The sequence below is a fragment of the Nocardia sp. NPDC051981 genome (assembly GCF_040680715.1).
Taxonomy (GTDB): Bacteria; Actinomycetota; Actinomycetes; order Mycobacteriales; family Mycobacteriaceae; genus Nocardia.
In genome coordinates, this window is sequence record NZ_JBFAXK010000012.1 from 1 (window position 1) to 226,951 (window position 226,951).

At 68.6% G+C, this 226,951-nt stretch carries 223 protein-coding genes and 3 pseudogenes (1 of these 226 cut by a window edge); 105 read left to right on the forward strand and 121 right to left on the reverse strand.

Annotated features, from left to right (window positions below; all coding sequences use genetic code 11):
- Window positions 1-242: 242 nt before the first annotated feature.
- Entirely contained in the window at window positions 243-773 is a 531-nt protein-coding gene (locus AB0L60_RS21255) for a hypothetical protein (RefSeq protein ID WP_364616588.1), read from the reverse strand.
- A 558-nt stretch (window positions 774-1,331) separates the two neighbouring features.
- Between AB0L60_RS21255 and AB0L60_RS21260 the strand changes: the two genes are divergently transcribed.
- On the forward strand, window positions 1,332-3,401 hold the full coding sequence (locus tag AB0L60_RS21260; protein WP_364616590.1) for an SDR family oxidoreductase: 2,070 nt from the start codon (window positions 1,332-1,334) through the stop codon (window positions 3,399-3,401).
- Window positions 3,402-3,610: 209 nt separating this feature from the next.
- Here the strand turns inward: AB0L60_RS21260 and AB0L60_RS21265 are convergent, their stop codons facing one another.
- Complete coding sequence (locus tag AB0L60_RS21265) at window positions 3,611-4,261, reverse strand: cutinase family protein (protein ID WP_364616592.1); 651 nt, start codon at window positions 4,259-4,261, stop codon at window positions 3,611-3,613.
- A 268-nt stretch (window positions 4,262-4,529) separates the two neighbouring features.
- On the opposite strand from AB0L60_RS21265, the gene AB0L60_RS21270 reads away from it, so the two are divergent.
- Window positions 4,530-5,930, forward strand: coding sequence for a wax ester/triacylglycerol synthase family O-acyltransferase (locus tag AB0L60_RS21270; RefSeq protein WP_364616594.1), 1,401 nt, complete (start codon window positions 4,530-4,532; stop codon window positions 5,928-5,930).
- Between the two features lie 16 nt (window positions 5,931-5,946).
- On the opposite strand, the gene AB0L60_RS21275 is transcribed toward AB0L60_RS21270, so the two are convergent.
- Window positions 5,947-6,870 carry an alpha/beta hydrolase gene (locus tag AB0L60_RS21275; RefSeq protein ID WP_364616596.1) on the reverse strand — a complete coding sequence of 308 codons (924 nt, stop codon included), beginning with the start codon at window positions 6,868-6,870 and terminating at the stop codon, window positions 5,947-5,949.
- A gap of 84 nt (window positions 6,871-6,954) precedes the next feature.
- Window positions 6,955-7,860 (reverse strand): expansin EXLX1 family cellulose-binding protein, encoded by a 906-nt coding sequence (locus AB0L60_RS21280; protein ID WP_364616598.1) that lies wholly within the window; start codon window positions 7,858-7,860, stop codon window positions 6,955-6,957.
- Between the two features lie 221 nt (window positions 7,861-8,081).
- Between AB0L60_RS21280 and AB0L60_RS21285 the strand changes: the two genes are divergently transcribed.
- Entirely contained in the window at window positions 8,082-8,939 is an 858-nt protein-coding gene (locus tag AB0L60_RS21285) for a cyclopropane mycolic acid synthase family methyltransferase (protein WP_364617004.1), read from the forward strand.
- Here AB0L60_RS21285 and AB0L60_RS21290 read toward each other — a convergent pair.
- A complete protein-coding gene (locus tag AB0L60_RS21290; RefSeq protein ID WP_364617006.1) occupies window positions 8,923-9,936 on the reverse strand; it encodes a zinc-binding alcohol dehydrogenase family protein in 1,014 nt (337 codons plus the stop codon). The genes AB0L60_RS21285 and AB0L60_RS21290 overlap by 17 nt on opposite strands.
- Before the next feature lie 265 nt (window positions 9,937-10,201).
- On the opposite strand from AB0L60_RS21290, the gene AB0L60_RS21295 reads away from it, so the two are divergent.
- Entirely contained in the window at window positions 10,202-11,788 is a 1,587-nt protein-coding gene (locus AB0L60_RS21295) for a glycosyltransferase family 39 protein (protein WP_364616600.1), read from the forward strand.
- 101 nt (window positions 11,789-11,889) lie between these two features.
- Here AB0L60_RS21295 and AB0L60_RS21300 read toward each other — a convergent pair whose 3' ends face one another.
- The 17 genes from AB0L60_RS21300 to AB0L60_RS21380 all read right to left on the reverse strand — a co-directional run bounded on the left by AB0L60_RS21300 (window position 11,890) and on the right by AB0L60_RS21380 (window position 25,833).
- Window positions 11,890-12,642, reverse strand: a complete 753-nt coding sequence (locus tag AB0L60_RS21300) for an SDR family oxidoreductase (protein ID WP_364616602.1) — start codon at window positions 12,640-12,642, stop codon at window positions 11,890-11,892.
- Between the two features lie 110 nt (window positions 12,643-12,752).
- A complete protein-coding gene (locus AB0L60_RS21305; RefSeq protein ID WP_364616604.1) occupies window positions 12,753-12,881 on the reverse strand; it encodes a hypothetical protein in 129 nt (42 codons plus the stop codon).
- A 129-nt stretch (window positions 12,882-13,010) separates the two neighbouring features.
- Entirely contained in the window at window positions 13,011-13,649 is a 639-nt protein-coding gene (locus AB0L60_RS21310; RefSeq protein ID WP_364616606.1) for a TetR/AcrR family transcriptional regulator, read from the reverse strand.
- Window positions 13,646-14,350 (reverse strand): TetR/AcrR family transcriptional regulator, encoded by a 705-nt coding sequence (locus AB0L60_RS21315; protein WP_364617008.1) that lies wholly within the window; start codon window positions 14,348-14,350, stop codon window positions 13,646-13,648. Before AB0L60_RS21315 ends, AB0L60_RS21310 begins: the two co-directional genes overlap by 4 nt.
- Window positions 14,290-14,979 carry a hypothetical protein gene (locus tag AB0L60_RS21320; RefSeq protein WP_364616608.1) on the reverse strand — a complete coding sequence of 230 codons (690 nt, stop codon included), beginning with the start codon at window positions 14,977-14,979 and terminating at the stop codon, window positions 14,290-14,292. Before AB0L60_RS21320 ends, AB0L60_RS21315 begins: the two co-directional genes overlap by 61 nt.
- A 14-nt stretch (window positions 14,980-14,993) precedes the next feature.
- Window positions 14,994-15,944: an MlaD family protein gene (locus AB0L60_RS21325; protein ID WP_364616610.1), complete on the reverse strand. Its 951-nt coding sequence runs from the start codon at window positions 15,942-15,944 to the stop codon at window positions 14,994-14,996.
- Entirely contained in the window at window positions 15,945-16,970 is a 1,026-nt protein-coding gene (locus tag AB0L60_RS21330; RefSeq protein WP_364616612.1) for an MlaD family protein, read from the reverse strand.
- A complete protein-coding gene (locus tag AB0L60_RS21335; RefSeq protein ID WP_364616614.1) occupies window positions 16,967-17,896 on the reverse strand; it encodes an MCE family protein in 930 nt (309 codons plus the stop codon). The genes AB0L60_RS21330 and AB0L60_RS21335 overlap by 4 nt, the downstream gene beginning before the upstream one ends.
- A complete protein-coding gene (locus AB0L60_RS21340; protein ID WP_364616616.1) occupies window positions 17,897-18,910 on the reverse strand; it encodes an MlaD family protein in 1,014 nt (337 codons plus the stop codon). It abuts the gene before it with no gap.
- Window positions 18,910-19,917 (reverse strand): MCE family protein, encoded by a 1,008-nt coding sequence (locus tag AB0L60_RS21345; RefSeq protein WP_364616618.1) that lies wholly within the window; start codon window positions 19,915-19,917, stop codon window positions 18,910-18,912. The genes AB0L60_RS21340 and AB0L60_RS21345 overlap by 1 nt, the downstream gene beginning before the upstream one ends.
- Window positions 19,914-20,942 (reverse strand): MlaD family protein, encoded by a 1,029-nt coding sequence (locus AB0L60_RS21350; protein WP_364616620.1) that lies wholly within the window; start codon window positions 20,940-20,942, stop codon window positions 19,914-19,916. Before AB0L60_RS21350 ends, AB0L60_RS21345 begins: the two co-directional genes overlap by 4 nt.
- Window positions 20,943-20,945: 3 nt before the next feature.
- Window positions 20,946-21,815, reverse strand: a complete 870-nt coding sequence (locus tag AB0L60_RS21355; protein WP_364616622.1) for an ABC transporter permease — start codon at window positions 21,813-21,815, stop codon at window positions 20,946-20,948.
- Complete coding sequence (locus tag AB0L60_RS21360; RefSeq protein WP_364617010.1) at window positions 21,815-22,612, reverse strand: ABC transporter permease; 798 nt, start codon at window positions 22,610-22,612, stop codon at window positions 21,815-21,817. The genes AB0L60_RS21355 and AB0L60_RS21360 overlap by 1 nt, the downstream gene beginning before the upstream one ends.
- Before the next feature lie 332 nt (window positions 22,613-22,944).
- Window positions 22,945-24,234: an FAD-dependent oxidoreductase gene (locus AB0L60_RS21365; protein WP_364616624.1), complete on the reverse strand. Its 1,290-nt coding sequence runs from the start codon at window positions 24,232-24,234 to the stop codon at window positions 22,945-22,947.
- Window positions 24,231-24,413: a rubredoxin gene (locus AB0L60_RS21370; RefSeq protein ID WP_354849896.1), complete on the reverse strand. Its 183-nt coding sequence runs from the start codon at window positions 24,411-24,413 to the stop codon at window positions 24,231-24,233. Before AB0L60_RS21370 ends, AB0L60_RS21365 begins: the two co-directional genes overlap by 4 nt.
- Entirely contained in the window at window positions 24,410-24,595 is a 186-nt protein-coding gene (locus AB0L60_RS21375) for a rubredoxin (RefSeq protein WP_354849893.1), read from the reverse strand. Before AB0L60_RS21375 ends, AB0L60_RS21370 begins: the two co-directional genes overlap by 4 nt.
- Window positions 24,595-25,833 carry an alkane 1-monooxygenase gene (locus tag AB0L60_RS21380; RefSeq protein WP_364616627.1) on the reverse strand — a complete coding sequence of 413 codons (1,239 nt, stop codon included), beginning with the start codon at window positions 25,831-25,833 and terminating at the stop codon, window positions 24,595-24,597. Before AB0L60_RS21380 ends, AB0L60_RS21375 begins: the two co-directional genes overlap by 1 nt.
- Before the next feature lie 108 nt (window positions 25,834-25,941).
- On the opposite strand from AB0L60_RS21380, the gene AB0L60_RS21385 reads away from it, so the two are divergent.
- A complete protein-coding gene (locus AB0L60_RS21385; RefSeq protein WP_364616629.1) occupies window positions 25,942-26,550 on the forward strand; it encodes a TetR family transcriptional regulator in 609 nt (202 codons plus the stop codon).
- 46 nt (window positions 26,551-26,596) lie between these two features.
- On the opposite strand, the gene AB0L60_RS21390 is transcribed toward AB0L60_RS21385, so the two are convergent.
- A complete protein-coding gene (locus AB0L60_RS21390) occupies window positions 26,597-28,546 on the reverse strand; it encodes a GMC family oxidoreductase N-terminal domain-containing protein (RefSeq protein ID WP_364616631.1) in 1,950 nt (649 codons plus the stop codon).
- A 124-nt stretch (window positions 28,547-28,670) separates the two neighbouring features.
- Here AB0L60_RS21390 and AB0L60_RS21395 point away from each other — a divergent pair, with 124 nt between their 5' ends.
- The 5 genes from AB0L60_RS21395 to AB0L60_RS21415 all read left to right on the forward strand — a co-directional run bounded on the left by AB0L60_RS21395 (window position 28,671) and on the right by AB0L60_RS21415 (window position 33,817).
- Window positions 28,671-29,150 carry a pyridoxamine 5'-phosphate oxidase family protein gene (locus tag AB0L60_RS21395; RefSeq protein WP_364616633.1) on the forward strand — a complete coding sequence of 160 codons (480 nt, stop codon included), beginning with the start codon at window positions 28,671-28,673 and terminating at the stop codon, window positions 29,148-29,150.
- Window positions 29,151-29,264: 114 nt separating this feature from the next.
- On the forward strand, window positions 29,265-29,930 hold the full coding sequence (locus AB0L60_RS21400; RefSeq protein ID WP_364616635.1) for a respiratory nitrate reductase subunit gamma: 666 nt from the start codon (window positions 29,265-29,267) through the stop codon (window positions 29,928-29,930).
- A gap of 139 nt (window positions 29,931-30,069) precedes the next feature.
- Window positions 30,070-30,411: a hypothetical protein gene (locus AB0L60_RS21405; RefSeq protein ID WP_364617012.1), complete on the forward strand. Its 342-nt coding sequence runs from the start codon at window positions 30,070-30,072 to the stop codon at window positions 30,409-30,411.
- Entirely contained in the window at window positions 30,299-30,751 is a 453-nt protein-coding gene (locus AB0L60_RS21410) for a hypothetical protein (protein WP_364617034.1), read from the forward strand. Before AB0L60_RS21405 ends, AB0L60_RS21410 begins: the two co-directional genes overlap by 113 nt.
- A 54-nt stretch (window positions 30,752-30,805) precedes the next feature.
- Complete coding sequence (locus AB0L60_RS21415; protein ID WP_364616637.1) at window positions 30,806-33,817, forward strand: glycoside hydrolase family 38 C-terminal domain-containing protein; 3,012 nt, start codon at window positions 30,806-30,808, stop codon at window positions 33,815-33,817.
- 54 nt (window positions 33,818-33,871) lie between these two features.
- Here the strand turns inward: AB0L60_RS21415 and AB0L60_RS21420 are convergent, their stop codons facing one another.
- From AB0L60_RS21420 to AB0L60_RS21435, 4 genes are all read right to left on the reverse strand, one after another.
- Window positions 33,872-34,303 (reverse strand): hypothetical protein, encoded by a 432-nt coding sequence (locus AB0L60_RS21420; protein ID WP_364616639.1) that lies wholly within the window; start codon window positions 34,301-34,303, stop codon window positions 33,872-33,874.
- A gap of 634 nt (window positions 34,304-34,937) precedes the next feature.
- Window positions 34,938-35,288, reverse strand: a complete 351-nt coding sequence (locus tag AB0L60_RS21425; protein WP_364616641.1) for a hypothetical protein — start codon at window positions 35,286-35,288, stop codon at window positions 34,938-34,940.
- A 91-nt stretch (window positions 35,289-35,379) separates the two neighbouring features.
- Window positions 35,380-35,637 (reverse strand): hypothetical protein, encoded by a 258-nt coding sequence (locus AB0L60_RS21430; RefSeq protein ID WP_364616643.1) that lies wholly within the window; start codon window positions 35,635-35,637, stop codon window positions 35,380-35,382.
- Window positions 35,638-35,752: 115 nt separating this feature from the next.
- Entirely contained in the window at window positions 35,753-37,120 is a 1,368-nt protein-coding gene (locus tag AB0L60_RS21435; RefSeq protein ID WP_364617014.1) for an AarF/ABC1/UbiB kinase family protein, read from the reverse strand.
- 182 nt (window positions 37,121-37,302) lie between these two features.
- Here AB0L60_RS21435 and AB0L60_RS21440 point away from each other — a divergent pair, with 182 nt between their 5' ends.
- A complete protein-coding gene (locus tag AB0L60_RS21440; RefSeq protein ID WP_364616645.1) occupies window positions 37,303-38,853 on the forward strand; it encodes an acyl-CoA carboxylase subunit beta in 1,551 nt (516 codons plus the stop codon).
- Window positions 38,854-38,869: 16 nt separating this feature from the next.
- Here AB0L60_RS21440 and AB0L60_RS21445 read toward each other — a convergent pair whose 3' ends face one another.
- Both AB0L60_RS21445 and AB0L60_RS21450 read right to left on the reverse strand, forming a co-directional pair.
- Window positions 38,870-40,258, reverse strand: coding sequence for a lipase family protein (locus AB0L60_RS21445; protein ID WP_364617016.1), 1,389 nt, complete (start codon window positions 40,256-40,258; stop codon window positions 38,870-38,872).
- Window positions 40,259-40,440: 182 nt separating this feature from the next.
- Window positions 40,441-41,274: an acyl-CoA thioesterase domain-containing protein gene (locus tag AB0L60_RS21450; RefSeq protein WP_354849857.1), complete on the reverse strand. Its 834-nt coding sequence runs from the start codon at window positions 41,272-41,274 to the stop codon at window positions 40,441-40,443.
- A 169-nt stretch (window positions 41,275-41,443) separates the two neighbouring features.
- Here AB0L60_RS21450 and AB0L60_RS21455 point away from each other — a divergent pair, with 169 nt between their 5' ends.
- The 3 genes from AB0L60_RS21455 (at window position 41,444) to AB0L60_RS21465 (ending at window position 42,929) form a co-directional block, all read left to right on the forward strand.
- A complete protein-coding gene (locus AB0L60_RS21455) occupies window positions 41,444-42,031 on the forward strand; it encodes a hypothetical protein (RefSeq protein ID WP_364616648.1) in 588 nt (195 codons plus the stop codon).
- Window positions 42,032-42,101: 70 nt separating this feature from the next.
- Entirely contained in the window at window positions 42,102-42,347 is a 246-nt protein-coding gene (locus tag AB0L60_RS21460; RefSeq protein WP_364616650.1) for a hypothetical protein, read from the forward strand.
- Between the two features lie 333 nt (window positions 42,348-42,680).
- Window positions 42,681-42,929: a hypothetical protein gene (locus AB0L60_RS21465; protein WP_354849849.1), complete on the forward strand. Its 249-nt coding sequence runs from the start codon at window positions 42,681-42,683 to the stop codon at window positions 42,927-42,929.
- Between the two features lie 123 nt (window positions 42,930-43,052).
- On the opposite strand, the gene AB0L60_RS21470 is transcribed toward AB0L60_RS21465, so the two are convergent.
- Together AB0L60_RS21470 and AB0L60_RS21475 are read right to left on the reverse strand one after the other, a co-directional pair.
- Entirely contained in the window at window positions 43,053-43,940 is an 888-nt protein-coding gene (locus AB0L60_RS21470) for a helix-turn-helix transcriptional regulator (RefSeq protein ID WP_354849846.1), read from the reverse strand.
- Window positions 43,941-44,026: 86 nt separating this feature from the next.
- The gene (locus AB0L60_RS21475) at window positions 44,027-44,257 is read right to left on the reverse strand and encodes a DUF397 domain-containing protein (RefSeq protein WP_364616653.1); all 231 of its coding nucleotides are present in this window, start codon (window positions 44,255-44,257) and stop codon (window positions 44,027-44,029) included.
- Between the two features lie 505 nt (window positions 44,258-44,762).
- Between AB0L60_RS21475 and AB0L60_RS21480 the strand changes: the two genes are divergently transcribed.
- Both AB0L60_RS21480 and AB0L60_RS21485 read left to right on the forward strand, forming a co-directional pair.
- Window positions 44,763-44,945: a hypothetical protein gene (locus AB0L60_RS21480; protein ID WP_364616655.1), complete on the forward strand. Its 183-nt coding sequence runs from the start codon at window positions 44,763-44,765 to the stop codon at window positions 44,943-44,945.
- A gap of 133 nt (window positions 44,946-45,078) precedes the next feature.
- Entirely contained in the window at window positions 45,079-45,372 is a 294-nt protein-coding gene (locus AB0L60_RS21485) for a hypothetical protein (RefSeq protein ID WP_364616657.1), read from the forward strand.
- Between the two features lie 79 nt (window positions 45,373-45,451).
- Here the strand turns inward: AB0L60_RS21485 and AB0L60_RS21490 are convergent, their stop codons facing one another.
- Entirely contained in the window at window positions 45,452-46,228 is a 777-nt protein-coding gene (locus AB0L60_RS21490) for a GntR family transcriptional regulator (RefSeq protein WP_364616659.1), read from the reverse strand.
- Between the two features lie 174 nt (window positions 46,229-46,402).
- Between AB0L60_RS21490 and AB0L60_RS21495 the strand changes: the two genes are divergently transcribed.
- On the forward strand, window positions 46,403-48,409 hold the full coding sequence (locus tag AB0L60_RS21495) for an APC family permease (RefSeq protein ID WP_364616661.1): 2,007 nt from the start codon (window positions 46,403-46,405) through the stop codon (window positions 48,407-48,409).
- Window positions 48,410-48,412: 3 nt separating this feature from the next.
- On the opposite strand, the gene AB0L60_RS21500 is transcribed toward AB0L60_RS21495, so the two are convergent.
- Together AB0L60_RS21500 and AB0L60_RS21505 are read right to left on the reverse strand one after the other, a co-directional pair.
- On the reverse strand, window positions 48,413-49,117 hold the full coding sequence (locus AB0L60_RS21500) for a polysaccharide deacetylase family protein (RefSeq protein ID WP_364616663.1): 705 nt from the start codon (window positions 49,115-49,117) through the stop codon (window positions 48,413-48,415).
- Between the two features lie 7 nt (window positions 49,118-49,124).
- Window positions 49,125-49,484: a helix-turn-helix domain-containing protein gene (locus tag AB0L60_RS21505; protein ID WP_364616665.1), complete on the reverse strand. Its 360-nt coding sequence runs from the start codon at window positions 49,482-49,484 to the stop codon at window positions 49,125-49,127.
- Window positions 49,485-49,543: 59 nt separating this feature from the next.
- On the opposite strand from AB0L60_RS21505, the gene AB0L60_RS21510 reads away from it, so the two are divergent.
- The 4 genes from AB0L60_RS21510 to AB0L60_RS21525 all read left to right on the forward strand — a co-directional run bounded on the left by AB0L60_RS21510 (window position 49,544) and on the right by AB0L60_RS21525 (window position 52,311).
- Window positions 49,544-50,320, forward strand: a complete 777-nt coding sequence (locus tag AB0L60_RS21510) for an SDR family oxidoreductase (RefSeq protein WP_364616667.1) — start codon at window positions 49,544-49,546, stop codon at window positions 50,318-50,320.
- Window positions 50,321-50,584: 264 nt separating this feature from the next.
- Window positions 50,585-51,226 carry a LysE family translocator gene (locus AB0L60_RS21515; protein WP_364616669.1) on the forward strand — a complete coding sequence of 214 codons (642 nt, stop codon included), beginning with the start codon at window positions 50,585-50,587 and terminating at the stop codon, window positions 51,224-51,226.
- Window positions 51,227-51,629: 403 nt separating this feature from the next.
- Window positions 51,630-51,980, forward strand: coding sequence for a hypothetical protein (locus AB0L60_RS21520; RefSeq protein WP_364616671.1), 351 nt, complete (start codon window positions 51,630-51,632; stop codon window positions 51,978-51,980).
- Between the two features lie 40 nt (window positions 51,981-52,020).
- A complete protein-coding gene (locus AB0L60_RS21525; protein ID WP_364616673.1) occupies window positions 52,021-52,311 on the forward strand; it encodes a hypothetical protein in 291 nt (96 codons plus the stop codon).
- Here the strand turns inward: AB0L60_RS21525 and AB0L60_RS21530 are convergent, their stop codons facing one another.
- From AB0L60_RS21530 to AB0L60_RS21545, 4 genes are all read right to left on the reverse strand, one after another.
- Entirely contained in the window at window positions 52,312-53,691 is a 1,380-nt protein-coding gene (locus tag AB0L60_RS21530; protein ID WP_364616675.1) for an FAD-dependent oxidoreductase, read from the reverse strand. It abuts the gene before it with no gap.
- A 71-nt stretch (window positions 53,692-53,762) separates the two neighbouring features.
- Complete coding sequence (locus AB0L60_RS21535) at window positions 53,763-55,295, reverse strand: LCP family protein (protein ID WP_364616677.1); 1,533 nt, start codon at window positions 55,293-55,295, stop codon at window positions 53,763-53,765.
- A 207-nt stretch (window positions 55,296-55,502) separates the two neighbouring features.
- A complete protein-coding gene (locus tag AB0L60_RS21540) occupies window positions 55,503-56,906 on the reverse strand; it encodes an amino acid permease (protein WP_364616679.1) in 1,404 nt (467 codons plus the stop codon).
- 162 nt (window positions 56,907-57,068) lie between these two features.
- Window positions 57,069-57,482, reverse strand: coding sequence for a pyridoxamine 5'-phosphate oxidase family protein (locus AB0L60_RS21545; RefSeq protein WP_354849802.1), 414 nt, complete (start codon window positions 57,480-57,482; stop codon window positions 57,069-57,071).
- A 403-nt stretch (window positions 57,483-57,885) separates the two neighbouring features.
- Between AB0L60_RS21545 and AB0L60_RS21550 the strand changes: the two genes are divergently transcribed.
- Window positions 57,886-58,092: a hypothetical protein gene (locus AB0L60_RS21550; protein WP_364616682.1), complete on the forward strand. Its 207-nt coding sequence runs from the start codon at window positions 57,886-57,888 to the stop codon at window positions 58,090-58,092.
- 478 nt (window positions 58,093-58,570) lie between these two features.
- A pseudogene (locus AB0L60_RS21555) lies at window positions 58,571-58,834 on the forward strand (zinc-binding dehydrogenase); the annotation flags it as partial.
- A gap of 54 nt (window positions 58,835-58,888) precedes the next feature.
- Here the strand turns inward: AB0L60_RS21555 and AB0L60_RS21560 are convergent.
- The 3 genes and pseudogenes from AB0L60_RS21560 to ligD form a co-directional block, all read right to left on the reverse strand.
- Entirely contained in the window at window positions 58,889-59,482 is a 594-nt protein-coding gene (locus tag AB0L60_RS21560) for a TetR/AcrR family transcriptional regulator (RefSeq protein ID WP_364616684.1), read from the reverse strand.
- 190 nt (window positions 59,483-59,672) lie between these two features.
- Window positions 59,673-60,289, reverse strand: a pseudogene (locus tag AB0L60_RS21565) (oxidoreductase); the annotation flags it as partial.
- Window positions 60,290-60,324: 35 nt separating this feature from the next.
- The gene (ligD, locus tag AB0L60_RS21570) at window positions 60,325-61,269 is read right to left on the reverse strand and encodes a non-homologous end-joining DNA ligase (RefSeq protein WP_364616686.1); all 945 of its coding nucleotides are present in this window, start codon (window positions 61,267-61,269) and stop codon (window positions 60,325-60,327) included.
- Window positions 61,270-61,484: 215 nt separating this feature from the next.
- Between ligD and AB0L60_RS21575 the strand changes: the two genes are divergently transcribed.
- Together AB0L60_RS21575 and AB0L60_RS21580 are read left to right on the forward strand one after the other, a co-directional pair.
- A complete protein-coding gene (locus AB0L60_RS21575) occupies window positions 61,485-62,153 on the forward strand; it encodes a TetR/AcrR family transcriptional regulator (RefSeq protein ID WP_364616688.1) in 669 nt (222 codons plus the stop codon).
- Window positions 62,154-62,244: 91 nt separating this feature from the next.
- On the forward strand, window positions 62,245-62,910 hold the full coding sequence (locus AB0L60_RS21580) for a peroxiredoxin-like family protein (protein WP_364616690.1): 666 nt from the start codon (window positions 62,245-62,247) through the stop codon (window positions 62,908-62,910).
- A 48-nt stretch (window positions 62,911-62,958) separates the two neighbouring features.
- On the opposite strand, the gene AB0L60_RS21585 is transcribed toward AB0L60_RS21580, so the two are convergent.
- Window positions 62,959-63,729, reverse strand: coding sequence for a response regulator transcription factor (locus AB0L60_RS21585; RefSeq protein WP_364616692.1), 771 nt, complete (start codon window positions 63,727-63,729; stop codon window positions 62,959-62,961).
- Between the two features lie 147 nt (window positions 63,730-63,876).
- Here AB0L60_RS21585 and AB0L60_RS21590 point away from each other — a divergent pair, with 147 nt between their 5' ends.
- The 4 genes from AB0L60_RS21590 to AB0L60_RS21605 are packed head-to-tail and all read left to right on the forward strand — an operon-like array spanning window position 63,877 to window position 67,237.
- Window positions 63,877-65,589: a cytochrome bc complex cytochrome b subunit gene (locus AB0L60_RS21590; RefSeq protein WP_364616694.1), complete on the forward strand. Its 1,713-nt coding sequence runs from the start codon at window positions 63,877-63,879 to the stop codon at window positions 65,587-65,589.
- Window positions 65,590-65,617: 28 nt separating this feature from the next.
- Window positions 65,618-66,088 carry a hypothetical protein gene (locus AB0L60_RS21595; RefSeq protein ID WP_364616696.1) on the forward strand — a complete coding sequence of 157 codons (471 nt, stop codon included), beginning with the start codon at window positions 65,618-65,620 and terminating at the stop codon, window positions 66,086-66,088.
- Between the two features lie 26 nt (window positions 66,089-66,114).
- Entirely contained in the window at window positions 66,115-66,267 is a 153-nt protein-coding gene (locus AB0L60_RS21600; RefSeq protein WP_354850676.1) for a hypothetical protein, read from the forward strand.
- Window positions 66,268-66,319: 52 nt separating this feature from the next.
- Window positions 66,320-67,237: a 2-hydroxyacid dehydrogenase gene (locus AB0L60_RS21605; RefSeq protein ID WP_364616699.1), complete on the forward strand. Its 918-nt coding sequence runs from the start codon at window positions 66,320-66,322 to the stop codon at window positions 67,235-67,237.
- Between the two features lie 24 nt (window positions 67,238-67,261).
- Here AB0L60_RS21605 and AB0L60_RS21610 read toward each other — a convergent pair whose 3' ends face one another.
- On the reverse strand, window positions 67,262-67,855 hold the full coding sequence (locus AB0L60_RS21610) for a hypothetical protein (protein ID WP_364616701.1): 594 nt from the start codon (window positions 67,853-67,855) through the stop codon (window positions 67,262-67,264).
- Window positions 67,856-68,491: 636 nt separating this feature from the next.
- The gene (locus AB0L60_RS21615; protein WP_364616703.1) at window positions 68,492-69,085 is read right to left on the reverse strand and encodes a dihydrofolate reductase family protein; all 594 of its coding nucleotides are present in this window, start codon (window positions 69,083-69,085) and stop codon (window positions 68,492-68,494) included.
- A 157-nt stretch (window positions 69,086-69,242) separates the two neighbouring features.
- Here AB0L60_RS21615 and AB0L60_RS21620 point away from each other — a divergent pair, with 157 nt between their 5' ends.
- Window positions 69,243-70,253, forward strand: a complete 1,011-nt coding sequence (locus AB0L60_RS21620; RefSeq protein ID WP_364617018.1) for a sigma-70 family RNA polymerase sigma factor — start codon at window positions 69,243-69,245, stop codon at window positions 70,251-70,253.
- Between the two features lie 261 nt (window positions 70,254-70,514).
- Here the strand turns inward: AB0L60_RS21620 and AB0L60_RS21625 are convergent, their stop codons facing one another.
- The 3 genes from AB0L60_RS21625 to AB0L60_RS21635 all read right to left on the reverse strand — a co-directional run bounded on the left by AB0L60_RS21625 (window position 70,515) and on the right by AB0L60_RS21635 (window position 73,332).
- Window positions 70,515-72,074, reverse strand: coding sequence for a multicopper oxidase family protein (locus AB0L60_RS21625; protein WP_364616705.1), 1,560 nt, complete (start codon window positions 72,072-72,074; stop codon window positions 70,515-70,517).
- Between the two features lie 99 nt (window positions 72,075-72,173).
- The gene (locus AB0L60_RS21630; protein WP_364616707.1) at window positions 72,174-72,584 is read right to left on the reverse strand and encodes a DUF6153 family protein; all 411 of its coding nucleotides are present in this window, start codon (window positions 72,582-72,584) and stop codon (window positions 72,174-72,176) included.
- 241 nt (window positions 72,585-72,825) lie between these two features.
- Window positions 72,826-73,332: a nitroreductase family protein gene (locus tag AB0L60_RS21635; protein WP_364616709.1), complete on the reverse strand. Its 507-nt coding sequence runs from the start codon at window positions 73,330-73,332 to the stop codon at window positions 72,826-72,828.
- A gap of 180 nt (window positions 73,333-73,512) precedes the next feature.
- On the opposite strand from AB0L60_RS21635, the gene AB0L60_RS21640 reads away from it, so the two are divergent.
- From AB0L60_RS21640 to AB0L60_RS21650, 3 genes are all read left to right on the forward strand, one after another.
- Complete coding sequence (locus AB0L60_RS21640) at window positions 73,513-74,709, forward strand: AI-2E family transporter (RefSeq protein ID WP_364616711.1); 1,197 nt, start codon at window positions 73,513-73,515, stop codon at window positions 74,707-74,709.
- A gap of 195 nt (window positions 74,710-74,904) precedes the next feature.
- Window positions 74,905-75,138 carry a hypothetical protein gene (locus AB0L60_RS21645; RefSeq protein WP_364616713.1) on the forward strand — a complete coding sequence of 78 codons (234 nt, stop codon included), beginning with the start codon at window positions 74,905-74,907 and terminating at the stop codon, window positions 75,136-75,138.
- Between the two features lie 444 nt (window positions 75,139-75,582).
- The gene (locus tag AB0L60_RS21650; protein ID WP_364616715.1) at window positions 75,583-76,089 is read left to right on the forward strand and encodes a flavin reductase family protein; all 507 of its coding nucleotides are present in this window, start codon (window positions 75,583-75,585) and stop codon (window positions 76,087-76,089) included.
- Between the two features lie 178 nt (window positions 76,090-76,267).
- Here the strand turns inward: AB0L60_RS21650 and AB0L60_RS21655 are convergent, their stop codons facing one another.
- From AB0L60_RS21655 to AB0L60_RS21665, 3 genes are all read right to left on the reverse strand, one after another.
- On the reverse strand, window positions 76,268-76,540 hold the full coding sequence (locus tag AB0L60_RS21655) for a hypothetical protein (RefSeq protein ID WP_364616717.1): 273 nt from the start codon (window positions 76,538-76,540) through the stop codon (window positions 76,268-76,270).
- A 278-nt stretch (window positions 76,541-76,818) separates the two neighbouring features.
- Entirely contained in the window at window positions 76,819-79,125 is a 2,307-nt protein-coding gene (locus AB0L60_RS21660; protein ID WP_364616719.1) for a glycosyl hydrolase family 65 protein, read from the reverse strand.
- Window positions 79,122-79,895, reverse strand: a complete 774-nt coding sequence (locus AB0L60_RS21665) for a beta-phosphoglucomutase family hydrolase (RefSeq protein ID WP_364616721.1) — start codon at window positions 79,893-79,895, stop codon at window positions 79,122-79,124. Before AB0L60_RS21665 ends, AB0L60_RS21660 begins: the two co-directional genes overlap by 4 nt.
- Before the next feature lie 140 nt (window positions 79,896-80,035).
- On the opposite strand from AB0L60_RS21665, the gene AB0L60_RS21670 reads away from it, so the two are divergent.
- The 5 genes from AB0L60_RS21670 to AB0L60_RS21690 are packed head-to-tail and all read left to right on the forward strand — an operon-like array spanning window position 80,036 to window position 88,359.
- On the forward strand, window positions 80,036-80,320 hold the full coding sequence (locus tag AB0L60_RS21670) for a hypothetical protein (protein ID WP_364616723.1): 285 nt from the start codon (window positions 80,036-80,038) through the stop codon (window positions 80,318-80,320).
- 14 nt (window positions 80,321-80,334) lie between these two features.
- The gene (locus AB0L60_RS21675) at window positions 80,335-82,323 is read left to right on the forward strand and encodes an aconitate hydratase (protein ID WP_364616725.1); all 1,989 of its coding nucleotides are present in this window, start codon (window positions 80,335-80,337) and stop codon (window positions 82,321-82,323) included.
- Entirely contained in the window at window positions 82,308-86,774 is a 4,467-nt protein-coding gene (locus AB0L60_RS21680; protein ID WP_364616727.1) for a cation-translocating P-type ATPase, read from the forward strand. The genes AB0L60_RS21675 and AB0L60_RS21680 overlap by 16 nt, the downstream gene beginning before the upstream one ends.
- A 47-nt stretch (window positions 86,775-86,821) precedes the next feature.
- Complete coding sequence (locus AB0L60_RS21685) at window positions 86,822-87,913, forward strand: DoxX family membrane protein (RefSeq protein WP_364616729.1); 1,092 nt, start codon at window positions 86,822-86,824, stop codon at window positions 87,911-87,913.
- Between the two features lie 14 nt (window positions 87,914-87,927).
- A complete protein-coding gene (locus tag AB0L60_RS21690) occupies window positions 87,928-88,359 on the forward strand; it encodes a hypothetical protein (RefSeq protein WP_364616731.1) in 432 nt (143 codons plus the stop codon).
- A gap of 68 nt (window positions 88,360-88,427) precedes the next feature.
- Here AB0L60_RS21690 and AB0L60_RS21695 read toward each other — a convergent pair whose 3' ends face one another.
- Both AB0L60_RS21695 and AB0L60_RS21700 read right to left on the reverse strand, forming a co-directional pair.
- Complete coding sequence (locus tag AB0L60_RS21695; protein WP_364616733.1) at window positions 88,428-89,198, reverse strand: RNA polymerase sigma factor SigF; 771 nt, start codon at window positions 89,196-89,198, stop codon at window positions 88,428-88,430.
- 97 nt (window positions 89,199-89,295) lie between these two features.
- A complete protein-coding gene (locus AB0L60_RS21700; RefSeq protein ID WP_364616735.1) occupies window positions 89,296-89,763 on the reverse strand; it encodes a DUF6328 family protein in 468 nt (155 codons plus the stop codon).
- A gap of 144 nt (window positions 89,764-89,907) precedes the next feature.
- Between AB0L60_RS21700 and AB0L60_RS21705 the strand changes: the two genes are divergently transcribed.
- Window positions 89,908-90,063 (forward strand): hypothetical protein, encoded by a 156-nt coding sequence (locus tag AB0L60_RS21705; protein WP_354850610.1) that lies wholly within the window; start codon window positions 89,908-89,910, stop codon window positions 90,061-90,063.
- A 74-nt stretch (window positions 90,064-90,137) separates the two neighbouring features.
- On the opposite strand, the pseudogene AB0L60_RS21710 reads toward AB0L60_RS21705, so the two are convergent.
- The 5 genes and pseudogenes from AB0L60_RS21710 to AB0L60_RS21730 all read right to left on the reverse strand — a co-directional run.
- A pseudogene (locus tag AB0L60_RS21710) lies at window positions 90,138-90,475 on the reverse strand (sodium-independent anion transporter); the annotation flags it as partial.
- 44 nt (window positions 90,476-90,519) lie between these two features.
- On the reverse strand, window positions 90,520-91,053 hold the full coding sequence (locus AB0L60_RS21715) for a hypothetical protein (RefSeq protein ID WP_364616738.1): 534 nt from the start codon (window positions 91,051-91,053) through the stop codon (window positions 90,520-90,522).
- Window positions 91,054-91,140: 87 nt separating this feature from the next.
- Window positions 91,141-91,788 (reverse strand): PAS and ANTAR domain-containing protein, encoded by a 648-nt coding sequence (locus AB0L60_RS21720; protein WP_364617020.1) that lies wholly within the window; start codon window positions 91,786-91,788, stop codon window positions 91,141-91,143.
- Between the two features lie 77 nt (window positions 91,789-91,865).
- Window positions 91,866-92,282, reverse strand: a complete 417-nt coding sequence (locus AB0L60_RS21725; RefSeq protein WP_364616740.1) for a CBS domain-containing protein — start codon at window positions 92,280-92,282, stop codon at window positions 91,866-91,868.
- A 73-nt stretch (window positions 92,283-92,355) separates the two neighbouring features.
- Window positions 92,356-92,610 (reverse strand): hypothetical protein, encoded by a 255-nt coding sequence (locus AB0L60_RS21730; protein WP_364616742.1) that lies wholly within the window; start codon window positions 92,608-92,610, stop codon window positions 92,356-92,358.
- A 170-nt stretch (window positions 92,611-92,780) separates the two neighbouring features.
- Between AB0L60_RS21730 and AB0L60_RS21735 the strand changes: the two genes are divergently transcribed.
- The 4 genes from AB0L60_RS21735 (at window position 92,781) to AB0L60_RS21750 (ending at window position 95,780) form a co-directional block, all read left to right on the forward strand.
- Window positions 92,781-93,908, forward strand: coding sequence for a glutamate--cysteine ligase (locus AB0L60_RS21735; RefSeq protein ID WP_364616744.1), 1,128 nt, complete (start codon window positions 92,781-92,783; stop codon window positions 93,906-93,908).
- A gap of 293 nt (window positions 93,909-94,201) precedes the next feature.
- Complete coding sequence (locus AB0L60_RS21740; protein WP_364616746.1) at window positions 94,202-94,759, forward strand: hypothetical protein; 558 nt, start codon at window positions 94,202-94,204, stop codon at window positions 94,757-94,759.
- A complete protein-coding gene (locus tag AB0L60_RS21745) occupies window positions 94,756-95,010 on the forward strand; it encodes a BON domain-containing protein (RefSeq protein WP_364616748.1) in 255 nt (84 codons plus the stop codon). The genes AB0L60_RS21740 and AB0L60_RS21745 overlap by 4 nt, the downstream gene beginning before the upstream one ends.
- 20 nt (window positions 95,011-95,030) lie before the next feature.
- Complete coding sequence (locus AB0L60_RS21750) at window positions 95,031-95,780, forward strand: metallophosphoesterase (protein WP_364616750.1); 750 nt, start codon at window positions 95,031-95,033, stop codon at window positions 95,778-95,780.
- Window positions 95,781-95,789: 9 nt separating this feature from the next.
- Here AB0L60_RS21750 and AB0L60_RS21755 read toward each other — a convergent pair whose 3' ends face one another.
- The 3 genes from AB0L60_RS21755 to AB0L60_RS21765 all read right to left on the reverse strand — a co-directional run bounded on the left by AB0L60_RS21755 (window position 95,790) and on the right by AB0L60_RS21765 (window position 98,872).
- Window positions 95,790-97,655: a KUP/HAK/KT family potassium transporter gene (locus AB0L60_RS21755; protein WP_364617022.1), complete on the reverse strand. Its 1,866-nt coding sequence runs from the start codon at window positions 97,653-97,655 to the stop codon at window positions 95,790-95,792.
- 131 nt (window positions 97,656-97,786) lie between these two features.
- Complete coding sequence (locus tag AB0L60_RS21760) at window positions 97,787-98,314, reverse strand: anti-sigma factor (RefSeq protein ID WP_364616752.1); 528 nt, start codon at window positions 98,312-98,314, stop codon at window positions 97,787-97,789.
- A 153-nt stretch (window positions 98,315-98,467) separates the two neighbouring features.
- Window positions 98,468-98,872: an STAS domain-containing protein gene (locus AB0L60_RS21765; RefSeq protein ID WP_364616754.1), complete on the reverse strand. Its 405-nt coding sequence runs from the start codon at window positions 98,870-98,872 to the stop codon at window positions 98,468-98,470.
- Window positions 98,873-99,130: 258 nt separating this feature from the next.
- Here AB0L60_RS21765 and AB0L60_RS21770 point away from each other — a divergent pair, with 258 nt between their 5' ends.
- The 7 genes from AB0L60_RS21770 to AB0L60_RS21800 all read left to right on the forward strand — a co-directional run bounded on the left by AB0L60_RS21770 (window position 99,131) and on the right by AB0L60_RS21800 (window position 104,874).
- Window positions 99,131-99,460 carry a plasmid stabilization protein gene (locus tag AB0L60_RS21770; RefSeq protein ID WP_364616756.1) on the forward strand — a complete coding sequence of 110 codons (330 nt, stop codon included), beginning with the start codon at window positions 99,131-99,133 and terminating at the stop codon, window positions 99,458-99,460.
- Between the two features lie 89 nt (window positions 99,461-99,549).
- Complete coding sequence (locus AB0L60_RS21775) at window positions 99,550-100,092, forward strand: hypothetical protein (RefSeq protein ID WP_364616758.1); 543 nt, start codon at window positions 99,550-99,552, stop codon at window positions 100,090-100,092.
- A 258-nt stretch (window positions 100,093-100,350) separates the two neighbouring features.
- Window positions 100,351-100,713, forward strand: a complete 363-nt coding sequence (locus AB0L60_RS21780) for a hypothetical protein (RefSeq protein WP_364616760.1) — start codon at window positions 100,351-100,353, stop codon at window positions 100,711-100,713.
- Window positions 100,714-100,941: 228 nt separating this feature from the next.
- Window positions 100,942-101,439: a response regulator gene (locus AB0L60_RS21785; protein ID WP_364616762.1), complete on the forward strand. Its 498-nt coding sequence runs from the start codon at window positions 100,942-100,944 to the stop codon at window positions 101,437-101,439.
- A gap of 353 nt (window positions 101,440-101,792) precedes the next feature.
- Entirely contained in the window at window positions 101,793-102,572 is a 780-nt protein-coding gene (locus AB0L60_RS21790; RefSeq protein WP_364616764.1) for a M50 family metallopeptidase, read from the forward strand.
- Window positions 102,573-102,743: 171 nt separating this feature from the next.
- On the forward strand, window positions 102,744-103,553 hold the full coding sequence (locus AB0L60_RS21795) for an SAM-dependent methyltransferase (protein WP_364616766.1): 810 nt from the start codon (window positions 102,744-102,746) through the stop codon (window positions 103,551-103,553).
- A gap of 34 nt (window positions 103,554-103,587) precedes the next feature.
- Window positions 103,588-104,874 carry a sensor domain-containing diguanylate cyclase gene (locus AB0L60_RS21800; protein WP_364616768.1) on the forward strand — a complete coding sequence of 429 codons (1,287 nt, stop codon included), beginning with the start codon at window positions 103,588-103,590 and terminating at the stop codon, window positions 104,872-104,874.
- Here the strand turns inward: AB0L60_RS21800 and AB0L60_RS21805 are convergent.
- A complete protein-coding gene (locus AB0L60_RS21805; RefSeq protein ID WP_364616770.1) occupies window positions 104,867-105,658 on the reverse strand; it encodes a 3-oxo-5-alpha-steroid 4-dehydrogenase in 792 nt (263 codons plus the stop codon). The genes AB0L60_RS21800 and AB0L60_RS21805 overlap by 8 nt on opposite strands.
- Window positions 105,659-105,782: 124 nt before the next feature.
- Between AB0L60_RS21805 and AB0L60_RS21810 the strand changes: the two genes are divergently transcribed.
- Entirely contained in the window at window positions 105,783-106,787 is a 1,005-nt protein-coding gene (locus AB0L60_RS21810) for a hypothetical protein (protein WP_364616772.1), read from the forward strand.
- Between the two features lie 35 nt (window positions 106,788-106,822).
- Here the strand turns inward: AB0L60_RS21810 and AB0L60_RS21815 are convergent, their stop codons facing one another.
- On the reverse strand, window positions 106,823-108,241 hold the full coding sequence (locus AB0L60_RS21815; protein ID WP_364616774.1) for a cytochrome P450: 1,419 nt from the start codon (window positions 108,239-108,241) through the stop codon (window positions 106,823-106,825).
- 70 nt (window positions 108,242-108,311) lie between these two features.
- On the opposite strand from AB0L60_RS21815, the gene AB0L60_RS21820 reads away from it, so the two are divergent.
- Window positions 108,312-108,959 (forward strand): TetR/AcrR family transcriptional regulator, encoded by a 648-nt coding sequence (locus AB0L60_RS21820; protein ID WP_364616776.1) that lies wholly within the window; start codon window positions 108,312-108,314, stop codon window positions 108,957-108,959.
- A gap of 15 nt (window positions 108,960-108,974) precedes the next feature.
- On the opposite strand, the gene AB0L60_RS21825 is transcribed toward AB0L60_RS21820, so the two are convergent.
- Window positions 108,975-110,285 (reverse strand): FAD-dependent oxidoreductase, encoded by a 1,311-nt coding sequence (locus AB0L60_RS21825; protein ID WP_364616778.1) that lies wholly within the window; start codon window positions 110,283-110,285, stop codon window positions 108,975-108,977.
- A gap of 23 nt (window positions 110,286-110,308) precedes the next feature.
- Entirely contained in the window at window positions 110,309-111,172 is an 864-nt protein-coding gene (locus AB0L60_RS21830) for an SDR family oxidoreductase (RefSeq protein ID WP_364616780.1), read from the reverse strand.
- Window positions 111,173-111,286: 114 nt separating this feature from the next.
- On the opposite strand from AB0L60_RS21830, the gene AB0L60_RS21835 reads away from it, so the two are divergent.
- Window positions 111,287-112,282 (forward strand): pyridoxal-phosphate dependent enzyme, encoded by a 996-nt coding sequence (locus tag AB0L60_RS21835; protein ID WP_364616782.1) that lies wholly within the window; start codon window positions 111,287-111,289, stop codon window positions 112,280-112,282.
- 24 nt (window positions 112,283-112,306) lie between these two features.
- Here AB0L60_RS21835 and AB0L60_RS21840 read toward each other — a convergent pair whose 3' ends face one another.
- Window positions 112,307-113,098, reverse strand: a complete 792-nt coding sequence (locus AB0L60_RS21840) for an NAD(P)H-binding protein (protein WP_364616784.1) — start codon at window positions 113,096-113,098, stop codon at window positions 112,307-112,309.
- Window positions 113,099-113,223: 125 nt separating this feature from the next.
- Here AB0L60_RS21840 and AB0L60_RS21845 point away from each other — a divergent pair, with 125 nt between their 5' ends.
- From AB0L60_RS21845 to AB0L60_RS21855, 3 genes are all read left to right on the forward strand, one after another.
- A complete protein-coding gene (locus AB0L60_RS21845; RefSeq protein ID WP_364616786.1) occupies window positions 113,224-114,066 on the forward strand; it encodes an NAD-dependent protein deacetylase in 843 nt (280 codons plus the stop codon).
- A gap of 158 nt (window positions 114,067-114,224) precedes the next feature.
- Entirely contained in the window at window positions 114,225-114,572 is a 348-nt protein-coding gene (locus tag AB0L60_RS21850) for a hypothetical protein (RefSeq protein WP_364616788.1), read from the forward strand.
- A 211-nt stretch (window positions 114,573-114,783) separates the two neighbouring features.
- Window positions 114,784-115,179, forward strand: a complete 396-nt coding sequence (locus AB0L60_RS21855) for a nitroreductase family deazaflavin-dependent oxidoreductase (protein ID WP_364616790.1) — start codon at window positions 114,784-114,786, stop codon at window positions 115,177-115,179.
- Between the two features lie 7 nt (window positions 115,180-115,186).
- Here AB0L60_RS21855 and AB0L60_RS21860 read toward each other — a convergent pair whose 3' ends face one another.
- A complete protein-coding gene (locus AB0L60_RS21860) occupies window positions 115,187-115,774 on the reverse strand; it encodes a TetR family transcriptional regulator (RefSeq protein ID WP_364616792.1) in 588 nt (195 codons plus the stop codon).
- Window positions 115,775-115,886: 112 nt separating this feature from the next.
- On the opposite strand from AB0L60_RS21860, the gene ilvD reads away from it, so the two are divergent.
- Entirely contained in the window at window positions 115,887-117,740 is a 1,854-nt protein-coding gene (gene ilvD / locus AB0L60_RS21865; protein ID WP_364616794.1) for a dihydroxy-acid dehydratase, read from the forward strand.
- A gap of 71 nt (window positions 117,741-117,811) precedes the next feature.
- Here ilvD and AB0L60_RS21870 read toward each other — a convergent pair whose 3' ends face one another.
- The 20 genes from AB0L60_RS21870 to AB0L60_RS21965 form a co-directional block, all read right to left on the reverse strand.
- On the reverse strand, window positions 117,812-119,035 hold the full coding sequence (locus tag AB0L60_RS21870) for an acetyl-CoA acetyltransferase (RefSeq protein WP_364616796.1): 1,224 nt from the start codon (window positions 119,033-119,035) through the stop codon (window positions 117,812-117,814).
- A gap of 26 nt (window positions 119,036-119,061) precedes the next feature.
- Window positions 119,062-120,786: a class I adenylate-forming enzyme family protein gene (locus AB0L60_RS21875; protein ID WP_364616798.1), complete on the reverse strand. Its 1,725-nt coding sequence runs from the start codon at window positions 120,784-120,786 to the stop codon at window positions 119,062-119,064.
- A gap of 63 nt (window positions 120,787-120,849) precedes the next feature.
- Complete coding sequence (locus AB0L60_RS21880) at window positions 120,850-122,034, reverse strand: acetyl-CoA C-acyltransferase (protein WP_364616800.1); 1,185 nt, start codon at window positions 122,032-122,034, stop codon at window positions 120,850-120,852.
- Complete coding sequence (locus tag AB0L60_RS21885) at window positions 122,027-123,229, reverse strand: LLM class flavin-dependent oxidoreductase (RefSeq protein WP_364616802.1); 1,203 nt, start codon at window positions 123,227-123,229, stop codon at window positions 122,027-122,029. Before AB0L60_RS21885 ends, AB0L60_RS21880 begins: the two co-directional genes overlap by 8 nt.
- Before the next feature lie 14 nt (window positions 123,230-123,243).
- Entirely contained in the window at window positions 123,244-124,704 is a 1,461-nt protein-coding gene (locus AB0L60_RS21890) for a carotenoid oxygenase family protein (RefSeq protein ID WP_364616804.1), read from the reverse strand.
- Window positions 124,705-124,773: 69 nt separating this feature from the next.
- Window positions 124,774-125,688 (reverse strand): helix-turn-helix domain-containing protein, encoded by a 915-nt coding sequence (locus tag AB0L60_RS21895; RefSeq protein WP_364616806.1) that lies wholly within the window; start codon window positions 125,686-125,688, stop codon window positions 124,774-124,776.
- A gap of 45 nt (window positions 125,689-125,733) precedes the next feature.
- Complete coding sequence (locus tag AB0L60_RS21900) at window positions 125,734-127,689, reverse strand: MFS transporter (protein ID WP_364616808.1); 1,956 nt, start codon at window positions 127,687-127,689, stop codon at window positions 125,734-125,736.
- Window positions 127,690-127,894: 205 nt separating this feature from the next.
- Window positions 127,895-129,298 carry an FAD-dependent monooxygenase gene (locus AB0L60_RS21905; RefSeq protein WP_364616810.1) on the reverse strand — a complete coding sequence of 468 codons (1,404 nt, stop codon included), beginning with the start codon at window positions 129,296-129,298 and terminating at the stop codon, window positions 127,895-127,897.
- Complete coding sequence (locus tag AB0L60_RS21910; protein WP_364616812.1) at window positions 129,295-129,870, reverse strand: TetR/AcrR family transcriptional regulator; 576 nt, start codon at window positions 129,868-129,870, stop codon at window positions 129,295-129,297. Before AB0L60_RS21910 ends, AB0L60_RS21905 begins: the two co-directional genes overlap by 4 nt.
- Before the next feature lie 26 nt (window positions 129,871-129,896).
- On the reverse strand, window positions 129,897-130,706 hold the full coding sequence (locus AB0L60_RS21915) for an alpha/beta hydrolase (protein WP_364616814.1): 810 nt from the start codon (window positions 130,704-130,706) through the stop codon (window positions 129,897-129,899).
- A gap of 314 nt (window positions 130,707-131,020) precedes the next feature.
- A complete protein-coding gene (locus tag AB0L60_RS21920; RefSeq protein ID WP_364616816.1) occupies window positions 131,021-132,172 on the reverse strand; it encodes a serine hydrolase domain-containing protein in 1,152 nt (383 codons plus the stop codon).
- A 108-nt stretch (window positions 132,173-132,280) separates the two neighbouring features.
- The gene (locus AB0L60_RS21925; RefSeq protein ID WP_364616818.1) at window positions 132,281-133,783 is read right to left on the reverse strand and encodes a hypothetical protein; all 1,503 of its coding nucleotides are present in this window, start codon (window positions 133,781-133,783) and stop codon (window positions 132,281-132,283) included.
- Between the two features lie 151 nt (window positions 133,784-133,934).
- Window positions 133,935-135,800 (reverse strand): 3D-(3,5/4)-trihydroxycyclohexane-1,2-dione acylhydrolase (decyclizing), encoded by a 1,866-nt coding sequence (gene iolD / locus AB0L60_RS21930; RefSeq protein WP_364616820.1) that lies wholly within the window; start codon window positions 135,798-135,800, stop codon window positions 133,935-133,937.
- Window positions 135,797-136,699 carry a 5-deoxy-glucuronate isomerase gene (gene iolB, locus AB0L60_RS21935; protein WP_364616822.1) on the reverse strand — a complete coding sequence of 301 codons (903 nt, stop codon included), beginning with the start codon at window positions 136,697-136,699 and terminating at the stop codon, window positions 135,797-135,799. The genes iolD and iolB overlap by 4 nt, the downstream gene beginning before the upstream one ends.
- Window positions 136,696-137,589 carry an aldolase gene (locus tag AB0L60_RS21940; RefSeq protein WP_364616824.1) on the reverse strand — a complete coding sequence of 298 codons (894 nt, stop codon included), beginning with the start codon at window positions 137,587-137,589 and terminating at the stop codon, window positions 136,696-136,698. The genes iolB and AB0L60_RS21940 overlap by 4 nt, the downstream gene beginning before the upstream one ends.
- Entirely contained in the window at window positions 137,580-138,518 is a 939-nt protein-coding gene (iolC, locus tag AB0L60_RS21945) for a 5-dehydro-2-deoxygluconokinase (protein WP_364616825.1), read from the reverse strand. The genes AB0L60_RS21940 and iolC overlap by 10 nt, the downstream gene beginning before the upstream one ends.
- On the reverse strand, window positions 138,515-139,327 hold the full coding sequence (locus AB0L60_RS21950; protein WP_364616827.1) for an ATP-binding cassette domain-containing protein: 813 nt from the start codon (window positions 139,325-139,327) through the stop codon (window positions 138,515-138,517). The genes iolC and AB0L60_RS21950 overlap by 4 nt, the downstream gene beginning before the upstream one ends.
- The gene (locus AB0L60_RS21955) at window positions 139,324-140,379 is read right to left on the reverse strand and encodes an ABC transporter permease (protein ID WP_364616829.1); all 1,056 of its coding nucleotides are present in this window, start codon (window positions 140,377-140,379) and stop codon (window positions 139,324-139,326) included. Before AB0L60_RS21955 ends, AB0L60_RS21950 begins: the two co-directional genes overlap by 4 nt.
- 19 nt (window positions 140,380-140,398) lie before the next feature.
- Window positions 140,399-141,394, reverse strand: coding sequence for a sugar ABC transporter substrate-binding protein (locus tag AB0L60_RS21960; RefSeq protein ID WP_364616831.1), 996 nt, complete (start codon window positions 141,392-141,394; stop codon window positions 140,399-140,401).
- A 15-nt stretch (window positions 141,395-141,409) separates the two neighbouring features.
- Window positions 141,410-142,327, reverse strand: a complete 918-nt coding sequence (locus tag AB0L60_RS21965; RefSeq protein WP_364616833.1) for a TIM barrel protein — start codon at window positions 142,325-142,327, stop codon at window positions 141,410-141,412.
- Between the two features lie 252 nt (window positions 142,328-142,579).
- Here AB0L60_RS21965 and AB0L60_RS21970 point away from each other — a divergent pair, with 252 nt between their 5' ends.
- The 3 genes from AB0L60_RS21970 to AB0L60_RS21980 all read left to right on the forward strand — a co-directional run bounded on the left by AB0L60_RS21970 (window position 142,580) and on the right by AB0L60_RS21980 (window position 145,510).
- On the forward strand, window positions 142,580-143,584 hold the full coding sequence (locus AB0L60_RS21970; protein WP_364616835.1) for a LacI family DNA-binding transcriptional regulator: 1,005 nt from the start codon (window positions 142,580-142,582) through the stop codon (window positions 143,582-143,584).
- A gap of 14 nt (window positions 143,585-143,598) precedes the next feature.
- Window positions 143,599-144,609: a Gfo/Idh/MocA family oxidoreductase gene (locus AB0L60_RS21975; protein WP_364616837.1), complete on the forward strand. Its 1,011-nt coding sequence runs from the start codon at window positions 143,599-143,601 to the stop codon at window positions 144,607-144,609.
- Window positions 144,610-144,697: 88 nt separating this feature from the next.
- A complete protein-coding gene (locus AB0L60_RS21980) occupies window positions 144,698-145,510 on the forward strand; it encodes a hypothetical protein (RefSeq protein ID WP_364616839.1) in 813 nt (270 codons plus the stop codon).
- Window positions 145,511-145,595: 85 nt separating this feature from the next.
- On the opposite strand, the gene AB0L60_RS21985 is transcribed toward AB0L60_RS21980, so the two are convergent.
- On the reverse strand, window positions 145,596-146,213 hold the full coding sequence (locus tag AB0L60_RS21985) for a LysE/ArgO family amino acid transporter (RefSeq protein ID WP_364616841.1): 618 nt from the start codon (window positions 146,211-146,213) through the stop codon (window positions 145,596-145,598).
- Window positions 146,214-146,286: 73 nt separating this feature from the next.
- Here AB0L60_RS21985 and AB0L60_RS21990 point away from each other — a divergent pair, with 73 nt between their 5' ends.
- The 4 genes from AB0L60_RS21990 (at window position 146,287) to AB0L60_RS22005 (ending at window position 149,705) form a co-directional block, all read left to right on the forward strand.
- A complete protein-coding gene (locus AB0L60_RS21990; protein ID WP_364616843.1) occupies window positions 146,287-147,165 on the forward strand; it encodes a LysR family transcriptional regulator ArgP in 879 nt (292 codons plus the stop codon).
- A 121-nt stretch (window positions 147,166-147,286) separates the two neighbouring features.
- Window positions 147,287-148,372, forward strand: a complete 1,086-nt coding sequence (locus tag AB0L60_RS21995) for an S-(hydroxymethyl)mycothiol dehydrogenase (RefSeq protein ID WP_364616845.1) — start codon at window positions 147,287-147,289, stop codon at window positions 148,370-148,372.
- On the forward strand, window positions 148,369-148,998 hold the full coding sequence (locus AB0L60_RS22000) for an MBL fold metallo-hydrolase (RefSeq protein ID WP_364617024.1): 630 nt from the start codon (window positions 148,369-148,371) through the stop codon (window positions 148,996-148,998). The genes AB0L60_RS21995 and AB0L60_RS22000 overlap by 4 nt, the downstream gene beginning before the upstream one ends.
- Window positions 148,999-149,165: 167 nt before the next feature.
- Complete coding sequence (locus tag AB0L60_RS22005; RefSeq protein ID WP_364616847.1) at window positions 149,166-149,705, forward strand: DUF4333 domain-containing protein; 540 nt, start codon at window positions 149,166-149,168, stop codon at window positions 149,703-149,705.
- Window positions 149,706-149,713: 8 nt separating this feature from the next.
- Here the strand turns inward: AB0L60_RS22005 and AB0L60_RS22010 are convergent, their stop codons facing one another.
- Entirely contained in the window at window positions 149,714-150,103 is a 390-nt protein-coding gene (locus AB0L60_RS22010) for a hypothetical protein (protein WP_364616849.1), read from the reverse strand.
- Window positions 150,104-150,253: 150 nt separating this feature from the next.
- Between AB0L60_RS22010 and AB0L60_RS22015 the strand changes: the two genes are divergently transcribed.
- From AB0L60_RS22015 to AB0L60_RS22040, 6 genes are all read left to right on the forward strand, one after another.
- Window positions 150,254-150,589, forward strand: a complete 336-nt coding sequence (locus AB0L60_RS22015; RefSeq protein ID WP_364616851.1) for a TfoX/Sxy family protein — start codon at window positions 150,254-150,256, stop codon at window positions 150,587-150,589.
- 152 nt (window positions 150,590-150,741) lie between these two features.
- On the forward strand, window positions 150,742-151,545 hold the full coding sequence (locus AB0L60_RS22020) for an amino acid-binding protein (protein WP_364616853.1): 804 nt from the start codon (window positions 150,742-150,744) through the stop codon (window positions 151,543-151,545).
- 215 nt (window positions 151,546-151,760) lie between these two features.
- On the forward strand, window positions 151,761-153,143 hold the full coding sequence (locus tag AB0L60_RS22025) for an AarF/ABC1/UbiB kinase family protein (protein WP_364616855.1): 1,383 nt from the start codon (window positions 151,761-151,763) through the stop codon (window positions 153,141-153,143).
- Between the two features lie 121 nt (window positions 153,144-153,264).
- Complete coding sequence (locus AB0L60_RS22030) at window positions 153,265-154,227, forward strand: NAD(P)/FAD-dependent oxidoreductase (protein WP_364616857.1); 963 nt, start codon at window positions 153,265-153,267, stop codon at window positions 154,225-154,227.
- Between the two features lie 28 nt (window positions 154,228-154,255).
- Window positions 154,256-156,853, forward strand: a complete 2,598-nt coding sequence (locus AB0L60_RS22035; RefSeq protein ID WP_364616859.1) for an SDR family NAD(P)-dependent oxidoreductase — start codon at window positions 154,256-154,258, stop codon at window positions 156,851-156,853.
- A gap of 10 nt (window positions 156,854-156,863) precedes the next feature.
- Window positions 156,864-158,414: an NAD(P)/FAD-dependent oxidoreductase gene (locus AB0L60_RS22040; protein WP_364616861.1), complete on the forward strand. Its 1,551-nt coding sequence runs from the start codon at window positions 156,864-156,866 to the stop codon at window positions 158,412-158,414.
- A gap of 25 nt (window positions 158,415-158,439) precedes the next feature.
- Here the strand turns inward: AB0L60_RS22040 and AB0L60_RS22045 are convergent, their stop codons facing one another.
- Both AB0L60_RS22045 and AB0L60_RS22050 read right to left on the reverse strand, forming a co-directional pair.
- Entirely contained in the window at window positions 158,440-158,898 is a 459-nt protein-coding gene (locus tag AB0L60_RS22045; protein WP_364616863.1) for an SRPBCC family protein, read from the reverse strand.
- A gap of 55 nt (window positions 158,899-158,953) precedes the next feature.
- Window positions 158,954-159,376, reverse strand: a complete 423-nt coding sequence (locus AB0L60_RS22050) for a hypothetical protein (RefSeq protein WP_364616865.1) — start codon at window positions 159,374-159,376, stop codon at window positions 158,954-158,956.
- A 69-nt stretch (window positions 159,377-159,445) separates the two neighbouring features.
- Here AB0L60_RS22050 and AB0L60_RS22055 point away from each other — a divergent pair, with 69 nt between their 5' ends.
- Both AB0L60_RS22055 and AB0L60_RS22060 read left to right on the forward strand, forming a co-directional pair.
- Window positions 159,446-159,931, forward strand: coding sequence for a hypothetical protein (locus tag AB0L60_RS22055; RefSeq protein WP_364616867.1), 486 nt, complete (start codon window positions 159,446-159,448; stop codon window positions 159,929-159,931).
- A gap of 43 nt (window positions 159,932-159,974) precedes the next feature.
- Window positions 159,975-160,364 (forward strand): RidA family protein, encoded by a 390-nt coding sequence (locus tag AB0L60_RS22060; RefSeq protein WP_364616869.1) that lies wholly within the window; start codon window positions 159,975-159,977, stop codon window positions 160,362-160,364.
- Window positions 160,365-160,464: 100 nt separating this feature from the next.
- On the opposite strand, the gene AB0L60_RS22065 is transcribed toward AB0L60_RS22060, so the two are convergent.
- Window positions 160,465-161,142: a lysophospholipid acyltransferase family protein gene (locus AB0L60_RS22065; RefSeq protein WP_364616871.1), complete on the reverse strand. Its 678-nt coding sequence runs from the start codon at window positions 161,140-161,142 to the stop codon at window positions 160,465-160,467.
- 263 nt (window positions 161,143-161,405) lie between these two features.
- Between AB0L60_RS22065 and AB0L60_RS22070 the strand changes: the two genes are divergently transcribed.
- On the forward strand, window positions 161,406-161,612 hold the full coding sequence (locus tag AB0L60_RS22070; RefSeq protein ID WP_364616873.1) for a hypothetical protein: 207 nt from the start codon (window positions 161,406-161,408) through the stop codon (window positions 161,610-161,612).
- 199 nt (window positions 161,613-161,811) lie between these two features.
- Complete coding sequence (locus AB0L60_RS22075) at window positions 161,812-161,958, forward strand: hypothetical protein (RefSeq protein WP_364616875.1); 147 nt, start codon at window positions 161,812-161,814, stop codon at window positions 161,956-161,958.
- 15 nt (window positions 161,959-161,973) lie between these two features.
- Here the strand turns inward: AB0L60_RS22075 and AB0L60_RS22080 are convergent, their stop codons facing one another.
- Complete coding sequence (locus AB0L60_RS22080) at window positions 161,974-162,930, reverse strand: AraC family transcriptional regulator (RefSeq protein WP_364616877.1); 957 nt, start codon at window positions 162,928-162,930, stop codon at window positions 161,974-161,976.
- 510 nt (window positions 162,931-163,440) lie between these two features.
- Here AB0L60_RS22080 and AB0L60_RS22085 point away from each other — a divergent pair.
- Window positions 163,441-164,256, forward strand: a complete 816-nt coding sequence (locus AB0L60_RS22085) for an SDR family oxidoreductase (protein WP_364616880.1) — start codon at window positions 163,441-163,443, stop codon at window positions 164,254-164,256.
- 130 nt (window positions 164,257-164,386) lie between these two features.
- Here the strand turns inward: AB0L60_RS22085 and tuf are convergent, their stop codons facing one another.
- The 3 genes from tuf to AB0L60_RS22100 all read right to left on the reverse strand — a co-directional run bounded on the left by tuf (window position 164,387) and on the right by AB0L60_RS22100 (window position 168,469).
- On the reverse strand, window positions 164,387-165,562 hold the full coding sequence (gene tuf, locus AB0L60_RS22090; RefSeq protein ID WP_364616882.1) for an elongation factor Tu: 1,176 nt from the start codon (window positions 165,560-165,562) through the stop codon (window positions 164,387-164,389).
- A 258-nt stretch (window positions 165,563-165,820) separates the two neighbouring features.
- Window positions 165,821-168,316 carry an MFS transporter gene (locus tag AB0L60_RS22095; protein ID WP_364616884.1) on the reverse strand — a complete coding sequence of 832 codons (2,496 nt, stop codon included), beginning with the start codon at window positions 168,314-168,316 and terminating at the stop codon, window positions 165,821-165,823.
- A 9-nt stretch (window positions 168,317-168,325) separates the two neighbouring features.
- A complete protein-coding gene (locus AB0L60_RS22100) occupies window positions 168,326-168,469 on the reverse strand; it encodes a hypothetical protein (RefSeq protein ID WP_364616886.1) in 144 nt (47 codons plus the stop codon).
- Between the two features lie 230 nt (window positions 168,470-168,699).
- Between AB0L60_RS22100 and AB0L60_RS22105 the strand changes: the two genes are divergently transcribed.
- The gene (locus AB0L60_RS22105; protein WP_364616888.1) at window positions 168,700-171,597 is read left to right on the forward strand and encodes a BTAD domain-containing putative transcriptional regulator; all 2,898 of its coding nucleotides are present in this window, start codon (window positions 168,700-168,702) and stop codon (window positions 171,595-171,597) included.
- Window positions 171,598-171,793: 196 nt separating this feature from the next.
- On the opposite strand, the gene AB0L60_RS22110 is transcribed toward AB0L60_RS22105, so the two are convergent.
- Both AB0L60_RS22110 and AB0L60_RS22115 read right to left on the reverse strand, forming a co-directional pair.
- The gene (locus AB0L60_RS22110; protein WP_364616890.1) at window positions 171,794-172,873 is read right to left on the reverse strand and encodes an acyl-CoA dehydrogenase family protein; all 1,080 of its coding nucleotides are present in this window, start codon (window positions 172,871-172,873) and stop codon (window positions 171,794-171,796) included.
- Between the two features lie 16 nt (window positions 172,874-172,889).
- Window positions 172,890-174,074, reverse strand: a complete 1,185-nt coding sequence (locus AB0L60_RS22115) for an acyl-CoA dehydrogenase family protein (protein ID WP_364616892.1) — start codon at window positions 174,072-174,074, stop codon at window positions 172,890-172,892.
- Between the two features lie 99 nt (window positions 174,075-174,173).
- Between AB0L60_RS22115 and AB0L60_RS22120 the strand changes: the two genes are divergently transcribed.
- The 6 genes from AB0L60_RS22120 (at window position 174,174) to AB0L60_RS22145 (ending at window position 179,696) form a co-directional block, all read left to right on the forward strand.
- Window positions 174,174-174,878 (forward strand): hypothetical protein, encoded by a 705-nt coding sequence (locus AB0L60_RS22120; RefSeq protein WP_364616895.1) that lies wholly within the window; start codon window positions 174,174-174,176, stop codon window positions 174,876-174,878.
- A 133-nt stretch (window positions 174,879-175,011) separates the two neighbouring features.
- Window positions 175,012-176,010 carry an LLM class flavin-dependent oxidoreductase gene (locus AB0L60_RS22125; RefSeq protein ID WP_364616897.1) on the forward strand — a complete coding sequence of 333 codons (999 nt, stop codon included), beginning with the start codon at window positions 175,012-175,014 and terminating at the stop codon, window positions 176,008-176,010.
- A 72-nt stretch (window positions 176,011-176,082) separates the two neighbouring features.
- Window positions 176,083-177,354, forward strand: a complete 1,272-nt coding sequence (locus AB0L60_RS22130; RefSeq protein ID WP_364616899.1) for a condensation domain-containing protein — start codon at window positions 176,083-176,085, stop codon at window positions 177,352-177,354.
- Window positions 177,355-177,372: 18 nt separating this feature from the next.
- Window positions 177,373-177,759, forward strand: coding sequence for a hypothetical protein (locus AB0L60_RS22135; protein ID WP_364617026.1), 387 nt, complete (start codon window positions 177,373-177,375; stop codon window positions 177,757-177,759).
- 104 nt (window positions 177,760-177,863) lie between these two features.
- Window positions 177,864-179,003 (forward strand): MlaD family protein, encoded by a 1,140-nt coding sequence (locus AB0L60_RS22140; RefSeq protein WP_364616901.1) that lies wholly within the window; start codon window positions 177,864-177,866, stop codon window positions 179,001-179,003.
- A gap of 177 nt (window positions 179,004-179,180) precedes the next feature.
- Complete coding sequence (locus AB0L60_RS22145) at window positions 179,181-179,696, forward strand: L,D-transpeptidase (protein ID WP_364616903.1); 516 nt, start codon at window positions 179,181-179,183, stop codon at window positions 179,694-179,696.
- 88 nt (window positions 179,697-179,784) lie between these two features.
- On the opposite strand, the gene AB0L60_RS22150 is transcribed toward AB0L60_RS22145, so the two are convergent.
- Window positions 179,785-180,183, reverse strand: coding sequence for an SgcJ/EcaC family oxidoreductase (locus AB0L60_RS22150; protein WP_364616905.1), 399 nt, complete (start codon window positions 180,181-180,183; stop codon window positions 179,785-179,787).
- A gap of 79 nt (window positions 180,184-180,262) precedes the next feature.
- Between AB0L60_RS22150 and AB0L60_RS22155 the strand changes: the two genes are divergently transcribed.
- Window positions 180,263-181,273, forward strand: coding sequence for a sigma-70 family RNA polymerase sigma factor (locus AB0L60_RS22155; RefSeq protein WP_364617027.1), 1,011 nt, complete (start codon window positions 180,263-180,265; stop codon window positions 181,271-181,273).
- Between the two features lie 3 nt (window positions 181,274-181,276).
- Here AB0L60_RS22155 and AB0L60_RS22160 read toward each other — a convergent pair whose 3' ends face one another.
- Both AB0L60_RS22160 and AB0L60_RS22165 read right to left on the reverse strand, forming a co-directional pair.
- A complete protein-coding gene (locus AB0L60_RS22160) occupies window positions 181,277-184,294 on the reverse strand; it encodes an AAA family ATPase (RefSeq protein WP_364616907.1) in 3,018 nt (1,005 codons plus the stop codon).
- Window positions 184,295-184,525: 231 nt separating this feature from the next.
- Window positions 184,526-185,155, reverse strand: coding sequence for a TetR/AcrR family transcriptional regulator (locus AB0L60_RS22165; protein ID WP_364616909.1), 630 nt, complete (start codon window positions 185,153-185,155; stop codon window positions 184,526-184,528).
- A gap of 159 nt (window positions 185,156-185,314) precedes the next feature.
- Between AB0L60_RS22165 and AB0L60_RS22170 the strand changes: the two genes are divergently transcribed.
- Window positions 185,315-186,574, forward strand: a complete 1,260-nt coding sequence (locus tag AB0L60_RS22170; protein WP_364616911.1) for a helix-turn-helix domain-containing protein — start codon at window positions 185,315-185,317, stop codon at window positions 186,572-186,574.
- Here the strand turns inward: AB0L60_RS22170 and AB0L60_RS22175 are convergent.
- From AB0L60_RS22175 to AB0L60_RS22205, 7 genes are all read right to left on the reverse strand, one after another.
- A complete protein-coding gene (locus tag AB0L60_RS22175; protein ID WP_364616913.1) occupies window positions 186,505-187,830 on the reverse strand; it encodes a lipase family protein in 1,326 nt (441 codons plus the stop codon). The genes AB0L60_RS22170 and AB0L60_RS22175 overlap by 70 nt on opposite strands.
- Window positions 187,831-187,922: 92 nt before the next feature.
- Entirely contained in the window at window positions 187,923-188,984 is a 1,062-nt protein-coding gene (locus tag AB0L60_RS22180) for an alpha/beta fold hydrolase (protein ID WP_364616915.1), read from the reverse strand.
- 149 nt (window positions 188,985-189,133) lie between these two features.
- Window positions 189,134-189,790: a TetR/AcrR family transcriptional regulator gene (locus tag AB0L60_RS22185; protein WP_364616917.1), complete on the reverse strand. Its 657-nt coding sequence runs from the start codon at window positions 189,788-189,790 to the stop codon at window positions 189,134-189,136.
- A gap of 33 nt (window positions 189,791-189,823) precedes the next feature.
- A complete protein-coding gene (locus AB0L60_RS22190; RefSeq protein WP_364617036.1) occupies window positions 189,824-189,973 on the reverse strand; it encodes a hypothetical protein in 150 nt (49 codons plus the stop codon).
- A 202-nt stretch (window positions 189,974-190,175) separates the two neighbouring features.
- Entirely contained in the window at window positions 190,176-190,433 is a 258-nt protein-coding gene (locus tag AB0L60_RS22195) for an Ada metal-binding domain-containing protein (RefSeq protein ID WP_364616919.1), read from the reverse strand.
- Window positions 190,434-190,444: 11 nt separating this feature from the next.
- Entirely contained in the window at window positions 190,445-191,170 is a 726-nt protein-coding gene (locus tag AB0L60_RS22200; protein ID WP_364616921.1) for a 2OG-Fe(II) oxygenase, read from the reverse strand.
- On the reverse strand, window positions 191,167-191,652 hold the full coding sequence (locus AB0L60_RS22205; protein ID WP_364616923.1) for a methylated-DNA--[protein]-cysteine S-methyltransferase: 486 nt from the start codon (window positions 191,650-191,652) through the stop codon (window positions 191,167-191,169). The genes AB0L60_RS22200 and AB0L60_RS22205 overlap by 4 nt, the downstream gene beginning before the upstream one ends.
- Window positions 191,653-191,887: 235 nt before the next feature.
- Here AB0L60_RS22205 and AB0L60_RS22210 point away from each other — a divergent pair, with 235 nt between their 5' ends.
- The 4 genes from AB0L60_RS22210 to AB0L60_RS22225 all read left to right on the forward strand — a co-directional run bounded on the left by AB0L60_RS22210 (window position 191,888) and on the right by AB0L60_RS22225 (window position 194,646).
- Window positions 191,888-192,340, forward strand: a complete 453-nt coding sequence (locus tag AB0L60_RS22210; protein ID WP_364616925.1) for a MarR family transcriptional regulator — start codon at window positions 191,888-191,890, stop codon at window positions 192,338-192,340.
- 33 nt (window positions 192,341-192,373) lie between these two features.
- Window positions 192,374-192,952 (forward strand): hydrolase, encoded by a 579-nt coding sequence (locus AB0L60_RS22215; RefSeq protein WP_364616927.1) that lies wholly within the window; start codon window positions 192,374-192,376, stop codon window positions 192,950-192,952.
- A 183-nt stretch (window positions 192,953-193,135) separates the two neighbouring features.
- Entirely contained in the window at window positions 193,136-194,308 is a 1,173-nt protein-coding gene (locus AB0L60_RS22220) for a hypothetical protein (RefSeq protein WP_364616929.1), read from the forward strand.
- On the forward strand, window positions 194,305-194,646 hold the full coding sequence (locus AB0L60_RS22225) for a hypothetical protein (RefSeq protein WP_364616931.1): 342 nt from the start codon (window positions 194,305-194,307) through the stop codon (window positions 194,644-194,646). The genes AB0L60_RS22220 and AB0L60_RS22225 overlap by 4 nt, the downstream gene beginning before the upstream one ends.
- A 39-nt stretch (window positions 194,647-194,685) precedes the next feature.
- Here the strand turns inward: AB0L60_RS22225 and AB0L60_RS22230 are convergent, their stop codons facing one another.
- From AB0L60_RS22230 to AB0L60_RS22240, 3 genes are all read right to left on the reverse strand, one after another.
- Complete coding sequence (locus AB0L60_RS22230; protein ID WP_364616933.1) at window positions 194,686-197,520, reverse strand: hypothetical protein; 2,835 nt, start codon at window positions 197,518-197,520, stop codon at window positions 194,686-194,688.
- 109 nt (window positions 197,521-197,629) lie between these two features.
- Window positions 197,630-197,998, reverse strand: a complete 369-nt coding sequence (locus tag AB0L60_RS22235; protein ID WP_354846270.1) for a P-II family nitrogen regulator — start codon at window positions 197,996-197,998, stop codon at window positions 197,630-197,632.
- Complete coding sequence (locus AB0L60_RS22240; protein ID WP_364616936.1) at window positions 197,998-199,419, reverse strand: ammonium transporter; 1,422 nt, start codon at window positions 199,417-199,419, stop codon at window positions 197,998-198,000. Before AB0L60_RS22240 ends, AB0L60_RS22235 begins: the two co-directional genes overlap by 1 nt.
- Before the next feature lie 360 nt (window positions 199,420-199,779).
- On the opposite strand from AB0L60_RS22240, the gene AB0L60_RS22245 reads away from it, so the two are divergent.
- The 10 genes from AB0L60_RS22245 (at window position 199,780) to AB0L60_RS22290 (ending at window position 211,761) form a co-directional block, all read left to right on the forward strand.
- Window positions 199,780-201,006 (forward strand): hypothetical protein, encoded by a 1,227-nt coding sequence (locus tag AB0L60_RS22245; protein WP_364616938.1) that lies wholly within the window; start codon window positions 199,780-199,782, stop codon window positions 201,004-201,006.
- Between the two features lie 5 nt (window positions 201,007-201,011).
- Window positions 201,012-201,971, forward strand: coding sequence for a glutamate ABC transporter substrate-binding protein (locus tag AB0L60_RS22250; protein ID WP_364617028.1), 960 nt, complete (start codon window positions 201,012-201,014; stop codon window positions 201,969-201,971).
- Between the two features lie 7 nt (window positions 201,972-201,978).
- A complete protein-coding gene (locus AB0L60_RS22255; RefSeq protein ID WP_364616940.1) occupies window positions 201,979-203,160 on the forward strand; it encodes a hypothetical protein in 1,182 nt (393 codons plus the stop codon).
- Window positions 203,157-205,577, forward strand: coding sequence for a tetratricopeptide repeat protein (locus AB0L60_RS22260; protein ID WP_364616942.1), 2,421 nt, complete (start codon window positions 203,157-203,159; stop codon window positions 205,575-205,577). The genes AB0L60_RS22255 and AB0L60_RS22260 overlap by 4 nt, the downstream gene beginning before the upstream one ends.
- Window positions 205,574-206,677: a protein phosphatase 2C domain-containing protein gene (locus AB0L60_RS22265; RefSeq protein WP_364616944.1), complete on the forward strand. Its 1,104-nt coding sequence runs from the start codon at window positions 205,574-205,576 to the stop codon at window positions 206,675-206,677. The genes AB0L60_RS22260 and AB0L60_RS22265 overlap by 4 nt, the downstream gene beginning before the upstream one ends.
- Window positions 206,674-207,963, forward strand: coding sequence for a VWA domain-containing protein (locus AB0L60_RS22270; protein ID WP_364616946.1), 1,290 nt, complete (start codon window positions 206,674-206,676; stop codon window positions 207,961-207,963). Before AB0L60_RS22265 ends, AB0L60_RS22270 begins: the two co-directional genes overlap by 4 nt.
- A complete protein-coding gene (locus AB0L60_RS22275) occupies window positions 207,963-208,631 on the forward strand; it encodes an FHA domain-containing protein (protein ID WP_364616949.1) in 669 nt (222 codons plus the stop codon). Before AB0L60_RS22270 ends, AB0L60_RS22275 begins: the two co-directional genes overlap by 1 nt.
- A gap of 60 nt (window positions 208,632-208,691) precedes the next feature.
- Window positions 208,692-209,690, forward strand: coding sequence for a phosphatidylinositol-specific phospholipase C (locus AB0L60_RS22280; protein WP_364616951.1), 999 nt, complete (start codon window positions 208,692-208,694; stop codon window positions 209,688-209,690).
- Window positions 209,691-209,890: 200 nt separating this feature from the next.
- Complete coding sequence (locus AB0L60_RS22285) at window positions 209,891-211,150, forward strand: GDSL-type esterase/lipase family protein (RefSeq protein WP_364616953.1); 1,260 nt, start codon at window positions 209,891-209,893, stop codon at window positions 211,148-211,150.
- Window positions 211,151-211,263: 113 nt separating this feature from the next.
- Window positions 211,264-211,761, forward strand: coding sequence for a hypothetical protein (locus AB0L60_RS22290; RefSeq protein WP_364616955.1), 498 nt, complete (start codon window positions 211,264-211,266; stop codon window positions 211,759-211,761).
- Here AB0L60_RS22290 and AB0L60_RS22295 read toward each other — a convergent pair.
- From AB0L60_RS22295 to AB0L60_RS22315, 5 genes are all read right to left on the reverse strand, one after another.
- A complete protein-coding gene (locus tag AB0L60_RS22295; protein ID WP_364616957.1) occupies window positions 211,744-211,971 on the reverse strand; it encodes a hypothetical protein in 228 nt (75 codons plus the stop codon). The genes AB0L60_RS22290 and AB0L60_RS22295 overlap by 18 nt on opposite strands.
- A 269-nt stretch (window positions 211,972-212,240) precedes the next feature.
- Window positions 212,241-213,107: a hypothetical protein gene (locus AB0L60_RS22300; RefSeq protein ID WP_364616959.1), complete on the reverse strand. Its 867-nt coding sequence runs from the start codon at window positions 213,105-213,107 to the stop codon at window positions 212,241-212,243.
- 351 nt (window positions 213,108-213,458) lie between these two features.
- Window positions 213,459-213,677, reverse strand: coding sequence for a hypothetical protein (locus AB0L60_RS22305; RefSeq protein ID WP_364616961.1), 219 nt, complete (start codon window positions 213,675-213,677; stop codon window positions 213,459-213,461).
- 113 nt (window positions 213,678-213,790) lie between these two features.
- Window positions 213,791-216,166, reverse strand: coding sequence for a glycoside hydrolase family 3 C-terminal domain-containing protein (locus AB0L60_RS22310; protein WP_364616963.1), 2,376 nt, complete (start codon window positions 216,164-216,166; stop codon window positions 213,791-213,793).
- Window positions 216,163-217,008: an alpha/beta hydrolase gene (locus AB0L60_RS22315; RefSeq protein ID WP_364616965.1), complete on the reverse strand. Its 846-nt coding sequence runs from the start codon at window positions 217,006-217,008 to the stop codon at window positions 216,163-216,165. Before AB0L60_RS22315 ends, AB0L60_RS22310 begins: the two co-directional genes overlap by 4 nt.
- Window positions 217,009-217,158: 150 nt before the next feature.
- Here AB0L60_RS22315 and AB0L60_RS22320 point away from each other — a divergent pair, with 150 nt between their 5' ends.
- Window positions 217,159-217,758: a TetR/AcrR family transcriptional regulator gene (locus AB0L60_RS22320; protein WP_364616967.1), complete on the forward strand. Its 600-nt coding sequence runs from the start codon at window positions 217,159-217,161 to the stop codon at window positions 217,756-217,758.
- Between the two features lie 36 nt (window positions 217,759-217,794).
- On the opposite strand, the gene AB0L60_RS22325 is transcribed toward AB0L60_RS22320, so the two are convergent.
- Window positions 217,795-218,187 (reverse strand): NUDIX hydrolase, encoded by a 393-nt coding sequence (locus tag AB0L60_RS22325; RefSeq protein ID WP_364616969.1) that lies wholly within the window; start codon window positions 218,185-218,187, stop codon window positions 217,795-217,797.
- Between the two features lie 32 nt (window positions 218,188-218,219).
- Window positions 218,220-218,714 carry a hypothetical protein gene (locus AB0L60_RS22330; RefSeq protein WP_364616971.1) on the reverse strand — a complete coding sequence of 165 codons (495 nt, stop codon included), beginning with the start codon at window positions 218,712-218,714 and terminating at the stop codon, window positions 218,220-218,222.
- Between the two features lie 21 nt (window positions 218,715-218,735).
- Between AB0L60_RS22330 and AB0L60_RS22335 the strand changes: the two genes are divergently transcribed.
- On the forward strand, window positions 218,736-219,593 hold the full coding sequence (locus tag AB0L60_RS22335) for a PASTA domain-containing protein (protein WP_364616973.1): 858 nt from the start codon (window positions 218,736-218,738) through the stop codon (window positions 219,591-219,593).
- Window positions 219,594-219,626: 33 nt separating this feature from the next.
- Window positions 219,627-219,911: a hypothetical protein gene (locus tag AB0L60_RS22340; protein ID WP_364616975.1), complete on the forward strand. Its 285-nt coding sequence runs from the start codon at window positions 219,627-219,629 to the stop codon at window positions 219,909-219,911.
- Window positions 219,912-219,950: 39 nt separating this feature from the next.
- Here the strand turns inward: AB0L60_RS22340 and AB0L60_RS22345 are convergent, their stop codons facing one another.
- Genes AB0L60_RS22345 through AB0L60_RS22355 form a run of 3 tightly spaced genes read right to left on the reverse strand, consistent with a single transcriptional unit; the run spans window position 219,951 to window position 224,070 of the window.
- Window positions 219,951-221,915, reverse strand: a complete 1,965-nt coding sequence (locus AB0L60_RS22345; RefSeq protein WP_364616978.1) for an acetoacetate--CoA ligase — start codon at window positions 221,913-221,915, stop codon at window positions 219,951-219,953.
- Window positions 221,912-222,658: a 3-hydroxybutyrate dehydrogenase gene (locus AB0L60_RS22350; RefSeq protein WP_364617030.1), complete on the reverse strand. Its 747-nt coding sequence runs from the start codon at window positions 222,656-222,658 to the stop codon at window positions 221,912-221,914. Before AB0L60_RS22350 ends, AB0L60_RS22345 begins: the two co-directional genes overlap by 4 nt.
- 17 nt (window positions 222,659-222,675) lie before the next feature.
- Complete coding sequence (locus tag AB0L60_RS22355; protein WP_364616980.1) at window positions 222,676-224,070, reverse strand: MFS transporter; 1,395 nt, start codon at window positions 224,068-224,070, stop codon at window positions 222,676-222,678.
- A 140-nt stretch (window positions 224,071-224,210) separates the two neighbouring features.
- On the opposite strand from AB0L60_RS22355, the gene AB0L60_RS22360 reads away from it, so the two are divergent.
- The 4 genes from AB0L60_RS22360 to AB0L60_RS22375 all read left to right on the forward strand — a co-directional run bounded on the left by AB0L60_RS22360 (window position 224,211) and on the right by AB0L60_RS22375 (window position 226,684).
- Window positions 224,211-225,131 (forward strand): LysR family transcriptional regulator, encoded by a 921-nt coding sequence (locus tag AB0L60_RS22360; protein ID WP_364616982.1) that lies wholly within the window; start codon window positions 224,211-224,213, stop codon window positions 225,129-225,131.
- Between the two features lie 42 nt (window positions 225,132-225,173).
- On the forward strand, window positions 225,174-225,425 hold the full coding sequence (locus AB0L60_RS22365; RefSeq protein WP_364616984.1) for a hypothetical protein: 252 nt from the start codon (window positions 225,174-225,176) through the stop codon (window positions 225,423-225,425).
- A 70-nt stretch (window positions 225,426-225,495) separates the two neighbouring features.
- Complete coding sequence (locus AB0L60_RS22370) at window positions 225,496-225,912, forward strand: nuclear transport factor 2 family protein (RefSeq protein WP_364616986.1); 417 nt, start codon at window positions 225,496-225,498, stop codon at window positions 225,910-225,912.
- A 157-nt stretch (window positions 225,913-226,069) separates the two neighbouring features.
- Entirely contained in the window at window positions 226,070-226,684 is a 615-nt protein-coding gene (locus AB0L60_RS22375) for a class I SAM-dependent methyltransferase (protein ID WP_364616988.1), read from the forward strand.
- A 188-nt stretch (window positions 226,685-226,872) separates the two neighbouring features.
- On the opposite strand, the gene AB0L60_RS22380 is transcribed toward AB0L60_RS22375, so the two are convergent.
- Window positions 226,873-226,951, reverse strand: the final stretch of a protein-coding gene (locus AB0L60_RS22380; RefSeq protein WP_364616990.1) for a DoxX family protein. The gene runs 338 nt beyond the window's last position; 79 of the gene's 417 nt are visible here — the last part of the coding sequence; its start codon lies off the right edge, out of view; it ends in the stop codon at window positions 226,873-226,875.

A 226,951-nucleotide genomic window follows, 5' to 3' on the forward strand; every position in this document is an offset into this window, starting at 1 on the left:
AACACCTCGCTTACCAGGAGCCCGCCTCGTTCACGGGTTGATCGCCCGGACTCTTCTGAACACGCTCCCGCTCAAGGCATCTCGGCGAGCTGGCCCTTACCGACCAAACGCTTTGTCACCAGGCTCTAAGACGCGCTGAAGGTGGGTGGAGACCGTTCTGGACGACAGGAACAGCTGCTCGCCGATCTACTTGTTGGTCAGCCCGGCGGCGGCGAGTTCGGCGACGGCCGGCTCGCGCGCGGTCAGCGGATTCGGCCCGCCCGCAGTGGAATTCGCGCGGGCGGCGCCGAGCTCGCCGCGGGTGCGCTGCAATCCAGGCGGCGCAGGGCGTAGATCAGCACCATGCTGCAGGCCAGGTCCAGCCATTGCACGTCGTCGATCCCCAGCAGCGCCGGACCGCCCTCGGCTCCGGTCCAAACCCGCGGCAGCGCAAGGGTTGCCGAGCCGGCGAGCAGGGTCGTGGGCAGGCTCCCGGGCTCCAGCCCCATGATCACGCGCATGGCATCCCGGTGCGATGCCTCGAGCCGATCGACGTATCCGGCCATCGGTTGCAGTAGTTGGTTCAAGGCGCCCGCAGGCCGGCCTCGAATTCCAGGGCGGCCGCACGCAGCACCCGGGTCCCGCTTCCAGACCGCGATCTCGGCGGCCGCGTCCAGCGGCGCGGTCTTGCCGAGCCTGGCCTCACCGCTGAGCACCAGCACGGTGTCATCGCCCGGAACACCGGTGACGAATGCGGAGATCACCTCGATATCGACCGCCCGACCGACCAGCATCCGCCACCACGCTCCCGCCGCACCACATCGTCCCGATCATTCTGACCACGCGGCATTCCAGGCCCCGCACATTTCGGGGAATACCCGCCGAATCCGCCCACTCGATGGGCGCAAGTGCAAGCCTGGTGCGGCCCGCGAATTGCACGGCGGGCTGGGCGTCGATGGTTCGGCGGGTGGGGCTGAGGCAGGCAATTCCGACCGCCGGAAACTGGGTGCTGACCGTGCAAACTTCCAGAGATCCAACAAGTGAGCGCACGCTCAGGACATTTGACCAGTTGCCTGCGAATTGCCAAGAGGGCCGATACGTTACATCAAACCCTTTGTTACACATATCAACTCGAATAGCTCCGAGGTGACCATCCCCACAGCGCCGAAAAGGCGATTCCGGTTGAACGCCAAACCTGGAATCCGTAAAGTTACTCACTAGTTAGGCACGAAGGTGTTCCTACCTCGGCCCAACATTCTGCTAGGGGGCCAATCGCATACCGTCCGCATCCACCGACGCATGTCGGACGAACACCGTTGGATACCAACAGGTTCGTATTTAAGGAGGGGACGATGGTTTCCTACATCGTCACGGGCGGAACCGGATTCCTGGGCCGGCGCGTTGTCGCCGCGCTGCTGGAGCGCGACCCGGAGGCCGTGGTCCACGCACTGACGCGTGAGGCCTCGGTGGCCAAACTGCGCGAGCTGGCGGCGGGCTGGGGCGCCGAGGATCGGGTGTTCCCACTGGTCGGAGACCTGGCCGCACCGGGACTGGGCCTGCCGGAGGGCACCGGCAGCCGCTTCTCGGAGGCCCCGCGGGCCGATCACATCATCCACCTCGGCGCGGTCTACGACATGACCGCCGACGCCGAGGTCACCTACGCAGCCAATGTGCAGGGCACCCGCTCGGTCATCGACCTGGCCCTGGAACTCGGCGCGGTGCTGCACCACGTCTCGTCGGTCGCGGTCGCGGGCGATCACAAGGGCAAGTTCTTCGAGGACGACTTCGACCTCGGCCAGGGCCTGCACTCCCCCTATCACCGCACCAAGTTCGAGGCCGAGAAGATGGTCCGCGAGGCCGCGGGCCTGCGCTGGCGGGTCTACCGCCCGGCCATCGTGGCCGGTGACTCCCGCACCGGCGAGATGGACAAGATCGATGGGCCGTATTACTTCTTCCCCGCCATCGCGGGGCTGGCGGCACTGCCCTCGGAGCTGCCCATGCCGATCCCCGACCTGGGCGCCACCAATATCGTTCCGGTGGACTACGTGGTCGACGCCATGGTCGAGCTGATCGGAAAGCCCGGGCTCATCGGCCGTACCTTCCACCTCACCAACCCGGAACCGCAGCCGTTCACCGAGATCTACAACGCGCTCGCCCGCGCCGCCGGCGCGCCGACCGCCATCGGCACCGTGCCCGGCTCGCACACCGCGCTCACCGCCCTCGGCGGGCTGCCGGGCGTGCCCGCGGTGCGGGACTTCCTGCTGGAGCGCTTCGGCATTCCCGCCGAGGTGGCCCCGCACACCTCCTTCGAGTCGACCTTCGTCTCCGAATCCACCCGGGCGCAGCTGCGTGGCAGCGGCATCGAGGTGCCGGCGTTCGAGGACTATGCCGCCACCCTGTGGAAGTACTGGCGCGCCAACCTGGATCCCGATCGCGCCCGCCGCATCGAGGGCGATCGCCTCGCGGGTCGCATCGTGCTGATCACCGGCGCGTCCTCCGGCATCGGCCTGGCGACCGCGCACGCGGTGGCCAAGCGCGGCGCGACCGTGCTCATGGTGGCGCGCACCGAGGAGGACCTGAACGCCGCGGCCGCCGAGGTGCGGGCGCAAAGCGGTGCGGCGCAGGCGTACGTCTGCGACATCACCGACGAGAAGTCGGTGGAGCTGCTGGTCAAGCAGGCGCTGGCCGATCACGGGCACGTCGACTACGTGGTGAACAACGCGGGCCGCTCGATCCGCCGCTCGGTGCTCAACTCCACCGATCGCATGCACGATTTCGAACGGACCATGGCGGTCAACTACTTCGGCGCGGTGCGGCTCATCCTGGCGCTGCTGCCGTCCATGCGGGAGCGCCGCTTCGGGCACTTCGTGAACATCTCCTCGATCGCGGTGCAGACCAAGGTGCCGCGCTTCGCGGCGTACGTGGCCAGCAAGTCGGCGCTGGACAACTTCAGCGAGATCGCCGCGGTCGAGAATGCCGACGCCGGAATCACGTTCACCTCGGTGCGCATGCCGCTGGTGCGCACCGCCATGATCGCGCCGACCGACCTGTACAAGTCCATCCCGGTGCACAGCCCGGATCAGGCGGCCGACATCGTGGTGCGGGCGCTCGAGCACCGGCCCAGCCGGATCGACACCCCCATCGGCACCTTCGCCCAGGTCGTCGACACGGTCATGCCCTCGGTGAAGCGCGCCATCCTGCACCAGGGCTTCCGGATGTTCGGCGAGTCCAAGGCGGCCCGCACGCCCGCGCCGGTCGCCACGGTGGAAGCCGAAACCGCCACGGTGGAAGCCGAAACTGCCACGGAGAAGCCGGAATCGCGCAGCCCGCTGCTCGCACTGGCCCCGATCGTGCAGCCGCTCATGGGCCTGCCCGCCCCGGCCGCGCGCATCACCAACCGAATTCCGGGCCTGCACTGGTAGACAGCCCGTCCGCCAACACGGTTCGGCCCGGTGTGGAACAGCACACCGGGCCGGCCGTTGTTCGATATCCGCGGTCCGGTGGTGGGCGAGGCCCCAAGTGCCGTGACACCTGACGCCCCCCGAACCGCGGATACCCGGACCCCGCTCCGGGGTCTCGTCAGCAAGTCCACGAGACCGCCCGGGAGCCGGGCCCTTTCCCCTCCCCGGGGTCAGATGCGGTCCCCGGCGAAGTTCGCCGCGTCCACCAGATCGCTGCCGTAGGCGACGTGCGCGTTGGCGTCGATGCCGGAGCCGCAGATGGGATCGCCGCCGGTGCACCAGTCCCCGGTGCGGAACTGGTACGCGCCGGGCACATTCCAGCCCATGCCTCGCATGGGGTCACCGAACAGCAACACCGCGGCGACGCGCTCGCCGAGGTAGCCCGGCAGCTGCACCCGGCCCGGATACCAGGACACCACGCCGGTGCCCAGTGCCGCGTGCACGACCGCCGCGCCCTGCGAGTAGCCGACCAGGACGAACTCCTGGTCCGGGCAGGCGGCGGCCGCAGCGGCCAAGTGCTCCACCAGATCCGCGCTCCCCGCGCCCACGGCGAACGCGTAGTCGGCGGGGTAGTTCACGCGATAGGAACTCGTCGAAACGGGCAACCGATCCTGCAGCATGCCGTAGAGTGGATCGCCGATCTCGTCGCCGAGCCACCCGGGTTCGCCTGTGCCCCTTGCCACTACGACGTCCACGGCGGCGCATCCCGCGTCCGCGTTGGCCCTCGACGGTGGAACGAACACGGTCGCGATCGACAGCATGATCGCGAGACCCCACGCCGTACGCCACTTTCCGGGCAGCAATACCTTACGGTCGCCCATTGTTCTCACCTCTCACGTCGTTGTGAGAAGCCCAGTGACTCTTGTCATTGACTAGAGACCGTTCACCGGGCCATGTGACCCAAGGTAAGAATGGTCCAGGAGAGCGGCAACGAATTCTACTGGAGAGACACCTGATTGGTACCCAAACGTTTCATCATGAAACTTGTTATATACGTGCTACTTTGGGGCTACGAATCGGCCACGGACCGGATCCGGACGACACCGCGAACCACACGCAAAATGGAACTAGTTCTCATAGTGTGTTGGTATGGAAAGACTTACCGGGCTCGATGCGAGCTTCCTCTATCTCGAAACAGACACCCAACTCCTGCACGTCTGCGCAATGCTGATACTCGATCCCGCCGCCGACGGGGCGAGCTACGAGCACGAGGCCTTCAAGGCCGAACTCGGACGGCGGCTACACCTCATCCCAGCCATGACCCGGCGGCTGCACGCGGTGCCGCTGAACCTCGATCATCCGGTCTGGGTACGGGATTCGAACTTCGACCTGGACTACCACGTACGCCGGCTCGCGCTGCCCGCCGGGGCCGGGGACCGGGAACTGGCCGAACTCGCCGCCGACATCGCCGGACGCCCCCTCGACCGCGGCCGGCCGCTGTGGGAGATGTGGGTGGTCGAGGGCCTGCCGCACGGCAAGGTGGCGGTCCTCTCGAAGTACCACCACGCTATCGTGGACGGCATCACCGGCACCAACATGATGATGCACCTGTGCGATATGCAGCCGGGTGTGTCCTACACTCCGCCCGCCGAGATCGGCCCGGCCGAAACGGAACCCAATGATCTGCAGCTGGCCGGGGCAGCGCTGCTGAAGCTCCCGGGCCGGCTCGGGATGGTCGGCATGGTGCCCAAGACCGTTGGCATTCTGGGCGGTCTGGTGCAGCGGCGGCGGGGCAACGGAAGCCGCGGCATGCCCTTGCCCTTCACCGCGCCGCGCACGCCGTTCAATCGGGCAATCACCCAGCATCGCGCCATTTCCTTCGTGCAGACCGAGCTGTCGGATATCAAGGAGATAAAGACCGCCTTCGGGGTGAAGGTCAACGACGTGGTACTGGCGGTGGTCGGCGGCGCGCTGCGCAGCTACCTCGAGGTGCACGACGAACTGCCCGAAACCTCGCTCATGGCCTCGGTTCCGGTGTCCACGCACGAAACCTCACGCCACGAGGAGGGCACCAACAAGGTGTCGACCATCTTCGCGCGGCTCTACACCGAGATCGAGGATCCGGTGGCGCGGGTGCTGGCCATCGCCGAGGACAATCGCGGCGCCAAGGAGGAGCACAATCTGATCGGCGCCGACTTCCTCCAGGACTGGGCGAAGTACGCGCCGCCCAACACCTTCCAGCTGGCCGCACGAGCGTACTCGTCGCTCAAGCTGGCCGAGCACCACCCGGTGGTGCACAACCTGGTGGTGTCGAACGTGCCCGGGCCGAACTTCCCCATGTACTTCCTGGGGGTCCGGGTGGCGTCGATGTATCCGTTCGGGCCGGTGTTCCACGGCGCGGGACTCACCGCCACCGTGATCTCCAACAACGGGCACCTGGATTTCGGATTCATCGCCTGCAGGGAACTGGTGCCGGATGTCGACACCATCGCCGACGCCGTCCCCGAGGTGATCACCGCGCTGCTCAAGGCCGCGCGCGAAAAGGCCTGACTCGCGCCCGAATTCGCTACACCCGATCCACCACCGATTGAACGGCCTCGAGGAACACCGGGACAAAGACGTCCGCCTCGAGTGCACAGGCCGCGTGACCGGCCTTGGCGAGGAAGATCTCCGCTCCCGGAATCGCCTTCGCCATCTCCAGCTGACGGAAGACGGGCAGCGCCCGATCCCGCGTGGTGATCACCACCGCCGTCGGCACTTTCAGCGCCGGCAGCCATTCCGACGCATCGAAGCGCCCCAGCACCGCGAGCGCCTGTGCGAGCGCCCAGCCGCTGGTGGCCCGCAGTTCCGCCATGGCCCAGCGATCCATCCGGCCCACCGGCCACGAGGATTCCGGCAGCGTGGGCAGCTTGTCGCGCCGCAGTTCGGCGCGACGGAAGGACCATTCGGAGAACAGCGTGGCGGTGGCCGACCAGCCGCGGTGGAAGGCCCGCTCGCGCCACTTCTCCTGGAAGCGGTAGGTGGTGGCGGCCAGTACCAGCCCGCCCACGCGATCCGGATGCCGGTGCGCGGTCAGCTGGGCGACCACACCACCCATGGAATAGCCTGCGAGAATGGGGCGTTCGACGCCCACCGCATCGGCGACGGCGACGACGTCATCGGCGAGATCGTCGAGATCGAAACGCTCGGAACGGATTCCGTGACCGTGCCAGCGCTGATCGAACAGGACCACGCGGTAGCGCTCGTTGAGTTCGCGCAGGCACGGGAACCAGTTGAGCATGGCGGTGGTGGCCATGCCGTGCAGCAGCAGCACGGTCGGCGAATCCGCGACCGGGCCCGGCAGGTCCACCACATAGGTCGAGCCGCGGCCGGGCAGCTCCACCATCGCGCCCTGCGGCACCTCGGTCAGCCGGGAGATGCGCGGTGAGAGCTGCCGGCCACGGCGGGGCGCGGCGGCGGGCGTGGTCAGGTCCGAGCTGGGGTTCGTCATCGAAGGCCTCCCGGCACACCGCCTCGGCGGTCGAAATGGAACACGTTCCACTTTATGATGCCATACCGGGGACGGACCTGCGGGTTACGGGTCGCAGGCGTCCGGGACGGCGACGACCGTGGTCACGACCACCGGGGCGGCCGGCGAGGGCGTGGTGACGGGCGGGCCGGCGGGGATCTCGTAGAGGTGAATTCCGGTGCGGCGCACCCGCCCCGGCTCCAGGGTGACGTCCGAAACGAAGGCGGCGTGACCGTAGATATCGATCACCTCGGCCGTGAACGGACCCGGACCCAGACCGGAGAGGTTCCAGTAGTTGTCGTTGCCGCGCCGCAGGGGCCGGTAGTCACCGCCCGAGGCGGGGCGCAGCGCGACCTGCCGGATGGGATTTCCGGTGCCGGAGAACAGGATTCCGATCCAGCTGGGCGAGGAGCTCGGCTGCACGCGGTAGAAGAGCTCGGGCGCCGGATCGGGGTCGCGCACCTGGCTGATCCGGATCGGCGCGACACCGTCGGTGATCTCGGCGATGACTTCGAAAGCCGAACGGCTCAAATCGTATTGGTCCGGGCCGCAACCGGGGCAGCGGTCCACGACCAGGGCGCGGACGCTGCCGAGCGGGCCGTCGATATCGACGTAGGAGCCGCAGGGGGCGGAACCGTCGTACTGACCGGTCGGGACGCCGACGTAGTAGCCGTCCAGTGGCAGATTGGGCAGCGAGCACGCCGCCACGCCCTGATCGAAAGCGTAGAACCGGGCCTCGCCCGGTTCCGGGGCCGGTTCCGACTCCTCGATTTGAATCTGCTGTGGAGTAACCGAACTCAGTGCAGCAGCCGCGGGAACCGTGATGACGGTTGTGCTGGGTGAGGCCGTACTACAGCTGAGGGACTGCGGTCTTATCCACCACGTGGCCAGTCCTATCACCACCGCTCCCACCAGAAACGTCCACAACCATGGCCTGCCAGAATGGACCTCTTCGTGCCCGGTGCGGTGCATGGCCGGTCCCCAACCCTCCGTATTGTGATTGCTGACGCGATGCTGCACTCCACATCAGGAAAGCAGCCGACGCCGTTTCGCCGGGCTCGAATCGGAAAGTCGGAAGGAAAACGGCGGCGTGTTGTCGGCGTGTCCTGGAGTTAGAACCGCAGGCCACGGCGCTTCGTATGTCCAGGTATCCCGCATCTCCGGATGCCCGCTCGCCTCAGGAGACCGCCGCCATGGCCCAGCTCGCGCCCTTTTACCGGCAGGTGCAGTCCCACTACGACCTGTCGGACGCCTTCTACGCGCTGTTCCTCGACCCGACCATGACCTACAGCTGCGCCTACTTCAACCGCGCGGGCATGAACCTGGAGGAGGCCCAACTGGCCAAGATCGATCTGGCGCTGGGCAAGCTGGGTCTCGAACCCGGGATGACACTGCTCGACGTCGGCTGCGGGTGGGGGTCGACCATGATCCGGGCGGTGCTGACCTACGGGGTGCGGGTGATCGGGCTGACCCTGAGCCGCAATCAATTCGAGTCGGTCCAGACGCGGCTGCGGGAACTCGGCATCTCCGAAGCCGAAGTGCGGCTGCAGGGTTGGGAGGAATTCGAGGGCACCGCCGATCGGATCGTCAGCATCGGGGCCTTCGAGCACTTCCGCAAGGTGCGGTACGCGGAATTCTTCACCCGGTGCCATCGGATGCTGCCCCGCGACGGACGCATGCTGCTGCACACCATCATCGGGCGCACCCTGGCCGAGCTGCGGTCCGCCGAGATCCCGGTCACCCGCGAGGATGCGCTGTTCCACATCTTCGTCAAGCGGGAGATCTTCCCCGGAGGCCAACTGCCGCAACCCGATACGGTCCCGCGGGAGGCGGAGGCGGTGGGCTTCCGGACCTCGCGGATCCAGTCGCTGCGGCCGCACTACGCCAAAACCCTCGACCTGTGGGCGGCGGCGCTGGAGTCGCATCACGACGAGGCGGTCCGGATCACCTCCGAAGAGGTCTACCAGCGGTATATCCGGTACCTGACCGGGAGTGCGCACTACTTCCGGGCGGGCCACCTGGACGTCGTGCAGTTCACCCTCCAGAAGTAGGCACCAGGACCGCCGCGCCCGCGAATCGCCCGTGGGCCAGATCCCGGAGGGCCTGATCGGCCGCCTCGAGCGGGTAGGGATGGACGGTCACCTCGAGGCGATGGCCGCCCGCGACGGCGAGGAAATCCCTGGCGTCCTGCCGGGTATTAGCGGTGACGGATCGAATCTCCCGCTCCTGGAACAGATGCCGCTGGTAGTTCAGCGGCGGAATGTCGCTGAGGTGGATTCCGGCGATCGACAGCACCCCACCGCGATCCAGCGCCGCCAGGGCGGGCAGCACCAGATCACCCACGGGCGCAAAGAGAATCGCCGAATCGAGTGGCTCGGGGGGTGCGTCGGCGGCGCCCTGCGCCGAGGCCGCGCCCAGCTCCAGCGCGAGCTCCCGGGCCTCCTTGTCGCGGGTCATCACATGGACTTCCGCGCCCTGCGCCAGCGCCACCTGCGCAGCCAGGTGGGCGCTCCCGCCGAATCCGTAGATACCGAGACGTCCGCCCTGCGGCAGCGCCGCCCGTCGCAACGCCCGGTACCCGATGATGCCCGCACACAATAGCGGCGCGAGCTCGGCATCGGTGTATCCGCCGGGCAGAGGTAGCGCGTAATCCGCTGGTACGGTGGCGAATTCGGCGTAGGCGCCGTCGGCGTCCCAGCCGGTGTAGCGCGACTCGGGACACAGGTTCTCGTCGCCCCTTCGGCAGAACCTGCACACTCCACACGTGTGCCGCAGCCAGGCGATCCCGACCCGATCACCCACCCGGATCTCACCGTCCACCCCCGCCCCCACCTGCACGACCTCACCGACGACCTCGTGTCCGGGGACCACCCCGGGCCGATGCACCGCCAGATCCCCCTCGGCGACGTGCAGATCGGTCCGGCACACCCCGCATGCCAGCACCCGGACGAGCAACTCCCCGGCGGCGGGTTCGGGTACGGACGTCTGTTCGAAGCTCACCGGCCGCTCATCGACCGGGCCCGGCCGCTCGACCCGCCATGCTCTCATCGTCGCCATTCCCCCAGTCTCCTCCCGCCGGGCTCGCAGCCGGGAGAAACCGCCCGTATTCCGGGGCGTCGCGAGGGCCGCCATCAGGGGCTGACCCGGGGTTTCTCCGTGGGCATCGTGTGCGACCGTTGGCGCCCGGGCAAGCCCCGGAAAGGAATGGGGCGACCAAACCGGCGGAAACCAGTTATTCTGCAGCCTGATCGACGCCCGGCCTCGCCGAAAATTCGGTGTTGCCGGGCGTTTTTTCGTGGTCCGGGAGGGATTGATGTCAACGATCGACGCGGCGCCCGAGGTGGACGCCGCCGAAGCGGCAGCCGATCCGGTGCCGTTCGCCTGGCGCGGTGTGCTCGCCGTGTCCCTGGGGTTCGCCATTGTGCTCGGTGTGCCCGCGGCGCGGGTCAATTACTTCGGCGATGAGCTGTACTTCCTGGCGGCCGGTCGGCGGCTGGCGTGGGCCTATCCGGACCAGGGGCCGCTGGCGCCGTTCGTCGCGCACATCATGGATGTGATCGCGCCGGGTTCGGTACTGGCGCTGCGGATTCCGGCGCTGTTGCTGATGGCGGCCGCGGCGGTGGTGGCGGCCGCTACCGCGCGGGAGCTGGGGGCGGGGGCGCGGTATCAGGTGCTCGCCGCGGCGGCCTACGCGGTCTCGCCGCTGGCGTTCAACCAGATGCAGCTGATCACGCTGACCTTCGACATTCCCCTGCAGGCGGGGATCGTCTGGCTGCTGATCCGCTGGGTGCGGACCCGGCAGGACTGGCTGCTGATCGTCGCCGGCGTGGTGGCGGCGGTGGCGTTCCAGGCGAAGTGGATGATGCCGGGTGTGTGGGCGCTGCTGGGTCTGGGCGTGCTGATCGCCGGACCGCGCGAGTTGCTGCGCCGCCCGGCGCTGTACGTCGGCACGCTGATCCTCACGGTCTCGATGATTCCCGGCATCCTGTGGCAGATGGACCACGACTGGGTGGAATCCAAGATGACCGCGATCATCGCCCAGGAGCAGTACGCCGCCCACACCGGACCGCTGGTCTGCGCGGTGGAGATCGCCGTCCAGTGCGGCCTGCTCGGCGGCCTGCTCAGCATCCTGGGCCTGTGGGGCCTGGTGCGGCTGGAGTCGTTGCGGCCGTATCGTTTCGCCCTGATCGCGGGCGTAGGGCTGCTGGTGATCGTCCTCGTCGAGAACGGCCGCTCGTACTACGTCGCGGGCTTCTGGCCGGCCCTGATCGGCGCGGGCGCGTTCGCGCTGAGCACGGTCGAGGCGCGGCGTCAGGTGCGCAAGGCGGTGAACGCCGTGGCGGTGCTGTCGGCCGTCCTGTTCACGGCGTGGATGTGCGCGATCCCGGTGCCATACGGCTGGGAGTGGGCCCGGGACTTCACCGGGATCGACCGCCCGATCACCGACCAGGCCCAGTACTGGCAGCGCGAGTCGCTGACCGGCCCGGCCGGCTACGAAACCTTCACCAAGGCGGTCGCCGACGCGGTGGCCGGACTGCCCGAATCCGAGCGCCGCGACACCGCGGTGGTCGCGACCGCGTACGTACAGGCCAGCGCGCTGGAGGAATTCGGCCGCGCCTACCACATGCCGCCGGTCTACAGCCCCAACCGCGGCTTCGGCTACTTCGGCCCGCCGCCGGACTCGGCCCGCACGATCGTCTACCTCTCCGTGGACGGCGTGGGCGACAAGGAATTCCTCTCCAAGTTCGCCTCCACCACCCAGGTCACCCGCCTCGACGACCCCAACGGTCTGCCCGGCCTGGAACGCCTGGTCACCGTCTACGTCTGCCACGACCCCCTGCAACCCTGGTCCGGGGTCTGGCCGGGCCTGATGACCCTCACCTTCCCCAGCGGAATCTGAGCTACCCGAGCCGGTGTGCGGCCGCGGCGTCACCCGCCGCGGCCGTACTCGTTTCGCTGACGTGCGGCTTGCGGCGGCTGATTCCGCGGTCGCGGGGTGGGTCAGAGGGACATCTTGCCGTTGTCGACGGTGTAGACGGCGCCGTGGACCGCGGAGGCTTCCTCGGAGCAGAGGAACGTGATGACGTTGGACACCTGGGCCGGGTCCATGAGACCGCGGGCGGACGCGGTTTTCATGATGAGGGTGTAGTCGGGGTCCGCAGGGAAGGCGAAGTTCTCCAGGAGGGGCGTGGTCATACCGCCGGGGCAGACGGCGTTGATCCGGATTGCGCTGCTGTCGAATTCGAGGGCCATGGCCCGGGTGAGCCCGATGAGGCCGTGTTTGGCGGCGCAGTAGCCGGCCGAGTACGCCTGGCCCTCGAGGCCGGCGATCGAGGCGACATTGACGATGCAGCCGCCACGCTCGAGCAGGTGCGGGAGCGCGGCGCGGGAGAGGAAGAACGGCGCGCTGAGGTTGACGGCCAGGTCGTACTGCCACTCCTCGTCACTGACCTCGGCGGTGTGCCGCATGGTGTGCGCCCCTGCCGCATTGACCAGAATGTCGATCCCGCCGAAGCGCTCCGTACACGCCCGCATCACCTCCGCGGCCGCGCCCGGATCAGTGAGATCCGCTGCCAGCCAGCCTGTTTCGCCCCCTTCGAGTGCCGCCCGCAATCGTGCCTCGTCGCGCCCCACCCCGAACACCCGAGCCCCGCCGTCGCGCAGCGACTGCGCCACGGCCCGCCCCAACCCGGAGGATGCCCCGGTCACCACCGCGACCCGGCCCTCGAACCGCCCGGCACCATTGCCCGCCATACCGTCTCCATTCCATCCCCGGGCAGCCGCGATACCGCCACCCGCTCGAGCGGCCTCCAAAGTAGCTCAGCCGGCAGCAGTAGCTCATTCGGCAGCGAGGACCGACCGCCTCATCGTGCCCGGTCGAAGACGAACAGGTCGCGCCCGCCGAAGGGCGCCGGCCAGCGGTCCGGGTCGAAAGCGATCTCCCGTAACCCGGCCGCCCGCGCTGCGGCTCGGACATCGTCGCGGGACAGCATGCGCCGTACCTGGAGGGCGATACCGGCCGTGGAACAGCCCGGCCACCTCGACGCCCACAGTTGATCTCCTCCCGACCCGGCGAACATAGCACCGTCCCCGGACGGCCCGGGGCAGCCGCGCGAGTGGGGTCATTCCAGGTCGCCGGCCAGTGCGATCCGGAGGAAGGAGACCAATTGGTTGCGAACACGGTCCTGGCTGAGCCCGTCGGATCCGGCGCGTAAGGCCGCCAGCAGCGCCGAGACCAGGATCGAGAGCAGGACCTCGCCCGCGATCTCCGGATCGAGCGACGGATCCAGGTACCCGTGGGCGATCCCGCGCCGCACCACCTCCACCGATTGCGCCCCGTAGGCGCGGGCATGGTGCAGGCAGCGGTCCAGGACTCGATCGTCGATCGAAGAGGCCTCCAGCAGAAAGAAATTCACCAGCCCGCGTTCGGTTTCGACCAGGTTGTAGCAGCGGTCGACGACGCGGGCGTAGCGCGCGCAGAAGGCGTCGAGGGTGGCGGGGATGTCGTCCCCCTCGGGCCCCAGCAGGTGGGCGCGGATGAGGGTGAAGCAGTGGTCGATGACGGCGTCGAGAATGTCGCGCTTGTTGGCGAAGTAGTTGTAGAAGGTGCCGTGGCTGACCCCGGCGGCCGTCGCGATGTCGTCCACAGCGATGCCGCGAAAGCCGCGCGTGACCACCAATTCGTAGGCGGCGCCGACCAATTCGGCCCGGCGCTGTGCGGCGCGCGGGTGGCGGCCGCGCTCTGCCCGGCCGGCTGTCACGGAGGGGCGCTCCGGGGGCGCAGGGTCTTGTCGAGGACGTCGATCACCGCGGTCATGCTGCGCTCCCGGATGCCCGGATTGCCCGCGCCCAGCAGTTCCCGCATGATCCACGGCCCGACCATGGTGAGGATGGTATGCCCCAGCACGTCCGGGTCGATATCGGGACGAATCCACCCTTCCTCCCTGCCGCGTGTCAGTTCCCCCGCGATGAGCGAGGCGGTCAGCGCCTCCAGCCCGAGCAGCCGGTGCGCCAGCTCCGGATCGATGGCCCCGGCCTCCACCACCAGCAGCCGCAACACCTGCGGCTCCTGTTCGAGCAGGTCCCAGAGCCGGTCGAGGGCCGCGCGCACCGCCGCGACCAGCTCGCCGACCTCGCCCGCGGCGCCGAGGACGGTGTCGAGTTCCATGGCGTCGGTCACCTTCTCGATGCCGAGATCGAGGACGTGGTCGAGGATTTCGCGCTTGCTGCCGAAGTAGCGGTAGACGGTGCCCTGTCCGACCCCGGCCCGGGCGGCCACCTCGGAGATGGCGGTGGCCTCGTAGCCGTTGGCGGTGAAGACCTCGAAGGCGGCCTCGATGATCTGCCGGCGGCGCCGCGGCGGGAGTTCGGGCTGCGGCGGCCGCCCGATGCGTCGCGAGGTTATTTCGCGGCCCCGCGCTTCTGGCCGAGGTCCTTGGGGCCGTAATCGGTGACCAGCCAGTCGCCGCCGCTCTTGGCCACGGTCAGCACCAGCAGGTTCGGCATGGTCGCCGGGTCGGTCTGCTGCACGTTCTGGGTCTTCTGGGTGGCGTAGACGGTGACGGTGTACTGGTCGTTGCCCTTGACCTCCACCGAGCTGCCGACCACATCGCCGGTCGCCACCACCTGAGCGTCGGTCATGATCTTGGCCAGGGTGTCGTGCACCTGGGTGTACCTGTCGCGCAACGCATCCGAGGTGCCGCGCTCCACGCCGTCGAAGAAGGCGGGCAGGTTGCGGTAGTCGTAGGTGAGCGAGCGCAGGGTGTAGTCCTTGGCCACCTGGGCGGCGCGGTCGCGGTCGGCCTGGCCGTTCTGCAGCGCGTGGTAGTCGCCGGACGAGTTGTGCCAGAGCACGCCGAGGACCACGGCCACCACCGCGAGCACGGCGGCGGCGACGGTCACCGCCGGGTAGGCGCGTTCGCCGAAACTCTTGGCGGGCACGGCTTTCGAGGGTGCCGGGACCGGAATCGAGATCGGTTCCGCCGCGCCGGTCGGCTCGGCTGCACCGGTCTGCTCGGTCGCGCCCGTCTGTTCGGTTGCGCTGATCTGCTCGGTCTCGTCGTTGTGCGCGGTGTTCTCGTTCTCACTCACGAATTGCCTTCTCTCTAGCGAGGAATGTCGATGGCCACATGGGCGGCGCCGTCGCCGGGAAACACCGTGGACAGCAGGTCCACGATCGAGCCGGCGTCGACGCGCAGCGGCTTGATCGCGCTGGTCGCGGGTTTCAGGACGGTGGCGATATGGCTCAGGTCGGGCCCGATCAGCTGCAGATAGTCATTGATCTTGGTGACCAGCGGCCCGATCGGATCGTCGTAGATTTTTTCGCCGATGTGGGAGTAGTTCTGGAACGCGGCGATGATGTGCAGCAGCTCCGGCAGCGCGGTGTCGATGTCCCCGGCGGCCGCGCTCAGGGTGGGGGCGCGCCCGTCGAACTTGTCGCCGAGGTTCTGCACGTTCGCGTACAGCCGCGCGATGGCATCGCGTTTGTCCCGCAGCAGATTCGCGGTGCCGGCCAGAGCCCTGGTCAGGTTGGCGACATCGGCGTCGCGGCCCTCGAATCCGGCGGTGACCGTGGTGGCCAGGTTCTGCAGCTTGGCCGGATCCAGTTGCGCGGTCAGCGCGTCCAGCTCGGCGAGCGCGTCACCGACCGTGGTCGCGATCTTGACCTGCCGGTTCGGCACCACGCTGCCGTCGTGCAGGAATGGCCCCTGGGTGCCGCTCGGCCGGAAGTCCAGGAATTGCTCCCCCGCCGCCGACAGGTTCGCGATCTGCACCACGCTGTCCGCGGGAATCCGGAATTTCGAGTCGTATTCGAGGGTGACGGCCAATCCGCGTCCGGTGGCGCCGATATCTCGGACCTTGCCGATGGGCAGTCCGCGCAGCGTCACCTCGGAGGTCTTCATCAGGCCGCCGGAACTGTCCAGCAGCAGGGTGACGGTGTTGTGCTGGCGGCGCGGGTCCAGATTCAGCACGCCGACGGCCATGTAGCTGCCGCAGATCAGGGTGAGCACCAGCAGCATGACCAGCGAAACCGGCCCGGAGAGTGAGAGTTTCATCTAGGGCACCATCCCGATCGAGCGCAGTGTGGTGATCAGCTGGTCGGCCTGCACATCGGCGGACACCCGCTGCACCCTCACATCCGGGGCGCTGAGGAAGGGAATGACCTTCTCCTTCAGCAGGGTGTGGAAGGTGTCGAGATCGGCCACCAGGGTCAGGTCGGCGTATCCGGCCGTGACCGCGGTCGGCGCGAGGATCGACACGATCGAGCGGAAGTCGCCGACATGCGGCAGCAGCAGGTCGCCGGCGTTCTGGGCCAGCGGGCCGCCGCTGATGATCAGGTTGACCACTGCCAGCAGCACATCCGACAATCCGGCGGCCCGGTCGGGCCCGAGCGTGAGGATCTGATCCACCGCCCCGCGGCCGGATTCCAGCTGGCCGGTGATCTGCTGGGCCGAGGTGAGGATGCGATTCAGATCGTCGGTGTGCGAGGCCATGTCGTGCAGCGCCGCGCGGCCCGCCGCATTGATCCGGTCCAGCTCGGCCGGATCCGACGGGAACGCCGCGTTCACGTCGGTGACCAGCTTCTGGATATCGGACCAGCGTCCACCGGTGATGATGTTGGACAGCGCCCGCAGAATGTCCTCCACATTCGTGGCGGGAATGGTCTGCGACATCGGGATCACATCGCCGTTGGCGAGGAACGCGGTGTCCGCGTGCTGGGGCGCTTCCAGCGCGATGTGGATATCGCCCAGAATCGTGGACTGCCGCAATTCCGCGGTCGTGTTCTTCGGCAGTTTGGCGTCGGTGTGCAGTTTCACCGTCGCCACCGCGGTGGTGCCGATCAGATCGATGTGGTCGAGCATGCCGACCTCGACACCGTCGGCGATCACCTTGGCCCGGTCCGGCAGGTTCAGCACCGAGCCGAATTCGATTCGCACGGTGTAGGTGTCGCCGGAGGGATAAGTCCCCGGAATCGGGATGTCGGTGGCCTTCACCCCGCAACCGGTCAGCACCAGCGTGGCCGTCGTGATGAGCGGCGCCAGCCGGATGGCGGTGTGCCTCAGGATCGGTGCGCGCCTCATTTCGCACCCACCCGCGGGAGTTGCGCGGCCGGTGGCGGCAGGGCGGCCAGCAGCGAAGTGATATCACCCTCGTGCTGCTGGACGAAAGTGTGTGCCTGCGGCAGTACCCCATCCAGCAGGCCGTAGATCTGCTGATCGTATTTGCCCACATTGCGGGCGATCACCGGGAGGAACTCCACCGCGATATCCACCGCGCCGGAGAATTCGGCCGAGAACTGCCCGATCAACTGGAGCCCGGCGCGCAGATTGTTCAGCACCTCCGCCATATCCGGCCAGTTGGTCACGAACATGGTGGTGAGCTGGTCCAGATTGTCGACCAGCCGCCGGAAGACGGCATCCTTCTGGGTGGGATCGCCGATCACCGCGGACAGCCGCTGCAGCAATTGATTCCACTGCTGCCCGGTGCCGTCGATGGCATTGTTCGCCGCGGTGAGGGTGTCGTCGAGCAGCGTGTCGGGGTTGCCGCCGGTACCGCCGCCCCCGGTCAGGTCACCGGCGAGCTTTCCCATGGCATCGAGCGCCTCGCTCATGCCGATCGGCGTCCTGGTCCGCTCCAGCGGAATGCATTGCGAGGTGTCGAATCGGGTGCCGCCGGTGTACGGCCTGGTGAGTTCCACATGCCGGTCCGTCACAATGGAACTCGACATCGTGACGGCCTGGATATCGGCCGGGAGTTTCACCGAATCCTCGACGCTCATGGTGATCCGCATGCGGTCGCCCATGGCCTCGATCTTGGTGACGGTGCCGACCTCGACACCGAGCATGGTGACGCTATTGCCCTGGTACAGGCCGACGGTATCGGTGAATTCCGCGCACACGCTCTGTTTCGGATCGCGTTTCGAATTCGCCCACGACACCCCGGTCACCCCGGCGGCCACGACCGCGACGGCGACGCCGGCGGCGAGTGCTGCTCTGCCCCATTTCATTCAGCACGCCTTGCCTTCGTAGGGAATGCACAGCTGGACTCCGGCGGCCGGCTGATCCACTTTCAGCTGGGTGCCCAGCATTCCGTCGAGCCGGTTGATGACATCGCGCATCCCGTTGATGACGGTGTCGATCCGATCCGGGTCCGCGGTCACCTTGGAGACCAGCTGCTCGAATTGCGTCACCGACGGCTCGATGCTGTCGCCGTAGGCCATGATCGGCCGGTGCAGGATGACCAGCAGCCTTTTGAGCAGGTTGAACATGCTCACGATGTCGTCCTTGCGATTGCCCAGCTGGTCGGCCACGGCGCCCAGCTGTTTCACGAAATCCGCGAGCAGCGCCTTGTCGTCGGCAATGGCGGCGATGTACTCGTCGGACACATCGAGCGCGCTGTTGAGCTGGTCGGTGCGCTCGGCGAGCAGCCCGGTCAGCTCGTTGGCATTCCCGATGACCCCGCGCAGCGCGTCGGGCTGTTGCGCCAGCGCCGAATTCAGCTGCCCGATGGTGCCGCGCATGGTGGCGGCGTCGACCTTGCCGAAGATCGGGGTGCCCTTGTCGAGAATGTCGCTCAGTTCGAACGGGGTAGCGGTGTGCTCCGGCGGAATGTGCTTCGCGGCGAGATCCTTGTCCCCGGCCGGGGACAGCGCCAGGTAGTGGCCGCCGATCGGGGTCAGCATCTTGACCTCGACTACGGACCTATCCCCCACGCGCACATCGTGATTCACCGTGAAGCGGACCTCGACGTGGTCGCCGACGAGGTCCACGGCGCGGATCTTGCCGACATTGATGCCGGCCACCCGCACCTCGTCCCCCGAGCGCGCACCACCGGAGATCTTGAAGTCGGCCACGTAGGTGCGCTGCCCGAACGGGATCACATGCAGCGCCCCGGCGATGGCCAGCGCGATCACGCACACCACGACACCTGCTATCCCCCAGCGCAATTGGGTGTTCTGGTCCCCCCGCCCGGTGAGCACGTCCCGAATCAGCTCGCCGGCATAGGCGATCAGTGCTCTCATCAGTTGCACACCACCAGTTTCTGGTTGGACAGGATGACACCGACCACGGCCGGGAGCGCGGCCTCGCCGTGCGAGCACGTGATGCGCGGCTGGTAGCCCTGACCCGGCACCGATCGGTTCAGCCCGGTCACCAATTGCGGTGTGAGGGCGAGAATCTGGGTGAGCTGATCGGTCTGCGACACCAGCCGCCGCAACAGCCCGTCGACCGGTCCGTAGCCGGTGTCGTAGGCGTCGCGACCCTCCTCCAGGATCGGAACCATCTGCCCCAGCACGCCTTTCGCGGTGTCGACCGCGCTCAGCATGGTCCGGGTCTTGGCCGTGAACTGGTGCAGGATGCCCGAGAGCTGCTGCACCAGATCGCCCACCGCTTTGGATTTGCCGCCGAGGGAACCGGCGACCATCCCAAGATTCCGGATGAGCAGCACGATCACGGCCTCGCTGTTGCGGGCGTGCTTGGTGAGCGTGTCCAGATCCGCCAGCACCGGCCCGATACCCGAGCCGTCACCCTGGATGACCCGCAGCAGGTTGGTGCCGAACTGGTTCAGTTGAGCCGGATCCAAGGTGTCGAACATCGGCTTGAAGCCGTTGAACAGCTTGGACACATCGAAGCTCGGGATCGTCCGCTCCACCGGAATGGTCGCTCCGGCAGCCAGTTTCGCTCCGCCCTGCCCCTCGGTGAGCAACTCGACGTACCGCTGTCCGATGAGGTTCTGATAGCGCACCGCTGCCTTGGTGTTGTCGTACACAGGCCGCGTCCGATCCACCGTGAAATGCACCCGCGCCCGAGTACCGTCCAGCGACACCGACTCCACCTTGCCGACGGCGACGCCGGACATGCGCACCGAGTCGCCAGCGAAAAGCCCGGAGACATCGGTGAACACCGCATCATAGGTGACCTTGTCACCGGGAATCGGGGTGCGCAGCGCCGTCACGATGAAGGTGGTGCAGGCGGCCACGACCACCAGGAAGGCGGTGAGCTTGAGCGCCGATTTGGTGATGTCGCTCATTTCGCCCCTCCCGCCAGCGAATCGGCCAGGTACGGCATGGTTTTCGCGATCAGCTCGAGCTGCAGCTGGACCCGGCCGTCCACCACCGGCAAAGCGCCGTCCATGGCCTGCAGCAGATTCGGCACGCGGTTGTAGGCCGGGGCCACCGACCCCACCGATACACTGATCGGCACCGCCAGGTCCAGAATGCTGTCGAGGATCTTCTCCAGATCCGGGTTGTTCTGCTGCAGGAGATTCGAAAGCCCCACCAGCACCGTGTCGTTCACGCCATTGGTGGACTTGTTGGTGCGCGCCTGGTTCTCCGGATCGCCGAAGTAGGCGCTCTGCTCGAGCACGGCCAGGATGGCGTGCCCGGCCGAGGGGGTCAGGTCCCGGAACGCCCCGGTCATGTCCCCGCCGATGCGCAGGTAGTGGGCCAGGGTGTTCTGCCGGCCGTCGGCCAGCAGCTTCGCGGTCGCGAAGAACGACTGCAGTACCGGGCCCATGCTCGGGGCATTGTCGAGCAGCAGGTCGAACAGTCGGTGCACCGCAGCCGAATCCAGCACCTGGGTCAGGCGCGCGGCGCGCCGGAAGACCCCGGCCACGGTGGCATTGGTGGCGTTCGCCCCGATCTGCAGCACCGTGTGCTCGCGCAGCTTCCTGCCATCGGTGCCCGGCACCAATTCGATGGCGCTGGAACCGAACACGTTCGACGAGGTGAAGCGTGCGCTGACGTCGTCGGTGAGGGCGCCGGCCTGGCGGCGTTCGATCGCGAGATCGATGCGCTGATGCCCGTAGCCGACGGTCTCGACCTTCTCGACGGTGCCGATGGCATAGCCGCGGAACTTCACCTCCGCGCCCGGCGCCAGGCCCTCACCCAGCGTCGTGGCGTCGACGGTGACCTCGAACCGGTCCGAGAAACCGCCCCGCGCATTGGAACTCACGATAATCGTCACAGTGACGAGCACGATGGCGACCACCAGGCCGCGCGCCCGCAACATCCAGGGACCGGCGCTACGGCCGGAATAGTCCTTGAACACGGCCATGTTTCACCCCGAGATCCGGATACCGACATCCAGGCCCCAGATCACGATCGTGAGGATCATGTCCAGGATGACCACCAGCACCAGGCTGGCGCGAATGGCCCGGCCCGAGGCCCGGCCCACGCCCTCCGGGCCGCCCGAGGCGTAGAAGCCCTGGTAGCCGTGGATGAGAATGATGACAACCACGAAGATCGTCGCCTTGACCAGCGAGGCCAGCACATCGCCGGGCTGCAGGAAGGCGTCGAAATAGTGGTAGTAGGTGCCCGAGGACTGCCCGTGCAGCACATTCACCACGGTCGCGCACGACAGGTACGACAGGATCAGCGTGAGCAGGTGCAGCGGCACGATGGTGATCACGCCCGCGATCACGCGGGTGGTCACCACGAAGGGCATGGGCCGGATGCCGATGGCCTCCAGCGCGTCGATCTCCTCGGCGATGCGCATGGCCCCGATCTCGGCCGTCATGCGGCAACCCGCCTGGGCCGCAAAGCCGATGGCCGCCACCATGGGCGCCATCTCGCGGGTATTGGCGTAGGCGGAGACGAACCCGGTGAGCGGGCCCATGCCGACCATGTTCAGCGCGGTGAAACCCTCCACCCCGATGGAGCCGCCGACCGCGATGCCCAGGAATGCCAGCACCGCGACGGTGCCGCCGCCGACGATGATCGCCCCGGAGCCCCAGGTGATGTCGGACAGGATGAGCATGGTCTGGCGCCGGTAGATCCGCAGCGTGTGCGGGATGGCGGCGAGCACCTCGTAGACGAAAGTCGCCTGGTGGCCCAGTGATTCGAAGACGGACAGGGGCGCCTGCGCGCTCGCGCCGATGCCCCGGCCCGCCGTCCCGAGCGGCGTGTATCTGGCTGGCACCTGTGTCATCAGCCCACCTGCGTCGGGATGAACATCGAAACCAGCTGGGTGATCACCAGATTCACGCCGAAGGCCGCGATCACGCCGATCACCACCGCGGCGTTCACCGCATTGGCCACCCCGCGCGGGCCGGCCGTGGCCTCGAGTCCGCGCTGACAGGACACCACCAGCACCATCACCCCGAACACGATCGACTTCGCGATGGCAACCCACAGGTCGGTCAGCTTGGCGAAGGCCGCGAACGCGGACAGGTAGGAGCCGGGCGTCACGCCCTGGAAACCGACGGCGATCACGTAGCCGGTGAACACGCCCATGAAGATGATCAGCATGCACAGCAGCGGCGTGAGCGCGATCATGGCGGCCAGCCGCGGCGCGACCAGCCGGCGAACCGGGTCTATTCCCATGACGCGCAAGGCATCCACTTCGTCGCGAATGGTGCGCGCACCCAGATCCGAAGCGATGGCCGACCCGGCCGCGCCGCCCAGCAGCAGCGCGGTCACCATGGGCGCGCCCTGCCGGATCACGCCCAGGCCGCCGGCCGCGCCGGACACCGAACTCGCGCCCACCTGCTGGGTCAGGCTCCCCACCTGCACCGCCACGATGACGCCGAACGGAACCGACACCAGCACAGCGGGAATCGCCGTCACGCTGACGATGAACCAGCCCTGCTGTAGCGTGTCACGCCACGGATGGCGCAGTGTGACGATGTCGACGACCAGGAACCGGAACGCCGCGCTCGCCAGCTGAATGGTGCGTCCGAATGTCCGCAGCCCCGAGAGAACGAATTCGATTGCCTGCCGTACCAACGGTTCCGGCCCCCGAACAGCCTTGTCGACCAATGTTCACCACCCCACAGCCCCACTGTTGGTCGATGCCGACCGGCCCCTCTGCTGACCGGTTCGAACTGACCGAGACAGTAATACAGATTTCGGACTGACGTGTCAGTCTTCACGGAATTACTCGCAGGCTTGACAGGGGGCCACCGGGCGGGGAAAGATGCGCGCGCCGCGCGAATAGCATGTCCTACCAGCAGGTTTCAGCAATAAGTCGGCAAATGCGAAATGCCGCTGAACCATTCGACTGGTCCAGCGGCATTTCGGATTTTGCGGGCGATTAGCTCAACTGCGGGCGTATGCCCTCACGACTGTCCGGACAGTGCGACCGCCTCGGCCAGCGGCCGGGATTCGTCCACGCAGGCACCGGGATCCAGCACCGCGCCCCGCCCGATCAGGTCCTTTGCCGCCCGGAACTCCGCCGGCCGGGCAATGGCCACCGCACCGATCGCGCGGCCCTCGCGCAATGCGAGCACCGTCGCGTCCCCCGCCTCGACCCGACCCCGCACCACCAGCTCGCCACCAGCGTGGATTACGCCTGCGAACTGCACGTTCCGGCCATACTGCACCGACCAGCCCCAGGGGACCTCGGCAGCCGCGGCGGGCAATCCCAGCATCGATCGGGCCGCCGCCGCACCCTGGGACTGGGCGCTGTTCCAATGCTCCTCGCGCCGATACCCGCCCGACACGGGATCGAATCGGGCCACCGCGTCACCGGCCGCATAGACCCCGGGCACGGATGTCCGATAGTGCTCGTCCACCCGAATCCCGTCACCCACCGCGAGCCCGGCAGCCGCAGCGAGCCGAGTGTCCGGGACAGATCCGATCGCGACCAGCATCGCGGCCGCCGTCCAGGTGCTGTCATCGGCGGCCACGGCGACCACCTCCGCACCATCCTGGGCGAGATGCGTCAGCCGGACGTCGGTGTGGATCGCCACCCCGTTGTCCGCGTGCAACTTCCGGAGATAATCGCCGATCGCCCGTGGCGCGACGCGCTCCAGCGGCACGGCCGCCGCGTCCAGCACCGTGACCTCCGCACCCAGCCCCCGCGCGGTTGCCGCGACCTCGCACCCGATCAGCCCGGCCCCCACGATCAGCAGCGACCCGCCCTGCGCGATCGCCTCCCGCAAGACCTCCGCATCCGCCCGGCCGCGCAGCGTGTGGATCCGCTCGCCCGTGTCGGGACGCCGTCCCCCGATCTCGACACCCCCGCGGTCGAGATCGGGGCGGATCGGCGTGGCAGCCATCGACAATGCGCGCGGCCGGGCTCCGGTGGCCAGTAGAAGGGTGTCGTAGCCGATCGCCGTGCCGTCGGCCAGCCACACCAGCGCCGGGCCCGGGTCGATCGATTCGACCGTGGTGCCGGGGCGCAGGTCGATCCGGTGGGTGTGCCAGAAGTCCGTGGGCTGCAACAGGGTCCGGCGGTCCTCGACGGTTCCGGCGAGGAGTTCCTTCGACACCATGGGGCGGCGGTACGGATGTCCGGGTTCCGCGCCGAGCAGCACGATCTCGCCGGTGTAGCCCTCGGTGCGCAGGGTGCGGGCTGCGGTGGCACCCGCGACGCCCGCGCCCACGATGACGATGCGGCCGCTCACGCGCGGCTGACCTCGACCATCTCGAAATCGCTCTTGGCGGCACCGCAATCCGGGCAGGACCAGTCGTCGGGGATGTCGTCCCAGCGGGTGCCGGCGGCGATGCCGTCCTCGGGCCAGCCCAGGGCCTCGTCGTATTCGAAGCCGCACTGCAGGCAGCGGAAGAGTTTGTAGTCGCTCATGAGTGGTGTCCTGTCGAGGTGGAAGTGGGTTCGAAATCGATCTTTTCGCGTACCCCGCAGTCGGGGCAGCACCAGTCGTCGGGGACGGCGGACCAGGGGGTGCCGACCGGGAAGCCTTCCCGCGGAGCGCCTTTCGCCTCGTCGTAGACGTAATCGCAGACCGGGCAACGGTAGGAGGACATCACGCCACCCCGTACTTCGCCAGCACGCGCGCCCGCCTGCGGGGCTGGATGTTCACCTTGGTGATGTCGCCCGAATAGTGCTCGAGCACCCGGTGATCCATCACCCGCCGCCACAGTGGCGGGAAGTAAGCCAGCGAGATCATGCTGGCGTAGCCGCTGGGCAGGTTCGGCGCGCCGTCCATACTGCGCAGCGTCTGATAACGGCGGGTGGGATTCGCGTGATGATCGCTGTGCCGCTGCAGGTGGTACAGGAAGATATTCGTGACGATGTGGTCGGAGTTCCAGCTGTGCTCCGGGGTGCACCGCTCGTAGCGACCGCTGGCGGTCTTCTGACGCAGGAGGCCGTAGTGCTCGAGGTAGTTGACGGTCTCGAGCAGGGTGAAACCATAGATCGCCTGGATCACCAGCCAGGGCAGCACCGCCGGGCCGAAGACCGCGGCCAGCACGCCCCACAGCACCACCGACATCAGCCAGGCATTGAGCACGTCGTTGCGAATCGTCCACGGGCGCTTGCCCAGTCGCTCCAGTCGCTTGGCCTCCAGCTCCCACGACGACCGCAGGCTGCCCCACACGCTGCGCGGCAGGAAGGACCAGAAGGTCTCGGCGAAGCGGGCGCTGGCCGGATCCTCGGGCGTCGCGACCCGCACGTGATGGCCGCGGTTGTGCTCGATGTAGAAGTGGCCGTAGAACGTCTGGGCGAGCGTGATCTTCGACAGCCAGCGCTCCAGTTCGTCCTTCTTGTGGCCGAGTTCGTGCGCGGTGTTGATGCCGACGCCGCCCATGACACCCATGCTCAGCGCCAGGCCGATCTTGGAGACCACGCCGAGGCCGCCGTCGATGCCCAGCCAGGACAGGTCGCTCGCGGTCCACAGGTAGCAGGCGACGGTCAGACTCAGCAGCTGGAAGGGGATGTAGGTGTAGACGCAGTACCGGTAGTACTTGTCGTTCTCCAGGTACTCCATCACCTCGTCGGGCGGGTTCTGGCCGTCCGGGCCGAAGAAGCGGTCCAGCACCGGCAGCAGCCCGTACACCAGCAGCGGGCCGATCCACCACCAGACCGGGGCGACGACCGACCAGCCGAGTTCGTTGAACGCCCACACCAGCACCATCGCCACGAACAGGGCAGTCGGGGGTACGAGACCGAACAACCACAGATACCGCTTGCGGTCACGCCACTGGGGGCGGGCCGAAGCCTCCGGCTCCCGGCTGCGTTCAACTCGAGAACGAGACGTCGTCATTGCCGCACTCCTTGTATTTACACTTTCCGAAGAACTGTATTCATTAGATACACTGTGATCCAGTCTGTCAACGACGGGACGAAAGTTGAGCTCATGTACCATCAGGACGTGGTTGAAGCGCCGAACTTCCAGACAGAGATGCGGCAGTTGCTGCGCGAGCGGATCATCGACGCGGGCCGGCGGATAGTCATCACCGAGGGCTGGGGCGCGGTGAACATGTCGCGGCTGGCCAAGGAGGTCGGCGTGAGCCGGCCGGTGCTCTACAAGGAATTCGCCAACAAGCACGAGCTGGCCGAAGTGGTGATCCAGCAGGAGGTCGACGGCTTCCTGGTCGGCATCGCCGAGAGCCTGGCCGCGCATCCCGCGGACGTGGCGGCCGGCATGACCCAGGCGGTCGACTACACGCTGCGGACGGGCGCCGACAACACCCTGCTCAAGGCGGTACTGGCCGGTCGGTCGGAGACCGACACCGCGCTGCTGCCGGTGCTGATGACCGAGACCGAGCCGGTCCTGGGCCGCGCGATCACCGCGGTCTCGGGCGCGCTTCGCACGCAGTACGGGCTCGACGATATGAGCGATGCCGAGCTGACCTCGATGTCGGAGGTCTTGGTCCGGCTCGCCCTGAGCCATCTGTTCCAGCCGACGGGCCCGATCGACCGGGCCGTCGACCAGATCCATCGGGTGATCGTCGGCGCCTTCGGCGCGGCGCTGGAATAGGCTGCCGCGCAGGCGGATCGGGCTGTCTCGCCGCGTCGGGGCGAAATCAGGTCAGGCGCGCGGCGAGCCTGGTGGCGTTCATGTGAGCGATGGCCTCGATGCTGACCATCGGGTTCACGCCGGAGGCGGTCGGGAAGCAGGAGCCGTCGGCCACCACGATATTCGGGACGTCCCAGGTGACACCGTCGGGATTGGTGGCCGAATCCCCGGGTGAGCCGCCCATGCGGGCCGAGCCCATGATGTGCAGCGCGCCCATCGAGCACCGGCCCGGCGCATAACCGGCCGCGGCGGCCTGCGCGGCGAACTCCCCGTGTGAACCGCTCGCGCCGGGCTCGTAGCCGACGCCGGCCTGATGGCCGGAGAAGATCCGCTCCGCCCCGGCCGCCTCCAGAATGCGTGCGGCATTCACGATTCCGGTGTGCATGTGGGCGGCGTCGCGGGCGGAGATCCGGTAGCGCACCACCGCCTCACCCCGGCGGTCGGTCTCGACCGAGCCGTGGTCGCGGTCGCGGGTGATCACGCCGACGGCCACGGTATTTGCGAGCTTCAGCATGCGGTCGCGATGGGTGACCGCGCCGGTCCAGGCCTGGAAACCGACCGACATGCCCGGGGTCATGGGGCCGGTCTCGTAGATGACGCCGTATCCGTTCCCGTCGAGGTCACGGTCCTGCTTGGAATACCGGGTCTGCATGCCGCCCTCCCAGGGGCGGATATCCTCGTCGAAGACCCCGAAAACCGCTGTGGCCGGGTGCAATCGGAGAAAGTCGCCGATATTGCGGTTACCCAGGCCGGAACGGCGCAGCAGGGCGGGGGTCTGGATGGCCCCGGCGGCGACCACCACCGCGCGGGCCCGCACCCAGACCGAACGCCCCTCGGCCGTCACGGCTTCCACGCCGGTGGCGCTGCCATTGGCGACCACGATGCGCCGCACATCGGTGCCCACGAACAGGCGCGCGCCCGCCGCGGCCGCGTCCGCCAGCCAGGTCTTGACCACCGACTGCTTCGCGCCGATCCGGCAGCCGAAACCGCAACGCCCGCATTCGATTCCGGCATCGCAGTGGGTGACATTGCGGGGCAGCGGCTCGACGTGCCAGTCCAGCTTGCGCAGGCCGCGCTCGAGAATCTCGTCGCGGTGCGAGGCGGGTGAGTGATCGAGGTTCACCCCGAGACGCGAGACCACGGCCTCGAGGGCGTCGGTGTACTCCTGCTCGGCGAACTGCCGTGCGCCCAACTTGGCCCATTCCGCGCGGACATCGTCCGGGGTGCGGAAGGAGGTGGTCCAGTTGACCACCGTGCCGCCGCCCAGCGCGGTACCCGCGACCAGCCCGAGCTGACCTTCGGCGGTGGCGGCCGGGCCAGGGGCGTACAGCTTCAGGAAGCCTTCCTTCTCCCCGATGCCGAAATCCGGATCGTCGTAGTACTCACCGCGTTCCAGCACCACCACGTCGAGCCCGGCCCCGGCCAGCACCGCCGCGGCCGTGCCGCCGCCCGCGCCCGACCCGATGACGACCACATCGCACACGACGGTGGTGTCGGCATCCGGACGCTGCGGGCTGAGCCCGCGCTGCGCGCCCTCGACCGGTCCGAAGGCGGGCGGAATGCCGATCCGATCCCACACCGGATTGATCCCGGTGGGCCCGGGCGTCAAGTAATAGGAGGTGACCGCCGCCCCCTTCAATGCCTGGAACAGCGCGCGCTTCTGTTCGAGCCGCGAATTGGCCATCCCCAGCAGCCACCGCTCGCGGTCCTCGGCGCTCAGCCGCGAGAACTTCCGCCAGCCCGCGCCGTTGAGCAACCCGAACAGCCGTGAATCCCATACGCGCATCAGCAGTTCGAACTGCCGCCGTTCCGCCTCCCGCGGATTGCGCCCGAGCAGTTCGGTCACGGTGTCGACCACCCCCAGCTCGGAGGCCGCCGGCAGGTCACCCCCGTCCCCCGGCGCGAAGCTGTCACACACCATTCCGAGTACGGCACGCCACGCCGCGTCTGAAGCCATGCCGCCATCATGCGCCACACCCCCGCCGCTGTCCCGGCAAATGCGGCACACCGCCCTCACTTGTGTCGCCGGAATCCGGTTACCCTCGAATCGCCCCATCCGTTCGAACCGGTCAGGACCACGCGTGACACTCGATCAGAACTGGGATCGCATCCGCGACACCGTATCCCGCGCCGGACACTGCGCGATCGCCTCGGTGAATGCGGACGGTTCGCCGAATGTCACGCCGATCGGCACGGTGTTCCTGGGCGACACCGGGACCGGGTTCTATTTCGATCAGTACACCGAGGCGCTGGCCCGCAACCTGGACGCCGATTCCCGGGTGTGCGTGCTGGCCGTGGACAGCAGTCCGCTGTTCTGGTTCCGGTCTCTACTGACGGCGCGCTTCCCCGCCCCGCCCGGGGTCCGCCTCTACGGCACGGTGGGCGCGAAACGACCCGCCACCGACGAGGAACTGCGGCAGGTGCGGAATCGGGTGCGAATTCCCGTGCGCCTCAAAGGTGGCCGACTGCTGTGGTCGGATTTCAGCCACGTTCGGGATCTCACCTTCACCGACTATCGACCGGTTCGGTACCCGCACATGATGTCTCATCTCTGGCAGTAGTTGGGGGCCGAGCCGGTTCGCCGGGTTGGCACGATTCGACACTTCTCTGCAGGCGTCGGGCGTGCGAAAGTTGCTCGGCGAGTGGTGCGGATACCGACTCCGTGAGGTGAGGGCATGATGATCGCGTTGTGGGTGGCGCTGCCTTATGCCGCCATGCTGTCGTGCGCGGTCGGGCATGTCTGGCGGTATCGCCGCGATGGGTTCCGCGGGTATCTGTATGGGCCGCACATCGATCGAGCGCAGCGGGCCGGAATCGCGGCGGTGCGTGCCGGCTTCCCGCTCGTGTTCCTGGTACGGGTGGTGGAAATGCTTGCGTCCGGGCCGCATTCGCGACCCGGCCACGGTATCCAGCTGGTGCTGGCAGCCATTCAGGTCGTGGCCGTGCCGGTGACCATCGCGGGCGTGGCGCTCATCCTGATTCCGCCGCTGATCGACGCCGATGTCCGGCAGCGGGTGACCCCGGTGGACCGCATCACGCTGCCGCTGCTGGCGGCGGCGCTCATGTCGGCCGTGCTGGTGACCTTCGACGGCGGGTCCACCGACGGCCGATACCGCACCGCCGAAACGCTTTTCACCTGGGCGCGCTCGCTGATCGCCCTGCATCCGGAACCGGCGGTCATGAGCCACGCCCCGATCCTGTACCAGGCGCGTGGACTCATCGTGGTGCTGATCATCGCGGTCTGGCCCTACACCCGCCTGGCCGGCATCCTCACGGTCCCCGTGGTACGCGTCGTCCGCCAGGTCGCCGCCGCCCCCTATCGGTCGGCGCCGTCGGTCTGATCCTCGCGGACCGCGATTTCCGAGAAGTTGCTCCCGTTTTCTGAGTAATTCGAGTAATGCGGTACTCAGGGTACGGCCGCCGGGGATGGCAACACTCGGGCAATGGCGCGCATTTCCTCAGCCATTCCAGCCGGGACAAATGGGGCCGGGGGCCGAACAGATCGCTCTGCTGCATGACAGCGATCCCGGTGCCCGGGGGTCCGCCCGTCGAATTCGCGAGCAAGGAGCCTGCGGCGGCTGCGGCGCGGCTTGCGCGAGGCGCGGTGTCGTGTCCGGCAGCTCGGACGGCACTATTCGACTCTGGGATGCGGTATCCCGGCAGCCGATCGGCAACCCGCTGATCGGGCATCGCAGCGGCGTCAAAGGCGTTGGCTTCAATCCTGGCGGACGCGAGGTGCTCTCGGTCGGGGCCAGATCGACGACTACTACCGGCCGATGGCCCGCCGGTACACGCAGCGCACGGCACGCTGGCGCCGGTTGACGATAGCCCTGGGCATGGCGACCGCGCTGATCGCGGCCGCCGCCGCCACCCCGGGCACCGGACCCACCGCCCTGGCGCCCTGGTCGCGGTCCTCACCACGGCCACCGCCAATATCGCCGCCTACCTGACCGCCCAGCGCTACGACTACCTGGCCTTGACCTACCTGGCCGCCGCCCACCACCTGCAGAGCCTCGCCGACGACCGCGCCACAAGTGTGATCACCGACTGGCCCGCCTTCGACCGCCTGGATGGCCAAGTGGTCCGAACAGGACAGCGCCCGTTGAGAATCGGCCCGCGCCAACGGTGTGATCGTCCCGGCCCGCGGACCCCGGGCCGCTAGAGTCGGGCTCGACACGGTTGCCGGTCCCGACCCACGCCCGAGGGAGCCACCGACATGCACGATGACCGCCGGTTGATCGAAGACAGGCTCGGGCGAGTGCTCGACCGCATCGTCCCCGCCGTCTATCCGGAATCGGTGCCGCTGCGGGCTTCGATCTGGGCGGCGCCGGGCGAACCGGTGGCGGTCGCCGAGGGGCTGGCCGCGCCCCGGACGCCGACCGGGCCGGGCGCCCGCTGGGGTGCGCCGTGGGGCACCAGCTGGCTCACCGTCGAAGGGACGGTGCCGCCGAGCTGGGCCGGCCGGACCGTCGAGGCGATCATCGATCTCGGGTTCGACCAGGGCATGACCGGATTTCAATGCGAGGGCCTGGTGTATCGTGCCGACGGGGCCCCAGTGAAGGGGCTGCATCCGCGGAATCGGTGGGTACGCGTGGCGGCGCCCGCGGCCGGGGGCGAGCAGGTGCTGCTGCATGTGGAGGCGGCGTCCAATCCGGTCATCCCGTTCTTCGGGCCGACCGCGCTCGGCGATCGGGAAACCGCCGGGACCGAACCTCAATACCGTTTGGGCCGTATGGATCTCGCGGTGTTCGACGAGGAGGTCTGGCAGCTGGTGCAGGACCTCGAGGTGCTCGGGGAACTCATGCACGAGATGCCGGAGGATCCCGCGCGGCGCTACGATATCGTGCGGGCCATCGAGCGCGCACTCGACGCCATCGACCTCCAGCACGTGAACGCGGGCGCGAGCGCCGCCCGCGCCTGCTTGGCCGAGGCGCTGGCCCAGCCCGCCATTCCCTCGGCACACCGCATCTCCGCGGTCGGGCACGCGCATATCGACACGGCCTGGCTGTGGCCGTTGCGCGAGACGGTGCGCAAGGTCGCGCGGACCGCCGCCTCCATGACCGCCCTGCTCGACGACGACCCCGACTTCATCTTCACCATGTCCCAAGCGGCGCAATACGACCTCCTCAAACAGCACCGGCCCGAGATCTACGCGCGAGTCAAGGCGGCGGTGGCCGAGGGGCGGTTCGTGCCGGCCGGCGGCATGTGGGTGGAGTCGGATACCAACATGCCGGGCTCCGAGGCCATGGCGCGGCAGTTCGTGCACGGTAAACGGTTCTTCCTCGCGGAGTTCGGCATCGAGAACGAGGAGGCCTGGCTGCCCGACACCTTCGGCTTCGCGGCCGGGCTGCCGCAGATCATCAAGGCGGCGGGCTCCAGATGGCTGCTGACACAGAAGATCTCGTGGAGCCAGACCAACCAGTTCCCGCACCACACCTTCCTGTGGGAGGGCATCGACGGAACCCGCATCTTCACCCACTTCCCGCCCGTCGACACCTACAACTGCTCGATGCGGGGCCGCGAAATCGCCCATGCGGCACGGAATTTCAAGGAGAAGGGGCGGGCGACCCGGTCGCTCGCACCGACCGGATGGGGTGACGGCGGCGGCGGAACCACCCGCGAGATGGTCGCCAAAGCCGCCCGCATGCGCGATCTCGAGGGCGCGCCCACGGTCCGGTGGGACCGGCCCGCCGACTTCTTCGCCGCGGCCGAGGCCGAATACCCGAATCCGCCGGTGTGGGTGGGCGAGCTGTACCTGGAGCTGCATCGCGCGACCCTGACCAGCCAGGCCAGGACCAAGCAGGGCAATCGGCGCAGTGAGCATCTGCTGCGCGAGGCCGAACTGTGGGCCGCCACCGCGGCCGTGCGGACCGGGTTCGAGTACCCCGCCGCCGAGCTGGACCGGCTCTGGAAAACCGTACTGCTGCACCAGTTCCACGACATTCTGCCGGGCTCCTCGATCGCGTGGGTGCATCGGGAGGCCGAGCGCACCTATATCGAGGTCGCCGCCGAACTGTCGGCGATCATCGAACGCGCACAGTGGGCCCTGGGCGGCGCACGGTCGGGGCCGAACGTCTTCAACCCGGCGCCACACGCCTGGCGCGGAATTCCCGCCGGTGGCGCGGCGGCCGAGGAGCCGGGCCGGGACTGCACCGTGGCCGAGCGGACCGGCGGCGGGTTCGTGCTGGCGAACGGCCTGGTGCGGGCCGAGGTGGACGCGCGCGGACTGCTGGTGTCGCTGTACGACATCGAGCACGACCGGGAGACCCTGCCGCCGGGTGCGGCGGCGAACCTGCTGCAACTGCACCAGGACTACCCCAACTCATGGGATGCCTGGGATGTCGATCGCTTCTACCGCAACAGCGTCACCGACCTGGCCGGCGTCGACTTCCTTGCGGCGGAGACGGAGTCACCGGCATCGGTCGCGGTTCGCCTCGGGCGGTCCTTCGGGTCCTCGACGGTCGAGCAGACCCTCACCCTGCGATCGAACGACCCGGCCCTGGAGATCGCCACCTCCGTCGACTGGCACGAGACGGAGAAATTCCTCAAACTCGCGTTCCCCCTGGACATTCACGCGGACCGCTACGCGTCGGAAACCCAGTTCGGTCACCTCTTCCGCCCCACCCACACCAATACCAGCTGGGAGTACGCCAAGTTCGAGGCGTGCAATCACCGCTTCGTCCACCTGGCGGAACCCGGCTGGGGCGTGGCCCTGGTCAACGATTCCACCTACGGCCACGACCTCACCCGCGCGGTCCGGCCGGATGGGGGCGCCACCGTGACCGTGCGCGCCTCGCTGCTGCGTGCGCCGCGGTTCCCCGACCCCTGGACCGACCAGGGCACCCACCATTTCCGGCACGCCCTGGTCCCGGGCGCCTCGATCACCGATGCGGTCCGGGCGGGATACCGAATCAATCTGCCGCCCTTCACACCCGGCGTCGCCGAGCCGGTCGCCCCACTGGTTACCATCGACAACGACGATGTGGTGACCAGCGCCGTCAAACTCGCCGACGACGGATCCGGCGATGTGATCGTGCGCGTCTACGAGGCCGGTGGCGGTCGCGCCTCGGCGCTACTGACCCCCGAGTTCGCGACCACCGGCTACCACTGCTGCGACCTGCTGGAGCGACCACTGCCCGGTGAGACGACCGCGACGCCGGAGGGCCGCGGAATTCGATTGCGACTGCGGCCTTTTCAGCTGGTGACTCTCCGCTTCGGCCGTCGGTGACGCCATTTCGTTCCGAACTCCGAAAACCCATGTCCCACAGCCGACATGACTTATTCAGGTCGACCGCACATAGTTGAATCGCCGACCGCTCTGATCGAGCGAACTGAAATTCCCGACCACAGTCCCGGGCCCCGGGCAGATGAAGGCAGTACTCTTCACCATCGCCGTCCGATTTCCCGGCCGCGCGACATCCTCGCCACTGTCGGTCAAACGTAGAGTGGCCGAGAATCCGCCGGACGGAATGACCGTGTAGATGCCCTCACCGTTCCCGAGCCTGGCACTGCGGAAAGCGATTCCGCCCGTGCCGTCGAAACTCAGCACATTCGTGGAGTCCTCCGCCGCGGCGAACTCACCGCGATAGTCCCCGAGGCTCGCCCCGCACGATCCCGCGGCGATGCCGGCGGGCGCGGTGGCGGTCAGTGCGGCGGAAAAGGCCAGCGTGAGCGCCCCGGCGATGGCAATCCTCGAACCCGGCCCAGCGGTCATTCGGCTTCCTCCCGGTCGGACAACCCGGGTAGTGAACAATAGAATCGGGCAAATCTCCCGCAGACACGCCAGTTCGTCATCGAAACGTGCGCTGGTACGGCCCGTAAACCAATAGTCTGAATACGATCTATTCCGACCGATCAGTCTTTTTGCGCCGCAGCCGAATTCACAATCCTGAACATATGATCAGCAGGTCGGCGACATTCCGAGGCGACGTAGCCTCCCACGAATTGCATTGAGCTGGTTGTACCGTCGCATTCCATGACACGAAAGAAAGCCATCGGCCTGCTCGTGAGTGCATTCGTTTGTGCAGCCGTGTTCACCATGAACCCCTCCGCGGCGTGGGGTTCGGGTGACATCGGGACGCCCGATCCCGGAGCAGGGGCAGGGGCTCCCCACTCGTCAGTTCCCGCCGGCAATGTCCCGGCGGCACCGGCGCCGGAAAGGATCGTTCCGGTCCCGCCGCCCGCCGGTGGATTCCTCTGCCCGACTGCCTGACACATTCCCACGTCCGTCCACCCGTCCACTCCGGCTCGCCTCGTGCCGTAGCCCACGCGAGAAAGGCCTCCGGCACGAGCGGCTTCGGCCCTGGGGAATGCCGCCGCCGAGATCGAATCCGGCCGCAGTCACCCGATCAGGCCGCAATCGCCGAGGAGAGCTGCCGCAATGCGAGCTGCGGATCAGCGACATCCACGACCAGGCGGGTGATCTCCGACCCCGCCAGATCGATCAGCACGCCCTGACCGTCGAAACGCGTATCCCAGAACTCTTTCCGGCCCTTGCCCCGGAAGATGCCGGCGGCGATCACGCCCGGGAAGAACGTACCCGGCGCCCGCACCCACGGCGGGCGCAGATCCACCGGCGCGGGCGCGAGGGCGGTGACCTGCGACAGGTCGAAGCTCACGTGATCACGCAGCGCGAGCAGCCGATGAGCGCCGGTGACCCGCACCGTCGCAGTGGTTCCGGTGACCTCGATTTCGACCATTCCGCACCTCACGCGCTCGCCCGACACTGTTTCCGTCATCCACAGTGCCGGGCGATGCTGGTCGTAGCCTGAGCGTTTCCTGGCTCTTCTCTCAGGCTTTCACACTGCGGCCGGACGCCGTCCCGGCCGGTCCGCACGCCTTTCCGGTCAGCTCCGCGACCATGCGCTTCGCCTGCGCCAGCGCCTCCGCGCGCACCTCCTTCACCTCGGCCCTGCTGAGGCGCGGGAACGGCTGCTGCCCGGCGCGCGCCCGGGCCACCGACGCGACCCGCACACTCTGCTCGGCCCGGGTCCGGGCCTGGTCCAGCCGGCCGGCGATCATCTCGGCGAGGACGTTGTTGTTCGACATCGTTGTTCTCCTTGTTCCGGTGCCGGAGCTGGTGTTTCCGGCTACGAGAAGAACAATGACGCCCGCCGCTGACGAGCCACCGACAGCCCGCTGACCACGGCCGCGGAGGCCGCTGTCAGTCGGCAGGGAGGGTGACGCCGTCCTCGGCGGCCTTGGCGGCCACCTCCGCGGGGAAGATATTGCGGAACAGGTACAGGTCGCGGCCGAGCTTCCAGCCGGGGGCCAGGGCCACCGCATAGCGCTCGAAATAGCCGAGCTGCTTGCCCATCATGACCAGCTGCTGCGGGCCCGACGTGCCGCGGCGCTTGCCGAATTCCAGCAGGCGGGCCGAGACCACGCCGAGGTCGAGCTTGTCGAGGCTGCCCGAGAGCACCGGGCCCAGGGCCACGGCGAGCTGGCGGCCGATGGTGGCGTCGTCACCGCTGTCGTCGGCGACCAGATCCAGTGCGCGCAGGGCGCGGGCGACCGGGCGGAAGTCGTTGTCGATGGAGCTGGCGTAGAACAGGGCGCGCACGAACTCGCGCCACTCGGACTCCATCCGGCCGACGATGCCGAAATCGAGCATGGCGACCCGGCCGTCGTCGAGCAGCCACAGGTTGCCGGCGTGCACGTCACCGTGGAAGAGGCCGTGCACCGCGACCGATTCCATCCACGCCTTCACCAGGCGGCGGATCAGCAGCTCCGGTTCGGGGTGCGCCGCGCGAATATCGTCGAAACGGTCCAGGGGCATGCCGCGCATGCGTTCCATGCACAGCACCCGGGGCGCGCAGTACTCCCAATACACCTCGGGCACGGCCACGTTGGTGTTGTCGCCGAAGGCCGTCAGATGGTCGCGGGCGCGGGTCTGGTTGTCGGCCTCGATGAGGAAGTTCAGCTCGGCGACGGTCGCCTCGTACAGATCCCGCACCACCGCCTGCGCATTGGCGACGCGGGCGTTCTCCGACCGCTTCTCCAGGGTGCGGGCCAGCCGCATGGCCGCGCGCAGATCCACGATCATGCGGCGGGCGATCTCGGGCCGCTGCACCTTCACCACCGCGGGCCGGCCATCGGCCAGTACGCAGGCGTGCACCTGTGCGATGGAGGCCGCCGACAGCGGCTCGTCGTCGAACTCGCGGAACAGCTCCGAGATCGGCTTGCCCAGATCGGCTTCGATGATGGCGCGGGCGTCCGCGGCCGGAAAGGGCGGGACGTCGTCGAGGCAGCGCAGGCAGGCATCGGCCAGCTCGCGCGGGAACGCGCCCGGCGAGGACGCGATGAGCTGGCCCAGCTTCACGAACATCGGGCCGAGCGTCTCGAAACCGTTCACCAGGCCCTCGGCCGCGGCACGCTTGCGCTTGGCGGGACGCAGGCCGCCGCGCAGCACGCTGCCCACGACCGAGCCGCCCAGTACCGCACCGACCACGGCGGTTCGCCGCCATTCCGAGAACCCGAAGGTGTCGAGGTCGGGCCGGATCACCTCGGGCGTCCCCGCTCGCACAGTCATAGGTGAGCTCACGCGCCGCAGTGTATCGCTGACATTGCTAACACCGCGGCACAGGTTACCGACACGTTCAGTAGTTTCTGGTCCGCACCGCACGGTACCGTGGTCGGTCGAGCCGTGATCCGGCTCGACACGGGCGCGTTCGGGCCCACTCTGACTGTTGGCGGAAAGGCAAGACAGAGGTAATGACGGGTACAGCGGAAAAGCTGGCAGAACTGCGCAAGCTCCTGGAGATCGCCGAAGAACCCACCGGCGAGAAGGGCATCCAGAAGCGTCTTGCCAAAGGCGTCGCCAGCGCCCGAGAACGCGTCACGATGCTGCTGGACCCGGGCAGCTTCGTCGAGATGGGCGCGCTCATGCGCTCGCCCGGCCAGCCGAATGCCCTCTACGGCGACGGCGTGGTCACCGGGCGCGGCACCGTCGACGGCCGCCCGGTCGTGGTCATTTCGCACGACTCCGGAGTGCAGGGCGGCTCGGTCGGCGAGACCTTCGGCCGCCGCGTTCGGATCGCGATGGAATTCGCGTACAACAACGCGTGCCCGGTGGTCGTGATCAACGACTCCGGCGGCGCGCGCATCCAGGAGGGCGTCACGGCGCTGGCCTGGTACGCCACCATGTGCCGGCTGCAGGAGGACCTGTCCGGCTACGTGCCGATGGTCGCGGTCATGTTCGGCAAGTGCGCGGCCGGTTCGGTGTACGGGCCGGTGAATATGGATGTGCTGGTCGCCACCGACGACTCGTACATGTTCGTGACCGGGCCCGAGGTCATCAAGGGCATCACCGGCGAGGAGATCTCCGCCGAGGAGCTGGGCGGTGCGGCCGTCCAGGCCCGCAACGGACTGCTGCACCACGTGGCGAAGACCGAGGCCGACGCCCTGCGGTGGGCGCGCGAATACCTGAGCTACCTGCCGAGCAGCTGCCTCGAGCAGCCGCCGATCATCAACCCCGGCCTGGAGCCCGAGCTCACCGACTCCGATCGCGAACTGGACCGGATCATCCCGGATTCCGATCGCCAGGGCTACGACATGCACGAGGTGCTGCTGCGCATCTTCGACGACGGCGGGTTCCTCGAGATCGGCGAGGCCGCCGCGCAGAACCTCATCACCGGATTCGCCCGCGTGGACGGCCGGCCGGTCGGTGTCATCGCCAATCAGCCGATGGTGCTGGGCGGTGCTCTGGACGCGGCATGCTCGGACAAGGGCGCGTACTTCATCCGGCTGTGCGACGCCTTCAACATCCCGCTCGTCTACGTGGTCGACACCCCAGGCGTGCTGCCGGGTCTCGAGGAGGAGCGCAACGGCGTCATCAAGCGCGGCGGCCGTATGTTCCGCGCGCTCATCGAGGCCACGGTGCCGATCGTCACCATCGTGACCCGCAAGGCGTACGGCGGCGGGTACGCGGTCATGGGCTGCAAGCAGCTCGGCGTCGACATCAATCTGGCGTGGCCGACCGCCCGCATCGCGGTCATCGGCGCGGACGGCATGGTCACCGTCACCGGTAAGAAGACCCTCGCCGCCACCCCGCCCGAGCAGCGCGAGACCGTGCGCCAGCAGATGGTGGACTTCTACAACGCGCTCATCGACAACCCGTGGGTGGCGGCCGAGCGCGGTTACATCGACGCGGTCATCGAGCCGTCGGCCACTCGTCTCGAGATCCGCAAGGCGCTGCGCCTGCTGCGCGAGAAGGACGCCGTCCGCAAGCACAACCCGCGCAAGCACAACCTGTTCCCCATCTGAGAACCGTTGCCCGCGGTCAACATTCGTTGGGCGCGGGCACACCCTGCAGGCGCTGGTCCAGCCAGCTCAGCGATTCCGGATAGCCGGTGGCCGCGGCGATGAAGTGTTCGCCGAACACGCTGCGGTAGACCGCCGGGACGCCGAGTGCGCACTGTTCCTGGTAGAGGTTCTTCGCGCCCGCGGCGGGTACCCAGAACTCCTGCTCACCGTTGTAGATGAACAGCGGTACAGGCGATTTCCTCCCGTCCATGCGGGTGATGCTGTAGATCTCGTGCGCCAGATCGCTGTCCAGCGGGTCCGGGATGTTCGCCGCGACGTCGATCGGCAGCTGCAGCACGCCCGGCACCGCGAAGACCTCACTGCACTGGCTGTTGAGCGCCGACACCGCCGCCCACTGCCCCAGATGGTTCATGCGGGCCAGGATTTCGGGCCGCTCGCGGCCGATCCCGAAGACCGCGCTCAGGAACACCCCCGAGGCCAGATTGGCGTTCATGGAGTGCGCCAGCAGGCTGAAGTCCGCGGGCACTCCGCCCAGGGCCGCGCCGACCACCACGTCGGCCAGCTCGGGCGCGTACTCGGACATGAGCTTCACCGCGCCATTGGTGGCGATGGCCCCGCCGGAGTAGCCGATCATGCCGAACCTGCTGTCGCCCAGCTTATCCGGCAGCTGATTGCGGACCGCGCGAATGGCGTCGAGGATGGCATGCCCGGCCACGATGGGCTCGGCGTAGGCCATGCGCGGGCCCTCGTGGTCGGTGATCAGCACCGCGTAGCCGCGCAGCAGCGCCAGCTGGGTGGTGGGCAGGATGTACCCGGTGAAGTTGGAGGCCCGGGAGAAGCCGTGTGCGAGCGTGTAACTGGGGTTGCAGTCGCGGCCCAGCGCGTCGATGGGCAGATTGTTGACCACCACCGGCCGCTCCCCGGGCCCGGCCCAATCGCCCACCGGCAGCACCAGACTGGCGATGCCGTAGGAGGGCTCGTCGTGAGAGTCGTTGGTGCGGTACTTCAGCTGCAGCACCTGCCGCACGGGCACAATCAGTGTGGGTGCCGCCGTGGCGGTTACGTCGCGGACCGCGACGATATCGCCCGGGTCGACGCCGTCGAGCCCGTCGGGCCAGTCGTCGACGAAGGAGTCGCCGATGGCGGCGGGCATGGCCGCGGCCCGCAGCGCCGCCAAATCCGGTGGCAGCTGGGCGGTGTCGACCAGCGGCGAGTCCGCCGGGGCCGATGCCAGGGGCGGCGCGGGGATCACCTCGTCGATCCAGTGCTGGATGTCGGGCAATGCGGGCAGGGCGGGCAGGGCGATTCCGGGCGGAGCGGGTGGGATCGCCGGTGCTCCGGTGTCGGGTGTTTGCGCGAATCCCGGTGCGGCACCGTAACCGACGATCGTGCACCATCCGATCATCAAGGCACCGGCGATATTTCGCAGGCGACGCAGCACAACACCCCCACGGATCAGAACTGTCTTCGAACGGGCCGGCCCCGGGTCTCCCGCGCGCCCGAGCCTACTGGGACACTCTGATTCGCACTCCGGACTTGTCGGTTCGACGCCACATCGAGACCGGCCCGTGCCCGGAGTGTCGTCTCTCACATCCTCCGGCGCATCACCATGTCCAGCTGCGCATTGCTGATCTGGCGACCGGCATTGGACACCGAGGTGACCATGCAGCTGCCGAAGGAGCCGATCCGGTCGAACAGTGTCGCGACGCCGACCGCCAGGCCGCGCTCGCTGAAATGGCTGTCGGCCTGCACGCCGATCTCGGTGCCCTCGGGCTGGCGGGAAAGGCCCAGCGTCATATCGGTATTGATGAACCCGATGCCCTTGTCACCCCAGTTGGTCATCATGCTGGTGGCCTCGGCCACCACCCCGACCCGCACGAACGGGGTCAGCTCCTCGCCGGTCACCACCCGGATCGGGTTCTGCCAGGTGCGTTTCCGGAGATTGTTCTCGTGCTCGGTGGGCATCGAGCTCCACACCGGCGAGTCCTCCCCGCTGTTGAACAGCGGGGTCTGCGGCAGCGGCGAGGGCGGCGCGATCTCGAGCGACGGCGGCTGCGGCTCCCGCTCCCGGTGCCACAGCTCCCCCGGCGGCTGCTCGGCGGGCTGCAGCAGCACCGCGGTGGCGCGCGCGGCCACCGTGCCGCCCTGCACCACGCTCACGTCCGCGACCCGGATCCGGCGGCCGTCGCGCACCCGCACGGTCGGGGTGGTGGTGTGCTCGAAGCGCGCCGCGCTGAACAGGTCCACGGTCAGCCGCACCGGCACGAACCCGTCGGTGGCGTGCGCGCGTTCGAGCTCGCGGGCCAGCAGGCCGGTCAGGGCCGGGCCGACCACCTGCGCCGAGGACCACTGGCTCGCCGCGAACGGCGTCGGAAAGAAACCGCCGTCCACCTCGTCGAAATACGCGGGCACATCCACCACGGCACCGGCTCCCGTCCACTCAGGTTGATCGATCCACTTCTTTTCAGAGCTAACACACACGTGAAACCGGTATCAATCCAGGGCCCGCTGGCCGGGTCGATACAGGGCCCGCCGGCCGGGCCGGCGGCGGTTCCGGATTAGCCCGTGAGACCACGGGTACGCCATCGCTATGGTCCGCACCATCGACCGGCTGCTCGGCACCCTGACGCTCACCGTGCAGGTCCTGCAGGACAACGACATTCCCTGTGCGCTCACCGGTGACTGCGCGGTCTACGCGCGCGGCGGGCCGGTCACCGGCCCGCACTCCGAGGTCGATGTGCTGCTGCTGCCCGCGGACGTGGCCCGCGGGCAGCGTCTGCTGGCCGCCGCGGGACTGCGGCCGCCGCTGCCGGCCGCCGACGCCGAGCGGACCATGCTGTACGACCGCGATATTCGCGTCGATCTGGTGTTCCGCCCCAACTACCGTCCCGTCACCGATGAACTGCTCGCCCGGGCGGAGCGGCTGCCCATCGGGTCGATCGCCGTGCCCGTGGTGACCGTCGCGGACTTCCTGGTGGACGAGCTCACCGTGCCCGATCCACAGCGGCTGGATTTCACCCGGCTGCTGCACATCGCGCGGGAATTGCGCACCCAGGTCGATTGGGGGCGGGTGCGGGCCGAAACCGCGGCCTCGCCCTATGCGCGCGCGTTCCTCGGCCTGCTGGACGATCTGGGCATCACCGACGGCCGGTGTGAGCACGGATCTACAGCGGTGTGATTCGCCCGAACCGCCTCGGGTATCCGGTCGTTATCAGCTCTGCAATACCCCGGGAGAAAGGACAGTGTTGATGCCTGTCACTCCGCCCGCCTACGACGACACCCGTAATCTCCCGGGACCGATTCTGGCCGCGGCTGGAATCGTCGCGATCGCTTTGACTTTGACGACCGCCGGGTACGGCGCACTCAGCTGGAGCGCGTTGTGCGGGCTCACCGGCGCGGTGTGTCTGCGTTTCGGAATCGGCCTGATGATCATCGAACATCGCCGGCTCAAAGCCGCGATGCGGCGAGACTCCTCCCGTCAGGGAAGAGTTTGAGCGCCTCGAGGGCCGAGTTTGATCTTCCGCTAATTCCTGGATAAATCGGAACAGTCCATTCTCGCCGGAACTTTCGATCGGAAGTACTGGAAAAGCCCTGTTCGGGGGCGATTGCAACCTTTTGCCAACCCTCGTTTCGCAAACTCATAGCACACCGAAAACTACTCTGGCGCTGCGAATTCGATGTTGCAGATGTACTTGCATCTGCGCAATGCACGGTCATAGACTCATCGTGCAAGGCACCAATAAGGGGACAACCAGAGAGCCGAGCGGTGAATCACCGGCGATTCTTCGCCCACGGTTAGCCGTCGGCCTGGCGTCAGGGGCGTTCGAATGAATCAGCCAATCAACCTCAGCCGACTCGGGTTTGCCGACAGAAGTCAGCCGGAGCAAACCTATTCACGTGAGACGGCAACCGCTTTCGTCATCCGCCAGGTCGAATCCACTGGAGCGGCCACTCGGTATGACTTCGACATCGAGCGGATCGTCACCACGGCGCACGCCATGGTGAACGACTGGGATCTGCACTGCATGCAACCGGAGGCGTTCTGGCGCATCGCCTCCAGTTTCATCAGGCAGTAATCCGAATCCGGCCGTGCCGCAGGCCGACTCGTCAGGTCGACGGCACGCTGATAGGGGCCCCGCGAGGGGCCCCTTATCCATGTGTACGGACCTTCCGTCCGCGACTGGGGACCAGCCCGGAGCTCAGTCGAGCTCCGCAGCAATCCGCGCCAGCTCCTTGCGGGAGCGCTCCGGCGGCTCCGCCTGCACGCTCAGCTGATCCATGACCTGACGGTAGAGCTCCAGATCCTGGCGGCGATCCAGGTACAGCGCGCTGGTCAACTGCTCGAGGTACACGATGTCGGGGAGTTCGGTCTCGGCGAAGCGGAGCATGGTGAACGAACTTCCAGCAGCCGCATGGCCACCCGCCGCATAGGGCAGCACCTGTATGGTCACATTGGGCAATTTGGACATCTCGATGAGGTGCTCGATCTGGCCGCGCAGCACGCCGGGACCGCCCACCGGACGGTGCAGCACCGCCTCGTCCAGCACGGCCCAGAAACTCGGCGCGCCGTCGCGGGTGAGTAGCTCCTGGCGGCGCCGGCGCAGGGAGACGCGGCGCTCTCCATCCGCATCGTGCCCGAGGGCGACGATCGAGCGAGCGTAGTCCGGGGTCTGCAGCAGACCCGGGACCAGCTGACCCTCATAGGTACGAATGGATTTCGCCGCGTGCTCGAGGCCGAGATAGGTTTCGAACCAGGGCGGCAGCAGGTCGCTGTAGCGATGCCACCAGCCCGGCTGATTGGCCTTGCGAACCAGTTCGAGGAACTGCTCGCGCTCACCGGGATCGTCAACGCCGTACAGCGCCAACAGATCCCGGATATCGCGCTCCTTGAATCCGGTCCGCCCCAGTTCCAGACGACTGATCTTCGCGTGCGAACCGCGGATGTGGTCACCCGCCGCCTCCCGCGTAATACCGCTGAGTTCCCTCAGCTTCCGTAGCTGGCTGCCGACCGCGATACGCAGTGCAGTCGGGCCACGTTCGGCGACAGCGGAATCCGCTCGATCGTGGGCAACGGGTTCTGCGATCATGGGGTCCACTCCGATGCTCGGGTTTGCCGGCAGTGGACTCACAACCGCTTGTCGCGAACCACCGCGCCGATTGCCAATGCTACCGCTCAGCGCGCGAGGTCGTCGAATTCTCCACTCTTCGCGCCGCGCAGGAACGCGTCGATCTCGGGCCGCGTGTACACGATCAGCGAGCCCTCGGGGTCTCGTGAGTTGCGCACGGCCACTTGCCCATCGGCCATGGGAGCCATCTCCACGCAGTTTCCACTGGGATTGCTGAAGGTGCTCTTGCGCCACAACAGGTTCGAGCGATCGATCGGGGTTGCCGAGATGTTCGTCATTTCAGACTCCTTGCCAGTACCGCCCGCAGACGGTGGTCCCAGTACTTGCAAATGTTCGATCAGGTGTACTTACAGTTGCAACCGCAAGCACGACGATAGCACGCAGATTGCTCGCTTTCGATGCCTCGGAGTTGCACATCCTTTGCAACACAACAGGTTTGATCTTGGTTCACCGAAAGGACAAGCGAAGTTGCGAAGGATTTCAGACAATCCCGGCTAGCTGGTCCCGTTCGTCCGATTACTCCGGGAACCATGCGTCCGAAAAGTCACGTGACGCGGACATCCTGCGCGGGCAGTGGATTATCCTGCGGGGAAAGCGGATTCGACATCCCTGGCCACATCGGGTCGCATTCACAGAGATGCCGGGTCGCGTCCGCGGACAAACCGGCTCGTACCCAGGGAGACACCGGATTCGAGCGTGCAGATGTGCTTGCATCTGCACGATCCGAGCCCCTAAACTCGGTGGATCATTCTCCCAATCGGCCAGAGGCATCCCATGACACAGATGCTCGTCCGTTCCACCGATGTCGCAGCTCGCAACGACAGTCCCGGTGATTGTGCGGTCGAACCACGCACCCTTACCTATCGTCAGGCCCGCACCATCCTGCGCGCGCACGATCAGCACTTCGCGTGCCGGCAGTATCTGGCGGCCATAGCGTATCTGTCCGCGGACAACGACGTGGACTGAGTGCACCGGGCGCGCACTATTGCTTTCGCATGTGCACGCCCGATGACCGATCAGAGCGCGACTTCCCTTGCGCGGCACCGTCTCCGGCGAGTACTCCGGAGGTGGACATGCCATCACCTGGAAGAGCGCCGCGATGTTTCTTACTGCCGCCCACGAGTTGCTGACTCAGCTTCAGCACGCGCAGATCTTCAATCCGACTCCCGAGACGCCGCCGGTGGCCGACAAGCTGTTGCGCCTGGTCCGGTATTTCACCTGGTTCGTGCTGCTCTCCGGGGTGCTGGCCATCACCTACGCGGGTGGCCGCTTCGCCTGGGAGAAGTGGAGCGGCGGCGGGGTACAGGCGCCCAAGCAGGTCGCGGGCGCGCTCATCGGTGGCATTCTCGCGACGAGCGCGGGCACCATCATGAACGCCGTGATCGGGCAATAATTTCTGCCAAGCGGGGTTGTCTGAGACGAAACCGACCCGTCGGATTTGAAACGGGCGTGATCGGGTCGGTCCAGCCCCTTCAGGCCGTGGCGGCCACCTCGCTGGCCGACTCGGCCCCGGCCGCGCCGACCAGTTCCTCGAAGCGCGCCACCACCTTCCGGTGGTACATGCCGAACAGATCCTCGAACAGCGCCAGCTGCGCCTGGCTCGGCCCGCTGTCGGACTCCCACACCGCGACCAGCGCCCGCCACACCAGCACGTGCAGATCCGGCGAGACCGCGAAATAGGCCTCGACCGCCTCCGGCACCTCCAGCACCATCTCGCCGACGGAATTGAGCACCGCGCGCTGCACCGTGTGCCCGAGCGCGGTGAGCAGCCGGCGCAGCAGCCCGAGCTCGATGCTCAGCATGCGGTGCGGATCCGGGTCCGCGCCGCGCGCAAGGGTTTCCAGTTCGTCGATCTCGTCCTTGAGGACCGCCGGATCGAGGGCGCGCTCGCCGCCGGTGTACGCGAGCAGCGCCTCGAGCGCGATGCCGCGTTCCTCGTCGACGATATTGCCGAACATGTCGGCGGCGATCTCCGGATCCGGCATGGACAGCCGGAACAGCCGGCGGTACACATCGACGCCACCCTCGGCGCGCACATCCCGGATGACGAACCCCTTGCCGCGGTACGCGTCCACGAATCCGTAGGATTCGAGGCGGCCCAGAATCAATTGCGCCGTCGCACGATTCAGGTCGAATTCGTCGGCGACCTGTCGGACGGACGGCATCAGACCACCGGGCTCGTACTCCCCGGATGCCACGCGGCGTGCCAACTCGTCGGCAACGTCGGCGACGACCGTCCGGTCTCCCATCGTGTCACCTCTCCATAAATCCTCGACTACGTCCCAGACAGTCTAGGTGGTTGTTCGATCAACTGCACAAGTCTGAAAACTCGCAAGAGAAAGCACCGTACTGTTCAGTATCTTTACGAAATCCATACGGCACGGGGTTCCGATTCATGCGGTTTTCCGCCCTAGGCTCCGAGCGTGGTTTCACCGATCGACGTAGCCAAACGACTCGTGCTCGGACGCCCGTTTCGCAGCGATCGGCTCGGGGAGACCCTGCTGCCCAAACGGCTCGCGCTCCCCATCTTCGCCAGTGACCCACTATCGTCGGTCGCCTACGCCACGCAGGAGATCCTGCTCATTCTGACCCTGGGCGGGCTGGCCTACCTCCATTTCACCCCGGTGGTGGCCGCGGGCGTGGTGGTGCTGCTGGCGGTGGTGGCATTGTCGTATCGGCAGGTGGTGCAGGCGTATCCGTCCGGCGGCGGCTCCTACGAGGTGGTGGCCGAGAACCTGGGGGCGCTGCCCGGCCTGGTCGTGGCGGCGGCGCTGCTGGTCGACTATGTCATGACCGTCGCGGTATCGGTGGCCGCCGGAGTGGACAACATCATTTCCGCCATTCCGGATCTGAATCCGTACCGGGTGGCCGTCAATCTCGCCTTCATCGTTTTCCTGACCGCGATGAATCTGCGGGGGGTCCGGGAATCCGGGCGGGCTTTCGCGATTCCCACCTACGGATTCGTTCTCGGCGTGTTCGCGCTCATCGTGGTGGGGCTGGGCCAGACACTGCTCGGGCACACGCCGGTGGCGGAGAGCGCGCACTATCAGATTCACGCCGAGCAGGTCGGCCTCTCGACCGCGGGCGTGGCGTTCCTGCTGCTGCGGGCGTTCTCCTCCGGATGTACGGCGCTGACCGGCGCCGAGGCCATCTCGAACGGGGTGCCCGCGTTCCGGAAGCCCAAGGCGCTCAATGCCGCCCGCACCATGACCGCCATGGGCGTCATCGCCATCGCCATGTTCTCGGGCGTCACGGCACTGGCCATGATCACCAAGACCCGGGTGGTCGAAAATACCTGCGATCTCATCGGATTCGAGGGCGACTGCCGGACCGACGCGCAGAAGACCGTCATCGCGCAGATCTCGGCCGCGGTGTTCGGCGGGCACAGCGTCGCCTTCTACTACCTGATGGTGACCACGGCGCTGATCCTGATCCTGGCCGCCAACACCGCCTACAACGGCTTCCCGCTGCTGAATTCGATCCTGGCGCAGCGGCGCTACATGCCGCGGCAGCTGCACACCCGCGGCGACCGGCTGGCCTTCTCCAACGGCATCATTCTGCTGGCGGTGGTGGCCGGCGGGCTCATCTACGCTTTCGACGGGTCCACCACACGACTCATCCAGCTCTACATCATGGGCGTGTTCACGTCGTTCACACTGTGCCAGACGGGCATGGTCAGGCATTGGAACAAGGAGCTGAACACCGTCGACAGCCGGGCCGATCGCCTGCGAATCCACCGGGCGCGCTTCATCAATGCCTTCGGCGCCTGCTTCACCGGGGTGGTGCTGGTGGTCGTCATGATCACCAAATTCACCCATGGCGCCTACCTGGTGGTCATCGCCATGCCGGTGCTGGTGGCGATCATGTGGCTGATCCACCGGCACTACTCGTCGGTACGGGCCGAACTGGAGATCGACCGGGACGATCTGGAGACGCTGCCGGGGCGGGTGCACGCGCTGGTGCTGGTGTCGGGCTGGCACAAGGCGACCCAGCGCGCGGTGCAGTTCGCGCGCGCCACCAGGCCCGACACCCTGACCGCGGTGACCGTGAACGTGGACGACGCCGACACTCGCCACCTCGCCCGGGACTGGGAGATCTACCAGGTCGGGATTCCGCTGAAGGTCATCGAATCGCCGTATCGCGAAATCACCCGGCCGGTGCTGGAGGAGATCAAACGCCAGCGGAAGTCGCGGCCACGCGATGTGGTGAGCGTGTTCATCCCCGAGTACGTGGTCGGGCGCTGGTGGGAGAACCTGCTGCACAACCAGAGTTCGCTGCGGCTCAAGGCGCGATTGCTGTTCGAGCCGGGGGTGATGGTGACCAGTGTGCCGTGGCAGCTGCGTTCCTCGCACGCGCGGGCCTTGCCGCGGGAGGCGCACACGCCCGGTGAGATCCGGCGCGGTATCACCGGATCCGGCGACGCGGCCTGAGCGCTAGCACGCGAGCAGCTGGGAGACCGTGACGAAGCGGTAGCCCTGATCCTGTAGCGCCCGGGCGATGCGGGGAATGGCGGCGAGCGAGGGCCCGCCGGTCGCATACATGGTGTGCAGCAGGATGATCGAGCCCGGGCGCACCTTCGACAGGGTCTCCGCCACGATCTGGTCGGTGGTCGGCGCCTTGCCGGAGTCGGGCTCGACATCCCAGGTGACCGTGGTGCGATCGTGGCGGGACAGGTACCAGGGCAGGGCGAAGAGCTTCTTGCCGTTGGGCGGCCGGAACGTGATCGGGCCCTGGTAGCCGGTTTTCGCGATCTCGGCGTCGGTGCGCTCCACCTCGTCGCGGACGAAGCCGGGGGTCACGAAGACCATGCGCTGGTGGTGGTAGGTGTGATTGCCGATCTCGTTGCCGGAGGCGGCGATGGCCCGGCCCTGGTCGGGATGGGCGGCCAGTTCGCTGCCGATGAGATAGAAGGTGGCCGGAATGCCCGCGTCGGCAAGGGTTTTCAGGATTTCGGGGGTGCGCTCGCTGGGGCCGTCGTCGAGGGTGAGGGCGACGATCTTGTCGGTGGTGTCGACGCGTGGCACGATGCGGCCGGCCACCTGGTAGGTGCGTGAGTTCATCAGGGTGTACAACCCGACGGAGATCAGGGCCAGCACCACCAGCGTGAGCGCGCCGCCGATGAGCAGTCTGCGTTTCATCCCGTTCCTACGCCTCGTCCTCGCCCCCTGCGCGCTCGAGGCTACCTGCCCAGCGCTCCGACCACCGCCAAACCCGTTCCAGGGCGTTGCCCAATTCCACTCCGGCAGTGGTCAATTCGTAGGACTTGTCCGGCTTCTTGTCCACCACGCCGGCTTCCACCAGCCGCTGCAGTCGCACCGACAGCATGCTCGACGAGCAGTTGCCCATGCGCCGGCGCAGTTCCAGGAAGCCGAGCGGGCCGGGCTCGAGTTCCCAGATCACGCGCAGCATCCAACGCTGGCCGAGCAGGTCCATGGCGGCCAGTAGCGGGGTCGCGGAGACGTCGGCGCGGCTGTTGGCGGGGGGTGGCTGACTTGCGCTTCTCATTTCGAAGTACCAATGTAGTGCTTCTGGATTAGAAGCAACACAGTGGATGGAGGTCGCAGATGGCGACAACGGATACCGGGCGGCGCATCGTCCTCATTACCGGGGCCTCCCGCGGCATCGGCGCGGAAACCGCGCGGGTGCTGGCCGCCCGCGGTGACCACGTGGTGATCAACTACCGCGAGAAGCGCAAACGCGCGGAGACCCTGGCCGCCGAGATCGCCGCCGCCGGCGGCAGCGCGTCGGTGGCGGGGGCTGACATCGCCGACCCGGACAGCGCGCGGTCCCTCATCGATGCGGTGGTCGCCGAGTTCGGCCGGCTGGATGTGCTGGTGCTCAACGCCTCCGGCGGATTGGAACGCGACGCCGCCCCCGGCTATGCCATGCTCCTCAACCGCGACGCCCAGACTCGCCTGACCCGGCTCGCGCTGCCGCACCTGCCAGGGGGCGGTCGCATCGTCTTCGTCACCAGCCACCAGGCCCACTTCTCCCCCACCCACGAGGTCCCGCCCGGCTACGAGCCCATCGCCGCGAGCAAGCGTGCCGGCGAGGACGCCCTGCGGGCCATGACCGGCGAATTCACCAGCCGCGGTGTCGGTTTCACCGTGGTGTCGGGCGACATGATCGACGGCACCATCATCGTGCGCCTGCTCGAACGCCGTGACCCCGATGCCGTCACCGCGCGGCGCGACCAGGGCGACCTGCCGACCGTCGAGGACTTCGCCACCGCCGTCGCCGACGCCACCACCCTCGAAACCCCACCCGGCCACACGGTATACGTCGGCGGACAGGACTACCTCTCCGAGGCGGTCAGCGCACCGGCCACCGCGCAAGGCTGACACTTCGTCCGCGCCGCGGCGTGGCGATCCGCCCGCGCCCGAGGCGGCACCGCAGGCCTGTATGCCTCGAAGCGGCGCATCAGGCCGAATGTTCGGAGGGACGAGGTGGCGGGCGCTGGAGCACGGCAAGCGGCAGGCGACATTCGGGGTCCGGCTGGGCGAATGATGGTGTGTCGTGGAGAGACTCGCCGTTCGGGGGTGCGAAGTCGGCTCGTACGGCGGAATCCGCTGGCCGGGCCGGGACGACGGTGACAGCATCGACGGATGCCGCATTGGATCGAAGTACTTCCCGCCTTCACGCTCGCCTGTTTGATTCTGGCTGCGCTGCCGGGTCCGGCGACCGCGCTGTTCCTGCAGCGGTCGGTGCGGGACGGCCGGGCCGCCGGGCTGGCGGCCGTGGCAGGCAATGAGATCGGCATCTTCGGCTGGACGCTGGCGGGCGGCGCGGGGCTGTCGGCGCTGCTGGTGGCCAACCGGGTGCTGAACGTGGGCATCCATCTGCTCGGGGCGGTCGTACTGGTGTGGCTCGGCATCCAGGCCTGGCGCGGATCGCGGGGCGACGACGCCTTCGGCGCCGCGCTGACCTCGGCCCTGCCAGGCGGCCGCACCCCGGCCTCCGCCTTCCGGGCATCGCTGATCTCCATTGCCGCCAACCCGAAGGCCGCGGTCTTCGGCCTGACGATCCTCCCCCAATTCCTACCCACGAGCGGCCCGGTCCTGCCCACGGTCCTGATCCTGGCCGTCATCCAGCTGGCCATCGACACCACCTGGTGCATCGGCGTGGTCCTTGCCGCCGACCGAGCCGGAACCTGGCTGCGCCGCACCGGAATCCGCCGCCGCATCGAACGCACCCTCGCCGCCATCCTGGTGGGTCTGGGCTTGAGCCTCGCCGCCGACGCCCGCTGAACACGGACTCCGCACCTTCCGACGCAGGCGCTTCGGCTACGACCTCGGGACGCCACAAAGCGCCCGACACAGAAGGCAGTGGAATCAATCGGGCTGCCCCGATACGAATTCCGCCGCATCGAACGCATCCCGGCCGCCGTGCTAGTCGATCCGCTTCGGGTCGTCATCGAGTGCCTGCCGAACGGAGCGCTGCACTCCCTGTTCGGTGTTCGAGGGCATGTCGAAACGAGTGGTCAGGAAGGGGTGCGCGGTATTCGATAGGGCTGGGGCGCATAAGTGCGGTATCCGGTGGAAGTCAGGGGGTACGGCGCGGTGGTGTTCGGCGTGGCAGGGGGTGGCGGGCAGGACGACCATGGTGGTATCAGCGGGTGCGGATCGGGCGCTGAGCGGAGGTGGTGTGGTCATGGTGAACGACGTGGAGAAGCGGTGGAATGATCCGTCGATGTTGCGGCATGCGACCACCTATGTGCTGGCCGTGCTCGGCGGGACCGCGGTTGTCGCGGTCGTCGCGCTGGTTTGGGCGGCGGCGCGGCCTGCATGCCTGAATGCCGGGTCGAGCCTGTGTGATGGCACGTCACGGGTGGTGGTCGGGCTGGGACCGGGCGGGGTTTTGCTGTTCGGGGGGATCGGGGCGTTGGTGATCGCGTTCCGGGCGTGGCGGGCGGAGCGGGCATGGCCGATCTGGCAGGGGGCGGCGTGGTTCCTGTTCACGATCATGGTCGTGTACCTGAGCATTGCCGGGACACAGGGTTGAGCGATCAGACCGGGCAGCGGGCGGCTTCGGCGGAGATGTCGTGGTGGTCGAAGGGCAGACGCCGCGTCTGGGTGCGGACGGGCCGGTGGTGGCGTTCGAGCAGCAGATCGGTGAGCTGGCCCGGGTGGCGCTGTCCCTGCGGCCGTACCCGATTCCGGCCGAGGCGGACGCCGATGCCGCGGCCTGGATGCTGGTGCGCACGGTCGAGCATCTGACCATCCGCTACCTGCTCGACGCTCCGCCGATTCCCCGTGAGCGGTTCCTGGCCGACATCACGCGGCTGATCCTGAACTACTTCCGCGAGCCGCCGGTGCGAGCAGAACGCGAGTAATCAAACCGCTTGGTCGACACGGCGGGCGGCGGGCAGCGCCAGCAGCAGATCCACGGCCTTCGCCGCGCTCTGCGCGGCACTCTCCATCGTTGCCGACCAGTCGGTTCGGGTCCAATCCCCCGCCAGCACCAGCGTCGGCACCGAGGTGCGCTGTCCCGGCCGCAGCCCATCGGTCCCGACCACCTGCGAGAACGTGGCCCGCGGCATCGGAACCACCTGTGCGTGTACCACTTTCGCGTCCGCGGCATCGGGATAGAAGCGCCGCAGCAGCGCCATCTGCTCGTCCACCACCGCGTGGTGCGGCTTGTGGATCTGCTCGTAGGCGCCGCTGGTGGTCAGGCAGTACAGCCAGCCCTCCAGGGTGCCGCGCCCGTGCATGCGCTGCCGGTCGAACACTTCGTCGACGACGCCCGCCCCGCCGATGAGCGCCTCCATGGCGGCCTTGGTACCGAGAGGGCGGTCCAGGTACAGGTTGGTGCTGACAATCGGGGTGTAGCCGAGTTTGTCTGCGGCCGAATAGATCCGGTCGTGCTCGGGTAGCTCGTCGAGCAGACCGCCGATGTAGGAGTTGGGCACCGCGCACACCACCGCGTCGGCGGGCTGCACCTCGCCGCCGGCCAGCACCACACCGGTCACCGCGCCGTCCTCGATCCGAATGCGCCGGGCCACCGCCCGGTGTCGCACCCGCACCCCGTGCCGGTCGAACACCCGCTGCGCGCCGGAGACGAGCAGGGTGTCGAGGTCGGTGGTGGGATAGCCGATGCTGACGGGCCGCAAATGCCGGACGCCCAGCCGGATTCCGGTGGCCAGCACGTCGGCGAACACCTTCGCCGACTCCTGCCGCACCGGTTCGGCGGCGATGCCCAGCGCCAGCCAATCCCACAGCGCCTCCCGCGCGGTGGCGGGCATGCCGAGCCGCCGGAACCACTGGTCGGTGGTGAGGTCGGCCAGATCACCGGGCTGACGCAGGCACTGCCACCCCATCCGCAGGGTGGCCGTGGCCGCGCGCAGCCGGTCGCCGGTGCTCGCGTCGGGATGCGCGCCGAACAGGGCCCGCAGCGCGGGAAAACCGGTGGTGCCCATGACCGCGATGCGCCCGCCGGGCCAGCGCAGGACGCCCTGCTGCGGGAAGGTCACGTACTGGCGGGTGCCGACGCTGGTCAGGTATCGGAAAAGATGCTCGTAGCCGCTGGCGATCACGTGCTGGCCGTTGTCGGGGATGTCGCGCAGCGGTGCGACCTCCAGCGCGTGGGTGCGGCCGCCGAGGCGTCCGCGGCGTTCCAGGAGCGTGACCTGTTTCCCGGCCTCGGCCAGCCAGACCGCCGACGCCAATCCCGCCAGTCCCCCGCCGATGACCACGTAGCGCCGCGGATCCTTCATGTTCGCCCCTCGAACCATAGCCTGCACCAAGAAAGCTACGCCCGCCGCGCCCGGGGCATGCGCGAATTCGGTTACCTCACACAGGGAATGCCGCCGGTATCCATCTGCGACAGGTCGGTGGCCTCGGGCGCGTTGGCGCCGGGGGCGGTGGCCGAGACCGGGACGGGCGGGGTGGTGGAGGTGGCCGGGGTCCTGGTGCGGGTGGCCGAGGTGGTCGGATCGGTCTGGTCGACCGGCACATTCGCGAGGGGTCCGCTGCGGGCGTCGCTGCCGAGGGTGAGCTGGACGGCCTGGGCTTCCACGGCCGCCGATCCGGCGGCGGTGAGTCCGAGCTGGGCCGCGAGGGCGGTGGCGGCGGATTCGGCGCCCGCGCCGTAGGTGAGCGTGGTGGTGTCGCGGGCCGCGCCGGTGGTCGCGGCACCCTGCGTGAAACCCCGTGTGGCCAGGGCCTGTTCGACCTTGGCGGCCAGGCCGTTCTCACCGGAGCTGTTGACGACGTTCAGCACGATGCCGGTGGCATCCGGGATGGTGGTGGAGGCGGGCGCGGGCGTGGTGGTCGTGGTGGTGCCGGAATCGCCCGGGGACAGCAGGTTTCGCACGATGCCCTTGATCTCGTCCGAATCCACGATATTGATCGACTCCCCCACGTCGTCAGTGCCGAAGTCCTTGACCGGCAGCGTGTACAGCGACAATCCGTCGTCGAGCAGCGCGGAGGCGCGCTGCGCGAACGACAGTGGGTCCAGTCCGCTGTCGATGGCGGTGTTCTGCTTGGCGATATCGAGCAGCGCGCGCAGCTTGCCGGGACTGCCGAGGGTGCCGCCGTCCTGCAGCTGCCGGGCCAGGGACACGATGAAGGCCTGCTGGCGGCGGGTGCGGTCCAGGTCAGTGAACAGCGGCTGATCCGGGTCGCGCCGCTGGCGCACGAAGGCCATGGCCTGCGCCGCGTCGATCTGCTGCTTGCCCTTCTTGAAGTTGGCGCCCGAGTAGCCGTCGGAGGTGTCCTCGTTGAGGCACACGGTGATCGGCTGTTCGGCCTCGGCGATCTGGAAGAAGGCGGCCAGGGTGATCTCGACGAAATGGTCGACGGGCACATTGCCGAGGAACTTGCCGACCGTATTGCTCTCGGCGAGGCGGCCCGCGTCGCGGGACTTCTGATCGAGTTCCAGCGGATCCTTGACCCCGGCGGCGGTGAGCTTGTCCTTGGCTCGCGCGTAGGCGAATCCGTATGCCTGCTTGATCTTTCCCTTGCACGGGGAGGTGGCGCAGGACGCGGGATCGAGGGTGACGTAGTCGTCGCGGGGAATGGAGATGGCGGTGGATTTGGAGCCGTCGCCCGGAATGTGCACCAGAATCAGCACATTCGCATTGAAGCCGCCCTCGCTGTCGTCCCCCGCGTGCAGCGCGTCGTACATGTCCTGGGGCAGTGGATTGCCGTGCTCGTCGAGGCGGCTGTCCAGGCCCATGACGAGGATGTTCTGGGTCTTGCCGCTGGATTTGGGGCCGCCCGGAGTGACACCGGAGATGGTCAGCCCGCTCAATTCCTGATGGTATCTGCGCCAGGCCGCGCCGGTGGCGGTCAGCACCGCGACCGCCAGCAGGGCCATTGCCACCCGCCCGGCGGCCAGCGCCCGGCGTGTTCGCTCGGGGCGTTCACGAGGGCGGCGGGCGGCGGGCGGGTGGGGTCTGGACCGGCTGGGTCTCGTCGACCTGCTGGGTCTCGTCGGGCGTAGCGGCACAGTGGCGGGGTCGTACGCCGCCGATTGCCTCCCCCGACGATCTCGAGCATGCGTCATGCCCATCGAGACTAGCTGTTAAACGGCGCTCGCCGAATGCTTGCGGGAAAGCAGGGGGTAGCCGGCGCAGACCAGGACGCCCCAGACCAGGCCGACCACGAGGGCGCTGCGGCCGTCCTCGGTGAAGAACAGCAGGACGACGACCAGGGCCAGGAAGGCCAGGGCGAGCACGGTGGTGACGGGTGCGCCCGGCAGGCGGTAGTCGCTGCCCGGCAGCACACCCTGCTTGACGCGGCGGCGGTAGAGCAGGTGGCAGACCAGGATCACGCCCCACACGAAGATGATGCCCATGGTGGACACCGACGTGATGTAGCCGAAGGCCTTGTCGGGCGAGAAGTAGTTCACCGCCACGCCGATCACCATGACCGCCGCCGAGACTGCGATACCGGCCGCGGGCACCGATCGGCCGCTCAGCGAGCCCAGGGCGGCCGGGGCCTCCGCGCGCTGCGACAGGCTGCGCAGCATGCGGCCGGTGGAGTAGATGCCGGAGTTGCAGGACGACAGCGCCGCGGTCAGCAGCACGAAATTGATGATGCCGGCCGCGCCCGGGATACCGATCTGCTCGAAGATCTCCACGAACGGGCTGCGGCCCGCGTGGAAGGTGCGCCAGCTCGACACCGACATGATGACCACGAGCGCGCCGACGTAGAACAGGCCGATGCGCAGCGGCAGGCTGTTGATCGCCTTGCGCAGCGTGCGCTTGGGGTCACGCGCCTCACCCGCGGTGACGCCCACCAGTTCGACGCCGACGTAGGCGAACACCACGATCTGCAGGGCCAGCAGCGCCTGCCCGAAGCCGTTGGGGAAGACGCCGCCGTCGTTCCACAGGTTGGTGACGGTCGGGTTGGTGGCGTGGCCGAAGTGGAAGATCAGCACGCCGACGCCGATCACGATCATGGCCACGATGGCGGTCACCTTGATGGCGGAGAACCAGAATTCGCCCTCGCCGAACAGCCGCACCGACACCAGGTTGGCGATGAACATGATGCCCAGCACCACCAGCGCGGTCACCCACTGCGGGATGTCGAACCAGTACTGCACGTACTTGCCGGCCACGGTGATCTCGGCCATGCAGGTGGCCACCCAGACCGCCCAGTAGGTCCAGCCGGTGGCGAAACCCGCGAAGCGGCCCAGGAACTCATTGGCGTATTCGGCGAAGCTGCCGGTGACGGGCCGGTAGGTGAGCAGTTCGCCCAGGGCCCGCATGATCACGAAGATGGCCAGGCCGGCGGCCAGATAGCAGAGGATGAGCGCCGGGCCGGCCTTCTGGATCGCGCCGCCCGCCCCGTAGAACAGGCCGGTGCCGATCGCGCCACCGATGGCGATCATCTGAATGGTGCGCGGCGACAGGCCGCGGGAATACCCCTCGTCGTCCGTGCGTGCGGTACCGATGTCCGGTAGCTGCCTTTCCGAGGCTGTCAAATGCGGTTCCTCTCGCGTGCGTGCGGCCGGAACCCGCCGTTCATGATCGGCAGCCACCGGCCGCGCCGAGCCTGCCGGCGGTTTGCCGGGCTCGGTCCAACGGCGTGCCACGCTACCGGAGTGGTATCCGGGGTCACAGTCACCACCGCACCTGGCGTGCGGTCAGCTGCCCTCGTCGATCAGCTCGAGGCCGGTGACGACCTCGGCCTCGATGCGGATGACATGGTCCATCGGCAGGTTGATCCAGGGGTCGAGCAGCGTCTCGTAGCGCTGCACCTGCTCGGGATCCATCACCACCCGCGCGACCCCGGTGACGATCACGCTCCAGCCCTGCCGGGTGTGCTCGTCGAACGAGTCGGCCTCGTACGCCACCACCTGGCCGTCACCCCGCAGCAGGCTGGCGCCCAGCTGTGCCCGCACCACCACCACATCCTCTTCGACGATGTGATTGACCGGCCGGATGATCGGAAGTCCACGGCGCGAGTACACAATTCGGCCGAATTGCGCGCCGGCCAGCCGTTTCAGTGACTCGGCAGCCGAGAGCTCGCGTAGCTTTCGCGCCCCAACGCCACCCATTCCTTCAATTGTGGTCGATCGCTTGCGATTACGCCAATTGCCTTGCCGCATCCCATCGTTCGCTCCCGGCATCGTCGCTGACCCGGCACCGCGCCGGCGAACCCGCGGCACCGTGCCGCCGCGGCGGCGGCACCGCCGGTGCACACGTCGATGCGGACTCGCTGCTCGCAGAGCGGCAGCACGGACACCAGTTCTTGGTTTGATGGATCGGAGTCTCGGATCACCGGTCGAACGTCGAGCTGAGGGAGGTATTCGTGACCTCGCCCGTGCGGCAGTCGCCCATCGACCCATCGCGCGTTCCGTGAAATCCCGGCCATCGGCGGCTCGGCGAGTATCCGCGGCGCGCGCCGGGGCCGCTATCCGCTGGTTACGCGCCACACCTGTCGGCCGGACTGCATGGCGTGTGGCCGAAACCCTCGTCGAGATCGAGCTCGTCGATCGAGCACTGGCGTTGGCAGCGCAGATCTTCACCTCGGTGCTTCCGGTGATCATCGCCGCGTCGGCGTTCGGCGGCAGCAACCGACCACCGACACCATTCGCGATCAGTTCGGCTTCGACCCCGCCGTCCTGCACGCCGGGAATGCGGCGACGTCATCGGATCGGTCGCTGACCGCGTTCGGTGTGGTCGGGCTGCTGATGATCATCCTCAGTGGCACCTTTCGCGCGGGCGCTCGGCCGTGTCTACGGGGCGGTGTGGCGGGTGCCGTCGATGGGGCCGCGGTATGCCTGGCGGTGGTTGACCGCGCTGCTCGCGGTGGCGTTGTCGACCGCACTCGTCGAGCAGACCCGTGATCTGACCCGGATTCGGGTCGCGGGGCAGCCGCTCGCGCTGCTCGGTGAGATCGTGGACCCTGGTGTGGGCGTTCGCACCATTCCTGCTCGCCAGGGGCGCGCTGACCGGGCGGGTGCTCTGGACGACCGGCGTCGTGACCGCGGTCGGGCTGACCGCGGTGCACGTGGTCGCTCGTATCGTGCTGCCACGCATAACGGCGCAAGCTCAGCGGCACTTCGGGCCGTGGGGGCTCGCTTTCACCTCTGCCAGTGGTTCCTCAGCGGGCCCTCGAGATCCGCGGTCGCGGTGCGAGAACGCCGAGCTGAATCTCGGTGTGATGCTGGGCAAACGGGCCTCGGTACACGCGACGAACCTGCGTCGCCGTCCCGAATACGGCCTCGGATCCAAGGCCGAGATCATTTCCGACCTGCGCCGGCGGCTGTGGCCGCTGATTTCCGCGGGCACCGTCGCGCCGGTCGTGTCCGCCGTGGTGCCCATCCACGATGTCTCGGAAGCGCACCCGCTGCTGGATTCCACCGATACCGTGGGCAAGGTGTTGCTGCAAGTGCGCGAGCCTTGAGGCGCCCCTACCCCACCGGCGAGCCCGGTCGCCTCGGCACACCCGCGGCCCGGATCAGGCGCCCGAGGGCTCGCTGGACGCGACCGTCGCGTCGAGCGCCGCGAAAACGGCGCTCCGGACGCGGCTTTCGACGGGATCGGCCTCGAACTTGCCGTGCAGGTACAAGAAGGCCAGGCCGTGGACCAATGCCCACAGCGCCGTCGCCAGGTCTTCCTCGTTGGCCGTGGGAAAGATCTGCCGCACAATCGATTTCACGTACTCGTGGATCGCGGTGGTCGCCGCCACCCGTTCCGGGCTGGTGGGATCGCACGGCTCGGAGAACATCACCCGGAAGAGCCCGGGCCGCGTCAGGGCGAAGCGCACATAGGCGACCGCGATCTCGGCGAGGTCCGCGGCATTGGCCGGCGCGGCGGCCGCGGCGACCAGTTGCGCGGTGAGCTCGCGATAACCCACGGCGGCGACGGCGGACAACAGGACATCGCGATCGGCGAAGTGACGGTACGGCGCGGCGGTCGACACGCCCGCCCGTCGCGCGGCGGCGCGGAGCGAAAGCTCGCCCGCTCCGCTCTCCTCGAGGAGTTCCACAGCCGCGCGCACCAGCGCGCTCGGCAGATCGCCGTGGTGATACGGCGCGTTCGACGTTGCCATGGAACCAATTCAACAAGTGTTTACAGCGCTTACATCCCATCCTGCCGTTAGCGCCCGCACACCCGGCGGTCATGTCAGCCCGATGTTGGCTTCGCCGATCAGGGTGTGCAGGCTCGCGCAGTGCGCCGCTGCACCCGGTGGCTGGAAGCACGGCGCGAGAACCAGCCCGCCGCACCCGCGATGTCGCCGGTCAGACCTCGAAGGTGACGCCGGTCAGCTGTTCGGAGACGGTCCACAGCCGCCGCTGGCGGCCAGATCGTGAGATCGTTTGCTGGAGGCCACGACTCGCGGATATCCCCGGACCTCTCCGAGGCCATCGGGGCCGTAGTACTGACCCCCGAGCACACCCGGATCGGTCGCGGCACGCAGTGTGGGCAGGGCGCCTTTCGCCGGGCTCTGTGCGACCAGCGGGGCCACCACCGGTGCGAGCCACCGGATGACGGCCGGGGAGTTGCGCATCAGTTCCGTGTTCGAACCGCCCGGATGTGCGGCGACCGCAATGGTGTTGGCGCGGTGCGCGGTCAGTCGGCGCTGCAGTTCGTAGGTGAACATCAGGTTCGCCAGCTTGGACTGGCCGTAGGCGGCGACCCGGTCGTAGGACCGCTCCCACTGCAGGTCGTCGAAATGGATCTTGCCGCGGAAGCGGTGTGCGAGGCTTGCCACCGTGACCACCCGGGAGTTCGGGGTCTTCAGCAACAGGTCGAGGACCAGTCCGGTGAGGGCGAAGTGCCCAAGGTGGTTGGTGCCGAATTGCAGCTCGAATCCGTCCGCTGTGTTCTGCCGTGGCGGGTACATCAGGCCGGCGCTGCGCCCGGGCGCGCCGCGCTGATCTCCGCGCGGCGTTACGGCTCTCGACGGACGTCGCGTGGGTTCTTGTCGAACCGCAATCCACGCCACGATGGATGCCTGAGCCGGGCGTCGCTGGTCCAGCCGGTGAAGGTCACCTCGCCGACGAGTTTGGGTTCGACCCAAACGGCGTCGGGCACGGGAGCCACGACGGAAGGCGTGTTGCGTTGCAGCGGTTGGAGTTTCGCACTCAGGTCGTCGAGCGTTGCCTGGGTGAAGCCGGTGCCGACGTTACCGATGTAGGTGAGTTCGCCCGTGTCGTCGTGGACTGCCATCAGTAGTGCGCCGATGTGACCGGTTCGCTGCCCGGCGCCCGGGCGCCAGCCGACGATGACGACTTCCTGATCACGGACGTTCTTGACCTTGATCCAGAGCGGGCTGCGCCGCCCGGGCAGATAGGGACCGTCGAGGCGTTTGCAGACGATGCCTTCCAGCCGTAGCCGGCGCGATTCGTCGAGCACCATCTCGCCGGGACCCTGCAGGCGGGGTGGTGTCTGCCAGTGCGGTCCGCGCAGGTCGAGTTGTTCGAGTAATTCCCGCCGCTGCCGGTAGGGCAGGTCGATCAGCGGACGATCACCGACGTGGAGCAGGTCGAAGATCATGTAGGTGGCCGGGGTCGCAGTGGCCAGGGATCGAATCATGGCAGGGTTGCGCTGATGCATCCGCGGCTGAAGAGCTTCGAAGGAGGACCTTCCATCCTCGCCGAGCGCAACGATTTCGCCGTCCACGACGAAGGCGGGACTCGAGGGTCCGAGCGCGGCGAGCTCCGGCCAGGCCGCGGTGATGTTCTTGTCGTTGCGGGACATCAGCCGCAGATCATCGCTGACGTAGCAGATGGCGCGAATGCCGTCGAACTTGACCTCGTAGTTCCATCTCGCGTCATCGTGGGGAACCACACCGGCCGTGGCCAGCATCGGCGCGTACCGCGGCAGCCCGGTCACATCCGTCTCACTGCCATCGCCGGTCCTCTCTCGCGAACTCGAAAGTCGTGTCTTGACAGCTGCTCGAATAATACCGACCGGTATGGTTGTCGAGACCGCTCATCAGGGTTCGAGCACACCGCGAGGGGTGGCAGCAGAAATCTGGCTCGATTGAGCCAATCATGTGCTGATAAAACTGGAATATTGATTCCATAAATTGCGATATCGTGAAGGTTATGAGCAGCACGAAGCCACGGCGCTTGACACCGAAGGGCGAGCAGACGCGGCATCGGATCGTGGCGGCGGCAGCGCAGTTGATGTTCGAGCACGGTGTCGCCGCGACCACCGTCGAGGATGTGCGCGATGCCGCCGGGGTGAGCAACTCGCAGGTCTACCACTACTTCACCGACAAGAACGCGCTGATCCGCGCGGTGATCGCCTATCAGAGCGACACCGTCGTGGGCGGGCAGGAACCCATGTTCGCCCGCCTGGACACCGTCGAGGGTTTCCGGGCCTGGCGCGACTTCCTCGTCGCGCACCAGCGACGGATGCATTGCCGGGGCGGCTGCCCCCTGGGTTCCCTGGGTAGTGAACTGGCCGAGATCAATTCCACCGCCCGCGCCGATGTCGCCACCGCGTTCCGTCGCTGGGAATCCGGGGTTCGGTCCGGGCTGCGATCCATGGCCGAGGCCGGTCGCCTGGACCCCGCCGCCGACCCGGACAAACTTGCCACCACCACCCTGGCCGCGCTGCAGGGCGCACTGCTGCTGACCCAGCTACAACGCGACACCGCGCCACTGGAAATCGCCCTGGACACGATGATCGACCACATCGCGTCCCGCACCCGGCCCGCCTCGGACAACGTTCAGGAAAGTGGCATTGATATTCCAATTTCTTCTCGGTAGAAATGGAGTAGCGAATCCATTTTCACCGAGCACCGGTCCGAATGGGCCGGGTGCTCGTCCCCTCGCTTCCACTGCCTGGAAAGGGACGGATGTGACCAGCACGAATACCACCATCGCCCAGCGCGTTGAGCTCATGCACCAGTCCATGGCCGACCAGATCCCCGAGAGCGCCTTGGCCGCCTTCGGCACCGAGCAGGCCGGCCTCACCAGAGACGGGATCCCCGAGGGCGTCGCCCGGGCGGGAACTGCGATGCCGGACGCCGACCTCCTCGACGTGCATGGCAACCCCACCAGCCTGTACGCGGCCCTCGCCGGGAAGCCGGCGGTCCTCGTCATCTACCGCGGTGCCTGGTGCCCCTACTGCAACCTGGCTCTACGGGCATACGAAGAGCAACTGGCGCCGACCTTGACCGAGCGCGGCATCGGTTTGATCGCGCTCAGTCCACAGAAGCCCGACGGCTCGCTGACCATGGCGGAGAAGAACGATCTGACCTACACCGTGCTCTCCGATTCCGGGAACCAGATCGCCCGAGCACTCGGCGTCCTCACCGCACCCACCGAGCAGGTCCGCGAAGCCCAGCGAAGCCTGGGCCTGGATCTGCCAACATTCAACGCCGACAACGGATACGGCCTGCCCATGCCGACCGTACTGGTCATCGACGCCGCCAAGACGATTCGCTGGATCGACGTCCATCCCAACTACACGACCCGCACCGAAACCACCGACATCCTCACCGCACTCGACATTCTCGACTGACCGCCCACGGGATGCCGAACCGCTTGATGCGGATAGGCCGGCCGCGAATCATGCTGTCGGACTTTCCATCCGGCCGCCGTCGCTACGCAGCCGATATCCCGCGCCGCGCACGGTCTCCAGCGATATCACGCCGAACGGACGGTCGATCTTTTCCCGTAGCCCGCGGATGTGGACGTCCACGACATTGGAGCGCGATTCGTAGGCGAAATCCCAGCAGTGCTCGGTGAGCAGTTCCCGGGTCAGCACCGCGCCGGGCTGCCGCGCGAACATCTCCAACAGTGCGTATTCCTTTGCGGTGAGCACGATTTCAACGTCACCGCGCCAGCATCGTCGTGCCGCGGTATCGATGCGAAGATCGCCGACCCGCAACACGGACGGCCGCGGGACCGGGCCGCGCCGGATCAGGGCCCGCAACCGGACGAACAGCTCGTCGAGATGAAACGGTTTGGTGAGGAAGTCGTCGGCACCGTCGTCGAGGCCCGTGACCCGGTCGCGCACCGCGCCGCGCTTGGTCAGCATCAGCACCGGCACCCAGACGCTCTCGTTCCGCAATCGCCGGCACACCTCGAACCCCGAGAATCCGGGCAGCATCGCATCCAGCACGACCACGTCGTAGGCGCGGCTGGCGGCCGCACCGTAGCCGTCGGGTCCATCCGCCACGACGTCGACGGCGTACCCCTCCTCGGTCAAGCCACGCCGCAGCAGCCGCGCCATCTTCGGCTCGTCCTCGACCACCAGCACCCGCATACGGATCAACCTCCCGCCCGCACTCTCGGCATCGGCAACGCCGGGTAACCCCGGCACGAAAGTCCATCCCATTCATGACCACACCTACACCGCGCCTCCGGAACGCAGCGAGTTGATCTTCATGAATGCTTCATCTTCGCGGCGTAAACCAAGATCGACAAGGCGTGATGTCACGCTCTGCCGGGCGGACGCGACCCGGCATGCTGAAGGAGACCGCTCATGGCACGGATCCGACGCCACACATCCGCCCTCGCCGTCCAGGCCAACGCGGCCGACGAGCGCTATCGCCTCGCGGCGTTCGTCAAACGGTCGATCAACAAGGTCTTCCCCACGCACTGGTCGTTCCTGCTCGGTGAGATCGCGCTCTACAGCTTCATCATCCTGGTGCTGACCGGCGTATACCTGACGCTGTACTTCGATCCGTCGATGACCGACGTGGTCTACAACGGGCCGTATCAGCCGCTGCGCGGAGTGACGATGTCCCGGGCCTACGAATCCACCCTGAACATCTCCTTCGAAGTCCGTGGCGGCCTGTTCATCCGTCAGGTCCATCACTGGGCCGCACTGCTGTTCGTCGCCTCGATGATCGTGCACCTGTTCCGCGTCTTCTTCACCGGCGGGTTCCGCAAGCCACGCGAGGCCAACTGGGTGATCGGCGCCATCCTGTTGATCCTGGCCATGTTCGAGGGCTTCTTCGGCTATTCGCTGCCCGACGATCTGCTCTCCGGCACCGGGCTGCGACTGGCCTTCGGCGGCATCACGATGGGCCTGCCCGTCATCGGCACCTGGTTGCACTGGCTGCTCTTCGGCGGCGACTTCCCCGGCAACATCATCGTGCCCCGCATGTTCATCACCCACGTGCTGCTGATCCCCGGCATCATGCTCGCCCTGATCGCCGCTCACATCGCCCTGGTCTGGTACCAGAAGCACACGCAATACCCGGGTCCGGCACGGACGGAACGCAACGTGATCGGCACTCGGATCGTGCCCGTCTTCTCCCTGGACCAGGGCGCGTTCTTCGCGTTCACCCTGGCCGCGCTGGCGCTCATGGGCGGCCTGCTGCAGATCAATCCGATCTGGAACCTCGGCCCCTACAACCCCTCCCAGGTGTCGGCGGGATCGCAACCGGACTTCTACATGATGTGGACCGAGGGCCTGGCCCGCACCATGCCGCCGTGGGAACTGTATCTGGGCCGCTACACCGTTCCCGCCGCATTCTGGGTCGCCCTGATCATGGGCCTGATCTTCGCGGTGCTGATCGTCTATCCGTGGATCGAGAAGCGCCTCACCGGCGACACCGCCCGCCACAACCTGCTGCAACGTCCCCGGGACGTGCCGGTGCGCACCGGCATCGGCGCCATGTCCATCACCACCTATGTGATCCTGACCTTGATGGGCGCCAACGACATCATCGCGTACAAGTTCCACATCTCCCTCAACGCAACCACCTGGGCAGGACGCATCGGCATCCTGCTGCTGCCGCCGCTGGCGTACTTCATCGCCTACCGGCTCTGCGTCGGGTTGCAGCGAGCCGACCGGACCGTACTCGAGCACGGCATCGAAACCGGCGTCATCCGCCGCCTCCCCCACGGCGAATACATCGAGCTGCACCAAGCACTCGGCCCCGTCGACGACCACGGCCACCCAATCCCATTGGACTACCAGGGCGCACCGGTGCCGAAGAAGATGAACCGGCTCGGGATCGCCGGCAAACCCGGCAGCGGCAGCTTCTTCCTCGCCGACCCACCCGACCAGGTCGCGGCCCTCCGCCAGGCCGACCACGCCGCCGAATCGGCCCAGCTGACAGTCCTGCGGACCTACCAGCAGCGCATCACGGGACAGGAACAGTCCACGGACGGGACACCGGATGGCCGTGAGCCGCCGGACTCCGCGGGAGGGACTCGCCGGACAACCCACCGGTCCGGGGTTTGACCAGCGGACGAACGGGCATTGCCCCACTATGTTCACAATCATCGGGCTCATCGCTCTGCTGGGTGCTGTGACCGTGGGCGTGGCCGGGATCCAGGCCAACAGCGGTGGCGCACATGCGCTTCCCAATGGCTTCACCGTTTTCGACCACACCTATCACGGATCCGCCGGGCTGCTGTTCGCCTACGGAATCCTGATCGGCGCGATCGGCACCGCGGGATTCATCCTCACGCTGGCCGGAATCTGGACCACGTCACGACGCGGCACGGTCGCGCGGCGCGAGCTGCGCCAGTCGCGCCGTGAGATGGCTTCGGCGCGAAAGGAACTCGCGAAACCGGCGCCGGCGACCACGGCGGCGCGTAGCGTGGAGCAGCCCCGGCAGCCGGCGGTTCCCATGGCCAAGACGACGCCGAAACGTGTATTCGCGAAGCCGAATTGGGCGGTCAACCGCTTCCTCAACCGTCCGGGGACACCCGCGAAAACCGAATCCGCCGCCAAATAGGACTCCGGTCCGTAGAGGACAATCGAATGCTCGCCGTGCTCGGCCTCGCATTGCTCGACGCGGGCTGGCTCATCGCCACCCCGGCCCTCACCGCCCTCGGCATCATCGTGCTGACCGTGGCCCTGATCCGCTGGCTGCTGGGCGCACCCGCCCGCTACCTCGCCCATCCCCGATACTGATCGGAACCGACCGCGCCGACCGGGATGCGCCCGGTCGGCTAGCGTCGCTGACATGACGGTGACGGTGCTGGTTCCCGACGACCATGGTTTCGCGACGATCTCCCGGATCGAGGGGGCGCGGCCGGTGCGCTACACCCTCGGCGAGCCGCTGCCCGCCGGGGCGGATGCGGCGGAGGTGCTGGTGCCCGCCTTCCTGGCCAGTCGGCCGGAGAGCCTGGCGCTGGCGCGGTCGCTGCCGAAGCTGCGGCTGGTGCAGCTGCTGACCGCGGGCGCCGAGGCCTGGGTGGGCGAGCTGCCGGATCAGGTGATGATCTCGACGGCCCGGGGTGCGCACGGGGCGAGCACCGCCGAGTGGACGATCGCCGGATTGCTCACGGTCTACCGGGAATTCATCGAATTCGCCGTGGCGCAGCGCGAGCACCGCTGGATCCAGCACCGCACGGACACCTTGCACGGCAAGCGAATCCTGATCATCGGCGCGGGTGATCTGGCGACGGAATTGCGGCGCATGCTGCTGCCGTTCGACACCACAGTCGAATTGGTCGGTACGCAGGCCCGGGAGGGCGTGCACGGCGTCGGCGAAATCCCCGACCTGCTCCCGCATTTCGATGCGGTCGTGCTCATGGTTCCGGTCACCACGGCCACCATCGGCATGGTCGACGCGGCGTTCCTGGCCCGCATGCCCGACCGCGCGATTCTCGTCAATGCCGCCCGCGGCCCGGTGGTGCGCACCGACGACCTGCTGGCCGAACTGCAATCCGGCCGCCTGCGCGCCATCCTCGACGTCACCGATCCGGAACCACTGCCCGCCGGCCACCCGCTGTGGGACGCACCGGGCCTGCTGCTCACCCCGCACGTCGGCGGCAGCAGCAGCGGAAACCTGCAGCGCGGCTGGGCCATCGCCACCGCGGAGATCGCACGCTACCTGGCGGGCGAGCCGCCACAGAACCTCATCAACGGCGAATACTGAACCGGCGCAGCCGATCCCACCCCGCTACAGGGTGTCCTTCCCGATCGGCCGATTGATGCCACGCCACTCACGCTCCCAGCGCGCATAGCGTCGGGCATCGAACACCGTGCCCGTGAACCATACGGTCGCGGCGGCCGCACACCATGTCTCGACCAGCACCGCGAGCCCGGTCCCGATCCCCTCGGCGGCCGCGGCTCCCGGCCGTGCGGGCGCCTGCGTCGGCTGCCCATTCTTGATCCACACCGTCACCGTGGCCCCCGCGACCTGCGGTCCGGGCACGTCCACGGTGGCGGTATCGGTCTTGCCGTCGCTGTTCCACTGCACGGGCGCTTGATACCGCGCCTGATTACCCGCGTAATGATCCGAATCCGACAGCCGCACGGCATCCGCGGTCTCGGTGGCCGTCACCCTGACCTTCCCCGCATCCTGCGCCGCGATCCGATCCTGCGCGCCGGTATAGCTCACGCTCCCCACCGCCCCCGCCACCGGCACCGCCGCGACTACGACCACCACGGCCACCGCCCGCAGCACCACCTCGGCCCGATCCGAGACGCGCAGCAGCGGATTCCGGTTCCACGGCCGCACCCGCCAGAGCCGAGTCGGCAACGAAGGACGCATCGACACCTGGACCGCCTCTCTCCACGCGCCGTCGTACCGCTTACGCAGGTAGCTCTACCCCATTCGATACGCCACCAACCGGCCGAACGTCAAGGTCAGCGCGTCGTGACTCCGCTACGGGCCAGCCAAATCCCACGTCACACACACATCGGCGGCCGAAGCACCTGCACTGGTCGACGACCCGGTACAGCGGCGGCCGGACGTTGTTCGGGCGTTTCCGCGTGAGCAGCTCCCGGAGCGCCCGCGTCGCCTCGAGTCGATGGCGTGCACCATGTCCGCGACCCGCCGCACGGTGAACGCGTCGACGCCACGGCACCTGGCCTGCTCGGTGTATTCGTCGATGACGCACAGTGATTCACGGTTCGGAACGCGGACCTCGGCCCGTTCACCGGCCGCTCTCGGCGTTCGACATCGAGTTCGCCGCGCCCACGGCGATGGTTCCGCACGATGGGCTCCGCTTGACGCAAGCTCGTCGCCGGCGAGAGTGCTGCCGCCGGCGATGAGTCTGCCAGCGCATGAGCGTCGACCTCGTAGACGCGGTTCGCGTCGTCGGTGAGGTCCATGACCGCGCGGACGGCGCGATATCCACCTGCACTTCAATACCGGCGAACGCGACCTCGTCGCCGTGTACAGCCGTTAGCCTCGCACGAATTCGTAGGTGTTGAGCAGCAGGCCGTCACCGATCTTTCGTGTGTCGACCAGGTGCAGCGGCTTCGTGTCGCTGGTCTCGTCGAAGAGACGCAGGCCGGTTCCCAGCACGACCGGGAAAACTACCAGCCGCAGTTCATCGGCCAGGTTCTGTGCTATCAGTGTGCGCACGAGCTGATAGCTGCCGTAGACAAGGATTTCCCCGTCTAGGTTCCGCTTCAGCTCCGAAATCTCCTTTACCGCATCGCCGTTGAGGACCCTGGTATCGCTCCACTGAGGATGTTCGAGACTCGACGACACGACGTACTTGGGGATGTTCTTCATTCTGTCCGCCCACTCGCGGCTTACGCGGACCTCCGCGCCATCGCGCATCCGGGACTCGAACCACTCACTGCTCCGCCTGCCCAGCAGTAGCGCTTCGGCACCCAGCAGTTCCTCCGTCTCGTTGGCGGCCCAGTCTTCGAGGTCCTTGCCCCCTACGAACTGGTGGAACCAGCCGCCCAACTCGAAGCCTTCCTGGCCGTCCGGGTCTTGGACCACTCCATCGAGTGTGGCGTTGGCGCTGATGACGATCTTTCCCATTTCGGTGCTCCTTTGACAATGTTGTCGGCTGTCACTGGTCCAGACGCCGCAACATCGGAAAAGGAGGCGCTCCGCGACCGCCCCGCCCCGTTCGCGCCCCGGCCGGCGTCCATACGGTGTGGAACTACACACGAGGAATGAGGTGGCGGGAGTGGAGTTGGCGGGAACGGACCTGATGTCGAGGGCGCGGGCCGGCGACGGCGAGGCATTCCGGGCGCTGACCGAGCCACACCGTCGCGAGCTACAGGTGCACTGTTACCGGATGCTCGGATCGTTTCAGGATGCCGAGGACGCTCTCCAGGACACGATGCTCGCCGCTTGGCGAGGTCTCGAACGCTTCGACGGGCGCGCCTCACTTCGAACCTGGCTCTACCGCATCGCCACCAACCGGTGCCTCGACGCGCTGCGCTCTGCTCGCCGACGTCCTGCGAAGCAGTGGGACATCCCGGGAATCGAACTGCCGGAACCCACTGGACTCGGCGAAATCCACTGGCTCGAGCCCTATCCCGACGCCCTGCTGGACGGTGCGATCGGTGTGCCGCTCGGTCCGGAGGCGCGCTACGAGCAGACCGAATCCATTTCCCTGGCCTTCGTGACCGCCCTGCAGATCTTGCCGCCTCGCCAGCTCGCCGTCCTCATCCTGCGCGACGTCCTCGGATTCCACGCGAACGAAGTAGCCGACATGCTGGACACCACCGTCGAATCGGTCAAAAGCGCCCTCAAACGCGCGCGTGTGGGAATGCAGCGCCGACTGCCGGCGACCACTGCCCGCGAGCAGCCGCCCGCTGGCGACTCACCTGCCGAGCACGCGATCGTGGCGAAGTTCGTCAGCGCCTACGAGTCTGCCGACATCGACGCGTTGGTGGCTCTGTTGACCGACGACGTCTTCATGTCGATGCCACCGGTGCCGCTGGAATATCAGGGCCGAGACCTCGTGGCCCGCTTCTTCGCACTCATTTTCGGCTCGGCACAGAGATTCGAACTGGTGCCGACGCGAGCCAACGGTCAGCCGGCCTTCGGGGTCTACCGACACCCCTCCATCGGCATCTACGGATCCGGCCTCTTCGTCCTCACTCTCGCCGGCGACCGAATCAGCGCCATGACCCGCTTCGAAAACACCGTCCTCCCCATATTCGGCCTGCCGCAATCCCTCCCGAGTGCACAGTAGATCGCTGATTTGAGCCCGCTCGAGCCGCGGCGCGATGGCCATGCATGGTGGGGCGAAGCGTTCGGAGCGGGTTGTCGCGTGAAATCGGTTTGGTGACAGTGAAATTCGATACGGGTCAAGGATGGGTACCGGCTTCGGGGCTGGCGATGGCTGCGGCCATGATCACGCAGGCGCCGTGCCGGGCCCGGGGTCCGCTTCCTCGGGCTGGGACGGTGTCGTACGGGCCATGCGGATGAACCCACCCGCGGCGGGGCGGCGGGCTCAGCGCACGTAGGACAGGATGCTCATCATGCCCGCTTCTCCGTGGTAGGCGTTGTGGCAGTGCAGCATCCACTGGCCGGGGTTGTCGGCGTCGAGGTCGACTTCGACCGTCTGCATGGGCAACACGATGGAGGTGTCCTTGCGCGGCCCGGACCCGGCCCGGTTGACGAGCTGGAAGGTGTGGCCGTGCAGGTGCATGGGGTGGTACATCATGGTCTGGTTGCGGAAGCGCAGGCGGATCCGTTGCCCCTGGGAGACATTCAGGGCGGCGTGGTCGGGATATGCCTTGCCGTTGATGGTCCAGACGTATTTCTTCATATCGGAGCCGAGGGTGACGTCGAGGGTCCGATCGGGCTGCTTCGCCTGCAGGCGAACCGGTTCCGCGGCAGTGAGGCGATCGGCCGTCAGGGGCGCCACCGCGAGTTCGGCCGGTTGCACGTCGGCCGGGGGCGGGGTGCCGCCGCCGGTGCGGATCAGCGCGAAGCCGCGGCCCGTCTTGCCTTCCGCGGCGGCGACCAGCGGGAAGACGCCGTCCGCCAGTTCGACGATGGCGTCGTAGCGTTCGCCCATGCTGATGAGCAGGCTGGAGGTGGTGATCGGCTGCACCGGGAAGCCGTCGGTGTGGGTGACCCGCAGCTGATGTCCGCCGACGGCGACCCGGAACGCCGTATCCGCCGCGGCATTGATGATCCGCAGCCGGATGCGCTGCCCCGGTCGCGCGGTGACGACGGTGGGATCACTGCCCAGGCGGCCGTTGATCAGGAAGTACGGGTAGGTGACGTCGCCGGCGTCGGAGCCGAGTGGCGCGTTCGGGTCGGCGGGTGTGGACATTCCGCCCGAGCCCATGGTCATGCCGCCGTGGTTCATGCCCGGCATCCCGCCCATGGCCATGCCCGCCATGCCCTTGTCCCGCAGGGCCTGCAACTCCTTGTCCGGGTCGCGCCCGTTCACGCCGTCGAGCCAATCGTCGAGCACCACAACGGCTTCGGTGTCGTAGTCACGGCCGTCGGCCGGATCCTCGACGATGAGCGGCGCGTACAGGCCGCGGTCGAGTTGCACCCCGACGTGCGGGTGGAGGAAGTAGGTGCCGGAGTCCGGCGCGGTGAACTCGTAACCGAAGCTGCCGCCGGCCGCGATCGACGCCTGGGTGACGTCGGGGACGCCGTCCATATCGTTGCGCAGGGCGATGCCGTGCCAGTGCACCGTCGTCGGCGCCGGAAGCGCGTTGATGACGTTGGCACGCACCACTTCACCTTTGGCGACGCGGATTTCCGGGCCGGGCACCGCGCCGCCGAAGGCCCAGGTCGGCACCTGGACGCCACCGAGGTCGACGGTGGTCGGCTCGGCACGCAATGCCACGTCGCGGACGGTGGTGCCGGCCGTGCGACGCGCGGCCTCCGCGGCCCGGACCGCCTCGGAATCGGGCTGCACGAGGCTGGGCGCTGCCGCCGTGTTCTTCGTGCACGCGGCCAGTGTCGCGGCCGCCGCGGCGCCCGCTCCGAGCGCTAGGAATCCGCGCCGGTTCAGTGGCGATGCGAGTGGAAATCGATTGGAGGACATGGCTTCTCCCTGGTTGGTCGAATGTGGGGCACGCCGCGCCGTGGTGGGCGGCGGCCGGGATCACGAAGTCGGCCGCGACCGGTGGGCGCGGCGGACCTGTCAGATCCGCAGAATCGACAGTTCGGCCAGGGTGGGGACCGTCCACGGCGGTGGGCGGGCTCGGTGAATCCGCAGGGTCGGGAAGTTCGGTGGGCGGGCGTCACGGGGCCGACCTCCGGCCCAGTGCAGCAGCACGAGGCCGATCGCGACCGTCACCGCGGAGAGTACGAAGAATTCGCAGGCGTGGGTGAGCCCGTGCCCGCCGGGCTTGTCGCCGTGCATCCCCGCGTCGTGTCCCGGCTGCGGGACGGAAGGCATCGCCATCGTCGCCGAGGACATCTCGGAACCCGGCGTGCTGTGGTGTGCCGAGAACACACCCGCGTGCATGGCGGCGATCCCGAGCAGGAGCGCCAGCACTCCGAGCAGCCGGACGTATCCGGTCGCTCGCCGCGCAACGCGCTGATCAGCCACGTCAGCCAGCATAGCCCGACTCTGCCCGCCACCCCCTGGGGGTATCTATCACGAACCTGACGTGCGGCGGCCCGCATCACAGCACGCCTGCTTGCACATACCCATGAGCTTCCACTGGCTGTTCGCCGGCACCGCCGCCGGATTCGCGTCTCGGCCGCGCTGGTCATCGCGACCAGGATCCCGAACGCGATCGCCACCAGCGGAGACTCGTTCCGGGAGCGGGGCATGCATCTCTCGACCGCTACTTCCAGGTCAGCAGCTCACCGACCGAGAGCCTGCCGTTCGGAATCGCATTCGGCGCACCGGCCGGCAGCGGATCCGGGTACCCGAGGGCGATGGCATGCCGCGGCAGCCATCCCGGCGCGAGATCGAGCAATTCGGCTGCGCGAGAAACATTCTCGGCGGGATACAGCGTGGTCGGGCAACTGCCGAGCCCCTGTTCGGCGGCGGCCAGACACAGCGACTGGGTCAGCCGGCCCATGTCGAACTCGGTATCGGCGAAGCCGTTGTCCCGCGAGGCCAGGACCAGCACCAGGGGCGCGGCGGCCAGATGGACGGCATAGCCGCCGAGCCGGGACAGCTCACCCCGTACCGCCGAATCGGTGACGGCCACGAAGCGCCAGGGCTGCCGATTGCGCGCGGAGCCGGTCCAGCGGGCCGTGTCGATGATGCGCTCGACCACGGGGATCGATACGGGATCCGCCCGGAAATGTCGCACCGCCCGCAGTCCCCGGATCGCTTCATCCACGCGGCAACCCTATCGGCTCGAGCGGTGCGCGGAGATTGCCGACCCGATGTCCGGGTACCCGCCAAACATCGGCACCTGCACCGAAGAGGAGCCATCATGCCGGATCAACAACAGATGCAGCACAGCCCGAGAGCGCCGGGCGAGGGCCTGCGCCCGCCTTCCCAACCGGATAGCGAATCGATGAACGACGATACAGCTCACGATCATTGGGTAGCGCAGCCGCATTCCGACAGTGAACCGGCGCCGATTTCGGAAGCCGAGGAGCGTGCTGCCGAGCTGTCCAGCGATCAGCATCCGCTGGGCAGGCCCGGACGCAGGTTCGACCGGCACTCGCCGTTCATGGTGGGACTGATGGCCTCCGCGGGTGTGCTGGTCACAGTGGGGACCGTGCATATCGTGCTCACGGCACACGAGGCGCTGCTGCTCGTGGCCGCGGCGATGTTCCTCGCCATCGGCATGGAGCCGGCGATCTCGTGGCTGGTGCGCCACCATGTCCGCCGCGGTTTCGCTGTCACGCTGGTCTTCCTGATCGTGCTCGGCGGCCTGGCCGGATTCCTCTGGGCCGCGATCACACCGTTGATCGGCCAGGGGCAGAGCCTGATCCACCATGCACCCGACACCCTGCACCATCTCGAGGACCGCTACCCGCTGATCCGGGAGGCAGCCAACCGCTTCCACCTCGACCAGTGGCTGCAGCAGGCAACCGGCACCGACTTCGGCAAGGTGTCACAGGGACTGGTAGGAGCGGGCAGGGTGGTCTTCGGCTGGGTCACCGCCACGATCCTGGTCGCGGTCCTGACCGCGTATTTCTCGGCGAACTTCCCGGCCTTGCGCGCAAACCTCTATCGGCTCTTTCCGCGGGAACGTCGGCCCCGCGCCATCCTCATCGGGGATGCGATCTTCGCCAAGGTCGGCGGTTACGTGCTGGGCAACCTGCTGATCTCGCTGATCACCGGAATCCTCACCTTCATCTGGCTGGCCGCCTTCGGGGTCCCGTTCCCGCTGGTGCTGGCCGTGCTGGTCGCGGTGCTCGACCTCATCCCCCTGATCGGCTCCACACTGGCGGGTATCGCCATCGCGCTTGTCGCGCTGACAGTTTCGCTGCCGGTTTCCCTGGCGACCATCGTCTTCTTCATCGCCCTGCGCTGGCTCGAGGACTATCTGCTCGTCCCGCGCATCATCGGCCGCACGGTCCAGGTCCCCGCCGTGCTCACCGTCGTCGCCGTCCTCGTCGGCGGCTCGATGCTCGGCGTACTGGGCGCACTGCTCGCCATCCCCACCGCCGCGAGCCTGCTCCTGCTGGTGCGGGAACTGCTCTACCCCAGGCTGGACCGTCCCCAGGCTTCCGGCGTGGCCGACCCGCCCGATAGCCAGTGAGTCGGTCAGGACGACCCGTTCGAGTCGGTCGCGGTCGCGGTGCGGTCGTGCACCCCGTCGTTGAGGTACCGTCGCCATTGGCGGTGGGCCTCGTACGGACCGCAACTAATGCCCAGGCCCCGCGGACCGGGTAACCAGGCGAAAAATGGGCAAACCGCTAGGCCCGGTCAATCCACCATCGTTCAGGAGGCTGCCATGGTCGACGAAGGTGTCTATCGAGTGCGGTTCTGCGAGACGTGCACCGCGACCGCCGAGGAGGCCACGAATTTCCACGACCGCCTCAAAGCCCTGGGTGGAATGGTGGTCTACGGCGCCTATCCCGGCCCGCTCGTGATCGGTATCGCGGTGGATGCCGCCGAGCACGTCGCGTCCTTCCCGTTCGTCGAATCCGTCGTGTCGGTCACCGACAACTCGGCGGTGAGCGGCTAGGCGACGCCACACCAGGGTGTACCAATGTCCTTCGCGCCCGTGTCGACGCTCGGCTCTCGGCCCATCTCGCCGGCGATCCGTCGTCGAGGTCGATCACCCGGCGGTCCGGGCGCTCGCCCGCGCGATCCGATCGCGGTCCGACAGCGATATCGACTGCGCCCGAAGGGCATTCGAGTGGGTACGGGATGAGGTCGCGCACTCCTGGGATCGACTACCCGCACCTGCACCGCACACCGGCAGACGTTGTCGTCGATGCCCTGTGGTCGTCGATGCCCTGTGGCAGGCGACCGACATACCCACCGTGTGCGACGCCGGATTGCCGTCGCAACTCACCTGAATCGGCGGCGTTTCCACGCACGCGGCATACAAACCAACCGGTCTGTGTAGGCTAAATCCCGGCTCCTGGACCACTGTCCCGACCGGCCCGAAACGGGGAGGTGCGGCGTGTCACGCGAGGTCGACAATTCGAACAGCGCATTCGATCTCACCGTCGCGGCCGCCGACGCACCGGTATGGATCGTCACCACCCTCGCCGACGGCCACCGCGCCGGCTGCCTCGTGGGGTTCACCACACAGGTCAGCATCGAGCCGCGGCGATTCCTCGTCTGCCTGTCGAAACGGAACCACACCTATCGTGTCGCAGCCCGCGCAGGCCACCTGGCAGTCCACCTACTGTCGCACGAGTCCCTCGCACTGGCGCATCTCTTCGGCTCCGAGACCGGACTCGAGCTCGACAAGTTCGAACACTGCGACTGGCAGGAAGGACCGCACGCGCTGCCGATCCTGACGGCCACGGCCGGCTGGTTCGTCGGCGAGATCCTCGATCATGCCGATTTCGGCGACCACGTCGGCTTCCTTCTCGCCCCTACCGCGGCCCGACCACCGGCACCCGATACTCCCCCGCTCCGCTACACCGCGGTCGCCAGCCTCATCCCCGGCAACCGGCCCTGAGGCCGGTTACATGGGCATGTTCGGGAACATCATGTTCCACATCTGTCGGATCATGTCCATTATCTGCGTCCACATCACGGTCATCACCTCCTGTCCATTGCGAGGTCCTCTTCCTACGCGATACGCGTGGGCGTCCAAGGTTTGCGATGCGATCACGCGGCCGGAGTGAACCGGCGCTTCAGCGCTCGGCCCGATTCTCCGGCGCGATCGGGATGTCCGAGCCTTGTAAACGGGTGGCCAGCAGCTGTTTGCCCAGCTCGCCGCCCGTGCGGCTCTCGGTCTGGGCGCGGCGGAAGAAGTCGGCCAGCTCGGTGTCGGCGTCGCGTTCGGCGTCGGCGATGAAGGTGTCCAGCCGTAATGCGTTGTCCAGCGACGCCTCGACGAACCAGATCAGGTTGTAGTCCTTGTCGCGGGTGCCGGTGATGATGCCGGTTTCACTTGTCTTGCCCATGGCGTTGGTTCCCTTCCGCCGAGTGCTCGTTTCGTCTCCCCGATTGCCGCTTACCCTCGTCCGCGCCGGGTAAGCGGGCGGTATGGAACGTGTACATCTCGATCTCCGTGCTGGACCGAACGCCGTCCCGGTTCCGCCGATACGGCCGTCGGAACCGATCCCGCCGGTGGAGCCGGGGCAGCCCATACCGGAACCCGCGCCGCCCGTGCCCTTCCCCCCACCCGGACCACCGATTCCGGCGCCGCCGGAGCCGCGTCCGGAACCCGGGCCATCGGAACCTATTCCGCAGCTGCGCCCGCGGGTGCCGTCGGGTTGGGCAGGTCTACCGGGCTGTCGGTCAGGGTGATGCGCCGGCCGTGGTGGGTGAGGGTGACGCTGTCGCCGGATTCGAGTCGATAGGTGGTCGACCCGGCGGTGATGTGGACGGATATCCGGCTGCCGTGCCACAGGATTCGGAAGCACAGCCGATTCAGCTGCTCCGGGAGGCACGGGGCGAAGGCGAGGTCGCCGTCGTGGTCGCGCATGCCGCCGAAGCCGCCGACGCAGGTGATCCAGGTACCTGCGACCGAGGCGATGTGGACGCCTGCGGCGACGTCGTGGTGCAGGTCGTGCAGATCGGTGAACGCGGCCTCACGGAAATAGTCGTAGGCGAGCGCGAGGTGACCGATCTCGGCGGCGAGGACGGCTTGGGTGCACGCCGACAGTGAGGAATCGCGGACGGTCAGCGGGTCGTAGTACTCGAAGTTGCGGATCTTCTGATCGCGACTGAAGGCGTTGGGGCACAGGTGCATTGCCAATACGAGGTCGGCCTGTTTGACCACCTGCTGGCGATACAGATCGAAATACGGGTAGTGCAGCAGCAGTGGATAGTTCTCCGGCGGGGTGGCGGCGAAATCCCATGGGGCGTACCGGGTGAACCCTTCGGACTGCTCGTGTACCCCGAGTTCGTCGTTGTAGGGCAGATACATGGAGTCGGCACAGTGACGCCAGCGGGTGAGTTCCGCGGGCTCCACACCGAGTCGTTCGGCCAGATCGGGCCGCCGCGTACAGGATTCGGCGGCCTCGCGCAGGTTCCGCGCCGCCATCAGATTGGTGTAGATGTTGTTGTCGGCCAGGGCGGAGTATTCGTCGGGACCGGTCACGCCGTCGATGCGGAAGTCCCCGGCCGAGTCCGCGTGACCCAGGCTCACCCACAACCGCGCCGTCTCGACCAGCAGCTCGACACCGCACTCGGTCTCGAACTGCTCGTCGCCGGTCGCGACGAGGTAGCGGGCGGTCGCGTCGGCGATATCGGCATTCACGTGGACGGCCGCGGTAGCGGTCGGCCAGTACCCGGACGCCTCCGCACCGTTGATCGACCGCCAGGGGAACATCGCCCCGGCCTGCCCCAACTCCCGGGCCCGCTGCCGCGCCTGCCCGAGGGTCGAGTGCCGCCAGCGCAGCGCGTCACCCGCCGCCATCGGCATGGTGTACGTGAGCACCGGCAGCACATAGGTTTCGGTATCCCAGAATGCGTGGCCGTCGTATCCGGGACCGGTGAGGCCCTTCGCGGGAATCGCCCGCGCCTCGCCGCGCGCGCCCGCCTGCAGCACATGGAACAGCGCGAATCGCACCGCCTGCTGCAGTTCGGGGCTGCCGTCCAATTCGATGTCGGCCTGCGCCCAGAAGTCGTCGAGATAGGCGCGCTGACGGTCGAGCAACTGCTGCCAGCCGATCTCCAGCCCGGCCGCGAGCGCGGCTTCCACCTGGGCCCGCAGCGCGGACGCCGAGCGCCGCGCCGACCACCCGTAAGCCAGAAACTTGGTGAGGCACAGGCGATCCCCCGCGGGCACGCCCGCAGCGATCGTCATCCGGGCGAGATCGTCCTCGGCGTGCACATCGCAGCGGGTGGCCACCGCGACATCGAACTCGTGGTCCATCGCGGCCGCCATGCGCAGCTGCGACCGCCGGGTGTGATGGACCAGCACCGCGGAGAGGTCGCGCGCCACGGCGCACTCCCCCACGAGCGGGTGATCGAGCGCCGCGGCCAGGCGGGGATCGTCCGGTTTCGCCGGATCCGGTTCATTGGCGAGCAGATCCGACTGCACGACCACCTCGAGATCACCATCGAGCGGCTCGACCTCGTAGCGGATCGCCGCCAGCGCCCGCTCGGTGAACGACACCAGGCGTTCCGAACGAATCCGCACGCGGCGGCCGGTCGGCGAGGTCCACACGGTGGAGCGGCGCAGGGTGCCGGACCGGAAATCCAAGACGCGGTCGTGCTCGACCGCATTGCCGTAGCGCAGATCCATCGGCTCGTCCTCGACGAGCAATCGGATGATCTTCCCGTCGGTCACATTGACGACCGTCTGGCCCTCCGCCGGATAGCCGTATCCGGCTTCGGCGTACGGCATCTTCCGGGATTCATAGAAGCCGTTGAGGTAGGTGCCCGGTTTGCCGACCGGTTCCCCCTCGTCGAGGGTGCCGCGCAGGCCGATGTGCCCGTTGGACAGCGCGAAGATCGATTCGGTGCGCTGCAGCGCATCGAGATCGAGCCCGCACCAACGCAATTCCCAGGGCGCTACCTCGAATCTCGCATCGCTCATGAGGATTCCCGCAAGTCGGCCAGGTCGTGGACGACGACGTCGGCTCCGGCCCGGCACAGCTGATCGGTATGGTCCGGATCGCCGGTGCGATCGACGCCGACGACGAATCCGAACGCGCCCGCACGGCCGGCCTCCACCCCGGCGACCGCGTCCTCGAACACCGCCGTGGCCCGGGGATCGACGCCCAGGGCGCCCGCGCCCGCCAGGAACCCATCGGGGGCCGGCTTGCCGGGCAGCCCACGCTCCTCGAACGTGTTCCCGTCGATGCGGATCTCGGCGTAGCGATCCAGGCCGGTGGCGGCCAGCACCGCCGCGGCGTTCGCCGACGAGGATACGATGCCGATCCGCAGACCGGCCTGCTGCACAGCGGTAAGATAGTCCACCGACCCGGGGAAGGCGTGCACGCCTTCTCGTTCGATCAGCGTGTGCACGAGTTCGTTCTTCTTTTCACCGATGCCATGCACGGTCTGCGCGTCGGGACCGTCTTCGTCGGAGCCCTCGGGCAGCTCGATGTCCCGCGACTTCAGGAATTCACGCACCCCGTCCAACCGAGGTCTCCCATCGACGTACAGTTCGTAGTCCTGCTCCGAGAAGGGCTGGAATCCAGCGCCGCAGCGCTGGTGCAGAACGTCGTCGAAAGCGCTCTTCCACGCCTGCTCGTGCACTCCGGCGGAGTCGGTCAGCACGCCGTCCATGTCGAACAACACCGCGCTGATCGCACGCGGCAGCCCCAGGCGGCGGGTCCCGGTGCCCCGGTCGTCGTGGTCCATATCGGTGCCGTACCCGCGGCAACCCCGAACAAACACGATTCCCCCGGCGCGAGATGTTTCGCGGTGATTCCCCCGGTTACTCGACCGACTGCCGGCACTCCGGCCGGCGCTCACGACAGCGGAAGGCAAAAACTATGCTGATGCTCACCCCCACTGCCGTCGAGGCAGTCCGCGACATCACTTCCGGAGACGGCGCCCCGCAGGACGCCGGTCTGCGGATCTCCACCCCCGATGACGCCCAGAGCTTCCACCTGGCCGTCGCCGCCGAGCCGTCGCAGGACGACGAGGTGCTGACCGCCGAGGGCGCCCGCGTCTTCATGGACCGCAAGGCCGCCGAATTCTTCGACGACAAGATTCTCGACGCCGGCCTCGACGCGAAGGGCAATGCCACCTTCGTGGTCGGACCGCAGGCCGCCACCTCCTAGACCCGTCCGCGACCATGTCGGCGAACCTGGCTCGGAAACTGATCGAGTCGCACCTGGTGTCCGGTGCGATGACGCCGGGTGCGGAGATCGCGATCAGGATCGACCAGACGCTGACCCAGGACGCCACCGGCACCTTGGTGATGCAGGAACTCGAGGCCTTGAACCTCGAGCGGGCGCGCACCGAGGTCAGCGTTCAATACGTCGACCACAATCTGCTGCAGACCGATGAGAAGAACGCCGAGGACCACGAGTATCTCCGCACGGCCGCCCAGCACTTCGGCCTGTGGTTCTCCAAGGCGGGCAATGGTGTATCGCACCCGACGCACATGCAGCGGTTCGGTATACCGGGCAAGACTCTCGCGGGTTCGGATTCGCACACTCCGGCGGCCGGTGCGCTGGGCATGCTGGCCATCGGAGTGGGCGGATTGGAAGTGGCGCTCGCGATTTCGGGCCGGCCGCTGCACCTGAGGATGCCCGAGGTGTGGGGTGTCCGGCTGGAAGGCGAACTGCCGCAGTGGTGTTCGGCCAAGGATGTCATTCTCGAGATGCTGCGCCGCCACGGCGTGAGCGGCGGTATCAACCGCATCATCGAGTATCACGGCCCGGGCCTGTCGACTCTGTCGGCGATGGATCGCCACGTGATCGCGAACATGGGCGCCGAACTCGGGGCCACCACAACGGTATTCCCGAGCGACGCGGCCGTGCAGGCCTTCCTCCGCGAGGAAGGACGCGAGCACGATTGGGTCGAGCTGGCCGCGGATGCCGACGCCGGTTACGACGTCGAGGACTCGATCGACCTGTCCACCCTCGAGCCACTCATCGCGAAGCCGTCCTCGCCCGGCAACGTGGTGCCGGTACGCGAGGTCGCGGGCACCGTTATCGCGCAGGCGGTGATCGGCTCCAGCGCCAATCCCGGCCTGCGCGATTTCGCGATCGTGGCGGCCATGGTGGCCGGGCGGCAGACCGTGCCACAGGTCAGTTTCGACGTGAACCCCACCTCGCGGGAGATCCTCATCGATCTGACCGCGATGGGGGCCGTCACCGACCTGGTGGCCGCCGGGGCCCGCATCCATCAGGCCGGATGCCTGGGCTGCATCGGCATGGGCCAGGCACCGGCCGTGGGTCGCAACTCACTGCGCACCATGCCGCGCAACTTCCCCGGCCGCTCGGGCACCAAGGAGGACTCGGTCTGGCTGTGCTCGCCGGAAACCGCCGCGGCGTCGGCGCTCACCGGCGTGATCACCGATCCGCGGGAGTGGGCGCGCACCGTGCGCATGGACTATCCGAAGCTCGACCTGCCCGCCCGCGCCGCGATCAACACCATGATGCTGGTCGCCCCACTGGATCCGGAACAGGCCCGGCAGGTGCGGCCGGTGAAAGGGCCCAATATCTCCAGCCTGCCGCCCCTGGCCCCGCTGCCCGACCGGATCGAGGCGCCGGTGCTGCTGAAGGTCGGCGACAATATCTCGACGGACGAGATCTCCCCCGCTGGGGCACGGGCCCTGCCCTTCCGATCCAACATCCCCAAGCTGGCGATGTTCACCTTCACCCAGATCGACGAGACATATCCGGAACGGGCACAACGGGTTTCCGAATCCGGCCATCTGATCGTCGGCGGCGAGAACTACGGTCAGGGCTCCTCTCGCGAGCACGCCGCGATCACCCCTCGCTACCTGGGGCTGCGAGCGGTCATCGCCAAATCCTTCGCTCGCATCCACTGGCAGAACCTGGCCAACTTCGGTGTCCTGGCACTCGAATTCGCCGATCCCGCCGACTACGACGGCATCGACCGTGACGACTTCCTGCGCATCGACGATCCGGGCGAGATCGCGCACCGGACGACATTGCAGGTGCTCAACATGAGCAAGGAAACGACTTTCACCGTCCGGCATCGTCTTTCGCCACGACAGGTACAGGACATCCTGGCCGGCGGCCTGATACCCCGCCTGGCGCAACGTGCAGAACCGACGCGGAAGGGAGGCGTTCCGTGCTGTCCCGCCTGATCGGCCTTACCACCGGTACGGCCCGGGGGCTCGCCCATGGTCTGGGAACCGCGGCCGAGGTCGGCGCACAAGTGCGCCACGATCTCGGAACGCTGCTCGATCCCAGCCTGCACCGCGACCGCCGGCTGGCACGTGTGGGTGATCGGGTGTTCGTGGAAGTGCACGGTCTCGGTTCCGAGCGCGGCCCGAAACTGGCCGCGGCGCTGCGCGACACCTTGCGCGCGTTTCCCGGCATCCAGCAGGTGCGGACCAATGCGATCACCGGGCAGGTCATCGTCACCACCGATGCCGACATCGCCGATCTGGTGGCGGCGGTGGCGGAGATCGAGAGTGACTTCGGGGTCGCCGACCGGCCCTGGGATCCCACCATCCCGCATCCCGGAGACCTGGAACCCGCACTGTCGGCGGCCATTTCGCTGGCCGGCGACACCCTGGCCCTCGGTCTCGCGGTCGCCGGCGCGCTGACTCCCCGGCGGGCTCCCGTGCAGTTCTTCCAGGCCGCCGCCGCCATGTTCGATACGCAGCCGCGGCTGCGGGCCGTGCTGGAACAGCGCCTCGGACTCGCACGCACCGACCTGCTGGTGACGACCGCCAATGCACTCGGACAGGCGGCCGGTGAGGGTGTGGGCAGCCTGCTCGTGGACGCCGGGCAGCGAGCGCTGGTCCTGGCCGAGGCGGGGGCTCGGCACGCTCGGTGGCGGCAGTGGGAGCTGGACGGGGATCACTCCCGGCGCCTCACCGGGCCCAGAGAGCCGCCGCGACTCGGACCCCGCCCCGTCGAGCTACCGCCGGGACCGGTCGAGCAGTGCGCGGACGAGGTCGCCACCGGATCGGCGCTCGCCGCCGCCACCGCCCTGTTCGGCCGCGGCGCCGCCGACGTCGCACCGACGCTGGGGCTCGCCGCGCCGAAAGCCGCACGCACCAGCCGGGAATCGTTCGCGGCGGCCGTCGCCATCCGCCTTTCGCTCGCCGGGGTGGTGACCGTCGATCCCGGAGTGTGGCGGCGGTTGGACCGGCTCAGTGCCATTGTCATCGACGGTGAGGTCCTGCTCGGCTCCCATCGCCTGGTCCTCGACGCCGAAGCGGCGGACGAGCGTGAGCTGCGGCGGATCTGGAGCGGCGCGCAGGAGCGGCTCTGGATCGCCGACGATGCGGATTCCCCGGCCGCAAGCGATGATTCGGGCGCCGATGGGCCGCTACGCTTCGTCGAGAGGGAGCAGCCGGGACCGGGTGGACTGACCTGGTTCGAGGTCCACGATGGTTCCCGGCAGATCGGGCGCGTCCTCGTCGGACATGAACTGCATCCGCATGCCCAGGCGATCCTGCTGGCGGCTCGTGACGCCGGGTTGCGAGTGATTCTCGCCGGGACACCGGACACCGCCGAATTGCGCTCCTCCACAGACGAATTCGTTCACCACACACAATCCCTGCACGACCTGGTGCGCCGGTTGCAGGAGCACGGCCATGGCGTCGCGGTGGTCTCCGCGTCAGCGGATCGCGCGCTCGCGGCAGCCGATGCGGCAATCGGCGTGGTGCGTTACGACCCGGCCGGCGGGCGGCAGTCCCCGTGGGCAGCCGACGCCCTGTGCACCGACCTGGCGCAGGTATTGGGTGTCGTGGCGTCGATCGCACCCGCGCGCAATGCGAGTGCCCGGGGCCGCGCCCTGGCCCTGTCCGCGGCGTCGCTGGGCGCCCTGCTGGTCGCGGCCGCGCCGCAACGCCACAACGAGCAGCTCCCGGTCACGGCCGCTCAGGCCACCGGCCTGCTCACCGGCGGTGTGAGCGGTTGGCGGGCAACCGATTCCGACCTCGACGCCGCCGACGCACCCCTGTTGCCCTGGCATGCGCTCGAAGCGCACGAGGTGCTGACCCGACTGCCCGAACCGGAGCCGGACACCGAAATCTCCCGGCCGCATCCGCTCGCACCGATCCTCGACCGGGCGACCGCGGCCGTCGCACCGTTCGGCCGGTTCGCCGGGCAGCTGCGTGCGGAGGTGGCCGACCCGCTGACGCCGATCCTGGGCGTCGGCGCCGCGGCTTCCGCGATCCTGGGTGCGCCGGCCGACGCGCTGCTGGTGTCCTCGGTGATGACCGTCAATGCCGTGGTGTCGACGGTGCAGCGCCTGCGCGCCGAAGCCGCATTGCGCGATCTCCTGCACGGCGAGGAACTGCACGCCTGCCGAATCGAACGGCGGGACGCGCTGGAGCGGAACCCGGACGATCTGGAAGACCTTGCCGGACAGCGTATCCCGGTCCAGGACCTGCACGTCGGCGATATCGTGCTGGTGCGCACCGGCGATGTGGTGCCCGCGGACGCCCGGCTGCTGTGCTGCGACGACCTCGAGATCGACGAGTCCGCACTGACCGGCGAATCGGTGACCGTGGAGAAACGAGTGGCCGCGACGCCCGGAGCCGCCCTGAGTGACCGGTACTGCATGCTGTTCCAGGGCAGCACCGTCGTCAACGGCATCGCGGCGGCGATCGTGGTGGCCGTCGGCGCCGACACCGAGTCCGAACGTGCTGCCGCGGCGGCGATTCCACCGCGCCGGAGCGGCGTCCAGGCGCAGCTGCGCCGCCTCACCGATCGGGCGTTGCCCACCACCTTGGCCGGCGGCTCGGCCGTCACCATCCTGGGCTGGCTGCGCGGCCGGCCGCTGCGTGACGCGCTGGGCGAGGGCGTGGCGGTCGCGACCGCCGCCGTCCCGGAGGGGCTCCCGCTGGTCGCCACGGTGGCGCAGTCGGCAGCGGCCCGGCGGCTGTCGCGAAGCGGAATTCTGGTGCGCGCCAGCCGGACCGTCGAGGCGCTGGGCCGGGTCGACACCATGTGCTTCGACAAGACCGGCACCCTGACCGAGGGCAGGCTGCGGCTCACCGCCCTCGCCTCCCTCGATCGAGAATGGGAGCCCGGAGATGCCGATCCCGCCGCCCGGCAGCTGCTGCGCGACGCCGCCCACGCCTGCCCGGATCCCGACGGCCCGATCGTGCACTCCACCGACCGCGCCGTCCTGGACGCGGCCGCCGACGTGCCCGCCGACGAGGGCTGGGAAACGGTGGAGGAATTGCCTTTCGAGTCGAATCGGGGCTTCGCCGCCACTCTCGGCCACAACCCGCAGCGGCTGCGCCTGGTGGTGAAGGGCGCGCCCGAAGTGGTACTCGACCGCTGCGCCCGGGTGCGGCAGAACTCCGAAAAGAGTTCCAGCACACCATTTTCCGACACCGAGCGCGAACGGGCCGACCACCTGGTGCACGATCTCGCGGACCGGGGTCTGCGCGTGCTGGTCGTGGCACGCCGCGAGCTGCAGTCGACGCCGGACGATATCGAGGGCGCCGTCGAGAAGCTCACACTGATCGGCTTCCTGGGCCTGGCCGACACCCCGCGCCCGCAGGCACAGCCGCTGATCACCGCCCTGCGGCACAACCGGATCGGCGCCCGCATCATCACCGGTGACCATCCGGTCACCGCGGCCGCCGTGGCCCGCGAACTGGGTATCGAAGCCACCACCGTGACCACCGGCGCGGAACTGGACGAACTCGATGAATCGGGTCAGTCCGAACTCATCGAACACAGCACGGTTTTCGCCCGGGTGAGCCCGCAGCACAAGGTCCGTATCGTCTCCGCGCTGCAGCAGAGCGGTCACGTGGTGGCGATGGCCGGCGACGGCGGCAACGATGCCGCCGCCATCCGCACCGCCGATATCGGAATCGGTTTGGCCGCACGGGGTTCCACGGCCGCACGCAACGCCGCCGATCTGGTGCTCACCGATCCGGACCCGCTGGTGCTGCTCGAGGCGCTGACCGAGGGGCGCAGCATGTGGCGGCGGGTCAGCGACGCGGTGGGTGTGCTGGTCGGCGGCAATGCCGGTGAGGTCGCGTTCACCGTGCTGGGGACCGCGGTGGCCGGGCGCGCGCCGCTGGGGACCCGGCAGTTCCTGCTCGTCAACCTGCTCACCGACATGTTCCCGGCCATGGCCGTCGCGGTGTCGCCCGACCCGGCGGCCGAGGAGAACGCCGAAAGCTCCAGCCGCGCCGAGGAACTGGGCGCGCGCCTGGCCGCTCGGCCGCCCGCCGATCTGGGCGCCGAACTGCTGCACGCCATCCTGTCCCGGGGCGCCACCACGACCGCGGGCGCCACCGGGGCCTGGCTGGTCGGCCGATACACCGGGACCGCCCGCCGGGCGAGCACCATCGGGCTCGTCGCCCTGATCGGCACGCAGCTGGGCCAGACCCTGCTGGCCGCCCGGCACAGCCCGCTGGTGTGGTTCACCACCGCTGCCAGCGGCGCCGTCCTGGTCACCGTCGTCATGACGCCGGGCATCTGCACCTACTTCGGCTGCCGACCGCTCGGCCCGGTGGGCTGGGCGATCGCCGGCGGCGCGGCCGGTATCGCGACCGCGATCGGCGCGTTTGACGGCGGGCATGCCGGGAACAGCGACAACGTCAGGCCCACGTAAGGAACGTCAAGCCCACGTAAGGCAACTCTTCCGGAAAGGAGTCCACCATGCTGCGGCGAATTGCTCACCCCATGCTGGCGACCGTCTTCGTCGTCGACGGAATCGACACCCTCACCAATCCGGATCCGCGGGTCAAGACCGCGACCTCCGCGGTGCAGAAGGGCGAACAGAAGCTCCCGCCACAGCTGGCGAAGTATCTGCCCGACGATCCGGGGCGCGTGGTCCGGATCAATGCGGCGGTCCGCATCGGCGGCGGTGTGCTGCTGGCGCTCGGGAAGCTGCCGCGGCTGTCCACCGCGGTGCTCGCCGCGACCGTGGTCCCCGCGGCGCTGTCCGAACCGGGATACTGGACCGAGGAGGACCCGGAGCGGCGCGCGGCGAAACGCACTGCGCTGCTGAAGGATGTGAGCCTGCTGGGCGGCCTGCTCATCGCCTCCACCGATCGGCAGGGCAAGCCCTCACTCGGCTGGCGCGGCCGTCGCGCTCTCGACAAGCTCCACACGGAATCCGGCCCGGCCCATGATCGCGTCGCCCAGCTCGCCGATGCCGCGAAGGAACACGGACCGGAACTGGCCGCGACGCTACGCGAGCAGGGCGAACGCCTCGCCGAGTCCGCCCGCGAGCATGGTCCCGAACTCGTTGCGACAGTGCGTGATCGGGGCGAACGCCTCGCCGAGTCCGCCCGCGAGCATGGCCCCGAACTCGTTGCGACAGTGCGTGATCGGGGCGAACGCCTCGCCGAGTCCGCCCGCGAGCATGGCCCCGAACTCGTTGCGGCGGTACGCGATCGCGGCGAACGCCTCGCCGAGGCCGCACAGCACCGCGGCGAACAGCTCGCGGAGACCACCCGTGACGTCGGCGCCCAGTGGGGCAGGACCGCCTCCGATCGCGGCGGCCAACTCCTCGATGCGGCCCGCGAGCATGGCGGCCACCTCGCCGAGAGCGCACGGGAACACCGCGGGCCGCTCTCGGATTCCGTGCGGGAGCACGGGGCACAGCTCGCCGGAACAGCGCGGGAGCAGGGTGCACAACTGGCCTCCACCGCGCGCGAGCGCGGCGGGCGGCTCGTGCGGGCCGCGCGCGAACGCGGCGAGCGGGCGGCGGACGCGGCTCGCGACGCCGCCGGCCGGACACGATGACGGGAGCCCACACCATGACGTCTCAGTACGTCATATCCCGAACGGCCCGAACGGGTTTGTGGCTGTGCGCGGCGGCGACGGCGGTCGCCGTCGCCGCCGGCTGCGCGAACAGCACCGCACCGGGCGTTCCCGGAACAGGTGCGCCGCAGCCCTCCGGGCAATCGTCCGGCGGGCCCACCATCACCGCGGACGCCGCGCAGCAGCTGTGCGACATGATCCGGTCCGAGGTCGACAAGTGGCGCACCGACGGCCCTACCGAGGCACGACTGAAATTCAATGCCACCGTTCAGGATTGGGCGTTGCGCAACAACGGCGTGAATTTCGCGGTGATGCGCAATCGCTCCGTCATCGACCAAACCACCACGGCCACCTGCCCGGACGTCCACGACGCGGCCGTGCAGGCGATCCAATTCCCGGACCTGGCTTCGGGATTGGTCGGCTTCTGACATCCGCCGGGGCGACGCGCGCCGCCCCGGCGCGATCGGTCACCGCCCCGGCGAGATCGGTCACCAGCTCAATTCGCGAGGGAATCGGCGCGCAGCTGCCCGAGGGTCTTGGCCAGAATGCGCGACACCTGCATCTGCGAGACGCCGAGGCGTACGGCTATCTGGTTCTGGGTCATCGACTCGAAGAATCGCATCACCAGGACCCGGCGTTCCCGATCCGGCAGCTCGGCGATGAGCGGACGGACCGCGAGCAGCTGATCCACGTGTTCGTAGCCGGTCTCTTCGTCCCCCAGCGCGTCCAGCATCGCCAGCGGAGTGTTCTCCCCGTCATCCGGGCAGGCCGCTTCCAGTGAGGCGCTCTGGTAGGCGTTGGACGCCAGCAGCGCCTGGGTCAGCTCTTCCGGATCGACCTCCAGCTCGGCGGCCAGTTCGCGGGCCTTCGGCATCCGGCCCAGGCGCTGCGCCAAGGTCTCGATGGCGGTGCCCAGCCGCACCTGGGTCTCCTTGATTCGCCGCGGCACCCGCACGGCCCAGGTGCTGTCACGGAAGTAGCGGCGGACCTCACCCATGATGGTCGGGACCGCGAAGGACAGGAAGCGGGAGCCACGATACACATCGAAACGGTCGATGGATTGGATCAGCCCGAGCCGTGCGACCTGGAGCAGGTCTTCGAATGCTTCGCCACGACCGGAAAACTTGCGTGCGATGTGATCGGCCAGCGGCAGGCAGCGATCTATCGCTTCCTCTCGCAAGGCGCTTCGCTCGGGAGCATCGGTTTCGACGGCGACAGCCAGTTGTTTGAGCAACGGCTCGATATCGTCGTAGCTGTCACCCGTCATCGGAATCACCCCGTATTCGGCTGAACTGCATGAAGAAGGGGTACCCAGTCCACGCTCCATTGAACGCCTTCTCCGCAATTGGCGGCAAATTACCAGGTCAGGTGCTTTTGCCACGGTGCTGATGCCAGGGATGCATCACCCATATCGCTGTGAACAGCGAGCCGAATACGATTCCTGCCACAATCCCCGCCCAGGTCCCACCGACGGTGTCGAAAATGAGCGCGGCCACCCCGGTGAGTGCGATACCGAACAGTCCCAACCCCACGATGGCGTAACGGTGAGCGGCATTCACGACATTCTCGATCCGATGTCGCCGGAACAGCATCCGATGCGCGGCGACCGGCGCCACCAGGCAGATGGTGGCACCGATCGAAGCGGAGACGATCACCAGATACAGCACCCGCAGCGGCTCGGACAGCGTTCCGAACCGATTCTGGAACGGGATCGTCAGCAGGAATCCGGTCAGCAACTGCACGCCCGTCTGCACCACGCGCAACTCCTGCATCAGACTGTTCCAGTTCCGATCCAGCTGCTCGGTAGCGGTTTCATTCCGGCCGCCTCTCATTGGACCCGATTACCCGCGCCCACCGCGATCAAGCGCTGCGGCAGCAGATATTTCGCCGCTCAGCAAAACTTCGGTAACCCGAGTTTGAGTGCCCGTGCGCCGGGAACAGCCTGGATGTATCACTCGCCCGACAAAGGAATAATCATGATCATTCTGGGCCTTATTCTGCTGATCGTGGGAATTGTTTTCGGCCTCTCGATCCTCACGACCATCGGCGTCATTCTGATGCTCGTCGGCGCAGCGGCCTGGCTGCTCGGCATGGCCGGCCGCCCGATCGGCGGACGCTCCCACTATTGGTGATGCAACGCGCGACCCCCTGACCGATTCGATTGCAGGTCAGGGGATACCGCTCCACAACGATCTCGCCACCCGGTTCACCCCGTCGACGGTCCCGGCTTCTCGCGGCGATAGGCGTCCACCGCCGTCGGCAGCGTCGGGTAGAGGCGGTTCGTTCCGATCCGGTCGATCAACCCGGCGGCAGCCAGCACGTCGCGCAGGTCCTGCTTCACCCAGGCAATCGCGAAAACGATTCCACGAGAGCACAGTTCCTCTTGCAGTTCGAGTGCATCCAGCGCGGTGAGATCTACTTCGACATTGGCCTCCGCATTGAGGACGGACCAGCGAATCGCTGCCGAACCGTCGGAGCCATCGGCTGCAGCCAGTGCGCGGCGCCGGAAGTCCTCGGCATTGGCGAAGACAGGGGCGCGTCGTACGCGTCGTAACGGCCATAGCCCCCGGCCACCCCCCGCTGCATTGCTACTCACCGAACCGGCTGTCACCAGTATTCCGTGATCGACTGAACCGCACGACTACGGGGTATCCGGCGAGCGCCACATTGAACGCCAACGTCGTAGCCTGTATCGAATCGGTCAGTATTCCGAGTGCCTTCCGGGCGAATCCGTCCTCCTCCAGTGGGCTGCCGGTCTCGCACACGCTGGTCACCCGAATTCGGATTCTCCGGGCGTCATAGCGGAATTCGCACTCGATCACCGTGCCGTGCACAGCGGCGACCATCAGCTCGCTCGCGACTTCGTCGAGGGCGACGCCGACATCGGTCATCACATCGAGGGTGAAATCCGCTGTCAACATGATGTTTTCGGTCACCCTGCGCAGCAGCCACAGGTATGACACCTCGGCGGGAACGTGCAATCTCACTGTTCCCGGATCGGATTTCCGCGCCGACTCGAAGTACGGTACGAATCGTTCGGTATCGGTGTCCGCGATCATCCTGGCGGCCACGGCGTCCGGCACCCGACCGCCGTTTCCGCCCTCGTTCCGAGGTGAGTACATTTGCGTCCACCATTCACCGGTGCCGCTTCCGATCACGGCTGTTCACTACTCGCGTACCCGTTCTGCGAGGCGGAAAACACCGTGGAATCAATAGCCTTCGACGAACGGCGTGGATCGAACACGTTCGTGGACCGTCAGCAGCAGATGGTCGAACCTCGTCCGGAGCCGGGCACTCGAATCGGCGATCGAAGGCAAATCCGCGACCAGCTGGGTCGCGAGCACACGCAATTTGATGTTGGTTTCCTGAGACCGCCAGATCAGAATGCGAAACGCCTGGTCCGCGCTGATGCCGTAGACGACCATGAGCGCGCCCTTGGCCTGCTCGACCACCGCGCGCGCGGCGTACAACTCCGGCAGCCGGTGGTCGAGAGTCTCCTGGCTGTGCTCGGCGAGCGTGTCGGTCATGTCCATGTAATACCCGGCGGTTCCGACCACCCGGCCTGTTCCGTCGAGCATTTGATCACCGACAACCAGGACGTCGTGCACTTCCCCGGCGGTGTCGATGATGCGGTGGCGACTGCAGAATGGCTCCGCGTTCTCGACCGAACGGGCAATGGTGCCGGCCACCTGTTCCCGATCCTCCGAATGCTTGTGTGCGAGAAGCAGTTCCGTGGTCGGCTGGACGCTTCCAGGTGGATAGCCGTGCATCTTCGCCACCTCGGCGGACCACTCCCACCGCTGATCATCGAACCAGAAGCGGAAGCCACCGACGAGACACGGGGCTTCCACACCCATCACCGATTCGAACGCCCGGGTGCCCTCGGGTGAGATATCGCCTCCCTCTGCCACACCGCGATTATCCGCCCACCCGGTCATTCTTGGGAGATCGCTTCCACGACTTCACCGGAATCCCGGTGGCTGAGTGTTCGCGCGATGTCGGCCTGGGCAATGATGCCGACCAGGTGGTCATTTTCGACCACCGGGAGCCGTCGCACCTGGTGCCGAGCCATCAGCTGCATGACGGTGGACACGTCGTCGTCGGCCTCGGCCACCACCAGCGGGCCATCGACCAATTCCCCCACCTTCACCTCGAGCGGATTCTCGCGCTGCGCCACCACGTTCACAGTGATATCCCGATCAGTCAGGATGCCGTGCAACCGAGAGTCCTCGCCGACGATCGGCAGGGCCCCGACGCACAGCTCCGCCATCATGCGTGCGGCGTCGACCACCGTGTCGGTCGACCGGACACAGCGGCAGTGCGGCGTCATCATTTCGCGCGCGGTAGTCATCGCTGTCTCCTCGATTTCCGCGGATCAGGTCCGGCGAGCGTCAATTCGCCGCCACACGGCCTGACGGGGTTGCTCATTGACTGGGCTGCGGCACATTGACATGGCAATTCGCGATTTTCGGGTTCACGCCGAAGTAGTTCAGCGGGCCCGCGATGATGGTCACCGCGATTGTTCCGGCGCTTGCGCAGTTGGATGGCGCGCTGTCGTAATAGTGCCGTTGACCCGCGGCGACGGCACCGATGACCAGCCATAAAAGCACCAGCACCACGATGAGGCTGCCCGCGCTCGTGCGTCGGCCCAGCCAGCGGTCGTTTGCGTATGTTCTCACTTCGCATCTCCTTGTTCGACCACCCACTGCCGGCGTCGGTTCCAGATTCGGGCAGTCGCGATATTTCCTTCTCTCTCGACGACCGGATACCCCGCCGAGTACCGGCCTAACAGGGTCGTTCCATGGTGTTCCGGACAAGCGGCACGGGACTCGCGAGTAACCTCATGGCAATGGACGCGGCACAGTCGACCGTCGGCGTTGAGGAAGAATTCCTGCTTGCGGACCCTGTGACGGGTGCGCCCGCCGCGAACAACGCGGACGTGGCACGAACCGCCGCCGAGAGCGGGATCGACCTGAAGCTGGAACTCACCCGATGCCAGGTGGAGACCAATACCCGCGTGCACTCCAGCACCGCTGAGTTGATTCAGGAATTACGCAAGTTGCGTCTGGGTGTGACATCCTGCGCCGAGCAGAACGGCGCTCGCCTGCTCGCGGTGGCCATTCCGCCGACCGTCCCGCACCAGTTCCCGTTCACCGACACACCCCGCTACCGGCGCATCGAGCAACATTTCGGCCTGCTCGCCCACGAGCAGGGGCTCTGCGGCTGCCATGTCCACGTCGCGGTTCCGGATCGAGAGACAGCCCTCCAGGTCAGCAATTTCGTGCGCCCCTGGTTGCCGCTGTTCCTGGCGCTGACCGCGAATTCCGCGATCTACCGCAGCGTCGACAGCGGGTTCGCCAGCTGGCGAAACATCCTGTGGCAACGCTGGCCCAGCGCTGGACCTCCACCCTATTTCACGTCGACCGAGGATTACGACGCCCTGGTCGCCATGATGATTTCGAGCGGATCCATTCTCGACGAGACGATGGTGTATTGGGACGTCCGTCCGTCCTTGAACTATCCGACCGTCGAGATCCGCGTCAGCGACATCCCCGCCACGGTCGAGGAGACCGCCCTGCTCGCCACCCTGGTACGAGCCACGGTAATGACCGCGCGAAATGCATTGGAGCAAGGGATCATCGCACCCCCGGTCCAGCATGAATTGCTGCGCGCGGCGTACTGGAAGGCCGCTCGTACAGGCATCGACGGCAACGGTGTCTACCCGATGAACGGCAGTGTCATGCCGGTTCGCGCGCTACTCGCCGCACTCGTCGATCACGTCGGGCCGGCACTCGAGGAGTTGGGGGACCGCGATTTCGTCACCAGCACCCTCCGGACCGTTCTAGCCCGCGGCAATGGCGCGCGGCGCCAACTCGGAGCCTTCCGGATGCGCCGAGACGTCGGCGATGTCATCACCGAGTTGGCGTATGCCACCCTGGAGGGCTGCCACCGGCACCCCGTCAACCTGCCTACCTGAGAAGGATCCGATCGCCGTGGGTCGCTATCACCACGAAGTCTCCGGGCCGGTTCGGTTGCAGGCAGGGGATTTCGGTGTGGATTCCGCGAGACGCGGCGGCTGAGCGTTCCTGCTCTGCACGTGCAGACGGCGGTCGACGAGCTCGCCGCTCACCGCGTGGCGCGACGGAGGGTGATCGGCGTGCTGACCGTATACGGCGAACAGTGCAACGGCTTCGGCCCGACCGACCGCGCGGGGTGCGGGCACGCCCGCGGTGATTGATTGATCGAGGCCGCAGTGGGTACCGCGCCACTATGGCGACCTCCGTCGACAAACTACTGCAGACGCTGACCAGGGCGGTGAACACGCTCGCGCAGACCGATATCCGGTTCGCGGTGGCCGGCGGGTGCGCGGTGTACGCCCGCGGCGGACCGGCATCCGAACACGATGTAGACCTGTTCATCAAGCCCGCCGATGTCTCCCGGGCCCGCAGCGCCCTGGTCGCGGGCGGTTTGCGCATCGCCGACGCCCCGGAAGACTGGCTCACCAAGGCATACGACGGGGATGTCCTGATCGACCTGATCTACCGCCCCAGCGATCGCGAGGTCACCGACGAGATGCTGGATCGCGCCGAGGTCATGCGCGTGGGGTCCGTGGTGACGCCGGTCATCAGCGGAACCGATCTGATGATCGACAAGATGCTGGTGTTCGACGCGCACCGGCTGGATCTGGCACCGCTGCTCCGGATCGCCCGGGACCTGCGTGAGCAGGTCGATTGGACCGAGGTGCGCGCACAGACCCGGCACTCGCCCTACGCCCGCGCATTCCTCGGCCTACTGGCCGACCTCGAGGTGATCGGAGTGCCGTCATGAGCGACTTCCCGCAGTACGACACGGCGCACGTGCATCGCGCGCTGGCCGAGGATCCCCGGACCTCCGAACTCGGCGTCCAGGTGCGGCTCCAGGCCGGCGTCGTGGTGCTGACCGGCGCGGTGACCACCGAGGAGCGCCGGCGGCAGGTGGAACTCGTTGTACGCGAACAACTTCCCGAATCCCGAATCCGCAACGAGGTCCGCGTGACCCCGCCGAGGACTCCCGGGACCAGCGAAACGCTCGGGACGTGACCGGGAAAGGACAGTGGCACATGCGGATAGCTGCCGTTGGCGATGTACACGTGGGCACCGATTCCCAGGGCCTGTACCGTCCCGCGCTCGAGGACCTGCACCGGCACGCGGATGTCCTGCTCCTCGCCGGGGATCTGACGAAATGCGGCACCGTGGCGGAGGCCCAGGTCGCCGCGCGCGAGTTCTCCGGCCTCGGCATCCCGGTCGCTGCGGTACTCGGCAACCACGACTATCACGGGGATGCGGCGGAGGAGGTCGCCGCCGTCCTCGCGGATGCCGGAATCGTGGTGCTCGAGGGCACGGGCGTCGCTTTCAGCATCGACGGGACAGTGCTCGGGATCGCCGGTACGAAAGGCTTCGGCGGGGGCTTCGCGGGCCGGTGCGCGAGCGTCTTCGGCGAACCCCTGATGCGGGAATTCGCCTCGCACACCGTTGATCTCGCCAACGCACTGCACACGGCGCTGAGTGCGCTCGACACCGATATCCGTATCGCCCTGACCCACTACTCGCCCATCGAGGCCACCCTCGCCGGCGAGCCTCGCGAGATCTATCCCTTCCTCGGTTCCTACCTGCTCGGTGAGGCCATGGACACGGCCGGCGCCGACCTCGCGCTGCACGGCCACGCCCACGCGGGCACCGAGCACGGCGAGACGCCCGGCGGGATACCGGTCCGCAATGTGGCCCAGCCCGTGCTGGGCACCGCGTACGCGGTCTACGAGCTGCATCCGGCCCCGCCCGTGCCCGCCACCCGTTCCCGCGCATCCAGCTGATCCGCGGCGTCATACCTCGATCCGCTCGCCCAGGACCACCGTGCGGTGGCGGGGCAGCCGGAAGTAGTCGGCGACGTCAGCCGAGATATAGCTGATCGCAATGAAAAGCCTTGTGCGCCATCGGGACATGATGGGTTTGGCCGCGGCGCGCAACTCGATCTCGGACAGGAAGTAGGACGCTCGGTCGAGGTCGAGTTCGCCTTCTGTCTCGTCCGGATCCAGCCCGGCCAGCGCCGCCGGGACATCGGGGTGTTCCATATAGCCGACCCGCACGGTCACGTGGACGATGCCGTCGTCGCGGTAGCCGAGGTGATCGATCCCCACACGGTCCTCCGGTGAAACCCGCGGCACCGGCTCGGTGTCGACCGACACGATGACGGTCTGGCGATGGCGGACACCGTTGTGCTCGACATTGGCGCGCAGGGCCAGCGGCACGGTTTCCTTGCTGCGGTTGAGGAATACCGCCGTGCGGTCGATGATCGTCAACCGCGACCTGTCGTGCCACAGCTCGTCGACGAACTCACGCAGCGAGCCTTCCATCCGGTCCCGCTCGTCGGCGACCACCTCGCGTCCGCGCTGCCAGGTCGTCATGACCGTGAACGCGGCCAGTCCGATCAACAGGGGCAGCCAGGCCCCGTGCACCAGCTTGGTGAGATTGGCCGCGACGAACAGCAGGTCCACCGCGAGCAGCGGCGCCCAGACCATGACGACGAGCCACAGCGGCAGCCGCCATCTCGCGTACGCGAGGTAACCGAGCAGCAGGGTCGTGATGGTGATCGTGCAGGTCACCGCCATGCCGAACGCGAAGGCCAGCGCGGTCGAACTGCGGAAGGCGAAAACCAGTGTGAGCACCGAGACCAGCAGCAGCCAATTGATCCACGGCACGTAGATCTGCCCGGGCGTCGACTCCGAGGTGTGTGCGATGCGCAGCCGCGGCAGATACCCGATCCGGGCGGCCTGCGAGGCCACCGAGTCGGCGCCCGTGATCACCGCCTGGGAAGCGATCACCGTCGCCGCGGTGGCCAGCGCGACCATCGGAAGCCGCCCCCAGCCCGGGACCAGCAGGAAGAATGGGCTCGCGACGTGCCCGCGGGTCCCGAGCACCAGGGCGGCCTGCCCGAAGTAGCTGAGCAGACAGGCGGGCAGCACCAGGAAAAGCCAAGCGGTAGTGATGGATCGGCGACCGAAGTGCCCCAGATCCGCGTACAGCGCCTCCGCCCCGGTGACCGCCAGCACGATGGCGGCCAGTGCGAAGAAGGCGATGGCGAAATGCCCGGCGAGGAAGCCGAGCGCATAGCTCGGCCACAACGCCTTCAGGATCCCCGGCTGCTGCCGGATCCCGCCGATGCCGCACGCTCCGATCGCGACGAACCACACCACCATCACCGGGCCGAACAACCGGCCCACCGACGCCGTCCCGCGATGCTGAAACACGAACAGCACCACGATGATCAGCGCGGTGATCGGCACGACGGCCTTCGCCAGCGGCGGTTCCACCACCTCGAGTCCCTCGACCGCGGACAGCACCGAGATGGCCGGGGTGATCATGCTGTCGCCGAAGAACAGTGCCGCGCCGAAGATTCCGAGCGCCGCCAGGACGGCCGCCGGGCGCCGGCCGCGCGCGGCCCAGCGCCGCACCAGCGTGATCAGCGCCATGATCCCGCCCTCGCCGTCATTGTCGGCCCGCATCGCCAGCAGCACATAGGTCACCGTCACGATGATCAGCACCGACCAGAACACCAGTGACACAACGCCGTACACATTGACAGGGTCCACCGGGACCGGGTGCGGATCCGACGGATCGAACACCGTTCGCAGAGTATAGATCGGGCTGGTCCCGATGTCCCCGAACACCACCCCCAGCGCCCCGATCACCAGACCCGGACGGACGACGTCCCGCGCACGGAGACCGTTGTCGGCCGGCGCGCCGGACTGCCCGGCTGACCCTTCGTCATCCGAGATCGTCGAATCGTGACGCTGGGACACCGAACGAATTCCTGCTCCTGTTATCCCGGGAGAGTTTCCCCACGGAGCCGGGTGAGCTCCACGACGACCGGGTATCCGCACCGCACCACGTCGAATTCCGCGCTGCTCACCGCGATCGAATCGGTCAGTGTTTCCACGAAATGCCAGCCGAAACTGTGCTCGATCAATCCGGCATCGCTCCCGGTCACCGCGCCCACCCGCACCCGGACCCGCTCTTCGTCGAACCGGAATTCACACTCGATCGAGGCGTCCGGCACGGCGGCCGCGATCAACGTCGTCGCGACCTCGTCCAGTGCGACCCGCACATCGGTCACCACGTCGATCGTGAAATCGGCTGTGAGCATGATGGTTTCGGCGAGCGCGCGCAGCATCGCCAGTTGCCCGGCGTCGGCCGGGATGCGTAGCGCCACCCGACCGGTCAGAGCTGGCGACTCCAGTGCCGCGGAGTCGGTGAACCGGTGCGCCTTACCGTTGTTCTGCCGGTCGGTGAATACCGGGCTCGGCGTTCGGCCGTCCCCGATCCTGTCACCCTGTGGCGATTCACTCATCGGTCACCACCCCATCGAATCAATCCCGTTTTACGATCGGTCCCCGTTTTCGTTCATCGCGTACCCCGCGAAGCGGTCGGGAAACAGGCGGATTTCATCGATCGGGTATTTGCTCGTGCGCGGTCGAGAGCAGGCCCGGGCCGGATCTGCCGATCAGTTGCTCGACAGGTCCCGCTCACGATGGACCAGGGTCCTGACCCCGGTCACGTCGAGTACTCGTTCGACGGCGCGCGGCGCGTTCGGTACGAGAATGCCGACACCACACCGGGTGGCACGCTGAACGGCATCGAGCAGTACGAGCGCATTGCGCACGCTCAGAAATCGCGCACGACGCAGATCCACGATCACCGCGGGCGGCGCGGCATCGACGGCGACGGACAGCGCGGTCCGGAACGCGGGCAACCCGTTCATGTCGAGTTCGCCCGTGACCGCGATGATGAGGCAATCGGTGACTCCGGTCCCAGCGGTCGGCCGCCCGTTCCCATCGGGCGTGCGGCGCGAGCGGCGGCCGGGCATCTCATTCGCAACATGGCTGTGTGCGAGGGACACCGTTGACATGACTTACCTCCCAGCAGGGAGTGGCCGATCCGCCTCGACGGCAAAGCGTGCGAGCGCGGATCGTATCGACGACACGCTCGAACTGTGAGAAGGCATGGGGGATCGGGATCGGCTGGAGTCTCAACCTGCACTCAGTCTGCCACCTGACCGCCGGGCTGGCTACTCCCAGCCCGTTTCACCACGCACTGTCCGGGTATCGCGGCATCGGATGGACAGTAGAAGCCGATGGCACCCCTCCTCTGACCGAAAGGCGGAATCATGCCCAAGGAATGGACCGGCAAAGAGGAACGTCAGTACGAGCACATCCGCGACTCCGCTGAGGACCGCGGCGAATCCCCGAAGCGCGCCAAAGAGATCGGCGCTCGTACCGTGAACAAGAACCGCGCCCGCGCCGGCAAGACCGAGACCGCGAGCCGCACATCGCTCGAGGGCAAGTCCCCGCAGCAGCGCGGAGGCCAGCGCTCAGGGCGCCGCGGTCCCAAGGGCCTCACCCGGGACCAGCTCTACAACGAGGCCAGGCAGCGCAATATCAGGGGCCGCTCCGGCATGTCCAAGGCTCAGCTCGCGCACGCTCTCGGCCGCGATTGATCCATCGAAGGAGGCGAACGACGATGCCGCGCTCGGCGTCGCTACCCGTTCGGATCCACCGGACCGCTCCGTGGAGCCGCAATCGGCTGATGCGTTCCTCGGACCGTCTGCAGGCGGCCTGGCGGCTGGTCGCGGTGCTCGTGGCCGTGGCATCCATTCCGCTCGCGGTCGTCGTGGGAATCTCGGCCGCCACCACCACCGGCGCGCACATCCGCGCCGAGAACGCCGCCAAAACCGCGGTGACGGCCACGGTCGTCTCCGATCCCCTCCGCATCGCGGTTCCGGTCGGCCAGGGGGTGGTGGCGTCCGGACCGCCGCAGGCCACCGCGGCGTGGAATTTCCACGGCCGCAACGATATCGCCGTGGTCGTCGTCCCGAGCTCGGCGAAGCGGGGCAGCACCGTGACCCAGTGGCTGGACTCCTCGGGCCGGGCCACCACCGCGCCGCGGCCCACGTCCGACGCGGTGGTCCAGGGCATCGACACCGCTGTCCTGACTGTGATCGCAACCTGCTGCGGCGCAACCGTTCTGGTCTGGTGCGCCGACCGCATCCTCCTGCACCGCCACCACGCCGCCTGGGCGCGCGAATGGCGAGACTTCGCCCCAGGGATCGGGCACAACAAACCGTCCTGACTCCGGTCCCGCGAGCCGATGCCGAGGCAATCGCACACGCCAGGCCAACGCCATGATCCTCGAAGCCCTCTGACCGTTCGGAGTGTCGGAGTCAGGCGGCCGCGCCTCGGAGGCGCAGTCCTGCAACGGGAATGAAGCTACCCGCACCAATACCCGACATGAGCCGGATACGCACGATTGGAGGATCCGAATGACAAGCCCCGCAATCGCTCTCGTCATGGACGCCACCCAGGGCCTCGGGCCGGCGCTGCCGGATTCGTGAACATCCCGTCCAAGATCGGACAGGTGGCGTGGTCCGCCCCTGTCGGCACCCGCCGCAGCAGTGACCTCGGCTGCGACATCCTGATCGCCGCCGTGTGCCCGGGCATGATGAACACACCCGTCTCGGCGCTGTGGTGGGACGTCACCCGCGCACCCACTCCGGCGCAGGCCGCCGCCCAGCTACCCGACCTCGCGTTGAAACCGGCCGATCCGCAGCACTACGGGCAATTGATCCGCTACGACAGCGTCGCGCCGCGCCCCCCGGCGAGAGCGGATAATTCCGCCGATACCGGCCCCGAGCGGGCGATCCGCTTCGGGCCGTCACCATTGCACCTGGCCACAAAGCTAACCGGGCAGTGAATTCGAAGTGCATAGTAGGTGAACGACCAGCGGCTGAGCCGGGAAGACTTCAGCGATCATCCGGCAAATTCTTGCATTTTCCTGGCATAACAGACGGGCAACAAGATAGCGTCGGGTTCCGTCGATTGCACACAGGGCAAAGTCGGAACGAATTGCCCACGTGGTGATGTTTCGCTCGACGGTTGACGGCATGGGTCGGGGGATCCCGCCGAGCGGAGGACCGCAATGATGAACAGAGTCCAGAAATCGACAACAACGGCACACGCGCGTTCACCACAGAGTGAGCGGGCCACCGCGCCGGCGAAGATCCTGGTGGTCGAGAGCAATCCGGCCGTCGCCGAAATCACGGTGCTGGTGCTCGCCGCGGCGGGCTACCACGCCTTCCAGACCGCCAGCGGGCGGCAGGCCCTGCGCACCCAGGACCGCCTGAAACCCGATGTGATCCTGCTGGACCGGGCGGTGCCCGATGTCGCGGCGGCCGAACTGTGCCGCGATCTGCGTGCGCGGACCACCGCGCCCATCATCGCGCTCAGCACCGACCACAATCCCGAATTTTTGGAAACGATCCTGGCCGCGGGTGCTTCGGAGTGCCTGCTCCTGCCGGTGCACACCCGCGAACTGCTGGAATGCATCGCCTTCCGGCTGCGCGCCCACCAGGCGCCGGGCGCGAGCGCCGACGCCAAGCGCGAAACCACGCCGGATCCGAGGCCCTACGCCGCGGCCTGAACCGCGGCCGGGCGAAACCGACAGACCCCTGCCCGGCGATGCCGCCGGAGCAGGGGATGGGATTCCGGCGGCATCAACTATTCGGGGACCATGCCTCGGGATACCGACGAGACCCACCGGGCAGTACCGGACGTGCACCCGGTGTCACTGCCGATAAGCAGAGTAGTCCCCAAAACGGCTGTGCGCGTTGATATCCGCCGTCCGGGACCTGACATCTTCGTGAACTGAATCCGCCTGTGCCCCCTCCGCTCCGCTCCGCCGCGACCCGGCGGATGCACACCGGTGCGCCGCCGGCCCGGCCGGCCGGGCCGCGAGCTGTGGTCGCTCTCGGCCGGAGTCGATAGGGTGCGGCGGTGAATACTGCGGAATTCGTTCAGCGGGGCAGCACGGTCGTGGATCGGCTGTCCACCACACAGTCACCGCCGCCGTGGCAACTGGTGGTCGGGACCGGTGTGGTGGCGCTGCTGCTGGTGGCGTTCCGGCCGACGTGGCGGATTCTGCGCAATGCGGTGACCATCGCCCACGAGGGCGGGCATGCGTTCACGGCACTGCTCACCGGGCGGCGGCTCAACGGCATCCGATTGCATTCGGACACTTCCGGACTCACGGTGTCGAGCGGGAAACCCTATGGACTCGGCATGATCCTGACGACCGCGGCCGGCTACCCCGCGCCCGCGCTGCTGGGTCTGGCCTACGCGGCGCTGCTGGGCGCGCATCGCCTCACCCTCATGCTGTGGCTGACCATCGCGCTGCTGCTGGTGCTGCTGGTGAAGGTGCGCAACTGGTACGGCCTGCTGTCGATCCTGGTGACCGGCGGCGTGGTGTTCGCGGTGTCCTGGTCCGGCAGCGACACCACCCAGGCGGCGCTGGCGTATCTGGCGGCCTGGTTCCTGCTGCTGGCGGCGGTGCGGCCGGTGATCGAGCTGCAGCGAAATCGCGCACACGAGCCGAACTCCGACGCCGACCAGCTGGCCCACCTGACGCGGATCCCGGGCCTGCTGTGGGTGCTGGCCTTCGGCGCCATCGCGCTGTGCTCACTGGCCTTCGGCGCGCGACTGCTGCTCGTGGATGTGACCGGGGTCTGCGTGCCCCCGCTCACGCACAGCACCTGCGCGGCGTCAACCGCCGGGTGAGCATTCTCCCACCTCACGGCGAGAGTGGTATCGCTGCAAGGTTTCTGGTGAACGGGGACTAACATTCGCCGTACACCGTCCGGGTGATCCCGAACACCGGATTTGCCCGGATCTTTGGCCCGCCCGCACCGCCGGCGGGCGCTCCATCGTTGCGGCAAGAAGGGATTCGGGATGGAACGACCGGAATGGGCCCCGGAGGGCGTGGACATGACCCGGCCCAGCCCCGCGCGCATGTACGACGCGCTACTGGGCGGCTCGCACAATTTCGAGGTCGACCGGCAGGCCGCCGCGGCGGGCAAGTCGCTGGTCCCCGACCTGCCGCGGCTGGCGCTGAGCAATCGCGCCTTCCTGCGCCGCGCGGTGCGCTTCCTGGTGGATTCGGGCGTGCGGCAGTTCCTCGACATCGGTTCCGGCATTCCGACCGCGGGCAATGTGCACGAGGTGGCGCATGCCATCGATCCGGACTGCCGGGTGCTCTACGTCGATATCGATCCGGTGGCCGTGGCCCACTCCCGTGCCATCCTGCGGGGCACTGACCGGGCGGCCGCCATCGAGGCCGACCTACGCGAGCCCGCGGCGCTGCTGGAGCAGGCGCGGGGCACCGGCATCATCGACTTCGACCAACCCGTCGGCATCCTTCTCATTGCGGTCCTGCACCTGATGAGCGACGACTACGCCCCCATCGACAAGGTCAACGCCCTCCACGACGCCGTGCCCGTCGGCAGCTACGTCGCGATTTCGCATCTCACCTCGGCCATGCGCCCCGACGACGCGGCGAAGCTGGTGGAGAACTCGCACAATGTCAGCAAGATAGGACTGCAGTTCCGCAGCCGCGACGAGATCGCCGCGCTGTTCGGCAAGTGGGAGCCGATCGAGCCCGGTGTGGTGGAATTGCCACTGTGGCGGCCGGAATCCGACCGTGACCAGCATGAGGCGCCGGGCCGTTCGCTGGGACTGGCGGGTGTGGGCCGCAAGGCCTGAGTGGTTCGGACGAGTCAGGGGCAGGGGGTCACCGGTGGCAGCACAAGAGTTGGCGGTCCGATGGGCGGACGCTCTCGATGGCGCGGTCGCGCCGACGCTCACCCGTGCCCAGGTGGAGGATCTGCTCGACGGTTTCGGTGACCGCCTGATCGCGGCCGTGCGCGGCACCGGGGACATGTCGGTGGCGCGGGAGGCCGCGGTCGCACTGGTGGCCGCCAACTACCGCGACCCGCTGGCCGTGCACCGCTCGGTGCTGGTGCTGTGCAAGGACCTGGTGACCGACGCCTGCCCCGACCCCGGCTGCGCGGACTACGGGCCGGTCCGCGATCGCGCCATCGAACTGGCCGCGGAATTCGCCGCCGAGTTCACCGCCGGGCTGCGCAGTGTCGCGCTGGCCGAACAGGAGACGACGCTCGGCGCCGCCCTCACCGCGGTCCAGGAGGCCGAGGCGCGCCGGCAGCTGTCGGAGGCACGGTTCCAGGCCATCTTCGAGGGGGCGTCGGTGGGCATCGGCACCGTCGATGCCGCCACCGGCGAGGTGGTCGACGTCAATAACGCCTTCGCCGAGACCCTGGGCGTCCCCGCCGAGTCCATGCCCGGCCGTACCGTGGCCGACATTCTCGGCCCAGAGAACATCGGTGAGGCGTTCTCCCTGTTCCAGCGTCTGCTCTCCGGTGAGATCGACCGCTTCCGCTTCGAGACCCGGCACACCAAGCCGGACGGTACGCACACCACGATCGACCTGTCCATGACGGTGGTCCGCGACAACGAGGGTAAGCCGCGCTTCCTGATCGGCGTGACCGTCGATGTCACCGACCGCAAGCAGCTGGCCGATCAGCTCTGGTACGACGCCCACCACGATTCGCTCACCGGCCTGCCCAACCGCCTGCTGTTCTTCGACCGTCTCACCGCGGCCACCGGCCAGGTCGGGGTCTGCTACCTGGATCTGGACGGCTTCAAGGAGATCAACGACCGCCGCGGCCACACCGCCGGCGACCGGGTGCTGTGCGAGGTGGGCCAGCGGCTGCGCCGGGCCCTGCCGCCGAACGGGGTGGCGGCGCGGCTGGGCGGCGACGAGTTCATCGTCCTGGTCGAAAACTGCTCAGGTCAGGACGAATTGGACACCGTCGCGGACGGCCTGCTGGCCGCGCTGCGCGATCCGTTCGACGTGGCGGGGCTGCTGGTGCAGGTGGGCGCGAGCATCGGCACCGCGCTGGTGGACACCGACTCCACCGCCATCGACGAGCTCATGCACGCCGTGGACGTCGCCATGTACCGCGACAAGGCGCTGCGCCACGGCGCGCTCGGCGACCCTAGATGACGAACGGCACCAGCGCTTTTCGCTCCGCCGGGTAGTCCTCGAACTTCTCCCGGTACCAGGTGTGGGTGGCGAAGGCACGCGGCACCAGATTGCCGAAGGTGATCAGGAAGATGACCACGCCGGGCAGCGCCCAGGTGAGAATGGCGAATCCGGCCCAGGCGACCAGTTCGCCGAGATAGGTGGGGCTGGTGACGAATCGGAATCCCAGACCGTACGGGATCTTGTATTCCGTTGCCCCCGGGTTGTTCTTGTCCCGAAGGTTCCGGACGATCCCCTCCGAGCTCACCAGCAGCGCGAAACCGCAGAGGTAGACGATCAGCCCGATGATGAAGCGCGGGTCGGTCAGCCAATCCGTGCCGTACTGCCCGAGATAATCGTGGCTGAAGAGCGCACCATTGAGATAGCCGTGCAGCGCGGTCACGAACATGCCCATGCCGAGCACGGAAACATTGAAACTGCTGGTCTTGCCGGGCACTTGGCGAATGGAGAGGGGGAAGAACCAGCCGCGGTTGCCGTAGTGCAGAATCCAGATGGCCGCCAGCACCAGGGAAGTCGGCTCGAAGCGACGCGGACCGCTGAGGTACGCGACGGCGAAGACCACGGTGGCCGGAATCTCCATCAACCACCAGCCGAGCTTCGGATTGAGATTGAGTCCGAGTTTGGCGGTGGCGAAGCGGCCGTAGGGGCTCTGCCCGAAGAGGCCGCCGATCAGCACGAAAGCTGCGAACGCGAAAGCGATCGTGAGCACGGTGTCGTAGACGGTATTGCCGGTGTACCAGTTCATTCGCGGTCCTCCAGGTGGAAAAACTAGAACAGGTTCTATCACAGGGCACAGCCCGGCCGGTACCCACCGGGGGGCGCGAACGACGGCCGGCGGGTAGTTTGGCGAGAACCCGGAGGGAGGCAAGGTGGGTTCGCAGGGATGGGATGTGCTGCTGAAATGGATGCCGTTTTTTCTCGAGGAGGACGAGGACGCCGACGAGTCCGGACTCGGATGGAACCCGCGCTTCGTTCAGGTTCGTGACGAACTCACCGGCCGCCGTGTGCATTTCGCGCAGCAGGGCACCGAGATCGAGGTATTGATCGCCGTCCCCGACGACGCCGCCGAGGCCGAAGCGCTGCTGACCGTGCTGCGCGCGCAGCCCGACGGCACCTGGGATCCGGTGCCGCTGCCCTCGGAATCCGATGCCACCGCACCGGATCCGCAGTGGCGTGCCATGCAGCGGGTGCACCAGCAGCCGCGGCTGGCACGCGAATGGAGCACCGGATGGCAGCGCGGGGAGTCGGTCGAGCATCGGCGCGGCGTGGCCGAATCCGTGGTGGCGGTGTTGCGCGACGGGCTCGACATGGATGGGGACCGGCTGCGTTTCGCCACCTGGAGCATGGACGCGCCCGGCAGCGGCAGCTACGGCCTGCCCGCCGACCGCCCCAGTGAGCGCGAAGCGCCGGTGGCGTGTTCGAACTGGGCCGACTTCGAGGACAGACTGAGCTGGGCGCTGACCACGCTGCCCTGGGACGGCGTGATCAACCTCAGCACCCCGCATCCCGGACCGGACCCGTGCTTCGTCCAATTCCTGCACGGCAGGCAGCTTTTCAACGAGGCCAGCGGCTGGGATGTGGCCGGACTGGGCGCGGGCGAGTTCGACCGGCGCATGCGCGAGCTGGGCTGGAGTTTCGCCCCGCACAGCGTGCCCGGCGGGGCCGCGCTCATCTGGGAGGGGCCGCTGGCCAAGACCGGGTTCAATCCCAGCCTGGCGGGCGCGCCGCGGCGGACGGTGGCCACCTTCACCGAGGTGTTCACCGTCGGGCATCCGCAGGATCTGGTGTTCCGGGCGTTCCGCAACGGCCGCCGCCGCGATCCGGAATTGCGCTATTTGGATATCGAACTCGGGATTCCACGCGACGTCCGGTGACCCGCCACGCGGCGGTCGCCGGGGGCGGGTGAGGTTCAGAGCCGGCGCAGGCGGATCGGCAGGCCGTCCGCCGGCGTCGGGCCGGTACCGGCGACCAGGGGCACCTGATAGCCGTCCGGCACACTCCAGCGGTAGTTCAGCAACATGCGGTGCATGGTGGCCTTGACGGTCATGCCGCCGAAGTACCGGCCGATGCACTTGTGCGCGCCGCCGCCGAAGGGCGGCCAGGCGAAGCGGTGCGACTTGTCCTCGGCGCGTGCGGGATCGAAGCGTTCCGGATCGAACACGTCCGGGTCGTGCCAGTACTCCTCGCTGCGCATCATCGAGTACGAGCCGACCATGACCAGCGTGCCCTTGGGGATGAAGTACCCGGCGATCTCGGTGTCCTCCAGCGCTTCTCGCACCATCTGGCCGACCGGGGCGTACATGCGCAGGGTTTCGCGGAAGGCCATCTCCAGGGCGGGCAGCCGGTCCAGGTCGGCGTAGTCGAGGGTGGGTTTGCCCAGCGCCTGCGATTCCTCGCGCAGCCGCTGCTGCCATTCCGGATGCCGGGCCAGTTCGTAGGCCAGCATGGCGATGGCCAGGGTGCTGGTGTCGTGGGCGGCCATCATGACGAAGATCATGTGGTCGACGATGTCGGCGTCGGTGAAGGATTCGCCGTCCTCGGTCTCGGCGTGGCAGAGGACGCTGAACAGGTCCTCGCCGTCGCCGGCGCGCTTGGCGGGCAGTTCCCGGCGGAAGTAGTCCTCGAGCAGCCGGCGGCCGCGCAGGCCCCGATTCCACACGCCGCCGGGCATATTGGTGCGGATGATGGCCTTGCCGCCGTGCACGGCGTCCTCGAAGGCCTGGGACAGGCGGGTGCCCTCGGGACCGAGTTCCGCGCCCGCGAAGACCACCGTGGCCTGTTCCAGCAGCATGCGCTTGACGTGGTCGTAGAGCGGGAAATCGGGGGCGGGCTGCCAGGAGTCGACGCCGCGCACGATGCGCGGGGTGGTGAGGTTGAGGTAGCCGATGAGCCGCGGGCGGGTGAAGGCCTGCTGCAGGATACGACGGTGGTAGGCGTGATCGTCGAAGTCGCGCAGCAGGATTCCGCCGCGGAAGAACGGGCCGATGAGGAATTCCCAGCCCTGTTGCGCGGAGAGCACGTGCTCGCGGTCCAGCAGCACCTCCTCCACGGCGGCCGGGCTGCCGATGCCGACCACCTGCCGCCCGAACACGCCCATCCACTGCACGGGGCCGTAGCGGCGCATGCGGTCGCGGCCGAAGGTGAGGGGGTCGGCGAGGGTGCTCACCACGTGGCCGATGCCGGGCGGGCCGTAGTCACCCATCACCGGTTTGAGCCCGCTGCCCGGCGGCGGTGTCGCGAGTGCCCGCGGCACGCTGGGATAGCGCTCCAGTACCCCGGCGGCGCGGCATTGAATTCGATAGTTCACCACGGCTTTTCGCACAGCCATCCCTCAACGGTAGCGGAAACGATAGTTTCCGTAAACGGTCGTTTCCCGATTTCTGTGCCAAGCTGTCAGGGTGACGCGGGCTTTCAATGGGACCTATCGCGGCACCACGACCGACGAGCGTCGGGAGCAGCGCCGGCGACGGCTGCTGGACGCGGCCCTCGAGATCGTCGGCACGCAGGGGCTGGCCGCGCTCACCGTGCGCGGGGTGTGCGAGCAGGCGAAGGTGGGGCCGCGCTTCTTCTACGAATCCTTCACCGGTCTGGACGCGCTGGCCTCCGCGCTGCTGGACGAGGTGCAGGGCACGGCCCTCGAGCAGGCTCGCACGGCGATGACCGAGACCCCCGGCGGACCCGAGGAGAAGCTGCGGGCCGGGGTAGCGGCGCTCATCATCACGGTGACCGATGATCCGCGCCGGGCGAACATCGCCTTCGCGCAGGCCTACGGCAGCGAGATGCTCATGCGCCGCCGCTTCGAGGGCATGCGCCGGGTGGCGCAGCTGCTCATCGAGCAGACGCGAGTGCTGCTCGATATTCCCGAGGGCGACGACACCGCCCTGACCGCACTGGCCCAGCTGATCACCGGCGGCGCGGCCGAGCTGATCCTGGTGTGGCTCGACGGCGGCCTGAAGGTGGAGCGGCCCGTGCTGATCGGGATCGTCGCGGATTACGTTGTGGCCATGGTGGACCGGCTCCCCGGAATCACCGAGAAGCTCGGCTGAGCGGGTCCGCAGGACTCAGGACGCGCGGCGTCCGATGCCGCTGGCGATGATCTCGTCGACGACGATCTTCGCGGTCTCGGTGCAGGCGGTGATGCCGCCGTTGGCGTACTCCTTGACCGCGTCGCCGACGTTCCAGAGATTCGCGATCGGGGTGTCGTGGGGTAGGTCGTAGCCGGCGACCGTGCGCTGGGGTGGCCAGTCGTCGCGGGTGACGGCGATGGACAGGATGCGGGCCGCGTCGAAGCCCGGGATCTCCTCGCGCAGATCCTGGAGCACGAGCGCGGTCTCGGCCTCGGAGTCGAAGTCGCCCACCGACGGCTTGGGCACCCCGGTGCCAACGTAGAGGTGCCAGCCCTCGGGGGCCATCTCCGGGCAGGTGGCGGTGAAGTTGGCGACGTAGCACAGCCGTCTGGTACGGGCGAAGCTGAGCAGGCCGGGCGCGTCGATGAGCGGTTCCCGGCTGGCGAAGTTGACCGAGATCATGGCGCAGGGCAGATCGCGTTGCAGTACCGAGCCGACATAGTCGGACGGAAAGTGTTCGGGACCAACGAGATCCAGCGTGGCCGACGGCCCGATGTCGCTGACCGCGAAGGCGCAGGAGACATCGGAGGTTTCACCCCCGTGCCGGATGCGCGCCCCGACGACGCGATCGTCCTCGACGAGCAACTGCTGCACCTCGGTGCCCAGACGCACCTGTCCCCCATTGCGTTCCACCACCTCCGCCAGCGCCTTCCAGATGCCGATGGTGCCCTCCGGGCAGAAGCCGAGCTTCTTGAACGCGGACGCGCGGCTGAAGTAGGTGAGGAACACGCGCGCGGGGAGTTCCTCCGAGCCGACGGCGAAGATCGAGCCGCACATATTGCGGAAGATGCCTTGCACCGCATCGTTTTTGGTGTACCGCCGCACCCAGTCGGCGGTGGACAGTTCCCGATCGGGCAGCCCGCCGCCGGTGCGGGCCGCGCCGATTCCGGTGAGCAGCTTGGCCCCCTGGCGGGTCAGCTGGGAGATGAGCAGCCCCCAGCCGCCGCTGGTGACATCCACGTCACGGCCGTTGATGCGGTACAGAATCGGCGGATCCGCCGGGCGCACTTCGAATTTCGCGCCCACCTCCTCGAAGGTCCGTTCGGTGATGCCGCCGAGTTCGACGACCACCGCGCCGGTGTTGACGATGAAACCGTCGAGTTCGGTGGTGGAGGCTCGTCCGCCGATCCGGTCCAGGCGTTCGACCACCAGGGTGCGGTAGCCGTGGTGCGAGAGCCGGGCGGCCGCGCACAGCCCGCCCGCTCCGGCTCCGACAACCAGTGCGTCCCACGTGTTCTCGCTCATGGCGAGCCCCCTCGCGAGCAGGCTCAGCCCGCTGGGTTCACCCCGGGCCGAGCGTCGGACATATCGGTAATACGGCTCCAATTCTCCCGCACCTGGTCCATCGTCGGAACCTCACTGAAGAACACGGGCTGGTTGGCGAACAGCTGGGTCCGGTGCACCGAGCCACCGCCGACCACCAGCACCATGCCGGAGTCGGTGCAGTCCTCGCTCATCAGGTGGCCGACGATGGGGGCGACCTGGGCGGGCGGCAGCTTCTCGAGCATCTCGGCCGAGGCGATGTCGGCGGTCATGCGGGTGGCCGCGATGGGCGCGACGGCATTGACGCCGATGTCGTACTTGCGGCCCTCGATGGCGAGGGTGTTCATCATGCCGACCATGCCGAGTTTGGCCGCGCCGTAATTGGCCTGGCCGAAGTTGCCGTACAGGCCGGAGGTGGAAGTGGCCATGACGACGCGGCCGAAACCCTGCTCGCGGAAGTGCGGCCAGGCGGCGTGGGTGACGTAGAACGAGCCGAACAGGTGCACGCGCTGCACGGCCTCGAAGGCCTCGGGGGTCATCTTCACGAAGCTCATGTCGCGCAGGATGCCCGCGTTGTTGACCACGCCGTGCACCGCACCGAAGCTGTCGATCGCGGTCTGGACCAGCGCCTTCGCACCCTCCTCGGTGGCGACGCTGTCGTAGTTGGCGACGGCGGTGCCACCGGCGGCGCGGATCTCCTCGACCACGGCGTCGGCCATACTGTGCCCGGATCCGGAGCCGTCGCGCGCACCGCCGAGGTCGTTGACGACGACCAGCGCGCCCTCCCGGGCGAGCAGCAATGCGTACTCCCGGCCCAGTCCGCCACCGGCTCCGGTGACAATGACGACGCGATCGGTTACACCAGGCATGAAATCTCCTTGCCGAAGTTAATGACAGTTCGGAACGTAGCAGGAGCGGATTCGGCGCCCGTGTGCTGCCCGCCACACTCGTCGAAAAACTGGACAGTCGATAGGGTTGGCGTGATGACCCCGCACCTGCACCGCCGCTACCCCGAGCTCCAGCGGACCCTGCCCCACGTGAGGCTGGGGACCGGCCCGACGCCGGTGCGGAGACTGGAGGCGCTCGACACGGCGGGCGCGGACATCTGGCTCAAGGACGACAGCGCTTTCGGTGACGGCGGCTGGGGCGGCAACAAGGTCCGCAAGCTGGAATGGCTGCTGCCCGACGCACTGCGCCGGCGGCGGACCACCATCGTGACGGTGGGCGGTCTGGGCACCAACTGGGGACTGGCGACCGCGCTGTACGGGCGCGAACACGGGCTGAAAACCGTGCTGGCACTGATAGATCAGCCGGTCGACGAGCATGTGCGAGCGCAACTCGAGCGATTGCGGGCCTCGGGCGCCGAGCTGCACTTCACCCACACCAAGGCGCGCACCATTCTGAGTGCTCCGTATCTGCTGGGCCGGCATTTCACCGGCCTGCGACCGCCCTACTTCCTGCCCGCGGGCGGGTCGTCGCCGGTGGGTGCGCTCGGATATGTCGAGGCCGCAATGGAATTGGCGGATCAGGTGAGCACCGGGGAGATTCCGGAGCCGGGCCACATCGTGATTCCAGTGGGGTCGGGCGGGACGGCGGCGGGGCTGTCACTCGGATTACGACTGGCCGGATTGCGCACGCGGGTGGTGGGTGTGGTCGTGAACGACACGCTGCGCCTCGACGAACCGGCGCTCGCCAGGCTGGCGGGCCGTACCGAGCGGCTGCTGCGGGCCCGTGGCGCGCGGTTGCCCGAGAACCTCTCCCCCACCGCCAATCTGGACATCGTCACCGATTACCTCGGTCCGGGATACGGCTATCCGATGCCGGAAGCAGCTACGGCACAGGCGCTTTCGGAGGATCGGGAGCACATGCGGCTGGAGCCGGTCTACACCGCGAAGGCCATGGCCGCGCTGCTGGACATGAACGCGCACGGCCGGTTCGACGGTCCGGTGGTGTACCTCAACACCAACGGACCGCGCTGACACCGGTTTCCGCACGTCGTCCACTCACGCGGCCGCGAGCTTGGCGGTCAGGAATTCCTCCCAGGTACGGCCGCCGACGGCGTGCTCCGGAGTGAGGTTGCCGCCCGCCGCGTAGGCGCGCGCCGCCTTGCCCGGGGCCTTCATGGTGAACACCGGGCGGTGGCGGCCGGTGGCCTCCAGGTAGCTGCGCTCGAGTTCCTTCATGGTGTAGATGCGCGGGCCGCCGATCTCGTCGACCAGGCCCGCGGGCTCACCCAGGGTCAGTTCCACCAATCGCGCTGCCACCTCCGCGGTTTCGATGGGCTGGAAGCGGAAGTCGAAGACCGGCACCAGCGGCATCCTGCCCAGCGCCGAGACCATGGTGAAGAGCAGGTCGTGGAACTGGGTGGCGCGCAGGGTCGTCCACGGCAGGCCCGAATTCTCCACCACCAGTTCGGCTTCCCGCTTCGATGCCATATACGCCATGGTCTGGCGGTCGATGGCGCTCTCGACGGGAATCCGGTCCGCGCCGACCACCGAGATGTAGATCAGGTGCGGGAACACGCCCGCGGCCTGGATGGCCTCGACCAGGGTGCGCGCCTTCTCACCGTCGCCCTTGGTGGTGCCCGCCAGATGCAGGACGGTGTCGACGCCGGCGACCGCCTCGGCGATGCCCGCGCCGGTCTGCAGGTCGCCGGCCACGTACTCGATGCCGTCCTGCGCCGCCCGCGCGGTGCGGCTCAGCACGCGCAGGTGCACGCCGGCCTCCCGCAGCAGCGGGGTGACCAGGCTGCCCAGGGTGCCGGTGCCGCCGGTGACCAGAACCGTCTTCGCCATGATGACCATCTCCTTCGTCTCGCGCCGCCGCTGTGGTGGCGTCCTGCCAAGCTGACGACGCAGCGGCGGCGGATGTGACACGACGTGACCGGCGGCACACCACGGAGGCGTCGTAGGCTGGCCGCATGCCCGATTCCGGTTCCGCGCAGCAGCTCGATCGCCTGCTGGACCTGGTCTCCGGCCGTCGCCTGGCCGTGCTCACGGGCGCGGGCATCTCCACCGACAGCGGCATTCCGGATTACCGCAGCGCCGACGCCCCGCCCCGGACCCCGATGACCTATCAGCAGTTCATCGGCGATCCGCTGTTCCGCCAACACTATTGGGCGCGCAATCACGTCGGATGGCGGCGTATGGATGCGGCCCGGCCGAATCCTTCGCATCGGGCGCTGGCCCGGCTGGAACGTGCGGGCCTCGTCAGCGGCCTCATCACCCAGAACGTGGACCTGCTGCATACCAAGGCCGGTCATCACAGGGTCATCGATCTGCACGGTGTCTACGCCCGCGTTCGCTGCCTCGACTGCGACGCCCTCACGTCGCGCATGGCTCTGGCCGATCGCCTCGAAGCAGCCAATCCCGGCTTCGCCGACTCGATCCTGCTCGACGGCCTCGAAGTCGCGCCGGACGCCGACGCCGTCGTGACCGACACCGACTCTTTCCGCATGGTCGACTGCCTGCACTGCGGCGGCCTCCTCAAGCCCGACATCGTCTACTTCGGTGAATCGGTCCCCAAACCCCGCGTCGCGGCGGCCCTCGACCTGGTGGACTCCGCCGACGCCCTCCTGGTCGTCGGCTCGTCCCTGACGGTCATGTCCGGTCTCCGCTTCGCCCGCCGCACCGCCAAATCCGGCCGCCCGCTCATCATCCTGAACCGCGGCGGCACCCGTGCCGATGCCCTGGCCACCCTCATTCTCGACGCTGGCTGCGCCCCTGTCCTCACCGCATTGTCAGACGCCCTCATCCCCAGCTGATTTCGACCGACACAACGCGGCGGACGGGGCAATCGATGCCGAGTGGCAGGTATTTCAGAGGACGTTCTGCCCTTGGACCCGCCGGTCGCGGAAGCCAGGCTTGGTGGTGGCCGATGCCGGATCCCCAACGCGGATCAAGAGATCGAGAGGACAAGACCATGAAACCGTTGTCGGAATCGCTGATGGACCTCGCCGCACAGGTGAAGCGGTTCGAGGAGTCGTCCGCCGCGGCGCGCGAGCAGAAGCGCGCCGCGCTCCAGGCACGTCGGGAGGAGCTGGAGGCGACCCTCGAGCGCGAAGGCAGCGAGTTCGAGAAGACCACGGCCGAACTGCGGGACGTCGCCCAGAAGTGGTGGTCGGACACCAGGGAAGCCCTCGAACATCAGATCGAGGTGATGCGAACCGATTTCGAGAAGTGGCAGGCCGACATCAAAGCGGAGCGTACGGCCGACACCACCGAGCACGCCGAGGACGGGCAGACCGCCGAGCCCGCGACCAAGAGCTGAGCGAATACCGCACGCAGCAGCCGACCTCCGACGGCGGCCTTCCCGGGGTTACAGCGGTGACTCCGTCGAGCGGCCTGTCGTCGGGGGCTGGAGCCGGTGATACCGGCAGTCCTCCTCACGCGGCACCCGCGGTCGACGCGCCGAATCCTCGCTGGCCGGGAGCGAGGTTGTAGTCTGTCCGAGACATCAGGCGCGGACAGGGGAAACCGAAATGCCGACAACCGAACCCAACATGTTCCCGGCGTGGCTGGACCGCTTGCAGGTCAGGTATATGAACCCGGTGGTTCGCCCGCTCGCGCCGTATCTGCCCGGGTTCGCCGTGATCGAACACCGCGGCCGCAAGTCGGGCCGAGCGTATTCCACACCGGTCAACGCATTTCGCTTCGACGGCTCGCTCTATGTGGTCATGGGCCACGGCCGGACCGATTGGATCAAAAACGTTCTCGCCGCCGGAGAAGCCGCTACCTCTCACGCTTTTCGCCAGTACAAACTCGTCAATCCCCGTATAGTCGGCCGCGGCGAGGCGGGCCCGGAAGTCCCGTTCCCCGCCCGGATCGCCGCCCGCCGGCTCCCGCTGTTCGTCGCGGACATCGCTTCCGGGGAGTGACGCGCCGCTAGTCCCGGACCTCGAGCCGGCGCACCAGCGTGACCAATGCCGTGCGCAGGGTTTCCGGATCGTCGGCGTCCGCGCCCAGGATCATCCGCACCACCTGCGGGGCGGCGAACCACCAGGCGGCCAGGGCCGCCACCGCGTACAGCAGGTAGCCGGGGGCGACCTCGTCCGGCAGGGTGCCCGCCCGCTGGGCGGCCGCCAGCGCGGCGACCTTGTCCGCGTAGTGCGAGGCGCGGGCGGACTCGCCCGGCAGCTGACCGTCGTGCGGTTGCAGCCCTTCCCAGTACATGAGGCGCAGGAACTGCGGGTGGGTGCGGTGGAAGTCGAAGACGTGCCCGGCGTACTCGGCCAGGTCGCCGGCCTTGTCGGCGGTCAGCGGGCTGGCGGCGGCGAGCTGCTCGAGCTGATCGGTGAGCACGGCCTCGAACAGGCCGCGCTTGTCACCGAAGTACTGGTAGATGCGTTCCTTGTTGATCCCGGCGCGGGCCGCGATGGCGTTCACCCGGGCGCCGTCGGGTCCGCGTTCGGCGAACTCGAGTACCGCCGCCTCGAGCAGCAGCCGTCTGGTCCTCTCGGTATCCCACGCCATGCCGTCCATCCAACCATCTCCAACCACACGGTTGCGGTTGGGCCGCGGTCGTGGCAAACTCCAACCACACGGTTGCAACCATCTGGTTGCAGATTGAGGAGGAGGTGGCATCGTGCCCGAGTTGCGCTCCCGCACGGTCACGCACGGACGGAACATGGCCGGGGCCCGCGCCCTCATGCGGGCCAGCGGCGTGCCCTCGGCGGATATCGGCCGCAAGCCCGTCATCGCGATCGCGAACAGCTTCACGGAGTTCGTGCCGGGCCACACCCACCTCCAGCCGGTCGGCCGCATGGTCTCCGAGGCGGTGCGGGCGGCGGGCGGTATCGCGCGGGAGTTCAACACCATCGCGGTCGATGACGGAATCGCCATGGGGCACAGCGGCATGCTGTACTCGCTGCCGTCCCGGGACCTGATCGCGGATTCGATCGAGTACATGGTGAACGCGCACTGCGCCGACGCGCTGGTGTGTATCTCCAACTGCGACAAAATCACTCCGGGCATGCTCATGGCGGCCCTGCGTTTGAACATCCCGACGGTGTTCGTCTCCGGCGGACCGATGGAGGGCGGCACCGCGGTGCTGGTCGACGGCACGGTGCGCAGCCGGCTCGACCTCATCGTCACCATGGCCGAGGCGGTCTCGCCCGAGGTGTCCGACGCGGATCTGCAGCGCATCGAGGAGAACGCCTGCCCGACCTGCGGCTCGTGCGCGGGCATGTTCACCGCCAACTCCATGAACTGCCTCACCGAGGCGCTGGGCCTGGCGCTGCCGGGCAACGGCACCACGCTGGCCACCCACACCGCGCGGGCCGAGCTGTACCGGGCGGCGGGACACACGGTCATGGACCTGGCGCGCCGCTACTACGACCAGGACGATGCCTCGGTCCTGCCCCGGAATATCGCCTCCCACCGGGCCTTCGACAATGCGATGGCCCTGGACCTGGCCATGGGCGGATCCACCAACACGGTGCTGCACCTGCTCGCGGCGGCGCAGGAGGCCGGGCTGGACTACACGCTCACCGAGATCGAGAAGATGTCGTTGCAGGTGCCGTGCCTGTGCAAGGTGGCGCCCAATGGCGATTATCTGATCGAGGACGTGCACCGCGCGGGCGGCATCCCGGCGCTGCTCGGCGAGCTGAACCGGGCCGGACTGCTGCACCGCGATGTGCACGCCGTGCACGCGGATTCGCTCGACGCGTGGCTGGCCGAGTGGGATGTGCGCGCCGCGCGCCCCTCCGCGGCGGCGCGGGAGCTGTTCCACGCCGCTCCCGGCGGCAAGCGGTCGGCCAGCGCCTGCTCCCAGTCCGAGCGCTGGCACACCCTCGATCTGGATGCGGCGGCGGGCTGTATTCGCGATGTCGCCCATGCCCATTCGCGCGACGGCGGTCTCGCGGTGCTGCGCGGCAACCTGTCTCCCGACGGCGCGGTGGTGAAGTCCGCGGGCGTGGCCGCGCACATGCACACCTTCACCGGTCCCGCCGTGGTGGTGGAGTCGCAGGAGGATGCGGTCGAGGCGATCCTGTCGGGCCGGATCAAGGCCGGTGACGTGCTGGTCATCCGCTACGAGGGTCCGCGCGGCGGGCCGGGCATGCAGGAAATGCTGTATCCGACTTCATATCTCAAGGGCCTGGGCCTGGCCCGGGAGTGCGCGCTGATCACCGACGGCCGTTTCTCGGGCGGTTCCTCCGGCTGCTCCATCGGCCACATCTCCCCGGAGGCAGCGGCGGGTGGCCCGCTGGCGCTCGTCGAGGACGGCGACACCATCACCATCGACATCCCGTCGCGCTCCCTCACCCTCCACGTCGACGACGCCGAATTGGCCACCCGCCGCGCGGAATTGGAGGCGAACGGTGGCTACCGGCCGCGCCACCGTGAGCGTGAGATCTCGCTGGCATTGAAAACCTATGCTCTGCTCGCCACCTCGGCCGACCGGGGCGCGGTGCGCGACCCCGCCAAACTCGCCGGGTGAGAGCCGAACTCGCCGGATGAGAGGTGACCGTGGTTTCGCCCGGCGCGGCGGCGACTCCGGGCCGTCCCGGGTCAGCCGGCCACGGATTCGACGATGAAACTGGCGACCGTGGTGGTGCTGCCGCCGATGTTCACGGTGCCGTAGCGGGTGACGCCGGGAAGCTGGCAGTCGCCCGCCTGGCCGGTGACCTGCTGGTACGCGTCGAGAAGCATGCGGACACCGGTCGCGCCGACCGGGTGGCCGATGCCGATCAGCCCGCCGCCGGGGTTGATCGGCAGGCTGCCGGTGCGGGTGATGTCGCCGGACTCCACGGCCTTCCAGCTCTCGCCGGGCGCGGTGAGTCCGAGGTGGTCGATGGCCACATACTCCGACATGGAGAAGCAGTCGTGGACCTCGAGGCCGCCGAGCTGGCGGATATCGGCCAGACCGGCGCGGGACAGCGCGTCGAGGACCGCGGTGCGCAGGTGCGGGAAGACATAGGGTTCGGCGGCGGAGGCGCGGAACTTCGCGTCGAGCGAAAGGCCGACGGTGCGGTGGCCCCAGCCCGAGATCAGCGCGGTGGTATCGGGGCGGATGGTGCTGTGCCGCTGCAGGAACCGGTCCGAGACGAGTATCACGGCCGCCGCGCCGTCGGTCATCTGGCTGCAGTCCTGGCGGCGCAGGACGCCGGCCACCGGTGGGTTGGCGGTGTCGTCGGCGGTGAAGCTCGCGTCGGTGTAGGACCAATTCCTGGTCTGGGCACGGGGATTCGAGCGGGCATTCGCGACATTGAGCGCGCTGATGGCGCGCAGGTGCGCGGCATCGAGGCCGTAGCGCCGGTCGTATTCCGCGGCGATGGCGGCGAACTGGGTCGGCCACACCAGGTCGGTGTCCTGCGTCTCGTGGCCCGCCCAGGCCGCCGCGCCCATGTAGGCGGCCGCCTGCCCGCCCGGGACGGTCTTCTCCAGCTCGGCGCCGATCACGAGTGCGCAGTCGTAGCGGCCGGATTCGAGATCGGCCATGGCGGCGAGGGCGGCCATGCTGCCGGAGGCGCACGCGGCCTCGTGGCGGGCGGCCGGAATGCCCCACAGCTCCGGATGGATGGTGGCGGGCATGCCGCCGAGCTGGCCCTGGCCGGTGAACAATTGTCCGAAGGCATTGCCGACGTGGATCACCTCGATCGCGGTGGCGTCGAGGCGGACGGCGGCGAGCGTCTCGTCCAGGACGGCGCGGATCAGGGCGTCGAAGCCGAGCCCGACGCGGTGCCAGTTGACGGCGAAATCGGTTTGGTCGCCGCCCAGAATGTGCACGGACACAGGGTCCTCCTGCGATCGAAGGGTGGTCAGAGCCGGGCGCGTAGTTCCCGGCGCAGCAGTTTGCCGACCGGATTGCGGGGCAGAGTATCGGTGAGCTCCAGGCGCTCGGGCAGTTTGAACGAGGCGACCTCGCGGGCCTGTAGATGCTCGACCAGGTCGGTGAGGGTCACGGTGGCGCCGGGCGCGGGAACGACCACGGCACAGCATTTTTCGCCGAGCACCGCGTCGGGGTAGCCGACCACGGCGACATCCGCGATCGCGGGATGGTCGATGAGCAGGCCCTCGATCTCGGCGGGCGCGATGTTCATGCCGCCGCGGATGATGATCTCCTTCACGCGGTCGACGAAGCGCAGGTACCGGCCGTCGTCGCCGCATCGTTCGAAAACGTCACCGCTGCACAGGTATCCCTCGTCGTCGAAGGGTTCGGCGGTGGCGGTGCCGGGCAGGTAGCCGCCGAAGACGGCCGGGCCGCGCAGGCGCAGTTCGCCGCGTCCGCCGATCGCGGTGACCGTCGCCCCGGTGGTGACGTCGACCAGTTTCACCGCTGTCCGTTCCGCCAGTCTGGTGGACCAGCGCACCCCGGCCGCACCGTAATACGGCAGATGCTGGGCGCGCAGGGTGGGATCCGGCAGATCGGACGGTGCGCCCAGCAGGCTCACTCCCTCGTTGGATCCGAAGAAGTTGATCACCTGGATGCCCAGTTCCTCCTGCCAGCGCCGCACCACCGGCGGCGGCAGCGGCGCACCGCCGGAGCCGACCGTGCACAGCGAGGACAGGTCGGCCCGGGCGCGCAGGTCGTCGTTCTGCAGCAGCATGGTGAGCAGGGCGGGCGGCATGCTCGTGTGGGTGACCCGATGCTCGGCGAGCTGCCGGAAGAACACGGGCAGATCCAATGGGTGATGCTGGACCAGATGGCCGCCCGCCAGCAGCCACGGCAGGAACGAGCCCGCGAATCCGGCCATGTTCACCATGGGGAAGGGGTTGAGCACCACCGAATCCGGGGTCATGCCGAGCCCGTCCTGGACACCGCCCGCCACGGCGAGCCAGTCGCCGTGGCAGCGCGGGATGCCCTTGGGCGCGGCCTCGGTGCCGCTGGTCCAGCAGATGGTGATGCGATCGTTGACGGTGACGCGGAGCGTGCGGGTGTAGTCGCGCACCTGCTTGCGGGCAGCTGCGCCGACCGGGCCGTCGAGGGCGATGGCCTGCTCCGGGACTCCCGGCCCGAAGGCGAAGACAGCGCCCTGCCCGCCGACAACGGTCAGGGCCTCCGCCGCGAGTGCCCGATCTCCCAGCGCCCCAACGGTAATGACGGCCTCGGCCGCTGTCGCGGCAACAATGCCCGACAGCTCGTGCCGCCGGAACGACGCGGGCATCGGCGTGGCCACCGCGCCCAGCCGCCACAGGGCGAGGTATACGGCGGTCAGGGCGATCGAGTTGGGCAGTTGGATCGCGACGGTGGAGCCCTGGCGAATCCCGGTGGCCAGCAGGACCGCCGCGATATCGGTGACGTGGTCGTCGAGTTCGCGCCAGGTGAGGGTGCGCGGGTGCGCGCCGGTCAGGTCCGCCAGGTTGGCCGGGTCGGTGATGGCGGGCGCGTCGGGGGCCTCGGTGACGCGGTGGCGGAAGACGTCGGGAACCGTCTCGGGCTGCCACCAGCCGCGCTCGAGGTAGGTGCGCACGGTGTCCGCCGGATGGCAGGCGTGCACCGGGCGGGCGGGGGACGTCGTTGCGGCGGAGGAGATTTCGACCATCGGAGTTCCCTGGTGATGAGTTGGTGACGGCGCAGCTGGTCCGGCGACAGTGCGGGCCGCGGGTCAGGTCAGGCGGCGCAGCACCACGGCCGAGCCGAGCCCGAGCGCGGCGGGAATGGCCACCAGCGCGTGCTCGCCGTCGCGGCGGCGCAGCTCGTCCAGCGCCTGGGCGATGAGGATCCCGCCGGTCGCGCCGAGCGGATGCCCGACCGCCACCGCACCGCCGGACGGATTCACCCGGGCCGCGTCCACTCCGAGCTCACGCATGAGCACCAGCGGTGTGACGGCGAAGGATTCGTTCACCTCGATCACATCCAGCTGCGCGGGCGAGATGCCCGCCCGCTGCAGGGCCACCCGGGCCGCACTGGTCGGCGCGGTCAGCAGCGGTGAGCGGACGGCGGTCTGGGCCGTGCCCACGATCTGCGCCACCGGCGGCCGCCCGAGCATGTGCTCGGCGCGCCGATTGCCCAGCAGCAGCGCCGAAGCCCCGTCGGCCAGCTGCGGCGCGGTGGCAATGGTGTGCAGCCCGGCGACGGGACGCCGCGCCTGCGGCGTCCGGCGGGCCACCCGCTCCCAGGACGGATCGGCTCCGAACAGGGCGGGCAGCGCGGCGAAGGCCGACGCGCACGCATCCGGCCGCGCGCCCTCGTCGGCGGCGAGGAGCACGGTGCCGCCCTTGCGTGCCGGGATCACCGACGCCGATGTGGCTGCGCTGCTGGCCTTTCGATGCGACCGCACCGCGAAGGCGTCCAGCTCCGGCCGGGTGATGCCGTACTCGGCCGCCGTGAGATCCGCCGACACCCCGATGGTGACGAACCCGGTCCGCTCCCCCAGATCGGCGTCCCCGGCGATGGCCGGCCGATCCGCCAGCATCGGCACCCGCGACATCGACTCCACCCCGCCCGCGACGATCACATCCGCGAACCCGGCCGCCACCCGCGCCGCCGCGCCCTCCACCGCGTCCAGACCGGAACAGCAGAGTCGCGAAACCACCGCCCCCGGCACGGAATCCGGCCATCCCGCCCACAACACCGCGGCCCGGGCCACATTCGCACCCTGCTCCCCCACCGCGGTACTCACCCCGACCAGCACGTCGTCGACCGCCGCCGGCGGACAGCCCCGCTCCTCCAGCGCCGCCAGCAGCTGCCCGAACAACTCGTACGGCGGAACCTCCGCCAAGGTGCCCCCGCCCTTGCGCACCCGCCCCCGCGGCAACCGCACCGCGTCATAGACGAACGCCTCACTCATCGATATGCCTCCGCTGTTCTGCCGACTCCGGGTCGGACTCTTCTCCGCCAGTCTCCGGTACTCCGGGGCCCGAACCCGTAACGATCCCGGTGAGCGCGTCGAGGGTCCGATATCCGGCCGGGTCGTCGGCGGTCGTCACCGGCACGATGACCACCTCGTCGGCCCCCGCATCCGCGTATTCGCCGAGGCGGGCGGCCAGGGTCCGAGCATCGCCGAACATGCCGACGGCCGTGGGCAATTCGTCGGGGATGGCCGCCAGCACCTCACGCGGGTGGGTTCCGCTGCTCGCCAGCCGGACCACGTCTCCGAATCCGGCCTCGGTGAACATGGCGTCATACCCGGGGGCGCGCAGGTATCCGACGACACCCTGCCGGACGGTCGTGTACATGTCGGGTTCCGGATCCGCGGCCGCGATCACCCACACGGAGACCGGCGGTGCCGCACGCCCGGCCCGCGCGGCGAATTCGCCTATCGCGGTGACACATCGGGCAACCTGGGCCGGCGTCACCAGATTCAGCACCACCCGATCGGCGCAGCGCGCGGCGGCCTCCAGCGCCCGCTCGCCGAAGGCCGCGACAATGATCTCGCCGCCGGTCGGGCCGACGGAGAACCGCGACCGATGTTCTCGGCCATGGCCGTTCGAAGACGCTCGGCCGCGCGCGGATCCCACACTGGGCCGGCCGATCTCGGCGGACCCATCCGGTCCATACGCGCTGCGGGCCACGGCCGGGCGCAGGGCGGGCAGGCGGAGGCGGAATCCTCGTATGCGTTCGATCAGGCCGTCGTATTCGACCTTCTCCCCGGCCAACAGGGCCCGCACGATACGGGTCGTCTCCTCCAGATGCCGTGCGGTGCGGTGCCTTCGGCGGCCGTGCCAGTCGCGGACCACCACCGTGCTGGAGGTGCCGAGGGCGATGTCGACCGGGCGGCCGGTGAGGGCGGCGACGGTGGCCGTCCCCATGGCGATGGTCGCGGGGCTGCGGACGCCGACGGCGAGCGGGCCGAGGCACAGCGGGATCCGGCCCGGGGCCCGGCCGATGGCGGTGGCCAGGGCGAAAGCGTCGAAGGTCGCCATCTCGCCGACCCAGAGACGGTGGAAGCCGAGCTTGTCGGCGGCCTCGGCCACCAGCAGGGCGTCCAGGGGTTCGCGGTTCTGCCAGTACGGGAGGCTGACACTCAGATGCGGAAGGGGCACGCGGGCAACCTTTTTCAGGAGAGCGGACGGGCGGCGGCGCGCATGCGGTCCCCGCTGACCCAGGTGGCGTGGAAGCCGAGCGGGACCCGGACCGGCAGGCCGAGGCGGCACACGGGGCCCGCGGTGAGGTCGGCGGCGTCATAGATCCACACCTCGCCGAGGCCGGTGTGGTTGTTGTGGGCGAACATGGTGAGCCAGGCGTCGTCCTCGGCGGTGCCGCCGGGGCGCGGGACCACGGTGAGCTCACTGCCGAAGATGCCGTCGCCGAAGGGCGCGGTCTGCTTTGCGCCCGTGCTGATGTCGTACTTGATGACGGCGTCGAAGATCATGGTGCGATCGACCGACAGGCGCATCTGATACGAATAGCGGCCCGCGCGGCCGGTGCGGCCCTGATCGATGGCGGGGAACTCGGTGTTGACGTCGTCCATGACCTCCTCGCTGGTGGCGCCCGTGCGGAGGTTGAAGCGGTACCTGTGCAGCTTGGCTTCCGGGCGCAGATAGGCCAGCAGCTGGGCCAGGGGGTGAGCACGGTCGGACACCGGGCTGGGTTCGGAGACCCGGCAGACCACCAGGACGATCTCCTCGCCCTCCTCCCAGGAATTGACGGTGTGGTAGATGTAGCCGGATTCGGCCTCGAACCAGTTCGCCTGCGCCCCTTCGCCATACCGCGGCAGCACCGCGAACCGGCTGGGCAGCGTGCGGTCGAAGAAGATCTTGAAGCGGCCGGCCGCGGCCGCGCGCGGATCGTTGTAGAGCGGCAGATCCATGAGGATCGAATAGTTCTCGGTGATCGCCATGTCGTGCGGCAGGCGCGGACCGGGAAGTTCCAGCCCGGTGAAATGCGTGACGGTGCCGCCCGGGTCGGCCACCCCGTAGCGCAGATACGGCGAATGGATGCCGTAGTCGAAGAACAGCAGTTCCTCGGTGCGTTCGTCCACCTTGGCGTGCGCCGACACCTCGCCGTGCAGGGTCCCCTGGAAGGTGTCGACGCCGTGGGTCTCGAGGCTGACCGGGTCGAGCGCGTAGGGCTTGCCCGCCCGGTACCACAGGGCCAGCAGGTTGCCGTGGTGGTAGACGACGTCGGTATTGGCCGCATTGCGTTCGCGGCGGTCACCGGGCGGATTGTGGTCCCAGGGTTCGATCACGCCGCGCCACAACGCGGTTCCCGCCGCGTGCTCGGCATCGAACTCGCCCGTGCGGATGAAGCGGTTGCGGTAGGTGGCCCGGCCGTTCTCGAAGTGGACCGCGTGCAGCATGCCGTCGCCGTCGAACCAGTGGTAGCGGCCGATCGGGGCGAACTGCGGGTTGGGGCCGTTGCGGACGTAGACGCCGTCGAGATCGGCCGGAAGTTCCCCGTGCAGCACAGTCAGATTCGTGGCCGTGGTCTCCTGCGCGCAGGGCGCGTAGGGGCCTTCCAGATACGGGTTGGTGAGCGCCTCGGCGGCGGGCGCGACGAGTTCTTCGTTGAGCGGCATGCGAAGCCTCCAGCCACCGGGAGTCGACACCCGGCGAGATTCACTACAGTTAATGAAGTGATACGCGTCTCACTGAGGGCTGTCAAGAGCCGGGCGCTCGGCCGGCGGCTCGAAGCGCACGTCCCGCCGGCCGAGCACGGCCGCGCAGCCCCGGCAGCGCAGCGCGGGGACCAGCACCGCGCCGCATTCCTTGTGCCGGAGGGTCAGACCGGATTCCGGCGTCTCCGGATGTGCGCGCCGGGACCAGGCCAGCAGGAAGGCGAAGACCCCGAACAGCGCCCGTCCGCGCGGGGTCAGCCGGTAGTCGCGCCCGTCCGGCTCGGGCCGCCGCAGGATGCCCGCGTCCACCAGGCGCGCCAGCCGTTCGGTGAGCGTGGTCGGCGAGATTCCCAGTGCCGCACGGAAATCCGAGAACCGCCGCGCCCCTGCCAGGGCCAGCCCGGTGACGGCCGCGCTCCACCGGTCGCCGATGGCCTCCATGATCTCGTCGAAACGCGCGCCGCCCTGCGCGAGCGTGGCCGCCCGCACCGAGCGCCGGCGGCCGGAGGTGAGGCGCCACAGCGCATCCCGATCCAGTTCCACCTCGGTGTCATGGGCGGTGACGTCGCGGCCGCAGCCCCGGCACATGACGACCGGCGGGCCGCGATGCCCGCACCGGGTGTGGGTGAACTCCGGCAGTAGCGCCCACTCGGCCGTCCACTCCCGCTGCCAGGACCAGACGCACACCAGGATCTCCCAGGTCGCCAAACCCAGGTCGGTGAGCCGGTATTCGTAGCGATCGGCCGAACCCGGCCGCGGCGTGCGCACCAGCACCCCGGCATCGACGAGCGCCGCCAGCCGGGCGGTGAGCACGGCGGGCGGCGCTGCGGTGCGATCGGCCCACTGGGTGAACCGGCGCGCGTGGTCGACGAAGGCGTGCCGCAGGATCGTCAGCGTCAGGCGATCGCCGAGCAGATCGAAGGTCGCGGCTACCGGATTGGTCACTTCAATAACTGTACTGTATTTTCTCCAGCCTACCCGGTCCGCGACCTACTCGTTCAAGGTCGCCAGCTCACGCTGCACGGCCGCGTCGTGCTCAGCCGTATCCTGGGCCGCCTTCTTCGGGCTCCAATGCCCGGACATGAAGAACACGAACGGCAGGAACACCACCTGCGCGATCAAGCAGATCAGCCACCAGCGCTTCCATTGCTTCGCCGAATCCGCCTTGGCCTGCTGGACGTCCTTGCCGTGCGCGGACAGGTACGCCAGATCGTCGGCCGGTATGGCACTCACCGCTTTGAGCCGTGCGCTCGCGACCGCGAGTTGCGGACCGACCTGCGAGACCACGGCCAGCTGATCGACGGGAACCTTCTGGGCGGCCGCGATCCGGGCGGCGGCCTGGTCCGGCGGGATATTGAACTTCCGCGCGACCTGCCCGACCGCGGTCGCCGCGGTCGCCTGATCGCTGGGGTTCAGCATCAGCTTGACCAGCACCTGCGAATCGATCGCCTGCAAGGTAGCCAGTTCGTCCGGGTACTTGGCGTTCACCGACAGTGCCGTCTGCACATCCGAGGCCGAGGCCCCGGTCAGCTTCACCAGCGCGTTCACCTGTGCCGCTTGATCATTCGGATTCTTGCCGAGCGCCGTCAGCGTGTCCTCGCCGACCGTCTGGATGGTCGCGATCTCGTCGTGGTACTTGGTCGAAATCGTCTGCAGCCGTGGGCCGTAGTTGACCAGCGTGCCCGCGGCGGTGACCACCACCAACAGGCCGAAGAGCACCAGGGTGACGACCGTGCGCAGGAGGCCACCCCACACCGCCAGCCCCACCGCCGTCGCCGCGGGATTGCGTTTCTCCACGGTCTCGGTGAAACCGGCCATCCACGTGGCGTAGACGATGCCGCTGCCCATGGCGATCAGGGTCAGCACCGCCGCGAACGTGTAGTAGTCGGTGCCGGCCTTGTCGGTATAGCCCATGAAGGTGTAGATGCCCACGATGCTGACGACCGAACCGAAGATCATGAACGGTTTGCGCACCTTCAGCCGGTCGGACACGATGCCGGTGGCCACCAGGGTGATCGCACTCGCGATCCAGTACCAGTTGCCGAGCCCGTTGGCCTGCGCCGAGCTGAAGCCGAAGTTGGTCGCCATGTACACCGCGAGGAACGAGATGATGGTGTAGAAGAACGCCAGGAACACCGAGATCGCGAAGGCCGAACCCACGATGTCGAAGTGCATCATCTGCCGCCACTGATGCCGTTCCAGCTTGCTCACGTCGAGGCCGCGGGCACGCGCCTCGACGAGCGCGCGGTCGCGCAGCGACACCATGATCTGATCGCGCAGCGCGGGATTGAGCTCCCGCAGCGCCACCAGCGCGAGCAGCGCGATCACCACGCTGATCGCACCGCACAGCCGGTAGGCGTACTGCCAGTCAGGATGCGCGTCCAGGGTGTGGTTGGCCACCTCGGTGGTGACGAGCGCGCCCAGCACCGGGCCGAGCGTCCAGAATCCCATGGCCGAGGCGCGGTCCAGCTGTGGCGAGAAGTCGCGTACCAGTGCGGGTGTCGCGACCAGCACCGCGCCCTCAACAATGCTGACCAGGCTGTAGGTGATCAGATACTGCTCTTTGGTGGTACAGGCCGGCACCGCGAACAGGGTGAGCAGCGAACAGATCACCATTCCGTAGGCGACGATATTGGCGCGCCCCCACCGATCCAGCAGACCGGTCACCACCGAGGCCACCGCGCCGAACGCCGCGCCCACGATGAAGATGCCGACGAAATACCGGAACGTCAGATGGAAATAGGCGATGAGCTGATTGCCCACCGAACCTGCCACGATCTGCTGGTAGTAGAGGGAGATCGAGGTGATCACCACGACGAACAGGTACCAGGCACGCGCGGGCGTGTCCGGATAGTGCGGCAGTTTCCGCTGCCAGAGGCCAGTGAGCAGGGTCGGCGGCGCAGCTCCCGGCGCGGCCGGAGGGACAGCGGTCGGAGTGCTGGTCATGATCGGGACGCCTTTCTGTCCACGGCGTTTCGCGCAGCCGAAAAGCCCTTCGCGACGCAGCGCGAACAGCCGGGTGAAAACAGGGTAGCGGGTCATGAGTGACTTGAATCACTGTTACCGAGATCTGCACTGGACAGTTGCGACAAATTTCGTGTCCCAGACACTCGCAGCGAATTTGCCAAGTGGCCCGGAAACGCCCCCGAACTCAGCGCCGCAGGTATTTTCCGATGACTTCGGCGGATTCGCTGATCGCGCCCACATAGCCATCGGGGCGGACCAGGACGTAGGTGCCCAGGTCCACGTCGTAGCCCTCGCCCACCGGCACAGCGATTACAGGGACGCCGAGGTCGGGTGTGGGGGCGTCGAAGGCCAGCAGGGTGTGATGCGGTCCGCGGAAGACATCGAAAAGTCTTGCGCCCGCGGAGGAGAGTCCGTCGGGGGCGCGGTCTCCGGCGCGGAGCTCACCCGGTTCGCTGCGGTCGTCGAGCGCCAGCGGACCGATGCGATAGGTGATGTCGAGCTGGTGGATGGCCGGTGCCGCGCCGCCGTGGAAGTCCTGGCGGTGCAGCTGTGTGGTCAGGCCCAGCACGGCCGACGCGACCGGCATTCGTTCGGCCGCATAGGTGTCCAGCAGTTGCGGGTCCGCACCGGACCGCACGGCCGCGAGCTTCCAGCCGAGGTTGTAGGCGTCCTGCACCCCGGTGTTGAGGCCCTGTCCCCCGGCCGAGGAATGCACGTGGGCGGCGTCGCCCGCCAGCAGCACCCGGCCCACCCGATACCGGTCGACCATGCGGACGCTCACCCGGTACAGCGAGATCCATCGCAGATCGTGCAGGTGGATGTCGGTGCGGCCGGAGCGGTCCGCGCACAGCCGGCGCACCCCGTCCAGGGTCAGGTCCGGCACCTGGTCGGCGGGCATCGAGGCGACGAACTGGTAGTGGTCGCTGTCCGGCAGGTTCCACAGCGAGAAGCGGTCGCCCACAGCGCCGTTCCCGGTCAGGATGTGGCAGAACCGGCCGTCCAGGCCGTCGGCGCGCACGTCGCCGATCAGGGTGCGTTCGGTCTCGAGGGTGTCGCCCGCGAAACCGACGCCGAGCGCCTTCCGTACGGTGCTGTGTCCGCCGTCCGCGGCGACGAGATAGTCGGCGCGAATTCCGCCGTCAGCGGTCTGCGCGGTGACGCCGGTGGAATCCTGTGTGACACCGATGATTTCGGTGTTCCACTCGACCTGCCCGCCGAGTGCGGTCAGGTGGGCGTGCAGGATTTCCTCGGTCCGCCATTGCGGAATGAGCCAGGTGTCGGGATAGGGCACCGCCGGTGAGGCGGTGAGGCCCGGGGCGCCGAGCATCTCGGAGACCGTGCGCTCCCACACCACGTCCCGCCCGTGGTACAGGCGGAATTTCGGGAAGGGCTCGCCGCCGGCCTGGATGGCGTCGAGCACGCCGAGGTCCTCGAACACCTCGAGGGTGCGCGGTTGCAGACCCTTGGCCCGGGAACCCGGGAAGATTCCGGCGGCTTTGTCGACGATGCGGAACGGGACGTGGTGGCGGGCCAGGTCGCAGGCCAGGGTGAGCCCGGTCGGGCCGGCGCCGACGATCAGAACGGTCACTGCGTGGTTTCTCGATGCTGGAGTAGGACGAGTAGGACGTCGTCGACGAGGCGGTCGATGAAGGCGCTATCGAAGGGGGCGCCGATCTGCAACTGGCGCATGATCATTGCCTCGGCCACGTCGTGGATGAGCTCGGTATCGGTGTCCCCGGGTAGCTCGCCACGGGCGATCGCGCGGTGCAGCGCGTCGTGGAACGGGGACAGCTCCTCGTTCTCCGTGTGCTCCCGGAGCGCGGCGGCCAGCTGCGGATCATGACGCATGGCGGCGATCAGGCCTTCGATCATCGCGGCGATCTGGTCGGACGCCTTGTCGCGCAATGTTTCCAGCACCGCCACCAGATCGCCGCGCAGGCTGCCGGTATCCGGGATGTCGGCATTCTGCTGGGCGTCATGGGCGTCCAGCGCCGCCTTGATCAGCTCGGCCTTGTTGCGCCAGCGGCGATAGATGGTCGCCTTGCTGGCATTGGCACGCGCGGCCACCGCGTCCATGGTCAATGCCGGGTAGCCGCGCTCGGCGACCAGGTCCACGGTTGCCGCCAAGATCGCGTCGACACGCTGTTGTCCTCGAACCACGACTGAAGAGTACGACACGGTTTCGTTCACCCCACTGATCCCGGCACTCGCGATAGGCCCCGATCGATCCCGCCGGCACCGACGACGAACGCGGCGATCTCGTCGAGCGCGCGCCGCGCCTCGGGAATCGGGAACAGCGGCCAGACGTGCGGCATGCCCGGATATTCGTGCCAGGTCAGCGGAAAGCCCAATGCTGTCGCCTTCGACCAGAGCCGATGGGCGTCGGCGCTGAGGATCTCGCGCGTCCCGCTGAAGAGGGCGATCGGCGGCAGCCCGTCCAGACTCCCGAACAGCGGGCTGACCACGGGGTCACTCAGGTCGAGATGACCGGCGAACATCCGGGTCAGTACTCGTAGCCCGCGGGCGGGGATGATCGGGTCGATCCGGTCGAGTTCGTCGATCAGCGGATCACTGACGGTCGCGTCCACCAGCGGCGAGAGCAGGACCAGCCGCGCCGGTGCGGGAAGTCCGCGGTCGCGGACCTGCATCGCCAGGGACAGCGCGAGGTTGCCGCCCGAGGAATCACCCATCAGCGTCAGCTCGTCGCCGGATGCCCGGTCGGCATAGAGGGATATCAGCCACGCGAAGATCTCCCGGGCGGTGTGCTCGGGTGCCAGCGGATACATCGGAACAGTGACCGAACAGTCCAGCAGCTCCGCCAGTTTCGCGATCGTCTCCCAGTGCGGGTCGGTGATGGGCCGCACCCAGCCGCCCCCGTGCAGGTACAGCACTCGCCGCCGAGGCCGCCCGGATCGCGGACCCAGGGCGTAGACGCCGTGTCCCTCGAACTCCTCCTCCCGCACGTCCAGCCGCGCCCGGAGCCCGGCCGATGGCACGGCGGGACCCTTCCGCCGATCCGCCGCGATCGACCGCCGTATCCGCTCGTCTCCGTCGAGACCACGCCGAACACACAGCACTCGCATCGCGCACATCATCAGATGCGCTCTAACACTGGACATTTCAACCCTCCCCACACCGTGATGACCAGGTCCCCTGAAGTGTACGAAACCGTTTCGTACACTTCAACCCCCAGCGCACTTTGCAGCGCGGCCGGTTCGGCGCACATCGAGACTTCCCGACGGAGTGGCCGGACCGCGCCGCATACCGGGGTGCCGGATGGCCTACGTCATCCGACATCCGGGCCTCCCGGCTACAGGGCGCTGTAGGTGGCGGCGACCAGGTCGTGGGCGCGGCGATCACCAGAGAGCCAGTCGCGGCGCAGGTTCGGAGTAAAGGCGATCGCGACACGGTTGTCGAGGTCGCCGAGGCCGAGTGCGCCGCCCGCGCCCGGGTGGCCGAACGCCGAGGACCGGGCGGTCTCGGGGAGGATGAAGTTCTCACACGGGAGCATGTATCCGAGCCCGAAGGCGCTCTCCAGCAACAACACCGAGTCGGGACCGCGCACCTGCTCACGCACCGCGTCGCGCAACAGGGCCGTGGGCAGCAGCGCGCCGCTCACCAGGTCGCTGTAGAACCGGGCCAGCGCGCGAGCGGTGGTGACCAGGCCGGAGGCGGGCCAGCCGCCCGCCAGGACCTCCGGCTTGTTGTACGAGCCAACGGGATTCGTGGAGGCGCGCATCGCGAGTGAGCCGGGGTCGCGGTAGGCGGCGGCCATTCTGGTGACGGTATCCGCGTCGATCGGCCCGGGGTCGGTCCAGGCCATCTCCCGAGCGGGCGGGAAGGCGGTACGCGCGGACCGCTGCGCGATGTGGGGCGGCGCGCCGATCCACAGCTCCGGGCCGAAACGGCGGCGCACATAGTCGCCGACCGTGGATTCCGTGTGCCTGCGGACGAATTCACCAACCAGCCACCCGAAGGTCAGCGCGTGATAACCGTGTTCGGCGCCGGGCGACCAGATCGGCTCCTGCGCCGCCAGCAGCGCCGCCATGGCCGCCGGATCCGCGGCCTCCTCGATCGAGACCGGGCGGTCGAAGGCCGGCAGCCCGGCGCGGTGGGCCAGCAGGTCGGCGAGCGTCGTCGATTCTTTGCCCGCCGCACCGTATTCCGGCCACCAGGTCGTCACCGGTTCGTCCCAGCCGATTCCCCGGTCGTGGGCCACGGCGAGGGCGGCCGTGGCGGTCAGGGCCTTGGTGCAGGAGAATGTCACCGCGGGGGTGTCCCGCTCCCAGGGCCGGTTCGCCCGCGCATCCGCCACGCCGCCCCACAGATCGACGACCGCCCGCCCGTCCACAAAAACAGCGACGGCCGCCCCAGCGTTCCGCCCGTCGGCGAAGCTCGATTCGAACACCTCGCGCACAGCCTGGAAGGCGAGATCGACCTCGCCCTTCACGAATCCGTTCATGACCGAATTAGAACACGTTCTAGTTTTGCGGGCCAGTGCCCAGCACGACATGCTGCCCCACCGGATACCTCGCGGAGATATCCGGTAGGGCAGCGAACAGCTCGCCGACTACTCGTCGGCGCCGCGGAAATACAGGATGTTGGAGCCGTGCGACGCAAGCGGCCCAGCTTCGGCGGCCTGGCGAATACCACTGCCGGGCAGGCAGGTGAGCTTGGTGAACATGGTGGTATTGCCGAATGCGGAGCGGACCTGGGTCTCGGAGGCGTAGTCCGCGCCGTAGTCGGACAGGGCCTTGAAATCCAAGGGTGCCAGCGGCTTTTCGAGCGGCACCTGGGCCGCGGGAAGACCGAGAGCCGCGTATTGGGTGGCGGCGCCCCCTTCGTACCAGCACAGCTCGTAGGACATCTGCTCCGTGGTGGTGACGCTGACGACCGGCCACTCCTGCGACAGGCGCAGCGCCAGCGGGTGACGGCCGACCGGAGCCACCTCCCAGTTCAGGCTCTTCACCGAGACCCAGTGCTCGGAGACCTTCTCGATCAGGACCACGTCCCCGCCGAGTCGTTCGGCGCGGTTGGGCTCGGGTTCGGGTGTGCTCCAGTGCTTTTCGTCGACACCGAGATACGCCGAGCTGGGCACGGGTTGCGCGCCGTCGGCGGTGTAGGCGGCGAGGATGGCCGCGCGCACCAGGGTGACGGCATTGCGCGAGGAGCAGCGCACGCTCAGCGCGCCGAAGGAGGTGCTGATCTCCACCGGCTTGGACGGCTGGTCCGGCAGCGCGCCCGCCGCGATCGGCTTGAGCCCGACCAGCGCCAGCTGCCAGTTGATCTCCTCGATGGTGGCCAGGTCCCCGGCCGTCTGATAGAGGATCTGCTGCTGGGTCAGGTAGCCCGCTCGTTCGAGGGTGGCGCACTCCAGCTTGCGCAGGGCGGTGACGGTCTTGCTGGTGAATCCGATGTCCTCGACCCGGATTTCGCGCAGCCGCTGCGTCATGGCCGGGGTGGTGACACCCGCGTAGCACTCGCGGTACATGGCCAGCGCCTGCTTGCGCTGGCGGCCCACCATGAGGGTGCGCAGCAGGGTGTTCAACGAGGCGAGGTAGCGGTTGGCCTGATCCGGGTCGGCGGCGAAGAGCCCGGCACGGATGCGCACCGCGTCCTCCCCCGCCGCGACCGCGGCCTTGGGGTCCAGCCGGCACAGCCACACGCTGCACTTGGACAGCGCGTCCGCGGACGCGCCCGCCGCGAGCGGATAGTTCTGCGCTACATGCCGATACGCCTGGCAGGCATTGCGGATGGTGGAGGTGGCCAGCTCCCGGTGCCCGATGGTGCGGGCGGCCTGCTCGAACAACCGCAGCGCCTCGGTCACCTCGGCGGCGAAGGGCGCGGTGACATGCCCGGCGGTGAGCCAGCGCAGCCGGATGAGCACCGCCTCCTGCGCGGGCTCCAGAGCCGACGCCGACCGATCCCGCTGGGCGGAGTCATTTTTCGTGGCCATGAGCGCCCGGGCGAGTTCGCACAGCGAGGTGGCCAATGCCAGCTCGACTTCGGGCGTCCGGTCCCGCGCGGCCCCGCGATCCGCGGCCACCTGGCGCTCGATGGCGCTGAGATCCATTGTGACCTTCAAACTCCCGTAACCCGTGCACGCGCCTTCCCGATCGGCGACCGTCCGCGTGTTTGCGCCGAGTCTGCCATATATCCGGCGCGCGGGCCGCCCAACCGGCGGGATGCCCGGATTTCCGAGCATCCGCGCGTGGCGACGTCGATCATTCGGAACGCGTGTAGCGCAGTTGCCCGGGCTTGTTCCGGTCGTATTCGGCGCGGCCCGAGAGATGCTGCGGCACACCGACTTCCCACCACGCGCCGGCCTCGGTCCAGGTCGACGGCCGGGTGCGGACCACCACGACCGCGGGCCGCTGCCCGGTGCGGGCGGCGTCGCGGGCGGCGGCGTAGGCCTCGCGGAACTCGCCGAGTTCGCTCGCGGTGAACACCGCGCAACCCAATGCCCGCGCGTGCGCGGCGAAGTCGACCCGGGGCGGGGTGGCGTGATTGGTACGGCAATCCGCGTAGAAGTTGTTGAAGGGCTCGGCCCCCTGTCCCTGCTGCAGGCGCGCGATGACCGCGTACCCGTCGTTGTCGCAGACCACCGCGACCAGCGGATGCCCGGCGAAGGCGGCGGAGAAGAGCTCGGAGTTGAGCATCAGGTAGGAGCCGTCCCCGAGCAGGGTGGTGACCAGACCCTCCGGTTCCGCGGCACCGGATCGCGCCCGGGCCAGCGCCGCACCCCAGGCTCCGGCGAGCTCGTATCCCATGCAGGAGAAGCCGTATTCGACATCCATGGTCGGTACGCCGCCGGCCGCGCGCCAGCCGCCCACCAGTTCGCCGGGCAGCCCGCCGGAGGCGGTCATGACGTAGTCGGAGCCGCCGCTGAGATCGTTCACGGCGCCGACGATCTGCGCATAGCTGGGCGTCCCCGGCGTCGGCGCGCGAAGTTTGTCGATGTGCGCGTCCCAGTCCGCCCGGACCGCGGCTGCCCGTGCCGTCCAGTCCGGGTCGGCGAGCCACTCGCGGACTTCGGGTTCCAGATCGCGCAGGGTGGCGTCGGCATCGCCGACCACGGCCAGCGCGCCGTGCTTCACGGCGTCGAAGCGGGCGGTATTGATGTGGACCAGACGGACTTCCGGTGCAAAAACGGTCCAGGACGCGGTGGTGAAGTCCTGCAGGCGGGTGCCGACCGCCAGCACCACGTCCGCCGCCGCCGCGAGAGTATTGGCCGACGCCGCACCGGTGATGCCCAGCGGTCCCGCGTACAACGGATGGTCGTGCGGGACCAGCGTGCGGCCCGCGGTCGTCTCGGTCACCGGAATCCCGTGGCGCTGAGCGAATTCCAGCGCCTGCCCGCCCGCACCGGAGTACCGCACACCCCCGCCGAGGACGAGCAGGGGGCGCTTCGCGTCGCGCAGCACGCGGGCGGCGTCGATGATGCCGCGCCGATCCGGCCGTGGGCGCGGAAGGTGATGGACGACCGGCTCGAACAGGGCGTCCGGAAAGTCGTAGGTCTCGGCCTGCACGTCCTGCGGGAGGGCCAGCACCACGGGCCCGGCCTCGGCGGGGTCGGTGAGGATCCGCGCCGCCTGCGGCAGGGTCGCGAGCAGTTGCTCGGGACGGGTGATCCGGTCGAAATAGCGGCTCACCGGACGAAACGCGTCGTTGACCGTGACGGTCGGGTCGCCGAAGTGCTCGACCTGCTGCAGCACCGGATCGGGCGCGCGACTGACGAACGTGTCCCCGGGGAGCAGCAGCACGGGCAGCCGATTCGCGTGTGCCACACCGGCGGCCGTCACCATGTTCAGCGCGCCCGGCCCGATCGAGGAGGTGGCGATCCCGACCTGCCGCCGCTGCGTGGCCTTGGCCAGCCCGACCGCCGCCAGGGCCATGCCCTCCTCGGTATGCCCGCGCCACAGCGGCAGCTCGTCGCGATGCTCGGCCAGCGCGGTCCCGAGGCCGAGCACATTGCCGTGCCCGAAGATGCCGAAAGCCGCCGGGAACAGCGGCACTAAGTCGCCCTCGAGCGTTTCCGAGCGCTGGGCGATCAGCCAGGTCACCAGGGCCTGCGCGGTCGTGAGCTTCATGCGAGCCGTCCTTCGTGGGAGGTGACCGGGCACCGCGGATCCGCCGCCTGGCTCGCCCACGCCGCCCGTATCCAGGCGTGCGCGGGGTCGTCGCAGAAGGCCATGGATCGCTCGGGCGCGGGCCCGGCCAGCACGTTCAGGTAGTACATGGGGTACCCGGGCGCGGCCGTGCACGGACCGTGATAGCCGTGCGGCACCAGGAACACATCGCCGTCCCGGACCGCCACGGTCTCGTCGAGCGAGCCGTCGGCGGTGTAGATGTGGTGCATCCCGAAACCCTCGGGCCCCGTGGTGATTCCGTCGCGCCCGGCAATCCGGAAGTAATAGATCTCCTCGTTGACGACCTCGCACTCGGAGACCTCGTCATGCTTGTGCGGCGGATACGAGGACCAGTTCCCGTCGGGCGTGAGCAGCTCGCACGCGTTCAGCTTGTCGGCGTGCGTCCACACGCCCGGCGTCCCGAAGTTGGTGACCTGCCGCGTCGCCCGCCCGGCCCCGCGCACCTCGACCGGAACCCGCTCGGCCGGACCGTATTTCGGGTCCAGTCGTCTCGTGCAGCGCGCCATCGGCAGCGCCACCTCGAGCCCGTCCACCGTCGCCAGCTCCACCTCCGCGTCACGCGGCACATAGGCGAAGTCGGTCACGCGGGTGAAAACCGAATCCCGCCCGGCGAGTTCGAACACCAGACCGTCCACCCGCACGGTGCACGCCCCGGCCAGCGGCAGCACGAACGCCTCGAAGTCCCCGGTGCTCACCACCCGCCGCTCCCCCGCCGCCAGCCGCAGCACCCGCAACCCGGCGTAGGCCCAGCCCGCATCCTCCGGAGTCAGCAGGACGGGATCGCCCGAATCGGCCAGCGTTCCGGCCGGTCGATGCAGGTCCGTCAGCGCCGAGCTCATCGTGCCGCCTCCAGCACCTGGGCGGCGGCCTGCACCGCGCCGGCGACATCCCCGTCCGGCGGGTAGAGCAGGCTGCGGCCCACCACCAGGCCGCGCGCGACATCGTGGCGCAGGGCCGCGCCCCAGGAAGCGAGATCGGATTCCGGGTCGCCGGAGGGCGCACCGCCGAGGATGACGACGGGGAGTGTAGTGGCGTCGAGCACCGAGACATCCTCGGGCGCAGGTATTTTCAACCAGGTGTAGGCGGAGGTGACCCCGAGGCCGGAGGCGACGGTGATGGCTCGCTGCAGTGAGGCGGAGTCCTTGTGCATGGTCAGCGTGCCGTCGGCGTCGCGGGCGTAGGGCAGGGGCTCCACCATGGCCATGAGCCCGTGTTCGGCCAGGTCGGCGACCGCGCGGGCGCAGGCCTCCAGGGTCGGGATGGTGCCGGGGTCCGAATCGACCAGGCGCAGCAGCATTTTCCCGCCGTCGAGGCGGTACTTCACCAGCGCTTCGGCGTCGTAGCCGGTGAAGCGGTCGTCGATCTCCCAGTCGGCGCCCGCCAGCCCGCCGCGGTTCATGGAGCCGATGACGATCTTCTCGTGCACGGCGTCCAGCAGCAGCAATTCCTCCACGATGTCCGGCGAGCCGAGCACGCCGTCGACGGCGGGGTTGGCCAGCGCGATGAGCAACCGTTCCAGCAGGGTGCGGCGGTCGGCCATGGCGGTGCGATCGGCGCCGACGCCGAGCGCGCCGCGGGCCGGGTGGTCGGCCGCCACCAGGAACAGGGTGCCCCGGTCCGACAGCAGGTTCGCGCGCCGCCGCCGGTCGGCGTAGGCGCGCCGGACGGCCTCGGGGTCCGTGGCGCGGGTGTGCAGCAGTTCGTACCACCGCGCATCGTTCAGGTGCACAGCATCTCCTCGATCTCGGCGTCGGTCGGCATGGCGTCGGCGCAGGCCAGCCGCGATGCCACCAGCGCGCCGGCGGCATTGGCGTAGGCGGCCAGGCGATGCGGAGCCCAGCCGGACAGCAGCCCGTGGATGAGCGCGCCCCCGAATCCGTCGCCCGCGCCCAGCCCGCACAGCACCTCCACCCGGCAGGGCGGCACCGTCCAGCGCTCGGAGCCGGTCGCGATGAGCACGCCCTCCGCGCCGCGTTTGACCACGGCCAGCCGGACTCCGCGGGCCAGCAGCCGGTCCGCGGCCGTGTCGGGATCGGCGGTGCCGACCGCCACCTCCACCTCGGTCCGGTTGCCCACCACCACATTCACGTGATCGACCATCCAGCCGATCTCGGCACGCGCGGTCGCAGCATCGGGCCAGAACATGGGCCGATAGTCCAGATCCAGCACGGTGTGCCCGCGCCGGGCCCGGCGTTCCAGGATGGCCCGCTGGGTGGTGCGGCCGGGTTCGGCGCTCACCCCGGTCCCGGTCACCCACAGCAGCGGCACGGAATCGACCACGTCCCAGGGGATCTCGTCCTCGGTGAGGGTGAGGTCCGGCGCGATGGGCGCGCGATAGAACAGCAGCGGCGGGTCCGCGGGCGGCTGCAGTTCGCAGAACACCACGGGCGTCTGCAGTCCCGCCGCCGTCCCCACGTACCGTGCCGACACCCCGAACCCTTCGAGGGCGTCGCGCACGAAATCCCCGAACCCGTCCGGCCCCACCTTGGTCAGCACCGCGGCGCGGCGGCCCAGCCGCGCCGCCGCCACCGCCACATTGGTGGCCGTGCCGCCGAGGAATTTCGCGAAGGTCGTCACCGCGGCGAGCGGCACCCCGCTCTGCTCGGGGTAGAGGTCGACGCCGACCCGGCCGATCGTCAGCACCTCCAGCTCGGTCACGGCACCACCCGCTCCAATTCGTGTTGCAGCGCGTCGAGTTCGGCGCCGCCGGCCATCTGCCGGGTCAGCTCGGTGAGATCGATCGCGGACTTCTCGTAGCTGCCCAGTGTGGCGCCCCGTTTGAGGAGCAGGAAGCGGTCGCCGACCGGGTAGGCGTGATGCGGGTTGTGGGTGATGAGAACGACGCCCAGTCCGCGATCGCGCGCCTGCACGACATATCGCAGCACCACACCGGCCTGCTTCACGCCCAGGGCCGCGGTCGGCTCGTCGAGGATGAGGACCTTGGCCCCGTAGTGCACCGCCCGCGCGATGGCCACGCACTGGCGCTGACCGCCGGACAGCGTGCCGACCGGCTGCTCCAGATCGGGGATGTCGATCCCCATGTCCGCCAGACCTTTTCGCGCGATGTCCTGCGCCTGCCTGCGGTCCAGCAGCTCGAGCGGGCCATAACGCTTGACCGGCTCGGAGCCGAGTACGAAGTTGCGCCACACGCTCATCAGCGGCACCACCGCCAGATCCTGGTAGACGGTGGCGATGCCGAGGTCCAGCGCCGCGCGCGGCGAGGACAACCGCATCGATTGCCCCTCGATGCGCAGCTCCCCGGTGTCGTGCTGGTGCACGCCCGCCAGGATCTTGATCAGCGTCGATTTGCCCGCGCCGTTGTCGCCCAGCACGCAGGTGACCTCACCGGCTTTCACCACCGTCGACACGTCGCGCAGCGCCACCACGCCGCCGTAACTCTTTCCGATGCCGGCCGTTTCGATGAGCGGCACCGCGGTCCCGGCGCTGTCGTTGTCCGTCACGGTCATCGGCGTACCCTTTCCGCCCGCTTCTTGAATGCGTTGTTGACCAGTACGGCCGAGAACAGCAGCACGCCGAGGAACAGCATGAACCAGTCGCTGTTCCAGCCCGCCAGCACGATGCCCTGCCGCGCCATGCCGAAGATGAGCGCCCCGATGGCCGCGCCCACCACCGAACCGAACCCGCCGGTGAGCAGGCAGCCGCCGATCACCGCGGCGATGATGTACTGGAATTCCAGTCCCACACCCTGATTGGCCTGCACGCCGGCGAACCGGAGGAGGTTGCACGCGCCCACGATCCAGCCCGCGAAGGCGGTGGTCATGAACAGCAGGATCTTGGTGCGGGTGGCCGGCACGCCCACCGCGCGGGCGGTGGGCAGCGAGCCGCCGACCGCGAAGATCCAGTTGCCGAACCGGGTGCGCGCCAGCACGATCGCCGCGATGGCGGTGACCACGATCCACCACACCACCGACGCCTGGATGCTGGCATTGCCGATCTTGGTGGTGGAGGCGAAAACCCAACCGGCGGACTGATATCCGTCCGCGCCGCGCACGCCCGACACCTGCACGGTGCCGGTGGCCCAGCGCGTCACACCGAGATTCAGGCCCTGCAACGCCAGGAAGGTGCCCAGGGTGACGATGAAGCTCGGCAATCCGGTGCGCATCACCACCCATCCGTTGAGCGCACCCACCGTGAGCGCGAACGCCAGCGAAACCACCAGCGCGAGCCAGACATTCCAGCCCGCGTGCACCGCCAGCAGCCCGGTGATCAACGCGGTGGAGGCGGTCATCACGCCGGTGGACAGGTCGAATTCGCCGCCGATCATGAGCATGGCCACCGCCACCGCCATGATGCCGAGCGTGGAGGCGTCATCCAGCCAGGTCGAAATGCCCAGTGGCTTCAGGAATTTCGTAGTGACGAGTCCGAAGAACACGAAGACCACCACCGCGCCAAGCAGCGCGCCCACCTCGGGGCGGGCCACCAGCCGGTTGAGAATGGCCAGCCGATCCGGCGGCGGCGCGACCGTGGTGATCTCGGATGTCGTTGTCGTCGTAGTCATCTCATCGTCTCCCGCCGGTTCACCGCGTGCCCTGGCCGACCAGCGCGGCGACGGCATCGACATTGCTCTTGTCCACGAACGCGGGGCCGGTCTGCACCGGATGGCCGCCGCCCACGGTGTTCAGGTTCGATTTGTAGAGCTTCAGCATCACCACCGGCAGATAGCCCTGCTCGTACTGCTGCTGATCCACCGCGAACAACAGCGTCCCGGCCCGGATCGCGCTCACCACATCGGAATTCAGGTCGAAGGTGGCCACCGTCGCCTTCGAGGCGGACTCCCGCACCGCGTCCACCGCGCGGGCGGCGATCTGCGAATTCAGCGTCAGCACCGCGTCGATGGAGCGATCGGCCTCCAGCGCACCCTTGATGCGCGACTGCACATCGGTCGGGTTGTTGATGTCCACCTGCAGCGTGGTCGCGGCCCCGAAGCCCTGGGTGGCGCCGGCGCAGCGTTCGTTCGCGCCGACATTTCCGGCCTCGTGGATCACGCACAGCATCTTGTGTTTCCCGGCGTCGGCCAGCCGCTTCCCGGCGGATTCACCGGCCAGGCGCTCGCTCTGGCCGACATGGCCGATGGCCCCGAACTGGACGCTCTCGGCCTCACCGGAGTTGATGGTCACCACGGGAATCCCGGCGGCGACGGCCTTCTCGACCGACGGCTTCAGCGCGTCCGGGTTGGCCATGGACACCACCAGCCCGTCCACGCCCTGGGCCACCGCATTGTCGATGAGCTTGGCCTGCTGGGTCGGATCGCCCGAGGAGTTGTACTCGACCCGGACGCCGAGGTCCTTCCCGGCGGCTTCCGCACCGTTCTTGACCACGTTCCAGAAGGCGTCACCGGGCGAGCCGTGGGTCACCACGGCCACCGACTTCAGGGTGCCCACCGCGACCGGGGCCTGGGCGGGTCCGGTGACATCGGCGCCGGGGCCGCTGCAGGCGGCGAGCACGGCCGCCGCCGCGAGCCAGGGCGACAGGCGCAGCCAGCGGGGGCGGCGCGATCGGGAGATTGCGGACATCGTCGTCACCTCCCACTAGATCCGAGCCGAGGCGAGACCAGCGCCGACCTCGGCCAGATGTCGCAGACTTCGCCGAGCATCACCCGTCGGGCCCTCGGCGGTGGCGCCGGGACGCAATGCGGTGTCCTGCTCGATCACGTACCAGCCCCGGTATCCCCCGGCGTGCGCCGCGCGGATCAGGGCCGCGATATCGACATCTCCGGTACCCAGCGGAACGTAGAGCCCCCGCCGGACGGCCTCGCTGTATTCGGTACTGCCGCTGCGCACTTCGGCGGCCACGGCCGCGCGGACATCCTTGAGGTGGATGTGCCCGAGGCGATCCGCGTGACGGTGGACCAGATCGACCGGGTCGGTGCCGCCGATGAGCAGGTGCCCGGTGTCCACACACAGGTCCAGCCCGGAGTCGGCGAGAAAGCGATCGACCTCGGCTGCCGTCTCGACGTGGGTGCCCACATGCGGGTGCAGGGCGACACGCAGGCCGTGCGCGGCGGCGATCTCGCCGACCGCGGCCGCGGTGTCGATGAGGGTCCGCCATTCGCGATCGCCGAGGGGCGTCCGGGTGTCGTACCCGTCCTGCCCGGTGGCGGCGGCCAGCACCAGGATCTCGGCGCCGGCCGCCGCGAACCGCTCGGCCGCGGCGTGGGCGGCGGTGACGGCCCGGTCGGGTTCGCGGTGCAGCGCCAGGGCGAGGAAGCCGCCGATCGGCGCAATACCGTAGGTGCTCAGCATCTTTCGTAGCTCGACGGGGTCATCGGGTAGGTAGCCCGGCGGGCCGAACTCGGTGGCGGTGATGCCGAGGCCGGCCATCTCGGCCAGGACGATGTCCGGTTCCAGGACATGCCCCCAGCCGGGGACCTCGCAGACTCCCCAGGAGATCGGCGCGGCGGCGATGCGCAGGGGGGTGATACGCAGTGGATGGAGCGGTTCGGTCATCGGCACTTCCCAGACCCGTCGTTGGCCATCGGTGAGGCTCGTTGGAGCGCTCCAACAATGTAACCTGGCTCACTCTGGTGTCAAGGGTTCGACATCTGCCGAAAAGTACGGCTTAATCACGGAAAACGCTGTCTTCCAGGCGAAATGGCACCGGATACCGATGTCCAGAATATCCGATTAGAGCGCTCCATTGCCTCGGGCCACGGCAACGCTGTAGCGTGCGACACAGATCGATACCGACGGGAGGCGACCATGACCAGACCGACCATGGAGGACGTCGCCGCCCGCGCCGGCGTCTCCAGGGCGCTGGTCTCGCTGGTCATGCGAAACTCCCCCAAGGTCAGCGAGCACCGCCGCCGCGCGGTGCTCACCGCGGCCGCCGAACTCGGCTACCAGCCGCACGCCATGGCGCGGTCGCTGGCCAGCCGCACCTCCAACATCGTCGGAGTCATGGTGTCCGACCTGCGCAATCCCTTCTTCGCCGATGTGGTCGAGGGCATGGACGAGGCGGCGCGGCAGGCCGGGCTGGAGCTCATCCTCAATACCGGCCGCCGCAGCGCGACACGAGAACGGACCGCGCTGGAGAGCCTGCTCGGCTTCCGCCCGGGCGGGGTCATCCTGCTCTCCCCGGTGCTACCGGCCTCCGCCATTCGCGACGCGGCGGCGCGCTGCCCGGTCGTCCTGGTCTCACGCACCTCCACCAGCCCGGCCGTGGACACCGTCAACGACGACGGCGAGCTCGGCGCGGCACTGGCCGTGGATCACCTTGTCGCCCTGGGGCATCGGCGCATCGTGCACCTCGACGGCGGCGCGGCCTTCGCGGCGCCGCCGCGGCGCAAGGGCTACACCGCCGCCATGGCCCGCTACCACCTCGAACCCATGGTGATCCCCAGCGAGCACACCGACGAGGCGGGCGCGGCCGCCGTCCGCACTCTGCTGAACATCTTCTCCCCCAGCACTTTTCCCACCGCACTGGTGTGCGGCAATGATTTCAACGCCGTGGGCGCGATGGCCGCGCTCGAACAGGCGGGACTGCGTGTGCCCGAGGATGTTTCGGTCGTCGGGTACGACAACACCTCGCTGGCGGCGCTGCGGCACGTCGCGCTCACCACCATCGACCAGCCGCGCACCCGAATCGGGGGGCTGGCCGTGGAGGCCCTCACCGAGCGACTGCGCGCCGACCGCACCGACCCGGTGCGCAAACGCCTGGAGCCGTCACTGGTCGTCCGCTCGACCACCGCCCCACCCCGCGACTGACAGGAGCCATCGCCATGTCCCCGATCACAGTGGGCCTCGCCGGCACCGGCCGCATCGGCACCTCCCACGCCGAAACCCTCAGGGCCCTACCGGGTGTGGGCGCGGTCGTCGTCACCGACACCGATGCCGAGCGCGCCCGCGCCACCGCCGACAAGCTCGAGGTGGAGTACGCGCCCGATATCGAGGCGCTCTTCGCCACCGGTATCGACGGCCTGGTCATCACCACCGCCACCGACTCCCATCCGGCCCTCATCACCGCCGCCGTCGACCGCGGCATCCCGGTCTTCTGCGAAAAGCCCATCGCCGCGGACATTCTGGGCACGTTGCAGGTGGTCGAACGCGTGGAGCGCTCGACCGTGCCGGTCCAGATCGGCTTCCAGCGCCGCTTCGACGCCGGGTACCGGGCCGCGCGCGCCGCCGTCGCGGCGGGGGACCTGGGCTGGATCCACACCCTGCGGGCCACCACCCTCGACCCCGCGCCACCGCCCGCCGAGTACATTCCGCGCTCGGGCGGCCTGTTCCGCGATTGCGGCGTCCACGATTTCGACATCATCCGCTGGGTCAGCGGCCGCGAGGTGGTGGAGGTCTACGCCACCGGATCCAATCGCGGAGACCGGTTCTTCGCCGAGGCGGGCGATGTCGACACCGCCGCGGTGGTGCTGCGCCTCGACGATGGCTCGCTGGCCAATGTCGCGCTCAGCCGCTACAACGGCGCGGGCTACGACGTGCGGCTGGAAGTGCTGGGCTCCAAGGGCAATGCCATCGTCGGGCTCGACGAGCGCGCCCCGCTGCACTCGGTCGAACCCGGCCAATCGCCCTCGGGCCTGCCCGCCTATCCGGGCTTCATGGACCGTTTCCACGGCGCCTACACCGAGGAGCTGGCCACCTTCCTGGGTGTGATCACCGGCCGGCTGGCCAATCCGTGCTCGCCCGCCGACGCCCTGGAGGCCTTCTACATCGCCGAGGCCTGCGAGCTGTCCCGGCATCAGGGCAAGCCGGTGCGGCTGGCCGACATCAGCCGCTGAAACTTCGGCTACCGCAGCGCGGTCTCCCCGTTTACCCTTCGGTGTGCCCGGTGATCACAGCGGGACCACCGAGACGAGAGCTATTGGAATGAGCGGCAATTCGATACCACCGGGCTATCATCCGCAGGACGAGCTGTGGACGCAGGACACCGTCGTGTTCGACGCGGTGCGCGACGACCACGACGGGCGGCAGGCCGGGCCCGGCGGCGGCCGGCCGCGGAATTCGCAGGCCAGCCGGTACGTGATCATCGGTCTCACCGCCACGATCGTCGTAGCGCTGCTGGCCATCGGCGGCCTGCTCCTGTCCGGCCACGGCAGCTGGGACGCGGCCCCGAACGCCACGAAGGGCCCCGCGCCGACGCGAATCGTGCTCACGACCACCACACCCGCGTCACCCACGACGACCGTGCGGGCGGCCGAGGTGACCACGGCGCCCGACACGACCACGACGACCACCACTACCACCACCACAACAACAACAACGGCCACGACGACCAGCGCAGCCGCGGTCAGCGGGACCTGCACCCAGGCCGGCCAGACCGCTGTCGCGGGCGACGGATCGGTCCTGACCTGCAATGTGTCCGGAGACGACACGCTCCGCTGGCTGTCGGTCAGCACGCCCTCGCTCGGATTCCCGTGCAACGCGACCGAGGCCGGGACCTTCGGCTACGCCCCCAACGGCACCCAGCTGGTGTGCTCCCGCCGCGCGGGATCGACCACGCCGACCTATGCGTGGGACAGCCCGGGCCCCGTGACCAGCGGAACGCACGAGCCCGGCACGATCTGCAATCTCAAGAAGGACGTGGTGGCCAAGTCCGCCAGCGGCCGGGCCGTCACCTGCCTGCCCACCAACGGAAACAACAACGGCAACTACGTCGGCGCGTGGAAACCCGTGTCCTGAGCGCGAATTCCTACAGGGTGACGACACCCAGCTGGATCAGCTGGGTGAGGGTGTCGGCCACGCCCCACACCTCGGCGATGGGGCGTCAGCTCACCAGCAAACCGACAGCGAGACCCGTCATGACGAGGGCGATCACCGAATCCAGCACCCGCCACGCGCGCGGCTTCGCGAAGACCGGAGCCAGCAGCCGGGCGCCGAAGCCGAGCGAGACGAACCAGATCAGGCTGCCCGCAATGGCTCCTGCGGTGAGGAACCACCGGTCCGGGGTGGCATAGGTATTGGCGAAGGATCCCAGCAGCACGACGGTGTCCAGATAGGCGTGCGGGTTGAGCCAGGTGACGGCCAGGCAGGTGGCCACGGCCGCGCCCAGCGCGATGGGCGCGCCGCCGCCCGCGGACAGGGCGGAGGCGGAGAACGCGCGCTTGGCGGCGAGGGCGGCGTAGCCCAGCAGGAAGGCCGCCCCCGCGTACCTGGCGATGGTCATGATCATCGGGGCCGAGTTCACGATCGCCCCGAAGCCCGCGACACCCAGGGTCATGAGGATCACGTCGGAGCCGATGCATACCGCGACCACCGGCAGGACATGCTCGCGCCGGATCCCCTGACGTAGCACGAAGGCGTTCTGCGCACCGATCGCCACGATGAGCGACAGGCCGAATCCGAGTCCCGAGATGGCCGCCAGGGCCGCCGATGATGCGTTCACATGTTCGAAAGTAGGGCAGGCGTCCAGCACCAGGCCAGCTAAAGGTTCTGAGGCACCATTACGATTTCTTACTATGGATCTGCAGCTCGACCAACTGCGCGCGCTCGACGCCGTCATCAGCGAGGGCACCTTCGACGCCGCCGCCCGCAGGCTCAGCGTCACACCGTCGGCAATCAGCCAGCGCATCAAGGCGCTGGAGGACGCCGCGGGCCGCATCCTGGTGCAGCGCACCAAACCCGTGCAGCCCACCGAATCCGGGCTGACGGTACTGCGGCTGGCCCGCCAGATCCAGCTGCTGACCGGCGATACCGCGCGCGAACTCGGCGACGTGCACCAGCCCGGCGCCGCCCGGGTGGTCATTCCCATTGCCGTCAATGCCGATTCGCTGCAGACCTGGGTCATTCCGGCGCTCGGCCGCGCCGCCGCCGGGGTGTCGTTCGACATCCATCGCGAGGACGAGGAACACACCACCCGCCTGCTGCGCGACGGCACCGTCATGGCGGCCATCACCTCCACCGCCGCGCCGGTGCAGGGCTGCACGGTGCGGCGGCTGGGGGCCATGCGCTATCGGCCCATGGCACAGCCCGCCTTCGCCCGCACCTGGTTTCCCGACGGCGCGAATGCGAAATCGTTCGCGCACGCGCCCGTGGTGCTGTTCGACCGCAAGGACGATCTGCAGTTCCGGCTCATGCGCCATTACACCCGCAAGCCCGTGGATCCGCCCCGGCACTACATCCCGTCCTCGGCCGGATTCAATGACGCGGTATGCGCCGGTATGGGCTGGGGGATGATCCCCGACCTCATGATCCGCCCCGAGGACGAGCTGATTCCGCTGGATGAGAAGGTATTCGTAGATGTCCCGCTCTACTGGCAGCAATGGCGGCTCGATTCCCCGGCACTGACCCTCGTGGCCGCTACGATCGCCGAAGCCGCCGCGGAATCCCTGTTGTGAAAGGCCACAGGTTGCGATCGGCCACAAGGAGATTCATTTCCGTCACCCGGGGTAATAGATGACGTGGGCGGGGTCGGATGCGATAGTCGAAGGCATTGCGGTTAGCCAGGAAGGAATTTCGTTGTCCCAAACTGTGCGCGGCGTCATCGCACGCTCGAAGAACGCCCCGGTGGAAGTCACCGACATCGTCATCCCGGACCCGGGTCCGGGGGAGGCCGTGGTGCGGGTGCAGGCCTGCGGGGTGTGCCACACCGACCTGCACTACCGCGAGGGCGGCATCAACGACGAATTCCCGTTCCTGCTCGGGCACGAGGCCGCCGGCATCGTGGAATCGGTGGGCGAAGCCGTCACCGATGTCGAGCCCGGCGATTTCGTCATCCTGAACTGGCGGGCGGTGTGCGGTTCGTGTCGCGCCTGCCGCAAGGGCAAGCCCTGGTACTGCTTCTCGACCTTCAACGCCTCCCAGCCCATGACACTCACCGACGGGACCCCGCTGACCCCCGCGCTGGGCATCGGCGCGTTCGCGGAGAAGACCCTGGTCCACGCCGGGCAGTGCACCAAGGTCGACCCCGGCGTGTCCCCCGCCGCGGTGGGACTGCTGGGCTGCGGTGTCATGGCCGGGCTGGGCGCGGCCATCAACACCGGCGGGGTCAGCCGCGGCGACTCGGTCACGGTCATCGGCTGCGGCGGGGTCGGCAACGCGGCCATCGCGGGCGCGAAGCTGGCGGGCGCGACCACCGTGATCGCGGTCGACATCGACGAGCGGAAGCTGGAGTGGGCCACCGGATTCGGGGCTACCCACACCGTCAACGCCGCCAAAGACGATGCGGTGGAACGGGTTCAGGAAATCACCGACGGCTTCGGCGCCGACGTGGTGATCGATGCCGTGGGCCGCCCGGAAACCTGGAAGCAGGCGTTCTACGCACGCGACCTGGCGGGCACCGTGGTGCTCGTCGGCGTGCCGACACCGGAGATGACCCTCGAGATGCCGCTCATCGACTTCTTCTCCCGCGGTGGATCGTTGAAGTCCTCCTGGTACGGCGACTGCCTGCCCTCACGCGACTTCCCCTACCTCGTCGAGCTCTACAAGCAGGGCCGCTTGGACCTGGACGGGTTCGTCTCCGAGACCATCGCGCTCGACGAGGTCGAGGCGGCCTTCACCAAGATGCATCATGGCGACGTACTGCGTTCGGTGGTGGTGTTCTGATGGCGCACATCGACCACGCCGTCACCGTCGGCACCTTCAGCCTCGACAACGAGACCTTCGACGTCGACAACAATGTCTGGGTGGTGGGCGACGACCTGGAGTGTGTCGTCATCGACGCGCCCCACAATGTCGAGGCGATCCTGGATGTCATCGGCACCCGCAAGGTCAAGGCCATCCTGGTCACCCACGCGCACGACGACCACATTCGCGTCGCGCCCGAATTGTCCAGGGCCACCGGCGCTCCCGTGCTCATGCATCCCGACGATCTGGTGCTGTGGCAGCACACGCATCCGGAGACCAGCCCCGACGGCGAGCTGTCCGACGAACAGGTGATCGAGGTCGGCGGGACCGAACTGCACGTGCTGCACACCCCGGGGCACGCCCCGGGCGCGGTCTGCTTCCACTCCCCCGACCTGGGCGTGGTGTTCACCGGTGACACCCTGTTCCACGGCGGGCCGGGCGCGACCGGTCGGTCCTACTCGGACTTCGGCACCATCGTCGACTCGATCGCCGACCGCCTGCTCACCCTGCCGCCGGAGACCCTGGTGCACACCGGGCACGGCGAATCCACCACCATCGGCGCGGAATCCCCACAGCTCGAGGAGTGGCGCGCCCGCCTGAACTGATCCATCACGACACAGGACCGGTCCGGTGCGGGTCGCCGGACCGATCCTCTGTCAAGTTCCCTAATCCGCCCCGCACTGCGGCGCGCCAGCCCCGGACACGCCGAATTCGCCGGTTTCGCAAGCTCATTCTCAAGATTTTCCCGGCAAGCCGGCGCCTAAAGTTGTCCATGAGAAAACTGACAGCCGCTCTGGCCTTGACGTTCGTGCCGCTTCTCGCCGTGGGTTGCTCATCATCGGGTTCGGACTCGGTGAGCAAGAGCGACGTGCAGACGAAGGCCACCAGCTTCTACAAGGACAAGTCGCACGAGGACGCGAAAACCGTTACCTGCGACGGTAGTCTGCCCGCCAAGGTAGACGCCACCCAGACCTGCACCGCCACCTCCGCCGACGGGCAGACCTGGGCGATCGATGCGAAGGTCACCAAGGTCGACGGCAAGGACGTCTACTACGACCTGACCCTGACCGACGCCTTCGTCGCGCCGGACGACGTGGCTTCCAGTGTCTCGAACTTCTACCAGTCGAAGGTGGGCGCCGCCCCGCAGTCCTCCACCTGCAACGGCCTGCTGCGCGGCGCGACCGGCTCGACCATCCGGTGCGTGGTGACCGAATCCGACGGCACCCGCTGGGGCGTCACCGCCAAGACCACGAACGTGGAGGGCTCGAAGGTCAACTACGACATGATCGTCGACGACCAGCCGATGCCCTGACATCGGGACTATCGGCACGTATGGAGCGTGGCCTCGGCCAGTTCACCCACCACGTCCGAGAGCCGGCCGCGGGTTCGGAAGGCATTGAGCGGCCCGCCGCGCCCCGCTCCGCCCGCCAGCAGCGCGGCCACGGGGTCGGTGACGAAGGCGAGGTCGTCCAGCTGGTCCAGGGCCGGCCGAATACGGTCGATGAGCCGGGTCAGCAGGTCCTCCACCGGGACCGTGCGCCCGTTGAGCGGATCGATGGCGGCCCCGTCGATGCCCTCGTGCGCCGCCTTCCAATATGCCGCGCGCAGTGTGTCTTCCGCGACGACGGGCACGGAATCGGTTGCGCGGGCAGTCATTGCGCAGGCGCGCACCAGGCTGGCCAGCAGCGAGGAGGAACTCCTCTTCGACACCCACTGTCGGCGGGGCTTCCACCAATCAGGTGTACGTCACCGGCGATGTGCCGGCACCTGCCGGAATGGTCTCTCCGGTCCGCGGCCGGCCGGGCCCCGAGTGCGCGCCGCGGCCCGGAACTGTCGGTCGGGTGGGTCACAATGCCGGGTATGGCATACGACGAGGAGCTGGCCGACCGGATTCGGGACGCGCTCGGGCCCGAACTGGTCAATGTGATCGAGAAGAAGATGTTCGGCGGCCTGGCGTTTCTGGTCGGCGGCAATATGGCCGTCGCGGCCAGCGGCAAGGGCGGGCTGATGGTGCGCACCGATCCGAACACCTCCGCGGCGCTGCTGCGGGCGGGGTCGGTCGAGCCGATGGAGATGGGCGGTAAGAAGATGCACGGGTGGCTGCGCGTCACCACCGCGACCGTCGCCGACGACGATGTGCTCGACGAGTGGGTGCGGCGCGGGGTCGACTTCGCCAAGACGCTACCACCCAAATAGGGGCAATCGATGTGTGCCAGGGCACAGCTCCGGCGCGACTGTGTCCTGCTTCACCGAATGGCCAGCTGCCGCAAGAGGTTTGCCGGGTTCCGTCACCCCTTCTTTACACCGCACCATAGTCGGGGAAACCTGCGTCCAGCACTGTGGTGAACATGAGGCAAACCGAGATTCATACGCTGGCCTGCGAAGTCTGCGGTCGTCTGCCCCATCCGAAACGCACCCGCATGGCGCTGGCCAAGCTCGCCGCGGTCTTCCCGGTCGAGCTCGCGCTGCACGCCCTGGTCGTCCACTTCGAACTGCCCTATCTCGCAACGGTTTCCGTGCTCGCCGTCGCCGCCACCATCCTCGTCATCTGGGTGGTCGAACCCGGCGCCATGCGCTATCTCGGCCGCTGGCTGCACGCCCCGGAACTGCGCCACCGCCACCGCCTCGACAGCGCCGAGCGGCTCTGGCGCATCCGGGTGCACCTGGACGACAAGCCCGGGCGGCTGGAACTGCTGGCCAAGCAGCTCGCGGACCGGCGGGCCAACATCCTCGCCGTGCACGTGCATCACCTGGAGAACGGGGTGCTCGACGAGCTGGTGGTCTCCACACCGGCCGAGATCCGCCCGCAGCGGCTGACCCAGGCCATCGCCCGCGCGGGCGGGGTCGCCGCCGGCATCTGGCCCGCGTCGGCGCTCACCCTGGTCGACGGCCAGACGCGCGCACTGGGGCTGGCCGCGCGGGTGGCCGCCGACCCCGCGGAACTGCCGCTGGTGATCGCCGAACTGCTGGGCGCGCAATACGTTCCGGATCCGGACCCGGGCCGCGTGCCCGGCAGCACCCTGCTCGAGATCGGTCCGCACGACGATCTCGCGGCCATGACCTTCCTGCGTACTGGAGAGCCGTTCACGCCCGCCGAGGTCGCCCGCGCACACCGGCTCACCGATCTGGCCCTGGTCACCGCCCGGCGCTGACCCGTCACCAGCGGATTCCCTTCGCGCATCCCACCATTCAGGACGCGGTACCGAGGCGTACAGGTTTTCGTACCGCATAGTTTCACTTCGTGGCAGACTCCGTGATGCGCATACGATCGAAACGCGCGCTAGGGGTTGGTTGATCGATGAGTTTGCGGCGAAGCGGTGCACGGCGGGGGAATGCTGACATCGGCGGTAATCCACCTGCCCGCACAGTGATTCGCACCGCGAAGCTGGCCGCGGTGCCGCTGGCCTACGCCGGGCGGCAGGCGGCCGGGGCCGGCAAGCGGGCACTGGGCCGGCCGGCGGGTGAGATCGATCGGGAGATCCAACTGCGCACCGCCGAGCACATGGCCGAGGTGCTGGGCGAATTGAAGGGCTGCGCCGCCAAACTGGGCCAGGTCCTGGGCATCTACGAGCTGGCCCTGCCACCGGAGCTGGCCGAGCCCTATCGGATCGCGCTGGCCCGGCTGCAGGATGCCGCGCCGCCCATGCTGCCGCGCACCGTGCATACGGTGCTGGCGGCGTCCTTCGGCCCGGACTGGCGGGACAACTTCCGGGAATTCGACGATCGCCGGGCCGCCTCGGCCACCATCGGCCAGGTGCATCGCGCGATCTGGCACGACGGCCGGGCGGTGGCGGTCAAGGTCATGTACCCCGGCGCCCGCGCGGCCGTGGACAGCGATCTGCGGCGGCTGCGCGGATTGGCCTGGCTGACACCGGTTTTCGCGCCACACGCCGACGGTCGCGCGGTGGTGGATGAGCTGGCCGAATGTCTGCGCATGGAGCTGGATTTCGCGGCCGAGGCACAGAGCCAGCGCCGCTTCGCGGAAGCCTACGCCGGGGATCCGGATTTCCGGGTGCCTCAGGTGGCGGCACAGTGCGGCGACGTGATCGTCAGCGAGTGGCTGGATGGAGTTCCGCTGTCCCGCTTGATCACCACGGGCGGGCAGGCCGAGCGCGACCGGGTGGGCATGCTGGCGGTCCGGTTCTTCTGGTCGTCCGCGCCGCGCTCGGGGCTGCTCTACGGCGACCCGCATCCCGGCAATTTCCGGGTGCTGCCCGACGGCCGCCTGGGCGTGGTGGATTTCGGGGCCTGCCCGGCGTGGCCGCCGGCCCAGTTCCCGGCGCTGGTGCACGACCTGGCCGACGCGCTCATCAATGGCGGGCCGGCCGAGCTGGACCGGGCCACGCGCAGCCACGGGTTCACCGACGAGCAGCGCGGTCTGGACAGCGCGGGGCTGGCCGAGAAGCTGCGGCCGTTCACCGAACTGCTGCGGCACGAGACGTCCCGGGTCGATACCGAGTGGCTGCGCGGCCGCACCCGCGACGCCATGAGCCCCAGGCTGGACAATGTGTACCGCCAGCTCGGGATACCCGCGTATCTGATGCCGTTCCAGCGCGGACTGGTCACCCTGCTGGGGCTGGTCGCGCAGCTCGGGACGACCGGGCCGATGCGCGCCGAGATCCTGCGCTGGTCACCGGAATTGAGCGCGGTCATGGACCGGCATCGGGCGCGCGGCGGGCAGCCGGCCGATCTCGGGGCCGTGCGGCTGCGCCGGGCGGGCGCGGCGGCGACCGGGTTCGCGGCGGGCTGAGCCGCACCGGACCGGCTTGCCGGCTCACCGTCACCCCAAGGCCTTGATCACTGTCCCAGACAGAACTACTCTGGGGTGACAGGCGCAACGTAGCGCCGGGGTCTGTCCGGAAGGTCCCGTCGTGACCACTGCATCCAAAGACATCCGCCCTCCTGAGCTTTCGGCTCCGGACCACGAGGTCGCCGTCATCGGCGCGGGGCCCGGCGGCATTGCCGCGGGGGTCAAGCTGAAGCGGGCCGGGGTGCGCGACTTCGTCCTGCTGGAACGGGCCGACCAGGTCGGCGGCAGCTGGCACGAAAACCATTACCCGGGGCTGGAAGTCGATATCCCGTCCCTGGCGTATCAGTACTCGTTCGCGCGAAACCCCAACTGGAGCAGGCTGTTCGCCTCCGGCGCGGAGGTGAAGCGGTATCACATGGCGGTGGCGCGGCGGTTCGGGCTGTATCCGCACATCCGGTTCGGGACCACCGTGGTCAGCGAGGAGTGGGACGAGGACCGGCACCGCTGGATGCTGCACCTCGACACTGGCGAGGTGACGACCGCACGGTTCGTCATCAGCGCGGTCGGCGCGTTCATCAGCCCGAAGACCGATCCCGGAATCCCCGGATTGACGCTGTACCAGGGCACGATTCAGCGCCCCTCGGACTGGGACGACGACTACGACCTCACCGGCAAGCGGGTCGCGATCATCGGCACCGGCGCGAGCCCGGTGCAGATCACGCCGTCGATCGCGGACGCGGTGGGCAGCCTGGTCGGTCCCTATTCGTGGACCGGCAGCGGCTGGCACGCCTTCGTGGAGATGACCGCCGACCATGCGGTGCGCGCCATTTCGGAGGCGCGACGACGCGGGGCGACGTTCGTGGCCATCCGCCAGGACGTGCACGACGCCTATCACCGCCGCGTCTACCGGCGGGGCGCGGCCATGCGCTACTACCTGGCCGAATTGAATGCGCACGTGCCCACCTACTACCGCAATTCGCAGGGCGACGGCAGCTATATCCGGCCCACCGGATTCTTCTCGGCGCAGCGGGCGCATCGTCACTTCCCGTTCGCCGACTACGAATTCGAGCGGTTGCCCGCCTGACCCCGCCGTTCGACAAGGAAGTCGAGCCATGATGAAACTGCCGAAATCGGTCCGGATCGCACTGGGTGCGGCCGGATACGGCATCAGCGACCGCCGCCTGGCACCGGCCGTGACGGGCCGGGTGATTCTGGTGACGGGTGCGTCCTCAGGCGTCGGGCGGGCCACCGCGCGCCGCCTGGCCGCCAATGGCGCGACCGTGCTAGCGGTTGCCCGCCGCGAGTCCCTGCTGGCGGAATTACGTTCGGAGACCGCGGAATTCCCGGGAACCGTCCACCCGTATCCGACGGATCTCTCCGATACCGAGGCTTGCGCGGCACTCATCACGCGCGTGCTGGCCGAGCACGGGCACGTGGATGTCTTCGTCAACAATGCCGGTAGATCGATTCGCCGCTGGCTCTCGGATTCGCAGGACCGCTGGGACAATTTCGACGACACCGCGCGCATCAATTTTCTCGGACCCATGCGCCTGGTGCTGAGCCTGCTGCCGTCCATGCGGGCGCGCCGGCAGGGGCACATCGTCAATATCAGTACCGCGCGTGTGCACGGCCCGGGTGTCGGCTGGACGGCCTATATCGCCTCGAAGTCCGCGTTCAATTCCTGGATGCGCGGCGCCGCACCGGAATTGCGGGCGGACGGCATCGATGTCACGACCGTTCACCTGCAGCTGGTGCGCTCGGACATGCTGGGTCCGTACCGGATCTACCGCTACACCCCGAGCATGTCGACCGAGGAGGCGGCGAGCATGGTGTGCCGGGCGATCGTGGACCGTCCCCTGGCGATCCGGCCGTGGTGGGAGCGGGCGAGCGCGCCCCTGTCCTATGCACTGGACAATTCCCATGCGGCGCAACGGCTGCTGACCACGTACGCGAAGGCCGGGAACTGGAACAATCGGCCGGTCGACTGGGCCGGGCCGATCGGGCGGGTCGAGCGGGCCGCCAACCTGCTCGACGACGCCGTGACGGTGGCCGGGTGGCTTCCGGCCAGCGGCGCGCTGAACCTGGTGCCGCCCACCCGGATTCCCCAGCTGGCCCGCGCATTACGCGGTGGCGTCGGACTGGCCACGGCACTGTCGGTGTGCGCCGCGCGGTTCCCGGATCGGCCCGCCATGATCGACGACGACGGCCCGATCACCGCGGCCGAGCTGGATCGGCAGGTGCAGCGGCTGGCAGCGGCGCTGCGGGCGCGCTGGGATGTGCGGCGCGGGCAGCGGGTGGGGGTGCTGTGCCGCAATCATCGGGGATTCGTGATCGCGGCCTATGCGACGGCGCGGCTCTCGGCGGATCTGGTGCCGTTGAACTACGGCTTCGCCGGGCCGCAGATCGGTGAGGTACTCGACCGCGAACGCGTGGAATTGCTGCTGTACGACGGCGAATTCCAGACCGCGATCGACAAATCCGGATACCGGGGTCGGCGGGTGGTGGTGCGAGGCGCCGCGGACGGCTTGCCGACCGTCGCAGACCTGGTCGCCGCGGGTGGGCCGCCGGTGCGCAAACCCTCGGGTGGGGGCTCGATCATTCTGCTCACCGGCGGCACCACCGGAGTGCCCAAGGGCGCGCCCCGCACACTCGGCGCGCGGTCCGTGCTGGCCGGGCTGAGCCCGCGCATGGTGCTCGCGCTCGGCGACCTGGCCCGGATCGAAACCATCCCGCGGCTCGGACGACCCATGGTGATCGCGCCGCCGCTGCATCACACCTACGGGTTCCTGGCGCTCGCCGCGGCGTTCCTGCTCGGGTCGACCGCCATCGTGCACGACCGGTTCGATGCCGAAACCGTGCTCGCCGATATCGAGCGGCACGGCGTGCAGATCGCCTGCCTGGTGCCGACCATGATCAAGCGGATCATGGATCTGCCGGCGGCGGACCGCCGCCACCATCACCTCGAGAGCCTGCGGATGGTGGTGTGCGGCGCCGCTCCCCTGCCGGCCTGGCTGGCCACCGCCTTCATGGACGAGTTCGGCGAGGTGCTGTTCAACGCGTACGCCTCCACCGAGACCGGCGCGGGGACCTTCGCCACACCGGCGGATCTGCGGGCCGCGCCCGGCACCGTGGGGCGGCCGCTGACCGGGATCGTGGACATCCGCATCGTCGACGGCGACGGCCGCGAGGTGCCCACCGGTGTCACCGGGCGGATCGTCAACAAGAACCCGGGCATGTTCGCCGGCTACAGCGACGGCCGGACCAAGGCGATGGTCGGACAGCACATGGACTCCGGTGATCTCGGGCATGTCGATACCGAGGGCAGGCTGTTCGTGGACGGCCGCTCCGACGACATGATCGTCTCCGGCGGTGAGAACGTCTTCCCGCAGGAGGTCGAGGAGGCGCTGCTGGCGCATCCGGCGGTGGCCGACGCCGGGGCCGTCGGGGTGCCCGACGACGATTTCGGGCAGCGGCTGGCGGCGGCCGTGGTGCTCCGGGCCGGGGCGCGGGCCGGGGCACGCACCCTGCAACGGCACATCAAGGCCACGCTGGCCGGCTACAAGGTGCCGCGCGACATCGTGTTCGTGCCCGAACTGCCGCGCACGACCGCGGGCAAGCTACGGCGGCAACAGCTTCCGGAGGTCATCGCGCGGGCGCGCGCGGCGGCCGAGTCCGGCATCGCTCTCGAATCCGATCCATCCAGGACGTGAGGTCTCAGTCATGAGCGCTACCAATGGTTCCCAGCCCCGGCCCACCCATGAGGTCGTGATCGTCGGCGCGGGTCTGGGCGGGATCGGCGCGGGTGTCGCGCTGCGCCGCATCGGGGTCGAGAACTTCGTCCTGGTCGACAAGTGGCCGAAGGTCGGCGGCACCTGGCTGGCCAATACCTATCCCGGTGTGGCCGTGGATATTCCGTCGCCGGTGTACAACTTCTCGTTTCAGCCGCGGTCGCACTGGTCGAGGTTCTTCGCGCCCGGCGCGGAATTGCAGCGGTACGCGGAGGAGGTCGTCGATCGGCAGGGTCTGCGCGGCAAGCTGCGGCTCGGATCGGGCGTCGTGCTCGGGGTTTTCGACGAGGAGCGGGATCTGTGGCGGATCGCCCTCGAGGACGGCGCGGAGATCACGGCACGCTATGTGATCGGCGCGGTCGGCGGGCTGGAGCAGCCGCACAATCCGGATATTCCGGGGATCGGCGACTACACCGGCAAGATCATGCACAGTTCCCGGTGGGATCACGACTACGACTACCGGGGTAAGCGGGTGGCGGTGATCGGCACCGGAGCCACGGCGCTGCAGGTGATTCCCGAACTGGCCAAGGATGTCGCGCAACTGACCGTGTATCAGCGGCGGGCCATCTGGATCGGGCCCAAGGTGGACTTCCCCATGGGGCCGGTCGCGAACGCGGTCCTGAATTTCGCGCCGCTCCAGCGGACGGTGCGCCTTCTCGGCAATGTGGGCGTGAACGCGGGGCTGGGGGCAGGGCTGGCCATCTCCAACTATCCGCGACTGACCTCGATGGGTATGACGGCGGCCGAAACCGCCATGAAGGCCTTTCTTTTCAGTCAGGTGCGCGATCCCGAGCTACGCCGCAAGCTGACGCCGGACTACCGGTTCGGGTGCAAGCGGCCGTCGATCTCGAACTCGTATTTCAAGACGTTCACCCTCCCGCATGTCGATCTGGTCACCGAGGCCATCGAGCATTTCACGCCGACCGGCGTCCTCAGCGCCGACGGGCGGGAGCGGGAATTCGATATGGTGCTGTGCGCCACCGGATTCAAGGTGATGGAGAAGGGGTACACGCCGCCCTATCCGTTCTACGGTCGCGACGGGCTCGAACTCGGCGAGTTCTGGGACGAGCACCGCTTCCAGGCCTATCAGGGGGTGTCGGTGCCCAGGTTCCCCAATGCCTTCCTGATCGTCGGGCCCTACGCCTACGCGCCCGGCTCGTACATTCCGCTGATCGAATCGACCTCGGCGCATGCGGCCCGGGTCATCGGGGAGGCTCGCCGGCGCGGCGCGACCCGGGTTGAGGTGCGGCAGCAGCCGCACGACGAGTACTTCGCGCGGATGGACAGGCGGGCCAAGCGGACCCACCTGTTCACCCAGGGCTGTGTCACCTCGAACACTTACTACATCAACTACCAGGGCGACGGCGCGGCCTTCCGGCCCTCGACCCAATTGGAAATGTATTGGGAGAACAGGCATTTCCCACTCGACGACTATCGCTACAGCACCGCCGCGGTGCGCGAGCTCCAGGACGCGGCCTCCTGAGAGCCCCGGGCGCCCGGTCGGCCGATCACTCCTCTTCGGCCAGCGCCGCCAGCCGATCGACCGATCCCCGCAGCTTCTCCGAGGTGGTGGCGCGCGCCCGGGCCAGGCGCTTCTCATCGGCCAGGTCGGTCCAGTCGTAGGTGTGGGTCACGCGGGTCCGGTTGTCGCCCAGCGGCTCCAGCTCCCACCGCCACAGGTGGCCGGGCGGCTGCGCACCGCGTTCCGAAGGCAGCCAGGCGATTCGGCGCGCCTCCTCGAATTCCACAATCCGGTTCTCCCGGACCCCTCCATGGGTGAGCGTCATCTCGAAGACGTCGCCGACCGACCGCACCCGTTGCCCGGGCTCCGCTTGTGCGAGATTGTCGTTCGCATCCCAGCGAGGCTGCTGCGCCGGATCGGCGATCAATTCGAATATCCGCGCGGCCCCGGCGGCGATCTCACGCTCTGCGGACACAACTCGCCTGGCTTCTCCACCGTCGCTCATACCCCGATCGAACCACCCCTCGGGCCGTCCACCACGATCGGGGAGGCCGGACCGGCTAGGCGGTGGCGAGCCGGAGAGTCCGGGCCCGGCCGCCGAGGGTCGACAGGGCGGCCAGAATCGAGCCGCCGCCGAGCCAGAGGACGCTGAGCGGGCCCGCGTGGTCGACCGCGATGCCACCGGCCAGCACCGAGGGCGATCGAGAAATTGAAGGTCGAGACGAACAGGGGCGATGCCGCTTCGGTGGTGTCCGGGCGGCCCGGAGGATGCGGGTCTGGAAGGTGACGGGGACGGCGCCGTAACCGAGGCCCCAGAGCATCAGGATCGCTCCAGCGGCAACGACATTCATGCCGAAGAGCGCGAGCGCGGCCATGGCCGCGACCAGCAACACCCCGATGCCGAGGGTGGTGCGCCGCAGGCTCTTCGCGACCAGCGCGCCCGCGAGGAAGTTGCCGCGGATGCCGGCGATGCCGAACACCACTGCCCTGCGCCTCGCGCTGATCCTGACCTGGGTTCGCGCACGGGCTGCAGCTGCTGTGCGATGCATTGGATGGTGCTCCCTGATTCACTGATCGACAATGTCCTGTCCGCCAAGGGTTCTCGCGAGATGTGGGCCAGCGTGGCCACCCAGCTGACCCTCGCCGACTTCCTCTCCTCCGGCGCATACGACCGCCACCTCCGCCGCACCCGCGCCGCCTATCGCCACCGGCGCGATCTCCTGGTTCGCACCCTGGCCCAGCGGGCCCCGCACATCCGGGTCAGCGGCATCGCCGCCGGACTGCGCGCCGTCCTCGAATTGCCGTACGGCACAGAGGATTCCACCCCGCATGCCGCCCGCCGCCGCGGTCTGGTCCTCGACGGCCTGCGCCGCTACCGTCACCCCCCCGCCCGCATGCCGCACCGCGACGGTCTGGTCATCGGCTACGGCACCCCTTCGACCACGGTTTCGGCCCCGCACTCGAAGCCCTGTGCCAGGCCCTGCCCGACCGATGACGCACCACTTCCGCCACGGCGTCGGCCTGTAGCGCGGGGGTAGCTCCGGTCTGCTGAACACTCGCGGCAGTGTGCAGAATAGGACGATGACCGCTCGACAGCTTGTTTCCTCAGGTGCCCAATGGGAGCCGATCGTCGGCTATTCGCGCGCGGTCCGCGTCGGCCAATGGATCGCGGTGGCCGGAACCACCGCCGCCACCCCCGACGGGCCGCCCGTGGGCGGCGACGATATCGCCGAACAAACCCGCGAGGCTCTCCGCCGAATTGCCGCCGCCCTCACCGAAGTCGGCGCCTCCCTCGAAAACGTCATCCGCACCCGAATCTATGTCACCGACATCTCCCGCTGGGAAGAAGTGGGCAAGGCCCACGGCGAAGTCTTCGCGCACATCCGCCCCGCCGCCACCATGCTCCAAATCTCCCAGCTGATCGACCCGGAACTCCTGGTCGAAATAGAAGCCGACGCGATACTCCCGTAGCCGCGTTCCCGCACGCGCCGGAAATCTCGGTCGGCCCTTGGAGTTCGGATCCAGGGGCTGCCCGGTGCCGTACGAGCGGAGTGGGAGCCCGGCTCGAGGTTCAGGACATCCATGAGAGAGGGGTCCTCATCGATTCGATTTGGTGGCGGAGGTGGTCCAGGAGCTTTTCGGGATTGTCGAAGTCGGCGGGATTGATGGGCGCGCCGAAGTGGATGGTTACCGGATGGCGGCGGTTGAAGGGGCGGGCGGGGGTGGCGGCGCGGCGGACGGGGAGGACATTGTCGGTGCCGGTGGTGGCTACCGGAATGATGGGGACGCCGGTTGTCAAGGCCAGATTGGCTACGCCGGGTTTGTAGGGTTCGTGGTCGCCGGGCGGGACCAGTCGGCCTTCGGGGTAGATGATGAGCACACCGCCGTGGTGCAGAATTTGCTCTGCTTGGGCCATGGCATCGCGGCCGGAGTCGGAGTCGCGGCGAATGACGGGAATCTGGCCCAGGCGGCGGACAAGCCAGCCGATAACCGGCCAGGACCACAGTTCGGCCATGGCGATGGCGATGGCGCGGCGGCGGAGCGCTCCCCAGAGGAAAACCGCGTCGAGCATCGAGATGTGGTTGCTCGCGATGATGACCGGACCGGTTTTCGGAATCCGGTCGCGGCCGATCACGGTGACGTGGACGAAGTTCGACCACGCCAGCGTGCGGAGAATACGCCTGACCAGGTGCGTTGTCAGCCAGGCTCGTTTACCCAGCCCTTTGGGGCGTCGTGCATCGGTGTTCATCGCTCTCCCACATGGATAGTCCGGCAATGGTTTTCATACTCGCCGGGCGGCGGGGTACGCGCCACCGCAGAACTACTCAGGGGCCGAGCGGAAGTCATGCAATAGCGGATTGCTATGGCGATTTTTCGGGCGTAGCCTGGAGATTGCTGTACTCACAGCAGAATCCCAACAGAATTCAGCAAGGGGCGAGTGCTGCCATGACTGGAAACTGGTGGCGTCACACCGTTTTGTCCCAATTGTCCCGATCGCCGGGGAATGCCGCGGTGCTCTTCCTCGTCGTCGAAGACGGTACCAAGGTCATCACCTTCCCGAGACTCAACTGGGGATTCGTGGCGGTCGCATCCGTCGCGGTTCTCGTATTCGCCATCGCAGTCCTGCTGCTGGTGAATTCCGCGCACTTCGAGGAACCACAGGCACCGGCACCGGCACCACCTGCATCATGCGAACCGTTCTGCCCCACGCCTAACTGAGTACTGTTCGCCGATCGCGAAGATGAGGATGAAAACCATTCCGCCGGAATCCGATTCGACCTCCGGCATGGTGCCATATAGCGCCGCGACCTGGGACGCGATGGACAGTCCCAGGCCGTGGCCCTATGGCGTGGGCCGCGACGATAATTTTCCCGCCGCAATGAACCCTGACCAACGGTGCACATCGAGCATGCCGGGCATGACCCATCGGCCGGTGGCGTCGACCGTGCGCTCCGCGTCCGGAATCTCGCCGCCGATGACCGTGACCTTGCCGTCGGTCACCCCGACATCCGCGCGCACCGGCACTACGCTGCACGCGGGCACCTTCCTGACCACGCAGCACTGACACCGAGCGCCACGGCTACACCAGCTCGGGCATCCTGCCGCGCGCGCGATACTCCTGGGGCGGACAACCCTGCCATCGCCGGAAGGCCCGGATGAAGGAGGCGGCCTCGGCGTAGCCCAGCCGCCCCGCCACCTGCTCGGTGGTCATATCGGTCCGGTCGAGCAGTTCCTCCGACAGCGCCTGCCGCACCTCGTCGAGCAGTGTGCGGAAGGAGGTGCCCTCCTCGTGGAGCCGCCGCGACAGCGTGCGCGCACTGACGTACATCTCGGCCGCCACCGCCGACTGATCCGGGAGCACCCCCGGATTGCGGATCAGCAGATCCCGCACCGCGCCCGCGACGCCGGTACGAGCGTGGCGGCGGGCCAGCAGGTCCCGGCACATCTGCTCGCATCGACTGCGTGCCCACTCGTTGGCCTGCGGCAGCGCCACATCCAGGTGTGCGGCGTCGAACGCGAGCTCGGTGCCGGCCGCGCCGAAGTCCGGCTCCACCCCGAAGACCGACCGATATCGCGCGGTATCGGCGGGCGCGCCGTGCCGGAAACTCAAGCGCCGCACCGGAACTCCCACGGAGAACAGTTCCCGGGCGATCACCTGGACACCGGACATGACCCGCTCGCCCAGAAAGGCGCGGACCTCCTCGGGAAACTCCCAATCATCGAACCGCAGCCGCCCTTCGCCGTCCGCCTCCTCGAAGCTCAACCGCCCGAAAGTGAAGGCCGGCTCCACGCAGTGCAGGGCAACCTGCACGGCGTCCCGCAGCGTGCGGCTGGCCAGCAGCGCCAGCCCCCACGGTCCGTGCAGCGAGACGCGATAGCGGAGCCCTGCCTCCACGCCCAGCCCCGATTCGTCCCCGAATCGGGCGAGCAGATTGCGCACCACCGTAAGTTCCTGCCGCGCAGACAGTTCCGCGTATCGATCGATCACCGCCTCGGGCGGCACTCCGGTGCCGGCCAGGCACTCCCCCACAGGCATCCCCCGTTCCTCCGCGAGCCGCGCCACAATGTGCACGCCGGAGGTATTCCTGACTAGATCCCAGTCGAACATGTACGCGTCGTCCTCTTCGACTACTCCCGACCAAATGTCTGTTCCCCATCGGGTTGGCGAAACATATCAACGAGAGACCGTCCGGTGTGGCGCAACCGACAGATTCGAATGCGACACATGATGCGTTTCGGTCGACACGCGATTCGTCACGTAACAGCCGGTGCCCCCGTGCGATTCATCCACATCCGGTCCGGACGACGACCAGCAATCGAGGCCTGCCCACCATGAGCGTCACCGCCATCCTGCTAATTCCCGCGCTGGCGGCACCCACCTTCGGCATCGGCATTTGGCTCGGCATCCGGTCGGTTACCAGCGAGACAGCCGCGGAACACCGCCGGGCCCATTGCGCCGAGGTCCTGCGTTCATGGCCCGACATCCAGACGCAGCACCGACCCACCACCTGGCCGGAGTCCCACCGAGCCCGATAACGTCTGCCGTATGAGCAGCGACACGACCCGTACCGTGGTGGTCACCGGCGCGTCCTCCGGCATCGGCAAGGCCACCGCCGCCGCCTTCGCGGCCCGCGGCCACAAGGTGATCGGCACCAGCCGCAACCCTGACTCCATCGCCGCCGCCGACCGCGTGGCCGGAGTCGAATACCGCGCACTGGACATCACCGACCTCGCCTCGATCGACCGCTTCACCACCGAACTCGGCGCGATCGACATACTCGTCAACAATGCCGGAGAGAGCCAGGCCGGACCGCTCGCCGAACTGCCCCGGGAAGCAATCGAAAGGCTGTTCCAGCTCAACGTGTTCGGTGCGGTATCCCTGACACAGGCGGTGCTGCCCGGGATGCGCGAGCGAGGCTACGGGCGGGTTGTCATGGTCGGTTCCATGCTGGGCAGCTTCCCCATGCCCTACCGCTCCTCGTATGTTGCGACCAAGGCGGCACTGCGCGGATTCGCGACCGCCGCCCGTTTCGAAGAGTCGCCGTACGGAGTGTGGATCACCACCGTGGAACCCGGCCAGATCGACACCGGCCTGAGCGAGCGACGGATGAAGTACATCGCTGAAGGCTCTCCGCACACCGCAGAGTTCACCAAGTTCATGGCCAAGCTCGACAGCCAGATGAGCAAGGGAATCCCGCCCGAGAAAGTCGCGGAAACCATTGTGGCAGCAGCCGACTCGGACCGGCCCAACCCGCTGTATGCGGTAGGAAGCAATGCCCCGCTGATGTTCGCCATTCGCCGCATCCTGCCCCGCACTGCGATGGAGCGTCTGATCGCCACCGCCCAAGGGCTCAAACGATAAGACCGAAAAGCCACGGAATCCGAATTATTCAGTATGGCAATATGATTCGTTAATTCCCCATCGTCGAGGACGATTCGCACGCCGGATGAGAGAATCCCGGCCACACTGGGTGGCCGGGATTCGTTGGCCGCTAGCCGTCGACGGTGAGGACCGTGCCCGCGGCGACCGTCAGGTTGCCCTCACGGACCGCGAAGCCGAGCCCGGGCTCCAGCGGTATCGCGCGGTCGAGCGTGACCGCCACCTCGACGGTCTCGCCCGGCATCGCGCGGCCCTCCGGCACCGCCACCTGACCGGAGACGTCACCGGTGCGGACGAAGAACTGCGGCCGGTATCCGGTGACGATCGGCGTGCGCCGACCACCCTGGGACGCCGTCAGCAGCCGCACCCGCGCGGTGAACCCGGTGTGCACCGCGATGCTGCCGACCGCCGCGACCACCTGGCCGCGCGCCACCTGACCGCGTTGCACGCCGCGCAGCAGCAGCGCCACATTGTCGCCCGCCTCGGCCGATTCCATGGTCCGGCCGAAGGTTTCGAGGCTGGTGACCACCGACTCGATCGTGCCGCCGAAGCCGAGCACCGCGACGCGGTCGCCCGCCTGGACGCGCCCGCGCTCCACCGCACCGGTCACGACGGTGCCGCGACCGGTAATGGTGAGCACGTTCTCCACCGGCATGAGGAACGGCGCGTCGAGGTAGCGCACCGGCATCGGCACGTAGTCGTCAACAGCGTCGAGCAGGCGCAACAGCTGCACCGACCAGTGCTCGTCACCCTGCAGCGCCCGCAGCCCCGACACCGGCACCACGGGAGCACAGTCGCCATCGTAACCGTTGGCGGACAACAGCTCTCGCACTTCGATCTCGATCAGCTCCAGCAGCTCACCGTCGGCGATGTCGGCCTTGTTGAGTGCGACCACGATGTGCTCGACACCCACCTGCCGGGCCAGCAGCACGTGCTCGGCGGTCTGCGGCATGACGCCGTCGTCCGCCGACACCACCAGGATGGCCCCGTCCAGCTGGGCCGCGCCGGTGATCATGTTCTTCACGAAGTCGGCGTGCCCCGGCATGTCCACGTGCGCGTAATGCCGTGTGGCCGTCTCGTATTCGACGTGCGCGATATTGATGGTGATTCCGCGTTCGATCTCCTCCGGTGCCCGGTCGATGCGGTCGAACGGGACGAAGGCGGTGCCGCCGCGCTCGGCCAGCACCTTGGTGATGGCGGCGGTCAACGTGGTCTTGCCGTGGTCGACATGCCCCATGGTGCCGATGTTGAGGTGCGGCTTGGTGCGGACATAGGCCTGCTTGGCCATGATTGGTTCTCCAACCGGGAGTCAAGGTTTCGAGGGGACCTCAGCAGCGAGCCGACCTTCCCCGTCTGAGGTCCCGGGACGTCCCGGAGAAGGTCAGCGTCGTGCGCCGTCGAATGCGAAGACCACCAGGGCAGCAGCCATCGCGCCCGCGACTGCGGGGAATGCGGCGATGGACTGTGCGAACATGCCGACGATCGTGCCGGGCGGATCGGCTCGGGCGCAATCGATTTTCCCGATCACCCTCCGGCACAACGTCACTCAGGGACCCGACGCCCCGGTGAGCTGAGTGGGCTCGGTACGGCCGGGCCGGCGGGTCGCGGCGAGCTCCGCCGCGACGAGCAGCCAGACGACGATCGCCACAACGAACAGCACACGGCCGAGGGTCCGCGCCCAGGACAGCGACAGTCCGGCACCGGTCGAGAGCGCCGCGACCGACGTCATGCCGAGCGGGAACACCGTCGCCCACCGCCGCGTGTTGTATCCGGGGCGGAAGCGAATCACTTCGGCCCCGACCAGAATCGCGTAGCAGCCGAGGCTCACGACGAGCAGCGCCAGGGTCACTGCCTCGAGCACCGTGTGCGGGATTCCCGTCCACCGCTGCCAGGCGGTGAGTTTCGAGGCGGCCAGGGCCGAGATCGCGAGGGCACCGGTCATGACCCACTGGTCCCCCGCGCCCCGCCAGATCTCCGCGATGTCGAAATGCGCGAATGCCACTGGATACAACAGCAATCCGAGCACGAAGCACACCAGTGCCGCGGCGGCGAGCCAGTCGCCGGCGCCGTTCTCCGCCAGGGTGGCCGCCAGCACCGACAGGCCCTCGGTCGACACGCAGACCAGGAACACCGCGCCGGGCATCCGCCGATTCCAGTGCCGGATCACCATGACCAGCAGCACCGGCCACACCACCGTCGCGACCACGAGCAGGGCGATGGCCACGACCTGCCAGCCGAGCAGGCACAGCCGGGTCCCCAGTACGGTTGCCGCGGCCACCGCGGTCAGGGCCGCCGGGGTATCGGCCTCGGATACCCAGCGGTCGTGATCCCAGAGCTGCCGGGAGACGAAATCGGCGGCCAGCACCAGCCAGATGATGCCCGCGAGCGCCAGCAGCAGCCGCGAGACCGTCTTGTATCCGGTGAGATGCGTTCCGACGGAAAGGATTCCGGTCGCCATGACGAAAGCCCCCATGGCCGGGGGCAGTTCGCGCCACCAGCGCACGGAGTCGGCGTCGTGCCCGGTGAGCGCGGTGAACGCCCCGGCCGTCAGGATCGCCAGCGCCGAAACCACCAGCGCCACATCGAGTCCGTGCCGGAAGGCCACGGTCGCCGTCTGCAGGACCTCGTGGACGTGCGGTGCGTACTTTATGGCCGTGGCCAAGTCGAGTCCCGGTGGGATGCGACCGCGTTCGACCGCGTCGATGGCGATGGGTTGCAGGTCGGCGGGCAGGCCCAGCTCGGTGAGGCGGATCCGCAGATCGGCGGTGAGGAAACCGTTGACCAGCGAGCCGAGGACCGCGACGCCCACGGCCGCCCCGACCTGCCGCATGGTGTTGGTGGCCGCGGCCGCCATGCCCGAATGCTCGGCGGGTACACCGGTCAGCACCGCCGCGGTGAGCGGCACCACGGCAACGCCGAACCCGAGACCGGCGACGGCCAGGGTGGCGGCCAGCGGCGCGAACTCCACCGTGCCGTCCAGCGCGTGCCGGGTCAGCAGAATGCCCGCCGCACCCACGACACAGCCGACGAACATCGGCGTGCGGGCGTCGGTACGTGCGACCCAGAATCCGGCGGCCACCGCTCCGAGCATGATCGCCGCGGCCATCGGCGCGAACACCGCCGCGGTCCGCCCGGCCGAATAGTGGATCATCACCTGTAGATAGAGCGCGGTGAAGAAGAAGATCGAGAAGACCCCGAAGTAGACCGCGAAGGCGACGAACAGTGCGCTGCGCACCGGTGGAAGCCGTAGATAGCGAAAGTCGAAGACGGGGTTGCGAACCCGGTTCTCGACGGCGACGAACGCGAGGAACGCGAGCCCGCCCAGCACGAACAGCGCGACCACCGAGCGCGCGCCGTATCCGCGGTGCTCCCCGCTGATCGCGGCATAGATCACCGCACCGAGGAAGATCGCGCCGAGCAGCGAGCCGAGCCAATCCAGCTGCCCCGGTTGCGGATCCGCGCTCTCGGGCACATACCGCAGCGCGGCGGCCAGCACCACCGCGCCGAGGATCAGGTTGAACCAGAAGATCGATCGCCAGCCGTACGCCCCGACCAGTACGCCACCGAGCACCGGCCCGGCGGCCAGGGCGAGACCGGACACCGCCGCCCACACCCCGAGCGCCTTGGCGCGGGCGCGGGGATCGGGGAAGACCTGCCGCAGCACCGACAGGGTGCCCGGCTCGGACGCGGCCGCGCCCAGTCCCATGACCGCGCGACCGGCGATGAGCATCGGCACGCTCGCCGCCAGCGCCGAAATCACCGATCCCGCACAGAAGATCGCCAACCCGGCGACCATGACGCGTTTGCGTCCCCACCGGTCGCCGAGGGATCCCGCCGCCAGCATGAGGCTCGCGAAGACCAGGGTGTACGCATTGACCACCCACTGCAGCAGCACGACATCGGTGCTGAGCTCCGACCGGATGTCGGCCAGCGCCACGGAGACCACGGTGGTGTCGAGGAAGGTCACGAACAGGACCGCGGTGACGGTGGCCAGCGCGATTCCGGGCCGCGCCGCGCCGCGCGACGTGTCACCGATTGCCACGTCCACAGGTTACGTGGCAGGCGCGACCGGCTGTCCGGTTTCGATCGGCGTGGCGACGCCGCCCGGACCGGTGGACGCGTGCTGCGCCTCGCAGGCGGCCAGCCCCAGGGCCAGGGCGCACACGGCGATGACGATGGCGGACTTCAGCCGCATGGGGTCCTCCAGACGATCGGGGGCGTCCGTCTCGGTGCGGCGCCCGCGATCAGAGTCGGACTCGCCGCTTGGAAGCGGCCAATGACCCACCAATGGCCGGTGCGACGCGCAGGATGGGTGACGGTCCGGACCACGGACCCATTCCCCGAGGGAAGGCGTGAATCGGTGCAGGATAGTCGGCGAATCGTCGCTGTCTCGATCCCTCTAGACTCCCGAACGGGGAGGTCGGTTTGCTGAGATTTGCCGTACTGGGCGAGGTCCGCGCATGGCGTGGGGACACGCCCCTGGATCTGGGTCCGCCACAGCGGCGCGCCGTGCTGGCCGCACTGCTCCTGCGCGAGGGCAAGGCGGTCACCGCCGCCGAGCTCGTCGAGGGGATCTGGGGCGAGGACCCGGTGCTGCGCGCCGTGCCCGCGCTGCGCACCCACGTGGCCAAACTGCGGCGCGAACTGGAACCCGACCGCGTCAACCGCGGACCCTCCACCCTGCTGATCTCCATCGGCGACGGCTACGCCCTGCGACTCCCGCCCGGGCGCACCGATATTCACGACGTCGAGGACGAGGTCGCCGCGGCCGAGCGGCTACGCTACGAGGATCCGGGCAGCGCCCGCGACACCCTGGAGTCGGCGCTGGCCCGCTGGCAGGGCGCCGCGCTGGGCGGACTGCCGGGGCCCTATGCCGAGCGGCAGCGGGCCCGGCTCGAACAGTGGCGGCTCTCGATCCTCGAGGACCGCCTCGCCCTCGATATCGAAACCGGCCGCAGCGCCGAGGCGGTCGCCGAACTCGGGCCGCTCATCGAGGAGCATCCGCTGCGGGAACGCTTCCGCGCACTGCTCATGACCGGGCTGTACCACTCCGGCCGGCAAGCCGAGGCGCTCGCGGAATTCGGGCGCGCCCGTCGCGCCCTGGTCGACGGCGTCGGCGTGGAGCCCGGACCGGAACTCAGTGACGTGCACGCGCGGATCCTGCGCGCCGAGCTGCCGCCCGTGCTGCGGCCCACCCGCGCGGTGGTCACCCCGGCCCAATTGCCGCCCGACATCGCCGATTTCACCGGCCGTTCCCGCGTCGCGGAGGAGATCGCGGCCCAGCTCACCGGCGACGGACCCGCGGTCGCCATCTCGGCGGTCGGCGGCATGGGCGGAGTCGGCAAGACCACCCTCGCCCTGCACATCGCCCATCAGGTGCGCGACCGGTTCCCCGACGGGCAGCTGTATGTGAACCTGCGCGGCGTCGACCCCGAACCGATCCCGCCCGGGGACGCGCTGGGCGGATTCCTGCGCGGGCTCGGAGTCGCCGAGGGCGATATCCCGCCCGCCGTGGACGATCGTGCCGCGCACCTGCGAACACTGTTGAGCGACAAGCGGATTCTGGTGGTGCTCGACAATGCCCGCGACAGCGCCCAGGTGGCGCAGCTGCTGCCCGGCACGCCGGGTACCGCGGTGCTGATCACCAGCCGCTCCGCGCTCACCGAACTGCCCGCGGTGCGGCGCACCCGCCTCGACGTACTGGAGCGCGAGGAGGCCATGACGCTGCTGACCCGCATCCTGGGCGCCGAACGCGTTGCGGCCGAACGGGATGCGGCCTACGCGGTGATCGAGCAGTGCGCCTGCCTGCCGCTGGCGGTGCGCATCGTCGGTGCGCGGCTGGCGGTGCGGCCGCAGTGGACCATCGCCTCGCTGGCCGAGCGGCTGGCCGACGAGAGCCAGCGCCTCGAGGTGCTGCAGACCGGCGACCTCACCCTGGAGGCGGCCTTCCGCCTCGGCTACGGGCAACTGAACACCGAGCAGGCCAGGGCGTTTCGCATGCTGGCCCGCGCCGATGTGCCGGACTTCCCGGTCGACGGGGCCGCGGCGCTGCTGGGCGTGCCGGTGGCGCGGGCCGAGCTGGTGTGCGAATCGCTGGTGGATCTGAGCCTGCTGGAGACGCCCGCGCCCGGCCGCTACCGCTTCCACGACCTGCTGCGGCTGTTCGCGGCCCGGCTGGCCGGGACGGCCGCGAACCGCGATCTCGGCGAACGGGAATCGGAGATCGTGGTCCGGCTGCTGGACTACTACCTGGCCAGCACCAAGAACCTGCTCGGCGCACTGGATTACAGCAACACCACGCTGCTGCTGGTGCCCACCACCGTGCCGGGCCACACCTTCGCCGGCGGGGCGGAAGGCCAGTCCTGGAACGATGTCGAGCGGCCGGTGATCATCGCACTGCACCGCCAGGCGGCCCGGCTCGGCGGGCGGGCGGTGGCGCTGGCGGCCGATCTGGCCTGGGTGATGTCGGAGCTCATGGACACCGGCAGCCGCGCCCGCGAGCTCGCCGACGGCCTGAAGGCCCTGCTGGACACCGCGATCCGCGACGGCGACCACGCCAGCGCGCGACGGCTGCGGGTGGCGCTGGGCGCCATGATGCAGATCGGGCTGGGCGAGGTGGAGGCGAGTCTGGAGTTCCTGCAACCGATTTCGCAGCCCGCCGACGATGCCGAGCGCCGGTTGCAGGTGCTGGCCGAGATCCTGCTCGGGGTAGCGGATCGGCGCACCGGCAATACCAAGGACTCGCATCGGCACTACGCCAATGCCATCGCCTGGACCCGCGCACTCGACGATCGGTCGCTGGAGGCGTGGATCCTGGCCCTGGCCACCCGCACGCTGTGCGAATCCGGCCAGTACGCGGAGGCGGTGGCGGTGGCCGAGCGGGCCATCGCGCTGGCCCAGGAGTCGTCGAACGCGGTCGCGCTGGGCTGGGCCACCCACGAATTGGCCGCCACCCGTTCGATGCTCGGCGAGCACGCGCTCGCGCTGGCACTGGCCGAGGACGCGGTGCACATGACCCATCGCAATGGCGTGCGCCTGTGGGAGGGCTGGGCACGCACCCGGCTGGCCCAGATCCACCTGCGCGCCGGGAACGACGCCGCCGCGGAAAGCGAGGCCACCCAGGCCCTGCGACTGCTGAGCAAGGCGGCCGATCCCCTCGACCGGGCGCGAGCGCTGTCCCTGCGCGCCACCGCCCGCACGGCCCGCGGCGATCACGAGGCCGCCGCCCGCGAGCACGCCGACGCTGCCGAGATCTTCCGCCGCGCCGGGCTGCCCGCACCGACACTGGCGACGCTGTTCGCACCGGGACCGGCCACCGAATAAAGAACGTTTATTCGCTTTTTATCGGCACGTGGGAGCGTGCAGACACGCGGGTTCCCCGGGTCTGCAACACCCGGGGTACTCGCGCGCGATGAGGTCATGTCCGCGTGCGCACGAGGGGTGCGCATCCGGCTCATGCAGATCGGACAGCCGCCGCCGGCACCGGCCGGCGGCGCCTCCGGCCCCTTCCCCGAATCTCTCAGGACAGATCCGCGTCCAGGCGCGCACCCAGTGTGCGCAGGTGCGCGGTGGCGCCGCCCGCCTCGAACTCGGCGCGTTTGGCCGCGGTGAAGTAGCGCTGCATCGGATAGTCCAGGTAGATCCCGGTGCTGGCGTGGATGTGGACGGCGGTGTGGGCGACGCGATGACCGGCCTCGGCCGCCCAGAATTTCGCCACGTCGACCTCGGATTCCGCTGAGAGCCCGTGGGATTCGCGCCAGGCGGCCTGCCAGAGGGTCAGGCGAACGGCTTCGACGTCGATATAGGCGTCGGACAGGCGCTGGCGCACCGCCTGGAACGAGCCGATGGGTTTGTCGAATTGCTTTCTGGTGCGGGCGTATTCACAAGTCATCTCCAGGGCGCGTTCGAGGATACCGAGTTGCAGCGCGCACGCGGCCACCGCCGCGCGGCGCCGGGCCCAGGCGGCGGCCTCGGGCGCGGCGATCACATCCTGATCCGGGAGGTGCACATCACGAAGTTCCAGTACCGCCGCGTCCGTCCCGTTCACCACGTGCTGCCCGGTCACGGTGACGCCGTCAGCGCCCCGATCCAGGAGGAGCAGCATCGAATTCGCGCCGCAACGGGCTTCGACGAGGAATCCGTCCGCGAAGGCCGCGTCCGCGACGACCGACTGCGAACCCCTGATGCGCCAGCCGTTCCCGCTGAGCTCGGCCTCGAATGCGACGAAGTCACGCGCGAGCGCCGGCGCCAAAGTGGTCTCACCGCGCAGCAGCGGCCGCACCCAGCGCTGCATCTGCGCGTCGTCGCCGAACTCGGCCAGTGCCGCCGCGACCACCACGATACTCGTGGAATACGGTGCGGGAGCGACGGTCCGGCCGATCTCGATCAGTACGCCACACTGTTCCAGCAGTCCGTAGCCGCCGCCGTTCGCACGCTCGGGCAGCGCCGCGTCCAGCAGGCCCGCGCCCGCCATGGCCCGCCACAGGTCCGGATCGAATCCGGTGTCGCAGGGCCGGGGATGGCGGCCGGCCCAGTCGGCGAGCAGTTCGCGAGCCAGTCCCGACAGTTCCCGCTGCGCGTCGGTGTATTCGAAATCCATGGTGCTACTCCTCTTCTCAGCGGGTGACGGGCAGGCCGAGGGCGTTCTTGGCGATGATGTCGCGCTGCACCTCGTTGACGCCGCCGCCGAAGGTCAGGATGAGCGCGGACCGGTGGCAGCGTTCGATGCGCCCGCGCAGCAGCGCGCCCGGGGAATCCGCGCGGATCACCGCCTCGGCGCCGAGCACCTCCATGAGCAGCCGATACCCCTCGATGGCGAACTCGGTCCCGAAGACCTTGGTGGCGGAGGCATCCGCCGGGCCGAGCGCACCGCGATCGGCCGCCCACGCGGTCCGCCAGTTGCGCAGCTTCAGATACTCGGCGTGCGCGTGCACGCGAGCCAGGTGCAGCCGCACCCATTCGGCGTCCATGACCCGGGAGCCGTCGGGCAGGACGGTCGCGCGCGCCCACTCGGTCACCTGCCGCAGCGATTCCTGCAGGGGCGCGGCCGAGGCCAGCGCCACGCGTTCGTGATTGAGCTGATTGGTGATCAGCGCCCACCCCTGGTTCTCCCCGCTCACCAGATTGGCGGCGGGCACCCGGACCTCGGAATAGTAGGTGGCACTGGTGCCGACCCCGGCCATGGTGTGCACCTTGGTCCACGAAAACCCCCGGGCCGCCGTGGGAACGATGAAGATCGACAGCCCGGCGTGCTTGCCCGCGCTCGGATCGGTGCGCGCGGCCAGCCATACGTAGTCGGCGTATTCGATGAGGCTGGTCCACATCTTCTCGCCGGTGATGACGTACTCGTCCCCGTCGCGCACGGCGCGGGTGCGCAGCGAAGCCACATCCGTCCCGGCATCCGGCTCGGAATAGCCGATGGAGAAGTGCACGTCGCCGCGCGCGATCCTCGGCAGGAAGTACGCCCGCTGCTCCGCGGTGCCGTACCGCATGATGGTCGGCCCGACCGTGTTCACCGTGAGATAGGGCACCGGCACGCCCGCGGCGGCGGCCTCGTCCAGGAAGATCAGCTGATCGAGCATCGGACGGCCCTGTCCGCCATGCTCTTCCGGCCAGCCGAGGGCCAGCCAGCCGTCGGCGCCCAGCCGGCGCACCACCTCCTTGTAGACGGTCCCGTCGCCGTGCTCGCCGCCGGGACCCGAGCGCAGCGCCGCCCGCACCTCCGGGGTGACGAGGTCGGCGAAATACTCGCGCAGCCGCTTGCGCAGCCGGTTCTGTTCATCGCTGAAACTGATGTGCATAGGCTGAAAGGTAGGAAGCCGCGAGGCCGGATCCGCCCGGCTGGCAGGAAGCTGCCAGATCCACCGGGAGCGACCGGTTCCCGTGTCACGATCGGGGAAGTGATGCAGCGACAGCAGACCGGCGCCCTGGCCACCGGCATCGTCCGGTTCAGCCAGGAGGGGCACTGGGATCAGGACGTCCACCACCTGCTCCGCCATGCCCGGCGAGAGGCGGTGGTAGCGGTCTCCAATCCCACCCACTCCCGTGATCACCTGCGGCTCGGGCAGGTTGTCGTGGACGATCTGCTGGCCGCGGGCAAGCAGGTGCGGCTGCTCTACTCCCCCGACTATCTGGAACTGAGGGACCGCCGGCCGCTGCTGCGGCACTCCTCGCAGGGCGCGCAGATCCGGGTGACCGACAACGACTTTCACAATGTGCTGATCATCGACCGCACCGTGGCGGTGCTGTGGAGCGGCGCGGGAGCCGACCACCCGTACGCCTACCTGGTCCGCGAACCCGCCCTGCTGCGCGCTCTGCACCAGTTCGCCCTGCTGAGCTGGCAGTCCGGCCACGGCCTGGCCGGGCACCTCGACACCGCGGACGTCGAGATCACCCCCACCGCCCGCGCCGTGCTGAATACCCTCAACCTCGGGCTGATCGACGAGGCCGCAGCCCGCCGGCTGGGCATGTCGCTGCGCAGCTACCGCCGCCACATCGCCGAGCTCATGATCCGCCTCGAGGTGCGCAGTCGCTTCCAGATCGGGGTCCGCGCGGCGCAACTCGGCCTCCTCGACGACACCCCGCACCCTGTCGCATCCCCCTGACGCTCCCGGTACCCCTGCCGATAGCACCGCTGGACGGCGAGCCTCTCGCGGTGGTTGCGGGCCTGCGCCGAGTACCTGGCTGGGGCGGCGAAGAGTGTTGCCGGACAGCCGTTTCGGCGTCGATATTGGCTGAATGAACGTGGTGGCCGCGCTCCGGCTCAATATGACCAATGTCAACGACCCGGCGGCCGGGCACCGCGAGCGGTACCGGGCCGCACTGGAGATGGCGGAGTACGCCGATCGGGTCGGGTTCACGGTCGTCAATTGCGAAGAGCACCACGGGTCGGGGACCGGGTGGCTGCCCGCGCCGCTGCTGCTGGCCGCCGCGGTGGCGGCGCGGACCGAGCGGATGCGGATCAGCATCGGCGCGCTGCTGGTGCCACTGTACGAGCCGGTGCGGCTGGCCGAGGACCTGGCGGTGCTGGACAATCTGTGCGACGGGCGGCTCACCGTGGTCGCCGGAATCGGTTACCGGCCAGAGGAATACGCGGCGCTGGGCCGGGATTTCACGCGGCGGGGCAAGCTCATGGACGAGGCCCTGGAGATCATGATCGCGGCTTGGCGGGACGAACCCATCCGGATCCATGGGCAATCGTTCGATGTCACACCCAAGCCCTGCAGCACACCCCGTCCGCAGCTGCTCATCGCCGGGATGAGCGCGGCGGCCGCGCGGCGGGCGGCGCGGTTCGGGCTGCCGCTGTCGCTGCCGATGGCCATGCCGGAGGTGGAGCAGCTCTACTACCGGGAGCTGGCACGTTGCGGCACAGCGGGTTTCGTCCACAAGCCCGAGCCCGGCAGCAGACTCACCCTGCTGCACACCGATCCGGACGCGGCCTGGCACCGCTACGGCCCGCACATTCTGACCGAGATCCGCGAGTACGCGTCGTGGCGGCGGGACGGGGTGCCGCGCCCGCACGAGACGGTGCCGGATTCGGTGGATGCGCTACGGGCGCACGGATACCTGGAGATCCTCACCCCCGGCGAGCTGCGGGACCAGATCGCGGGCGGCCGTACCGAAATCCTGATCAACCCCCTGATCGGCGGGCTGCCGATCGAGGAGGGCTGGGCCGCCCTGCGCCTGCTCGGCGACGAGGTGCTCTCACGCATCGAGCTCGCTCCCGCCGTCGGCTAGCCTCCGGCATCGCCCGATGACCCTGGCCCACACCATTTTTCGCTTCCGAAGTACCCGATCGCTAGGACAAGCATGACCGATCTGCGCCCCGGCCGGCTCACGGCCGCCGCCAAGAAATTCCTGACCTGGGATCCGAACCCGGCCGTCTTCGGCGTCACCATTCCCTGCCCGGTGCCGGTGACGATGGGGCTGGAAGAGGCTCAGCGGCTGGTCAATACCCTGATCGACACGCACGAGGCCCTGCGCAGTCGCTACAGCTACGGCGAGGGCGCGGCCTGCGAGATCGAACCCGAATCCGGCGGCGTCATCGACCCGGCCCGCGTCGACGTGCGGACCATCGATATCGAGAACCTCGACCCCGGCGCGCTCATGGTACTGATCGAGGCGGAGTCCGACCGGGCCAACCTGCGGCTGGATCCGCCCGCCGGGAAGGTCGTCACCGCGGTCCTGCTCACCCGCTCCTACGACGTGAATATTCTGCTGTTCACCGCTCATCACGTCGCCATCGACGGCGTCGCCATGTGGGTGCTGTGGGACGACATCGCCACCTACGTCCGGCAATGGGAAGCGGGAGAGGCCATCTCGCTGCCGCCCGAGACCACCTCCGGCTCGGAGTGGGCGGAGTTCCTCGACGGCTACGCGCCCACCCGGGTGGGTGAACGGGACTACTGGCTGGCGGCCTCCGACAGCGAACCCAATCAGCAGATCCGTTCGGCCACACCGAAATCGGCGCATTTCGACGGCGTCATCGACGGCGCGCTCGCCCAGCGGCTGCTGGTGGAGCTGCCCGCCGCCTACGACGCCAGCTACACCCGGATCCTGCTCGTGGCGCTGGGACTGGCCATCGAGGACGCCACCGGCGTGGCACGGCCCATCCAGGTGCAGAAACACGGCCGCTACAGCCGCCTGCGGCCGGGCACCGACCTGTCGCGTACGGTCGCCTGGATCTCCGACGACTACCCCTGGCTGCTGCGGCCGGTATCGGGCAGCCTCGAGACGCGCCTGCGCGACGCCATTGCCGCCTATCCGCCGCACCCGGAGGACTTCACCCTGCTGTGCTGGCATCACCCCGAAAGCTGGCCACACTTCCTGACCTTCAACTTCCCCAAGTTCTACTTCAACTTCCTCGGCGATGTGGGCGTGTGGATTCCGGACGCGCAGTCGCGTGAGCAGTCCCGGCTGACCATGTTCGATCTGAGCATGTTCCTCGGCACCAGCAAGCCCGAAGGCGTTGAGCAGGTGCACTATTCGGTGCACTCACCCGACGGCGGGCTGGGCGCCGAGCGGATGCGGGCCATCGTCACCCGGTGGCTGTCGATCCTCGAGACCGTGGAGGTGCGATGAGCAGAATCATCCTGGGGGATCGGCAGCCGCGGTGACATCGCCCCGCTGACGGGACTGGGCGTGGGCCTGCGCGACGCCGGGCACGAGGTTGTGGTGGCCTCGCACTGGATGTTCGCCGAGCAGATCACCGGGTGCGGGCTCGAATTCCGGCAGATGCCGCTCAATATCGACATCGATATGACCGACACCGATATCGACTGCCACCACCGATACCGCCCTGCGCGACAATCCGCCCGGCTCGCCGCCCGGATCGCCGCGGAGGACGGCGTCGGCCTCGCCGTGAAGGCCACGAGGCCCACCTGGCCGCGCACGGGAAGGGCTGATCCACCACTCACCCTGTGCCCGAGGGCGCTCCGCCCCGCCCGGGCCCGCCCACGCCGGATTCCACGCCCCGACTGTGGTTAGATAGCGCGCAGTTTCGCCTGGTGTTTGCTCTGCATCGATCCTATTAGCGCTGATCAGCGGTGGAGGCGGGCCATTTGAGTGTGCTGCGCGGGCACAAGACACTGATGTCGAACCTGGCTCTGATCCTGCTACTCGTAGTCGGGGCGGCGTATCTGGCGATCCATGTGGCGCGGGTGCGCGCACCGGGCAGCACCTACACCGTCACCGTTCAGCTGGATCGCTCCGGCGGTTTGCAGGCGGGTAACGACGTCACCTGGCGCGGGTACCGGGTGGGATCGGTCAAGGCGATCCAGATCAGCGACGGCGGCGCCCTGGTGTCGGCGGTCGCGGAAATCGACAAGCGGTACCGGATTCCGGCCGATACCCAGATCGCGGTCTCGGCGCTGTCGGCGGCGGGCGAGCAGTACATCGACTTCCGGCCCAATACCGACACTCCGCCCTATCTACACGATGGGCAGGTGGTGCGGTTCAACCCCGGCAAGATCACGACGCCGACACCCGTCTCCGAGACGCTGACGAACACCAGCGAGCTCATCGCGCAGATCGATCCGGACAAGTACGCGGTGATCCTCGATAATCTGGACACCGCGCTCAGCGGTGGGCCCGATCAGCTGCGCGGACTCATCGACGGATTGAGCATCGCCACCACGGGTTTGGACAACCGGCTGCCGCAGACGGTCAGCCTCATCGAGAATCTGCGCGTCATCGCGGGCACGACCTCGCACGCGCAGCCCGATCTCGGCACGCTGACCCGCAATACGTCGATCGTGGTCGACCAGGCCCGCGCCGCTGACGCCGAATTGCGGCAACTCCTCGACCGCGCACCCGGACAGCTGGGCATCTTCGATGCGGTACTGGACCGGAACATGGATCCGATCCAGAGCCTGGCCACCACCATGTCCGCCATCGTGCGGGCCGCGCTGCTGCGGGTGCCCGCGCTGCGCGCCCTGTTCCCGGCGCTGGTGGTCGGCTCCTCCGCCATGGGCGTGCCCGCCCACGACGGCGAGTTCTACACCATCGTGGACGCCTGGCTGCGGCCGTGGTGCAACTACCCGACCCGGACCGTGCCCCCGTCCATCGCCACGGTGCCCGTCTTCAGCAGCTGGAACTACTGCGACAACCCGCCCGACGACCAGCAGATTCGCGGATCCGCCAACGCGCCGCGCCCGGATGTCCCCAACAATGGCGCGCACCGGCCGACCGGAGTCGACCCGAATCAGCGCACGCTGCCACCCGTTCGGTGAATTCGGGCGTGTCGGCGCGCCTGTCGCGGCTTATCCCGCGAATCTCGATTTCCACCAGTCAGAATGATCACCGGTACCCAGTGGTCCCATGCTTGTGCCAACGAACAATGTCCCTTTGCCCTGAGCGGCATCGAACAGGGTGGCGGGCCAAGGTTAGGAGAGGGTCGAAACTCGATGATGAGCAGAAGTTCCCTCGGCTTGGCGGCGCGATCGGCGGTCATCGCCGGTGTGGCGGTCGCAGGATTCGCGGCGGCGCCCGCGCAAGCCGAACCATTGTGGCCCGGTGGTCCGGACATTCCCGGTGTTCCGGCGATCGTCCCCGGCATCGCACCCAGCGATGTCAACGCGCCGTGCCAGACGGCGGGTACTCGCGCCTGCCTCAAGCTCGGCAGCAACGAAGCGTGGCTGATGGACAACGGCAAGGTCGTCTTCGGCCCCACGCCCATCTCGCACGGCATGCCCGGATTCGAGACGCCGCCGGGCGTGTTCCACGTGTCGTTCAAGAAGCCGTTCCACTGGAGCACCATGCACAACGCTCCGATGGAATACGCGGTGTTCTTCAACGGGGACATCGCCTTCCACATCGGACCGGTGGACAAGAAGTCGCACGGCTGCATCCGCATGACGCCGGACGGGGCGCGCGAGTTCTTCAACTACCTGAACCCGGGTGACACCGTCGAGGTCGTGCCGTAACGGCGACGGGAATGCGTGGGCGAGCCCCCTCCGGCGCCTGTCCGGAGGGGGCTCGCTCATGTCCGGGACGCGCCGGACATTCGGGCGGCTACGCCGGGCAGTTGTGGTACGAGGTCACCAGCCAGCGGCCGTCGCGCTGGATCAGCGCCCAGGTGGCCACGATCCAGCCGTCGGCCGGCGGCTCGGTCTGCCCGGCGGATACCACCGCGCTGCGGCTGACCACGATGGCGGTGCCGGGGGCCGGGAAGCGGACCGACTGCGGTTCGTCGACGGTGCGCGAATCCCGCAGCGGGCCCGCGAAACCGGCGGCCATGGAGGTCCGGACCGCCTCACGGCCCACGTTCACCACGCCGCGCACGACGGTGGTGGCGTCGGGGTCGTAGTCGGCGACGAAGGCATCCGCGTCATTGGCGGCCCAGGCGCGGTAGAGGTTGGTCAGGACGTCGAGGACGGCCTCGCGGTCGGTCTGTACGGCGGTGTCGGTCATGGTTTCCTCCTCGGATCGCGGCCGCGGTGAGCGGCTCACGAGTACCTACCGGCGGGCCGTGCCCGATTCATCGCCGCGGGTGTACAAAGTTCGGCAGGGCCCGGATTCGAGGAGCAGGGGCCCGGATTCGAGGAGCGAGAGCATGGCGAACGTGGACTTCGAGGCGCACACCGGCCGCTACCGACGGGAATTGCTCGCGCATTGCTATCGCATGCTCGGGTCGGTGCAGGACGCCGAGGATCTGGTGCAGGAGACCTACCTGCGGGCCTGGCGGGCACGCGACAGCTACGACGAGAAGCGGGCCGGGATGCGGACCTGGCTGTACCGGATCGCAACCAATGCCTGCCTGACCGCGCTCGAGCAGCGCGGCCGGCGGCCCATGCCCTCCGGACTCGGCCACGAACCCGGTGACGATCCGCGCGAGGCACTGGTGCACGGCGGGGAAATTCCTTGGCTGCAACCGATTCCGGACGCGCTGCTCGGCGATCCGTCGGAAGCCGCGGTGGCCCAGGGCAGTCTGCGGCTGGCGCTGGTCGCGGCCATGCAGCAGCTGCCCGCCCGGCAGCGGGCGGTGCTGGTGCTGCGCGAGGTGCTCGACTGGCCGGCCGCCGAGGTGGCGCGGGCGCTGGACATGACCCCGGCGGCGGTGAACAGCGCACTGCAACGGGCCCGGAAGACGCTGAGCCAGAGCGGCATTCGCGAGGACGAGGTGTCCGAGCGCGCCGAGCAGCGGGCCGTCGTCGACAGCTATGTCGCCGCGTTCCGCAATGCCGATCTGGCGGCGCTGGAGAAACTGCTGTCCGACGACGTGATCATGGAGATGCCGCCCATGCTCAATTGGTACGTCGGGCGCGCGGACTACATCGGGTTCATGGCGCGTGTCTTCGACATCAACGGCAGCGATTGGCGCCTGGTGCCGATCGGGGCCAATGGCCAACCGGCACTGGCGGCCTACGTCCGCGACGGCGACGGGTACGCCCTGCACACCCTGCAGGTCTTCACGATTCGTGGCGGCCTGGTCACCAACCTGATCGCCTACCAGGTCGAGGAGATCTTCCGGCTCTTCGACCTGCCGACCCGATTGCCCTGAGCCTCAGTCGTTGTCACCGGAGGACGCCAACAGGCTGTGGTCGTGCGCGAAGGCCGCGGCCTCGGTCCGGCTGGCCACGCCGAGCTTGGCGAGAATTCTGGAGACGTGCACTCCGGCGGTGTTGGCGCTGATGAACAGCTCGGCCGCCAGGCCGCGATTGCTCATGCCCTTGGCCACCAGCCGCAGCACCTCCAGCTCGCGCGGAGTCAGGCCGTGCCGGCCGGACACGGTGCCGCCGTGCGGTTTCGGCGCCTCCGTCGTTCGCCCGGCGGTGAGGAGGGCCCGGTCGGCCAGCCGTGCGGCCGCCTCCTGCAGCGGCAGCGCACCCAGCCGGGCCGCGATCTCGGCGGCCTCGCGCACGGCCAGGTCCGCGGCCGCTCGATTCCCTTCGGCCGCATACGATTCCGCGGCGTCCAGCAGCGCGGCGGCGATCTCGTGCGGCCGCTCGACGGCGCGCCAGGCGGCGACCGCCTCCGACCAGCGCGCCGCCGAACCGGCCAGCCGCGCGGTGAAGACGGCGCGATAGGCGGCATCGACCGGCGACACCGCGGGCAGTGTGTCACCCAGCGCGAGCAGTTCCGCAGGTGCTCCGGCGGTTCGGGCGGCCAGCGCCACCAGCGGCCACGCGTCGTGCGGATGCGCGAACAGGATTGCGGCACCGTCCCCTTGGGCGAGCACGCCGGCCAGCACCGCCGCCGCTCCGGTCTCGTCGCCCGCCGCCGAGTCCACGGCGCAGGTCAGTGCGACGAGTTCGAGCCGATATTGCGCGGCCCACCGGCTGTCACCCAGCAACCTCCCGGCCTCGGCCGCCGCGTCCCGCGCCGCGCCGATGTTCCCTTCGGCCAGGGAGATTCGCGCGAGACACAGGGTCAGCGCCGCCCGGCTGAGCGGCGGCAACTGGTCGAACTGCGTCTCGTCGACCACGGCCCGGGCCTCGTCCCAGCGGCCGAGCGCGGCGAGCGCCTGCGCCCATTTGACGAACAGGATCGGCGCGGACTCGGAGAACCGGAACGACTCGTGCGCGGCCCGCAGTCCCTGCCGGACGGCGGCGATGGCGGCGTCGTACCGCCCGGCCGCGACCAGCACCGCCGATTCCCAGGTGGCGACATCCACCACGATCCGCGCGTCCCCGGCCGCGGCGGCCGCGCGATGAGCTTCGGCGAAATGATCCAGCGCCCAGTCGGTTTCGTTCGCGGCGGCCGATTCCGGCCCCGATGAACCATCCCCCGCCACCTCCGCCGCGGCGGCCCCCGCCAGCCCGAGATGGGCGTGCGCCCGCGCCACGAGGGCGTCCGCCCCCAGTCGCTGGGCGATAACCAGTGCCGCACGGGCGTCCGACGCCGACCCGGCGGCGTCCCCTCGGAAGATCCGCGCGGAGGCCGATTGCACCAGCGCCTCCGCCCGCTCCGCACCAGCACCCGCCACGGGCAACAGCTGCAGTGCCCGCACCAGATCCGTTCCCGGTCCGGCTCCGGTGGTCCCCCGCAGGTACGCCCGCCGCCGATACATGCGCGCCACCCGCTCGACCTCGCACCGGTCGGCGTCCGGATCGGAGGCGCGTTCTCCGCCGTCCCGGCCGATCGAGCGGCGGGCCGGCCTCGACTCGGTACTTCCGGTGGCGGACTCGGCCGGGGCGATGTCGCCGGTGGGGTCGAGCAGCGCCAGCGCCGCGTCGGCGGCGGCGATGCCGTGCTCGGTCGCGCCGCAGGCCACGGCGACGTCCACGATCTGTTCCAGGACAGCAAGTTTCGTGGTGGGCAGGATCTGTTCGGCATCGGGCACCCGATCCCAGAGGACGAGAATCTGTTCGAGGAGCCGGAGTCGTTCCGGGTGGGTGGCGGGGACGGCGGTGGTGGCCGACCAGTAGGCACGCAGGGCCTGCTCCAGGTCCCCGGCCGCACGCGCGTGGCGGGCCAGGTCGGCGCGGGATTCGGCGTCGAGGGCCTCGCCGCGGGCGCGCAGCGCCGCGGCCGCACGGGCGTGCAGGCGGGTGCGCTCACCGGGCAGCAGCCGGTCGTAGATGGCCTGGCGGATGAGGCCGTGCCGGAATTCGTAGCCGGTCTCGGTGGTGTGCAGCAGGTGGCGGTCGACCAATTCCCGTAGGGCGTGGTCCAGTTCGTCCGGGGGTAGGTCGACGATGGCGGCCAGCAGTTCGTGGTGGATCGGGGAGCCGAGGACGGCGGCCGAGGGAACCACGGCGAGAGCGTCTGCGGAGAGGCCGGATTGGAAGCCGAGCAGCAGGTCGGTCAGGTCGGCGGGCAGCTGGTCGGGGCATTGGCCGAGCGCCTCGACGAACAGCGGGTTGCCGCCGCTGCGTTCGAAAACCTTGGTGATGAGCCGGGGTTCGGGCTCGCGGGCGAGCAGGGCGGCGAGCTGGCGGCCCACCTCGTGGCGAGTCAGCGGGTGCAGTTCCAGCACCCGCACGCCCGGATTGCGGCGCAGTTCGGCGACCAGGCCGCGCAGCGGTCCGGCCTCGCCGGGACGATAGGTGCCGACCAGCAGGGCGTCCGCGTCGGCGAGATTGGCGGCCAGGAAGGTGAGCAGTTCACGGCTGGCGTCATCGGCCCAGTGCAGATCTTCGAGGATGAGCACCACCGGCCGGGTCATGGCCAGTTGCTCCAGCAGCGTGAGGATTTCGCCGAACAGGCGGATGCGGTCGGCCTCCGGGCCGGCGCCGCCGGTGTGAACGGCCAACTGCGGCAGCCAGTTCGCCAGCGCCGGATGCGGCGGCAGCAGCGTGGCCACTGCCTCGCCGCCGAGCTGCCGCACCAGCCCGCGCAGCACCGACAGGAACGGCGCGTAGGCCACGCCCCCGGTCCCCAGCTCCGGGCAGCGACCGAGCAGCACCATCGCCCGAGAGTGCAAACGCTCGGTGAACTCCCCCACCAGCCGGGATTTCCCGATCCCGGCCTCCCCCGCGATCAACACCGTCTGTGTACCGGGATCACCCACCGCCTCGACCAGCGCGGACACCTCTGCCGCCCGCCCAACGAGGACACTGCTGCCGGGAAAACTCACCACTCCCCGATCATGCCGTGACTGTCACAATTCGCCCACTCGACAGGCCATTTCGCGCCCCGTTCACAGGTTCGGGCAGCTTATAGTGCACGCGGCGCCAACGGTCGACAGCAATGCCGGACTAGCCGGGACAAGACCGCATGCCCGGTGGTGCGGGTCGAGGGCACGACGTTCTGGACCAAGCCCGGCTGCTGATCGTGCGCGGGGCCCGAACCAAAGGGCCGCAGCCGCTGATCAGGGTTTGGCCAGGAAGCCCTCGACGGTCCGGCGCACCTTCGACACCGCACTGTCGTCCCCCAGGCGCAGTGCGGTATTCGCCGCTGCGAGCACCGCGTCGATCTGGAAGGCCGCCAGATCGGCGTCCAGAGCAGCGATTTCGCCGTGGTCGCAGGCGTAGGACAACTCACCGGCCAGCAGGTCGAGCCAGTCCTGCTGATTGGCCACCAGCGCGTCGCGCACCGGCCCGGGGCGGCTGTCGAATTCGGCCAGGTTCGCGGACTGGAAGCAGCCGCCCTCGAAGCAGGGGCCGGCGGCGTAATCGATCCACAGCCCGATCAGGGCCCGGAGACGTTCGGCGCCACGGGGTTTCGCCCGGGCGGGCCGGGTGACGGTCTCGATGAACACCGTGCGGAAGTAGTCGATGGTGGCGAGCTGCAGGGCTTCCTTGGTGCGGAACAGGGTTTGGATGCCCGCCTTGCTGAGACCGGTGTCGGTGGCCAGGCGACCGAAGCTCAAGCCCTCCAGACTGTCCAGCGAGGCGATGTCCACGGCCCGGCCGAGCACCACCTTGCGGGTGCGCGAGCCGCGCAGCAGTCGCTTGTCGGTGATCTCGGCGGCGTCCGCTGCCGGAACCGGGCTTTCCATACGGCCGATCGTACTCCAGACCCGCGCCGGAAACGGCCGTGGCAAACGGCCGTCCGCGGCGGAAGCGGTCAATCGATATTGCCGCGCCAGGTGGCCCACGCTACAGTTACGGGCCAGTAGGAACGCGGGCGTTCCCAGACAGCTGTGGAGGATTCGCGCATGATCAAGGCAACGCAACCCCTCACGGCCGCACCGATTTCCGGACCGCTGCGCGATACACGCGGCCTGTCCGCCGCCCTGGTCGCGCATTTCGCCGAACACGTGGCACGCTGCGGCACCCTGCCCGGGGACGCGCTGCGCGGGGAGGTCACCGCCGTCACCCGCACCTGCCTGGAACTCGCGGCCGGGGTGCTGGAGGGCCGTGACGTGAGCGCCAAGGTCGAACGGCTGCAGCGCGCGGGCGCGGACTGGGCGCGCGAGGGCATTCCCATCGGGACCATCCACCGCGCCGTACACGACGGCTTCGCCGTGGGTTTCGATCTCATCGTGGACGCCACCGGGCCCGAGGACTACGCCCGGCTCGCGGTCACCGCGCGCCGGCTGTTCGAGGTGCTGGCCATCGTGGATTCGGCGTTCGCGGTGTCCTATGTGCGCGAGCACCGGGCGGTGGTGGCCGAGCATCACACCGCGGTGCACACGGTGGCGTCGGCCCTGCTGGCCGGGCATCCCGCCTCGACCATGTCCCGCGCCGGCGGCATCGAGATCGACGAGTCGTATTACGTGCTGGCACTGAGCATTCCGTCGCATCCGGGCGAGGACGATCCCCGGGTGGACGGTGAGGTGGTGGCCCGCCGCAAGCTGCGGCGGGTCCAGTCCGAGCTGGCCCGCAGCGGTCGGGGCCGGGCGCTGTCGCTGCTCAGCGCCGACGGCGGCACGGTGCTGCTGCCCGCGGCCGAGGTGACGCCCGCCGAGCTCGGCGACCTGGTCGATGGATTGTCCACGGCCGCACAGGTTCCGGTGACCGCCACCGTCATCCACACCGAGACGCACCGCATTCCGGAGGCCGCCGAGCAGGCGCACGAGCTACTGGACATGGTGCACCGCCTGGAGTGCGCGCCCGGCCTGCACCGCTTCGACGACCTGGCCATGGAGTACCAGCTGACCCGTCCGGGCCCGGCCCGCGAATACCTCGGCACCCTGCTCGATCCGCTGGACGCCTACCCGGAACTGCTGGAAACCCTGCGCCGCCATATCGGCAACGACCTGAGCCGACGGCATACGGCGCGCGTACTGGGCGTGCACACCAATACCGTCGACAATCGGCTCAAACGGATCGGGCAGCTCACCGGATTCGATCCGGCCCAGCCGTCCGGGCTGTGGTACCTGCGGTCCGCGCTGGTGGCCCGCAGCTACCGGAAGTCCGAGCGGGTGCGGATCGGGCGGCCCGACACTATGGTCGCCAGCAGCGCGGCGAAGTGACGGTGCTCGGACAGGGCGCGCCGCGAGGCGGCCACCGACCAGACGGTGCGCACCTCCGACGGCGGCAGCGGCCGGTCGGCCAGGCGGTCGGCCAGCCAGTCCACCATCACCGGAATCGCGATGAACTGCAAGGGAAGATGCGTGCTGAGCCGGTCGCGCAGATAGCGGACGTGCGCGCCGCGGGCGTGATAGCGCCGCACGTGCGCATCGACATCGGCGACCGCGATCACCTCGTCATTGACACCCTGGACCACGAACAGCGGCATGGCGGGCGCCTGCGCGCCCGGCTGGATGTCGTCGAGCACCGCCCGCATCTCGGGGCGGGTCAGCAGCGCGCCGAGGCCACCTTTGATGTGCCGGTTGGCATTTCGGCCCGCGTAGCGGGCCAGCAGCGGGAACGTCGCGATCGATTCGGCGCGGTCGAGCAGTTCGAGGTACTCCGCCGACACCAGGCCCTGCACGCAGCCGTCCAGTTCCGGGTAGGCGCGGCGCAGCCCGGAGGTGAACACCATCGCGAATCCCGCGAAGGGAGAACCGTTCAGGCGTACGAAGGCCGAGGCGGGATCGCCCACGGGTGAGCCCGCGACCGCGCCCACGATATCGAGTTCGGGGGCATAGCTCGCGGCGAGTTCGGCCGCCCACACCGTGGCCAGACCGCCACCGGAGTAGCCCCACAGTCCGATTCGGGTGCGCGGATGCAGGCCCAGCGGTGCGAAGCGCAGGGCGGCGCGCAGGCCGTCGAGGGCGCGGTGGCCGGGCTCGCGGGCCGCGCCGAAGTGGCCGTTGCTGCCCTCGTGGTCGGGCACCGAGACCGCCCAGCCGCGGGCCAGTGCGGCGGCGATGAGCGGGAACTCCACCTGCGGGATGGCGCCCAGCGCGCGGGCGCGGTGCTGTAAAGCGTAGGAGGGGAAGCATTTCGGCGCGACGGCGTCGATGGCGCACTGGAACGACACCAGCGGTCGGTCAGCGGACAGTTCCGCGTCCCAGGGCAGCAGGACGGTGGTGACCGTCGCCTCCGGCCGGCCGTTGAGATCGGTACTGCGGTACAGCAATTGCCAGGCTCGGACGCGCTGCGGAATGCGCCCGAACAGGCCGAGCCGCACTGGCCGCGATCGCAGGATCGTGCCCGGCGCAACCGATCCCGGGTCGATCGGCGAACGGTAGAACGGATCCTCACCGGGTAGCAGGGGGTGCCCGCGCGGCGGGTCGGATTCCATGGTGAGACTGCCGGATTCGACGGCATCGCCGATCGTCATCGTGATCCTTTCGGAGAGAAGCCAGAGGGCCGGGGCGAGTCCCCGGCCTCCCTCGTGCTGGTGATTCGGGAACGAGGGCCCCCGGACGTCGCTCAGATGTGCCCGCTGCCGCCGATCATCCAGGGGTTGAAGGTGCAGACCAGGTCGGGATGGGCGGCCGGGTCCAGGGCGTGCAGCGCGATGGAGGCCGCCCGGGGCGAGTACATGATGGTGAGGTGATCGGAGACGTCCTCGGGGCAATCCTGTTGCAGCGTGATGTTTTCCACGGAGGCGTCGGGGCCCGGGGTGAGGAAGGTCCACTCGAAGGGGTTGGAGATCTCGTCGTGGGTGGTGCCGACGGCGGTGTACGCCACGCCGGGCACGGTGTCGCCGTCGGCATTCAGCTTGGCGTAGAACGGCGAGCCGAGGACCTGCTCGGTATTGGCCTGGCCGATCAGCGGCTCGTAGAAGCCGAGGATGTTCAGGCCGAGATCGGTGATGATGCGTCCGAGGGTGGCGATGCCGAGCAGCGTGGTGCCGTGGGTGGTCGCGCCGAAGCTGATGACCTTGCCGACTTTCCCGAGGCCGCCCTCGAATTTCAGGTAGTGGCTGGTGACCGGTCCGCCCTGGGAGTGGGCGATCACATCGACCGCGGGCGCGCCGGTGGCGGCCAGCACCCGATCGATGAACCGACCGAGCTGCCGGGCGGAGTCCTCCATCGGCCCGACACCGTAGCGGCCCGGCAGGATCGGCCCGACACCGCCGCCGCCCAGCGGCGTCTCACGGCCGAAATTGAAGGCGTAGACGCAGAATCCGGCGCGGGCGACCTGCGGGGACAGGAAGGAGAAGCTGTCGTAGGTATTGAGCCAGGTGCCGTGCACCAGCACCACGGGGTTGGGGTGCTCCGGGGTCGGTTTGCAGTTCCAGTCATTGGATCCGGGCGGCGCGGCATCCGGGTGGGTCAGGCCGTAGCCGAAAGCGGCCAGGAAGGACGAAATCTCCGGGCCCACGCCGACGGTGTCGGAGGCGGTGCTGACGGTCGCCGAGCCGGAACTGCTGCCGGAGTCGGCGCTGGAATCCGGCTCGGAGCTCGCCACGCCGGTCGAGAACGCGACCGCGAAGGCGGTGGCACTGGCGAATACGGCACTGCCGAGGGTACGGATGGTCGGCCTCATGAAATCTCCTACTGCGTCCGGCGGATCCGACCGAACGCGTCGAATCCGATTGCGACCGTAGGAGCGTGCTGTGGCCCGTGTCACGGGCGCTGTGCCAGGTGACAGCGCGGCCCGGCGTGGATGCCGGGCGATTGTGGCGACCAACAGCCTCAGGGGGCCGGTGTGCTCACAATGGCCATGGCCGTGCGGGTGAACAACGGCGCCAGTTCGGGCAGCGCCTGGGCGCCCTTGGTGTGCAGGCAGGCGCGCACCCGATCGTCGATGCCGCCGAGCAGCATGTCGACCAGCTGCCGATCGGGTTCGGCGGTCAGATCGCCGTCGCGCACGCCGACCCGGGCCACCGCCATGATGTAGTCCGCGAATCGCTCGTGGACGCGCAGCCGGTGTTCCACCAATCCCGGTCCGGCCGCGAGGGTTTCGACATAAAGCGCGCGGGCCGCGCCGGGCTGCGTGGACAGCACGCCGAGATAGATCTCGAAGGAAATCCGCACCCGGTCGGCGAAATTCACGCCCTCGAGGCCGGTGACGGTCTCCTGCAATTGTTCCAGTGCCGCGCCGACCGCGAGATCGTATGCGGCGGCGAAACATTCGTCCTTCCCACCGAATACCGCGTAGAACGTGCGGCGTGCCACCTGCGCCCGGGTCACGATATCGGCGACCGTGGTGGCCGCGAAGCCGAGCTCACCCACCGCCTCCAGCACGGCGGTGCACAGGCGCCGGTACTGCGAGGCCTCCACCTGTTCGCGGGTCAGCCCGTGCCGGCCACGCGGCAGCGGTCCCGGTTCGCCGACGGTTTCCACACTCACGTCCCCAGAATAGGTTTCCACATCACCGAGCGACTAACGGTCCGGCCGATACCAGGGCGGTTCATCCGCTGTTTCCTGTCCCGCCACCGTCGTCACGCCTTCCTGTTCGAGAAATTCGATCATGGTCGCGTCGTCGGCGTACTCGTCGATGACGCCGATCAGTTCGTCCGCATGGCTCGCCACCACCAGCTGGGCGGCCTCGGCGGCGCGGGCGATGAGCCGGCCCAGCGGGGCGAGCAGGGAGGCTGGATTTGCCGCTGCCGTTGGCGCCGGTGACCACGTTCAGGCGGCCGAGCGGCACCCGCAGTTTGCGCAGGGACCGGTAGTTCTCCACGGCCAACGTGGTCAGCATGGGTCCAGCGTATTAGCTACCAACCGGTCTCGATCATTCGGTGAATGCGGCCCGCCACTCCCGATAGGCCGACCGCGAGCACACCGCGCAGGGGCGATAGCCGGCCGCGACCGCGGTCGCCTCGTCCGCGAAGAAGACCCGGTGGGCGGTGTAGCCGCCGCGGGCGAGGGCGCGCAGCGCGGCCGGACAGTCCAGACGGCCGTAGATCTTCAAGCGGCGATGGCCGCCCAGGACGCCGGGGGTCCGGCTGGCATACGGGCGGCCGTCCGCGCCGAGCAGGGTGTACGCCATCGCCCTCCCTTTCAGGCGTCGTGGAAGACCAGACCCAGGGTGTGGCGCTGACCGGACCGCACCAGGCTCACCCCGTGCCGCATGGGCGCGGCCGACCAGCCGCGGGTGCCGCGCACCGGGCGATCGCGGGTGGTGAAGATCAGGCCGTGGCCCTGCGGCAGCGCCATGGCCGCGCCACGGGATTGCGCGCGCGGGCGCTGCTCGACCATGAGGAATTCACCACCGGTGTAGTCCACGCCCGGTGCGTCCAGGCCGATCACGACCTGGAGCGGAAACACCATGTCGCCGAACAGGTCCCGGTGCAGGGCATTCCAGTCGCCGGGACCGTAGCGCAGCAGGATCTGCGAGCCCTTCACCTGACCGGCACGATGACACTGGGCGATCCACTCGTCCAGGCGTTCCGGCCAGGTGCCGGGCCGGCCCAGCCGGGCGGCCCAATCCCGGGCTATGGGAAGCAGTTTCGGATACAGGGCCCACCGCAGCTCGGCCACGATCTCGGGGAGGTCATTGGTGAAGTAGCGGTATTCGCCCGAGCCGAAGCGGTGGCGGGCCATGTCGACCGTGGAGCGGAAATGCTTCTCCTCGTCGTAAAGCCCTGCGAGGGTCCGGCATTCGGCGGCGGTGAGCAGCGGACCGGTGAGCGCGTAGCCCTGGTCGTCGAGCTCGCCGGCCAGGGCCGCCCATTCCTGCTGGGCGACCCGGCCGGCCCACACCGAGCCGAGGGCGGCGGTGGTCATGCCGCCCGCTCGAGGTCCAGCAGTTGCTGCTTGCGCTCCACTCCCCCGGCGTAGCCGGTGAGCGAGCCGTCGGACCCGATCACGCGGTGACAGGGTCGCACGATCAGCAGCGGATTCGCGCCGATGGCCGAACCGACCGCGCGCACGGCTGCCCTGGGCGCGCCGATGCGCGCCGCGATCTCCCCGTACGTGGTGGTGGTCCCGTAGGGGATCTCCTCCAGCGCACTCCAGACGCGCCGCTGGAAATCGGTTCCGGCGCTGCCGAATCGGAGATCGAACTCGCTCCGCTCCCCGGCGAAGTAGGCGGTCAGCTGCCCTGCCACCTCGGCGAACGCTTCGGCATCCGGGGTCCACTCCCCCTCCACCAGAATGCTCTTGCTCCCGGCCATCGACACCGCGGTCAGCTCCACCGAGTCGCCCCGCAGCTCCCCGACCAGCAGCAACTCCCCGACCGGGCTGGCCATCGTGGTGTACACGCGCATCGCTTCCTCCTTCGTCGTCTTCTTTCTTCCTCACCTACTCTGGCCCAGCCGATCCACGATGACCGGCGGGAATCAGCCATCGCGTTGGCGGCATTCGGACAGACGTCAGTCGGTGCCCCAGGCCAGAGCGGCGCGCGCGGAGATCACCAGCTTTCTCCGCGACCACCACTTGGCCGGATCATAAATTCGACAGGCAAACTTGCAAGTTTGACTTTGTTTGTGGCACTCTGGGCCGGTGAGCGCGAACGGAGAGGACAGGTCGGCCGCAGCAGTGGCCGCCGCCGCGAGCGAGCTGCGAGTGGCGGCGAGTCGGCTGTTGCGGCAGTTGCGGACGGCCCGGGCCGGGATCGAGATGACGCCCTCCCAGGCCGTGGCGCTGAGCCGCCTCGGACACGAGGGGCCGATGTCGGTCGCCGATCTCGCGCGGGCCGAGCGGGTGCGGCCGCAGTCCATGCGCACCACCCTCGCTGTGTTGGAGGAGCGCGGGCTGGTGGTGCGCGCGCCGCATCCGACCGATCAGCGGCAGGTACTGCTGTCACTGTCCGAGGCCGGGCAGCGGTTGCTGCGGCTGGCGCACGACGCCAAGGAAGACTGGCTGGCCATTGCGATAATGACCAAACTCTCGCCCGGCGAACAGGATTCGCTCATCGCCGCGATCCCGCTGCTCGCCCGGCTGACCGAAGACTGACCGGAATCATCACTCCCAGAGAAGGATTGCGCCTTGACCGACACCCTGCTCGATCCCAACACCGCCCTGGTCCTCATCGACCTGCAACGCGGTGTCGTCGCCGCCCCCACCCAGCCCTACCCCGCGGACGAGGTGGTGCGCCGGGGAACCGAGCTGGCCAAGGCCTTCCGCGACAAGGGCCTGCCGGTCGTCCTGGTGCGCGTCACCTTCGCCGCGGACGGCAGCGACATGCCGCCCGGCCGCACCATGCAGCCCGCCGGCGCATTCACCCCGCCGCCCGGCTGGGACGAGCTCCTCGACGAACTCGACATCCAACCCACCGATATCCGGATCACCAAGCGCCAGTGGGGCGCCTTCCACGGCACCGACCTCGACCTGCACCTGCGCCGCCGCGGCGTCACCGCCATCGTCCTGGGCGGCATCGCCACCAGCATCGGTGTCGAATCCACCGCCCGCGCCGCCCACGAACACGGCTACCACGTCATCGTCGCCACCGACGCCGCCGCCGACCGCGACCCCGCCGCCCACACCCATTCCGTCGAGAAGATCTTCCCCCGTCTCGGCGTCACCGCCACCACCGAGGAAGTCCTGAACGCCGTCACCAAGCTCTGACCTGATCACCAGCACGCAGAAACCAAGATCAGGAAGCTCTCACTGCGGAAATCCGTCGGCGATTTCCCTCACTGAGAGCTCCCTGATCTTGTTGCCGACTGCGCACTGCGATCCTGGGCTGCCGATGGATCGGGGTGAGAATCATTGTCGCAGTACGTCGGGTGGGGAATGTACGTTCAGCTCATGGGGAGTCCGATCGAAATACTTCGAGCACACGGGTTTCGGCGCTGGGTTGCGATTCTGGCCGGGCTGCTGGCTGCGGTGTCGGTGGCGGCGTCGGTGCCGGGCTGGTGGTGCGGGCAGGATGCCGATGCGTGGTTCGATGGGGATGCGGGGCGGGTGCGTGGGCTTGCGGAGGAGTTGGTGGCGTTCGAGGATGCCGATGATCACCTGCGAGAGAGCAGCGCGGGTGGGGAGATCACCGGGATGTGGGGGCTGCTCGCGCATCAGATGACCGCGCTGGGATTGGCTCAGGTGTGTCTGGCGCACCCGGAATGGCGGGAACGGTTCGCGCCCATCGCGACTCGTGCGGCAGCGAAGAGTCTGCGGCCGGAGATGCGGGACGTGTTCACCGCGGCCTGGCACGGCGAGGATGGGCTGGCGGTTCCGGAGAGTCCGCACGGGCACGCGTATCTCTCGTATCCCGCGCTCGCGCTCGGGATGGCGCGGCTGGTCGACCCGGCGTTCCCGCCCGACCTCGCGGCCCGGGACGACGCGCTGGTCGCCTCCTACGAGCGCCGCCTGCTCGCCTCGCCCACCGCACTGCTGGAAACCTTTCCGGGCGAGGCCTATCCCACCGATGTGGCGGCGGTCGCAGCGGCCATCGCGGTGCACGGCCGCGCGACCGGCGTCGACCACACGGCGGTGCTCGCCCATTGGGCGCAACAGGTCCGCGCGGTCCAGCTCGATCGAGGCACCGGACTACTGGTGCAGCGCATGGGAGTCGACGCGCACGCGCACGATGCCCCACGCGCCTCGGGAACCGGGTTGGGGGCCTACTTCGCCGGTTTCGCGAACCGCGCACTGGCCGAGGAGTTGGCGACCGGACTGTTCCACCAGGAGCGAAACATCCTGGGTTTCAGCGCCATCCACGAATACGGCCAGGGTTCCGATGGCATCGGCGACATCGACAGCGGTCCGGTCATCCTCGGAATATCGGTCTCGGCCACCGGCTTCGCACTCGCCCCGGCCCGCGCCTTCGGCCACCGCGGCCTCTTCACCCGCCTGTTCCGCACCACCGACCTCGCCGGCCTCTCCCTGCGCAGCGGCAACCGTCTGCGCTTCGCCAACGGGGGCGTGATCGGCAACGCCCTCCTACTCGCCTTCCTCACCTCCGGCCCGGAGCTCGCCGCATGAGAATTCCCGCCACCCAGTGGCCGCGCACGGTATGGCGTCTCATCCGGCTCCCGCTGATCCCGATCGTCCTGTACCTCGCCCTGCGCCCCGTCCTGGCGGCACTGTCGGAGCGACACGGATTCGGCTCCCCGGACGGCATGAGCGTGGGCTATCTGGCAGTCGCCGCCACCCTGATGGCGCTGCGCATCGTGTTGCTGGTGATCGTGCCCGCCTACCTCTCGTACCGCGTTGTGGCATACACGGTTACGCGCCTCCTACGCCGAGGCGATCCGCAGAACCAGTCCGAAACTGTCGACCGGTCGTCCGATCCGATCACGGCGGACAACAGCAACCAGTAACCGTGAACACGGTCCGAATACCTGCGAGGCAGGGCGACGCTATTCCCGGTGGGCTCGGGACCAGAGGGCGGGCCAGCCGCCGGAACCGAGCCAGGCGGTGGGGATGAGGAGGCCGTGGTCAGCTATGTGGGACCAAAAGGTTTCGTGGTCGGGGCCGGGGTCGGGGGTGCCGAGTTCGAGGGCGGCGGGCCAGGCGGTGAGCCAGGGGCCCTCGGGGGCGGAGAGGGAGGTGGCGGGGTAGCCGGGCACGGTGGTGGCTCGGGGGGCGCTGATCGCGGTCACCGGGGTGGCGCGGGTGGGAGTGCAGGTGGTGGCGAGGATCAGGGGGCAGAGGAGGTCGGGGGTGGGGTGGCGGGTGAGGGCATGGGTGAGGGCGGGGTCGCCGCGGCGGGCGAGGCGGCCGATGGCGGCGCGGACACGCTGGGCGATCAGGTCCATGCTGCGGGCGGTGGCGATGTCGGGCTCTTTCATCAAGGCGCGCAGCCGTTTCGACGGTACGGGTGCGTCGGCCGTCACGGTGGGCAGGCGGGGGTAGCGGGTCAGGAGGGCAGCGTCCAGGGATTCGATCGCGGCAGCGAGGGGGCGGCTGCCGCCGGCGGTCCAGAGGGCGGGCAGGGCGGCGGGGTTGGCGTCGAGGAAGGTCGCGCACAGGGCGGTGAGCCGGTCGGTGCCCGAACGACGCAGGGCGGTCAGCGTTTTGGGATCGCCGTCGGTGTCCCCGCCCAGAGCGGCGAGGACGCGCAGGGCGGCTTCCGATTCGACCATCGCCTTGCGGACCGCGTCGTGCAGTGCGGGACCGACCTCACGGACCGGATCAGGCGCCGAGCGCCGAGTCCGAGCGGGCGGCTCGGCAGTCACCAACTCCACCGGATCAGGTTCCGGCTCCTCGACGGGGAGGGTCGCGGCCCAGTCCCGGACCGCCTGCCGCACTGCGGGATCGGCTTCCTGGTTGAATCGTCCGGCGATCTCGCCGACCGCCCACCCGCGGCCGGCCCGGCGCAGTTCGGCATTGACCTGAAGGTGATCGTGCTCGTCGCGCAGGCCGAGCAGGATGCTGCGCCCGCGCACGGCCTGACTCTGATACCACTGTCCCGCAATGCAATTGCCCATATGGTCCGACCACTCCGCGAGCCGGGTGGCGGTGCGGGCGATCTGAATCCGCAGCGACGTCCCGGGCAACCCGGCACCGTCGTGGGCGAGGACCGGTTCGGCGACCTCGAATTCGCTGGTGAGCGCGGCGGCCACGACACCGCTGCCCACCAATCCGGCGCACAGGCCCGCCCAGTCCCGGCACCGGGCAGGGACGGTGGCCCCGAGATCGACCAGCTGGGCGGCTCCGGCGACCGCGAACGGTATGGAGTCCGACCGCGGCGTCAGCGGATCCGGTTGCGGTGCCGCCGGATTCGTCTCGAAGCCGGGTACCCGGTAGTAGTACGTCTCGACGGCCGCCTCATGTCCGCGCGCCCGCGCCATGGCATCGGCGAGGTCGGCGAGCCACAACAGGTCGGAGGCATGCTCGGCCGCGACGGGATCCCCTGCCAGCCGGACCGCGAGGCCGGGCTGACGACCATGGACGCGCACCATCGGGTCGAAACGCCAGTCCCGGGGTGGCCGCTGCGCGGTGTAACCGGCGACCGCGCGCCAGGCCCGCAGCGAGCTCGAATCCCAGTGTTCCGCCGGGAACGAGCGTGCGGGGATGTCGATGCCGAGCAGCGTCCGGCACCGTTCGTCGACCACGATCGCGGAAGCCAGCGCGGTCCGCATCCGAGCGCGCACGAAGCGTTCGAAGGCGGCGTTGCGCGGCTGCTGCTGCCGCAGCCACGCATCGATCTCGCGAACATGGACACCGGGCCGCACGGGCTGGGCGTTCAGCTCGCCGACGGGAGACCTGGCCGCCTTGATCTCTCGCGAGGTGAGCATCCCGGAGACCACGGCGATCTGCTCGCGCACCCGGTCGATGCCCGCGACCACCCCGAGTTCGTGCACCGCGACCGCGGCCCGCAGCAGCACGGTGGCCGCGAGCGCGTCCTGGATCATCCGTTCGACGCAGTGCTTCCAGAGATTGCGCCAGGTCGGGCGAAATCGAATGGCCGTCGGCAGGGTGAGCGGCCCCGGCGCCGATCTCTGCGCGAGTTCGATCAGCTGCTGCTCGTAGAACCGGTTCGAACGTTCGCGCAGCGACTCCAGCACACTCAGATCGTGGCTCGCCAGCAGCCGCTCACGCTCGAGCATGGCCCACTGCCGCGCGCACACCTGCTCCCACAGATCCAGCACCAGCTCCAGCCGCCGTGGGCGCGAACAGGGTTCGAGGACCCGGCCCAGATTCGCCGCCAGCACCGACGCCGTGCCGTCGGGCACCGGATCGATGCCGGCGGGCGCGCGCAGCTCGAGCACCCGCACCAGTTGCTCGGGTCCGAGCAGATCCGCCGCCGCGGACGCCAATACCACTGCGGCCCAGCGCCCCTCGCCGATGGCCTGTTCGGCCGCCGCGCCCACGGGTTTGGTGGCCGTCACCCCGAACAGCGCGACCAGGGTCGCCGTCCGCTCCCCCAGTCGCCACCCGCCGCCGACCTTCAGCACCCGCAGGGCCGCCAGCACCGCGTCCCGCCGGTCACCGCCGGCGCCCGCCAGCCGCGCGGACACGAAGCCGTCGCCGAGATCGATTCCGGCCCCGGCGATCACGGTGCCGCCGAGCTCGATGAGCCCGGCCAGGTCGGCGCAGGCGATGGCCACGCGGGCGGGATCGCTGTCCCGTGCGCCCAGGACGACCGCCGCACCCTCGGGCCCGTCGTGGTCGATCGCCTCCCCCGTCTCGACCAGCCAGGCGCGCCGATCACGTTCCGCGACCACGCCGAAGGCCAACCGCACTGCCAAACCCGAACTCCCACCGATGAATTGCCGCGCCGCCTCGAATCAGCACGGCACACTCCCGCCCCGACCATACGATCGGGGCGGGAGCGCGGCAATCGAGTTTTCCGGCCGTTCACAACCGGCGGGCGTCGATCATCCAGATCTGGATATTGGAGGCTTCGTGGTTGGAGCCGATCCGGCCGATCATGCGCACCAGATCGGTGACATCCTCGGTCCGGGCGAGTAGTTCGACTCGCAGTCCGGCGGAGACATCGGTTTCGAAACGTTGTCCGCGATAGCTTTCGACGCGGTTGTCACGGTCGTCCACGCGATAGACCTGGGTGACCACCATGCGCCGCACACCGAAGGCGGCGAGGGCCTGTTTGATCTGATCGAACAGGCCGGGCGGCACCACCAGCGTGAGGAGTTTCGCGTCCGCACCGCCGCCCGGGTCCATATTGTGGTAACCGATCATGCCGCCGAGGTGCAGCGGCGCCGACATCAGGATTCCTTGGCCGGAATCTCCGCTCCGTCCTGCCGCACCGACGCTTCCGTTCGCACCGCCTTCCGCACGGCCGGTTGCGCGTGCACGAGCGTGTCGTCCGGATACGCCTCTTCCTCGTGTGCTCCGACGTCACCGGTCTCGAGCACTTCGTCGGGCATGCGCAGGCTCATGAACAGGCTCAGCACCTTGAGAATGACGAACGTGACCAACGCATCCCAGACGATCACCGTCGCGGCCGCACCCGCCTGCCAGAGCAGCAGTTTCGGATTGTGCCCGTAGAGCCAGCCGCCGTAGGTGGCGTCGGCCGCGCCGCCGGTGCCCAGGTACACCCGGATGTTCGGGTCGGCCAGCACACCGACCAGCATGCCGCCCGCCAGCCCGGCCACGCCGTGGGTGTGCACCACGCCGAGGGTGTCGTCGACCTTGCGGAACAGCCGGGTGCGCCCGAGCTTGTTCCAGGACAGCCACACCAGGGTCGAGGCGATCAGACCGATCACCATGGCCCCGAAGCTGTTCACGAAGCCAGCCGCCGGGGTGATGGCGACCAGGCCGGCGATCATGCCGTTGACCGCGCCCAGGAAGTTGGGCCGCCGCGACGGACCGGCCAGCATGTCCCAGATCACCCAGGTCAGCACCGCGACCGCGGTGGCGAGATTGGTATTGATTACCGCGAGTGAGGCATCCGCACCCGAGAAGTACGGGTCGCCGCCGTTGAAGCCGTTCCAGCCCAGCCACAGGATGCCCGCCCCGGCCGCGGCCATGGGCAGGTTGTTGGGCACCGCCCGTTCCCGGTCGCGGGTCAGCCGCGGGCCGATGACCGCCGCGGCCACGAAGCCCGTGGTGCCCGCGGCCAGGTGGATGACATATCCACCCGAGTAGTCGAGCGCACCCATTTGCGACCACCAGCCGCCGCCCCAGATCAGGAATGCATTGACCGAATACGCCAGCGTCGACCAGAGCGGGACGAAGATCAGCCACACCTTGAAATTGATGCGCCCGATCACGCTGCCCAGGAACAACAGCGGTGTGATGCCGGCGAACACGAACTGGAAGTAGGCCAGTGTGGTCTGGGAGAATCGGAACTTGGGCATGAGTCCGTCGAGCAGCGGAATCACGGCCTGCTCTTGATTATTGGAACTCAGAATTGTGCGCGGCTTGCCGATTGCGGCCCGCAGTATTCCTGGGCCCAGTTTGACGGGCTCGCCGAACCCCATCTTGAAGCCCCACAGCACCCACACCACCAGGACCAGCGAGAATCCGGTGAACGCCATGAGCATGGTATTGACGGCCCATTTGCGTTGCACCAGACCGCCGTACAAGATCGCGATACCGGGAATGCTCATCAGGCCGACTAGAGTCGCGGCTACCAACTGCCAGGCATTGTCGCCGGGATTCAGCCAGTCGGGATACGGTGACATGGTTCAGCGCTACCTCACCGCGGAGCGGGCAGGCACCAGACTCGCTCCAGCACTAAATTACGTTGTGACATAAGGTGTCTAAGGTCACATCGGGTGAACCAAGTGTTGTGCCGGAACATTTCCCGGCGATTACACGCGGTTAAATCTGGATTTCATGGTCCCGTCATGAATGCACGTGCATTCGAAATGATGGACCCGCTCAGCGAATTCCGACCGGTTGGAACTCGATCGACAGGGTGCGATCGCTACCGTACGATCTGGCTACGGGGAGCACCGGCCGGTCGAACGGGGGAAACGGAGTTGAGGAGTCGCTTACCGGCGACCATTCGCAGTCGCTCAGCGGCGATCACTCGCGGGGGCATGCAATGGACGCGACGCTTCGTGCGCACCGCGCCCGGCGTCATCGGTGCGGTGGGCGCTGCCCTCGCACTGCTGGCCCTGCTCGGCGGCCTGGTGACCGCCGATCAGCAGAGCGCCAAGATCACGCGCCACGACACCGTCCTGGCGCACACCGAACCTCTGGCCAATGCCGCGCAGCGGCTGTACGTGGCACTGTCCACGGCCGACGCGGCGGCGTCCACCGCCTATCTCTCGGGCGGGATCGAGTCGCCCGAGGTGCGGATCCGCTACGAGAACGCGCTGACCGACGCGGCCGCCGCGCTCGCGGAGGCCACCACCGGCGCCGCGGACGCCGAGACCCGCACCATCCTGGGCCGGATCTCGGCCGAATTGCCCAGTTACACCGGCTATGTCGAGGCGGCGCGGGCCAATAACCGGCAGGGCCTGCCGGTCGGCTCCGCGTATCTGCGGCAGGCGTCGGCGCTCATGCAGGGCTCGATCCTGAAGGACGCGGGCGAACTGGAGCACATTCGCCTCGCACAGCTGCACAGCGATCAGGGCGCGATCACCGGGCTGCCCTGGTGGAGCGCGGGCACGCTGGTGCTGCTGCTCGCGGCCTGCGGCTACGGCTCGTGGATTCTGGTGCGGCGCACCAACCGCTGGATCAATCCGGGCGTGGTCACGGCCGGCGGTCTGACGGTGGTCGCGCTGCTGTGGATCCTCGCCACCACGGCCGCGACCACGGCGGCCATCGACACCGGGGCCACTGCCCGGTTCGAAAAGCTCGCGCAGGCAAGGATTCTCGCCCAGCAGGCGCGCACCGAGGAGACGCTGCAGCTCATCACCCGCGGCGACATCGACGCCAGCGAGCAGCGCTTCACCGCCGGCAGCGACCAGCTGCGCGCGGATCTGGCCGGCCTGCTGAGCGGCGATTCCGCGGCGTCGAAGGCCTTCTCGGGCTGGCAGGACGGCCACCAGAAGGAGCTCGCCGCCTACAAGTCCAACGACTATCGCGGGGCGGTCGACCAGTCGATCAAGACCGACGGCGCGGGATCCGCGGCCCAGTTCACCGCCCTCGACGACGCCTTGAAGACCGAACTCGAGCGCACCCGCCAGGAAGTGCGCGACGATGTGAACACGGCCGGAAATGCCCTCACCCTGAGCCCGCTGGGCACGCTGGTGCTGCTGCTGGCGGCGGCGGGATCGATCGTCGTCGGCGTGTGGCCGCGGTTGAAGGAGTTCCTGTGAAGCGGATGCGGATGCTGATGGTGGCAGCCGTGGCGCTGCTGGCCGCCGCGTGCGGGTCGACGCCGGATGCCGCGCCCTTCCAGCTGCCGTCCGGCAGCCGGCTGCCGGTGGGTGCGACCGTCCTCGCCACCGCGCCCAATCAGCGCGCCGACCAGTCCTGTAACCCGACCGCGAGCCTGCGGCCGCTGAGTCCGCAACCGCAGCCGGGGTCCATGCCCGCCCGGTCGACGATGGCGAACATCGTCGCCGGCGGGAAGATCCGGATCGGGGTGGACCAGAACCAATTCCTGTTCGGTTACCGCAATCCGTCGACCGGCGAGCTCGAGGGCTTCGATATCGATCTCGCCCACGAGATCGCCCGCGACCTGTTCGGCGACCCGGGCCGGGTGGACCTGCATCCCATCGATTCCGCCCACCGCGCGGATGCGCTGGCGAACAACGAGGTCGACCTGGTCGTGCAGAACTTCACGCCGACCTGCGCGCGCCGCCAGCAGGTCCAGTTCTCGGCCGTGTATTTCGAGACCGACCAGCGGGTGCTGGTGACCAAGGGCTCGGGCATTCGCTCGGCGGCCGATCTGGGCGGCAAGAAGGTGTGCGGTATCCCCAACTCGACGACGCTGGACGCGGTGTTCGCACTTCCCCAGCGCCCCATCGTGATCGGGATCGAGAACTGGCTGGACTGCCTGACCGCGCTGCAGCAGGGCGAGGTCGACGCCGCCAGCACCGACCTGCCGCTGCTGTACGGCTTGAAGATCCAGGACCCGAATCTCGAGGTGGTCGGCGACGCCATGGCCACCGACGTGTACGCCATCGGAGTCCAGAAGCAGAACACGGATCTCGTGCGGTTCGTCAATGGCGTGCTGGAGCGGGTGCGCGCCGACGGTACCTGGCAGCGGATCTACAACCAGCGGCTGAGCGTGCTCGGGCCGTCCAACGGTCCCCCGGCGCCCAAGTACAGCGATTGAGCCGGTCATGCACGAGAATCCTGGGCACATTCTCAGCGTCGCCGAGATAGATCGTGAAATCGCCGAGCGGGCACGCGAAATCGAGACCATCGCCGCGACCCTGGTGGAACTGGACAAGCATCCCGGGCTGGTGCTGCTGCGCCGCTTCCCACCCACCGGTGTCACCGAGCGGCGCTGGGCGCCGGCGCGGGCGGCGCTGGAACTCATGTGGGAGGACTTCGGGCGGCTGGGCACCGTGCTGGACCAGGCCCGGACCGCGCGCGGGCGGCGACGCCTGGACGCACTGGACCGGGAGGAGCTCACGCGCCTGCTGCGCGGACAGCCGGTCGAGGTGTCGCGCAGCACGATTCCGATGTCACAGCGTTCGCTGAGCGGGCCGCGCGAGCAGATCGAACTGATCGGCATCACCGAGATGCTGGACCGCATGCGCGCGGCCTTCCCGACCGTGGTGCGGGTGCTCGACGCGGTGGAGGCGGTGAACACCCGGGTGATGACCGATATCGCGCCGCTGCAGGCGGAGTTGAGCCGCACCGGCATGTCGATTCCCGAATTGCAGTCGCTGACAAGCGATATCGACGCCCTCGCCATGCAGGTCGCCACCGATCCCCTGGCGCTGGCACCCGATGCGCTCGACCGTCGCCTGGGCGAGCTGTCCCGGCGCATGCGCGAGGCCGCGACGGTGCTGACCGAACTGCGGGCCATCTCGACGGATTGGGACGCGGCGATCGAACGGTCCAGGGCCCGGGTCGAGGCGCTGCGCAAGACCTGCCAGCGGGCCGATCGCGCCCGCGCCGAGGTGGAGCACACCATTCTGGCCGCGCCGCTCCCCCGGCATCCGGACGACAGTGCCGTGTACAGCGCGGAACTGACCGCGCTGGAAGCCAATCCGTCCGTGCCCACGGCGCTGTGGGAGCTGCGGCAACGCATCACCGGGGCGCTCGACGCGGCGACCCGCAATGAACAACTCGCGCAGGGGCTGCTCGATCGGCGGATGGAACTGAAGGGGCGGTTCAGTTCCTACCGGGCCAAGGCCGCCCGGCTGGGGGTGGCCGAGGACCAGGATGTGCTCGCAGCCGCCCGCATCGTCGCGGGGCTGCTCTCGCGCCGGCCCTGCGATCTGGCCGCGGTCACCCGCGCCATCACCGACTACCGCCAGCTCATCGACCAGAAATCGGGGAGGCGATCATGAACTGCACCGAACCCGGCTGCACCGGGACCATCGAGGACGGCTACTGCACCGTCTGCGGCACCGCCCCGAGCGCGGCGCCCGCGGCCGGCGGGGGCGGGTCGGCCACGTCGACCGGGACCAGCGCTGCCGGCGCGGCGAGCGCCGTCGGCTCCGACCGCTGTGCCGAACCCGGTTGCACCGGAACGATTCTCGACGGCTACTGCGATGTGTGCGGCAGCGCGCCCGCGTCGCCGTCGGCGCTGGCCACCACCGCGCGCGACACCGGGCACGCGTCGGCGATGAGCACGGGATCGACGGTCAGCGGCCGGTCCTCCCGCAGCGGGCGCTCGGTCCGCACCGGACGGTCGGGAGCCTCCGGGGCCAGCCGCGGCCGGCTGGGCGCGGGCATGGTCAAGGTGCCGTCGGTGCCGCGCCGGGATCCAGCCGAGGCCGTGCTCGTCGATCCGGAGGTGCCGGAGAACCATCGCGAATGCGGTAGGTGCAATCGGCCGGTCGGGCGCAGCCGCAATGGTCAGCCCGGTCGCGCCGAGGGCTTCTGCGCCCACTGCGGGACACGATTCTCCTTCACCCCCAAGCTGTCCGGCCGGGATGTGGTAGGCGGCCAGTACGAGGTGCTCGGCCCGCTGGCGCACGGCGGCCTGGGCTGGATCTACCTCGCGGTGGACCACAAGGTCGACGACCGGCCGGTGGTCCTCAAGGGCCTGCTCAATACCGGCGACGCGGACGCCATGCGGGCGGCCGTGGCCGAGAAGCGGTTCCTCGCGCAGGTCGATCACCCGAATATCGTGCGGATCTACAACTTCGCCGAGGACACCGGGCCGGACGGCAAGCCGGTCGGGTACATCGTGATGGAGTACGTGGGCGGTAAATCGCTCAAACAGCTACTGCGCGAACAGCGCACGGCCGATCAGCGGTATCTGCCGCCCGCGCGAGCCATCGCTTACATCCTGGAGATGCTGCCCGCGCTCGAGTACCTCCATGACCGCGGGCTCGCCTACTGCGACTTCAAACCCGACAATGTCATGCAGACCGAGGAGCAGCTCAAGCTCATCGACCTCGGCGCGGTCGTCGGCCTGCACGATCAGAACGAAACCATCTACGGCACCCCGGGTTACCAGGCCAAGGAGATCGCGCAAACCGGGCCGACCGTCGCGTCGGAGGTGTACACGGTGGGCCGCACGCTGGCGGCGCTCATCATGCGGATCCCGCCGGTGAACAACGAACTCGGCCCGCTGCCCGGTCCCGAGCTCGAACCGCTCATGGCCCGCCACGAATCGCTGTACCGATTCCTGGTGCGCGCCACCGATATCGAGCCGGACGCGCGCTTCACCTCCATGACCGAGATGGGCGATCAGCTCACCGGCATTCTGCGCGAGGTGCTGGCCACCGAGGACGGGCGGCCCCGGCCGGGACTGTCCACCCGGTTCGGCCCGCCGCGCGGGGTGTTCGGCGTCGGTGACCAGTCGCCCGGCGATCCCCGCGCCCTCATTGCGGCGCTGCCGGTTCCGCTGGTCGACCCGAGCGACAGCGGTGCGGCACTGCTGGCCTCCACCAGCGCGGTCACGCCCGATGACCTGGAGCGCGAGATCACCGCGGGCCTGCGGTCGGTGGTGACCGGCCGCGAGGAGTCGGTGGAGATCCCGCTCCGGCTGATTCGCGCCGCACTGGAATTCGGCGATCCGGACGACGCGCTGCGCCGGCTGGACGCGGTGGGCGAGACGCTGTCCGGCGACTGGCGGCTGACCTGGTTCGCGGGCCTCGCCCGCCTGCTGCAGCGCGATTGGCCCGCCGCCGCAGCCGAATTCGACGCCCTCTACAGCGCCCTGCCGGGCGAGGCCGCCCCGAAGCTGGCCCTGGCCGTCACCGCCGAGCTCATGGCCGCGGACGGACTGGACCCCGAGACCACGCGCGAACGGGCCGCCCGCTACTACGACCTGGTCTGGCGCACCGACCGCTCCTTCACCAGCGCCGCCTTCGGCGCGGCCCGGCTGCGGCGCGCGACCGGCGACCGGGCAGGCGCCGTCACGGTGCTCGATCAGGTCGACGCCGCCTCGGCGGTGCACACCGAGGCCGGGGTCACCGCCGTCGAGACGCTGCTGGCCGTCGCCGAGCCCGCCGAGCTGACCGAACAATTGGTTCGCGATGCCGGCAAACGCATCGATAGTCTGACCCTCGACTCGAAACGCCGTGCCGCGCAGGCCCGTCTGCGAGTCCTGGACGCGGCGCTGCGCTGGCTGCGCCTGGGCAGGGTGCCCACCGACCACTCCCCGCTGCTGGGGGTGGCGCTCGATCAACAAGGGGTACGCACCGGTTTGGAACGCTGTTATCGCGACCTGGCGCACGAGACCGAGGACATGTGGGAACGGATCGCCCTGGTGGAGCAGGCCAATGCGGTGCGCCCGAGGACGCTGCTGTGACGGCCCGCTGCCCGCACTGCGGCACCTTCGCCGCCGATACCGACCGGTTCTGCGAGGCCTGCGGCCGCAAACTCGGCATCCGGGTGATCGCGCTGCCGCCCAAGGAATTCCGGCCCGGCTCCGGCTCGACCGTGCCGGTGGCCGAGGCGGCTCGCAGTGCCCGGCTCGCACCCACCGGCACCACGGCCACCGTCGAATCCGGTCCGCCGCCCGACTGCACCGGCTGCGGCGGAAGCGAATTCGACCCGGACGGCTACTGCGCCACCTGCGGTGAGCTCGGGCCCGAACGGGATCGCTTCGAATTCGACCTGGGCACCGCGTGTCTGATCACCGATCGCGGCCTGCTGCACGCGCGCAACGAGGACGCGGTCGCGGCGGCGGTGCTGGAGGGCGCGGTGCCGAATCGTCCGGCCGCCGCGGTCATCACGGTCTGTGACGGGGTGTCGACCTCCGAGGATCCGCAGGCCGCCTCGGGGGCCGCGGCCCGGGCGGGGCTGGACGCCTGCCTGGCCGCCCTCGCCGCGGACCAGCCCGCCGAGGACTGCGTCATGGCCGGGCTCACCGCCGCGGCCGACGCGGTCAAGGCGGTCGGCTCGCCGGACGGGAAGGCACCGTCGTGCACCTATGTCTCGGCGATCGTGCAGTTCGACGCCGAGGGTGGCGCGGACATCACCGTCGCGAATGTCGGTGACAGCCGCGCCTATTGGCTGCGCGGCGACGACTCCGACCGGCTCACCGTCGACGATTCCCTCGCCCAGGCCATGGTCGACAACGGTGTGCTGGACGCGGCCACCGCCATGGACGGCCCGCACGCGCACGTGCTCACCCGCTGGCTGGGGGCCGACAGCGAACACCGGTGGTCGCCCACCTGCGTGCGCACCCTGCACACCGATGCGCCCGGGGTGCTGCTGGTGTGCACCGACGGGTTGTGGAACTACCTCCCGGAGGCAGCGGCCCTGTCCCGCTTCACCGGTTCGCTGGCGCCGTTGCCCGCGGCGCGCGCACTGGTGGAGCACGCGCTCGGTGCGGGCGGCAAGGACAACATCACCGTCGCCCTCGTACCCGTCCCGTCCCTCGCACCATCAGGAGACACACCGTGACTTCCGCTGAGAACAAAGGCATTTCGGTAGCCATCGACCAGAACGCATTCCTCGCCGAGGGGGTGCGCACGGTCGACGCCATCGTCACCGTCGAGGCCACCGGCGATCTGGTGGTGTCGGTGGCGCCGCCGCCGCGGGTCGAGATCCTGCTCATCGACACCTCCGGGTCCATGGGCGCGGCCGACAAGTTCGCGGGCGCCCGGCGGGCCACGCTGGCGGCGCTGGACGTCATGCCCGACGGCACCCGGTTCGCGATCGTGGAGGGTACCGACAAGGCGCAGGTGGTGTTCCCGCATCGCGGGCCCTCGGCGGTGGCCAGCCCGCAGGAGCGGGCCAACGCACGGCGAGCGCTGGACAAGCTGGTTCCGCACGGCGGCACCGCGATCGGCACCTGGCTGGGACTGTCACGCCTGATCGCCCAGCAGCACCCGGGGGCCATGGTGCACGCCATCCTGCTCACCGACGGCAAGAACGAGCACGAGACGCCCGAGCGGCTCGCGGAGGAGATCCGCCAGTCGATCGGTGTCTTCACCTGCGACTGCCGCGGCGTCGGGGTGGACTGGGAGCCCAACGAGGTGCGCCCCATCGCCTCCGCGCTGCACGGGACGATCGACACCGTGGCGACCGCGGACCTGCTGGCCCAGGATTTCGCGGCCACGATGGAATCGTCGATGGAGAAGGCGATTCCGGACCTGACCATGCGGGTGTGGACACCGGTGGGCGCGAAGATCGTGTTCCTCAAGCAGGTCGCGCCGTTCATCGAGGACCTCACCGCGCGACGCACCGAGGTGGGGCCGCAGGTCGGCGAATATCCGCTGGGCTCCTGGGGAGCCGAGGATCGCGACTATCACATCCAGCTGGAACTCGAACCGGCCGCGCCGAATCGGGAGAAGCTGGCCGCGCGGGTGAGCGTGCTCGCCGAGGGCGACGTGCTCGGGCAGGGTCTGGTCAAGGCGTCCTGGACGACCGATACCGACAAGTCGGCAATCATCAGCCGCAGGGTCGCGCACTACACCGGACAGGCCGAGCTGGCCCAGACCGTTCAGGAGGGCCTGACCGCGCGCAAACAGGGCGACTTCGCCACGGCCACGGCCAAACTCCAGCGCGCGTACCACCTGGCCAGCGAGTCGGGCAATGAGAACACCGCCAAGCTGCTGCTCAGTGTCGTCGACGTCGTGGACGAGCGGACCGGAACCATTCGCCTGCGCAACAAGATCGATCCCGCCGACGAGATGGCCCTCGACGTCCGCTCCACCAAGACCGCCCGAGTCCGCAAGGAGCCGTGATGGCGCTCTGCATCGAGGGGCACGAGACCACCGCCACCGACTACTGCGATTTCTGTGGTGTGCCGATGGACGGTCAATTCGGTGGTGCCACACCGCAACTGGCGGTGTGCCCGTCCTGCGCAGCACCCTCGGAGGGGCGGTTCTGCGAGAACTGCGGACACGACTCGGCGCTGCCGCCGCCTCCGCCCGCGCCACCGGTGAGCGCGGAGCCGGCGACGACCGGCGGCGAATCCGGGGCGGTCGAGAACGCAGCCGCGGCGCCGGTCTGGGTCGCCACCATTTCCGCCGACCGGGCGCACTACGCGCGCATGCAGGCACAGAAGGGGCCCGATCTGGAGCGGGTCGACTTCCCCGACTACTACCCCGACCGCCGAATCCCCTTGCAGGGGCCCAATATCCTGATCGGCAAGCGCAGCGTCTCGCAGGGCGTGCACCCCGATATCGACCTCTCGGTCGCGCCGGCCGATATCGCGGTCTCGCGCTCGCACGCCATCCTGCACCTCGACGGCGAGACACTCACCGTCACCGACCTGGGCTCCACCAACGGCACCTGCCTCAACGACAGCCCGCACCCCATCCCGCCGAAAACTCCTGTGCCACTCCAGGCGGGCGACCGCATCCACGTGGGCGGCTGGACCACCATCACTGTGACCACCGAACCGGGCTGATCACTCAATTCGAGCAAAACGGTAATCTTGGTCCATTGTCCAGGTTAGGCTCCCCGCCCTATGAGCTTGACCCGCCGAGACTTCGCCCGCACCACCCTGGCCGCCGCCGCAGGCGCCCTCGTTACTGGCCTGACCAGTCCTGCGGCGCAGGCGGTCCCGCACGCGCGAACCGTCGGCACACCGCCGCAGGCGTGGATGTCCGCACTCCCCGACGCCACGTCCCTGCTGCGCCTCACCATCCCCGGCACCCACGACTCCTGCTGCACCAGCGCCGCCAACGGCACCGAGTGGGCGCACACCCAGAACTGGTCGCTCCCGGACCAATTCGCGCACGGCATCCGTTTCCTGGACATCCGCTGCAACGGCCTGCAGGACCACACCGCGGACTCCTTCGGCGTGTACCACAGCGCCTTCTATCAGGGCATCACCTTCGACACGGTGCTCGACCAGTGCCGGGCCTTCCTGGCCGGCAATCCCGGCGAAGTCCTCGTCATGCGGGTCAAGAAGGAGGACGGCACCAATAACGACGTGGGCGCCGATTTCGCGCGGATCTTCAACGGCTACCTGGACACCAAGGGCTACCGCTCACTGTTCTGGCTGGAGGATCGCTTCCCCGCGCTGGGTGAGGCCCGCGGCCGCATCGTCCTCATCGCCCAGTTCGCCAATTCCCTGGGCTGCCTGCAATGGCCCGGCGGCGACAATGGCGTCTTCACCACCGACCGGATCCATCTCCAGGACCACTACAAGGACCACGGCCTGGCCGGCCTCGACTCCGGATCCTCGAACTTCGGCTCCTCCGGCGGCGACAAATTCGACTTTGTCAAAGCCTGTCTCGACAAGGCCGCCGCGGACCCCGCCAACACCCTCGAGTACATCAACTTCACCAGCTTCGCCGACAATGCCTGGCCCAAGGACAACGCGGCAGCGATCATGCCCAAACTCGCCGACTACCTGACCACCCACGCCACCCAGTCCGCCCACTACGGAATCGTTCCCATGGACTTCCCCGACCAGTACACCCGGGTCCTCGACCTCCTGCTCGCCAAGAACGTCGGCTAGCCCGCACCGCGGACTTCGAACGACCCGGGCGCACCGGCTCTGGAATCGAGCAGGGATCCTGTTCCCGAAAACTCTGTAAGCCCTTACAGGCATTGCTAGGGTCGGCGACCATGACACCGCAATGCCGCCCGGTCCGTTCGTCCGATAGCAGGAAGCCGGGCGGGAGGGGCGGCGCGGCGGCGGTGGCGATGCTGGCGGCTATGGCCGTGCACGGGATCGCTCCGGCCGCGGCCGAGCCATCGGCAGACGCGGCGGGCGATGGCGGGCAATGGGTGGGTAGTTGGATGGCCGCGCCGTCGGATTCGCTCGGCGTCGTGGATCCGTCCGAGGCGCCGCAGCTGCACCTGTCCGATCAGACCTATCGGCTGATCGTGACCCCGCATCGGGGCGGCGCGACGGTGCGGATCCACCTCACCAATCGCACCCGCCCCACCCCGGTCGAATTCGCTCATGTCACCATCGCCAAGCAGTCCGAAGGTGCTGCGGTGCAGCCGGACTCCATGCGCGAGGTGACCTTCGACGGCAGCCCGAGCGTGACGGCCACGGCGTGGGGTGAGGTCGTGAGCGATCCGGTCGATCTGTCCTTCGGCGCTTTCGAGTCCCTGGCCGTGAGCGTCCACGTCGCCGGTCCGGACGTCCTGCCCACCGAGCATTTCGACGCCAACGCCACCAGTTTCTACAGTCTCCCGTTCGCCGGAGACACGGCCGGCGACCCCGCCGGGGCGAGTCTGCCGCTGCACACCACCTCGATGCCGTTCCTGTCAGGTCTCGACGTCCGAGCGCCCGGAACGGTGAGCACCATTGCCGCCCTGGGTGATTCGATCACCGACGGCTATGTCGCCTCGAGCTTCCCGGGCCTCCCGCAGGACCCAGGGGTGGTCGACCGTGCCCAGCGCTACCCCGACTTCCTCCAGCGGCGGCTCGATCAGGCCGGTCTGCCGTACAGCGTCGTCAATGCCGGTATCTCCGGAAACCGGGTCACCAGAGACGGATTCATCCCCCAGTTCGGTTCCGCCGCCACCGCCCGGCTCCAGCACGATGTGCTCGATCAGCCCGGCGTCACCGACGTCATCATCCTCGAGGGCATCAACGACCTGGGCATCCCGATCGGCGCCGACTACAACCAGCTGGTCAGCGGCTACACCGAGCTCATCGACCGGCTCCACGCCGCTGGTCTGCGAGTCCACCTCGGCACCATCCTGCCCGCCGCCAACGCCCTCAACGACGGCATCCTCACCTTCCCCACCGCAGATCCCGTTCGCCGGCAATTGAATTCCTGGATCCGCGGGCAGCAGCTCGCCGACAGCGTCATCGACTTCGACGCGGCCCTCCGCGACCCGGCCGACCCCTCCGTCCTGGCCCCGCGCTATGCGGGCCCCGACAACCTCCACCCGAACGCGGCCGGATACCAGGCCATGGCCGATGCCATCGACCTCACCATCTTCGGCGGCCGGGGCTGACAATTCGCCGCATTGCATCGAGAGGCTATCGCATCCGGAAATGCACCCCCATGGATTCGTGCCCGCCAGTTCGATTGCCGCACAAATGGTCTCGGTTAGATTACGATGATCTTGTGAGTTTTCCGATTCCGTCGGCGAAGGTGTTGCTGGAGAGCCGCCTGCGGATGGTGCTCGACGGCAGCCCCTATACCGTGCGCTCGGTCCACGACGGCCTGCGGGTCGAACGGCCCTACGACAAGGACCGCACCCGGACCCCCTACAGCTATTCCCTGCGGCTCAATGAAAAGCACAGCCGCGCACAGTTCTTCCGGTACTACTGGCCCAACAGCGAGGGCGAGGCCCCGCACCACTGGAACCGCGATCCCGACCGGATCGGCGAATCCATCAAATCGGAACTGGCCACGATGGGATGGCAACTCGGCCGCAGCCCCACGGAATGGTTCTCCGCCATCCTCGGCACGGTCATCTGGCTGGCGCTCCCGGGCACCATTGCCGCGCTCTCCGGCCAGACCTGGTCCCTCGCGGTGTTCGGTTCGGTCCTCCTCGCGGTCGGCATCGTCATCATCGTCGGGGCAGTCGTTCTGCTGCGCCGATCACGTACCCGAGTGTGATCCCCGGGCCGGGGTGCGCCTGGCCGTCCAGAACATCCAGGATCCGGCCCCGAGCGTGAGTGCGATGAAGGTCGCCATCCCGATCAGCGCCGCGATTGCTCCCGGCCCGGTGGCCCCGCCCCCGCTGGCCTCGATCAGGAAACCCGCGGCTACCGGTCCGATAAGTACCAGACCGAGGGCCGTCAGCAGGAATGCGACATATGTCAGCACTCCCGCCGGCAATCGTGTTCGCGCTGCCGAACGCGCATTTCCCTCACCATCTACCTGCTGCTGTAACCGCCGAGCATTCGTCATATGCCCTCGAATCCATGTCTCGTGAGATGCATTCGAACAGGGAATTACGCCAACACCGTGAACTTCTCAGCGGCTGCACCGCAATCAAACGGTCATCGCCACCTCGAATGCGTTCACGGCGTAATCCTGCCAGCAAGAGTCGCGCCGACGGATCAAGCCGCACAGGCATTTCGAAATGTCGGGTACTAGCGGAGCAGGTTCACGAGTTGACGGTAGGCGGCGCGGGTGGGTGGCGCCAGGCGGCGCCAGCTGATGGGGCCGCCGGAACCCAGGTGGGCGTCATAGGGGATTTCGGCGACCGCCCGGACCACGTCGCCGAGGTATTTGCGGACGTGTTCGGTGACCAGCGGCCCGTCCTTCGGGTGCTGGCGCGTGACGACGATGACCGCTTCGGCCAGGTGGTACTGGCTGTAGTTGTCGTCGAGCCAGATCAGGGCCGGTTTGAGCCGATTCACGGCGTCGGGGCGGGCGGCGAGGGTGATCACCAGCGAGATCCGGGAGTCCGACAGCAGCGGGGCGACCATGCGGCTGGTGACGGGCGCGCCGCCGTCGTAGACGGGCAGGCAGCCGGCTTCGACCAGGTCGCGATGCACCGAGGAGTAGGTCTCGCGGCGAGGCAGCGCCTCGGGGCCGCGGGGCAATACGCCTACGCCGGAGCTGTTTTCGCCGCAACTGTCGATCACGGTGGACGGCAGGCTGCGGTGGGTCATGCTCAGCCAGGACTGGACGGTCCCCGCGGCGTCGATGGTGTCGCAGCCGCGGGCGGCCAGGTCACCGCCGGTGGTGGTGGCGTCGACGACGATCGGCGAGTGTTCGCCGTAGTCGTACGCGGCAGCGCCCGCGATGCCCAGGGCGGTGGTGGTCGCGCCGGAGCCGCCGGAACTGCCCAGGACGAGAACGGGTGGCAGGTCGGCCCACAGCAGGTAGCCGTTGCGCGGCTGCATGCGCACCATGTCGGTGGGCGCGCCGGGCGGGGCCGGACGGAACAGCAGGGAAAGGTCTGTGGGAGTGGAAGAAAGAGCGGCGGGATGATCCGGGAATTTTTCGGACACTCTAGATTCCTTCGATGCGAGCGGCAGACGATGCTGCGGAATCTTCTGGTCACCACGTCGCGGAGGACGGCTACGCCGGCGTCATCCATCGCGTGCACGATCGGTGGCGCAGCCAACCCCCTGTCATTTCGCCGTCAACACCCACACCGCGTCGACGAGCGGCCCCTGCGCCTCGACAACTTCGCTGAAGCCTCGAGTTTCTGTCCCCCCGGATACCCCCTGCCCGCCTAGCCGTCGATCAAGAGTGCAAAAGGGTTGCCGTGCAGCCCCTTTCAGTGTGGCCAGATATTACCTGATCTTGGCATGTAAGCAGCAATCTCCACAGCCCCACCGAAACTCGGGCACTGGATGTCAGCGCACCGCCCGAATCGGCACGACCGCGGCCTGCCCCAGCACCGAAAGCAGGCCACCGACCAGGAATAGGGGCGGGTACCCGCCGAAGCTCACGACCGCCGACGCCACGAAAGGCCCGACGATTCGGGGACCCGCATCGGCGATATTGAGCACCCCCATGTCGCGGGCGACATCTCCGGCCTCGAGCAGCACCATGGTGACCAGCGCGGTGTACATGGGGGGACGGTGCCGACGGCGTCGGCTTCGGAATGAGCCACGGGTTGCCGAGAGCACGGGAAGAGCGCGGGTTCCGGCCGTGATGCGGCCGGAACCCGTTGCGGTCGAGGCGATCAGCCGATGTCGGCGGTGAGTGGGAGGTCGGTCACCGAGGTGCCGGCGTGCAGGGTGAAGGTCCCGGGTTCGATGGCCCAGCCCTGATCGGTCCAGTGCTCGAAGGAGCGCTTGGGCACGTCGATGGTGGCGGTGACGGATTCACCCGGGTTCGCCTCCACCACCGCGAATCCGGCCAGCCAGCGCACCGGCCGGTCGACGTCGCTGTGCTCGCGCGACAGATACGCCTGCACGACCTGACGCCCCCGGCGGCTACCGGTATTGCGGACGGTGACGGTCGCGGTGCGGCCGGACACCGTGAGTTCGTCGAACTCCCAGGTGGTGTAGCCGAGACCGTGGCCGAACGGATACGCCGGGGCCACACCCGATTTCAGCCAGGCGCGGTAGCCGATGTGAATGCCCTCGCCGTAGGGCAGCGCATTGTCGGGTGCGGGCTTGGTGTCGAGCACGGGCACGTCGGCCATCGTTTCGGGCCAGGTGGTGGGCAGACGGCCGCCGGGTTCGGCGGCGCCGGTGAGCACGTCGGCGAGCGCCGCGCCGAATTCCTGCCCGGGGAACCAGGCGAGCAGCACGGCCGCGACGTCGTCGCGCCACGGCATCTCCACCGGCGAACCGGAGTTCACCACCACGATGGTGCGTGGGTTCACCGCGGCGACTGCGGCGACCAGATCGTCCTGCCTACCGGGCAGCCGCAGCGTGGTGCGGTCGAAGCCCTCGGATTCGATCCGCTCGGTCGTGCCGACGACCACCACCGCCACCTCGGAGGTCCGCGCCAATTCGACTGCGGCAGCGAACTCTTCGTCGTCGGATCGGCGCGGACGGCCGACCGCGCAGGTGATGCCCATGGCAGGGAAGCCGTTGTCCGGCATCATGCGCACCAGCACGTCGACCTCCTGCCCCTCGGCGAGGCTGCGGGTCACGAACCGCTGCGGCGGATTCAGCAGCATCTCGACCGGATCCGCGCCCGCGGGCACCACGGTCTCCGCGAGCACCTGCTCGCCGTCCAGCGTCAGGGTCAGCGTGCCCACACCGGCGAACCCGATGCGCCACTCCCCCGCCATATCGGCCCGCAGTCGCCCGCGCAGCTCGATGGCCTTGGCCTGCATGGCATTCGGGTCACCGAAGAGCATGAGGCTGCCCGCCCGCCGATGCTCGGTATCCAGCACGGCGTCGCCGTCGAGGTACCGCAGCGACAACCCCGGCTCGCCGGTCTCGGGGTCGGTGACCAGGTCCAGCGGAACCGGAATCATGCTCTCGCTCAGGTGCACACCCGGTGTGTGGACCACCGGCAGCACCTCCGACAGCCCCTGCAGCGGAGAGGTGGTGTGCGCCGGAATCACGGTCGCACTGCCGCCGCCCATGAAACGCGGTTCGGCGGCGGCGGATCCGAGCAGCGCCACCCGCGCGGGCTTACCGAGCGGCAGGGTGCCGTCGTTGGCGGCGAGCACCATGGCCTTGGCCGCGGCCTCACGCACCAGGCGCTGCGACGCCTCGTCGCTGAAGGTCGGAACGGGTTTGGGCGTTCCGTTCAACGCGCCGACCCGGACGGCGAATCGCAGGATGCGCCGGACCTTCTCGTCGATCGCGGACTCGGGCACCTCGCCCTTGCGGACGGCCGCTTCCAGCGGCGCGCCCCACAGCTCCCACGGACCGGGCATGGCCAGGTCGTTGCCCTTGGCGGCGCCGAGGGTGGAACGCACCGCGGTCCAGTCCGACACCACCACGCCGTCGAAGCCCCACTCCCCCTTCAACGGTTCGTCGAGCAGGTCGTTCTCGGTCATGGTGGCGCCGTTGACCGAGTTGTAGGCGGCCATGACCATCCACGCGCCCGCCTCGACGGACCGCTCGAACGGGTACAGGTACAGCTCCCGCAACGTCCGCTCGTCCGCGACCACATTCGCGGTGAACCGCTCGGTCTCGGAGTCATTGGCGACGTAGTGCTTCGGGCACGCGCTCACCCCGTGCGCCTGCACCGCCCGCACGTAGGCGTCGGCGATCTCGGCGGTCAGCATCGGGTCCTCGGAGAAGCATTCGAAATGCCTGCCGCCCAGTGGGGATCGGTGCAGGTTGATGGTCGGCCCCAGCACCGCGTACACGTCCTTGCGGCGGGCCTCGGCGGCGATGAGCGCGCCGATCTCGGTGAGCAGGCCGCGATCCCAGGTGGCGGCCAGGGCGGTGCCCGAGGGCAGGCTGACCGAGGGGTCGCGCTCGTCCCACTGCTCGCCGCGCACGCCGGACGGGCCGTCGGAGACCGGCATCTCGGCCAGCCCGATGCCCGGTTCGCCCGCGAAGCGGAAGAAGCCCGCGCCCGAGATCAGGCGAATCTTGGCGGGAAGATCCAGCTTCTCGAGGAGGTCGTCGATGCCGTCGGTCATTCCTGCTCCTTCCAGAAGGCCACCAGGTCCGCGCTGACCTGCGCGGGCACATCCTCGTTCGGCACATGGCCGGAGCCGTGATAGACGGCGGTCTTCGCGTTCAGCTGCTTCGCGAACCGCTCGTGCACCTCGGGCGCCCACAGGTCATTGGTGTCGCCGTAGGCGACCAGCAGCGGCACACCCGAATCCCGCAGCACCGCCGGATCCTTCACCGGCGGCTCGGCCATGCAGGTCAGGATGCCGATGATATTGGCCTTCTTGGTGCGCAGGATCCGCTCCCGCAGGAACTCCCGGCGCTGCGGCGCGGGCTGCTGGTCGGCCTGGGCCATGACCGCGTTCATCTGCTCCCAGATGACCGCCTGCCCACCGGCTTCCACCGCCTGCGCGACCAGCAGCGGTGGCGGGAAATTGATCTCGGCGACCGAGGACGGGCCCGACGCCAGCAGGGTGAAGCTGCGGAACCGCTGCGGCCGCTGGATCACCGCGACGCGGGAGACGTAGCCGCCGAAGGAATGCCCGACCAGGTGGATGGGCTCGGCCGGCGAGATCTGGTCGACCACGCCCTGCAGGTCGCCGACGAAATCGGCCAGGGTGTACCCCGAAACCTCGTCGGGCCCTTCGGACTCCCACTGCCCGCGCTGGTCGTAGGCGACCGCCCGGTACCCGGCCGCCGCGAGCAGCGGCAGCATCTCCTCGAAGTCCTCCTTGGAGCCGGTGAAGCCCGGCACCAGCAGCGCGGTGCCGCGACGCTCGATCCCGGCGGGCGGCTCGGCCTCCCATGCGGCCAGCTTCCCGGCCGCTCCGCGCAGCGTGATCGGCGTGATGATCGGGGCCTGACTCATCGGCAATCCCTTCCCTCGTACTGCCCTGTACGGCTGGCACGAGTGTGCCAGTGGAAATCCAGTTTACCGAATGGTCACTAGGTACTGTTATCATTTCGTAACTATGGTCCGGTTTTGCCTGATCAACCCGCTTGACTAGTGTCCCACCTCATGACGCCCCACCCCCGACGCCGCAGACGGGGCGACGACCGCCGCGAGCAGATCATCGACGAGGCACTGAAAGCCTTCGCCGACAACGGCTATCGCAGTGCCTCCATCGCCGAGATCGCCGACCGCTGCGGCCTGTCCCAGCCCGGGCTGCTGCACTACTTCCCGAACAAGGCCGCGCTGCTGTCGGCGGTCCTCGACTACCGCGACCGCCTCGACTACGACCGCCTCGGGTTCGACCAGCAGCTGCGCGGCAAGGACGCCCTGGTCCGCCTGGCCCAGCTGGTCGAGCACAATATGCACGTGCCCGGGCTGGTCCGGCTGTTCACCGTGCTCACCAGCGAGGCGGTCACCGCCGACCATCCGGCCCACGAGTGGGCATTGAACCGCTACCGCCTGCTCCAGGACTACCTGGCCGGAGCGCTACAGGCAGGCATCGACGACCACAGCATCCGCAAGGACATCGACCCCGCGGCCATAGCCCGCCAGGTCTTCGCCATGATGGACGGCCTGCAGCTGCAGTGGCTGGTGGATCCCGACAGGGTTGACATGGCCACCCTCTTCCGCGCCTACGTCGACGAACTCATCGCCTACATCTCCTAGCGCGTCGCAGCGGCCGGTCCGGCATCTCCTATCACTTCATCCGACCACGGCGTCGCGGAAGTGCTCGGCGAGATCGAGCCCGGCGGCCTGCTCCAGCGTGACCCAGGCATGGTCGTCGTGCTCGTCCGGGTTGAGAATCACCGCGCCACTGCCGTTCTCGCGCACATCGAAGACGCGCGCGTGAATCCGCAGCGGACGGCCGGCCACATCCATCCACTCGTGCGCCGAGCGCTCACCGAGGACCTCGATGGCCAGGCCCGTCTCCTCCGCGACCTCGCGTACCGCGGCCTGTTCGGGTCGCTCCCCCGGCTCGACGCCACCGCCCGGCAGCTCCCACCGCCCGGCCAGGAAAACCCCGGCGGCCCTGCGGATCAGCAGGATCGTGCCGGCGCGTTCGATCCGGCAGTACACCAAGTGCTTTTCTTTCACCCGTAGATCATGCGCGAACCGACAGGGACGGATTACGCGGAGTCCACCGCGTACTGGTACTTCCCGCGATCGAGTTTGCGGACATTGCTGTTGTCGCGCTGCGCCATTCGCCCCAGCGCGACCGCGACGTGGTGGCGCGCGCTGATCGGCAGCTCCACGCCGCGACTCTGGAGCGCGGCGATCACCTCCGCCGGGGTCCAGGTCTGTTCGGGGTGTTCGGCGAGGAAATCGGCCACCACCCGAGGCAGCGAGCGTCCCTGCGACGACCCGGCCGACTCGGCGGGCTCCGGCACATCGGTCAGCTGCTCGTCACGGGCGGTGTCCAGCCAATTCGCGACCGTGAGCAGCTTCGAGCAGGCCGCACGCAATTCGGCTCCGGGCGAACGGATGTCACCGAGGTTGTACATGGCCTGGTAGTAGCGACCGATATTGGTCAGCAGATCGATGGCTTGCTTCTCGGTGTCGGCGACGATGGCTTCGCTGCTGCGACCCGACTGCGCGGCCGCCGCCACTGCTCCCACGTCCACGTCCGACAATCCCCTTCTCTGTTGATCGACAGATGCACGGCTCACCCGACACTAGCCAAGCGCGGTGGCCGAATTGTGAAAGACTACAAGGTCATTGCCGCCCGCGCGCCACCAACCGCGTTTCGCGTGACCGGAATGCCGGGTTCACTTTGCAAGAAGCGCAGGTTACCGCGGTCCCGCCCGATCGTCGCGGGGTCGCCCACCACACCCGACACGCTGAACGTTTCGGTGCGGGCGCGTGGCGCGATATCCACTCCGTGGCCAGCACGCTCGAACCAGGCGAGGTCTTCGCCGGCTACCGACCCACCGGCGGTCACAACCACATCGCCCGTTACCCATACCGAACCGACTCCGACCAGTCAGGTCGTGATCCCGCCGGTCACAACGCCGTACACGTCTCCGGTCACTTCATACCCACCCAAAACCATTGCGGTGCCGGATGTGGTCGGCACCGCGATCGCGCAGGCGAAGGCACAGTTGGAGAAGGACGGATTCGTTGTGCAGCAGGCCGAGCGCGAGGACAAACGTACAAAAGGGACTGTGGTGGCACTGGACCCGGCCACGGGCACGGTGGAGGCGGTCGGTTCGCCTGTGACGGTGTACGTCTCGACCGGCGCCGCCACCATTACCCTTCCGGCCCTGACCAATCTGACGCCCGCGGCCGTGACCACCACGCTGCAAGCCCTCGGCTGGCACGGAACCGTACAGCAATCCACGGCGAAGGTCACCGATCCCGCGAAGGTCGGCAAGGTGGTCGGCCAGAATCCGGCGGCGGGCACCGCGGTCCCCGTCGACGCGACGGTGACCATCACGGTCGGCGAGATCGGCACGTCCACCCCGGTGAGCTCATCGATCCCCGTCACTTCATACAGCCGGTGAGGTGACCTCGGCTGGTCGCTGGCCCTGCTCACGGTGTCCTGGCTGCTCATCGCCCAGACGGGTACCGCGCTGTGGCTGCTCGTCGCGGGAATCGTCCTGCTGGACTTCGCTGTTCAAGCGGTGCATGTCAGCAGCCAGCATCTGCTGACGACCGCCCACCCGGCCCGGGCGAGCAGTGTCATCGGTGCGTACATGGCGTTCTACTCGCTGGGGTCAGCGCTCGGGGCGGTGACGACCGCCCGGGCCTACCAGCGGTGGGGATGGCAGGCATCCTGCGCTGCGGGAGCGGCCTATTCGCTGTCGGCCCTCGCGGTGTGAGCGCTGACGACTCGACGGCGACCGGCGGTCCGTGACGGGCTAGGCGGGCGCTTGGCCGAGATACCAGGACAGCAAGCCGGGGTCGTCGACCGCGGCAGGGTCGACGACGCGACCGGGGTCTGCGCCCTGTAGCAGACGTTTGAGCGGGACTTCGAGTTTCTTGCCGGTACGGGTGTGCGGGATGCCGGGGGCGGCGATGACCACGTCGGGGACGTGGCGGGGCGACAGTGCGGTCCGGATGGTGGCGGCGATCCGCTGCCGCAGCTCGTCGGTGAGCTCGCGTCCCGGAGCGAGCACCACGAACAGGGGCATCCAATAGCCGCCGTCGGGCTGTTCGATGCCCAGCACCAGGGATTCGGCGATCTCCGGCAGCGCCTCGACGACCTCGTAGATGTCGGCGCTGCCCATGCGAATACCGTTGCGGTTCAGGGTGGAATCGGACCGCCCGTGCACGATGACGCTGCCGTGCGGTGTGCGGGTGATCCAGTCCCCGTGCCGCCAGACGCCGGGGTACATGTCGAAATAGGAGTCGCGGTAGCGGGCGCCGTCGGGGTCGTTCCAGAACGCGACGGGCATGGAGGGCATCGGCTGAGTGACGATCAGCTCGCCCACCGCATCGTGGACAGGTTGACCGGATTCGTCCCAGGCTTCCATGGCCACCCCCAGATACGGGGCGGACAGCTCGCCGGGCCAGACGGGGACGGTCGGGGTGCCGCCCATGAAGGCCGAGACCACATCGGTGCCACCGCTGATCGAGGAGACCGGAATGTCACCGACATTGTCGCGCAACCACATCGACGAGGATGCCGGGAAGGCCGCACCGGTGACGCCGATCTGCCGCAGCGCCCGCAGATCATGGGCGAGCGCAGGACGGGCGCCCGCCTTCTCGCAGGCCAGTACGTACCCGGGGCTGGTGCCCAGGACCGTGGCGCGGATGCGGGCGGCCAACGCCCACAGCGCATCCGGCGCGGGATGGCCCGGACTGCCGTCGTAACAGACGATGGTCGCGCCGGTCAGCAGCCCGGAGACCTGGAAGTTCCACATCATCCAGCTGGGGCTGGTGTACCAGAAGAAGGTGTCCTCCGGCCCGATATCGGAGTGCAGGGCAAGGGCTTTCAGATGCTCGAGCAGCACACCGCCGTGTCCGTGCACGATGCCCTTGGGCTTTCCGGTGGTGCCGGAGGAGTAGAGCACCCAGAGCGGATGCTCGAAATCGACGGGCTCGGTGGCGAGCGCGGGCGGTTGCGGCGCGAACAGATCCTCGGTGGCGTCGTTCCAGTCCAGGACGTCGGGCAGCGTTCGGCCGAGCCGCGACACCAGCACGGTCCCCCGCAACGATGGCAAACCGTGACGGAGAGCGGCTATTTCGGCGATCTTGTCGTGCGCCTTGCCGCCGTAGCGGTAACCGTCGGCGGTGATGAGCACGACCGGCTCGAGCTGGCCGAGGCGGTCGAGCGCCGCCGCGGCCGTATAGTCCTGTCCGCAGGCGCTCCAGACGGCGCCGATACTCGCGGTGGCCAGGAAGGCGATCACGGCTTCGGGAATGTTCGGCAGGTAGCCCGCCACCCGGTCGCCGCGACCGACACCCAATTCGCGCAGTGAACGAGCCAGAACCGCGGTGCGGGAGAGCATTTCCGCCCAGGAGAGTTCCCGCGGCGGGCGGTCCTCGCCGAGTGCGACAATCGCGGGCCGGTCGGTGCGGGCGTGCAGGATGATCTGGTCGACGTAGTTGACTCGGGTGCCGGGGAACCATCGCGCACCCGGCATGTCACTGGAAGCCAGCACCTCGGCGGGCTCCTCGCCGACCTCGAAGTACTCCCATACCGCCCGCCAGAATCCGGCGATGTCGTCCACCGACCAGCGCCACAGCTCCGCGTAGTTCTCGGCGTGAATCCCGTAGCGCCGCTCCACGAACCGACCGAAGTCGGTGATCCGCGCCGCTGCCGTAGCGCGCTCGTCCGGCACCCACTGGGGCACCGCAACGACCTCCGCGATCTCGGTCATCGGGCGCTCCACCCGCCGTCCATGGTGTAGGAGGCCCCGGTCACCATCCGCGCGGCATCCGATGCGAGCCAGCCGACCAGCGAGGCCACCTCCTCCGGCTCCACCAGCCGTTTGATCGCGCTGTCGGTCAGCATGATCCGCTCCACCACCTGCTGCTCGGGGATGCCGTGCGCCGCGGCCTGATCGGCGATCTGCTTGTCCACCAGCGGGGTTCGCACGTAGCCCGGATTCACGCAATTACTGGTTACCCCGCGCGGCCCGCCCTCGAGAGCCGTCACCTTCGACAGCCCCTCCAGCGCGTGCTTGGCGGTCACATAGGCCGATTTGAACGCCGAGGCCCGCAACCCGTGCACCGACGAGAGATTGATGATCCGGCCGTACCCCTGGGCGTACATGTGCGGCAGGGCCGCGCGGGTGAGCAGGAACGGGGCCTCGACCATGAGCCGCAGCATCATGCGGAACCGTTCCGGAGGGAAGTCGGTGATCGGGCTGACGGTCTGGACTCCGGCATTGTTCACCAGGATGTCGGTCTCCAGCCGGACGTCCTCCAGCGCGGTCACGTCCGACAGATCCACCTGCCATGTCCGCCCGCCGAATTCGGCGGCCACCTTTTCCGCGCCCTCGCCGTCGATATCTGCGACGGTCACCTGCGCGCCACGGGCGGCGAGTTCGCGAGCGCAGGCCGCGCCGATCCCGCTCGCCCCGCCCGTCACCAGTGCGCTGCGTCCCGCCAGTTCACCCAGGGGTCCGGTCGTCTCGGTCATGCCACCTTCACCTCTGCACTGTCGTGCATCGAATTGCGCTGCGCTGCCAGGCTTTCCGCGTCGGCCCGGTCGATGGCCGCCAGGTCGGCGCCCTTGGTCTCGCGGGCGAAGAGCACCGCCACCACGGTCACCGCCGCCGAGGCCGCCAGGTACCAGGCGATCGGCACCGAGGACTTGTAGGAATCCAGCAGCCGCACCGCGATGATCGGCGCGAGCGACCCCGCCACCAGCGAGGTCACCTGATAGCCCAGGGACACGCCGGAATACCGCATGCGGGTGGGGAACATCTCGGCCATGATCGCCGGCTGCGCGGAGTACATGAACGCGTGGAACACCAGGCCGATGATGACGGCGCACAGGATGACCGCATTGTGCTTGCTGTCCATCATCGGGAAGGCGAAGAAACCCCAGGTCGCTGCGGCGAGCGCACCGACCAGGTAGACCGGCCGCCGCCCGATGCGATCGCTGAGCCGTCCGACCAGCGGGATGACCAGGAAGTGCACGGTGTGCGCCGCGAGCAGCCACCACAGGATCACCTTGGTGTTCGCTCCCACATGGACTTTCAGATACGTGATGCTGAAAGTGACAACGAGATAATAGAAGACGTTCTCGCCGAACCGAAGTCCCATGGCGGTGAACACACCTCGCGGGTACCGCTTCAGCACCTCGAGCGCACTGAAGGAGTTCGCCTTCTCCTGCTCGGCCAGCTGTTGCGCGGCCACGAAGATCGGCGCGTCGGTGATCTTGGTGCGCACGTAGTAGCCGATCAGCACCACCACCGCCGACAGCCAGAAGGCCACCCGCCAGCCCCAGGACAGGAACGCCGCGTCCGACAGTGTCGAGGTCAGCACCAGCAGCACGATGGTGGCGAGCATATTGCCCACCGGCACCGCCGCCTGCGGCCACGACGCCCAGAACGCGCGGCTGCGGCTCGGACTGTGCTCGGCGACGAGCAGCACCGCGCCGCCCCATTCACCACCGACCGCGAAGCCCTGGATGAACCGCAGCACCACCAGCAGTACCGGGGCCAGATAGCCGACCTGCCCGAAGGTCGGCAGACAGCCCATCAGGAAGGTGGCCGCGCCGACCAGGATCAGGCTCAGCTGCAACAGCTTCTTGCGCCCGTACTTGTCGCCGAAGTGCCCGAAGACGATGCCGCCCAAGGGCCGTGCCGCGAAGCCGACGGCGTAGGTGATGAAGGCCGCCAAGATGGCGTCCAGGTCGCTCGTGCCCTTCGCGAAGAACACCTTGTTGAACACCAGCGTCGCCGCGGTGCCGTAGAGGAAGAATTCGTACCACTCGACCACGGTCCCCGCCATGGACGCGGCGACCACGCGCCGCAATCCGGCCAGGCCGCCGCGGGCATCCGGTTCGGTATCCGGGAGGCTCATCGCGCAACTCCTTCACGCTCGGGCCGCCTCACCCCTCATCTGTGATGCGGCCCACATACTTCGATGCCAAGGAGTATTCGTGCACATTCGGTGCCCCCGCAATGACCAGATCCGCAGCCGCAATCTGCAAGAATGCAGAAATGAGCGTGACCTCCACCACAACCCGCCTCAGCCCCGACGATCTGCTGGTGCTGCTCGCGGTGGGCCGCACCGGCCGCTACGTCTCGGCGGCCGAGGAACTGGGCATCAACCACACGACCATCTCGCGGCGCATCGCGGCGCTGGAGCAGGCACTCGGCGGCCGGGTGCTGATTCGCGGTGCGAGCGGATGGGAGCTCACCGATCTGGGCCGGGAGGCGCTCACCGCGGCCGAGGCCATCGAATCCGCGGTCCGCTCGCTGACCTCCGACACCCCGGAACTCGAAGGCGTGGTGCGCATGTCGGCCACCGACGGGTTCAGCGCCTACGTGGCCGCACCCGCCATCGCGAGGATGCAGCGCCGTCATCCCGGGCTGTCGGTCGAGATCGTCACCGCCACCCGGCTGGCGTCCCTGCAGCGGTCGGGCTTCGATATCGAAGTGGTGGTGGGCAAACCGCAACTGCGCCGTGCCCGCGCCATCGCCCTGGGCGATTACACGCTCGGGCTCTACGCCTCCCACGGCTATCTCGCCGACCACCCCGCCCCGGAGGCTCTAGAAGACCTGTCCCGCCACCCGCTCGTCTACTTCATCGACTCCATGCTCCAGGTCGACGACCTCGACCTGGCCCCCACCTTCGCGCCAGCCATGCGCGAATCCATCTCCTCCACCAATGTTTTCGTGCACGTGGAGGCGACCCGGGCGGCCGCCGGGCTGGGCCTGCTCCCCTGCTTCATGGCCGACCGACACACCGATCTGGCCCGCGTGCTGCCGGAAATCTCTGTGCGCCTGACCTATTGGCTCGTCGCGCGCCCGGAAACCCTGCGCCGCCCCGAAGTCGCCGCCCTCGTCGAGGCGCTGCGCGAGCAGGTGGACACCCACCGCGACATGCTCATGGGTTCAGCCACCTCACCGGATCACTGACGGCGAACCGGCACCCGAACCGCGGGCTGTTGTGTTCTGCCGATGGGTGGGCACGTCTCGGTGTGGGTACCGATAGTCGTTGCGGCGCTGGGGTTCATCGGTGTGCTCGAAGCCCAGTTGATCGCCGCGTGGCGTGAGGCCCAGATCGCTTACCGGACCTTGCGAGCACTGATGCGCGCCGACCTGGGAATGGACGCCGAGCAAGACTTCTTGAACCACGCGAATATCACGACACCTCGACAGATCACGCCATGGGAGAACCAGGAACTTGATCCGCCGAACGGGTCGGCGTAGGGCCGGGCATCGCGACACCGCGGCCGATTCTCGCCAGCGTGGGCGGTGAGCGTCGATGACCATCGTGAGCATGACAACGGATGCGATGACCACCCTGCGGGCCTTCTATGCGGCCGAGGCCGCCTACCTCACCGACGGGGCCGAGTTCGAGGAGATGACTCGGTATCTGGCGCCGGATGTCGTGATGTACCAGGCCTCGAGCCTGCCCTACGGCGGCCAGTGGCACGGGCATGACGGCATCCGCGAATTCCTCGCCGCTATGGGAGACAGCTGGGACGGCCTCTGGTTCGACGAACAGCACTTCCTCAGCGAAGGGGACCGGGTCGTCGCCTACAGCCGAGGCCGGCTGCGTGCCCGGCGCACCGGACAAGTGCTGGAAACCTCGCTGCTGCAATGGATCAGCTTCCAGGACGGTCTGATCACCGAATTCCGGCCCTACTATCACGACACCTCGGCGGTCCTGGCCGCTCTGGCCGAGAACACCTGATCACCGGGGCACAGGCCCACGATCGCGACGACGCAGCCCGGGTCGAAGGGGTGTGACACGGGCCTTGGTCGAAGGAGGAACTGGGACCGACCGGTTGGCCTCGGCGCGGCGGTGGCACAGTGGACAGGGCACGGACCCGACCGAGGAGGAGCCATCCATGAGCGGACGTACCCCCAGCCGTTGGGAGGAGCTCACCGCCGCCGACCCTGCGCATTCGAAGTGGTACGTGGAGCGGTTCCGGAGATTGTCGGCCGAAGGCGCGGATATCGTCGGGGAGGCGCGGCTGATCGACGCGATGCTCGACCGCGGTAGCCGGGTCCTGGATGCGGGATGTGGTCCGGGGCGTGTGGGTGGCTACCTGCACGACGCGGGTCACGTCGTGGTCGGGGTCGACGTCGATCCGGTCTTGATCGCTGCCGCGGAGCACGACCATCCCGGCCCGACCTGGATCGTCGGTGATCTCGCCGAACTGGATCTGCCGGCCCGCAACATCACCGCCGACTTCGATGTCATCGTGTGCGCGGGGAACGTCATAACATTTCTGGCGCCCTCCACCCGAGGGGCGGTGCTGGCCGGTTTCGCCCGCAACCTCGCCCCGGGCGGCCGGGTGGTCACGGGTTTCGGAGCCGACCGCGGCTACGAGTTCCCGCAGTTCCTGACCGACGCCGAGAATGCCGGACTCACAGTGGATTTGCAGCTCTCGACGTGGGACCTACGCCCATTCACCGACCAGTCCGACTTTCTGGTGGCGGTGTTCTCGCGCGCAGACTGAAACCTGCTCTGCCCCAGGAAACCCCAACCAGGACCGGTGGAATTTGGTCCGCTGCAACACCGAACACCCTGCATTTCAGGTCCAGGCATCCATCTCCGGTGCAGTGGCGTGCGGCCTTACGGTCGGAGATGCGGGGCATACGAGATGTTCGCTGTGGGCGAATCCCATTCGCCCACAGCGACATTCAGCTACGTCCACTGCCCGGGCCGAAGCACGTCCATCCAGTGAGTCGGCCATGTCGCGAGGGCCACGATCACCGTGATGACC

Coding starts and splice junctions, on each gene's coding strand:
- AB0L60_RS21585 (WP_364616692.1), bottom strand. CDS start 63,729: ATGGGATGGACTTTCGTGCCGGGGTTACCCGGCGTTGCCGATGCCGAG.
- AB0L60_RS21725 (WP_364616740.1), bottom strand. CDS start 92,282: ATGACTACCGCGCGCGAAATGATGACGCCGCACTGCCGCTGTGTCCGG.
- AB0L60_RS21270 (WP_364616594.1), top strand. CDS start 4,530: ATGGAAAGACTTACCGGGCTCGATGCGAGCTTCCTCTATCTCGAAACA.
- AB0L60_RS21720 (WP_364617020.1), bottom strand. CDS start 91,788: ATGGGTGTGGAAGCCCCGTGTCTCGTCGGTGGCTTCCGCTTCTGGTTC.
- AB0L60_RS21345 (WP_364616618.1), bottom strand. CDS start 19,917: ATGAGCGACATCACCAAATCGGCGCTCAAGCTCACCGCCTTCCTGGTG.
- AB0L60_RS21845 (WP_364616786.1), top strand. CDS start 113,224: ATGCCCGATTCCGGTTCCGCGCAGCAGCTCGATCGCCTGCTGGACCTG.
- AB0L60_RS21700 (WP_364616735.1), bottom strand. CDS start 89,763: ATGAGAGGCGGCCGGAATGAAACCGCTACCGAGCAGCTGGATCGGAAC.
- AB0L60_RS21515 (WP_364616669.1), top strand. CDS start 50,585: ATGCCGCATTGGATCGAAGTACTTCCCGCCTTCACGCTCGCCTGTTTG.
- AB0L60_RS21770 (WP_364616756.1), top strand. CDS start 99,131: ATGCCCAAGGAATGGACCGGCAAAGAGGAACGTCAGTACGAGCACATC.
- AB0L60_RS21830 (WP_364616780.1), bottom strand. CDS start 111,172: ATGCCTGGTGTAACCGATCGCGTCGTCATTGTCACCGGAGCCGGTGGC.
- AB0L60_RS22370 (WP_364616986.1), top strand. CDS start 225,496: ATGACAACGGATGCGATGACCACCCTGCGGGCCTTCTATGCGGCCGAG.
- AB0L60_RS22125 (WP_364616897.1), top strand. CDS start 175,012: ATGAACGTGGTGGCCGCGCTCCGGCTCAATATGACCAATGTCAACGAC.
- AB0L60_RS21305 (WP_364616604.1), bottom strand. CDS start 12,881: ATGCTGTCCCGCGACGATGTCCGAGCCGCAGCGCGGGCGGCCGGGTTA.
- AB0L60_RS21655 (WP_364616717.1), bottom strand. CDS start 76,540: ATGGGCAAGACAAGTGAAACCGGCATCATCACCGGCACCCGCGACAAG.
- AB0L60_RS22220 (WP_364616929.1), top strand. CDS start 193,136: ATGGGGAGTCCGATCGAAATACTTCGAGCACACGGGTTTCGGCGCTGG.
- AB0L60_RS22075 (WP_364616875.1), top strand. CDS start 161,812: ATGACCCATCGGCCGGTGGCGTCGACCGTGCGCTCCGCGTCCGGAATC.
- AB0L60_RS21900 (WP_364616808.1), bottom strand. CDS start 127,689: ATGACCAGCACTCCGACCGCTGTCCCTCCGGCCGCGCCGGGAGCTGCG.
- AB0L60_RS21340 (WP_364616616.1), bottom strand. CDS start 18,910: ATGAGAGCACTGATCGCCTATGCCGGCGAGCTGATTCGGGACGTGCTC.
- AB0L60_RS21805 (WP_364616770.1), bottom strand. CDS start 105,658: ATGAACTGGTACACCGGCAATACCGTCTACGACACCGTGCTCACGATC.
- AB0L60_RS22145 (WP_364616903.1), top strand. CDS start 179,181: ATGAGCAGAAGTTCCCTCGGCTTGGCGGCGCGATCGGCGGTCATCGCC.
- AB0L60_RS22280 (WP_364616951.1), top strand. CDS start 208,692: ATGAGCTTGACCCGCCGAGACTTCGCCCGCACCACCCTGGCCGCCGCC.
- AB0L60_RS21530 (WP_364616675.1), bottom strand. CDS start 53,691: ATGAAGGATCCGCGGCGCTACGTGGTCATCGGCGGGGGACTGGCGGGA.
- AB0L60_RS21615 (WP_364616703.1), bottom strand. CDS start 69,085: ATGGGAAAGATCGTCATCAGCGCCAACGCCACACTCGATGGAGTGGTC.
- AB0L60_RS22110 (WP_364616890.1), bottom strand. CDS start 172,873: ATGGATTTCGAATACACCGACGCGCAGCGGGAACTGTCGGGACTGGCT.
- AB0L60_RS21490 (WP_364616659.1), bottom strand. CDS start 46,228: ATGGGAGACCGGACGGTCGTCGCCGACGTTGCCGACGAGTTGGCACGC.
- AB0L60_RS21640 (WP_364616711.1), top strand. CDS start 73,513: ATGAACGACGATACAGCTCACGATCATTGGGTAGCGCAGCCGCATTCC.
- AB0L60_RS22260 (WP_364616942.1), top strand. CDS start 203,157: ATGAACTGCACCGAACCCGGCTGCACCGGGACCATCGAGGACGGCTAC.
- AB0L60_RS21880 (WP_364616800.1), bottom strand. CDS start 122,034: ATGAGTGAGGCGTTCGTCTATGACGCGGTGCGGTTGCCGCGGGGGCGG.
- AB0L60_RS21350 (WP_364616620.1), bottom strand. CDS start 20,942: ATGGCCGTGTTCAAGGACTATTCCGGCCGTAGCGCCGGTCCCTGGATG.
- AB0L60_RS21925 (WP_364616818.1), bottom strand. CDS start 133,783: ATGGATCTCAGCGCCATCGAGCGCCAGGTGGCCGCGGATCGCGGGGCC.
- AB0L60_RS21960 (WP_364616831.1), bottom strand. CDS start 141,394: ATGTCCGCAATCTCCCGATCGCGCCGCCCCCGCTGGCTGCGCCTGTCG.
- AB0L60_RS22065 (WP_364616871.1), bottom strand. CDS start 161,142: ATGAACACCGATGCACGACGCCCCAAAGGGCTGGGTAAACGAGCCTGG.
- iolD (WP_364616820.1), bottom strand. CDS start 135,800: ATGAAGCTCACGACCGCGCAGGCCCTGGTGACCTGGCTGATCGCCCAG.
- AB0L60_RS21760 (WP_364616752.1), bottom strand. CDS start 98,314: ATGAGTGAATCGCCACAGGGTGACAGGATCGGGGACGGCCGAACGCCG.
- AB0L60_RS21475 (WP_364616653.1), bottom strand. CDS start 44,257: ATGACGAACATCTCGGCAACCCCGATCGATCGCTCGAACCTGTTGTGG.
- AB0L60_RS21560 (WP_364616684.1), bottom strand. CDS start 59,482: ATGGCAACGTCGAACGCGCCGTATCACCACGGCGATCTGCCGAGCGCG.
- iolB (WP_364616822.1), bottom strand. CDS start 136,699: ATGAGCTCGGCGCTGACGGACCTGCATCGACCGGCCGGAACGCTGGCC.
- AB0L60_RS21660 (WP_364616719.1), bottom strand. CDS start 79,125: ATGAGCGATGCGAGATTCGAGGTAGCGCCCTGGGAATTGCGTTGGTGC.
- AB0L60_RS22305 (WP_364616961.1), bottom strand. CDS start 213,677: ATGTACACCGCGCTGGTCACCATGGTGCTGCTCGAGGCCGGAGATGTC.
- AB0L60_RS22100 (WP_364616886.1), bottom strand. CDS start 168,469: ATGCGGCTGAAGTCCGCCATCGTCATCGCCGTGTGCGCCCTGGCCCTG.
- AB0L60_RS21665 (WP_364616721.1), bottom strand. CDS start 79,895: ATGGACCACGACGACCGGGGCACCGGGACCCGCCGCCTGGGGCTGCCG.
- AB0L60_RS21875 (WP_364616798.1), bottom strand. CDS start 120,786: ATGGTCGAAATCTCCTCCGCCGCAACGACGTCCCCCGCCCGCCCGGTG.
- AB0L60_RS21255 (WP_364616588.1), bottom strand. CDS start 773: ATGCTGGTCGGTCGGGCGGTCGATATCGAGGTGATCTCCGCATTCGTC.
- AB0L60_RS21575 (WP_364616688.1), top strand. CDS start 61,485: ATGAGCAGCACGAAGCCACGGCGCTTGACACCGAAGGGCGAGCAGACG.
- AB0L60_RS22180 (WP_364616915.1), bottom strand. CDS start 188,984: ATGAGGCCGACCATCCGTACCCTCGGCAGTGCCGTATTCGCCAGTGCC.
- AB0L60_RS21775 (WP_364616758.1), top strand. CDS start 99,550: ATGCGTTCCTCGGACCGTCTGCAGGCGGCCTGGCGGCTGGTCGCGGTG.
- AB0L60_RS22320 (WP_364616967.1), top strand. CDS start 217,159: ATGACGCCCCACCCCCGACGCCGCAGACGGGGCGACGACCGCCGCGAG.
- AB0L60_RS22005 (WP_364616847.1), top strand. CDS start 149,166: ATGAGAAAACTGACAGCCGCTCTGGCCTTGACGTTCGTGCCGCTTCTC.
- AB0L60_RS21445 (WP_364617016.1), bottom strand. CDS start 40,258: ATGATCGGATGGTGCACGATCGTCGGTTACGGTGCCGCACCGGGATTC.
- AB0L60_RS21840 (WP_364616784.1), bottom strand. CDS start 113,098: ATGGCGAAGACGGTTCTGGTCACCGGCGGCACCGGCACCCTGGGCAGC.
- AB0L60_RS22275 (WP_364616949.1), top strand. CDS start 207,963: ATGGCGCTCTGCATCGAGGGGCACGAGACCACCGCCACCGACTACTGC.
- AB0L60_RS21735 (WP_364616744.1), top strand. CDS start 92,781: ATGGACGCGGCACAGTCGACCGTCGGCGTTGAGGAAGAATTCCTGCTT.
- AB0L60_RS21325 (WP_364616610.1), bottom strand. CDS start 15,944: ATGAAACTCTCACTCTCCGGGCCGGTTTCGCTGGTCATGCTGCTGGTG.
- AB0L60_RS21595 (WP_364616696.1), top strand. CDS start 65,618: ATGTTCACAATCATCGGGCTCATCGCTCTGCTGGGTGCTGTGACCGTG.
- AB0L60_RS21535 (WP_364616677.1), bottom strand. CDS start 55,295: ATGGCCCTGCTGGCGGTCGCGGTGCTGACCGCCACCGGCGCGGCCTGG.
- AB0L60_RS21600 (WP_354850676.1), top strand. CDS start 66,115: ATGCTCGCCGTGCTCGGCCTCGCATTGCTCGACGCGGGCTGGCTCATC.
- AB0L60_RS22205 (WP_364616923.1), bottom strand. CDS start 191,652: ATGCGCGTGTACACCACGATGGCCAGCCCGGTCGGGGAGTTGCTGCTG.
- tuf (WP_364616882.1), bottom strand. CDS start 165,562: ATGGCCAAGCAGGCCTATGTCCGCACCAAGCCGCACCTCAACATCGGC.
- AB0L60_RS21520 (WP_364616671.1), top strand. CDS start 51,630: ATGGTGAACGACGTGGAGAAGCGGTGGAATGATCCGTCGATGTTGCGG.
- AB0L60_RS21920 (WP_364616816.1), bottom strand. CDS start 132,172: ATGAACGGATTCGTGAAGGGCGAGGTCGATCTCGCCTTCCAGGCTGTG.
- AB0L60_RS22085 (WP_364616880.1), top strand. CDS start 163,441: ATGAGCAGCGACACGACCCGTACCGTGGTGGTCACCGGCGCGTCCTCC.
- AB0L60_RS21285 (WP_364617004.1), top strand. CDS start 8,082: ATGGCCCAGCTCGCGCCCTTTTACCGGCAGGTGCAGTCCCACTACGAC.
- AB0L60_RS21300 (WP_364616602.1), bottom strand. CDS start 12,642: ATGGCGGGCAATGGTGCCGGGCGGTTCGAGGGCCGGGTCGCGGTGGTG.
- AB0L60_RS21855 (WP_364616790.1), top strand. CDS start 114,784: ATGCCGACAACCGAACCCAACATGTTCCCGGCGTGGCTGGACCGCTTG.
- AB0L60_RS21850 (WP_364616788.1), top strand. CDS start 114,225: ATGAAACCGTTGTCGGAATCGCTGATGGACCTCGCCGCACAGGTGAAG.
- AB0L60_RS22170 (WP_364616911.1), top strand. CDS start 185,315: ATGATCAAGGCAACGCAACCCCTCACGGCCGCACCGATTTCCGGACCG.
- AB0L60_RS22195 (WP_364616919.1), bottom strand. CDS start 190,433: ATGGCGTACACCCTGCTCGGCGCGGACGGCCGCCCGTATGCCAGCCGG.
- AB0L60_RS21545 (WP_354849802.1), bottom strand. CDS start 57,482: ATGGGTGGCGTTGGGGCGCGAAAGCTACGCGAGCTCTCGGCTGCCGAG.
- AB0L60_RS21290 (WP_364617006.1), bottom strand. CDS start 9,936: ATGAGAGCATGGCGGGTCGAGCGGCCGGGCCCGGTCGATGAGCGGCCG.
- AB0L60_RS21690 (WP_364616731.1), top strand. CDS start 87,928: ATGACGTCTCAGTACGTCATATCCCGAACGGCCCGAACGGGTTTGTGG.
- AB0L60_RS21500 (WP_364616663.1), bottom strand. CDS start 49,117: ATGAAACGCAGACTGCTCATCGGCGGCGCGCTCACGCTGGTGGTGCTG.
- AB0L60_RS22060 (WP_364616869.1), top strand. CDS start 159,975: ATGACCGCTCGACAGCTTGTTTCCTCAGGTGCCCAATGGGAGCCGATC.
- AB0L60_RS21430 (WP_364616643.1), bottom strand. CDS start 35,637: ATGTCGAACAACAACGTCCTCGCCGAGATGATCGCCGGCCGGCTGGAC.
- AB0L60_RS21645 (WP_364616713.1), top strand. CDS start 74,905: ATGGTCGACGAAGGTGTCTATCGAGTGCGGTTCTGCGAGACGTGCACC.
- AB0L60_RS21375 (WP_354849893.1), bottom strand. CDS start 24,595: ATGTCCTCCTACCGTTGCCCGGTCTGCGATTACGTCTACGACGAGGCG.
- AB0L60_RS21455 (WP_364616648.1), top strand. CDS start 41,444: ATGGTCCGCACCATCGACCGGCTGCTCGGCACCCTGACGCTCACCGTG.
- AB0L60_RS22150 (WP_364616905.1), bottom strand. CDS start 180,183: ATGACCGACACCGCCGTACAGACCGACCGCGAGGCCGTCCTCGACGTC.
- AB0L60_RS21625 (WP_364616705.1), bottom strand. CDS start 72,074: ATGTCCTCCAATCGATTTCCACTCGCATCGCCACTGAACCGGCGCGGA.
- AB0L60_RS21965 (WP_364616833.1), bottom strand. CDS start 142,327: ATGACCGAACCGCTCCATCCACTGCGTATCACCCCCCTGCGCATCGCC.
- AB0L60_RS21980 (WP_364616839.1), top strand. CDS start 144,698: ATGAGCGGCAATTCGATACCACCGGGCTATCATCCGCAGGACGAGCTG.
- AB0L60_RS21970 (WP_364616835.1), top strand. CDS start 142,580: ATGACCAGACCGACCATGGAGGACGTCGCCGCCCGCGCCGGCGTCTCC.
- AB0L60_RS22175 (WP_364616913.1), bottom strand. CDS start 187,830: ATGACGATCGGCGATGCCGTCGAATCCGGCAGTCTCACCATGGAATCC.
- AB0L60_RS22040 (WP_364616861.1), top strand. CDS start 156,864: ATGAGCGCTACCAATGGTTCCCAGCCCCGGCCCACCCATGAGGTCGTG.
- AB0L60_RS22115 (WP_364616892.1), bottom strand. CDS start 174,074: ATGCACATCAGTTTCAGCGATGAACAGAACCGGCTGCGCAAGCGGCTG.
- AB0L60_RS21265 (WP_364616592.1), bottom strand. CDS start 4,261: ATGGGCGACCGTAAGGTATTGCTGCCCGGAAAGTGGCGTACGGCGTGG.
- AB0L60_RS21605 (WP_364616699.1), top strand. CDS start 66,320: ATGACGGTGACGGTGCTGGTTCCCGACGACCATGGTTTCGCGACGATC.
- AB0L60_RS22285 (WP_364616953.1), top strand. CDS start 209,891: ATGGCCGTGCACGGGATCGCTCCGGCCGCGGCCGAGCCATCGGCAGAC.
- AB0L60_RS21590 (WP_364616694.1), top strand. CDS start 63,877: ATGGCACGGATCCGACGCCACACATCCGCCCTCGCCGTCCAGGCCAAC.
- AB0L60_RS22360 (WP_364616982.1), top strand. CDS start 224,211: ATGAGCGTGACCTCCACCACAACCCGCCTCAGCCCCGACGATCTGCTG.
- AB0L60_RS21685 (WP_364616729.1), top strand. CDS start 86,822: ATGCTGCGGCGAATTGCTCACCCCATGCTGGCGACCGTCTTCGTCGTC.
- AB0L60_RS22255 (WP_364616940.1), top strand. CDS start 201,979: ATGCACGAGAATCCTGGGCACATTCTCAGCGTCGCCGAGATAGATCGT.
- AB0L60_RS21740 (WP_364616746.1), top strand. CDS start 94,202: ATGGCGACCTCCGTCGACAAACTACTGCAGACGCTGACCAGGGCGGTG.
- AB0L60_RS21260 (WP_364616590.1), top strand. CDS start 1,332: ATGGTTTCCTACATCGTCACGGGCGGAACCGGATTCCTGGGCCGGCGC.
- AB0L60_RS21975 (WP_364616837.1), top strand. CDS start 143,599: ATGTCCCCGATCACAGTGGGCCTCGCCGGCACCGGCCGCATCGGCACC.
- AB0L60_RS22250 (WP_364617028.1), top strand. CDS start 201,012: ATGCGGATGCTGATGGTGGCAGCCGTGGCGCTGCTGGCCGCCGCGTGC.
- AB0L60_RS22365 (WP_364616984.1), top strand. CDS start 225,174: ATGGGTGGGCACGTCTCGGTGTGGGTACCGATAGTCGTTGCGGCGCTG.
- AB0L60_RS21835 (WP_364616782.1), top strand. CDS start 111,287: ATGACCCCGCACCTGCACCGCCGCTACCCCGAGCTCCAGCGGACCCTG.
- AB0L60_RS21460 (WP_364616650.1), top strand. CDS start 42,102: ATGCCTGTCACTCCGCCCGCCTACGACGACACCCGTAATCTCCCGGGA.
- AB0L60_RS22080 (WP_364616877.1), bottom strand. CDS start 162,930: ATGCCTGTGGGGGAGTGCCTGGCCGGCACCGGAGTGCCGCCCGAGGCG.
- AB0L60_RS21280 (WP_364616598.1), bottom strand. CDS start 7,860: ATGCACCGCACCGGGCACGAAGAGGTCCATTCTGGCAGGCCATGGTTG.
- AB0L60_RS22235 (WP_354846270.1), bottom strand. CDS start 197,998: ATGTCGGCGCCGCTGCACCTCGGCGGCATGATCGGTTACCACAATATG.
- AB0L60_RS21295 (WP_364616600.1), top strand. CDS start 10,202: ATGTCAACGATCGACGCGGCGCCCGAGGTGGACGCCGCCGAAGCGGCA.
- AB0L60_RS22200 (WP_364616921.1), bottom strand. CDS start 191,170: ATGACCACCGCCGCCCTCGGCTCGGTGTGGGCCGGCCGGGTCGCCCAG.
- AB0L60_RS22375 (WP_364616988.1), top strand. CDS start 226,070: ATGAGCGGACGTACCCCCAGCCGTTGGGAGGAGCTCACCGCCGCCGAC.
- AB0L60_RS21795 (WP_364616766.1), top strand. CDS start 102,744: ATGGAACGACCGGAATGGGCCCCGGAGGGCGTGGACATGACCCGGCCC.
- AB0L60_RS21705 (WP_354850610.1), top strand. CDS start 89,908: ATGATCATTCTGGGCCTTATTCTGCTGATCGTGGGAATTGTTTTCGGC.
- AB0L60_RS21405 (WP_364617012.1), top strand. CDS start 30,070: ATGGGGCCGGGGGCCGAACAGATCGCTCTGCTGCATGACAGCGATCCC.
- AB0L60_RS21335 (WP_364616614.1), bottom strand. CDS start 17,896: ATGAAATGGGGCAGAGCAGCACTCGCCGCCGGCGTCGCCGTCGCGGTC.
- AB0L60_RS21955 (WP_364616829.1), bottom strand. CDS start 140,379: ATGACTACGACGACAACGACATCCGAGATCACCACGGTCGCGCCGCCG.
- AB0L60_RS21670 (WP_364616723.1), top strand. CDS start 80,036: ATGCTCACCCCCACTGCCGTCGAGGCAGTCCGCGACATCACTTCCGGA.
- AB0L60_RS21505 (WP_364616665.1), bottom strand. CDS start 49,484: ATGAGAAGCGCAAGTCAGCCACCCCCCGCCAACAGCCGCGCCGACGTC.
- AB0L60_RS21765 (WP_364616754.1), bottom strand. CDS start 98,872: ATGTCAACGGTGTCCCTCGCACACAGCCATGTTGCGAATGAGATGCCC.
- AB0L60_RS21610 (WP_364616701.1), bottom strand. CDS start 67,855: ATGCGTCCTTCGTTGCCGACTCGGCTCTGGCGGGTGCGGCCGTGGAAC.
- AB0L60_RS21465 (WP_354849849.1), top strand. CDS start 42,681: ATGAATCAGCCAATCAACCTCAGCCGACTCGGGTTTGCCGACAGAAGT.
- AB0L60_RS21510 (WP_364616667.1), top strand. CDS start 49,544: ATGGCGACAACGGATACCGGGCGGCGCATCGTCCTCATTACCGGGGCC.
- AB0L60_RS21750 (WP_364616750.1), top strand. CDS start 95,031: ATGCGGATAGCTGCCGTTGGCGATGTACACGTGGGCACCGATTCCCAG.
- AB0L60_RS21370 (WP_354849896.1), bottom strand. CDS start 24,413: ATGAGCGACTACAAACTCTTCCGCTGCCTGCAGTGCGGCTTCGAATAC.
- AB0L60_RS22045 (WP_364616863.1), bottom strand. CDS start 158,898: ATGAGCGACGGTGGAGAAGCCAGGCGAGTTGTGTCCGCAGAGCGTGAG.
- AB0L60_RS22035 (WP_364616859.1), top strand. CDS start 154,256: ATGATGAAACTGCCGAAATCGGTCCGGATCGCACTGGGTGCGGCCGGA.
- AB0L60_RS21425 (WP_364616641.1), bottom strand. CDS start 35,288: ATGGTCGAAATCGAGGTCACCGGAACCACTGCGACGGTGCGGGTCACC.
- AB0L60_RS21330 (WP_364616612.1), bottom strand. CDS start 16,970: ATGAGGCGCGCACCGATCCTGAGGCACACCGCCATCCGGCTGGCGCCG.
- AB0L60_RS21400 (WP_364616635.1), top strand. CDS start 29,265: ATGATGATCGCGTTGTGGGTGGCGCTGCCTTATGCCGCCATGCTGTCG.
- AB0L60_RS21715 (WP_364616738.1), bottom strand. CDS start 91,053: ATGTACTCACCTCGGAACGAGGGCGGAAACGGCGGTCGGGTGCCGGAC.
- AB0L60_RS21815 (WP_364616774.1), bottom strand. CDS start 108,241: ATGGCTGTGCGAAAAGCCGTGGTGAACTATCGAATTCAATGCCGCGCC.
- AB0L60_RS21990 (WP_364616843.1), top strand. CDS start 146,287: ATGGATCTGCAGCTCGACCAACTGCGCGCGCTCGACGCCGTCATCAGC.
- AB0L60_RS22315 (WP_364616965.1), bottom strand. CDS start 217,008: ATGAGTCAGGCCCCGATCATCACGCCGATCACGCTGCGCGGAGCGGCC.
- AB0L60_RS21675 (WP_364616725.1), top strand. CDS start 80,335: ATGTCGGCGAACCTGGCTCGGAAACTGATCGAGTCGCACCTGGTGTCC.
- AB0L60_RS22225 (WP_364616931.1), top strand. CDS start 194,305: ATGAGAATTCCCGCCACCCAGTGGCCGCGCACGGTATGGCGTCTCATC.
- AB0L60_RS22245 (WP_364616938.1), top strand. CDS start 199,780: ATGCAATGGACGCGACGCTTCGTGCGCACCGCGCCCGGCGTCATCGGT.
- AB0L60_RS21390 (WP_364616631.1), bottom strand. CDS start 28,546: ATGGCTTCAGACGCGGCGTGGCGTGCCGTACTCGGAATGGTGTGTGAC.
- AB0L60_RS22355 (WP_364616980.1), bottom strand. CDS start 224,070: ATGAGCCTCCCGGATACCGAACCGGATGCCCGCGGCGGCCTGGCCGGA.
- AB0L60_RS22055 (WP_364616867.1), top strand. CDS start 159,446: ATGGTGCTCCCTGATTCACTGATCGACAATGTCCTGTCCGCCAAGGGT.
- AB0L60_RS21380 (WP_364616627.1), bottom strand. CDS start 25,833: ATGACGACGTCTCGTTCTCGAGTTGAACGCAGCCGGGAGCCGGAGGCT.
- AB0L60_RS21415 (WP_364616637.1), top strand. CDS start 30,806: ATGCACGATGACCGCCGGTTGATCGAAGACAGGCTCGGGCGAGTGCTC.
- AB0L60_RS22310 (WP_364616963.1), bottom strand. CDS start 216,166: ATGACCGACGGCATCGACGACCTCCTCGAGAAGCTGGATCTTCCCGCC.
- AB0L60_RS21470 (WP_354849846.1), bottom strand. CDS start 43,940: ATGATCGCAGAACCCGTTGCCCACGATCGAGCGGATTCCGCTGTCGCC.
- AB0L60_RS21785 (WP_364616762.1), top strand. CDS start 100,942: ATGAACAGAGTCCAGAAATCGACAACAACGGCACACGCGCGTTCACCA.
- AB0L60_RS22165 (WP_364616909.1), bottom strand. CDS start 185,155: ATGGAAAGCCCGGTTCCGGCAGCGGACGCCGCCGAGATCACCGACAAG.
- AB0L60_RS21275 (WP_364616596.1), bottom strand. CDS start 6,870: ATGACGAACCCCAGCTCGGACCTGACCACGCCCGCCGCCGCGCCCCGC.
- AB0L60_RS22240 (WP_364616936.1), bottom strand. CDS start 199,419: ATGTCACCGTATCCCGACTGGCTGAATCCCGGCGACAATGCCTGGCAG.
- AB0L60_RS21435 (WP_364617014.1), bottom strand. CDS start 37,120: ATGACTGTGCGAGCGGGGACGCCCGAGGTGATCCGGCCCGACCTCGAC.
- AB0L60_RS22140 (WP_364616901.1), top strand. CDS start 177,864: ATGTCGAACCTGGCTCTGATCCTGCTACTCGTAGTCGGGGCGGCGTAT.
- AB0L60_RS21860 (WP_364616792.1), bottom strand. CDS start 115,774: ATGGCGTGGGATACCGAGAGGACCAGACGGCTGCTGCTCGAGGCGGCG.
- AB0L60_RS22130 (WP_364616899.1), top strand. CDS start 176,083: ATGACCGATCTGCGCCCCGGCCGGCTCACGGCCGCCGCCAAGAAATTC.
- AB0L60_RS22015 (WP_364616851.1), top strand. CDS start 150,254: ATGGCATACGACGAGGAGCTGGCCGACCGGATTCGGGACGCGCTCGGG.
- AB0L60_RS21440 (WP_364616645.1), top strand. CDS start 37,303: ATGACGGGTACAGCGGAAAAGCTGGCAGAACTGCGCAAGCTCCTGGAG.
- AB0L60_RS21745 (WP_364616748.1), top strand. CDS start 94,756: ATGAGCGACTTCCCGCAGTACGACACGGCGCACGTGCATCGCGCGCTG.
- AB0L60_RS21420 (WP_364616639.1), bottom strand. CDS start 34,303: ATGACCGCTGGGCCGGGTTCGAGGATTGCCATCGCCGGGGCGCTCACG.
- AB0L60_RS22020 (WP_364616853.1), top strand. CDS start 150,742: ATGAGGCAAACCGAGATTCATACGCTGGCCTGCGAAGTCTGCGGTCGT.
- AB0L60_RS21355 (WP_364616622.1), bottom strand. CDS start 21,815: ATGACACAGGTGCCAGCCAGATACACGCCGCTCGGGACGGCGGGCCGG.
- AB0L60_RS21695 (WP_364616733.1), bottom strand. CDS start 89,198: ATGACGGGTGACAGCTACGACGATATCGAGCCGTTGCTCAAACAACTG.
- AB0L60_RS22345 (WP_364616978.1), bottom strand. CDS start 221,915: ATGACCGAGATCGCGGAGGTCGTTGCGGTGCCCCAGTGGGTGCCGGAC.
- AB0L60_RS21480 (WP_364616655.1), top strand. CDS start 44,763: ATGCTCGTCCGTTCCACCGATGTCGCAGCTCGCAACGACAGTCCCGGT.
- AB0L60_RS21890 (WP_364616804.1), bottom strand. CDS start 124,704: ATGCCGCTCAACGAAGAACTCGTCGCGCCCGCCGCCGAGGCGCTCACC.
- AB0L60_RS21825 (WP_364616778.1), bottom strand. CDS start 110,285: ATGAGCGAGAACACGTGGGACGCACTGGTTGTCGGAGCCGGAGCGGGC.
- AB0L60_RS21950 (WP_364616827.1), bottom strand. CDS start 139,327: ATGACCGTGACGGACAACGACAGCGCCGGGACCGCGGTGCCGCTCATC.
- AB0L60_RS21485 (WP_364616657.1), top strand. CDS start 45,079: ATGTTTCTTACTGCCGCCCACGAGTTGCTGACTCAGCTTCAGCACGCG.